Origin of the sequence: Glycomyces artemisiae (genome assembly GCF_003002955.1) — a bacterium.
GTDB classification, from domain to species: Bacteria; Actinomycetota; Actinomycetes; order Mycobacteriales; family Micromonosporaceae; genus Glycomyces; species Glycomyces artemisiae.
Genome location: NZ_PVTJ01000003.1, coordinates 395,947 through 595,709, shown reverse-complemented (window position 1 = coordinate 595,709; position 199,763 = coordinate 395,947). Strand labels below are relative to the sequence as shown.

The window sequence follows — 199,763 nt, the reverse complement described above, 5'->3', positions numbered from 1 at the left end:
TGGTAGACCGGCATCCCGGCGGCTTTGCCTTTGAGGTCCCACAGGGCCATGTCGACCGCGGCGATCGCGGCCATGGTGACCGGGCCGCGCCGCCAATAGGCGGAGCGGTACAGGAACTGCCAGGTGTCCTCGATCCGGTGCGCGTCCCGCCCCAGCAGCAGCGGGACGACATGGTCTTTCAGGTACGACACGACCGCCAGCTCGCGGCCGTTCAACGTCGCATCACCCAACCCGGTGAGACCGTCGTCAGTGGTCAGCTTCAACGTCACGAAATTCCGATCCGGACTCGTAACGATCACTTCAGCCTTATCGATGATCACAGGGGGCTCCTAATCGTTCTGGCCAGGCTTGCGGCCGTCGAGGCCGGTCCAGCGGCGGCGCAGGGCGAACGCGGCGGACTTGGGTTTGCGGTCGCGGGTGAAGACGCCCTTCTTGTTGCCGTCGACGCGGTGGATGCCGGGCCCGGTGGCGAAGTCGGCGAAGTTCCAGACGTGCTCGCCCACGAACTCGGGGATGCGGTCGAAGACGCGGTGGTTCATGGCGAGGAAGTCCGACTGGTACTCCTCGCTCCAGGGCGCGTCCCACACCGAGTGCAGGCCCGGCTGGGTGTCGGCGCCGTACTCGGTCATCATGACCGGCTTGCCGAACCGCTGGGCCCAGCCGCGCAGGTCCTGCTCCAGGACGTCTTCGGCGGCGGCGAGGTCGCCGGTGAAGACGTACCAGCCGTAGTAGCGGTTGATGGCGAGCACGTCGAACAGGTCGGCGATCTGGTCGTTCCCGGCGTGCGCGAACATGACGGCGGCGTAGGTGAGCGGCCGGGTCGGGTCGAGTTCGCGCGTGAGCTTCACGAGCGGCTCGAAGTACTCGCGGGCGCCGTCCTCATTGGAGGCGGGTTCGTTCGCGATGCACCACATGACGACCGACGGATGGTTCTTGTCGCGGGCGACGAGTTCGCGCAGGTGCTGCTCGTGTGCGGCGCGGGTGGCGTCGCCGAAGGTCTCGGGGGAGAACGTCGGCTGCGGGCCGATCCCGGTGAGGCCGCCTTGGACGCCGAGGTTGAGGCCCACGGCGGCGGTCTCGTCGATGACGACGATCCCGTGCCGGTCGGCGAAGTCGAGCACTTCCTCGTCGTAGGGGTAGTGCGCGGTGCGGAAGGAGTTCGCGCCGCACCACTGCATGAGCTGGAAGTCGTGCACGAGGTGCGCCTGGTCGTGGCCCTTGCCGCGCACCACCGTGTCCTCGTGCTTCCCGAAGCCGGTGAAGTAGAACGGCTCGCCGTTGATGAGAAACTGAGCCCCGCGGACCTCGACGGTGCGCACGCCGAACTGCTGCGTGTACGCGTCGACCACCTCGCCACCGTCGACCAGCTCTACGACCAGGTCGTAGAGGTAGGCCGCGCCCGGGCGCCACAGCTCGACGTCCTCGATGCGGAAGGACCCTTGCGCGCCTTCGGCTTCGGCCACCACGGCGCCGGATTCGTCCACGGCCCGAACGCGCACCGCGCCCTCGCCCGCGTCGACCCGGTAGTCGACCAGGCCCGCAGACCCGTCCACCTCGGTGGTCACGGTGATGTCCTCGATGAACCGCGGCGGCGTGCTGTAGAGGCGCACCGAGCGGGCGATCCCTGCGTAGTTGTAGAAGTCGTGCAGGTAGGACTGCTTCTCGCGGCCGTCCTGCCCGACGCTCACGGTCCCGGGCGGGATCGTCTCTGCGGTGAGCCGGTTGTCGACGGCGACGGTGAGCCGGAACTCCGCGCCGGGCTCGACGACGCCGGTGAGATCGGCCTCGAAGGGCGTGTACCCGCCGGTGTGCTCGGCGACGAGGCGGTCGTCCGCGTACACCTTGGCGGCGTGGGTGACCGAGCCGAAGCGCAGCACGGTCCGCTGCCCGACCCAGCCGCGCGGTATCCGCACCTGCCGCTGGTACCAGGTGATGCCGACGTGGTCGCGGATCTCCGGGTCGGTGAACAGATCGTTGTAGCTGGCCGGGACGGCCGCTTCGAGCGGCGTGTCGAGCCGCGCGGTCCACGGCTCGTCGCCGGCCCTGGAGTCGATCGCGAAGCGCCACAGGCCGTCGAGGCTCGTGACGTCCCGTGTGGACGTGGTGGTGACGGAAAGCATGGTTCTCCTCAAGGGGTCAGGCGGTGTCGCCCGCGTCGGCGAGCAGGGTGGAGCCGGTCATGATCGCGGCGAGGTCGCTGGCGCAGAACAGGACGACGCGGGCGATGTCGTCAGGGACGCCGATCCGGCCGAGCAGGCCGGTGCTCATGAGCTTGGCGATCACCGCCGGATCGGCCGGGACGCCGGTGGCCTCGGCCGCCGCCGCGGCGGCGGCCATGTTGCCCTCGGTCGGCACGAAGCTCGGTGCGACGCCCAGGACGCGGATGCCCTTGGGCGCGAACTCGATCGCGAGCTGCTTGGTGAGCCCGCGGGCGGCGTGCTTGGAGCCGACGTACGCGGCGAGTCCGGGCGCGGTGCCCTTGAACCCGGCCGTGGAGACCACGTTGACGATGACGCCGCCGCCGTCCATGCGGCGGGCCGCCTCGGTGGCGCCGAGGAACACGCCGCGCGCGTTCACCGCGAACACCCGGTCCCACTCGTCGACGCCCATCTCCAGCGCGGGCCGGTTCGGGAACACCCCGGCGTTGTTGACCCAGACGTCGAGGCCGCCGAGCGTCTCGGCGGCGCGGTCCGCCGCCGCGGCGACGCTGCCCTGGTCGGCCACGTCCATCTGCACGCCGACGGCGTCGACGCCGTGGCGTTCGGCGAGTTCGGCCGCGGCCGCCGCCGCGAGGTCTCCGTCGAGGTCGCCCACGAGGACGTCGGCTCCCGCTTCGGCGAGCCGCAGCGCGATCGCCTTCCCGAGGCCGCGGGCGCCGCCGGTGACGACGGCCCTCCGCCCGTGGAGGTCGAGCAGGTCGCGGACGGCGGTGCCGGAGAAGTCCGGTACGGAAACGGTCATGTCGGCTCCTTAGTCGGTGAGGCTCGCGCCGTTGGTCTTCGCGATGCCGCCGAGCCACGCGAGGCTCGGCTTCGGCGTGCGCGCGAACGTCTCGCGGTCGACCGCGACGAGCCCGAACGTCGGCCCCCAGTGGCCCCACTCGTAGTTGTCGAGCAGGCTCCAGTGCAGGTAGCCGCGCACCTCGACGCCGTCGGCGGCGGCCTCGCCGAGCGCTTTGAGCGCCCCTTCGGTGTAGGCGATCCGGCGCGCGTCGTCGGCCGTGGCGATCCCGTTCTCCGTGACCAGGACCGGCAGGCCCGTCACCTCGGCGGTGTGGCGCGCGGCGATCCCGATCGCGTCGGGCCGGAACGCGGTGCCCACCAAGGTGTTGTCGGGGTGCGGCGGGTACGGCTCGATGCCGTCCTCGTTCACCCACTGCGCCGAGTACGACTGGACGCCCACGAAGTCGTCGCCGCGGGCGGCCTCCAGATAGAGGTCCTCCCAGATGTACTCAAGTTCGCGCTTCTTCTCCTCGCAGCCGGGCCGGGCCTCGAACGCCCGGTTCGCCACGGACCAGCCGACCTTCGCGCCGGTGCGCTCGCGCACGAGGTCGCGCACCGCGTGGTGGGCCTCGACGAAGCGCTTCCCGATCTCGACGTCAGGGGCGGGCAGCGGCGGGCGCGGGCCCTCGTCCACGGTGGGGCTCTGCCATTCGGCGCCCGCCTCGGCGGCCTGCTGCATCTTGACCGCCAGGCCGGTCATCATCGCGAGCATGTTCGGCTCGTTCATGGTCACGACCCACTCGACGCCGTTGAGGATCGGCACTACGGTCTCCACATAGGATCGGAACCGGTCGATCGCCTCCGGCGCGAGCCAGCCGCCCGCCTCGGCGAACCAGCGCGGGTTCGTGAAGTGGTGCAGCGTGACCACGGGCGCGAGTCCGAGTTCCAGGGCGGTGTCGATCATGCGCCGGTAGTGCGCCAGCTCGGCGCGGGAGACCATGCCGGGCTCGGGTTCGATGCGCGCCCACTCGATCCCGAACCGGTACGCGTTGTACCCGTGGTCGGCGAGGAGCCGCATGTCCTCGCGGTAGCGGTGGTAGGAGTCGCAGGCGTCGCCGCTGCGCTCCATGCCGGGCATGCGCGCCTCGTTGGCCCAGAAGTCGCTGTTCAGGTTGCCGCCCTCGATCTGGTGCGGCGCGGTCGAAGCGCCCCAGAGGAAGCCGGTCGGGAAGGTGCTCATCGGTGAGACTCCTGTGTGGTCGGTCTGGTGAGGGTTTCGGCCGCATCCGCGTACGCGGTGCGGAAGACGGGGTCGGCGGCGAGGTCGGGCGCGAGGTCGTCGAGCCAGCCGCCGGTGGCGCGGGACCAGGCGGCGAGCGCCGTCGCGCACGCCGCCGCGGATCTCCCGGCCTCGCGTTCGAGGCGGGCGACGGGCGCGATCCGCATGCGCAGCTTGGTGTCGGCGTCCTCGGCGATCTGGGCGAGCCGGTGCTCGATGCGCGGGTTCGCGAACCGTTCGAGCAGCGCGCCCCGGTACTCCTGCAGGCCCAGGTCGGGGAGGTGCCGCACGGCCTCGTCCCATAGAGCCTCGACCTGGTTGCGGCACACGGGGTCCGCGACGGCCTCGGCGACCGTGGCGTGGCCGCGGAGGGTGCCGGAGGCGGCGAGGAGCGAGTGCGCGCCGTTGAGGAGCCAGAGCTTGCGGGCCTCCCACGGGGCGATGTCGGCGGAGAATCGCGCGCCCGCGCGCTCCCAGGCGGGCCGCCCGGAGGGGAACTCGCCGCTGAGGACCCAGTCGCTGAACGGCTCGGCGACGACGGGCGTGCGGTCGCTGCGGCCGGTCGCGCGGCGCACGAGGTCGAGGTCCGCTTTCGCGGTGCGGGGGGTGATTCGGTCGACGGAGGTCGACACGAACGAGGCCAGGTCCGGCAGCGCAGCCGCCAGCGCGGGCAGGGCCGCCTCGGCGAGGCCGGTCAGGGCCCGGCGCACGGTCTCGCCGTTGCCGGGCAGGTTGTCGCACGGGACGACCGCGATCGGCGGGGCCCCGTCCCGGCGGCGCCGGTCGAGCCCGTAGAGGACGCGTCCGAGCGCGGTCCGCGGCAGTCCGGTTGCGTCCCTGAGCATCCGGAGGTCGGCGGCGGTCTCGGGGTCGTCGAAGTCGGGTTCGCCCTGCGGGGTCAGCCGGTGTCCCGCCTCGGTGATCGTCATCGTCAGCACCGCGACGGCCGGGTCGGCGACCGTGGCGGCGAAGTCCTCCACGTCGTCGCCGGGCACGGCGCGGACGATGCTGCCGATCGGCTCGCACCGGTCGCTGGCGGCGCCGCGCTCCACGAGCGTGTACACCCCGTCCTGGGCCGCGAGCAGGTGCGCGGCGTCGGGGCGGCGGCCGGTGTAGGCCGCGATGCCCCAGCCGTCCCCGGCCTTCGCGGTGTACCAGGCCTGGTGCGAGCGGTGGAACGCGCCGAGTCCGAGGTGGACCATGCGCACGTCGGGCGCGGTCCCGCCGACGGCGGTGCGGTCGAGGGGGGTCGTCACAGCTTGAACACCTCCCGCGGGAGGTCGCCCACGAGGTCGTCGATGATCCGCTCGGCCATGGGGAGCGCGATGCGGCCTTCGGCGACGAGCCGGGCGAGGAACCCGGCGTCGACGCGGCGGGCCGTGTCGTGGCGGGCCGGGATCGACAGGAACGCGCGGGTGTCGTCGACGAACCCGGAGCCGCGGTAGAACCCGGCGGTCTCGGTGACGGCGGAGCGGAACCGGGTGATCGCGTCGGGGGCGTCGAGGAACCACCACGGCGCGCCGATGTAGACGCTCGGGTAGAAGCCCGCGAGCGGCGCGATCTCGCGCGAGTAGGTGGTCTCGTCGACGGTGAACAGCACCAGGTGGAAGTCCTTGGCGAGGCCGTGGCGCTCCAGGAGGGGGCGCAGGCCGCGCACGAAGTCGGTGGGCACGGGGATGTCGTGGCCGGCGTCGGGCCCGAACCGCTCGAACGCCGGGGTGGAGTGGTTGCGCAGCACGCCCGCATGGAGGGTCATGACCAGGCCGTCCTCGACGCTCATGCGTGCCATCTGGACGAGCATGTGGCCGCGGAACTCGCGCCGCTGCGCGGCGTCGGCGGTCCCGGCGAGCACGCGCTGGAACAGCCGCTCCGCGTCCCCTGGTTCGAGGTCGGCGGTGTAGGGCTCCTCCACGCCGTGGTCGGTGGAGACCGCGCCGTGCGCGATGAAGTGGTGTCTGCGCTCCTCAAGGGCCGCAAGGTAGCCCGCGAAGGTCGCGGCGCTCCCGGTGGCGGCCAGGAGCCGCTCGACGTTCCCGGCGAATCCGGCCGCGCCCGGGTCGGTGTACCGGTCGGGGCGGAACGTGGGCGCCACGCGGCCGCCGAGTCCGGCGTCCGCGAGTGCGGCGTGGTGCGCGAGGTGGTCCAGCGGGTCGTCGGTGGTGGCGAGGAACTCGATCCCGAAGCGCCGGAACAGGGCCCGCGGCCGGAACTCGGGGCGGGCGAGCCGTTCGGCGACGGCGTCGTACACCTCGTCGGCGTGCTCGGGCCCGAGCGGGAGCCCGATCCCGAGGACTTCGGCGAGCGACTCCTCGATCCAGTACCCCGAGGCGGTCCCGGCGAAGCGGTGCCAGTGGTCGTTCAGGGTGCGCCACGCCGCCCGCGGATCGTGCTCGGCGGTCGCGGCGAGCCCGGCCGGGTCGACTCCGGACGCATGGAGCTGCCGGGTGACGTAGTGGTCGTGGGTGACGATGAGGTCCACGGGGTCACGGAACCGGACATCGGTTGCCAGCCACTCGACGGGGACGTGGCCGTGCGGCGAGATGACCGGTTCCTGCGCAACGCGGTCGTAGAGGTCCGCCGCGATGGCCCGAACCTGCGGATCGACAGGAAGCAGGCGGTGCACCGCACGGGGTGGGGACTGGAGCATGTGCGCCATTCAAGCACGTGACTGAACATGTGTCAACCGATTGCCAGTTCGCGATCCCGGGAACCGTCCTCGGGCGATCCTCCGATATGATCGGCACGTCCGAGAGCCGGAACCCGGCACGAAGCACTGTTCCGCCAGCGGGTTGACAACCCTGGCAACAAGCGTGAAAGGGGAGGCGTGGACCAGTCCGACGCAACTGCCTCCGTCCGCGGCGAACGCAAGGCCCCGGCGACCATCTACGACATCGCCAGGCACACGGGCTTCAGCCCGTCCACTGTCTCGCGCGCGCTCAACAAGCCCGGCCGCCTCAACGCGACCACCGAGCGCCGCATCCGCGACGCCGCCGAGGAGCTCGGCTACCGGATCAACCCCATGGCCCGCGCGCTGCCCACCGGCAAGACCGGCACGCTCGGCCTTGTCGTCTCCGACATCACCAACCCGGTCTACTTCGACCTGGTCAGGGGCGCCGAGCACATCGCCTCCGAGGCCGACTCCACGCTCATCTTCGCCGACTCCCAGGAGTCGGCCCGCCTGGAGCGCTCGATCGCCGAACGGCTCCAGACCTCTGTGGACGGACTGCTGCTGGTCGGCTCCCGCCTGGGGGACCAGGACATCCGCGAGCTCTCCTCGGTGAAGCCGCTCGTGGTCGTCAACCGCCTCGTGGACGGCGTCCCGGCCGTCGTCCCCGACGTCGCCCCCGGCATCGAGGCCGCGCTCGGGGCCCTGCGCGAGCGGGGCCACCGGCGCATCGCCTACCTCGCCGGGCCCGAGGCGTCCTGGATGAACACGCTCCGCTGGCAGACCCTGTTCGACCTGGCCGTCTCCTGGGGACTCTCGATCGTGGAGATCAAGTCCACCGAGCCGACCCGCGCGGGCGGCGCCGAGGCGTTCCAGCGGATCGTCGCCGCCGACGTCACGGCCGTGTTCGCCTACAACGACCTCATCGCCCTGGGCCTGCTGCGCGCCAGCCGCGACCGCGGCGTCGCCGTCCCCGAGTCGCTGAGCATCGTCGGTTTCGACGACATCTTCGGCGCCGACCTGCCCACGCCCGCGCTCTCCAGCATCCGCAGCCCCCTCGGCGAACTGGGGGAGCGGGCCACCCGCCGCCTCCTCACCGAGATCGACGGCGCCCCCGCCGAGGCGGGCGCCGCACTGCCGACCCGCTTCATCGACCGCGAGTCCATCGCCGCCGTTCGCTCCTGACCAGGGCCTCGGCCCGTCGCTTGAGCCCTCGGCCCGGGGGTGCTACGCTCCGTCCACGAAAATTACAGTCGACTCAGAATTGATCGGCGCGGCCTATTGCCAAACTGGCAATCGATTGACAGAATAGGCCCTCCCGTATTCCAGTCATACGAGATTTTCAGGTACTGAACAAGGCGGCATCCGATTGCCGGATCCGGCACCGCCTCTGGCTTCAACGATGAGGACCGATGTCCATGAACCGCAACCCCTTCACCACGAACCCCCTCCGCCGCCGCAGCGTCCTGGCCGCGGCGGGCACGATGGCCGCGGCGCCCCTCGCCCTCGCCGGATGCGGCGGGAGCGAGGAGACCGGCGACCCGAACAAGCTCACCTTCCTCAACCAGTCCCGCGGCCAGGAGGCCGTGCTCACCGCACTCGCCGCGCAGTACAGCGAGGAGCAGGGCGTCGAGATCACCGTCGACTCGCCCGGACCCGCCGACTACCTCCCGAAACTCCAGGCCAACGCCCAGTCCGGCAAGATGCCCGACGTCTACTCCTCCTTCAACGCCACCGACATGGCCTCGTTCTACCGCGCAGGCTGGGCCAAGGACCTCACCGAGGAGCTCGACGCGGGCTGGAGCACCGACTTCAGCCCCGCGGTCATCGAGCTGTCCACCTTCGAGGAGGGCAACAACCTCGACGTCGCGCCCGGGATCTACACCGTCCACTGGGAGACCCAGACCTACGGCTTCCTCATCAACCCCGCCCTCGCCGGGTTCACCGCCGCGGACGCCCCCGCCACCACGGGCGCGTTCATCGACGCGCTCGTGAACGCCGGAGGCGGGAACTTCGCCGTCGCCGCCTCCCTCACCCCGCAGCTCGTGCAGGCCGCCGCCTCCAACTGGCTCACCGACGACCAGATCGCCGCCACCTTCAACGGCGAGGACCCCTGGGAGCAGGACGCCTGGGCCGGGGCCTTCCAGTTCCTCGTCGACCTCAAGGACGCCGGCGTCATCGCCAACGGCGCGCTCCTCGGCGGCCAGGGCGACAACCCCGAGGTCGAGACCGCGTTCTTCACCCAGTCGACGGCCGCGATCTTCGACGCCTCGCCCGGCGTCTCCGTGGGATTCAAGACCAACCCCGAGTTCGAGGACTACTTCTCCATCGGCATCCTCGCCGCCGACGACGGCGCGCAGCCGCCCCGCTCGCCCGGCGTCCCCGGCAAGGGCGCCGTCATCAACCCCAAGAGCGCCGCCGCCGACAACGCCCTCGCGTTCGTCAAGTGGCTCACCGCACCCGAGCAGCAGACCGCGTTCGCCACCGACGCCCGCATCCTCCCCGCGAACCCCGAGATCCTCGCCAGCGACGCCGTGCCCGCGCAGCTCACCGGCTTCGCCGCGGGCGTTGAAACGATCCAGCTCATGTCCGCGACCTTCACCACCGACGTCAAGACCGCCATCGTCGCCGAATCCGAGCGGCTCGTCCTCGGCGAATCCACGGTGGACGAAGCGCTCGCGAACATCCAGGCCGCGCAAGACCGCACGTCATGACGACCCTCCCCGTCCGCCCGCGGAGCGCGAAACGCGCGCTCCGCCGCAGCCTCCTCGGCTGGGCCTTCCTCGCCCCCGCCGTCGCACTCATCGCCCTGTTCACCATCACCCCGTTCGTGCAGGCGATCCTGCTCAGCTTCCAGTCCTGGGACGGCGTGAGCCCGGACGCGCCCTGGGTCGGCCTGGCGAACTACGAGTTCATCGCCGGCGACCAGACCTTCTGGGCCTCGATGCGGAACGTCCTCGTCTTCGGCGCGGTCGGCTTCGTCGCGGGCAACGGCATCGCCCTCGCCATGGCCGTCGCCGTCAACGCGATCACCCGCGGCCGCACCTTCTTCCGCACCGTGTTCTACCTCCCCGGCGTCCTCTCGGTCGTCGTGGTCGGGCTCCTGTTCTCCAGCATCCTCGCCCCCGGCTCCGGCGTCCTCAACCGCGCCCTGGAACTGGTCGGACTCGGTGCGCTCCAGCAGAACTGGCTCGGCGACCCCGACGTCGCGCTCCCGGCCGTCGCCGCCGTCTTCGTGTGGTTCCACTGGGGCTTCGGCTTCCTGCTGTTCCTCGCCGGACTCCAGGACGTGCCGAAAGAGCTGTACGAGGCCGCCTCCCTCGACGGCGCGGGCCGCTGGGCCCGGTTCCGCTCCATCACCTGGCCGCACCTGGCCCCGGTGACCTCCATCGTCAGCCTCCTGACCCTGCTCGCCGCGCTCCAGATCTTCGGCACCGTCCAAGTCCTCACCAACGGCGGGCCCGGCTACCACACCATGGTCCCCACGCTCGCGATCTACAACGAGGCGTTCGTCAACTGGCGCTACGGCAGCGCCGCCGCGATGTCCGTCGTCTTCGGCGGCGCGCTGGTGCTCCTGTCGCTCCTCCAGCTCGCATTCACCGGAAGGCGGTGGCACCCGTGAAGGCGGGGAAGATCGGCCTCTACGGCCTCCTCACCATGGCCGCGCTGACCGCGCTGCTCCCGCTCGCGTGGATCCTTTCCGGGTCCCTCCAGACCCTCCCCGAACTGCTCTCGAACGAGCGGTTCCTCCCGGCCGACCCGCAATGGGGCAACTACGTCACCGCCTGGGTGGACGGCGACCTCGGCGTGTACCTGCGCAACAGCGTGCTCTACACCGGGACGGCTGTGCTCGGCATCCTCGTCGCGTCGAGCCTCGCGGGATACGCGCTCGCGCGGCTGGAGTTCGCCGGGAAGGGGCTCTTCACGTTCGTGATCCTCGCGGTCATGATCATCCCGGCCCCGGCGATGTTCCTCGCCCAGTACAAGCTCCTCGTCTCGCTCGGGCTGAGCAACAGCCCGGTCGGGTACGTGCTCATCCTCATCACCTCGGGCGTGCCGATGTCGACGCTCATCATGCGGAGCTTCTTCGTGAGCCAGCCGCGCGAACTCGAAGAGGCCGCGGCGATCGAGGGCGCGGGCCCGCTGCGGATCTTCGCGAGCGTCATCCTGCCGCTGGCGCGGCCGGGCCTCGCCGCGGTCGCGGTGATCCAGGGCCTGGGCGCGTGGAACGAGTACCTCATGGCGCTCGTGATCTTCGACGACAACGCGCTCATGCCGATCCAGCGAGGACTGACGGCGTTCACGTCGGCGGAGACCCCGCAGCAGCAGATCCTCCTCGCCGCCACCGCGATCTCGGTGGTGCCGGTGATCGTCTTCTACCTGATGGCGCAGCGGCACATCGTCCAGGGCATCGGCGCGGGCGCGATCAAGTGATCTCCGCTTCGCGGTCGGACCCCGGTCCGGCCGCGAAGTCGCGCTCCAGCGCCGCCCGTCGCTCAGGGGTGAGCCCCAGCACCGCGTCCACGACCGCTTCGAGCGCGCCTCGGATGTCGAACTCCGGGCCGTGCTGCCACTGGAGCTGGAGCCCGCTCCACGCCGCGAGGATCCGCCGCGCGGCCTCGGCGGGCTCCACGCCCTCCGGCACGATCCCCAGCCCTTGGAGCCGCGCGATGTCGGTGGACACCACCCGGATCGAGCGCTGGTGGCGGTTACGGAAGTATTCGTTGGCGGGATGCTCCGGGTCCGTCGCCGCCCCCGCCATCTCCGCGAACAGCCGCGCGTGGTGCGTCCGCCGCACCCCGGCCTGCGCGCGCGGCCCCATGTCCGCGACCGCCCCGGCCTCGCCGCCCTCGGGCCGGATGTGGTCGTCGTCGAACTGCTGGAGCGCCGCGATGAGCAGCCCTTCTTTGCTCGGGAAGTGGTAGAACACCGTGGGCTCGCTGACGCCCGCGTCGGCGGCGATCTCCGCCACGGTCACCTCCCGGTGCCCCTTCTCCTGGATCAGCCGCAGCGCCGACCTCCCCAGCAGCTCGCGCTTGACCTGCGACTTGCCGTACGGGCCGCGTCGCCCTGCCATCCGGTTCCGTCCATTCCGCATGCCGCTTCCAAGGAGTGTGCGGAACCAATCTACGGCTCGCGAGCCCGCTCGCAGAAAGCAGCGCTCGGTGGTCGATCAGCTCGGGCGGGCCATGCGGGCGTGGCGGGCGGCCTTGACGCGCTCGGGGAGGAATCGGTTGCGGAAGGCGGCGAACTTGGTGGCGCGGTCGCCGCCGACGACGGCGTCCTTCCCCGCCAGGAGCGCGTCGACGCCTTGGCGGGCGACGAGGCGCTTGTCGTTCTTCCAGGAGTTGTCGCCGAAGCGGGTGGCGCCCATGCCCGCGTTGGCGTGGAAGTCCGAGTCGGTGGCGCCGGGCAGGAGCGCGGTCACGGTGATGCCATGTTCGAGGAGTTCGGCGCGCAAGGACTCGGCGAACATGTAGACGAACGCCCGCGAGGGCCCGTAGGTGGTCTCGTACGGGGTCGGCTGGGTCGCCGAGACCGAGGAGGTCATGAGGATGCGGCCGCGCCCGCGCGGGATCATGTCGGCCACCACGCGCTTGGCGAGGTGCACCACGGACTTGACGTTGAGGTCGATGAGCGCGAGGTCGTCGGCCAGGTCGACGTCGGCGAAGACACCGCCAATCCCGATGCCCGCGTTGACGACCGCGACCTCCAGCGGGCGGCCCAGCGCCCGGGTCCGCGCCCAGAGGTCCTCGACGCCGTCGTAGGAGGCGAGGTCGGCGCGGACGGGATACGTCGTGGCGCCGAGGGCTCGCAGTTCCGCTGCGGCCGTGTCGGTGCGGTCGGAGCGGCCGGTGACGACCAGGTCGAAGCCGCGGCGGGCGAGTTCGCGGGCGATTTCGAGCCCGATGCCCGCGGAGGCGCCGGTGACGAGGGCGAGCGGTCTGTTGTCGGCTGCGGGGTTCATGGCGGTCTCCCGGTGTTCGGTCGTGGGGAGCGGCGAGCGCCGCCGCTCCCGGATTGGTGTCAGGCTCGGTCGGCGCCGCGGCTGACGGCTTCGCGCGGCGCCACGTCGGCGCGGACGGCGTCGAGCTTTTCCAGCAGGCCGTCGTAGGCGAAGTTCCCCAGCGGCAGGCGCTTTGGCGGGTGCTCGTCGTATGCGACGTCCACAATGGCGACCGCTGCGAGCTCGGGGTCCCCGGCCTCCTTGCCTGCGGTGTCGCGGAAGGATCGCCGCTGGGCCCCGGCCGTCTGGTCGTAGTCGGCGATCTCGCGCTCGGGCGCGACCTCGGCAGCGGAGGACCCGGCCCAGTCCGTCGCGAACCCGCTGGGCTCGACCAGGACCACGCGGATGCCGAGCGGCGCCACCTCCTGGTCGAGCGCCTCCGAGAGCCCCTCGACGGCGAACTTGGTGGCGTTGTACCAGCCCACGGCAGGGAAGGACCGCACGCCGCCGACCGAGGACACGTTCAGGACGGTGCCCGAACGGCGCTCGCGCATCGCCGGAAGGAGCGCGTTGGTGACCGCCGCCAGGCCGAAGACGTTGATCTCCACCATCCGGCGGACCTCGGCCTCGTCGCTCTCCTCGACTGCGGCGAAGTAGCCGATCCCGGCGTTGTTGAACAGCACGTCCACCGCCCCGAACCGCTCCAGCGCCGCACCGGTCGCCGCGGCCACCTGCGCGGGGTCGGTCACGTCGAGCGCCGCGGCCAGGACGCGGTCCCCGCCCGCCCGGACGATGTCGTCGAGGTCGTCGGTGTCGCGGGCGGTCGCCACGACCCGGTCGCCGCGGCGCAGCGCCTCCAGCGCGACGGCGCGTCCGAATCCCCTCGAAGCGCCGGTGATGAACCAGGTGAGCACGGTGGTGCCTTTCTCTCGCAGTAGCCGACCGGGGTCCCGGTCGGACCGCGCCGACGCTACCGCCCAGGTCAGAGGCCCGGAAGAGGTCGAAACACCCTAGGACCGGGCGTCCTACCCGGGATCGTGGATCCCGCTGCGCGTTCGGAGGACAATCGGGGGATGGCCGCCAGGAGAAACGAACTGCTCAGCGCCTTCCTGACCCGCAAACGCGCCGAAGTCTCCCCGGAGACGGCCGGCATCGAAGCCACCGGGACCAGGCGCGTCCCCGGGCTGCGCCGCGAGGAGGTCGCGTTCCTTGCCGGAGTCAGCCTCGACTGGTACGTGCGCCTTGAGCAGGGACGGCCCGTGACGCCCTCGGAGCAAGTGCTCGGCGCGATCGCCCGGACCCTGCGGCTCGACGAGGCCGAACGCGACTACCTGTACAATCTCGCCCGCCCCGCCACCGGCCCCGGCGCGGGCGACCCGGGCCTGCCCGCCGTTCGCCCCGGCATCCGCAAGATGATCCGCACCTTCGACAACCAGCCCGCGTTCGTCCTCGGCCCCCGCATGGAAGTCCTCGACGGCAATGACCTCGCCTGGGCCCTCCTCGCCGACTTCCCCGCCCGAGCACCCGACGACCGCAACCTGCTCCGCTGGATCTTCACCGACCCCGCCGCCCGCGACCTCTACATCGACTGGGCCCAGATCGCAGCCGAGCTCGTCGGCGTGCTCCAGCTCGAAGCCTCCGCCAGACCCCGCGACCAGCAGATCGCCGCGCTCGTACGCGAACTCGCCACCACCAGCACCGAATTCCGCACCTGGTGGGCCCGCCCCGCACCCCAGGGCCGCACCTCGGGCACCAAGCGCTTCCAGCATCCCGTCGTCGGCGCCCTCACCATCGAATGGGAGGCGTTCACCCTCCAGGAAGACCAGACCCAGACCGTCTTCGTCTACACCGCCGCCGACCCCGACTCCGACGCCGCTCTGCGCATGCTCGCAAGCTGGCGAGCCACCACCATCCGCGACTCCGAAGCCGGGACCCTCACTCCGCAGCACCACCTGCGACCCAACTCCACAGAACCTCGGGGACCGCAGGGCGCGGAGTGACGATCGCGATCGATGATGTTCCCGGTGGTTTCGTATGCGTCCGGTGCTGTAGCGGAGTTACCGGGCGACAATCGGCTCTTGTGGAACCATCCAGGACCGCGACCTCATTCGGTTGTGAAGGCAAGCACCTCTTGGGCTACGGCCTCGGCGTTCTCCTCTGCGAGCCAGTGCCCGGCTTTTGGAATCTCGACTGCGCTGCGAAGCTCGTTGAGCAATGGAGCCACGGTCGGCTCGGTGTTGCTGAGGGACCCTTCGGCCGTGAGCAGCATCGTCGGCACCGAGACGGGTTCGGCGGCGGAGTTGTCGATCTGATCTCGGCCCAGCGAGCGGTAGAGTTCGAAGCCGTTGCTGAGGACCTCCGGGCGGGAGTAGGTGCGGTGGTACTCGTCGATTCGCGCCGCGCTGAACGGCGGTGTCGTCCGGTCGCCGCCGAAGGCTGATCCTCCATGGGCGACCTGGGTGTAGAACTCGGTGAGGTAGTCGCGGACGTCTTCGGGGTCGTCGACGATCTGCTCCGGAATGGACGGCTGGCTGTTGAACGCCATGTGCCAGGAGAACGTGCGGTACTGATCAGCGGGCAGGTGCTCGGTGCTGGGCAGCGGGTAGTCCATGTGCACGTACCGGTCCACGGACTGGGGGTACTGGGCGGCGTACTGGAATCCGACTCCCGCGCCGAGGTCGTGGGCGACCAGCGCGATGCGGTCGAGTCGCAGATGATCCTGCACCAGGGCGTGGACGTATGCCGCGAGCGTCCTCTTGTCGAAGCCGGTGGGCGTCCCCGTGCTGTCGCCGAGTCCGGGCAGGTCGACCGCGTAGACCGTGTGGTGCCGTGCGAGCGCGGGGAGGACGTCGCGCCAGGCGTACCAGCTCTGCGGCCAGCCGTGCAGCAGCACCATCCCCGGTCCCTCCCCGCCGGTGACCGAGTGCATGGACACGCCTTGCACCTCGTCGAACCGGTGCTCGAACAAGCGGTTGAACTCGTGGTCGTCGCGGGTCGCGTCGTCGTATCGGCCTGTCGCGCCGTCTGCTTCGCCGGAAGGTTCCTCCGTGGTCGTGAACGTCGTGCCCAGGGGGATGCCGAGCAGGGTCCCCGCTCCCAGCCCGGCGGCGGCCGAAAGCGCGTGGCGCCGGGTGATTCGCTTCGTCGTCATGCCCCCACCTTCGCCGGGAGGCGCCCATATCGGCCAGGTTCCTTGCAGAACTGCAAATCCTGCCCGGCGCACCGCCGTGCCGCGGCCGAGTCATGGACCGGTCAGGTGGATCCGTTCGCCTTGCGGGCCGTAGATGGCGATGGTCTCGGCGGGCCGGTCGTCGCGGGCGTTGGCGATCCAGTGGGGTGTCATGGTGTCGAACTCGGCGGCTTCGCCGGCTTTGAGCACGGTGCGGCTGTCGGCCAGGGCGAGGTTGACCGAGCCGTCGAGAACGTAGAACCACTCGCGTCCCGGATGGGTGTTGTATCGGGGGGCTCGGGCGTTCGATGCCGGTGGGTAGATCACCTTGAATGCTTGGAGGGCGCCCCCGTGGACGCCGAGCGGGATGTACGTCAAGCCGTGCCTGCGGATCGCCTTGAGATGGACGCGGGGGTCGCCGACACGGGGGGCGGCGACGAGTTCGTCAAGCGGAAGGCCGTAGACCCGCGCGAGTGGGAGGAGCTGCTCCAGTCCGGGGCGGACCAGGCCGCGTTCGAGCCGCGAGATCGTGCTCGCGGAGATGCCGCTGCGGTCGGCCAGTTCGGCCAGGCTCAACCCCAGCGTTCGGCGGAAGCCGCGGAGGCGGGCCCCGACGGCGTCGAGGACCTGTTCGTCGTCCATCACGGCTCCCTCCGCAGTGCTCCGCAATGAGCCGGCTGCTGGCATCAGTTTGCAGTTCTGCAAGAACGCTAGCAGTTCTGCACGATGAGGTGCCGTCCTCATCAAGGTCGAGGCTCGACGGCGCACGGGCGCGCGATCCGGAATCGGCGCGGGTCCGCATGGTCGCGGACGCCACGGCATTTGTCCGTATCGGGAGACTTGACATGATATCGAAGGATCTCTATAGTTCGAGGCGTTGTAAGTTTCGGTGATGTCACCGAAAGTTTCGGACAAGATCAGCTCCGTGGCCGTGCCAGCAGTGAGCCGTCGTCCTTCCCGGTACCGGTCGGCACCTCTCCGCACTCGATCGCACGGTCCGGAGAGCACCGCCGGGCGACCGGCGGCTCCCCACGATCGGCGAAGGAGTCATCGATGTCAATCACAAGACGCGGAGTGCTGGGGTTGGGGGCGCTGGGAGCCGCCGTCGCAGGCGGCTCCGTCCTTCCCTCCGCACTGGCCGAACCGGCTCCGACCGCCACCGCGCCGACCGAGCCGTTCGCCCTCGGCGTGCGCGAGTTCGCCTGGAGCCGAGGCGACCGCAGCCTCGTCACCCGCATCTTCTACCCGACGACCGGCTCGCCCGGCGGCGATCCCGTGCGCGACGCCCCGATAGCCGACGGCGCCTTCCCGGTGGTCGAATGGAGCCACGGGCTGGGCGGCAATCCGGAGAGCTACGGCGTCATGATCCGCCCGCTGGCCGAGGCCGGATTCATCGTCCCGGCACCGGTCTTCCCCACCACCTCCTCCGGCACCGAGGGGAACGTCGGCGACGTCTACAACGGCAACCAGTCGCTCGACGTCGCCGAGGTCATCACCCGCACCCTGGCCCTGAACGAGGGCGACGACATGTTCGCCGGCCACATGGACACCGCCAACGGCGTCGGAGCCGCCGGACACTCCCTGGGCGGCATGACCACCCACGGAATCCTCACCGCCTGGCCCGACGAGCGGGTCACCGCCGCGATCCCGTACGCCACCGTGGACATGGGCGACCCGACCGGCGCGGTCGCCGCCAAGGTCCTGTTCGTCCACGGCGACCAGGACCCGGTCTGCGACTACGACCTGGCGCGCCAGGCATACGGCGAGCTCCCCACCCCGAAGGCGTTCATGACGCACACCGGCCAGGGCCACGACGAGTACATCTGGAACGGCGCGACCTACGACCAGACCGTCGCCACCAGCCTGGACTGGATGCGATGGAGCCTCTACGGCGACACCGCCGCCCGCGACCGGCTCGCGGACGACGCCTCCGGCGGCGGCATCGTCTGGGAAGCCGAACTCGACTGACCCGCAGGACCGGCGGCGAATCCGCCGCACCGAGCCCACCCACCCGGTATGGGCGCGCTCGGGAAGCCAACCAGCAGAAGGAGTACCGATGAAACCCATTCCTCCCCGACGGAGGACACGCCGCGGCGCCCGCACCGCGCTGGCGGTGACACTGGCGGTCGGCCTCACCGGGGCCGGCGCGCTGATCTTCGCCAACACCGCGCAGGCCGCCGACACACTCGGCGGGGCGGCGGCCCAGAGCGGCCGCTACTTCGGCGCGGCCATCGCCCCGAACTTCCTGGGCGAGACCCAGTACGCGGACACGCTGAACGCCGAGTTCAACAGCATCGTGGCCGAGAACGCCATGAAGTGGGACGCGACCGAGCCGAACCGCGGCCAGTTCAACTTCAGCGGCGGCGACACGCTGGTCGCCCACGCTGAAGCGAACGGGATGGAAGTGCGCGGCCACACCCTCGTGTGGCACGCCCAGCAACCCGGCTGGGTCCAGGGCCTGACCGGAGACGACCTGCGCCAGGCCATGACCGACCACATCGCGGGCGTCGCGGGCCACTACCAGGGCCGGATCTCGTCCTGGGACGTGGTCAACGAAGCGTTCGAAGAGGACGGCAGCCGCCGCCAGTCGAACCTCCAGCAGCAGCTCGGCGACGGCTGGATCGAGGAGGCGTTCCGCGCCGCCGACGCCGCCGACCCCGACGCGAGGCTCTGCTACAACGACTACAACACCGACGGCATCAACGCCAAGAGCGACGGGATCTACGCGATGGTCGAGGACTTCCTCGCCCGAGGCGTGCCGATCGACTGCGTCGGCTTCCAGTCCCACCTCAGCACCGACTCGAACCTGAGCACCTACCAGGCCAACCTCGAACGCTTCGCAGCGCTCGGCGTCGACGTCGAGATCACCGAGCTGGACGTCGGCGGATCGGGCTCGGCCCAGGCCGACGTGTACCGGACCGTGACCGAGGCCTGCGTGGCGGTCGATCGCTGCAACGGCATCACGACCTGGGGCATCACCGACAAGTACTCGTGGCGCGGCGACGACACGCCGCTGCTGTTCGACGACGCCTACCAGAAGAAGGAGGCGTACGACGCCGTCCTCGAAGTCCTGAACTCGGCCGCCCCGAGCGATGAGCCGACCGGTGAGCCCGAGCAGGACCAGGCGCTGCCGGAGACCTTCGAGTGGGAGTCGACGGGCGAACTGGTCGACCAGCAGCAGACCGCCCCCGACCGGCAGCTGGTCTCGATCAAGGACCCGTCGGTGGTCAACGTGGACGGTCAATACCACGTCTACGCGACGACCGCCGACACCGGCGGCGGTTGGTCGCTGACCTACTTCGGCGGCTTCTCGGACTGGTCCGAAGCGGGGGACGCCGAGCAGCTCCACCTCACCACGACGGCCGTCGGCGGCGGCTACCGGGCCGCGCCGCAGGTGTTCTACTTCGAGCCCGACGACCAGTGGTACCTGATCTACCAGACCGGGCTGCCCTCGTTCTCGACCCTCGACGGCCCGGGAGCGCCCGAGTCGGCTTCGGCGGCGCAGAACTTCATCAGCGCCCATGACCCGATCGTGGACGAGGGCTCCAGCTACGTCGTCGACTACTGGGTCACCTGCGACGAGGCGAACTGCTACATGTTCTTCAGCAATTCGAACAACACCTTCTTCCGCATGCAGACCACGGTCGACGAGTTCCCGGGCGGCTTCGGCGACACCCAGGTGCTGATGGCATCGCCGGGCGACAACGGCCTGTTCGAGGCGCTCAACCTCTACAAGGTCGGCGACACCGACCAGTACCTGCTCATCATCGAGGCCATCGGCGCGAGCGGCGACCGCTACTTCCGGTCCTGGACTGCCGACAGCCTCGACGCGCTCGGCGACGAGTGGACCCCCTTGGCCGACAGCGAGTCCGACCCGTTCGCGGGAGCGGCCAACGTGTCGTTCCCCGGGGGAGCCTGGACGAACGACATCAGCCACGGCGAGATGGTCCGGACGAACCCCGACCAGACCATGCAGATCGACCCGTGCGACATGCAATACCTCTACCAGGGCAGGGACCCGGCCTCGAACGGCATGGAGTACTCCCAGCTGCCCTACTGCCTCGGACTCCTCACCAACACCAACCCGGCGTGTTGAGGCGCCGATGAGCCGACGCCCGGGCCCCGGACCGTGAAACGGTCCGGGGCCCGGGCGTCGCACTTCGCGTGCCCGGCTGCGGGCCGCGCACCACGAGCTATCGCTCGATGCTGATGAGCTCACCGATCTCCAGCGCGGACCACACTGCTCCGTCCGGGGCGATCGCGATGCCGTGGGGTTCGCTGTTCTCGACCGGGAGATCGTGGCCGGTGATCTTGCCCTCGGCGGTCACGTGCCCGATCCGGTTGCCGCCCCATTCGGTGAACCAGCAGCCCCCTGCATCGTCGGCGACCACGGCGTGCGGCTTGGCGCCCTCGCCCAGCGCGAAGGCGGTGACGGTGCCGTCCTCGTCGATGCGGCCGATGCGGTCGCCCATGATGTCGGCGAACCACACGCTGCCGACGCCCACCGCGATACCGACCGGCGCGGCCCCTTGCAGTGCAAGCGGGATCACCGTGACGGCGCCGTCGGTGTCGACGCGCCCGACCGAGGCCGCCGCGTTGAGCGTGAACCACAGGTCCCCGCCCGGTGCGGCCGCGATCGCCGAGGGGAAGCCACCGGTGTGCGGGATCGCGAACCGCGTGAGCTCCCCGTCCGGCCCGATACGTCCGATGTGGTCGCCGGCGGACTCGGTGAACCACACCGCGCCCGAGCGGTCGACGGCGATCCCGTACGGCCCCGCACCTGAGGCGAGCCGCACCTCGCTCAGCTCGCCGTCGACGCCGATGCGGCCGATGCGGTCGGCCTTGTACTCGGTGAACCATGCCGCGCCGTCGGGCGCGACGGCGAGCACGGTCGGCTGCGCCCCGGCCGCCAGCTCGGTGTACACGGGCTCCCCCTCCGCGCCGATGCGCCCGACGCGATCACACTCGGCCACGGTGAACCAGGTCGTCCCGTCCGCGCCGAAACCGATTCCATATGCGCCCTTGGCAACTGCGATCGTCCTCATGAGATAACACCTTCCGCTACCAATCGGTGCATCGCCGGCTCGGCGAACTGACTTGCCACTCCTCGCCTTACGAGATGCCGTACGACGCGGCCGGAGCGGGAACGGCCAATGATTACATCACCTGATACGACGAGAAGTACACGTGGGCGGCGGTCACGCGCGTGCGCGCCTGGACGCCGTTCCTTCAGCCCTGCCCGAGCGCTCGCGAGGTCGCGGTGCCGCGGATGCCCGATACCGGGCCCTCGTAGAGGACTCGCCCGCCGTGGCGGCCCGCTCCCGGGCCCAGGTCGACGATCCAGTCGGCGCGGCGGATCACGTCGAGGTTGTGCTCGATGACGACGACCGTGTGACCGCGGTCGACCAGTTGGAACAGCACCTTCACGAGCGTGTCGACGTCGCGCAGGTGCAGCCCGGTCGTCGGCTCGTCCAAGACGTACAGCGACGGCTCCGCGGTGTCGTGCAGTTCCTTCGCGATCTTGACGCGCTGGCACTCGCCGCCCGACAGCGTCGTGAGCGGCTGCCCGAGACGCAGGTAGCCGAGCCCGACCCGGTCGAGGTGGCCCAGCGCCTTGCGGATCGTCCGGTCCTCGAAGCGTTCGAGCGCGTCCGCGATGGTCAGATCGTCGATGTCGGCGATCGTGAGCCCCTCGACCCGGTGGTGCAGGACCTCGTCGGTGAAACGGCGCCCGCCGCACCTCGCGCACACGGTCTCCTGCCCCTCCAGGAACGCGAGGTCGGTGTAGACGATCCCGAGACCCTTGCATTCGGGGCACGCGCCTTCGGAGTTGGCGCTGAAGTACTTGGCGGGCAGGCCGCTCGCCTTCGCGAACAGGCGGCGGACCGGCGCGGCGATCCCGGTGTAGGTGATCGGCGTGGAGCGGCGGTTGGCGCCGACGGGGCGCTGGTCCACGACGATCGCGCCGTGCTGGTCGACCAGTTCGGCCGCCAGGCTCGACTTGCCGGATCCGGCGACGCCGGAGAGCACGGTCAGCACCCCGATCGGGAAGTCGACCGTCAAGTCCTGCAGGTTGTTCCGCTCCGCGTGCTTGACCGTGATCACGTCGGCGGCCTCGCGCGGCGCGGTGGCGGCCGGCGCGCGATCGGCGAGGGCGAGCGCCGTGGGCGTGCGGGCCTCCCGCAGCTGGGCGAACGTCCCCTGGAAGACCACGCGCCCGCCCTCGGCTCCCGCGTCGGGTCCGATCTCGACGATCTGGTCCGCGACCGCCATGACGGCCGGGTCGTGCTCGACGACGAGCACCGTGTTCCCCTTGTCCCGCAACCGGGCCAAGATCCCGGTCATCGCCTCCACGTCCTGCGGGTGCAGTCCGACCGTGGGCTCGTCGAAGATGTAGAGCATTTCGATCAGGCTGCTGCCCAAGTGCTTCACGGTCTTCACCCGCTGGGACTCGCCTCCGGACAGACTCGTCGTGGCGCGGCCCAGGTGCAGGTAGCCGAGGCCGATGCCGTCCATCGCGCGCAGCCGCTCCATCAGTGCCGAGACGACCGGCGCCACCGCGGCCTCCGTTATCCCCGTGAGGAAGTCGGGCAGTTCCGAGACTTCCATGGACGCCAGCTCGCCGATGGTGCGGCCGTGAACCTCGACGGCCCGGGCTTCGGCGTTCAGCCGCTCGCCCGCGCACTCGGGGCACGTCCCGGATCGCGTGAACCGGTCGATGGTCTCCTGCTTGCGCTCCGAAAGGTGGTCGGCAGTGCGCAGGTAGATCCGCTCGAACCACTCGACCAGGCCCTCGAAGTCGGCCGGGGGCCTGGTTTCGAGCCTCGCGGCGTGCTCGCCGCCGTACAGCAGTGCGAGCCGCTCGCCCTCGGTCCAGTCGCGCAGCGGCGTGTCGACCGGGAACGCCCCCGCATCGACGTACTTGGCGTGCCAGTAGCCGCCGTCCACGATGCCGGGCAGGAGGATCGCGCCGCTGCGCAGCGTCCGGTCGGGGTCGAGGAACGACGCGACGTCGACCGCCACCGTCTCGCCGAGGCCCGAGCAGGTCGGGCACATGCCGGCCGGGTCGTTGAAGGAGAACCGGGTCGACTCGCCGATCAGCGGCTCGCCGACCCGGGAGTACAGCAGCCGCAGGTAGGTCCAGGTGTCGGTGATCGTCCCGACGGTCGACCTGGCGTTCCCGCCCAGGCGGCGCTGGTCGATCACCACCACAGGCGAGAGCCCCGAGATCTCGTCGGCGTCGGGCCGGGTCCATTTCGGCATCCGGTTCCGCAGGAACGGCGGGTACGTCTCGGTGACCTGGTGGCCCGCCTCGGCGGCGATCGTGTCGAACACCAGGGACGACTTCCCGGAGCCGGACACGCCCGCGAACACGATCATCTTCCCGCGCGGCAGGTCCACGTCGAGGGACTTGAGGTTGTTGGACCGGGCGCTGCGGATGCGGATCATTCGCTCGTTCATCCCGTCGACGCTAGACGCGGATGCGGCCGGATCCTGGCCGCATTTTCGGGCAGACTGAAGACATGCCCGATGTCACCCGCCGAATGCTCTCCCTGCTCGCGACACTGCAGACCGGCCGTTCGTTCAGCGGCGCCGAACTCGCCGCGCGGCTCGGCGTCAGCCCCCGGACGCTGCGGCGCGACATCGACCGCCTGCGCGAATACGACTACCCGGTCGAGACGCGTCCGGGGCCGGGCGGTCACTACCGGCTCACCGCCGGCACCGCGATGCCGCCGCTCATGCTCGAAGACGACGAGGCCATCGCGATCCTCCTCGGCCTCGCCGCACTCGCGGCGACCGGCAGCGCCGACGAAGGCTCCGTGGACGAGGCGGCCACCCGCGCCTACGGGAAGGTCGACCAGTACCTGCCCAAACGCCTCCGACACCGGATCGCACGGCTGCGGGCCAGCCTGGAGACCGGCGGCGTGCCCGCCCCGACCACCAGCGCGGGCGACCTCGGCGAGCTGGCCGACGCGATCGCGGCCCGCCAGATCGTCACGTTCGACTACGAACGGGGCGACGGCGCGGTCTCGTCCCGTCGCGTCGAACCCCACCGGCAGCTCCATCACCTCCAACGCTGGTACCTCCTCGCCTGGGACCTCGGCCGCGGCGACTGGCGGACCTTCCGCACGGACCGCGTCCGCGGCCTGCGCCTTTCCACCACCCGATTCGACCCGAGGCCCGCCCCGTCGGCGATGGACTACCTCGTCGAAGGCATCGCCCGGAACCGCCGACCGGTCGCCTTCATCGTCTCGGCCCCGCCGGGACCCGTCGCCGAGGCGTTCCGCCACGACACGGTCGAACTCACCGCCCTCGACGACGGGCGGACCCGCGTCGCCATGCGCCTCGACACCTGGGAATGGCCGCTCGTCGCCCTCGCGTTCCTCGACGCGGACTTCACGATCGAGGCGCCGGACCACTTCGTCCAGGGCTTCCACCGCTTCGCCGAACGACTGCGCGCGGCCGCCGCAAATTGATCCGGGAACCCACTGGGGCACAGTGGTCACGGCGACCCGGTGGAATGCGCTCGGCGGCAGCGGCGTTGGCAGGTGCATGTGGAGCAGTGAGGACCTCGATCTCGACGCCTATCTCGCCTTCCTGGGCTACGAGGGCGACCGGGCCCCGACGCTGGGGACCCTCCGCGGCCTCCAGCGTGCGCACGTGCTCAACGTCAGGTGGGACACCCTCGACAGCTTCCTCTACCGCGAGGTCAGACTCGACCTGCCCTCCTTGCAGGACAAGCTGATCCGCCGCGGCCGCGGCGGCTACTGCTTCGAGCACGTCACGCTCTTCGCCGCGGTCCTGGAGAAGCTCGGCTTCGACTTCACCGCCGTCTCCGGCCGGGTCCAGCTCGGTGCCGACCAGTACCGCCCGCGCCCCGCCACCCACGCGATGATCCTGGTCGACATCGACGGGACCCGCCGGCTTGTCGACGTCGGCTTCGGCAACAGCCCCCTGGAGCCCATCGAGCTCGTCGACGGCGCCACCAGCGAGGCCGGCCCCTGGCCGTACCTGCTGCGCTGGCAGGAGATCACCCACGGCTCGCCGGGCTGGGCCGTGCACCAGCGCGGCGACGAGGAGTCCTGGCAGGTGCGGCAGGTCTTCACCGAGAACCCGCAGTACGCCGTCGACTACGCGGTCGGCAATCACTTCGTGGCCTCGAACGACCGCTCGCCGTTCGTCATCCGCCCGTTCGTGCAGCGGCTGCGCACCGACCGGTACGACACGCTCGACGCGCTCACCTGGACCACCGAGCGCCCCGGCGGGACTCCTTCGAAGCAGACCGTCGAACCACGCGAGGTGCCGAAGCTCCTCGACGACGTCTTCGGCATCCGCACCGACACCGAGGAGGCCGCACTGCTGGTGCGCCGCCTGACCGAGCTGGCCGAAGCGCCGCCTGCACGACAGTTACCCGAACTCCCGCGCTAGTTGATGTAACCACGGTTTCATGCAACCATGGTTGCATGGGTGGAACTGACGCGCACGGCACCGGTGAGTGGGTGCTGCTGTCGTACCGGATGCCGCGGGAGCCGTCGAGCCCGCGGATCGCGTTGTGGCGCAAGCTCAAGCGGCTGGGGGTCGCGCAGCTGTCGGACGGTCTGGTGGCGCTCCCCGCTGATGCGAGGACGCGGGAGCACTTGGAGTGGCTTGCCGACGAGGCTCTGGAGGCGGGCGGGACGGCGGCGATCTGGATCGCCCGGCCCGCGGCCCTCGCGCAGGAGCGGGAGCTGGCGGCATTGATGGCCGAGGCCAGGGCCGTCGAGTACCGGGGCGTTCTGGACGCGGCCGCAGCCGCCGCCGAGCTGCCCGAGGTCGAGCGGGCTGCCGCGGTGCGGCGGCTGCGCGCCGAGCTCCACCGCATCGACCGCCGCGACTACTTCCCGCCGCCCGAACGCGATCGGGCCCGCCGGGCGGTCGCCGACCTCCAGGGCCAGAGCGCCTCCGAGGCGGTGGGCTCGTGAGGTGGGCGACGCGTGCGGGCGTCCACATCGACCGGGCCGCGTGCATCTGGCTCATCCGCCGCGCCGTCGACCCTGACGCGGAATTCGTGTTCGTCGCCGACCCCGCCGACGTGCCCGAGGAGGCGACGGCGTTCGACATGCGCGGCGTCGACCTGGGCCACCAGGGCGGCGACTGCACGTTCGAGACGATCCTGCGCCGCTACGACCTCACCGACCCGGTCCTGTGGCGCCTCGCCGCCACGGTGCATGAAGCCGACCTCGACGACGAGCGGTTCGACGTCCCCGAAGCCCACGGCATCGACATCGCCCTGCGCGCCCTGTCCATGGTCTGCGACGACGAGCAGACGATCGAGCACACCCGGCCGCTGTTCGACGGCCTCTACGAGTACTACCGCCGATCCACCCTACTCGGCCGCGAACCCGCCTGAGACGCAAAGGAACCCCTGCCCCCATGAACACCAAACGCGACCGTGCCGACGCCACGGCCCGAGCGGCAGCCGCACGCGACGTCGTCCCGTTCCGGACCGCCCTGAAAGCGTGGTTCCTGATCTCGCTCCAGACCTTCGGCGGCCCTGCCGGGCAGATCGCGGTCATGCAGCGGACCCTGGTCGACGAGCGCCGCTGGATCGGCCAGCAGCGGTTCCTCCACGCCCTCAACTACTGCATGCTCCTGCCCGGCCCCGAAGCCCAGCAGCTCGCGATCTACGTCGGCTGGCTTCTCAACGGGGTCCGAGGCGGGCTCGCCGCGGGCATCCTGTTCGTCCTCCCCGGCGCCGTCGCCCTCCTGGCCCTCTCCATCGTCTACGTCGCGTTCGGCGACACCACGATCGTCACCGCCCTGTTCGCCGGACTCGCACCCGCCGTCGTCGCCGTCGTCGCCCAAGCCGTCCACCGCGTCGGCAAGCGCGCCCTGTCCCACCCGCTGCTCGTCGTCCTCGCCGCCGCCGCATTCGTCGCGCTGGCGCTGTTCGGCATCCCGTTCCCGATCGTCATCGCCGCCGCCGCGCTCGCCGGATGGGCCATCGGCCGCTGGAAGCCGAACGCGCTCAAGGCGGGCGGCCACGGCTCGGCGCAGGACGGCCCCGCACCGTTGATCGCCGACGACGCCCTCCACCACGAGGCTCCCAGCGGGAAACGCGCCGCCCGCATCATCGTGATCGGCCTGGTCCTGTGGGCCGCACCGGTCCTCGCTGTCGCACTCCTGACCGGCACGGACTCCGTGTTCACCGCCCAGGGCCTGTTCTTCTCCGGTACGGCCGTGGTCACCTTCGGCGGCGCCTACGCCGTCCTCGCCTACGTCGCCCAACGAGCCGTCGAGCACTACGCCTGGCTCTCAGCGGGCGACATGGTCAAGGGCCTCGCCCTCGCCGAGACCACTCCCGGGCCGCTGATCATGGTCGTCCAGTTCGTCGCCTTCCTCGGCGCCTACCACCACCCCGGCGACCTGAACCCCTGGGCCGCAGGCGTCCTCGGGGCGCTGCTGACCACCTGGGTGACGTTCGTGCCCTGCTTCCTGTTCATCTTCCTCGGCGCCCCCTACATCGAACGCCTCCGCAACAACCAGAAGCTCTCCGCGGCCCTCACCGGCATTACCGCCGCCGTCGTCGGCGTCATCGCGAACCTCGCCCTCTACTTCGCCCTCACCGCCCTCTTCACCGACACCCACGACATCAACGCCGGACCGCTCCACTTCGCCGTCCCCGTCTTCGCCTCCATCCAGCCGGTCGCCCTCGCCATCACCGCGATCGCGCTCGTCCTCGTCTTCGCCCTCAAATGGTCCGTCCTGCGCGTCCTCGGCGTCTGCGCCGCACTCGGCCTCATCGCAGGACTCACCGGCCTTCCGGTGGCCTGACCGTTCAGCCTTCGCGGAGGCCGATGCGGGTGTGGAGACGTTTCAGGGGCGGCGGGGCCCACCAGTTGAACCGGCCGGTGAGGCGCATGACCGCTGGGAGGAGGACGCCCCGGATCACCGTGGCGTCCACGGTCACCGCGAGGGCCATGCCCAGGCCGAGCATCTGGAGGAACGCGACGTCTCCGGTCGCGTAGACCGCGAAGGTGAAGGCGAGGACGAGGGCGGCGGCGGTGACCAGGGGGGCCGAGCGCTGGAGGCCGGTGGCGATCGAGGCGGTCGGGTCGCCGGATCGGTCGTATTCCTCCTTGATGCGGGCGAGCATGAACACCTCGTAGTCCATGGACAGGCCGTAGGCGACGCAGAACATGAGGATCGGGATCGACGGCTCGAACGAGCCCTGCGGGGTGAACCCGATGAGGTCGGAGAGGTGCCCGTCCTGGAAGACCCAGACGAGCGCGCCGAACATGGCCGCCATCGACAGGGCGTTGAGGATCGTCGCTTTGAGCGGGGCGATCACGCTGCCGGTCATCAGGAACAGGATCACGAAGGTGATCAGCACGATCAGGCCGAGGAGGAGCGGGAGGCGATCGAGGAGCGCGTCGCGGAAGTCGGCCAAGTCGGCGGGGTAGCCCGCCACGGACGTCGCGAACGGGGCCTTGACGTCTCGGACTTCGCCGACCATGGCGTAGGGGTCGTCGCGCATCGCCGAGGTCTCGGGGACGGCCGCCAGCCAGGTGTCGTCGCCGTGCCATGAGAACCGGTTCGTGTCGGGGGACGCTATGAGGACGCCGTTCGCGAATCTGCCTGCTGCCGAGTCGACTTGCGCGATGCCGTCGACTTCGGAGAGCTCGGCGGTGTAGGCGGTGAGGGCAGCCTCGTCGGTGTTCTCGGCCAGGATCAGGAGCGAGTCGGTCGCCTCGGCGGCGAAGCCCGCGGTGACCTGGTCGGTGACGACTCGACTCGGGGCGTCCTCCGGCAGGGACCGCTCGTCGGGAACGCCGAACCGGACGCCCAGGAGCGGAGAGGAGAGCGTCAGGACCAGGACTAGTGCGGCCGCGCCCCACAGGACGGGACGGCGCATGACCGCCGTCGCGATATGGAACCAGCGGCCCTCGGAAACCGGGCGCGGGGCGGCGCGGCGCTGGACGCGGTGGCCCCAGACGGCAAGGGCCGCAGGGAGGACCACGACCGCGCCGAGGACCGCCGCGAGCGGGACGACGATGCCCGCGTACCCGAAGGACCGCAGGAACGGGAACGGCATGAACAGCAGCACCGAGAGGCTCGCGGCCACCGTGACCGCGGAGAACACGACGGTGCGGCCGGCGCTCGCGACGGTGCGCGCCACCGCCTCGGCGCGGTCGTGCAGTGCCGACTCTTCGCGGAAGCGGCTGACGATGAAGAGGCAGTAGTCGACGGCCAAGCCCATGGCCATCACCAGGATCAGGTTGGCCGCGAACGTCGACACCTCCACCTGCGCGGCGACGAACCGCATGGCGGCCAACGAGACCGCGAGCGCGAACAGGCCCACGCCGACCGTGAGGAAGGCCGCGGCCGGGCGGCGGTAGATCGCGATGAGGAGGATCAGGAGGCCGGGGATGACGATGGCCTCGGCGAGGAGGAAGTCCTGGCGGGCGATCTGGGCGGCCTCGCGGAACAGCTCGTCGGAGCCGCCGACGGCCACGGTGAGCGGGCCGTCGTCGCGTTCGAACCGGGCTTTGAGGCGGGGGAGGACGTCTTCGCGGACGTGGGTCACTTCGCCTGGGACGTACGCGGTCACGAGCGCCTGGGAGCCGTCCTCGCTGACGAGGGCCGGGGACTGCGAGTCCCAGTAGGAGTCGACGCGGAGCACCTCGTCGGCGCCCGCGAGCGCCGCGGCGAGGTCGGCGCCTGCGGCGGTGCTCGCGGCCGAGTCGACGTCGCCGTCTGCGGCCGTGACCAGGAGCAGGAAGTTCGCGGAGCCGGTCGCGAAGTCGCGGTCCAGGCGTTCGCCGGTGACGATCGACTCGGAGCCGGGGACTTGGTACCGGGAGAGGACGAGCGCGTTCATAGTGCCGGTGGCGGTGAACGCGGCGGCGAGGAGGAGCAGCAGCGACACGATGAGTACGGATCGCCTGCGGCGGTAGGCGAAGCGTCCGAGGCGGAGCATCTGCGACCTGGGTGAGGCGAGCGGGGGAGCGGTGGAGGTCATGGGGTCTCCCGACCGGCGTAGACTGCAAATACGAGTGAGCGCTCGCAAATAAAAATACGAGCAACTGCTCGTAATATCAAGTCCGAGAGGTGCCTATGACCGGCGACACAGCAAGCGACACCGCCAAGCCCGCGCGCAAACGCCAGGCCCGCGGTGAAAAGCGCATGCACGAACTCCTCGACGCCGCCGCCGAGGTCTTCGCGACCCACGGCTACGCGAAGGCGAGCACGAACGCCATCGCCGCCGCGGCCGGCGCCTCGCCCGGCACCCTCTACCAGTTCTTCCGCGGCAAGCAGGAGATCGCCGAGGCCCTCATGGCCCGCTACGTCGCGCGCCTCGACGCCGCCCACGGCGCGGCCTTCGTCGTCGACGGCGCCGCGCTCCCGCTCGCCGACCTGCTCGACCGGGTCCTCGACCCGATCATCGCCTTCGACCGCGCCAACCCCGGCTTCCACACCCTCCTCGCCGACCCGGGCATCACCCCCGAACTGGCGCAAGCGAAACGGCCCGCCCAGGACCTCATCTTCCAGCGACTCGACGGGATCTTCGCCGACCGCGCCCCGCACCTGCCCGCCGACGAGCGCCGCCTCACCGCGGCCGTCGCCATCCACATGTTCCGCGGCCTGCTCCCGATGATCATGGCCGCCAGTGAGCGTGAACTGCCGACCGTGACCCGGGAGGCCAAGCAGGCCCTTCACGCCTACCTCGCGGTCGCTCTCAAGGAGTCGTGACGAACCGCGGGGAGCGACCCGAGCCGTCATCTGGTGCGCGCGAGCAGGAGCGGCGCAGAGGACGGCGAGTGGTCGTGCCCGACGCAGTCCCGGTGCGTGTCGGCGAGCAGGACGCGCGGGGTGACGCCGGTGAACCGCACGCACTCATGCGTGAGGTGGGCCTGATCGGAGTAGCCGACCTGGCAGGCCATGAGGCTGAGGTTCGCACCGTTCAGATCGCGGCCCTGGGTGATCGCGTGCTGGACCAGGGCGAGGAAACCCTGGAATCGCAGCATCCGGTGCAGCGGCTTCGGAGGGATGCCCACGGCCGAGTGGAACCGGCGGCGCAGTTGCGACTCCGAGATGTGCAGCGACCGCTGGACCGAGCCCACGTCACTTGCACGCCAGGGCATGAGCTCGCGCACGGCCGCGGCCACGAGCGGGTCGAGAGGAGCGGCGTCGGCGGCGAGCGCGCGGACGTGGTCCTGGAGGGCGGTGAGCGCCGCGGACGGCGAGGTCGCCTCGTCGACGGCGGCGGCGAGCGCCGCAGCCTGCGCGCGACCCCACAGTTCCTCGGCGTCGCAGGCGATCCCGGTCAGCTCCGAGGCGCGGAGCCCCGTGAAGGCCGGGAGCGCCCCGAGCGCGAGGCGGACGCCGACCAGGGTCGTGCCCGGTTCGAGCCGCTCGATCAAGGGCACCGTGAGCGGCCCGATCACCCGCGGCGCCGCACCGGCGCCGCAGACGATCTCGACGGCGCCATGCGGCGCACGCCGCCTGGTGTACGGGGTCGCGCCGGCGCCGACCTGCTGGACCCAGGCGAGGGCGACGAGGCCGCGCAGTGCCGGATCGGGCGGGAACTCGCGGTACTGCTGTTCGCTGGAGTCAAGCCCCGAAGGAAGCGGAACGGGGGACATGGTCCCAGTATGCCGCCGCGAGCCCCGCTCAATGCCGACGCACGTTTCTTACAAGCCCGCGGCGCCGAGCCGGACTTAGGTTGGTCCTTATCCGGCCCGGGACCGTCCCGACGGCACGGAAACGATCGGGCACGCGTCCGCGCATCGCAGCCGCGGCCCGCGTCCGATGAGCGAGGAGCAACGAACGTGAAACTCATGACCTTCACCCAGGTGACCGTCGACGGCGTCGTCCAAGGCAACGGCGGACGCGACGAGAACCGCAGCGGCGGATTCGAACGCGGCGGATGGGCCCGCACGGTCTTCGACGAACAGGCGATGGCACTGGTCGACCAGACCTACCAGCGCGCCGACGCCTTCTTGTTCGGCCGGCGGACCTACGAGCTGTTCGCGCGATACTGGGGAGCGAAGGCGCCGGGCACCAGCCCCATCGCCGACGCGCTGCGCTCGCGGCCGAAGTACGTCGCCTCGACCACGCTCACCGATCCGCAATGGACGGGCTCCACGCTCCTGTCCGGCGACCTCGCGTCCGCCCTGCGCGACCTCAAAGCCGCGCCGGGCGGGGAGCTGCAGGTCCACGGCAGCGGCACGCTGGTGCGCTGGCTGCTCGCCAACGACCTGGTCGACGAGCTCACCCTGCTCGTCTGCCCGGTGGTCGTCGGCCAGGGCCTGCGGTTGTTCCCCCAGGACGGTCCCGACCTGGCCCTAGACCTGATCGACTCGCGATCGTTCCCGAAAGGCGTGGCCGTCCTGACCTACCGGCCCGCCGGCCGCCCGGAGTACGCCGCCTGATCCCACGCGGCCGGGCCGCTCGTCTCCGACGGCGCTGCGGCGGAGTGTCCGTTGCGTGTCCTGACTCGATTTCGGGAGTACAGTCGGTGCCAATCTTATTGGCGCGCAACGAACTCCAGCGGTCGAGTGGAAGGCGGGCTCCAAGTGACGGGAATAGAGTTTCGGATCCTCGGACCAGTCGAAATCCTCTATAACGGACGGAAACAGGACCCCACCACGCCGCAGCAGCGCTGCGTCCTCGCAATGCTCCTGCTCGACCTCGACCACGTCGTACCGGCCGGACGCCTGGTCTCGGCGCTCTGGGCCGCGGCCCCGCCCGCGGCCGCGCGCAACTCCATCCGCGTCTACGTCACCAAGCTGCGCAAGCTGATCGCGGCCGACCCGGCCGTCGAGCTCGTGACGGTCGGCGAGGGCTGGCGCCTGTCGTGCGACGCCGAGCGCGTCGACCTGTACCGCTTCCGGGATCTCGTCGGCCGAGCTCGCTCCGGCGCGGCCGCGGAGGCCGGCGGCCTGCTCCGCGAGGGCCTGGCGCTGTGGCAGGGGCCCGCGCTCGCCGACGTCTCGGGGCACCGCCTCACCGGTGCCGTCATCGAAGGGCTGGAGAACGAGCGGCTCGCCGCGACCGAGGACCGCATCGCCTCGGACCTGCGCGCCGACGCCCACCGGGACGTCGTCTCCGAACTGCTCGTCCTGGTCGCCGAACACCCCCTGCGCGAGCGCCTCGCGCAGCTGCTGATGGCCGCCCTCCACGGCTGCGGCCGCACCGCAGAAGGCCTGGAAGTGTTCCACCGCATGCGAAAGCGCCTGGTCGACGAACTCGGCATCGAGCCGAGCGCCGCCCTCCGCGGCGAGCACCAGCGGCTCCTCGGCGCGGCCGGGTGACCAAACGTTCACTAATCGCCCGCTAAAGACCGGGTGCCAGACTGCTTCCACAATGGTTCCGATTGAGGAGGCCTCCACTCATGAAATGGACATTCCGCAGGTCACGACTGGCATCCGTGCTCGCCACCCTCGCGGTCGCCGCCGGCATCGTGTTCGCGGTCGGCTCGCCCGCACAGGCGTCCGTCACCGAATGCACCGACTGGGGCACGAACGAGAAGACGTTCGACCTGCCCGGCAAGCCCGACGTCACCGCCAACGCCATCGTCTGCATCGAGAACAACGGCGCCGACTACTACGCCGCCTGGATCACCGTCTACTGGGACGGCGGGCCGGTCGAGCTCTACGGCGACCGGTTCGACAAGTTCCAGCCGGAGGTCTACAGAGAGCGCAATCAGCAGATCCAGGGTCCGGTCTACTCCTGCGACTTCACCGGGGAGATCAACAACCTGACCGAGAGCTCCGACACCTGCCTCCAGCCGTTCCGCCACTACAGCACCGGCGGCCGCTGGACCGGCGACGGCTGGATCGTCTACAACATCAACAGCGACGGCAACGGCGACTACTACTGGTACCTCACCGGATCGCCGTCGGTCCCTTAGACCGCGGGGCGGTAGTGGCTGAGTACGGGGTCGACGCGCCGCGTCGGCCCCGTACTGCATCGCAGCGCCGGTTGCCATGTGTACAGGCTTCTGAGCGACGATCTCGAGTGCTATGCTCTCCACCAACTGGTTGGTTGAACAAATTGGAGACATCATGGCCGCTGCCAAGACCAGCGTCGATCGGCGCCAACTGCTGGTGGAAGCCGCGTTCGATCAGATAGCCGAGAGCGGCTTCGAGGGGCTGCGCACGCGGGCCGTGGCGACCGCGGCGGGCATCGATCACTCGACCGTCCACCACTACTTCGCGACGAAACAGGACCTGATCACGGCCGTGGTCGACCACGCGGTCGCGCAGTTCCGCTCCGGCGAACCGGCATTGGACCAGCCGCAGCTGCGCCTGCGCGAACATCTGGAGCTCATGGTCCGCCTCATGCGCGAGCGGCCGAACCTGTTCACCGTGTTGAGCGAGATCGACCTTCGCGCCAAGCGCGACACGGCCCTCCGGGCGATCGTCGCCGAGCGCGACGACCGGTGGCGCAGAACGCTGACGGCGCTGTTCGACCAACCCGGCTGGCATCCGAACCTTGCATCCGGCTCAGCCGCTGCGCTGGTCATCGCGGTGGTGAAGGGTTCCCGGTTCTACTCCGACCCCGCTGACGCCGCCGCGGCCCTCGAACAGCTCCTCGACCTCCTCATCCCGGAAGGACCTCAATCGTGATCTCGGTGGGCATCATCGGCGGCGGCATCGGCGGCCTGTGCCTGGCGCAGGGTCTGGTCCGCGCGGGCATCGACGTCACGGTCTTCGAACGCGACGAACACCCCACCGCCCGCGAGCAGGGCTACCGGCTCCACATCGACCCCCACGGCAGCGCGGCCCTGCACGAGTGCCTGCCGGCTCCCTTGTGGAACGCGTTCGTGGCCACCGCCGGCGACCCCGGCACCGGCGGATTCGGGTTCCTCGACGAGCGTCTTGCGACCATGTGCCTGGTCGAGGACGAGATCTTCCGCGGCGGCCTCACCGACCCCGCGCGCGGCCACCACGCGGCCAGCCGCATCACGCTGCGGCGCCTCCTGCTGGCCGGGCTGGGCGAGCGGGTCCGTTTCGGCGCCGAGTTCACCGGTTTCGAGCGGCTCCCCTCCGAACGGGTCCGGGCCGATTTCGCCGACGGTCACCGCGCCGAGTTCGACCTGCTGGTCGGCGCCGACGGTGCGAACTCGCGGGTGCGTCGGCAGCTCCTGCCCGGGGCCGAACGCGTTGCACTGGGCGCCATGGGCATCGGCGGAAAACTTCCATTGGAGGGCCGCGACTGGCTGCCTGACCGGTTGACCGGCGGCCTGAACGTCGTCATGCCCCCGCGCGACTTCCTGTTCACCGCGGTCTTCAAGCGCCGCCGCACCACCGAGCAGGCCAGGGCCCTGCTCTCCGGCGACGTCATCGCAGCCGGACTGGATCCCGATGCGCTGTTCGCCGGGATGGAGCAGCAGGACTACCTGATGTGGGCGTTCGTACTGCCCGCCGGGGCGGCCGACACCGAGGCCTCAGGTGCCGACCTGCGCGAACTCGTCCTTCGCCGGGCCGCAGGATGGGACCCGCGGCTGCGGCGCCTCCTCGCCGAGACGCAGCCCGAGACCGTCAACGCCTTCGGCTTCCGCGCCGCCGCCAGACCCCGTCCCTGGCAGAGCGGCAACGTCACCCTCCTAGGCGACGCGATCCACAGCATGCCGCCCACCGGCGGCGTCGGCGCGAACACGGCCATGCGGGACGCGGCCAACCTGTGCCGAGCGATCACCGCCGCGGCCGGCGGCGTCCGGACGCTCAACGACGCGATCGCCCGCTACGAGCAGGAGATGCTGCGCTACGGCTTTGCAGCCGTAGACGTCTCGGTGTCACGGGCCGGGCAGGCGACCGCGGGACGGCTGGCACGGGGCGGCGCCCGCGGCTTCATGCGCGTCTGCGGCGCCCTGCCCCCGTTGCGACGGGCCGTGTTCAAGTCGAACTGGACCGATGAGGAGGCGAAGCGGCCGCAAGCCGCATGACCCCGGCCGCCGCCGACGGTCGCGGTCGATATGGCACCCTGCGTGACCACCTCGGCCTCGCGCCCGCACCGGAGCGGAACCCCTGAACCGACCGCAGTGAGCAGGCCGGTGACCGGTCAGCGCAGGACGTGGCGGGCCGTGGCGAGGCGGTCGACCAGGCGCGGGTAGTCGCCGAAGGCCGTCTCCGCCTCGGCCGGGCCCAGCCCGTACCGGGCGAGTTCGTGCTCGTGCGCGCGGCCGGCGGCCGGCTCGGCCCTGACGCGGGCGAGGTTCGCCTCGTCGATCGCCGACCAGCGGGAGCCGATCCGCTCGTACAGCCACGGCAGCCACGCCCCCGGGTCCCCGGCCAGGCGCTCGTACGCCACGTCCACGATCGCCTCCCGGGGCAGCGTCGTCCACGCCCGCCGCGACCGCTCGATCGCCTTGGACACCATCGCGAGCCATGCCGGGCCGATCCCGCGCGGATCCGAGTGCCGCTGGTGCAGCGCCCACGACGCCTCCACCAGGCCGCAGTGCGAGCCCAGCACGGTCATCGGATCCCGGTGCACCCACACGATCACCGCGTCCGGGAAGATCCGCCGGATCGCCTCGAACCTGCCCAGGTTCGCGGGGGCCTCGATCACCCATCGCGCGGGCGGGCGGCCGTACTGGAGCACCTGGAGCGCCTGCTTCAGGAACGCGTAATCGGCCGTGAAATCCCGGTTCGCCAGCCACTGCCGGTACTCGGGCAGGTCGGCGCGGAGCAGGTGGTGTCCGCCGTGCGGCAGCAGGTGCGCGCAGTCGCCCGGGGCCGCCATGTCCAGTTCGGTGGCGTGGAGCGCCTTGGGGACGAGCCGTCCGAGCGACCGGTACAGACGTGCCGTGCGGCGGAAGTGCCGGTGCCGGACCTCCTCGGGCTGCGCGGTCTCGGTGCAGGCCATCTCCCACAGCAGCGGCGCGCGGTGCGCGGGCGACTTGGCGAGGACGCCGCGCACGAGCGCGGTCGCGGTGCGCGGCAGCGCCGCCACGAAGACCGGCGCCCGCACCTCCACGGTGCCGATCGCGGGCTCCAGCCGGTGCTGGCGCCGGACGCGGATGCGGTTCTCCACGCGCACTTGGAGGTCCATGAGCGCGGTCTGCCATCCGAGCGCCGTGAACTGCGTCGCCCGCGCGAACGCGCCGAGCAGCACCCTGAAGTCGTCGATCGCGGTGTCGTCGGCCTCGCCGTCGCCGAACGCCGCCCGGGCCTCGAAGACGAGGCCGTCGAACACGTCGTCGGGGGTGTGCCGGCTGGCGAGCGTCGGAGTGAGGAAGGCGTTGAGGAGCCGAGTTGTCGCCGGGACGCCGGGTATGCGGGCCTCCGTGGGGTCCTTGGAGGAAGCGTCGCGAGATCGCGACAATCCATAATCCTATTTCATCGATAGGAATGCTCTCCTCGCGTCCGGCCGCGTCCCGCGCGCCGGAGGCGCGGGAGAGGATCGCACGATGTTCCTTGGACTCGTGGCAGTGAAAATATGCGAGACCGCCAGGGCCAGGGCCGAATATCGACCGTCGAAGTAGGCGGATCTGGTGGCCCCGTGCAGGGACGTCGAGCGGTGGACCGCGATTTCGCGACCCACCGCTCGACGGGTGTCATCGGGTGAGGAGGGAGTCGGCGGCCGGGTGCATCGTGGCCTCGGCGGCCGCGGTGCCGTTCTGGTCGGCCGCCGTCGTCGCCGGGCCGCCGGCGGGCGGGGCGGCGACGACCACGGTCACTGGCTCGCCGTCGGCGTCCACGACCGGCTCGCCCGAGGCGTCCACGACACCGACGGTGTCACCGGCTTCGGGGAGCTCGGCGGGGGCCTCCGCCGCACCGAAGGAGTAGTCGGGCAGGTAGTGCGCGCCCGACCAGACCGCCCCGCCGAACCAGTTGTTGTTCCACACGTAGCCGACGCCGTTCGTGGCGTAGTAGCTCTCGCCGCAGATCGGCTGGCCGATCATCCTGGCCTGAATGGCCAGTTCGGTCGTGGTGGTGTCGTTGTAGACCCAGTCGGTCTGCGCGCACAGGTACCAGTACGTGCCGAGCCACACGTACGTCTCGATCTTGGCGCTGATGTACCCCGCCGGGCGTTCGAGCCCCCAGGCGCACGGGTAAGCGCCCGAGGGCGTCGCGAGGACGGTCGAGGCGTCGATGTCGACGCGCGCGTACCCGTTGCCGTCGCCGTGCGAGACCTCGGAGCGGTCGTAGACGCAGAGGTCGTTGCTGCGGTAGGTGAATGCCTCCTCATACACATAGTGCGCGGCCGCCGGGGACGCGCCGAACAGGACCAGGGCCAGGGTGCCCGCGGCGGCCGCCAGCAGCGACCGCAGGAGCGGGGTTCGTACCCGATTGCTCATCGGTCTTTCCTTTCCAGAGGGAGATCCGTCGCCCCCGATCCTCCTGCGACCGCAACCGCAGGCGCGGATTCCGAACGAAACCGAACGAGCGCGGCCGTCCGAACGGGAGCGACCCTCGCAGTTGCCTCCGGGGGCTATCATCCAGTCGTGCAACGGTCAACGGCCGAAGCCTCCGCAGCGCCTGCGGCGCAGTGGGACGCGGATGCCCGCGCGGTCCAGTCGCTCGACGACCTGGCCGCGTTCCTACGGCGGCTGCGGGCGGCCTCCGGCAACACGTCGTTCCGCCGCATCCATGCCGGAATCCGCGAATTCCACAGCGCTCACTCCATTCCCGACGGCGTGCCGTCGATCGCGACCATCCACGGCCACTTCCAGAACGGCCGGGTCCGCATGAACTCCGACACGGTCCTCGGCATCGCGCGGGCCCTCGGCCTCGACGCCGCCGGGCTCCGCTCGCTCGCGCAGGCATGCCACCGGGTCCTCGAACGAGCCAACCGCTCCGTCATCGTCACGACCCGCGCCGAGGTCCCCGACCCGACCGCGGCCTTCACCGGGCGCCGGGCCGAGCGCGACCGCATCGCCGCGCACGTCGCGACGGCCCGCCGCACCGGCGCCGCCGTCGTCGTCATCGAGGGCATGGCCGGGATCGGCAAGTCCGAACTCGCCTTCAGGGCCGCCCGCGACCTCACCGACGCCGGACTCGCCGGGGCCACGCGCCTCTTCGCCGATCTGCGCGGCTTCGACCCGGTCGAACCGCCCGCCGCCCCCGACGCCGTCGTCCGCGGCCTCCTCGCCCACCTCGGCACGCCGGGCCGCCGCATCGACGCGCTCAGCCCCGCCGCGCGGGTGACGCTGCTGCACCGCGAACTCGCGTCGAAGCAGGCGCTCCTCGTCCTCGACAACGCCGCCGACGCCGCGCAGCTCGAACCCCTCCTGCCGCGCAGCCCCGACTGCGCGGTCCTCGTGACCAGCCGCCGCCGGCTCACCGACCTGGAAGCGGCCGTCCGCATCCCGCTCGGCACCGTCACCGTCGGCGAAGCACTTGAGATGCTGCGCAGACACGACCCGTCCGGCCGACTCGACGCCGCCCCCGGCGACGCCGCGGCCCTGGTCGAGCTGTGCCGGCGCCTGCCGCTGGAACTCGCCGCGGCCGGCCGCCAACTGGAGGGCAAGCCCGACTGGCAGATCGGCGACCACGTCGAACGCCTGCGGCGCATCCCCGCCCACGAGCACAGCGGACCCGCGCTCGCGTTGTCCTACAACGGACTCCCCGAACCCGACAAGCGCCTGTTCCGCCTCCTGGCGATTCACCCCGGGCGGCGATTCACCGCCGAAGCCGCCGCCGCGCTCGCGGACGGCACGGTCGCCGAAGCGGCGTCGACGCTGGCCCGGCTGTACGACGAGAGCCTGCTGCTGCGGCGGGCCGCCGACGCCTACGAGTTCCACGATTCGGTGCGCGCCTTCGCATTGGACCGCGGCCACCGCGAGGACCCCGCCAGCACGCAGCACGCCGCGGTGGCGAACCTGCTGCGCCACTACCGGCTCCGTCTCGAATCCGCTGGCGACGCGGACACCGACTGGATCGGCGCCGACCGCGCGACGCTCCTCGCGTGCATGCACGTCACCGGCCACGACGCGGCCGCTGCCGCCCTCGCCGCGCCGCTCAACCGCGCCCTGCGGCTGCTCGGACACTACGATGCGGCGCGGATCTGCAACCGGCAGCTGCTGCGCATCGCCCACCGCACCGGCGAGCGCGCACGGGAGGCCGACGCCCGTTCAGGGCTCGCGGAGATCGACCGCCTGACGGGCCGGTTCCGGGCCGCCGGGGAAGGGTTCGACCGGGTGCTGCGCCTGCGCCGCGAACTGGGCGACCGCCTCGGCGAAGCCGACGCGCTGCGGGGCCTCGCCCAGACGGCGTCCAATGACGACTATCCGCTCGCGCGCCGACGGTACGATGCCGCACTGGCGATCCACCGGCGGCTCGGCAACCCGGTCGGCGAGGCCGAAGCGCTGTGGGGCCTCGCCGAGATCGCCATGTCGGTGGGCGACCTCGACACGGCCGCCGCCCACGCCGGGCAGGTCGCCTCGATCTGCGCGGGCATCGGCAACCGCGTCGGCGAGGCCTACGGGCTGCGGGCACTCGGCGACGTCGCCTCCCAGCGCGGCGACCTCGACGCGGCGGCGACGCGGTACCGGCAGTCGCTGCACCTGTGCCGGCAGGTCGGCAACCGCCGCGGCGCCGCCGGTGCCTTGCGGGGACTCGCCGGGGCGGCGCTGCGCGGCGGCGACGTCGACCGGGCCGAACGGCTGTACCGGCGCGCATTCGCCAGCTGCCGCCGCATCGGCGACGTCTCCGGGGAGGCGGACGCCCGCCGGGGCCTCGCCGAGACCGCCTTGGCCCGCGGCGATCTCCCCACTGCCGCAGCCGAATTCGCGCCCGCGCTGGCGATCTACCGGGACACCGCGGACCGGGTCGGTGAGGCGCACTGCCTCGCGGGGCTGGGCCGCGTCGCCTGGCGCGCGCGGCGTCGGGCGGCCGCGCGGAACCACTGGCTCCAAGCCCTGCAACTGGCTGAACGCGGCGGCCTGCCGCTGGCGGGCGAACTGCGCGAAGCGCTCGCGCAGGTCGGGTAGCGGCGGACCCGGTGGCGATGCCGACCGACATGGCGGGTCGGACGGCGAGGGACCGTCGTGCACCGCGAGGGGCATCGAACCGAGCCTGCCGCCGCTGCGCTATTCCTACTGAGTGAGTAGGATTGTGGGCGTGCTCGACTCGGACCTGCTGCTCGGCTTCGCGGCCGGTCTCGCGATCTCGGTCGTCACCGCCCCGGCCGGGGTCTCGGGCGCGGTCTTCCTTCTGCCGGTCCAGCTCAGCGTCCTGCACGTCCCCAACCCCGCCGTCACCCCGACCAACCTGCTGTACAACGTGATCGCCGGACCCGGCGCCCTCGCCCGCCACGCCCGGACCGGCGCCGTCCGGTCGCCCCTGGCGGGCCTGCTCGTGGCAGGCGCGCTCCCGGGCGTGGTCCTCGGTGCGATCGCCCGCGTCCACCTCGTCGCCGACGCCGACCTCTTCCGGCTTTGCGCGGCCGTCGTCCTCGGGCCCCTGGGCGCCTGGCTCCTTCTCCCGCGACGCACCCGCGAGCGGGTCCGGCCCTCGCTGCCCCGCAAGGCGATCGTCGCGTTCGCGTTCGCGGCGGGCCTGGTCGGCGGCGTCTACGGCATCGGCGGGGGCTCGCTGCTGAGCCCGGTCCTGGTGGGCGCCGGCCTGCCGATCGCCCTCGTCGCCCCGGCCGCGCTGCTGTCCACGTTCGCGACCTCGATCGCCGGATGCGTGGCCTTCGCGCTCATGAGCCTGTCGACCCCCGGCGAGATCGCCCCCGATTGGACGCTCGGGATCGCCTGCGGCCTAGGCGGCCTGACCGGCGGCTACCTCGGTGCCGCCTTCGCGCCGCGCCTGCCCGAGCGCCTTCTGCAGCACCTCCTGGGCGTGCTCGCCCTCGCCCTCGCCGTGCTCTATGCCGCCCAGGGACTCTCCTAGCCGCGGCGGCTCATCGCCGTGCTCAGGTCTGGTTGAGGCGAAGGTGCCTGGTGCTGAGGTTTCGGCGGCGGTCGGTGACGAGGATGGTCGCGAGCGCGCCGATGGCGAGCCAGACGGCGAGTTGGGTGATGCCGGTGGCGAGGCCGGAGCCGCCGAGGGCTGCCGCGCGCAGGGCGATGACCGCGCCGTGGGTGGGGATCCAGCCGACGAGCGCGTAGAGCGGTCCGGGGAGGGTGGAGACGATGCCGAGGGCGATCGTGAGGATGAGGACGGCGACGGAGGCGAGGCGTCCGGCCCGGCCGAAGATCGCCACGAGCGCCTGGTTGAGCGCGGTGAACGCGAACGCGGCGAGGAGCGCGACGGCGAGGAAGGTCAGGGCCCGCCCGATCCCGAGTCCCATGACGGGGACGGCGATCGCGGTGATCACGGCCGCGGCGAGCGCGGCGGCGGTGGCGCCGGGCAGTGCGGCCTGGAGGACGATCCGCCAGGTGGGTGCGCGGGAGGTGAGGATGTCCTCTGGCACGGCCGCCGTCACGAGGTAGACGGCGAGGGCCAGGGCCCACAGGGCGATCGCGGCGAACAGGGCGATGGAGAGCTCCCCGAAGCCGGTGCGGTCGATCGTCGCGGTGGTGGGGTCGGCGGCCACTGAGGAGAGGTGGGCGCGTTCGGATTCGGTGTAGGTGGGGATCTGGTCGCGGCCGTCGGCGAGGCCGGTCGCGAGCTCTTGGGCCCCGTCGTCGACGTCGGCGGTACCGGAGGCGACTTCGGCGGAGCCGTCGGAGAGCTGGTCGGCGCCGGTGGCGAGTTCCTGTGCGCCGTCGTCGGTCTGGGCGGCGCCGGTCGCGAGGTCGTTCGCGCGGTCGGCGGCGTCGGCGATGCCCGAGGTGAGGGCGGGCATCTGGTCGGCGAGCTGTTCGTTGCCGTCGGCGACCTGTCGGGCGCCGGCGGCGAGGGCGGCGACGGCGTCCCGGGTCTCGACCACTTTGGCGCGCACGGAGGCGACGGCGCCGTCGATCTCGCCCGCGTCCGCCGAGAAGTCGTCGGCGGCGTCCTGGAGGGCCGAGCAGAAGTCGGCGTCGCCGCCTTCGCTCGTGCAGTCGGCGGCGAGGTCCTGGAACTCGGCGGCGGCGTCCGCGGCGGAGGGCAGGGCGTCGATGGCGTCGATGATCTCGTTCGCGAGCGGGACGACCTCGGCGGCGAGCGCTTCGTTGCCTTGGGCGACCTGCTCGGCGCCGTCGGCGAGCCGCCGGGTGGCGGAGGGCAGGTCGGCGGCGGCGTCGTCGAGCTCGCCCAGGCCCGAGGCGAGGCCGGCGGCGCCGGTCTCAAGTTGGGCGGTGGCGTCGGCGAGGGTGTCGGCGCCGGTGGCGAGTTCGCCTGCGGCCGTGGAGAGTTCGGCCGCGCCGTCGGCGAGCCGGGAGGTGCCGTCGGCGAGTTCGGCCGCGCCGTCGGCCGCGTCGGCGAGCTGGTCGTGGACGGTGTTGAAGGAGACGTAGACGTTGTCGAGGTAGGTCTCGACGACCTGCCCGTCGAGGGTGCGCTGGGTGGCGAGGGCGACGTCCTCGGACAGCGCCGGGTCGGCCGCGCCCGCGGCGTTCGAGGTCTCGATGTCGAGGACGGCTCTCGCCGCGTCGGCCGGGTTCCCGGATGCCTCGGTGGCCGTGGCGGCCGAGGTGCCTTTCGCGGAGAAGTCCTTCGGGATGGTGACGACCGCGGTGTAGGTGCCGTCGGCGAGCCCGGAGGCGGCGTCGTCGGCGTCGGTGAGGACCCACGTGTATGCGGAGTCGTCCGCATCGGTGAGGTCGCCGGCGAGCTCGCGGCCGAGCGGGATCGTCTGGCCGTCGACGGTGACGGGGTCGTCGAGGTTGACGACGGCGGCGGTGGCGGTGCCGTGGTCGGCGTCGGGGTTCCACAGGGCCCAGGTGAGCAGGCCCATGGCGAGGACGGGGATGAGGATGAGCCCGGCCCAGGTGCGCCAGGTGAGCGGTCCGGAGGCCCCGGCGCGGGCGGAATTGTTGAACGGCTTGAACATCAGGCCACCTCGACGGTGTTGAGGGCGAGCGGCAGGGCGCTCGGTGGGAGCAGGTCGCGGATGCGGTCGGTGTCCTGGCACGCCAGGACGTAGGCGACGCTTTCGCCGTCGGGGGCGCGCCGGTCGGCGATGAGCGCGCGGAGGGCGTCGCGGGCGTCGGTGCGCAGGACGAGGTCGACGTCGTCGAGCAGGACCAGGCGCACGCCGTCCCCGATTGCGGTGCTGATGCGCGCGGCGGGGTCGGGGGTGTTGCGGCAGGCGACGATCTCGACCTCGCGGCGCAGGGCGCGGGCGTGCTGGGGGAGGACGCGGCCGAGGACTTTCAAGTCGCCCTTGATGGAAGGGACGCGTCCGGCGAGGGCCATCAGGAGCGCGGTCTTGCCGACCGCGCCGGCGCCGTCGACCACGAGCGTCCCTCCCCGCGGCAGCCGGATGTCGGTGCCGTCGAGGACGGCGCGGCCGCGGTCGTCCTCGATGCGGAGGTCGCGGGCGGCCACGGCGTCGTCGGCGCCGGGCTCGGGCCAGTCGGCGAGGCGCAGCTCGTGGACGAGCGCGTCGCCTTCGGCGTCGAACACCGGCAGCGCCCGGTCGAGTTTCGGCGGGAGTCCCCAGGCGCGGTGGCCCAGGAGCGCGAGGACGGCGGGGACGAGGGTCATGCGCACGAGGAACGCGTCGACGAACACGCCGACGGCGAGGCTGAACGCGATCGGTTTGATCGTCGCCGACCCGTCGGGCACGAACGCGGCGAAGACGCCGAACATGATGACCGCGGCGGCGGTGACCACACGCGAGGCCGAGACGAACCCGGTCTCGATGGCATGGTGCGGGTCGCCGTGGTGCACATAGTCTTCGCGGATGCGCGAGACGAGGAAGACCTCGTAGTCCATGGCGAGTCCGAACAGGACGCCCATGAGGATGATCGGCAGGAAGGAGATGACCGAGCCGACCCCGGCGACGTGCAGCGCGTCGGCGCCGTGGCCCTCGACGAACACGAACGAGGTGGCGCCGAACGCCGCGCCCACCGACAGCAGGTACCCGGCGGTGGCCTTGACGGGGACCCAGATCGAGCGGAACACCATGGCCAGCAGCACGAGCGAGAGGCCGACGACGAGGACGCCGAACGGGAGCAGTGCGGAGCCGAGCTGCGCGGAGACGTCGATGCCGACCGCGGTCAGGCCGGTGACCGCGGTCTGCGTCCCGTAGTGGTCGAGGAAGTAGCCTTCCTTGTCGCGCAGGGCCGCGACGAGGTCCTCGGTCTCGGCCGCGTCGGGGCCGGTCTCGGGGATCACCTGGATGATTCCGGTGTCGCCCTTCTGGTTCGGGGTCGCGAGGGGCACGGAGGCGACGCCGTCCATGCCGCGGATGTATTCGGCGAGGTCGTCGACGAGGCCGACCGGGTCGGTCGAGGTGATGATGTCGGCGGTGACGATGAGCGGCCCGTTGTAGCCGGGCCCGAAGTGGTCGGCGATGACGTCGTAGGTGACCTTCGCGTCGGTGCCCTCCGCGGCGTCCCCGTTGTCGGGCAGGGCGAGCCGCAGCTGCATCGCGGGGACCGCGGCGACGGCGAGACCGATCACGACCACCGCGATGGTGACGACCGGGGCCTTGGTGACGGTGCGGACCCACGCGAGCGCGATCTGCGGCTTCCGCCGGGCCCGCTTGCGCCGCTTGGGCCTGCGCGGCCGCATCCGCTCCCCGGCGACGGTCAGCAGCGCCGGGACCAGCGTGATCGCGACGGCCACGGCGATCGCGACCGCGACGGCCGCGGCGACGCCCATCGTCGTCAGGAACGGGATGCCCGCGACGAACAGGCCCAGCAGCGCGATGACGACGGTCAGGCCCGCGAAGATGACGGCCGATCCGGCGGTGGCCGTGGCGCGGGCGACCGACTCCTCGACCTCCAGGCCCTCGCCGAGCTGGTCGCGGTGGCGCGAGAGCAGGAACAGGGCGTAGTCGATGCCGACGGCCAGGCCGATCATGACCGCGAGCATCGGCGCGGTCGAGGAGATCGGGACGAGGACCGTGGCGAGCAGGACGAGGCCCACGGCGATGCCGACGCCGAGGACGGCCGTCAGCAGCGGCATGAGCGCGGCCAGGATCGACCGGAACATGAGCAGCAGCACCACCAGCGCGACGACGAGGCCGATGCCTTCTGTCGGGCTGAGGTGCGGGATGTTGTCGGCGAACGCGTCGCCGCCGGTGTAGACCACGGCGTCCTCGCCGACGGCCGCGGCGAGGTCGTTCGCGATCGCGGTGAGGTCGTCCTTGGTGGCGTCGGTGACGTCAGCCTGGTCGACGGTGAGGAGCACTGCGACGACCGCGGCTTCGCCGTCCTCGGCGACCGCGCCGGAGACGTCGGAGCCGAACGGGTCCGAGACCGCGGCGACCTGGTCGAGCTTCCCGATGCGGTCGACGGCGTCGGCGGTGGCCGCCTCAGCGGCGTCGGTGCGCACCGACTCCCCGTCCGGGACGGTGAGGACGAGGCTCGCCGAGGTGCCGCTGAACTCGGGGAAGACGCGGCCGAGGTAGTCGAGGGCGTCCTGCGACTCCGACCCGGGGATCGCGAACGTGTCGTCGGTGCCCTGGTTGAACAGGGCGGCCGACCCGCCCGCGACGACGAGCGCGCCGACCCAGAGGGCGATCACGAGCCAGCGAGCGCGGGCGCAGGCGCGTCCGAGCCTATAGAGCACCGAGGACATGCCCACCCCCCATTTCGGACTCAACGGTCATCGTAGAGGCGACCGGGGCGAAAGATCCTGACTTGTTCGTCAATCCAGGCGGGTTCATCACGGGCTCCACAACTTGTTCTGACGAAATCTTCATTCATGAGGTTAGGATCAGACAAGATGTTGTGACGATTTCCTCAGCATTGAACGAGCCGCTAGGATGTTCGGGTCCATGCGAAGGAGGAGCCGTGAGCGAAGTGAACCGCCTGGAGCGGCGCAAGGCGCGGACGCGTGCCGCGCTGCTGGGCGCCGCCCGCACCTTCATCGCCGAGGGCCGGACCAATGCGCCGATCCTGGAGATCACGCAGGCCGCGGATGTCGGCATGGGCTCGTTCTACAACCACTTCGCGAGCAAGGACGAACTGTTCCAGGCCGCGGTCGAGGACGCGCTGACCGTCTTCGGGGAGGCGCTGGACCGGCTCAGCGGCGGACTGGACGACCCGGCCGCGGCCTTCGCGCAGAGCTTCCGGCTCACCGGCCGCCTGCACCGGCGCCACCCCGAACTGAGCAAGGTCCTGCTGCACCACGGGCTCTCGCTGACCGGGCCGATCAAGGGCCTCGCGCCGCGGGCGCGGGAGGCGATCGGGCGCGGGATCGACGAGGGGCGCTTCACCGTCGCCGACCCCGAACTGGCCCTCGTGGTCACGGCAGGGGCCGCGTTGTCGCTCGCGCAGCTCCTGCACGACCGTCCCGAACGCGACGACGCGGCCGCAGCGGATCAGGTGGCCGAGGACCTGCTGCGGATGCTCGGCGTCCCCGCCCGTGAGGCGAAGGAGCTGGCGCGCCTGCCGCTGCCCTCCCTCGACGCGTTCGACCTTGCGCAGAGCCGGGAGTTAGATACCGAGGAGCCGCCTCGTAGGCCGGGGCCACTGCGGTGGAGGTGAGGGGCGTCCTCGCCGCAGACAGGAGCAGCGGGTGCTTATTCAACTGATGGGTTGACAATGACCGACCCCCGGTCTACCGTTGTATTCAACCAATGAGTTGAGGACAATCCGTGGGTGACAGTACGCAGCAGCTCGACCGGGCCTTCGCGGCGCTCGCCGATCCGACCCGCCGCGGCATCGTCGCCCGGCTGTCGGTCTCGGACGCGACCGTGGGGGAGCTCGCCGAGCCGTACGACGTGAGCTTCCAGGCGATCTCCAAGCATGTGAAAGTGCTCGAAGAAGCCGGCCTGGTGACCCGCAGCAAGGACGCCCAGCGCCGGCCCGTCCACCTGAACAGGGAGGCATTCGACCCGATGACGGAGTGGATCGAGCGCTATCGCCGCGAAGCAGAGGAACGCTACCGCCGCCTCGACGCCCTCCTGGCCCGCACGGCCCAGGACGACGGGGACCGGCGACCAGCCGAGGAGCAGGAATCATGACCGAGCACGAAACCGAGATCAAGGCGGACGCCGAAGTCCCCACGATCGAGATCATCCGCGAGTTCGACGCGACGCCGGAACGCGTCTTCCAGGCCCACGTCGACCCCGACCTCTACGCCCAGTGGACCGGGCCCCGCGAGTCGAACACGAAGATCACCCGCTGGGACGCCCGCACGGGCGGCGAGTGGGCGTTCGGCGGCGAGAGCGGAGGCGAGGCGCACGCCTTCTTCGGCAGCTTCCACGAGGTCCGCCCGAACGAGCGGATCGTCTGGACGTTCACCTACGAAGGCGAACCCGACAGCGTCTTCCTTGAGACGATGACCTTCGAGCCGATCGAAGGCGGTCGCACGCGGTTGCGGGTGCTGAGCGTGACGCAGGACTTCGCGACCCGCGACGGCATGCTCGCGAGCGGCATGGACGTCGGCGTCAACGAGGGCTTCGAGAAACTCGATGAGCTCCTGGCGAAGGAAGCGGCGTAGACCGATGGCGCAGCACGGAACCGGCGCACCCGACGGCCCCGCCGGGCGGCACGCCCGCGACGCCGCCCGCATCACCGCACTCGTGGAAGGCGCGAGCGCCGACGACTGGTCGCGACCCAGCCCGGTCCCCGAGTGGACGGCCCTGGACGTCGTGAAGCACCTGGTCGAATGGCCGCGCGACTTCCTCAAAGGGGCGGGGATCGACCTGGAGCCCTTGGACGTCGACGCCGACCCGCCCGCCGCCTGGAAGCGCCACGTCGCCGACATCCAATCGATCCTCGACGACCCCGCCGGGCGGGTGCTCAGCAACCCGAACACCGGCGACAAGCCCGTCGACGAGGCGATCGACCAGTTCTACACGGCCGACATCTGGGCGCACTCCTGGGACCTCGCCAAAGCGCTCGGCCGCGAACCCGACCTGGGCGAGGAGCGCTGCCGTGCCGCATTGGAAGGCATGAAGCCGATCGAGCAGCTGCTCCGCGACAGCGGCCAGTTCGGCCCGGCCGTGCCCGTCCCCGACGACGCCTCCCCGCAGGACAAGCTGGTGGCGTTCATCGGCCGCGACCCGGCGTGGCGGCCCGAAGGCTGAACGGCGCCGGAATACTGGTTCGATGTGGACGTCTGTTGGGTCCCACTGCGACGCAGTGGGACCCAACAGACGTGTCGCTCAGTCCGTAAGCACCGCTGAGTGACCCGTCGGGTCACAGGTAGGGGCTCTGGGTGAGCAGGTGGCTCCGGTAGCCTTCGCCGACGCCGGGCTCCGGAGTGCCGGACCAGTCCTTGATGAGGACCGCGCCGCTGGTGCAGCCCCACGGGTTCCAGGTCCACGCCAGGTAGCCCATGCCGTTCGCGTCGGCCCAGTCCACCAGGGTCTGCATGTAGTCGAACCCGCAGTCGTCCTGGCCGAACTCACCGAGCACCACGGGCACCTCCTGCATCAGCGGGGCGATCTCCTCGTCCCAGCAGGACTCGGTCACGCACCGGTTGAAGCTGTACGAATGCCAGGACGCGGCGATGTTGTCCAGCGGGTCGTTCGGCATGTAGGCCAGCCATTCCCGCATGTCGTTGGTCCATTCGAGACCGCTGACCATGAGGATGTTCGTGGCGCCGGTGCCGCGGACCGCGTCGACGAGGTCCTGCATGCCGGCCACCTCGTAGCCGATGCCGGCGCAGGTGCCGCCGTCGCGCAGGCACTGCCAGCCCAGCGTCTTGTCCCAGTCGCTGGCCATGTCCGGGTACGGCTCGTTGAACAGGTCGAAGACGACGGCGTCGTTGCCCTTGAAGGTCTCGGCGACGCCGGCCCAGAACTGCGGGGCGTACTGCACGTCGGGCATCGGCTTCTGGCAGGTGGCGTGCTCATCGGTGCAGTGCCAGTCCGGTCCCGTGGTGTAGGCGCCCCAGGTCCAGTGCAGGTCGAGGATGACGTTGAGGCCGTTGGCGACCAGGAGGTCGACGTAGTCCTTGACGCCTTCCTGGTAGGCCGCGCCGCTGGGGGAGCCGTTGAGTCCGAGCCAGCATTCCTCGTTGAGCGGGAGGCGCACGGCGTGGATGTTCCAGTCCTTCATGGCGTCGACGGACGCCTGGTCGACCGGGCCGGAGTCGAACAGGCCCTTGCCCTGCACGCACGCGAACTCGGCCGAGGACCGGTCCACGCCCAGCAGCCGGTACGGCTCGCCGTCCTCGGTGACGATCTGGTTGCCGGCGACGCTGAGCTGCGGAGCCGGACCGTCCGGCGGGGTGGTGGTCGGGTCTTCGCTGGGGGTGGTGGTCGGACCCCCGGTGGGAGTCGTCGAGCCGGTGCAGGGCGTGCCGTTGAGCGCGAAGGACGCCGGTACCGGGTTGGCGTCGCCCCATGCGCCGACGAATCCGATCGAGGTGGAGGCGTCGGTGGCCAGCGACCCGTTCCAGCCCATGCTGGCGGCGGAGACGCCGGCGCCGGATTGGCTCCAGACGGCGCTCCAGCCCTGGGTGACCCGCTGGTCGGCGTTCGGGAAGTCGAAGGTCAATGTCCAGTCGGACGTCGCCTCGCCGAGGTTGGTGACGTCCAGGTCGGCGCGGAACCCGCCCGGCCACTCGCTCTGCACGGTATAGGTGACCGCGCAGCCCGAGGCGGCCGCCGATGCGGGAAGGGTCGCCGTTGCCAGGCCGCCCAGTACGAGCGCGCCGACGGCGCCTGCGACCAGCAGTGTCTGACGATGTCGCATCTCAGCTCCTTTCGTGAGGGATGAATGGGAGCGCTTCCGTTCTCACCTTAGTTAGGCGTCCGAAGAAAGTCAAGAAGTGACATAGATCTATGCTTGGTGGGCATCGAGCAGCCCATCGGACGGAACGGGAAGCAGACGAGTAAGCAAGGCGCCCTAACGGGTACAGCGAAGGAGGCATACGTGGCGCTCGGCCCGACGTGGACGAACAGATCGAGGACCAGGGGCTTGATCCTGGACGCCATCCGCGCGGCCCGCACGGTCAGCCGGGTGGAGCTTGCGTCGGCGACGGGTCTCACCGGCGCCACGATCTCCGAGCTCGTGCGCGAGCTCATCGATGACGGACTGGTCGTCGAGGCCGGCCGAGGCGCGCCGACCGGCGGCAAGCCGCGCACGCTGGTGCGGCTCGATCCCCGGGCCCGCTACAGCGTTGGAATCCTGATGGAGCGCAACGCCTGCGTCATCGTCGTCGTCGACCTGGCCGGTCGCCCGGCGGCCCGAACCTCGTTCCAGGGTGTGGCGTCGATGCCGCCGGACCGGGCGCTGCCGATGATCGCCTCGCATGTGGACGACCTGCTGGCCGCGGCCGCCGTCGACCGCGACCGGGTGCTGGGGGTCGGGCTGGTCAGCTACGGGCCGCAGGACCGCCGCGCGGGGGTGCTGCTGAGCCCGCAGCCCTCCGAGCCATGGCTCGAATACCCGGTCGCGGAGCGGCTCGCGCAGCGCCTCGGCCTGCCCGTGCTGCTCGACAACGACGCCGCGGCCGCCGCGATCGGCGAGTACTGGATGGGCGCGGTCGACCGACGAAGCACCTACGGCTGCATCTACATGGCCAGCGGGATCGGCGGCGGGATCGTGGTCGCCGGCGAGGTGTACCGCGGCAGCTCCTCCAACAGCGTCGAACTCGGCCACATGTCGATCGATGTCAACGGCGACCAGTGCCCGTGCGGCAACGTCGGCTGCCTGGAGAACTACGCCGGCCCGTCGGCCCTGGTCCGGCAGGCCGCGGCCACGCCCGGGCTGGCCGAGCGTCTGATGCCCGACCCCGACACCGCCGACTTCCTCACCGAGTTCGCGCGGATCGCGGCGGCGGCCGACGCCGGCGATCCGGACGCCCGCCGCCTCATCGAGCGGTCGGCCCGCTACCTCGGCGCCGCCGCCGTCACCATGACCATCCTGTTCGATGTGGACGCGATAGTCCTGGCCGGTCCGAGCTTCGCGGTGGCGGGCGCTGCGTACCAGACCGTGATCCAGGAGGAAGTGGACCGCCGCACCGCCCCCTGGCGGACGCACCCGGTGCGGGTGATGCCGTCCGTCAACGGACCCGACGCAGCGGCGATCGGCGCAGCGGCCCTCGTGCTGCAGAGCGAGCTGACCCATGGCCGCGCTCGACGCGACGGTTTAACGCCAGGTGCGCCAACAAACTTCGGTCGAGCCGTTGACTATACATCGAGACTTCTCTATAGTTCGAATCGCTGGAAAATCATCAGATGTTTCGGAGTCGAGTTGCGACATGTGAGCGATAACAAGCCACGTCACAACCGACGAACCTCAACTAAGGAGGCCACTATGGCCTGGATGGAAACCCCCAAGAGCCGCAGGCGAATGCTCATCGGCGGAGCCGGCGTGCTCGCCGGGGCCGCCGCCGCGACCGTCCTCAACCCCTTCGGTGGCCCGGCTGCGGCCGCCACAGTCGACACCTCCGCCTGGTACGTGCTGGTGAACCGCGGCAGCGGCAAGGTCCTGGACGTCAGCGGTGCGTCCACCGCCGACGGGGCCCTGCTGCAACAGTGGACCCGCACGAGCTCCAACAACCAGCAGTTCCAGTTCGTGGACGCCGGCGGCGGCTACTACCGGATCAGGGCGCGGCACTCGGGCAAGGTGCTCGACGTCTCCGGCTGGTCGACCGCCGACGGCGCCGCCATCCACCAGTGGACCGACCACGGCGGCGCCAACCAGCAGTTCCGCCTGGCCGACTCCGCCGGCGGCTACGTGCGCCTGATCAACCGCAACAGCAGCAAGGCGGTCGAGGTCCAGGGCGCGGCGACCAACGACGGCGCGGCCGTCGTGCAGTACACCGACTGGGGCGGCGCCAACCAGCAGTGGCAGCTCGCCCTCGTCGACGGCGGCAGCGGCGCCTGCGCCCTTCCGTCGACGTACCGCTGGACGTCGACGGGCCCGCTCGCGGAACCGAGGAACGGCTCGGTCTGCCTCAAGGACTTCTCCGCCGTCCGCTACAACGGCAAGTACCTCGTCTACGCGACGACGCACGACACGGGAACCAGCTGGGGCTCGATGGCCTTCACCCCCTTCACGAACTGGTCCGACATGGCCACGACCGGCCAGAACCAGATGCCGTTCGGCGCCGTCGCGCCGACGCTCTTCTTCCACGCCCCGAAGAACATCTGGGTGCTCGCGTACCAGTGGGGCTGGCCGTACACCTTCTCCTACCGCACGTCGAGCGACCCCGCCAACGTCAACGCCTGGGGCGCGCACCAGGAGCTCTTCACGGGAACCCTGCCCTCCGGGGCCCCCATCGACCAGACGATCATCGCCGACGACAGGAACATCTACCTGTTCTTCGCCGACGACGCCGGCAGCATCTACCGGGCCAGCATGCCGATCGGGAACTTCCCGGGCAGCTTCGGCTCGAACTACACGAAGATCATGAGCGACACGGCCAAGAACCTGTTCGAGGCGGTCGAGGTCTACAAGGTCCAGGGCCAGAACCAGTACCTCATGATCGTCGAGGCGAGGGGCGCCAACGAGCACCGCTTCTTCCGCTCGTTCACAGCCACCAGCCTGGACGGCACGTGGACCCCGCAGGCCGCCACCGAGAGCAACCCCTTCGCTGGCAAGGCCAACAGCGGCGCCACGTGGACCAACGACATCAGCCACGGCGACCTGGTGCGCACCAACCCCGACCAGACCAAGACCATCGACCCGTGCAACCTGCAATTCCTCTACCAGGGACGCGACCCGAGATCTGACGGCACCGACTACGGCCTCCTGCCGTACCGGCCGGGCGTGCTGACCTTGCAGCGCTAGCGGCACGACCGTCTCGGGTGCTCCCGAGACGGCGGGCGGGCTCGGTGCGAGACTGAGTCCGCCCGGCACCGCTGGCGGAGCGCCTGCCTCTGTTAGCGGGGGGGGGGCGTCGTCCGCCTGACGCGGGCTTCCGGACGCTCCGCCGGCCCGCAGCGGCCGACGGAGACCACTGACGGCATCTGCCAGAAGGACAACGTTGAACAAGCGAAGAAGACTCCTCGTCGCCGGGGGCGCATTGGCCGCCGCTGGCGGCTTCGCCGCGATCGCACCGTTCGCCGCCGCTGACACCTTGCCGACCGACGCCGACACCGGCGCCGCTCGGGAATTCGGATACCCCGTCTACACCCGAACCGAGATCGACGCCTGGTCGACGTCGTCGCCGCAGTACGGCCGACTCGCAGGATCCTGGGGCGGCAACGTGAACCGCTCGGTGAGCTTCGATTTCGGCGCCCAGATCAGCAGCACCGAGCGCGACAGGCTCCGAGACGAGTCCGCGTACGTGAAAGTCCAGGCTGTGCTCTGGGCGGCCGACGGCAACGCGGCGCGGCGCAGCAAAGTGGTGGGCCTGCTCGATCAACTGCGTGCGGCCACCTCATGGCAGACCGACACCGCAGAGCAGTACCGCCTGGTCGCGGGCTGGGCGTGCACGAACCTGGCGCAGGCCGCCGCCATCGTCGGCTACCACGACAGCCGGTTCGAGCAGTTCCTCACCACCGTGTGCTATCCGCTCCTGGACTGGTCCAACGGCGCGAACTGGCACGGCAGCTTCGCCGACTCCCGTCTCGCCATCGCCGCGTACACCGGGGACACCGCACTCTGGGAGGACGCGACCGCGTACTTCAACCAACGCATCGCCCAATCGGTCTACCACTCCGAGTACGACGGCGACACTGTGGCGCCGCTGCTCGGCGCAGACGGCGCTCCGAACATCGGGCTGACGCGGATCCACTGGCGCACCGGCACGCTCAACGCCGACCTGACACCGGTGGAGCCGTCGCTGTTCCCGGACGGCGTGAACGCCGAACGCCGCCGCGACCTCGCCCACGTGAGCATGGGCCTGGGCGCGTTCGTCCACGGTGCCAGGACCATCCGGGCCCAGGGCGACGAGCTCGCGCCCCACGCCTACGACCGGCTGCACGCGGCGTACGTTCACCACGCCGAGCGGGTGCTCACGTATCTGGAGACGGGCGCGATCCCCGACCCGCAGGTCACCGACGGCGACGGCGGCAGCGCCCTCAAGATGGCGTGGTTCCCCGCCCGCGCCTTCTTCGGCGCCGACACGCCCGCCGATGTCCTTGCACTGTGCGAGCACGGCCAGGTGACGGGCAGCTCGCCGGTCGGCGGCAACCACCTGGTCGCCGAAGCGTTCGCCGACGGCGCCTGAGCCGCCCCGACCTCGCCGGGGCGCACACGGCGCCTGCCCACGGCGGCGGAGCCGCTGACGGCCCGCCGTCAGAGCGCGATGCCGTCGACGCCGTTCGGGTTCGGGATCACCCGGCTCGACTCGGCGGGGTCGGTGCTGGCGACCAGGGCCGCGCATTCCTCGAAGGCGGTGATCAGTTCGCCTGCGAGCTTCTCCCGGTCGGCTTTGACGACTTCGGCGACTTGCGCGAGGGCGGCGAGCATCTGCTCGCGCAGCTCGTCCGGGTCTGGGGAGTCCATGGTCGGCTCGTCGGTCTGCTCAAGCGGGAGCTCGGTGAGGATCGTCTTGATCGTGCTGCCGACCCAGCCGACGGTGGACATCACGGCCGGGCCGCCGGGGGCGCTCACGATGACGCCGATGAACGTGAGCCAGCCGATGATCGGCTCGATATTCAGGTTCGGGCCCGCGGGGCCGTTGTCGATCGCGGTGGCGGTGGCCCGGATCAGGCCGTCGAGGTGGTGGCGGACCTTCATGAGTATCAGCGAGTCGAGTTTCGCGGCGTTCGCCAGCGCGTTCGCCATGGCCTGGTGCGCCTGCGTCGACCTGGTGAGGTGGTCGGAGTAGCGTTCGCGGATCGCCGCACCGGCCTCGCCGTGCCAGCTTTCGAGCCGCTCCTGGACGATCGTCAGCTTGGCGTCGGTCATGGCGCCGCCGTACGAGGTCGCCAGGGCCAGGAGGTCCGCGACCATCGCGTCGAGGTCGCCCTCGACCTTGTCGACGAGGTTGTCGACGCCCATGAGCAGATCGATGACGAAGTTGGTGGCGAGCGGCCAGCACATGCTCCGCAGCTCCTCGTCCTCGGCCGCAGTCATGTGCGTGTCGAAGTCGAAGATCCAAGTGTCGCTTGGATTCTGGATGCTGCTGCCTGCGGGGTACCGCTCGTTGAAGAACGCGTCGTACCGGGACCGGATGTACAGCATCTGGAGCGGCTCGCCGAACGTCGCGATCATCTCCTTGAGCTCGTCCTTCGTCGGCGGCTCGTCGTCCATCATGCTCTGGAACGTGGCGAACTTCGGCATGTCAGCGCCCTCCGCGCTCGTCGAGGGGCTCGCGGTCGCCGCCCCGGTCGTTCAGGCGCTCCCGCTCGTACCAGGGCCGGTCGGTCTCCAGCTTGTAGTCCTGGTGATCAGTCGGCGGGCGGGGATCGCCCGAGAGCGCGTCCTCGTACCCCGATCCGCCTTCGGCCCTGTCGAAGTTGCTGAAGCGGTAGCCGCTGTCGTATTCGTACTCGCCCGCGTCGGCTTCGCCGAACGCCTTCGCGGTGGCACCGGTGAGGTCCTCGCCGGCGATCTGGAAGTCGTTCGCGCCGGCGGTGTCGGCGTCCCGGTAGGCGTAGCCCGCCTCGGCGACGCTCGCCGCGACGGCGCGGTGGCTGTCGGCCGTCTGCTCGGTGACCGCGTACAGGAACCGGTGGCAGCGGATGACGGCCTCGCCGAGAGCGTTGCCCGCCGGGGAATCGCTCATGTACGGGTAGAGGCCGTACCCGGCCGCGTTGCCGATCGCGCCGAGCCGACTGGCCAGCTCGTCGTAGAAGTCGGCCGCGTAGGGCAGCGTTATCTCCCCGACGTCGATGAGGTCGTCGGGGTCTGCTTCGAGGCCGGTCATCGGTATGCCGTTCTGTCGCTGCGGAAGAAGCCGAGAGGAGCGCGTTCAAACTAAGTCGCGGAGCCGCCGATGAAAAGGCGGTCATGCGGCAGTTCACCGGCGGGATCTGCGAGCACTCCGTCCCCGGTCGCACGGATGGGTGAATCCCGCGCATGCGAATCCGCAGGTCCGAACCGCCGGAGTACGTCGAAATGCCTGAGGGGCAGCGAAATCGGGGCCGCCCGCACCCCCGTGTTGCGGCGCGGCGCGGCGGCGGCGGATCGGTACGCTCCGGATGCCGTTCATTACCCGCCGAAGGCCGCCAGCGCGCCGAGTTCGGCTATCAAGGAGCCATTGTGGATACCGGGTCGCTCGTCGCCGGGCGCTACCGCCTCGACCTCCCCATCGCAGCCGGAGGCATGGGGGAAGTGTGGCGAGGCTACGACCTCCTGCTCGAACGACCGGTGGCGGTCAAACTGCTCCACCGGGCCCACCGGCAGTCCCGCGAGGCGCGCGACCGGTTCGCCCGCGAAGCCAAGACGCTCGCCGGCCTCCGCGGTCCCGGCCTCGTCGAGGTGTACGACTACGGCGAGGACCCCTATCGCCGGACCGTGCGCTTCATCGTCATGGAACTCGTCGACGGCACCTCGCTGGCGACCCTCATCGAGGAGCGGGGGATGCTCACCGTCGAGGAGACCCTCCGGTTCGTCGGCGCGACCGCCGAAACGCTCGCGCTCGCGCACCGCAACGGCGTCGTGCACCGGGACATCAAGCCGGGCAACCTCCTCGTGGAGTCCGACGGGCGCCTGAGGGTCGTCGACTTCGGCATCTCGCTGGCCGAGGGCGACGACCGGCTCACGCTGGTCGGCGACATCATGGGCACTCCCTCCTACATCGCGCCCGAACAGCTCAGCGGCGGGCGCGTCAGCGGAGCCGCCGACATCTACTCCCTCGGCGTGGTCGCCTACGAATGCCTCAGCGGGCGGCGCCCTTTCATCGCCGCCGACCCGCGCGGCGTCGCCCACCAGCACCTGCACCGCCGACCGCCGCCGCTCCCGGAATCCCTGCCCCCCGCCGTGACCGCGCTCGTGATGCGCTGCCTGGAGAAGGAGCCCGACGCGCGCTGGCCCAGCGCGGAGGCGCTCGCGGCCGCATGCCGCGCCGCCGCCGATGCGGCCCCCGTCCCGGGCGGCACCGGGCTTTCCAGCGCGCCGACGGTCCGCCTGCGCCGACCACTCCCTTGGCTCGCTGCCGTCGCGCTGACTCCGGTCCTCGTGCTCGCCGCGGTCCTGGCGATGTGGCACCCGTGGACGCCGGTCCGGGCCGACACCGAGCTCGAAGCCGATGCCGCGACCGCGGAAAGCCCCTCGGCGCCGGTGACCGCAGGCGCCACCCTCGACGCGGTCTCCGGGGCGCCGTCCGCCGAATCCTCCGAACTCGCGGAAGCGACGACGGCGCCCGCAGCGGACGAAGGCCTACCGGACCCCGCCGACCCGGCCGAGACCACCGCGGCGCTCGCAGCGGCGCTGCCCGACGTCGTCGGGATGGACGCGGCCGAAGCCCGGGCCCACCTCGGCTCGCTCGGCTGGACCGACGTCCGCATCGTCCCCACGCTCCTGTTCGACGGGCCCGCCCCCGAAGCCTGCGAGATCGTCTCGCAGCAGCCGAAACCGGACACCGCCGTCGGCTACGGCGACCCCGTGAAGATCGCCTACTGGGGACTGCACGACTGCCCCTGACGACGCAACGGAAGCCCTCGGCCGCCGGGCGGCCCGGCGACCTGCTTGAACGGGCGGTGAACCGCACGTTGCCGGACGGGGAAGGAACGGCCGGGGCTCCCACGGAACTCCGAGGCGCGCATGACGGGCCCGCGATCTGTCCGCCTTAACTTCGCCCGCATGCGAACGCAACATTCCAAGCGCCGCGCGAAGGCGATAGGCGCGGGCGCCGTCGCGGTGGCCGCCGCAGCGGGCGCGACGGCGTACGTCCTGATGGGCGGCGACGCTCCCGACCCCGCCGACGCGATGGCCGTCGATCGCCCTGACGCGGTGGCCCTGGCCGCGCCCGGCACCGTCGCGCCCGCGCGGTCCTGGTCGCTGTCCTTCAGCGACGACGCCCGGATCACCGAGGTGGACGTGGCCGCGGGCGACGTGGTCAAGGAAGGCGACGTGCTCGCCGTCGCCGACGACGGCGACGCCGCCGAGGCCGTCGCCGAAGCCGAGGACGCCCTCGACGAGGCGCAGGAGTCCCTCGACGACGCCGAGGACCTCTCGGCGACCTGCGAGGACGAGGAGGACGCGGCCGAGTCCGCGGCCGCCGCCCCTGCTGGAGACCCCGCCGGGGCCCCCGCTCAGAGCGGGACCTCGACGGCCACGACCGCGTGCACCGGCTCCGATCCGATCCTCACCGCGCAGCAGTCGCTCAACGAGGCCGAGCAGCAGCTGGAGGAGGCCGAAGCCGCCCTCGCCGGCATGACCATCACCGCGCCCGCCGACGGCACCGTCCTCTCCATCGCCGCCAGTGACGGCACCGAGGTCGCGGCGGGCACGACCCTCATCGAGTTCGGCCAGCTCTCCACCGTCGTGGTCGACACCGCGGTTTCCGAGGCCGACGCCACCGGGCTCACGGTCGGACAGGCCGTCACCGTCGAATTCGACGACACCGCCGCCGAAGCCGAGATCGCCACGATCGCGTTGACGCCGACCGCCGACGGCGATCTCGTCACCTACGCCGTCACCGTCACCGTCGCCGACCCGCCCGAGAACGTCCTCTCGGGATCCAGCGTGGTCGTCACCCTCGCCTGAACCGCGGGGCGCCGCCGCGCGCTCCAGCGCACCTCATCCCCGCGGACGTTCCGCACCGGGCATCATCGAAAGGATTCGCTCCCATGCGAACACCAACACCTGTCGTCCTCGTCAACGGGGGCCTCGCGCTCGCCTTGGCCGTGGGCGGCGGGGCCACCTACCTCCTGCTGCGCGGCACCGACCTCGCACTTCTCCCAGCGGCCGAAGCAGCGGAGGAAGACGTGGCCGCCTCGACGACCGCGACAGCGGAGGTCGGCTCGCTGACCCGAACGGTCGCCGCGGACGGCACGGTCACCGCCGCCTCCACGGTCACCGCCGAGTTCGCGAACTCGGGCACCGTCACCGACATAGCGGTGCAGGTCGGCGACGTGGTCGAAGCGGGCCAGCAGCTCGCCACCATCGACAGCGCCGACGCCGAGCGCGACCTTGAGACGGCCGAGGAGAACCTCGACGCCGCCGAGGACAGCCTCGACCGCGCCGAGACCGACAGCGAGATCGAGCAGGCCGAGCAGGCCGTCGACGACGCGGAGGACGCGGTCGAGGAAGCCGAGCGGGCCGTCGACGACACCGTCCTGACCGCCCCGGGAGGCGGCACCGTGATCGCCGTCAACGGGACCGTCGGCGGATCGTCGGGAGCCGCCGCCGGCAGCGGATCCGACGGCACCGGCATGACCGGCGACGACTCGGGGTCGACGGCCTCGGAAGGCTTCATCGAGATCGCGGACCTGTCGGACCTGACGGTGACCGCGTCGGTCGCCGAGGGCGACGCCACCGACGTCGCCGTCGGCCAGGCCGCCCAGACCACATGGAACGCCCTCGACGCCTCGATCGGCGGCGAACTGCTCGCCATCTCGCCGACCTCGACCGCGGACGGCTCGGTCGCCGCCTACGACGTGACGGTGAGCCTCGCCGAACTCCCCGAAGGCGTGCGACTGGGGCAGACCGTGTCCGTCTCGATCACCGTCGAAGAGGCGCAGGACGTGCTGTACGTGCCGACCGCGGCCGTCGAAGGCAGCGGCGACGCCGCCACCGTCACGCTCATCGGCGACGACGGCACCCGCACCGAGACCTCCGTGGTCCTCGGCGTCGAAGGCGACAGCGGCGTCGAGATCGTCTCCGGCCTGGCCGAAGGCGACACGGTGGCGGTGACGGTCGACGAGAGCGACACCGGCACCGGCGAGTTCACCTTCCCCGGCGGGGGCGGCACGCCCGAGGGCGGCTTCCCCGCAGGCGGCAGCGGCGGTGGCGGCGGCTTCCCCGCCGGCGGCCTCCCCGGAGGCAGCTGATGCCGCCCGCCACCAGACCCGTCATCGACATCCGCGCGCTCGTCAAGCGCTACGGCCACGGCGACACCGAGGTGCACGCCCTGCGCGGCGTCTCGCTCACCGTCGAACGCGGCGAATACGTCGCCGTCATGGGGGCGTCGGGATCCGGCAAGTCCACGCTCATGCACATCCTCGGGCTCCTCGACGCGCCCACGAGCGGGACCTACCGCCTCGACGGCACCGACGTGAACGGCCTCGACGAGGGCGCGCTCGGCCTGGTCCGCAACCGCCGCATCGGGTTCGTGTTCCAGTCGTTCAACCTCATACCCCGCACCACCGCCTACGCCAACGTGGAGCTCCCGCTCACCTACGCCGGGGTCAAAGCGCCCGAGCGGCGCCGCCGCACCGCGGCGGCCCTCGCGCAGGTCGGCCTCTCCGACCGGGCGGACCACCTGCCCAACCAGCTCTCGGGCGGCCAGCAGCAGCGCGTCGCCGTGGCCCGCGCCCTGGTCACCTCGCCCGCGCTCCTGCTCGCCGACGAGCCGACCGGCAACCTCGACAGCCGCTCCACCTCCGACGTCCTCGACCTGTTCGACCGCCTGAGCGACCTCGGCCGCACCATCGTGCTCATCACGCACGAGGACGACGTCGCGGCCAGGGCGAGCCGCGTCATCCGACTGCGGGACGGCGAGATCCTCTCCGACACCAAGACCGGCCCGGAGGTGACCCGTGGGGCTGCGTGAACTGCTGCGGTTCGCCGCCGCCGGCGTGATCGCGAACAAGCTGCGCTCCTCACTGACGGTCCTCGGCGTCCTCATCGGCGTCGCCTCGGTGATCCTCCTCGTCGGCGTCGGAACCGCGTCCCAGCAGAGCGTCCAGGAGTCGATCGAGTCGCTCGGCTCCGGGACGCTCACCGTCTCCGCCTCCGGCGGCAGCGGCACCCGGACCGAGATCGCCGAACTCGACCTCGGAGCAGTCGAGGCGATCGACCGGTCGGAGCTCACCCCCGACGTCGCCGGCGTCTCCCCGGTCGTCAACGGCACGGCCACGGCCGTCTGGCAGGGCGCGGAGTACGAGATCGCCTCCGTCGTCGGCTCCGACGAGGACTACCTGGACGCCTCGAACTACGAGGTCAGCGAAGGCACCGGCATCCTCGCCGAGGACGTGGCCGAGGACCGGCGCGTCCTGGTCATCGGCTCGACCGTCGCCGCAGAGCTCTTCGGCGGCGACGACGCCCTCGGCCAGCGGGTCACCCTCGGCGCGGCCGTCTACACCGTCGTCGGCGTCCTCGCCGAGTCGGACTCGGGCACCGGGTTCAGCGACGCCAACGACATCGCGGTCGCCCCCGTCGGCGCCGTCCGCGACACCCTCACCGGCTACGGCGCGCTCTCCCAGATCCTCGTCCAGGCCGCCGACTCCGACGCCGTCGACGCCGCCTCCGCCGAAGTGGGCGCGGTCCTCGACGACTACTACGCCGTGGCGGACGGCGACACCGCGCCCTACCAGGTGCAGAACGCCTCGGACCTGCTGGAGACCCAGGAGGACACCGCCGAGACGTTCACGCTGCTGCTCGGCGCGGTGGCCGCGATCAGCCTCCTGGTGGGAGGCATCGGCATCACGAACATCATGCTCGTCTCGGTCACCGAGCGGACCCGCGAGATCGGCATCCGCAAGGCCCTCGGCGCGCCGCGGCGCGTGATCCTCACCCAGTTCCTCGCCGAGGCCACCGCGCTGAGCCTCATCGGCGGCGGGCTCGGTGTCGCGCTGGCCTACCTGCTGTCGAACTTCAGCTTCGCCGGCTACGAGACGGTCATCGTCCCCTCTTCGGTCGGGCTGGCGCTCGGCGTCTCCGTCGCCATCGGCCTGTTCTTCGGGGGCTACCCGGCCTCGCGCGCCGCGAAGCTCCGGCCCATCGACGCCCTCCGCTACGAATGACCCCACCGACCAAGGAGAACGGCATGAATCCCGCCGAGCAATCACCGGCAGCGACCATCGAGGACATCCCGCCGATGGCGGACGACCTGGACGAAGCCCTTGCGGCGCGACGCAAGCGGCCGCGCACCAACCGGGCCACCAAGTGGCTGGCCGCAGGCGTGCTGGTCGTCGCGGGCCTCGCCGGCGGCATCGTGCTCCAGCAGCGGTTCGGCATCGTCGACGACGGCGCCGAGACCGCGTCCGACACAGGGGGCATGCCCGACTTCAGCGCCATGGGCGGCGAGTTCCCCGGGGGCATGGGCGACATCGGCGGGTTCGGCGGCCAGGCCACCACCGGGACGGTCGTCGAAGTCGGCGACGGCACCGTCACCATCGAGACCGAGGACGGCACGACGTACACCGTCGTCGTCGAGGACGGCACCGTCCTCACCGCCGAGACCGCGGCCTCGCTTGAGGACTTGGCCGCCGGGGACACGGTCGAGGTCACCGGCGCCACTGAGGACGGCACCATCACCGCGGACTCGGTCACCGAGCAGACCGCGGAGTAGCCGCCGGACACCGCGTCGGGCCGCCGTCCGGTGGACGGCGGCCCGACGCGGGCCCGGGCTAGCGGGCCCGGTCGTAGATCAGGGCCATCTCGCCGAGCTTGCCGGTGTGCTGCTCGGTGAGGGCCCAGGTCATGGCGGGCAGGCCGTCCTCGAAGAGTCGCTCGCCGCCGCCGACGATCTCGGGGATCACCACCAGGTAGAGCCGGTCGACCAGGTCGGCTTCGAGGAGCGCCTTGATGACCGTGGGACTGGTGTTGGCGAGGATGTCGCCGCTGCCGGTCGCCTTCAAGCCGGCGACGACCTCCGCGGTGGGCGCGTTCGCGATCGTGGTCCGCTCCCACGGCGCCTCGGTGAGCGTGGTCGACAGGACCACCTTGTCGACGTTCACGAGCCACTCGGCGTAGGCGCGGTCGCGCGGGTCGGCCTCCTCGCTCCCGGCCACCGAGGGCCAGAAGCCCAGGAAGCCTTCGGCGTTGACGCGGCCGAGGACGGCGGTCGTGGCGTGCTCGACCATGCGGGCCATGTGGTCGCGGGCCGTGTCGGAGGTCGCGTAGGGAATGAAGGTGCCGAAGTCGGCGGGTCCGCCGGGGCCGTGGTAGCGGCCGTCGAGGGAGATGCAGAGATTGGCGATGACCTTGCGGCCGTTGGTGTCAGACATTGTCTTGAGTGCTCCGGTTCTCATCGGTGTCGTCGCGGTTCGGGACCGGACCGGGTCAGACCCGGTGCCCGCTCACGTCGTACGGGAAGTTGACGTCCTCGTCGGCGCCCGGATTGGGACGCCAGCCGCCGGCGAAGGTGTCGCCGCCGCCGCTGAAGCGGCCGCGGAACGTCGCGTCGAGCGGGCCGTGCGCGACGGTGATCGTCACGTCGTCCCCCTCGATCGACCAGGTGTAGGGCAGGTCCTGCGGGGACATGTTCGAGTAGACCCGCGACGGGAAGGTCTTCGACCGCGGGTCGTACCCGACCAGCTCGAGACTGTCGACCCGCACCATCCCGTCGAAGTCCAGCTCCACGTGCTGCTCCAGGAAGAAGCCGCCGGGCAGCCACCGGTAGGAGGCGCGGCCCCTGATGGCCGTCTCCTCGGAGCCGAGCGTGCGCCCCTCCATGGCCCACTCGCCCACGAACCGGTCCAGGACCGCCAGCGCGGGGTCGGGGCCGAGCGGCATCGGCCGGTGCTCGTCGCTCATGTCGACTCCTCGATCTCGGTGTTCTCGCTGCTGAGGACCATGTTCGTCGGTTCGGCGGCCCGGAAAATCGGCCAGGTGGCCGATATCGGCGACCGGCCGGGAGGGGTGGCAGACTCATCCCATGGACGATGGCCTGATCCCGCTCGAACTCACCGGTTTCATCGGGCGCGAGGACGAGCTCCGCGCGGTCGGCGCCGCGGTGGCGTCGTCGCGCCTGGTCAGCCTGGTCGGTCCGGGCGGGAGCGGGAAGACGCGGCTGGCGCTCCGCGCGGCCCGGGACGCGGCCTTCGAGCACCGCCACTGGGTCGACCTGGCCGCGACCGCCGACCCGCTCGCCGTCCCCGAACTCGTGGCGGCCGCGCTCGGGGTGCTGCGGACGGCCGACCGGGACGGGATCGGCGTGCTCGCGGGCCGGCTCGCGGACCGGCGCACGCTGCTGTGCCTGGACAACTGCGAGCACGTGCGCGAGGCCGCCGCCGACGTCGTGGGGGAGCTGCTGCGGCGGTGCCCGCTGCTGACGGTCCTGTGCACCAGTCGCGAGCCGCTGCGGCTGCCGGGCGAGACGGTGTGGCGGGTGCCGCCGATGAGCAGGGAGGACTCGGTGCGGCTGTTCGCCGAACGGTCCCGGGACCTCGGCGCCGCGCAGGACCCGGCGGTCGTCGCCGCCTGCGCGCGCATGGAGGGGATGCCGCTGGCGGTCGAGCTGGCGGCGGCCTGGTCGGGGATCCTGTCGCCGCGGGAGATCCTGGACGGCCTCGACGACCGGTTCCGGCTCCTGGTGCGCGGCCCGCACGGCGTGGCGGCCCGCCACCAGACGCTCGCGGCGTCGATGGCGTGGAGCTACGACCTGCTCCAGGAGTCCGACCGCGCACTGTTCGAGCGGCTCGCGGTCTTCCGCGGAGGGTTCTCCGCGGCCTCGGCCCAGACGCTGTGCGGGGAGCGCGCCCCCGTGCTGGAGGGCCTGCGGAGCCTGGTCGAGAAGTCGCTGCTCGTCGCGGACACCGGCGGCGCGGCGACCCGGTTCAGGATGCTGGAGACAGTCCGCGAATTCGCCGAGCAGCGGCTTGAGGCCGCCGGTGCGATCGACGCGGCCCGCGACCGCCACCTGGAGGCATGCCTGGAACTGGTGCGGTCGTGGCGGGACCTGATCGACACCGACAAGGACGCGTGGCGGGCCGCGGTCGCAGCCGAGTACGAGAACTTCGATGCCGCCCTCGGCTGGGGCCTGTCGCGACCGGACCCCTCCCTCGGACGCGAGCTGGCGGCCGAGCTGCCGTGGTTCTGGCATTCGAGCCGCCGCGGCCGCGAGGGGCTGGCGCTCCTGCGCCGGGCCGCGCACCTCGGCGAAGGCGACCGGACCGCGCTCCAGGCGCGGCTGCTGACCGGGACGGCCCTGGTCGCCGACACCAACGAGCGGCGCGAGGGCAGCGAGCTCGCCGCCCGGGCGTTCGCACTCGCTGAAGCGGCGGGGGAGGAGCGCTCGGCCTGCCTCGCGCTGCTGCTGACGGCGATCGACCGGCTCTACGACGATCTCGAAGCGGCCCAGCGGATGGCGGCCGAGGCCCGGGAGCGCGCCGCCGGTCTCGGCGACGGCTTCGTCCACGACGCGGCGAACGTCCTCCTCGGCATGGTCCATCACCGCCGCGACGACCACGCGCGGGCCGCGGCGCTCCTGGAGGAGGGCATGCGAGGCCTGGCCGCGCGCGGCGACCGGGAGGTCGCCTCCACCGCATGCGGGATCCTCGCGGTGAGCGCGGCGCTCGGCGGCGACCTGCGCCGGGCCGACGAGCGGGCGCGCGAGTCCCTTGCGCTCGCCGAGCCGCTGGGCGACTTCCACCGGATCGGCATGGCGCGCATCGCGATCGCGCGGATCGCACGGTGGGCGGGACGCCCCGAGGACTCGTGGGACGCACTGGAGCTGCTGCTCCAGACCGACGCGAACGTCGAACCGCCGCCGTTCGTGCCCTGGTTCTTCACCTGCGTCGGCGACCTCCACCTCGACGCGGGCGACCGCGAGCGGGCCCGGCACTGGTACGAGCGGGACCTCGCGAACCCGGGCGGGATCTCCGAGCACCTCCTGGCCCCGGACGCCCGGCTCGGGCTGGCCCGCGCGCTCGGGCCCGGCGAGGCCGCGAACGCCCACGTGGACATGGCGATGCGCGCCGGCCGCGACCTCGACATGCCCGGCCTCCTCGCCGACGCGTTCGAGGCCGCGGGCGAGCTCGCGCCCGATCCGAAGCGGGCCGAGGAGGCCCATCACGAAGCGCTCGCGATCCGCGCCGAGCACGGCCTGCGCCTCGGCTGCGTGCGCAGCCTCGAACACCTTGCGGCACTGGCAGATGCGTCGGGCTCCGGCCTGGAGGCCGCCCGCCTCCTCGGCGCCTGCGACCGGGCGCGCGAGGAGATCGGGCTCGCCGCATCCGGACTCGACGTCCCCGGCGAGGCGGAGGCCCGCCGGGAGGGGCGGTCGATGGAGCTTGAGGAGGCCGTCGCGTACGCCAGGCGGGCGCGCGGGCGCCGCTCCCGGCCCGCGAGCGGCTGGGCGAGCCTGACGCCGACCGAAGTGAGCGTGGTCGAACTCGCGATCACCGGGATGACCAATCCCGAGATCGCCGGGAAGCTGTTCATGAGCCGCGCGACCGTCAAGACCCACCTGTCGCACGCGTACGCGAAGCTCGGCATCGCCAACCGGACCCAGCTCGCCACCGTCGAGCGGCGCTAGCGAAACCCCGCCGAATCGACCTCCCGCGCCCTGGCGGGGCGCCGGTACCATCGCGCCATGACCGCACCCAGGTTCCGCCCCGGCGGGGCGACGCCGCTCGCCCGGCTCGCGGCCTACGGCCGCACGCCGGCGGTCGCAGTCGGCGTCATCTGCGCGCTGGCGAGCGGATGCGGGCTGGTCGCCGCGTTCGGCGACCTGTACGGCGAGAACCCCGTGAGCTGGCTGATGGTGCTCGCCCCCATCGTGGTGAGCCTCTTTCCGACCGTCGAGCTCACATGGCGCCGGAACCGCGACCTGTCGATGGCGTCGATGAAGCGGCGATGGCTCGTCCTCCCGTTCCTCGGGGCGCTCGGCGCCGTCGTCGCCATGGGCCTGGCCGAGCTCGCGATGTACGCGGTCGACGCGCAGGGCGCCGCGCTGGCCGCGGACGTGTGGCTCGACGGGTTCTCCGCGGACGGCCCGAGGCTGGTGTCGGTGTCCTACGGCTTGCTGGGCTACCTCATCGGACTGCTGCTCGCCGTCGCGTACTACACCGTGGTCCTGCTGCCCCTCCAGCTGATCCGCCGCACCGGTCGAACGGACACGGCGCACTCGGCGGACACCGCGGACCCGGGCACGACCATCGACTGAGAACGCCCCGACCGCGGTCGACCCGGAGGGGCGAGCCGAGTTGGCTCAACTGAGCTGATAGCAGCTCATCCGAGCCACCCGCCAAATGCCATGGTGGCGCGGTGTAGCCTCCGAACGTGGACGAGTCTTACGTCGAACGGGCACCCGTCGCCGCGCTGGCGGCGGTGGTGCGGACCGTCTGGATTCAGCGGACCGGCGCCGCGGCCTACGCGCAGCGGCACCTGCCGACCGGGGGAGTGGAGCTCCACTTCCCGATCGGCGGCCGACCGCGCCTCCTCGGGCCGCTCACCGGCCCCAGCCTCGAAGTCCTGCCCCCGCATACCGTCCTGGTCGGCGTGCGCTTCCACCCCGGCACCGCACCGCCCCTCCCCGAGGTCCTCGACGACCTCGTCGACCAGCGCATCGACCTCACGTCGCTGTGGGGCGCCACCGCCGAGCGCCTCGCCGAGGAGACCGCCGGCGCCCCGACCGCCGAAGCCGCGCTCGCCGACGTGCAATCCCATCTGCTGCAAGTCTTCCGGGCCGCCCCGGTCCTCGACCCGCTCATGCGCGAGGCCGTGCGGCGGCTCATGCCCTGGCACCCCGTCCCGATAGGGACGCTCGCCGACCGACTGGCGATCTCCCCCAGCCAGCTGCGGCGCCGCTGCCTCGGCGCGATCGGCATGGGCCCCAAGACACTCCAGCGGACGCTCCGGTTCCAGGGATTCCTCGCCCTCGCCCAGGCCGGGGCCGCGCCGAGCGGCCGCCGCGACGCCGACGGCATCGCCGGGCTCGCCGCCGACACCGGCTACGCGGACCACGCCCACCTCACGCGCGAATGCGTGCGCCTCACCGGCGTCAGCCCCAGATCGCTCCTCCACGGCAGCATCGACAAGTGCGGCTGCGGCCACGACCACGCCGCCTCCTTCCGGCCGTTCCTCGCCACCCGCGCCCTCCCGCCCCCGCGGTGGTGAGGACGCCCGAATCGTTCAAGCCCCGGGCGTGAAGCGCCGATAATGTCGGTGCCGTGAACGACCTCGCGCACCTCCGGCGCTCGCTCGACGGCGACCTCGTCGCCCCCGGCCACCCCGACTACGACACCGCCCGACGCCCGGTCGACCCCGCCCACCAGGACGCCCGGCCCCGCTTCGTGATCCGCTGCGCCTCCGCCGCCGACGTCGCCCGCGGCCTCGCGTACGCCCGCGACACCGGCACCCCGGTCGTCCCGCGCGGCGGCGGCCACTGCTTCTCCGGCCGCTCCTCCACCACCGGGATCGTCCTCGACCTCCAACGCCTCCGGGACATCGCCTTCGACGGCGACCGCGCCGAGGTCGGCGCCGGAGCCCGCCTCGCCCAGGTGTACACCGCGCTCCACGCCCGCGGCCGCACGATCCCGGCCGGCTGCGGTGCGACCGTGGGCATCGCGGGCCTCGCGCTCGGCGGCGGCATCGGCCTCCTCGGGCGCGTCCACGGCCTCACCAGCGACCGCCTCGTCGCCGCCCGCGTGGTCCTCGCCGACGGCCGCACCGTCGACTGCGACGCCGAACGCGAACCCGACCTGTTCTGGGCCCTGCGCGGCGCGGGCGGCGGCCAGTTCGGCGTCGTCGTCTCACTCGCCTTCGACACCGTGCCCGAACCGATCGCGACCCGGTTCGCCCTGCGCTGGCGACGGCCGCCGCACGCGGACCTCATCGCCGCCTGGCAGGAGTGGGCCCCGGACGCGCCCGATGCGGTCACCGCCGACCTCGCGCTCGGCGAAGAGGCCGTCCTGTTCGGCGCCTCGCTCCTGGACGAAGCCACCACTCGCGAACTGCTGCAAGGGTTCTGCGATGCGGTCGGAGCGGCACCGGAGGCCGACGTGCAGGGCGGCATGCCGTTCCACCGCCTCAAGCGCTCCTTCGAGGACCTCGACGCCCCGAGCGGCGCCATCCCGCGCTCGCGGTCGGCGTTCTTCTCGCGTCCGCTGCGGCCCGCCACGATCGATGCGCTCACCGCCGCGCTGAGCGGCGGGCGGCGGCTCAACTTCACGGCCATGGGCGGTGCGTACGGCCGCGTGCCCGCCGACGCCACCGCGTTCGCCCACCGCGGCGAGCGGTTCATGCTGCAGCTGGTCGCCCCGACCGCCGACCCGTGGCTCGACGCGTCCTGGGCGGCCGCCTATGCCGAGAGCTCGAAGCGCGTCTACCCGAACTTCCCCGACCTGCGCCTGGAGGACTGGCCGACGGCGTACCACGGCGCCAACCTGGACCGGCTCCGCGCGGTCAAGCGCCGCTACGACCCCGACCGGTGCTTCGCGTTCCCGCAGTCGCTGTGACGGCCGCTCCGGCGGGGGAGGGGCCGTCCTCATTGGAGTCGACGCGGTCAGGCCCTGGGCGGCTCGTCGCGGTACGCCTCGGCGACGGCGAGCGTGTCCTCGTAGAGGCAGTACCGCGTGATGAGCCCTTCATGGACGGTCAGGTGCAGGGCGAAGGCGGTGTCGATGTCCCGGCCGGTCGCCTTGACCTCGGAGACCATGCGCCCCAGGACCACCACGTCCTCGCCGTCCGCGACGATCCGCCGCACGTCCATCTGCTTGGGCCGCACATGCTCGCCCAGCAGCTCGAAGAAGGCCCGCATCCCCTCCGCCGAGTCCACTTCGGGCACCCACGGGACGTCCGGCGGGTGGGGGATCGAGAACGAGACCGCGTCGGCGAACAGGGCCGCCGCCTCGGCGGTCCTTCCTTCCGCGAGGAGCGGGAACAGGCGTTCCACGGTCTGCACGGGGGTCGAGGTGCTCATCGGATCGGTTCCTCTCGAATTTCGTTGCGGCGGTACATGGCCGCCTCGGTGTCCGGTCGGCCGAACCAGCGCGCCAGCGCGGCGTCGAGCCCGGCGGCGTCGTACGGTCCGGCGGCGGCCCAGCAGATGTAGCCGTCGGGGCGGGCCAGCAGCCCGGCCCTCGCGGCGGACGGGACGTGCTCGACGCGGCCGCGCCACGGCGCGGCGGCCTCGCCGAGCGGCTCCGGGCCGATCAGCACCGCCCGGCCCGATCGCAGCGGCCCGGCCGCCTCGGCGGCGAGCGCGGCCGGAAGGCGCGCGCCCAGCAGCGGATGCGGTGCGGCCCCGAGCACGGGGTTGCGGATGCCGAGGCCCGAGACCTCCATGGCGATGCGCCGGTTGGCGTCCGGTTCCGTGAGCAGGTCTCCCACGACCTCCCGCAGCGCGAGCAGGTCGGTGTCGGGAATGGTGAGAACGCCCTGCGCCCGGGTGTTGACGAGCACCCGGGCCGCGACCGGGTGCCGCTCGTCGTGGTAGGTGTCCAATAGTGACTCTGAACCGTATCCGCGGACCGCGGCGGCGAGTTTCCAGCCGAGGTTGAACGCGTCCTGGAGGCCGAGGTTGAGGCCCTGGCCGCCTGCGGGGAGGTGGATGTGCGCGGCGTCCCCGGCGAGGAGGACGCGCCCGTGCCGGTAGCGCTCGACCTGGCGCGAGGCGTCGCTGAACCGCGAACCCCATCGCACGGCCGCGACCGCGACGTCGCCGCCGTGCACCGCTTCCAGGGCACGCTGCACTTCCGCGGCCGTGACCGGCACGGTCCGGTCCAGCGCCTGCTGCTCCTCGCCGCCGAACAGCACGCGGTAGACGCCGTCGCCGAGTGGCAGGAGGTACCCGAACCCGCCGCCGCCGAACTGCGGCGGCGCCCACTCGTCGGCCAGGCCGGAGGGCTTGCGCGCCAGGGTGATGTCGGCGACGGCCATGCGCATCCGCGCGGCCCTTCCCGGGAACGGGACGCCGAGGGCGCGGCGGACGGCGCTGTGCGCGCCGTCGGCCGCCACGAGGTAGTCGGCGGTGATCTCCGTTGCGCCCGTGGGCGTCTCGACCGTGGCCGCGACGCCGTCGGCGCTCTGGCGCACCGCGGTGCAGGCGTGCGCCCACCGGACCGGCGAACCGGCTTCCGCGATCCGCTGCTCCAGCACCTCCTCGATGCGGGCCTGCTCGACGCCGATCTGGTGCGGGAACGGGGTCTCCAGGACCGAGTAGTCGAGCGGCAGGCCCGCGAAGTGGCCGCGGGGGAGGAGTGCGTGCACGTGCGGGCGCAGCGGGTCCAGCCAGCCGCGCGCGTCGAGCAGCTCGGCCGAGCGCGGTTGCAGCGCAAGCGCTTTCGACTGGCCCGAGCGCTCCGGGAGCGCGTCGAGGACGACGGCCCCGATCCCGGCGAGCGCGAGTTCGGCGGCGACGGCCAGGCCCGTCGGGCCCGCCCCGACGACCAGGACGTCCGCATGCTCAGGCACGGAGATCGACCTTCTTCGTGTAGTACAGGTGGAACGCCAGCGCCGCGGCGAGGATCGCCCAGTACGTCCCGTTCGAGACCGCGGCGATGAGGTCGACCGGCAGCGTGTAGACGAGGACGAGGCTCGCGACGGCGGCGGCCAGCAGCAGGGTCCCCCAAACGGCGGTGAGCACGCGGATGCCGTGGCGGAAGCGCCGGTCGTGGTCCCAGCGCGCCGCCCACTTGGCGGCCCCGGCCGCGCCGGTCTTGGTCTCGGCGATGCCGCGGCCCAGGACCATGAGCGCGGGGCGTCCGATCCCGACGCTCACGATCATCCAGGCGCCGAACAGGCCCAGCAGCGAGCCGACCCAGCCCTCGCGGACCGCGAGGGCGCGGGGGTCGTCGGTGAGCAGGCCGATCACGAGGCTGAAGACGATGACGCTGAGCGTGAACGCCGCCATCACGTCGAAGCGGCGCCGCGTGAGGAGCTGGTGGGCCACGCGCGGCAGGACCACGAGGATCCCGGCCATCATCGCCCACCACTGGCCGACCCCGGCGGCGCGGAGGCCGTAGTAGGCGGCCATCGGCAGCAGCAGGTCGAACAGGACGGTGGCGGCGTTGCGGCGCAGGAGCGCGCGCATGCCCTCCTTCACGCCCGGCTCGTTCCTGACCTCGCTCATCGCCGCACTCCATTCGCCAGGACGGCCCGCTCGAACGCGTCGGCCAGCTCGGTCCCGGCGCGGCGCAGGTCGATGCCGCCGTTCGCGTCGTCTGGTGCGGTGCCGTCGTGCGAGGCACTGTCATGCGAAGCGCCGACGAACGCGTCGATGGCGCCGGTGATCGCCAGCGCGAGCACCTCGGGGTCGAACGCCCCGAACTCCCCGGCCTCCTGTCCCGCGCGCAGGTGCTCGGCGAACAGGCGCGTGCGGGAGGCGAGGGCCGCCTCGCCCAGGCCGTCCTCGGCGTCGCGCACGTTCCGGAGGATCTCCACCAGTGCCCGCAGGTGCGCGGGCCGCTCCACCAGCAGGTCGAGGTTCGATTCGATGTAGGCGCGGAGTTTCGCGGCGTACCCGGCGGCCGCGTCGATGCGCGGCCGCATGAACTCGGTCGCCACGCCGGTGATCTCCGCGACGCAGGCGCGCAGGAGGTCGTCCTTGCCGGCGAAGTGGTAGGAGATGCGGCTGGTGCTGCTCAGGCCCGCCCGGTCGGCGATCTTCGCGAACGACGCCCGCGCGTACCCCAGCTCGGCGACGGTCTCGATGGCCGCGGCCACGATCTGCGTGCGGCGGGCCGCCTCCGTCACGGTCAGCTCAGTTGAGCTCTTATCAGCTTGCATGAGCTGACAGTAGCTCAACTGAGCTACCCCTGTCAACCGCCGGGTCCGCCGAACCGCCCGACCCGCGCACGGCATCCGTTCACGAGACCTGGCGATGGTGCGCGTTTCGAGCGCTGCGCATCAGGCGGCGGTGAGTGCCTTGACCAGTGGGCCGATGTCGGCGCCCGCAGGGAAGTCGCTGACCTGGCCGTCGCCGACTTCGATGACGCGCCAGACGCCGTCGGACCGGCGTGCGAGGTCGGTGGTGACGAACCGGCATCCGAGCGCCGCCACCGCGCGGTCGAGGCCGGCGAGGTCGGGGATGCAGCAGGCGGTGTCCCAGGCGTCCTTGCGGGACTTGACGAAGTCCTCGACGATCGCCGCCTCGGCGCCGAGCTCGGCCGCGGCCCCGGGCAGCCAGTCTTCGATCGCGTCGAGGTCGGAGGTGTGGACGCTGGCCGGGGTGTGCCCGGCGAAGACCGGTCGCCGCGACCGGGCGGGGGCGAGCTGGTCGGAACACAGCAGCAGCGCGGTCACAGGGCCTCCCTCGGATTCGGACCCATCATGAAGGCGGTTCAGAGGTCGTCGCCGGGCAGCAGCTCCTCGATCAGGGCTTCGACGCGCGCCTTGATCTCGTCGCGGATGGGGCGGACGGCGTCCACGCCTCGGCCCGCAGGGTCGTCGAGCTTCCAGTCCAGGTACCGCTTCCCGGGGAAGACGGGGCAGGCGTCGCCGCAGCCCATGGTGATGCACACGTCGGAGGCTTCGACGGCGTCGACGGTGAGGATCTTCGGCGACTCGGCCGAGATGTCGATCCCGACCTCGTTCATCGCCGCGACGGCGGCCGGGTTGACCTGGTCGGCGGGCGCCGACCCGGCGGAGCGGACCTCGATCCGGCCGCCCGCGAGATGGGCGAGCCACCCGGCGGCCATCTGGGAGCGGCCGGCGTTGTGGACGCAGACGAAGAGCACCGAGGGCTTCTCGGTCATGTCATCCTCCAAGGTCGAGGCGGCGTGCGCGGGGCACACCGAGCGTAGACGGACGAGCGGGCCGGAGACCACGGCGTCTCCGGCCCTGAAGAGATCAGCCGCAGCACCCGCCGCCGCTCGCCTTGAGCTGGGGGAGTTCGCGGCGCTCGCCCGAGTGCCCGTGCAGGACGCCGGTGGCGAGGCCGCGGGAGCCGATCGTGACCGGTTCGGGCGCTGCCGTCCCGCATCCTCCGGTCGCGGCGGTCTCGCCCGTCCCGCAGCCCGATCCGCTGTCGGCGCCGGCGGCGGTGCCGCAGCAGCCGCCGGCCTCCCCCGCTTCGGCGATCGAGGTGGCGTCGAGGGACCGGCTGGAGGAGCAGACGCCGGTCTCGGGCAGGTCGAGTTCGACCGCGTCGGCGGCTTCGCGGTCCCCCGCGAGGGCGGCGGCGATGGAGCGGACCTGCTCGTAGCCGGTGGCGAGCAGGAAGGTCGGCGCGCGACCGTAGCTCTTCATGCCCGCGAGGTAGAAGCCCTCATCTGGCTGGGCGAGGTCGGCTTCGCCGTGCGGGGGCACGGTGCCGCAGGAGTGGAAGTTCGGGTCGATCAGCGGCGCGAGCTTCGAGGGCGCTTCGACGGTCGAGTCGAGGTCGAGCCGGATCTCGCGCAGCATCTCCAGGTCGGGGCGGAACCCGGTCGCGGCGGCGACCTGGTCGGTCTCGATGACGTGCTCGACGCCGCCGACCTCGCCCACGACAGACACCGAGCCGCCGGGTCCCGGCTCGAAGCGGTCGATGGTGAAGCCGGCGACCAGTTCGATCGCACCGGATTCGACGAGTCCGCGCAGGCGGGTGCCGATGGTGCCGCGGGCGGGGAGCGCGTCGGCCGACCCGCCACCGTACAGCCGCGCCGGGGAGTCGCCGCGGATGGCCCAGGCGACCGCGGTCTCCGGCTCCTGCTCGGCCAGCTGCGCGAGGTTGAGCAGGGTGTTCGCGGCGGAGTGGCCCATGCCGACCACGAGGGTCCGCTTGCCCGCGAACCGGTCCCGCTCGGTTCCGAGCACATCCGGCAGCGGCCCGACCGACCACGCCGCCCCGTGGTCCTCACCTGGCGCGGCGAGGCCGTGTGCGCCGAGCGGGTTGCGCCGGCCCCAGGTGCCGGAGGCGTCGATGACCGCATCCACGATCAGGTCCGACCACGCGCCCGCAGTGGTGCGGGTGCGAACGAGGTACGGGCGGCCCTCGCGGCCGATGGTGCGGGTCTTGTCGACGCCGAGGCGCGACACCGCCACCGCCTTCGTGCCGTAGCGGATATGGGGCGACAGCTCCGGGGTCCGGGCGAGCGGGGCGAGGTAGGCGTCGATGAGCTCGGCGCCGGTGGGCAGGCCGTCGGGGTCGGGCGCGGCCCAGCCGTGCGATTCGAGCAGCCTGCGGGCGGCCGAGTCGACGTCGAAGCGCCACGGGGAGAACAGTCGCACGTGCCCCCACTGGCGGACCGCGTCGGCGGGGCCGTCCCCGGCTTCGAGGACGATCGGAGTCAGCGCGCGCTCAAGCAGGTGGGCGGCCGCGGCCAGGCCGACCGGGCCCGCGCCGATCACGGCGACGGTGGAGACGGGGTGCGATTGGAGTTGGGACATGGTGATCCTTCGTTGGTCAGCGGGTCGCGCCGGTCGCGATCACATCAACACCCCTAACTAATATCAGTGTTTGCTGTTGATAGCAAGTTCTGTGGTTTACTAGACGGTATGAGCCGCACGATCGAACTCACCCTGACCGACGTGACCGCCGCGGACCGCTCGGACGAGGCCGTGATCGCGCACGCCAAAGACCTCGCCCCCCAGTTCAAAGCCCTCTCGGACGAGAACCGCCTCGCCATAGTCCTCCTGCTGTCGGAGCGCCCGCGGACCGTCCGGGAGCTGACCGACGCCACCGGCCTCGCCCAGACCCTCGTCTCCCACCACCTCGCACCCCTGCGCGACCTCGGCCTGGTCACCGTGACCCCCAAGGGCCGCAGCAACATCTACGCTCTGTGCTGCGACGCCTTCGCCGCGCCCCTGCGCGCCCTCGCGGGACTCTCCAACCCCGCCGAGCACAACGGCTGCTGCTGACGCGCCGTTCGCGTTCGCCGAAGGCGACAAGGACCACAAGGACCTGCTGGGAGGCAAGGGCGCCGGCCTCGCCGAGATGACGAACCTCGGCCTGCCCGTCCCGCCCGGCTTCACCGTCACCACCGAGGCGTGCCGCCGCTACCTCGCCACCGGCGACCAGCCGCCCGGCCTCGACGACGAGATCGACGCGCACCTGGCGCGCCTGGAGGCCGAGCGCGGCAAGCGGCTCGGGGACCCCGCCGACCCGCTGCTGGTGTCGGTGCGCTCGGGAGCGAAGTTCTCCATGCCCGGCATGATGGACACCGTCCTGGACGTCGGCCTCAACGACGACTCCGTGCACGGCCTCGCCGCCGCCGGAGGCGAGCGCTTCGCGTGGGACTCCTACCGGCGGCTCATCCAGATGTTCGGCACCACCGTCCTCGGCATCGAGGCCGACCGGTTCGAGGACGCGCTCGCCGAGGCCAAGCGGTTCAACGGCGCCGAACGCGACGTCGACCTCGACCCCGCGGCCCTGCGCGACCTCGTCGCCGCCTATCAGCGGATCGTCCGGGCCGCCACCGGCATCGACTTCCCCCAGGACCCCCGCGAGCAGCTCGACATGGCCGTGCGCGCCGTCTTCGACTCCTGGGACTCCGACCGCGCCCGCGTCTACCGGCGCCAGGAGCGCATTCCCGAGCACCTGGGCACCGCCGTCAATGTGATGGCCATGGTCTACGGCAACCTCGGACCCGACTCGGGCACGGGCGTGGCCTTCACCCGCGACCCCGCCACCGGCGCCCCGGGCGTCTACGGCGACTACCTGACCGACGCCCAGGGCGAGGACGTCGTCGCCGGGGTGCGCACCCCGGTGCCGCTCGCCGAGCTCGAACGCCTCGACGCCGCCTCCTACAGGGAGCTGCGGCGCATCATGGCGCTCCTGGAGGAGCACTACCGCGACCTGTGCGACATCGAGTTCACCATCGAGCACGGCCGCCTGTGGATGCTCCAGACCCGCATCGGCAAGCGCACCCCCGCGGCCGCCTTCCGCATCGCCCTCCAACTTGTGGACGAGGGCCGCATCAGCGTCGAGGAGGCGCTCGGCCGCGTCACTGGCGAGCAGCTCGCGCAGCTCATGTTCCCCCAGTTCGACCCCGAGGCCAAACCCGAGCCGGTCGCCGTCGGCGTGCCCGCCTCGCCCGGCGCCGCGGTCGGCGCCGCCGTCTTCGACTCCGACGGCGCCTGGCACCCGGGGCCGGTCATCCTGGTGCGCCGCGAGACCAGCCCGGACGACCTGCCCGGCATCATCGCCGCCGCCGGCGTCCTCACCAGCCGCGGCGGCAAGACCTCCCATGCGGCGGTCGTCGCCCGCGGCATGGGCAAGACCTGCGTCGTCGGCGCCGAGGACCTCCAGATCGACTACGCCCGCAAGCAGTTCACCGCCCCCGGCGGCATCGTCGTCCGCGAAGGCGACACCCTCTCCATCGACGGCGCCACCGGCGCGGTCTACCTCGGCGCCGTCCCGGTCGCCTCGCCCCCGGTCGTGGAGTACTTCGAGGGGCGCCTCACGCGCGAGCAGCGCCGCTCCGACCCCGTCGTCCAGGCGGTCGCCCGCATGATGGTCTACGCCGACGAGCGGCGCCGCCTCGGCGTCCACGCGAACGCCGACACCCCCGAGGACGCCGCCCGGGCCCGCCGCTTCGGCGCCGACGGCATCGGCCTGTGCCGCACCGAGCACCTGTTCCTCGGCGAGCGCCGCCGCCTCATCGAACGGCTCGTCACCGCCGTCTCCGACGACGAGCGCGACGCCGTGCTCGCCGAGCTCCTCCCGATCCAACTGGGGGACTTCACCGGCATCCTCGCCGCCATGGACGGCCTGCCGGTCACCATCCGCCTGCTCGACCCGCCGCTCCACGAGTTCCTGCCCGACCTCACCGACCTGTCGGTGAAGGTCGCGCTCGCCGAGGAGCGCGGCGAGGCCGATGCGGACGACGTGCGCCTCCTGGCGGCGGTGCGCCGCCTCCACGAGCAGAACCCGATGCTCGGCCTGCGGGGCGTCCGCCTCGCCCTGGCCGTGCCCGGACTCGCCGCCATGCAGGTGCGCGCGGTCGCCCTCGCCGCCGCGGCCCGGATCAGGGCCGGGGCCGACCCGCGCCCGGAGATCATGGTCCCGCTCATCGGCGGCACCGCCGAGTTCGAGCTCGTGCGCGAGGAGATCCGGCGGGTGCTCGACGAGGTCGCCGCGGAGACCGGCATCGCCCTCGACGTGCGCATCGGCACCATGATCGAGCTGCCGCGCGCGGCCCTCACCGCCGGGCGCATCGCCGCGCACGCCGAGTTCTTCTCGTTCGGCACCAACGACCTGACGCAGACGACCTGGGGCTTCTCCCGCGACGACGTCGAAGGCTCGTTCTTCCCCGTCTACCTCGCCAAGGGCGTCTTCGCCGACTCCCCGTTCGAGGTGCTCGACGAGGAGGGCGTGGGCCGCCTCGTCTCGATCGCGGTCGAGGAGGGGCGCGCGGTGCGCCCGGACCTGCCGGTCGGCGTCTGCGGCGAGCACGGCGGCGACCCGGCCTCGGTGCGGTTCTTCGACCGGACCGGCCTGGACTACGTCTCGTGCTCCCCGTTCCGCGTCCCCGTCGCCCGCCTGGAAGCGGGGCGGGCGGCCGCGGCCGCGAAGACCGGCGAGGCCGACACCAGGTGAGCCGCGGCGTGTTCCACGCTCCGGGCCCCGCGAGGGGTCCGGGCGGGGCCCGGCCCGGGCACCGGGGCCGGGCCCCGCGACCGTTCCAGACCCAGAAGAGAGAAGGAAGGCGGACGAGATGCGAGCCGCAGTGATCTACGAATCGATGTTCGGCAGCACCCGGCAGGTGGCCCAGGCGGTCGCCGCGGAGCTGGCCGAGCGCATGGAAGTCGACGTGTACGAAGTCGGCGAGGCCCCGCTGGTCCTCGACGAGGGCATCGGGCTCGTGGTCGTCGGCGGGCCCACCCACGCGTTCTCGCTGAGCCGCCCCTCGACCCGCGCCGAGGCGGCGCTCAAGGCGCCCGACGGACTGGTCTCGACGCAGATCGGCCTGCGCGAGTGGCTCGAAGCGGTCGAGGCGCCCGCGGGCGTCCAGGCGATCGCCTTCGACACCCGGGTGGACCGGCACTTCACCGGGTCCGCGGCCCGCTCCGCGACCCGGCGGCTGCGCCGGGCCGGGTTCCGGGTCCTGGGCGAGCCGGTGAGCTTCTTCGTCGACGGGACCCTCGGCCCGGTGGCCGCGGGCGAGTTCGGGCGGGCCCGCCTCTGGGCGGCCGAGGTCGGCGCCGCCGCCTTCGCGATGGCGAGGTGAACGGCGCACGGAACGGGCCGCGACCTCAGGTCGCGGCCCGTTCCGTGCGCCGTGCTACTTGAGCCAGGGGTTCCTGGCGACGATTCCGGTTGCGGCCCAGGCCTTGCCGAGGCCGAGCGTGTCGCCTGCATGGGTCATGGCGAGGCCGATGAGGAGCCCGGCGTAGACGAGGTGGTCGTCCATGAACGGGTTGTTCTCCGGCCACAGCGCGGCCGACCACATGAGGACCAGCAGCAGCGCGCCTGCGGCGGCGGCGATGCGCATCCCGATGCCCAGGACCAGCGCGAGGCCGATGCCGAGCAGGCCCGCCATGAACAGCCAGTCGGCGAACGCCGATCCGGCCATGCCCTGGTAGAAGTCCGCGAGCGGGCCCTTGGTACCGAAGGACAGGAAGCCCTCTGTGGGGCTGCCGCCGTTCAGCCAGGAGGCGTCCCGCTCGGTGGCGAAACCGAGGCCGAACGTCTTGTCCAGGAAGGCCCACAGGAAGACCCAGCCGAGCGCGATGCGCAGGACGGCCCACACGTAGTCGACGCGGTGGTGGGCGGCGGCCGCCGGAGTGATCGTGGATTCGGTTGCGGGAGAGGTGGTCATGACGGCTCCAATCGCGGTTCGCACCGGAAGTTCCATCCGGTGACATCCCAATGGAATCGCAGATCAGAGCCGTCTTCGAGGGGCCGCAGGGCGGAACCCGGGGGGACCAAGGTCCCCTCGCGCGGTCGGAGGCTCAGTCGGGTGATCGGACCACGACCACCGGGCAGGCGGCGTGGGCGACGCAGCGCAGGCTCACCGATCCGAGCAGCACGCCCTTGAAACCGCCCAGGCCGCGGTTGCCGACGACGAGCAGGTCCGCCGCGGCCGACCGCTCCACCAGGGCCTGCGACGGGTAGCCGCCCTGCGGGATGCACCGGACCTTCGGTGACGTCCGGCCGCCGAGCTCCCCGTCGACGGTCGCTCTGAGCGCCTCCTGAGCGGCCTCGGCGATGCGGTCGCCGCGCAGGACGCGCACCGGGTCTCCGTACAGCGCCGGCACCTGCCACACGTAGACCACGTCCACGGTCGCGCCGGTCCGCTCCGCGTACCGGATCGCCCACCGCAGCGCCCCCACCGAAGCCTCCGAGCCGTCGACGCCGACGACGACCCTCTCCTGTGCCGCTTCCACAGCCCGAGCGTAGCCCCGAGCCCGGCCGGTCGGGGTCGCAAAGCCGGAGCAGCCGCCGGACCGTCAGGGGCTGTCGATGCCGAGGGCGATGCCGGAGCCGTCGGCGAATTCGAGCAGGTGGAAGACGCCTTCCTTGGACCCCTTGGGTTTCCGCCGGTCTCGACCGCGGTCGTGGTACTGGTCGGAGGTCAGCTCGAAGACCGGTGCGGCGTCCACGGGGCCGAGCTGCCGGTCCTGCTGGAAGTCGGTCCACTCGCCGGGGAGGCGGCCGATGTGCCGCTTCAGGTCGTCCAGGTCCTCCTTGGTCGATGCCGAAGCTGCGGCTCGCTGGTCGCGGTCCCGGACTTCGACGAACGCGAAGCGCTGGTCGGTGAGGATCCAGACGCCGGTCCTGCCGCGCGCGGCGTCCGCGAGTTTCGCGGCCCGGCAGTCGGATTGCATGCCCGAGACCGTCACCGGCTCGACGCCTTTGACCTCCCCTGATGAGTAGTAGGGGTGCATGGCGAATCTGACCAGCTTGACGAACAGCCGGATCAAGGCGAGCAGCGTCCATTTCAGCGCGGACAGGGCGGCGGATCGCTTCGGGCTCCCGTTCCGCTGCCGGTCCCGCACGTCGTAGGCCGCGTTCGCGGGCGACGCGCCGTACACGAACAGGACCTCTTCTTCAGGGCGCAGGTACTGCGAGTGCATCACGGGCCGCGTGTCGAGTTCCGGATCGAAACCCCGGTGGTACGCCGTCACGCGCACGCCCCGATCGCGGATCGGGCGGCTGAAGGCGGTTTGTGCAGAGGGATGGTCAAGTGCTCGCTCCGGGGGATCGGACATGGTTCGCGGGACCGCCGCGGCGGATGAGACGGGATCGACGCTAGCGGGCGAGCGCCTTGCGCGGGGGCCCGCTTCGAGCGCCTGCCGGTGTCTTGCCGGTGTTCCGCCGCCCGGGAGTCCGCAGCGGCAGCCCTGCTGGAGGCTGCGACAGCGGTCACACGGAGCGTTCCGGGGGTGCGGGACCAAATCCGGTCCCGGGAATGTTGTGCCCAGTGACGCCCGTCCGCGACCACGAGCATGAAGGAGCACCCGCCATGACCAGCGGTATCACCGACACCGGAGCGATCACCAGCAACCCGGGCACCGAGACGGCCGTGCTGGCCGGCGGCTGCTTCTGGGGCATGGAGGACCTCATCCGCCGCCAGCCGGGCGTGCTCGCGACCCGCGTCGGCTACACCGGCGGCACGAACGACCACGCGACCTACCGCAACCACCCCGGCCACGCCGAGGCGGTCGAGATCGTCTTCGACCCGGCGCAGACCACGTACCGGGACGTGCTGGCGTTCTTCTTCCAGATCCACGACCCCACCACGCTGAACCGCCAGGGCAACGACCTCGGCACCAGCTACCGGTCGGCGATCTTCCCGCTCAGCCCCGAGCAGGAGCGGACCGCGCGCGACACGATCGCCGACGTCGACGCCTCGGGCCTGTGGCCGGGCAAGGCCGTCACCACGATCGAGCCGGCCGGCCCGTTCTGGGAGGCGGAGCCCGAGCACCAGGACTACCTGCTCAACTACCCGAACGGCTACACCTGCCACTTCCCGCGCCCGGGCTGGGTCCTCCCCGCCCGCACCGCGACCACCGACTGACGGGACGCGGCGGCGGTGCAGCGGGGCCGCGATGCGGTCGCCGCTGCACTATTCGATGCTGCGCTATAGTATTTCCATGCCGACTCTCCGGTTCGACGCCAACCTCAAATGGCTGTTCACCGAGCACGAATTCGAAGCGCGCTTCGAGGCCGCCGCGAGCGCCGGGTTCACCGCGGTCGAATACCCCTCCCCGTACGAGTACGAGGCCGCGCACCTTGCGCGGCTCCTCGCCGACAACGGCCTGGAGCAGGTCCTCGTCAACACCCCGATGGGACCGCCCGGATCGCCCACCCGCCAGGGCCTCGCGTGCCTGCCCGACCACGTGGGGGAGTACCGCGACGGCGTGCTGCGCGGCCTCGAATACGCGACCGCGCTCGGCGCGCCCTTCCTGCACGTCGTCGGCGGCCTCATCCCCGACGGGGTCTCGCGGGACCGCGCGTTCGCCCAGTACGTCGCCAACATCGCCTGGGCCGCAGCGCAGGCCGCCGGGACCGGCGTGCGCCTCCTGCTCGAAGCGCAGAACAAGCGCGACGCGCCCGGGTTCATCCTCGACACCCAGGAGCAGGCCGCCGACGTCGCCGAGGCCGTCGGCACCGAGCATGTCGGCCTGCTGCTGGACTTCTACCACCTGCAGATCGACGAAGGCGACCTCATCACCGCGTTCCGGCGCTTCCAGGACCGGATCCTCCACCTCCAGATCGCCGACCCCCCTTCGCGGAACGAGCCCGGCACCGGCGAGATCGGCTGGCCCGCGATCTTCGCGGCCGTCGCCGAATCCGGCTACACCGGCTGGATCGGCTGCGAGTACCGGCCCCGCACGACCACGCTCGCCGGACTCGGCTGGATGCGGGAGTACACGGCATGAGCGCCCCGAAGATCGCCCTGATCAGCGCCGTCACCGCTGCCATCGCCCCGGCCCGCGACGCGCTCGCTGCGGACTTCCCCGGCGCGCAGGTCTGGAACCTCCTCGACGACCGCCTCCTGCCGGACGCCGACGCCCGCGGCGGCCTCGACGCGGAGCTGCGCTCGCGCATGGAGCGCCTCATCGCGTACGCCCTGGACGGCGGCGCCGACGGCGTCCTCCTCACCTGCTCCCTCTACGGCCCTGTGGCCCAAGGACGCTCCTCCCAGAAGCCGGTGCTCGCCCCCGACGAGGCCGCGTTCGCCGACATCGCGGACGCGGGCTACCGCAGGGTCCTCGTCGTGGCCTCCTTCGCGAACGGCCGCGACGACTCGGTCGCCCGCCTCGGCGCCGCCCTCGGCCCGGACGGCCCCGCGCTCACCGGCCTCGCCGTCCCGGAAGCCATGGCCGCCACCGGGAACCAGGACCACGAAGGACTCGTCGCCGCCCTGGTCGAAGCCTGCCGCCCGCACACCGCGGCGCACGACGCGGTCTTCCTGGCCCAGTACTCGCTGGCGCCGGCCGCCGGTCCGCTCGCCGAAGCCCTCGGCCTCCCGGTCGTCTCCGGGCCCGCCAGCGCCGCGAAGGCCCTGCGGCGCGCGCTCACGGCGGACTGACCTATCCGCGCTCGGGGATGCGCGCTTCCGGTATCGGATCGGGGCCGATCGTGTAAGGCATAATCGAAGCTCCGGATGAGAAGGAGCGGTGGAGTGGCCACGAGCGGGCGTTCAACGCGGGAACCGGTGGCGGACCGGATGTACGGCGTCCTCCTCCGGCAGCTCCTCGACGGCCGCCGCGCCGCGGGCGAGCCGCTCAACATCGGCGCCCTCGGCCGCGACCTCGACGTGAGCCAGACGCCGCTGCGCGAGGCGCTCGCGCGGCTGGAGCACACCGGGCTCGTCAGGCGCGAGGCCCTCAAGGGCTACCGGGTCGCCGACGCCCTGACCGACCGCGAGGTCGCCAAGCTCATGGAAGCGCGGCTGGTGATCGAGCCGGAGCTGACGCTCCAGGCCGGACTGCGCACCACCCCTGAGTTCCTCGCCGAGCTGCGCGCCGCCGTCGACGACCTGGACGCCACCGCCCCGCACGCCGACGACGACCCCGAGGGCTTCCGGCGCTACTGGACCTCCGACGACGCCTTCCACCAGCTCATCGCCGCCCAGAGCGACAACCCGTTCCTCGAACAGGCCCTGCGTTCTCTCGACGGCCACATGCAGCGCTTCCGCCTGTTCACCAAGCGCGGGCGCACCGGGGCCGGGAACGCCGCCCGCGACCACCGCCTCGTCCTCGACGCCCTCGAAGCGCGCGACGCCGAGCGCGCCGCCGCCCTCATGCGCGAGCACCTCGAAGGCGCGAAGGCCCGCGCCCTCGCCTGACGCCCCACCGGGCGACCGCCCCGGCAGTCCCGCCGAGACGGCCGCCGCTGCCACGACCTTCGAGAGGGAACCGATGAGCACCGAACACGAACCGCCGCTTGACGAACGAGAGCGCCTCGACCTCTGCGACCTGCTGGACGAGCTCGGCCCCGACGCGCCGACGCTCTGCGAAGGCTGGACCACGCTCGACCTCGCCGCGCACCTCGTCCTGCGCGAGCACTTCTCGAAGTGGACGGACGAGAAGCGGGCGGTCGAGAAGGCCAAGGGCCTCCCCGCCCTGACCGCCCGCCTCCGCGCCGGAGCCCCGGCCCTGCCGTGGCGCATCCCCGGCGTCCGCAACCTCCTCAACGGCACCGAGTACCTGATCCACCACGAGGACGTGCGCCGCGCCAACGGCCTCGCCCCCCGTACCGGCCGCCCCGACCTCGACAAGATCGCCTGGGCCACGGTCCGCCTCACCGCCCGCGGCACGGCCCGCAAGATCCGCCCCCACGGCCTCGAAATCAGCACTCGCGCAGGCGAGTCCCGCCACTACGGCCCGCCCGGCGGCGCCGTCCTCACCGGCCACCCGGTCGAACTCCTCCTCTACCTCAGCGGCCGCCGCGACGCCTCCGAAACCGACCTCACCGGCGACCCCGAAGCGGTGGCCGCCTTGCGGCGGTAGGCGCCTGCGGTCGGGTGCCGCCCCGTTGACAGGATATCGATGAATCTCTATAGTTCGTCTCATCTAAGTTTCGGAACCCGTATCGAACCTTTCGGAGTCCGCTTAGGTCTGTGATCGGTAACCACCGGCACGGTCACCGCTCAGGGAACGGCGTTTCCCCCGCTCCGCCGAGGAGTCCCCGATGGACCCCACCGCACTCGACCTCTCGATCCCGACCCGCTGGATTCGCGGCCTCGCCGCGCTCGCGGCGGCCGTCGTGCTCGCCACCGCCGGGCTCGTGGCCTTCGCCGCGGACCGCGCCGACGCGCAGCCGCCGAACACCAGCGACTGGTACACGATCGTCTCCCGCCACTCGGGGCTCGCCATGGACATCCAGGGCGCCTCCACCGCGACGGGCGCGATCCTCACCCAGTACACGAACTACGAAGGCACCAACCAGCAGTTCCGCTTCATCGACTCCGGCGGCGGCTATTACCGCATCCAGGTCCGCCACTCCGGCCAGGTGCTCGACGTCTGGAACCTCAGCACCGCCGACGGCGCCACGATCGCCCAGTACACCAACCTCAACGGCACGAACCAGCAGTGGCAGGTGAACCGGAACTCGGCCGGCTACTACTCCTTCATCAACCGCAACTCGGGCAAGGCCATCGACGTCTACGACTGGTCCACCTCCGTCGGCGCCCCGCTGCGCCAGTGGACCCCGACCGGCGCCAACAACCAGCAGTTCTCGCTGGTCCCCGTCGAAACAACTTGCGGCGCAGACGAAGTCCTCGCCGACATCGCCGACGCCTGACCGACCCGGGACCGGACCCGGGGCGGCGCACCCGCCGGTCCGCGCCGCCCCGTCCGGTCCCGCCTTCCGAAAGGACCCGCCATGCCGATGAACCGGCGCCACATCCTCAGCCTCGCCGGCGCCTCCGCCGCCGCTGCCGCGCTCAACCCCTTCGGCGTCGCCGAAGCCCAGCAGACCTCCTACGCGAACCCCGTCGTCTGGCAGGACTTCGCCGACGTCGAGGTCATCCGCGTCGGCTCCGACTTCTACATGACCGCCTCGACGATGCACTACTCGCCCGGAGCCCCCGTCCTGCACTCGCGGGACCTGGTGAACTGGGAGTTCGTCGGGCACTCGGTGCCCCGGCTCGACTTCGGGTCGAAGTACGACCTCAGCGGCGGCCGCGGCTACGTGCGCGGCATCTGGGCCTCCACGATCGCGCACCGCCCCAGCGAGAACCGCTTCTACTGGCTCGGGCAGATCGACTTCGCACGGTCCTACATGTACACCGCGACGAACCCCGCCGGACCCTGGACCCAGCACGCCCAGCTCTCCCGCGCCTACTACGACGCCGGGATGCTCGTCGACAGCGACGGCACCATGTACGTCGCCTACGGCAACACCCAGATCTCGGTCGCCCAGCTCTCGGCCGACGGGAAGACCGAGGTGCGCAACCAGCAGGTCTTCTCCACCCCGTCGAGCATCGGCACCCTGGAGGGCTCGCGCTTCTACAAGATCAACGGGAACTACTACATCTTCCTGACCCGCCCCGCCAACGGCCAGTACATCCTCAAGTCCTCGTCGCCCTGGGGCCCTTACGAACTGCGGCAGGTGCTGCTGAACATGCCCGGCCCGATCAGCGGCGGCGGCGTCCCCCACCAGGGCGGCCTCGTCTCCACCCCGGGCGGGGCCTGGTACTACATGGCCTTCGTCGACGCCTACCCCGGCGGGCGCATGCCCGCCCTGGCGCCGATCAACTGGACCGCCGACGGCTGGCCGCAGGTCACGACCGTGAACGGCGCCTGGGGGAGCACCTACCCGTTTCCGAACCTGACTCCGGCCCCGGTCCCGCCGCTGACCGGGACCGACGCCTTCACCGCCTCCACATTGGCCGCCAAATGGGAGTGGAACCACAACCCGGACAACACGAAATGGTCGACCGGCGACGGCCTTCGCCTCCAGACCGCCACCGTCACGAACGACCTCTACAACGCGCGCAACACGCTCACTCACCGCATCCAGGGCCCGTCCTCCACGGCCACCGTCGAACTCGACTTCGCATCCATGAGGGACGGCGACCGCGCGGGGCTGGCGATGCTCCGCGACGCCTCCGCGTGGATCGGCGTCAAACGCGAGGCGGGCGTGCCCCGCGTCGTCATGACCGACGGCCTGACCATGGACGGCAGCTGGAACACCACCGGGACGGGCACCGAGCGCGCGAGCGCCGACCTGTGCTCGACCCGGGTCTGGCTCCGCGTCACCGCCGACATCCGGCCCGGCTCGGGCCGCCAGGCGCTGTTCTCCTACAGCGAAGACGGGGCCGCGTTCACGCCGCTCGGCCCCGCCTTCACCCTCAACAGCAACTGGACGTTCTTCATGGGCTACCGGTTCGCGGTCTTCAACTACGCCACCCAGTCCCTGGGCGGCGCCGTCACGGTCGACCGCTTCACCGTCGCCGCCTGAGCCGCGGGCGGCGCCGTCGACCCGTCCCCGGTGCTACGGGGCGAGGACGACGGCGTCGCCCTGCGCGCGCAGGCTGAGTTCGGCGGCCTTGAGCGCGTGGTCCTGGGTCATCGCGGTCTCGGTGCGGTCGATGCAGTCGCGCACGAGCCGCGTGAAGTACGGGAACCCGGTCATGCCGTTGGCGTTGAACCGGTACTGGCCCTCCTGGTTCACCAGGAAGACCTGGCCGCCGCCGTTGTCGGTGCCGATGTCGGTGTACTTGCGCAGCTCGATGTACCCGTCGGTGCCCAGCAGGAGCGTGCGCCCGTCGCCGAAGACGTCGAGGCCGTCCGGGGTGAACCAGTCGACCCGCACGTACCCGGTCGCGCCGTTGTCGAGCACCACATGGGCGTCGCCGAAGTCCTGGAGGCCGGGCGTCTCCGGGTGGGCGTAGTTCGCCACGGTCGCGGTCGACACGCGCCCGTCGGCCGCGCCGGTGAAGTAGAGCATCTGCTCGAAGTTGTGGCTGCCGATGTCGCAGAGGATGCCGCCGTACTGCGCGGGGTCGTAGAACCAGTCCGGCCGCCCGCCGCCGATGCGGTGCGGGCCGAAGCACACGACCTGCACGACCCGGCCGATCGCGCCGCGCTCGATGAGCTGCCCGGCGAGGATCGCGGACTCGTTGTGGATGCGCTCGCCGTAGTAGACCGCGTACTTGCGGCCGGTGCGCGCGGTCGCCTCGCGGACGGCCTTGAGCTGCTCCAACGTGGTCATCGGCGCCTTGTCGGCGAACGCGTCCTTGCCGGCCTCGATGGCGCGCAGGCCGATCGGGGCCCGCTCGGAGGGGATCGCCGCCGTCGCGACGAGGCGCACGTCCGGATCGTCGAGCACCTCCTGCTCCGAGGACGCGACGCGCGCGGTCGGGTACCGCTCCGCGAACGCGGCGGCCTTCTCCGGGTCGGCGTCGTAGACCATCGTCACGGTCGCGCCCGCGCCGATGAGGCCCTCCGTCATGCCGAAGATGTGGCCGTGGTCGAGGCCGACGGCCGCGAACGCGAACTCGCCGGGCCCGACGGCGGGCTGCGGGAGGGGGTCGAAGGTGTACGGGTGGTTCACTGTGGAGTTCTCCTCATCGGTGGTGTCGCGGATGCTCAAGGGCGCGAAGGGGTTCAGCCCGCCTCGGCGAGCGAGCGCTGCTTCTCGTGGTAGCGCGGGGCGCGCTCCACGAGCCGGCCGGACCGGTAGTAGGGGTCGTCGGCCTGGAGCGGCAGGGCCACGAACGCCCGCTCGATGCCCGCCTTGTAGATCGCGGTGACGACCTCGATCGCCGCCCGGCCGTCCCGCCCGTCCGCGATCGGCCTGCGCCCCTCGCGGATCGCGGCCAGGAGGTCGCCGATCTGCCCGGCGTGCCCGGTGTGGCGCAGCGGCTCGCGCCCGGCCACGAGCGCTTCGATCGCGGCCACGAGTTCCTGGTCGCCGCCCTGCTCGGGGAACCCGGCGCCGTTGGAGCGCTCCGCGATCACCTTCCACGGCTGGGAGACCCGGGCCTTCTCGCCCTGGACGACGATCTCCTGCTCCTCGCCGTGGTGCACGACCGAGCTCGTCAGCTGCGCGAGCCCCTGCTCGAACCGGAGCACCGCCACCGAGAGGTCCTCGACCTCGCTGTTGCCGTGCTGCGCGTTCGCGAGCATCGCGGTGATCTCAGTGGGGCGGCCCAGCATCCACAGCAGCAGGTCGATGTGGTGGATGGCGTGGTTGAGCGTGCAGCCGCCGCCCTCCTTCTCCCACGTGCCGCGCCACCACAGGTCGTAGTACGGCAGGCCGCGCCACCAGGCCGAGTCCACCCGCACGTGCGAGACGGAGCCGAGGAGCCCGGAGTCGAGGACGTCCTTGAGGGTCGCGAGGTCGTTGCGGAAGCGGTTCTGCGCCACCACTGAGAGCAGCTTCCCCGAGCGCTCCTGCGCGGCGAGCATCGCGTCGCACTCCTCAAGCGACGGCGCCATCGGCTTCTCCACCAGGACGTTCACGCCCGCATCCAGCGCCGCGATAGTCAGCGCCGCGTGCGTGGACGGCGGCGTCGCGATGCTCACGAGGTCGAGGCCCGCCTCGGCGATCATCTCCAGCGGGTCGTCGTACCCGGTCGCGCCCGCGAGGCCGAACTCCGCGGCCTTCTCTGCCGCCTTGCCCGGCACCGCGTCGGCGAGCGCGACGATCTCGCACTCCTGGGGGAACTCGCGGTACCCGCCGACGTGCGCCCCCGCGATCCCGCCGGTGCCGATGATTCCTACTCTGAGCATGGTCCCTCATGTCGTCTACTACGTATTACTAAAACGTAGTAGGTAGTATGGGCACGCCCAACCCGCGGGGTCAAGATCGTCGCGTGGAATTCTCACGATGGAGGACGCAGGCATGGCGAAACGGCCGACCGGCCACGACGTCGCACGGCTCGCGGGGGTCTCGCAGACGACCGTCTCGCTCGTGTTCACCGGGCGCAGCGGCATCTCGTCCGCGACCCGGGAGCGGGTCCTCCAGGCCGCCGCCGAGCTCGGCTACCGCCCCAACCTCGCCGCCCGCTCCATGCGCACCCACCGCACCGGGCGGCTCGCGGTCGTCATCCCTTACACCGGTCTGAACCTCGCCCACGTCCTGGAAGGCGCCGTGAGCACCGCACGCGACGCCGGGTACGCCGTCGAGATCGTCAGCCTCCCTGACGACGGGATCGACGCGCTCCTCGACTCCTCCGAGTACGAAGGGGTCCTCTCGTTCTCCCCGGTGCCCGCGCCCCGGGAGGCGGCCGGGGAACCGGCCACCGCGTTCCTCGTCCTCTCCGAGTTCGACGCGGAAATGCACGCCACCGGTGCGTTCAGCGACGCGCAGCCGGTGGTGGAGATGATGGAGCGCCTCGCCGGACTCGGCCACCGGCGCTTCCTCCACCTCGCGGGACCCGCCAGCTACCCTTCGGCGGTCGCGCGCCGCGACGCCTACCTCGCGACGGTCGACCGGCTCGGGCTGGAGTCCCTCGGCGTCGCGGCGACCGACTGGAACGGCACGGCCGCAAAGGAATGCGTGCTCGCGCTGCCCGGCGACGCCCCGCCGCTCGCGATCATCGCCGCGAACGACACCCTCGCGGCGGGCGCGGTCCGCGGCGCGGTCGAGCGCGGCTGGTCCGTCCCCGGCGACGTGAGCGTGACCGGCTGGGACGACGCACCGCTGAGCGCCCTCTTCATCCCGTCCCTGACCACGGTGTTCCAGGACCGGCGGCGCCTCGGCGCCTACTCGATGCGCCGCCTCGTCGCCGCGGTCCGCGGCGAAGGTGCCCCCGAACGTGAGACCGGCCTCCAGAAAGTCGTGTGGCGCGAGTCAACCGCCCCGCCCCGCACCCGCTGAGCGCCGCCTCGGTCCACTGAGCACCCCCGACTACTCGACCGCGGCGCGCAGGAGCCGCTCGGTGAGGCGGTGGAGGCGGGCGGCCTCCTCGTCGTCGCGGGGCGTGGTGCGAGGATCGACGGGGCGGCCGTTCGCCCAGGCGGTCAGGGGTTCGGCGGGCGGGTCGTCGATGAGTGCCGACAGCGGTGGCACGGCGGCGGTGACCGGGCGGGCGGTGCGTTTCATGTGCTCGACCATGGCGGCGGTGGCGGGGTCGTATTCGCCCGCGAAGCTGGAGGCGACGCCGCCGGGGTTGACCAGGGTGTAGCGGGTGCGGGCGGCGGGGTGCTCGGCGGCGAAGGCGAGGCCGAGGAGGTCGTTGGCGCGCCCGGCGTGGAACTGGGCCTCCATGCCCGAGTAGCCGCGGCGGAAGGCGAGGTCGTCCCAGCGGATCTCGGGCTTGGGTGCGCCGGGCCCGGAGACGTTCACGACGACCGGAGCGGGCGCGGCCTCCAAAGCGTCGAGCAGACCGTGGCTCAGCTGGAAGCGGCTGAGGTATTCGAGCGCGAAGCACGCCTCGAAGCCGTCGGGCGTCTCGTGCCGGTGCGAGCGGAAGTACCTGGCGCACAAGACGAGCGCGTCGATCGGGCGGGACGCGAGCAGGTCGGTCACGCGGAGGTGCTCCGCCACCAGGCTGAGGTCGGCGGGGATGAAGCGCGCGCCGAGGGCGGCGAGCGCCGCGCCTTTGGCCTCGTCGCGGCCGATCACGGTGACCGCGTCGCCCAGTGCGAGCCGCTGTCGGGCCAGGGCGGCGCCGATGCCGTCGGTGCCTCCGGTGATGACGAGGTGCTTCATGCTGCGCTCCTTGCGGTCTCGGGTGCGGGGATGTCGGTGCGGCCGGGGAGGAGCCACGTGGCGGCGAGGACCGTCGCGAGGGTCGCGGTGAGGAACCAGTACATGCCCTGGAAGCCGCGCACGGGGTCGGCGGCGGTCTCCAAGATGAGGGCGACGACGGCGATGCCGATGGAGCCGCCGAGCTGGTTGAGCGTGTAGAGGACCGAGCTGCCTTGGGCCACTTGCGATGCGGGCAGGGTCCGGTACAGCGAGCCCATGACCGGGGCGCTGACGAAGCCGCTGGCGAGGCCCATGACGAGGGCCGCCGCGACGGGCCACGCGATGGGCGTGTCTGCGTCGAGCCGTGTCAGGGCCAGCGCGCACGCCAGAAGCACGACGGCCCCGGCGCGGGCGAGGCTGCGGCTGCCGATGCGGTCGGAGATCCAGCCCGCGAGCGGCATCGAGATGGTGCCGCCGATGCCGAAGGGCGCCACGAGGAGCCCGGCGGTGAGCACCCCGGAGGCGTGCACGTCCTGGTAGTACAGCGGCAGGCCGACGAGGCTCGCGTACATGACGACGCCGGTCATGCCCATGATGGCGACGCTGCCGCTGAAGCCGCGGCTGGCGAACAGCCGCAGGTCGATGAGCGGCTCGGCGCCGGGTCGCAGGGCCCGGACCGCATAGAGGGCGAGGAGGACCGCACCCGCGGCGAGCGGGAGGAGCGTCTGCCAGGCGATGAACGCATGGTGCTCGGCGGCCTGGGACGCCGCGAGGACCAGGGCCGCGACGCCGGGCCCGATGAGCGCGAGGCCGATGACGTCGAGGCGGGGGAGCGCCCGGGCCGCGTCGCGGGGCGGGTCGGCGGGGAGCACGCGCAGGGACAGCGCGAAGACGACGGCCGCGATGGCGATGCCCAGGTGGAACATCCACGGCCAGTCGAGGCGCTCCAGGACGGCGCCGCCGAAGACCGGGCCGACGACGGGCCCGAGCGACAGGACGACGCCCATCAGGCCCATGACCCGCCCCGCGCGGGCCGGGCCCGCGGCGCGCGCGAGCAGGATGAGCACGAGCGGGTCGAGGATGCCCGCGCCGAAGCCCTGGACGACGCGGAAGGCGATGAGACTGCCCGCGTCCCAGGCGAGCCCGGCGCCGAGGGAGGCCGCGGCGAACAGGACGAGCCCGGCGAGCCACATGCGGCGCCCGCCGAAGCGGTCGACGGCCCAGGTGGTGAAGGGGATGGCGACGGTGACGGCAAGGAGGAACCCGGTCGACGCCCAGCCCATGACGGCCAGCGAGGCGTCGAACTCGGCCGCCAGCAGGTCCAGGCCCACCGCGACCATCGTGCTGCTCAGCAGGCCGAGCACGCCGCCGAGGAGGATCACCCCGACCTGGCGCAGCAGCGCCGCGTCGAGGCGGTCGCTTTCATTCGAGGACAAGACGGCTCCGTTCAGAACTAGACTCATGAGTCTAAAAACATGACCTCGGAAGTATTGCATACTCGCGGGGATGCGAAACCGGACCCGTGAGTCCAGAACCGGTCTCCTCGGCTACGCTGGCCCGATGGGTGCGGCGACGAAGGCCCCGCGGGGGCGGATGGACAAGCGGCAGGCGATCCTCGCGGCGGCGTTCGCGGAGTTCGCGGCCCGCGGCTACGCCCAGGCGGGCGTCGACGAGGTCGCCGCGGCCGCCGGGGTCGCCAAGGCCACCGTCTACAACCACTTCGGCGACAAGGAGACCCTGCTGCGCGAGGCCATCGCCGCCAGTGCCGAGCAGGCCACCGCCAAGAACCTCGCCGCCGTCGAACGCCTCGTCGACACCGGCGGCGACCTGCGCCCGGTCCTCGAAGACGTCGGCCTGCGCCTCATCCAGTGCTACTGCGACGAGGACTCCTGGGCGCTGCGCCGCCTCCTCTACGCCGAGCTCGCGCACCTGCCCGACCTCCTGGAGATCGTCCAGGTCCGGGCCGCCGAGCGCGTCCAGCGCGCCCTCGCCGACCGCCTCGCCCGCCTCGCGCTCGCGGGCCGTCTCGGCGTCACCGACCCCGACGCCGCCGTCGAGCACCTGAGCGCCCTCCTCACCGGCCCCCTCGAAGCCCGCGCCCGCTGGGGCACCCGCCGCCTCCCGGTCAAGGAGATGCGCGAGGTCGCCGCCGCCGCGGTGGACGCATTCCTCACTCTTTACGGCCGCAAGTAGTCCCCGGGGAGCGCCACCATCGGCCGAGGCTTCGGCAAGAGGCGTGTGTTCCGTTCGAAAGTTTCGATGTTAAGCTCGAAACGTTTCGAACGTGAGGGAGTGCTCATGAATCGGCAGTCCCGTCGCGGGAAGGTCACCCTGAACGACGTTGCGGCGAGGGCCGGCGTCTCGCCGTCGACCGTTTCGAAGGTCCTCAATAGTCGTTCCGATGTCTCCGCTGCGACGCGCGAACGCGTGCTCTCCGTGGTCGCCGAGACCGGCTACCGGGCCGCGCCGCGGCGCGACCGGGGAGGGCGGCAGGCGCTGACCGTCGTGCTCGACTTCCTGGCGTCTCCGTATGCGGGCACCCTCATGCAGGAGATGCTCGCCGCCGCAACGGAACTGGAGGCGGACCTGCGGCTCAGCCTGCCTCCGGGCGCGCCCGCGGAGGTGTGGGTGGCCGAGCAGCGGGCGGCCGGGGCGGTCGGGCTCATCGAGCTCGCCGTGCCGCTCCCCGGAGCGGTGCTCGCCGCGGCGCGCGATCAGGGGCTGCCGGTCGTCGCCATCGACCCGCTCGGGATCGCCGATCCCCGCGCGGTCACCATCGGCTCCGCGAACTGGGCCGGGGGCCGCACCGTGACCGAGCACGTGATCCGCTTCGGGCACACCGACATCGCGTGGGTCGGCGGGCCGCTGCACTCGGCGCCGTCCGCGGAGCGGTTCCAGGGGTACCGGGCCGCGCTCGACGCCGCGAACCTCGTGGCGGACCCGGCGCTGATCTGCCACGACGCGTTCACCGTCGAGGCCGGGTTCCGGCACGGCCGCCGCCTGCTCGCGCTCGACCGGCCGCCGACCGCCGTCGTCGCGGGGAACGACGAGATCGCCATCGGCGTGCTCGCCGCGGCGAGGGAGCGGGGCGTCGACGTGCCCCGCGACCTGTCGGTCACCGGGTTCGACGGCACCCCGCTCGCCGAATGGGCCACGCCCGGGCTCACGTCGGTGGAGCAGCCGCTCGCTGGCATGGGCCGCATGGCCGTGGAGACCGTGCTCGGCATGGCCCGGGGCGTGCGGCCCGCGTCCCGGCACCTGCAACTCGCGACGACCCTGACCGTTCGCGACTCGACCGGCCCTGTCTCCGTTTGAGTGCTTCGAGCGGCCGGGACCTCGCGAGGCCCCGGCCGCCGATTCTTAAGTGATGGTCCATTGTTGGTTGGTGCCGGTGTGGCAGGCCCACAGCTGGACGCGCGAGCCGTTGGCCGTGGCCGCGCCCGAGACGTCCAGGCACGTGCCCGTCGCGGTGTTCCTCAACGTGCCGTTGGAGCCCAGCACCCATTTCTGGTTCGCGCCGCCGTGGCACGACCAGATCACCGCGGCCGTCCCGTTCGCACTAGAAGACCCCGAGGCGTCCAGGCATTTGCGCGAGGACCCCGAGTACACCGACAGCTCCCCGTTCGCGAACGTCCACTGCTGGTTCGCACCCGACCAGCAGTCGTAGATCTGCAACTGCGTCCCGTTCGTCGTCGACTGGTTCGGCACGTCCAGACAACGCCCCGAACCCACACCACGCACCTGACCCGAATCCTCACCACCACCAGGCGAACCGCAGTCGGGCGTCGGGTTCGTGTTGGTGAGGAGTCCGAGCCGGTAGGGGAGCTGCGAGTACTCGCCGCCCGAGTTCGGGTTCCTGCCCTGGTACAGGTACTGCATGCTGCACGGGTTGATCTCCATGGTCTGGTTCCCGTCGGTGCGGACCATCTCGCCGTGGCTGATGTCGCTCGTCCACGCCCCGCCCGGGAACGTGACGTTGGCGGCGCCGGCGAAGGGGTTGGACTGGGTGTCGGCCAGCGGGGTCCACTCCCCGAAGTTCGCGTCGAGCCGGTTCGAGGTCCACGACCGGAAGTAGCGGACGCCGCCCGAGCCGATGCCCTCGACCACGAGCAGGTACTGGCCGCTGTCGCCGACCTTGTAGACGTTGGTGGCCTCGAACAGGCTCTGGTTCGGGGCCTCCATGAACAGCTCGACGTCGCCGAAGCCGTTCGGGAACTCCGCCACGGTCGTCTGCGCCCGGTAGAACTTCTGCTTGTCGTTGTTGAAGTACAGGTAGCAGTTCACCTCGTCGCAGGCGATCCAGTAGTCCAGGATGTACGACGAGCCGGCGTCGGCGATCCCGTGGTTGCTCATGAAGTTCCGCGGCGCCGAGGCGCTCTGCGGCTGCCCCGGGTCGGCGAGGGTCGAGAACGACGGCAGGCCGGTCTGGTACAGCAGGTACCACTGGTCGTCGGGTTCGAAGTAGAACACCTGCGGCGCGGCGCGGTAGCCGCCGCCGATCGGGGTGCGGGACAGGTGGTACTGCGGCGCCTGGCCCGCCTGGCTCCAGTCGGTGAAGCCGCCGAAGTAGGTGAGGGACCAGCCGCCGTTGGTGTCGGCGGTGGTGGCGTACACGTGGTACTTGCCGTCGACCTGCACGACCGACGGGTCCTTGACCGAGACGAGGGTCCGTCCCGGCGCGGTCTGCTGCGGGGCGACCAGCGCTCCGGTCGAGGTCCAGCGGAACGTGGTGGGCAGGGGCGCGGCCGATGCCGGGACGGGCGCGGGGTCCGCTGCCACACTCAGTGTCGCCGCGGCGAGCGCCGCGACCAGTGTCAGCGCCAGCATGGCGAGCCGGGGTCGCCATCGGGTCGGCAGTCTCATGGGATGCCTCTCTGCTCGGGTCTTGCGTGGTTATCGTTAACAACCGCAACGGAACTCGAAAGCTTCGAAGTCGGCTCCGAACGTTGACGGTGCACACAGGATAGCCAGCGACTTCGTGATATGTAAATAGATCGATGTCAACGAAGTCGGCCCGGCCACCCTGAGCGGCCCTTGACGAGATATCGACTCATGTCTATAGTTCGAATCACGTAAGTTTCGGAACTTCTCCGAAAACTTTCGACGACTCCGGAGCCGCGCGCACCCGGTGCCCCGGCATCCCCGGACGCGCCGCCTGCGGAGTACCCGAGCCACAGGGAGCACCATCGCCATGAGAAACAGTCCAACGAGTCGACGGCGCCGCGCCTGGTCGGCGCTCGCCGCGCTCGCGGTCGCGAGCCTGGGCGCCACGACCGCGCTCGTGCTGTCGGCCGCGCCCGCGCAGGCCGCGAGCACGCTCGGCGCCTCGGCCGCCGAGTCCGGCCGCTACTTCGGCGCCGCCGTCGCCGGCAACCGCCTCAGCGAGTCCGGCTACGCCAACACCCTCGGGACCGAGTTCAACTCGGTGGTCGCCGAGAACGCCATGAAGTGGGACGCCACCGAGCCCAACCCGGGCCAGTTCACCTTCTCCGGCGGCGACCAGATCGTCAGCTGGGCCCAGGCCCGCGGGATGAAGGTCCGCGGCCACACCCTCGTCTGGCACGCGCAGCAGCCCGGCTGGGTCCAGGGGCTCACCGGGAACAACCTGCGCAACGCCATGGTCAACCACATCACCGGCGTCGCGAACCACTACGAGGGCAAGGTCTTCGCGTGGGACGTCGTCAACGAGGCGTTCGAGTGGGACGGCTCGCGCCGCCAGTCGAACCTCCAGCAGCAGTTGGGGAACGGCTGGATCGAGGAGGCGTTCCGCGCCGCCGACGCCGCCGACCCGAACGCCCGGCTCTGCTACAACGACTACGGCACCGACGGGATCAACTCCAAGAGCACCGCGATCTACAACATGGTGCGCGACTTCAAGTCCCGCGGCGTCCCCATCGACTGCGTCGGCTTCCAGAGCCACCTCAGCGCGGGCGACAACCTGAGCAGCTACCAGTCCAACCTCCAGCGCTTCGCCGACCTCGGTGTGGCCGTGGAGATCACCGAACTCGACGTCGGCGGCTCGGGCTCGGCCCAGGCGGCCACGTTCGGGACCGTCACCCAGGCGTGCATGGCCGTCGCGCGCTGCACCGGCATCACCGTCTGGGGCGTCACCGACAAGTACTCCTGGCGCAATGACGACCCGCTCCTCTTCGACGACAACTACCAGAAGAAGCAGGCGTACACCTCGGTGCTCAACGCGCTGAACAGCGGTACGCCCGGTGGTGGTGAGGATTCGGGTCAGGTTCGTGGTGTGGGTTCGGGTCGGTGTCTGGATGTGCCGAACCAGTCCACGACGAACGGGACGCAGTTGCAGATCTACGACTGCTGGTCGGGTGCGAACCAGCAGTGGACGTTCGCGAACGGGGAGCTGTCGGTCTACACCGGGGCCTCCCGGAAGTGCCTGGACGCCTCGGGGTCTTCTAGTGCGAACGGGACGGCCGCGGTGATCTGGTCGTGCCACGGCGGCGCGAACCAGAAATGGGTCCTCAACAGCAACGGCACGCTGAGGAACACCGCGACGGGCACGTGCCTGGACGTCTCGGGCGCGGCCACGGCCAACGGCTCGCGCGTCCAGCTGTGGGCCTGCACCAACGGCACCAACCAACAATGGACCATCGTCTGAGCAGATAGATGAGGGAAGCGATCGCCCGGGCCCCAAAGGGACCCGGGCGATCGTGTGCGCGGTGATGCCTGCTCGGACGCTACGCCGCCGTCAGGCCCGCGAGCGCGTCGGCGAGGGCCGCCGCCGCATCGTCCACCTCCTCCTGCGCGGCGCCCTGATCGTCCGAGGCCGCCGCCGCGGCGTCCCGCGCGGCGACCAGGGCGGCCCAGGTCTCCGCCGTCCAGTCGGCTTCATTCAGCACGTCCGCATCGTCCAGGAGGACGGCAAGGCCGGACTTGTCGACCACCGCGACGATGAACTGGAGTTCGGCCACATTGCAGTAGCCGTTGCCGCCGCTGATGCGCAGCGCCACGAAGTCCACGGGTTCGGCCAGGTCGATCGTGTTCCATCCGCGCACCGGCGTCCCGGTGTTCGCGAACGCGGTCCAGGTGGCGCCGCCGTCACTGGAACCGTCGATCGACATGTTCGTCGCGCGGTTCACCGCGGCGTCCTTCGGGAAGTACCTGACGCCGACCACCTCGAACGCGGTCCCGTCGTCCGGGACCACGGTGTTGGTGCACGACTTCGTGGTGGTGTCGGTCCAGGTGCCGGTGTCCCCGTCGAACATCCGCCAGCCGTTGTCGGCAGCATCGAGCCTGCCGTCCCAGCTCACCGTGCTCGCGGTGACCCAGGCCGGGTCGAGCGCGGCCGGCGCCTCGGTCACCAGGGGGTCCAGCAGGCCCCAGGCGTCGATGAGCCGCCGCGCGAGCGCGTCCTCGTCGGCGCCCGGCTCCTCGGCGGCCTCGCGGACCGCCGCCACCTCGCGCGGGAAGAGGATCCGCGAACCCCGGCTGTACTGCGACAGGTCGACGGCGTCGGCCTGCGCCAGCACGGTGTCGAGGTCCCCGCTGACGTCGCCGAAGATTCTGAACTCCGCGACCGAGACGGCGTACCGGTTGCGCAGCCGCAGGTACCGGTACGGTGTCTCGTCCCCGGACTCCAGGTTCTGCCAGTCGTACCCGCGGAACGCCGGCTCCGTCAGGGTCGTCCAGTGCTCAAGGTCGTTGGAGCCCTGGAAGACCATGGTGTCGATGAGGCCCGGGTACCTGGTGTCCTGGTTGATCAGGAAGTCGACGCGGTCGAGCGCGAGCCCGCGGCCTTCGCCGAAGTCCCAGGTGACGTGGTACTCGCCGGTGGTCCCGCTCAGCGCGCCGACAGAGTTCGCACTGCCGTCGAGCATGAGCGCGGCCTGCGCCTCCCTCGCGGCGTCAGGGGCGCCGCTGTCGTCCACGACTTCGGCGAACACCGCCGGGTCGACCATGTCGCGCTCATCGGAGAAGTACAGGCGGCTGAAGTCCGTCGTCCCGAGCACCGCCGGCGCGGCTTCGCCGCCGATGCTGTAGTCGATGCTGAACGGCATGTCGCCCACCGGCTCGTCCTCGCCGAGCTCGATCGCGGCCGTCCAGGACCGCCCGTCCTCGCTGATCGCCTCGACCTCGTGGCCGCCGATCTCGACCGCCACGTCGGAGATCGCCTCGTCGCTGGTGAACGCGAGTTCGGCGGTGTCGCCGGCCGTCACCCGCTCCCGCAGCGCGCCGGGAGCAGTGAGGGACGCGGTGTCGATCGCGCCGGGCAGCTCGATGCGCTCGCCCATGATGTGGAACTCGTCGACGATCCAGATGCCCGGGTAGGCCGGGTCGTTCGGCAGCGCGGGCTCGTCGACTTGGAGCTTGAGGAACCGGTACTCCTCCCCGCGGTGCTCCTCGACGACCGGGATGTGCTCCCAGCTGTTGACCTCGGCAGTGGGCCGCTCCGACAGCAGGTCCCATTCGATCCCGTCGTTCGAGCCGTACACGTTCGTCCCGGCCGAGCGCATCGCGAACGCATACGGGCCCTGGAACGCGAACTCCTCTGCGGCGACCCGGAAGCGCGTCCCGAAGTCGAGCACGAAGGAGGTGTGCAGGATGTTCCCGGTATGGCCGGGCCCCACGATGGTGTTCACCTGCGCCGCGGTGACATCGTGCGGGGTCACCACGCCGCCGGAGATGTCGAGCCCGCCGTCCTCCAGGCGCGGGTTGAGGAGCCGGTTCGCCTCGGCCGCATCGCGAAGCGCTTCAAGTGCGGCCAGGAACTCCTCGTCCGTGCCCGACTCGGACGCCTCCTTGGCCGCGCGCAGCGCCGCGTCGAACTGCGCGGCGCTGGCGGTCTCGTACACGGCGTCGGGATCGTACACGTCGGCCAGCAGGGCGTCGATCGTCTTGGGCCGGTTGGCCGCGACGACGAGTTCGAAGGTCCGGGAAGCGGTGGTCTCGCCGTCGTCGGCGAAGATCCGCACCTCGTGGCGGCCCCGGTCGGCATCGCCGGGCGTCCACCTGAAGTCGCCGGTCGCGGTGTCGAACGCGGCGCCTTCGGGCAGGCCGTCGGCCGAGTACACGACGTCCCCGCCGGTGTCGACCGCCTTGACGTCGAGCGTCCGCTCCATGTTCGCGGCGAGGTAGAGGGTCCCGTCGGCCTGCGGGAACTGCGGCGGCGTCAGGTCCTGGGCGCCCGTGACGATCACCCGGTCCATGTCCACGGTGGTGCCGTCGGCGCCGGTGAGCCGGAAGTAGTTGATCGGGTTGCCGGACATCGGATAGGCGACGTAGCGCCACTCGCCCCCGGTGTCGGGGAGGTCCTGCGCCGTCAGGACGCTCTCGGGTGCCTCGTTCGGATTGAGCCCCGAGGGCCCGGGATTGCGGAGCACGTCCAGGTGCGCGGGGCCGTCGCTGCGGTACCGCAGGCCGAACACGGCCCCCTGGGGGAACTCCAAGCGGCTCATGGCACTGGTGGTGCCCTCCTCGCTGAGGCTCGCTCGCGCGAACGTCGCGCCGTCCTCGGTGACGAGCTCGGTCCGGTCGTCGAGCATGATCCCGGCCTTGTCGAAGCGCCAGGCGGGGTCCTCGCGCTGCGGCGGCGGCTCCGTCCCGGCCAGCTCCTCGGGGAACGCGACCCAGTACTCGGGGTTCTTGTCGCCCGGTCCCCAGAAGTTCGCCGCCGAGGAGCCGCGGGTGTAGAGCGGACCGTCCATCCGGGACGCCAGCTGGGCGAGCCACGGCGCTTCGGCCTCGACGTCGACGCCGCGCTCGATCCCGTACTCGTAGTACAGCTCCGCGACCGAGATCGTGTTGAAGATGCGGCCCCGGTACGACTGCGAGACGGTGCCGAACCAGTCGTCCCCGCGCTCGTCGACCCACGGCATCCAGCCGCCCTGCATGTACTTGTAGAACTGCTCGGCCCCTTGCAGGAGCCGCTGGTCGAGGAAGTCGTACGCGGACACGGCATCCGAGGCCGTGGAGACGGTCCCGGCGGTCGGATCGACCTTCGTGCCCTGCACTTCGAGCATCCGCGCCAGCCCGGCGAAGTTGTCGATGTTGCACTCGCCGTGGGCCTGGTCGCGGCCCATCTCGCGGACCTGCACGAAGTCGTACCCGTAGGGGTTGATCGGGTCGTCGGCGTCGATGAGCGGAATCTGCTCGGCCATCGAGCCGTTGTCGTAGGCGTCGTCGCCCTCGTTAACGGCGAACCACTCCGCGCCCGTGGCGTAGCCCTCGGGGTCGTCCGAGTAGATCGCGGTCGCGATGCGCCCGAACAGGCCGAAGTTGTGCTGGTTCATCCAGGTGTGGTTGGAGTACAGGAACGTCTCCACCACGGGGTTCGCGAAGTTGGCGAGCAGGCGTTCGTCGTCCTGTTCGGACCAGACCACGTCGTAGCCGCCATATTCGCCGGGGGAGTCGTCCTCGACCGGGTCGGTGGCCCGGATGATCTCGGCGGCCATGAGGAACTGGTACAGCGGGTGCCCGGTGTGGATGTGCGCGTCGGGGAAGTACGTGTAGCCGTCGGGGTCCATGTCGGCCCAGACGCGCAGCGCCTGGATCGCGTTCCTGCGGTACACCTCGTCGCCGGTGTCGACCCACATGAGCGCCTGCGTGAGGGCGCCGAAGGAGTCGTTGGTCTCGCGGCCGCGCATCCCGGCGTCGACGAAGGTCCTGGTCTTCGCCTTGTCGGGTTCGGCCGCCGACAGGGAGTTCGAGGCCCGCCAGGTCGTGGACGCGAAGCCGGTCTTGGTCATGGCGTCGAAATAGGATGCCCACGGCTCCTGGCCCGAGCGGACCATCTCCTGCGCGGTCCGCAGGTCGTCGGCCGAGAGGCCGACGCCGGGGTGGACGAACCCGGCGTCGCTCACGGTCTCGTTGATCGCGACCACGTGATCGGTGATCAGGTCGGGGGGTTCGGCGGCCGCGGCGGGCGGGGACGCCGCCAGCATGCCCGCCGCGAGCGCCAGCACTGCCGCCGCCGCGGTCGGCCGGGGCCGTCCTCTGGACTGGGTCTGCTTCATCGCAGGTTCCTTCCGTCGTCCGGCACGCGCAGAAGGGGGACAGGGGCGGCGTGCCGGGGTATGAGGATATCGTTATCCTTTGATTGATGCTAATGGGGTCTGGAACAGGAGGCAAGTCTTCGATATCGTTTTCCTGAAAACGCGTGCCTTGATGGCCGCCACCCCGCCGCCCCTCCGACGATCCGAGCTGGAGCGACCCGTGGCTCCGACCGACCAGCCCCGCCCCGGCCCGACGCGGCCATCGAATGGACCCGCCCTGGGCTGCACCTGCGGTGAATGCAGTGGGGACAAGTAGATAACGATATCTCAAACGATCGTCATCGAGGCGCCGATGGCCTCGCTTGCAGCGGTCTTGCCCTGATTGTAGGATTGGGATATCGTTATCCCTCGATGGAAAACGATCTCTCGAACGGAGTAGTCCCGCTCATGCAACCCCCCACGGCCGCCTCCCGCCGCCGACGCGCCCTGCCACGGCGCGCCGCCGCGCTCATGGCGGCGATGCTGCTCTCCATAGGACTCGTCCAACTCGTCGCCCCCGGCGCCGCCCCCGTGCAGGCGGCCGCCACCTGCGACGTCCAGATCAACGCCACGACAAGCGAATCCGGGTTCAGCCATCCCGGCATCGGGCTCACCGAGCCGATCATCGAGAACGTGCGCACCCAGCTCGCGGCCGGAGCCGAGCCCTGGGCCTCCGGGTTCGAGGACCTGCGGAACTCCGCCTCCGGCGGCGAGAACGTGCGCCCGTCCAATGCCGGAACCGATCCGACCAAGCCGCGCTCGACCGCCTTCAACGCGGGGACGAAGGGCATGTTCGTCGCCGACGGCGAGAAGGCCTACGCCCAGGCGGTCATGTACGTGCTCACCGGGAAGGAGGTCCACCGCAAGAACGCGCAGGACATCCTCCGCAACTGGGCGCAGATGGACCCCGCGCAGTACGAGTACCACACGGACTCGCACATCTACACCGGCGTGCCGCTCTTCCGCATGGCCTCCGCCGCGGAACTGCTGCGCTACACCGACTGCGGCGACGACGAGGCATACCCGTGGACCGAGGCCGACACGCAGGCCCTGACCGACAACCTCGTCAAGCCGGCCATCGCGACGTTCATGTCCTCTCCGGACCACTTCATGAACCAGCACAACTACCCGCTGCTGGGCTCCATGGCCGGGGCGATCTTCATGGACGACGAGGACCTGTACGAGGAGAAGGTCGAGTGGTTCACCGTCAACGAGTCCGCCCAGGACGAGGGCTTCAACGGCTCCGTCGCACGGCTGGCCCGCTGGGTGGACACGAACGACAAGACCGGTGAGCCGATCGACGACCCGCACGTGCAGCTCGTCGAGATGGGCCGCGACCAGGCCCACGGCGGCGGCAACCTCACGAACTTCGCGGCCCTGTCGCGCATGCTGATGTCCCAGGGCACCGAGGTCGACCCGGTCGACGGCACGGTCTCGACCGCCGACGACGCGGTGGGGCCCTACGAGTTCCTCGACGACCGCCTCCTCAAGGCCGCCGACTACTTCTGGCAGTTCATGCTCGGCTACGACACCGAGTGGACCCCGGTGGCGTACGCGATCTCGCCGGACGGCACGATCCGCGACACGTACGACCACATCGCGGACGGCTACCGCGGCCGGTACGCGACCGCGAGCTTCTGGGAGTTCTACTACCACTACAAGTTCGAGCGCGGCCTCGACGTCGAGGAGATCGCGCCCTACTTCGCCGAGGCCTACGCCAAGCGCCCCAGGATCGGCTGGGAGGGGCACGACGGCGGCGGCGACTCGTGGCTGTTCGCGCCCGCCGAGGCGGCGGGGGAGGCGGCGACCCCGCCGGGCGACCCGACCGTCCTCGAAGTCGAGCAGCGCTACACGCACCTGTCCGGTGACGTCGAGGCCGGCGGCGGCTACGTGAGCATGGCCGACGGCTCGGAGATCGCCTACCTCAGCGGCGCCACCAACCAGACGGAACTGGGCTTCCTCGTCCGCACCGAAGACGACGCCGTGCTCAACCTCCGCACCCAGCGGAACGGCCAGTCGATCGACCGGGTCTACCCTGTGACCGTTCCGGACACCGGCGGCGAATGGCGCTACGTCACGACCGAGGGGCCCATGGACAACATCCTGTTCATCGCGGCCGAAGGCGGCGCGGTCGACATCGACCACATCAACACCAACGCCGCGGCCGAGCTCGACGGGCCGGTCTTCCCCGAGGACGCCCCCGACCGCGTCGTCGGCTGGGACGGCGCCGACCTCGCCCTCGACCTCGCCGCCACCGGCGCCGACGGCATCGTCTACAGCGCCACCGGGCTCCCCGACGGCGCCGCATTCGACACCGCCACCGGGGAGCTGACCTGGACCGGCGAGGACTCGGGGACGATCACCGTCGCCGCCGACGACGGCACGAGCGCCGTCGCGCGCACGATCGTCCTCGACGCCGCCGCCGACCGTGAAGGGGCGCTGGCGCTGGCCGAGGAGGACTTCGAACCCGAGGACGGATACGAGTCCGCGACCGAGGCCGCCTTCATCGCCGCGCGCGACGCGGCCGAAGCGGCGCTTGACGACGGCACCGACGCGGAGTTCGCGACCGCCTTGGCGGGCATGGTCGCCGCGTTCGACGGCCTCCGCCTGATCTCGCCGAAGTCCGATGCGGACGGCAGTCTCGACTTCCCGGACCTTCTCCACTCGTCCACCGCGAAGCAGTACGCGGGGACCCTCGTGGACGGCGACAACCAGACCGGCCTGGGCTACCCTCTGGCCGTCGACAAGTCGCACACGTTCGACTTCGGCCCCGACTTCCGGGTCTCGGCCCGCGAGTTCGGGTTCCAGAGCAACATCTTCGCCGACCGGCTCGCGAACTCGACAGTGTACGGGTCGAACGACGGAGTCAACTGGACCCGGCTCACGCCGGGGGCCACGGCGTTCACGCAGGACTTCAACACCCTCGAAGTCGAGCCGGAGCTCCGTGACGACCAGTTCCGGTTCATCAAGGTCCAGATGATCGAGCAGCTCCCGGACGTCCTCTACGGGATCATCCGCGGTGTCTTCGAGATGACCGAGTTCCACATCTACGGCGAGCGCCACGAGATCGGCAACCAGATCGCCTCGGCCACCGTCACGTCGGACGACGCCATCGCCGGGAAGGTCGCGATCGGCGACACCGTCGATGTCGCGGTCACCACGAAGGAACCGGTCGACGCCGTCTCGGTGAACGTGATGGGGATCGAAGCGCCCGCCGCTTCGGAGGACGGTGTCAACTGGACGGCCGCGGTCGTCCTCGACGGCGTCGAGCCGGGCACGGTCACCCTCGCAGTCGATTACACCGTCGACGGTGTGGCCGGACCGACCCTCTACGGCGCCACGGAAGGGGCGAGCCTGTTCGTCGGCGGGAACGGCGAGCGGCTCATCGATGTCGCCGACCTCGCCACCGTCCTGGCCTCCGACAAGCAGTGGCCCGGCAACGGCCTCCCGGCCGACCAGGTCGGCTACCTGCTCTTCGACCACGACGGCGCCACCTACGGCGACCTCAACACGGGCACCGGCTCCTACTACACGATCGATTTCGGCGCGGGAACCGAAGCGCACCTTGACGAGGCGTACTTCCTGCCGCGGGCCTCGCATCCGACGCGGGCCAACGGCACGATCGTGCAGGGCTCGGACGACGGGACCACCTGGACCGACTTGACCGCGGCGCTCACCGGCGGCACCGCGGACAAGTGGATCCAGCGCACCGCCACCGGCGACGACCACTACCGGTACTTCCGCATCTACAACGCGGGCGCCTGGAGCGGCAACCTCGCCGAAGTCGAGTTCTACGGCGACCTCGCCTGATCACCGACCGTCTCGGCCGCCCGCCCCGCCACGCTGACCGCGCGGCGGGGCGGTGCGGTGTCAGGCCTGGATCGAGAGCAGGCCCGGGTCGACGGCGTGCAGCAGCGGCTCGCCGGCGGCCAGCCGTTCGGCCTCCTCGACGATGAAGCGCCCCATGCGGGCGAGCTCGTTCCCCTGCGACCCCGCCACGTGCGGCGTCAGGAACAGGTTCGGCAGGTCGAACAGCGGCGAGTCGGCGGGCAGCGGCTCGGGGTCGGTGACGTCGAGGATCGCCGAGACCCGCCCGGCCGCCAGCTCGGCGACGAGCGCTTCCGTGTCCACGAGCGAGCCGCGCGCGGTGTTCACGAGCACCGCGCCGTCCTTCATCGCCGCCAGCCGCTTCGCATCGATGAGCCGCCGCGTCTCGGGCAGGTCGGGGGCGTGGACCGACACGATGTCGGACCACGCCATGAGCGAGTCGAGGTCGACCAGCCGCACGCCGAGGCGGGCGGCCTCCTCCGCATCGACGTGCGGATCGCTCAGCAGCACCTCGAAGTCGAAGGAGCGCAGCAGTTCGATGACGCGGCGCCCGATCCGCGAAGCCCCGATCAGGCCGACCGTGCGCCCGAAGTTGCCGGTCGCGCCGTGGTCCTCGCCGATCACGAAGCCGCGTTCGGCGCGGAACCGGTCGCGCAGGCCGAAGATGTCCTTGCCCGCCAAGAGGATCATCCCGAGCGTGTACTCGGCGACGGGGACGGCGTTGGCCTGCTGCGCCGAGACGACGGCGATGCCGCGCTCGTAGACGGCGCGGTCGACCCACTGGACGCTGCCCGCGGCGTGGAGCACCGCGCGCAGCTTGCCCGCCGCGGCGAGCACCGGCGGATCGAGCCGGGGCGCGCCCCACCCGGTCACGACCACTTCCGCCTCGGCCAGCGCGGCGGCCGCCCGATCGTCGGTGAAATCGCGTGCGACGTAGTCGGGGTCGATGTCGAGGACCGCGCGGAGGCGGCGCAGATACGGCTCGGGGAACAGCTTCGGAAGGTAGACGGGGTCCATCGCGAACAGCCCGGGGATGCGGTCGGTCATGCGGAGTCCTTGGCAAGTCTGGGAGATAACGATTTCTAATCTAAGTTGCGCGGCCGGTTTTGTCGAGACCAGAACCCACGATGCAGGATCGCCAGCCCTCTGTCTTCGTGGATCCTGATGCTGGTGGCGTTCACGGATGATCAGAAAACCGCTAGTCACAGATATTGACATGCCTCGATGATAACCTTATCTTCGTATATGAGGGATAACGTTATCCGCTCGCGGTCCGCGATCCCTCCCCACCCCCTCGCCACCGACGCCGAAGGAGCACCATGACCGACGACAACACCGGCAGCGCCCGCTTCAAGCGGCGGAACCTCCTGAAGGGCGCGGCCGTGGCCGGCGCCCTGGCCGCCACCGGGGCAGGAGGCTTCGCCGTCGCGCAGGCCCAAGAGGACGGGGCCGAGGCGCTCGCCCTCGCCCACCCCGGGATGCTGCACGTCCGCGCCGACCTCGACCGCATGAAGGCCAAGGTGAACGCGAGCGCCGCGCCTTGGAAGCAGGGCTGGGACAAGCTCGTCGCCAACGCCCACTCGCAGAGCACCTGGACGCCGCAGCCGGTCGAGGAGATCGTGCGCGGCAACACCGACAAGCCGCAGAACTACTGGCTGCTCTACAACGACGCCCACGCCGCCTACCAGAACGCCCTGCGCTGGCACATCAGCGGCGACACCGCGCACCGCGACGCGGCCGTGCGCATCTGCAACGCCTGGTCGCAGACCCTCAAGTCGATCTACTACCCGCCCTCGGACTCGCGCCTCGCGTCCGGCATCTACGGGTACCAGTTCGCCAACGCCGCCGAACTGATCCGCGACGCGCCCGGATTCGACCTGGGCCGCTTCAAGCAGATGATGCTCGACGTCTTCTACCCGCTCAACAGCGACTTCCTGGTGCGCCACAACAACACCTGCGAAACCCACTACTGGGCCAACTGGGACCTCTGCAACATGGCCTCGCTGCTCGCCATCGGCATCCTCTGCGACGACCAGGCCAAGATCGACGAGGCGGTCGCCTACTTCCGGGGCGGCGCGGGCGCCGGGTCGATCGACAACGCGATCCCCTTCATCCACGGCGACCTCGCCCAATGGCAGGAGTCGGGCCGCGACCAGGCCCACTCCATCATGGGCATCGGCCTTATGAGCGCCTTCATGGAGATGGCCTGGAGCCAGGGGATCGACCTCTACTCGGCGCGCGACAACGCCTTCGCGAAGGCCGCCGAGTACGTCGCCCGCTACAACCTCGGCTACGACGTGCCGTTCACGACGTACACCAACTGCGACAACGTCGTGCACACCGTCGTCTCCGAAGGCGGGCGCGGCCAGCTCCGGCCGGTGTGGGAGCTCGTGTACAACCACTACAGCGTCCGGAAGGGCATGCGCATGCCCTACACCGCGCGCATGGCCGCCCTCGTGCGCCCCGAAGGCGGCGGCGGGGACTACGGCGGCAACTCGGGGGGCTTCGACGCCCTCGGCTGGGGCACGCTCGCGCACATGCGGTCCACCCCGGCGGTCGCCTCCGGCGCCACCTACCTCCTGATGTGCGAGCGCTCCGGGAAGTTCCTGGAGAACGGCCGGTCCACGGTCGACGGGAAGCCGGTCATCCAGTGGGCCGAGAGCACCGGCACCCAGCAGCGCTGGAGGATCACCGACGTCGGCGGCGGCTACCACAAGCTCGTCTGCGAGCACTCCGGCAAGGCCCTCGACAACGCCGACTCCACGACTGAAGGCGGGCAGGTCCGGCAGAGAGCCGAGAACGGCACGGCCTCGCAGCGCTGGAAGATCGCCGACGTGGGCGGCGGCGCGGTCACGCTCACCTGCGAACGCTCCGGCATGCTGCTCGACAACGGCAACAAGGAGGCCGACGGCGACGTCGTGATCCAGTGGCCGAACAAGAACTCCGTGCCGCAGCGCTGGCGTCTGATCCGGGTTTGACGCGGTGGAATGCGAAGGGGCCGAGCGCGAATGCGCTCGGCCCCTTCGTGTGTCGCCGTTCAGCCTTTGATGGCTCCGGTGAGGACGCCTGAAGTGAAGTAGCGCTGGAGGAACGGGTAGACCACCAGGATGGGGACGGTCGCCAGGACGATGACCGCCATCTGGAGCGTGACGCCCGGGGGCGGGGGCTGGTCGGGCGAGACGATCGCGCCGGGGATCTGCACGCCCGCGAGCACGTACTGCTGGAGGACCACTTGGATGGGCCACTTCTCCGAGTCGTTGATGTAGAGCAGCGCGTTGAAATAGGTGTTCCAGTAGCCGACCGCGTAGAACAGGCCCATCACCGCGAGCACCGGCTTCGACAGCGGCAGCACGATCCGCAGGAAGATCCGCCACTCGCCCGCGCCGTCGATCCTCGCCGCTTCGATCAGTTCCTCTGGGAGGCCCTGGAAGAAGTTCCTGATGACGATCATGTTGAAGGCCGAGATGAGGCCCGGGACGATCAGGGACCAGGTGGAGTCCAGGAGGCCGAGGTACTTGACGAGCATGAAGTTCGGGATGATGCCCGCGGAGAAGAACATGGTCGCGAGGATCATCACCAGGACGAACTTCGCCCCTGGGACTTGGCGGGTTCGCACCAGGCCCCAGGCCAGCATCGAGGTGGCGGCGAGGGAGAGCAGCGTGCCCACGACGGTGATGAACAGCGAGTTCTGGAGACCTTGAGTGACGGTGCCGCCGTTGAAGATCGCGCGGTAAGCGTCGAGGGAGAACTCGGTCGGGAAGACCACGCCCGCGCGAGCCTGCGACGGCGCGGCGAAGCTCATCGCGATCACGTAGACGAGCGGGTAGATCATGGTGATCACGATCAGCGCGATCACGAGGCCCTTGACGGCCCTCACCCCGACCGACGGCGGGCCCATCCACGGCGGGATCGTCTTGCGCCCCTTGGTGATGGTCGTCATCAGAAGATCCCTTCTCCGCCGAGGCGCTTGGCGAACCGGTTGGCCGCCAGAACGAGGATGGTGCCGATGACCCCCTTGAGGAGCCCGGCAGCGGTGGCGATGCCCCACTGGCCGCCGAGGACGCCGCGGAAGTACACGAACGTGTCGAGCACTTCGGACGCTTCAGCGCCCACCATGGGCTGCTGGAGCAGGAGCTGCTCGAAGCCGACCGTCAGGATCGACCCGATGTTCAGGATGAGCAGGAGCGTCGCGACCGGGACGAGGGCCGGGAGGGTGATGTGCCAGGTCCGCTGCCACGGGGTGGCGCCGTCGATCGCCGCCGCTTCATAGCGGTCGTTCGGAATGCCCGCGATGGCGGCGAAGAAGATGATCGTGCCCCACCCGCAGTCCTTCCAGACGACCTGCGCGACGACGAGGAGCTTGAAGGTGTCCGCGTTCGTCATCGCGTCGAACCCGGAGACGCCCCAGCCGTCGAGGAGTCCCGCGACGAGGCCCCCGCCGCCGAGGACCTGCTGCCACACCGAGATGACGATGACCCACGACAGGAAGTACGGCAGGTAGACCACGGTCTGGACCATGCGCTTGACGCGGTCCGACAGGAGCGAGTTCAACAGCAGCGCAAGGGCGATCGGCGCAGGGAACGCGAATAGCAGCTGGAGCACCGCGATGATGAGGGTGTTCTCCAGCGCGTTCAGGACCGCCGGGTCCTCGAACAGCACGGTGAAGTTCGCGAAGCCCACGAACGGCGAGCCCGCGAACCCCCGGAACGGCGAATACTGCTGGAACGCGATCACGTTGCCCAGCATGGGCACGTACGCGAACACCAGGAAGAACAGCGCGCCCGGGACGATGAACGTGTAGGCCCAGCGCTCGCGCCAGATCCGCTGGCGCAGCGAGGTCTTCGGCTTCCGGGACGAGGCGGGGCCCGAGGCCCGCTGAGTGCGGGCCTCGGGGCGTGCTGCGATGTTCACGCTCACTCGGACGCGTCCTTGAGCGCCTGGGCGTACTCGTCCCTGACCTGGGTGCCGCCCTGGGCCATGTAGTTGTCCACGAACGACTGGAGGCCGTCGATGCTCTCGCGGCCGGTGATGACCCCGTTCTCGAAGTCGGTCCACGACTGCTTGAGCTGGGCGCCCTTCGTGATGAAGGTCTGCGACGCGCTCTCCAGACCGGTCAGGGGCCGGTCGATCGAGTTCTGCGCGAGCGACTCCATGGCGGACACGAAGGAGTCGACCCACGGGAGCGCGCTCGGGTGCACCTGGTACCCGCCGCTGTCGCCCGGGACGCCGACGTACTGGACGCCCAGCTCGGTCGCATACTCCGGGTTGGGAATCGGGATGCCGTGCTCGTCGAAGTCGAAGTGGCGGCCTTCCTGGCCCGAGTTGAGGAACAGGCTCTCCTCGGAGCCGAACGGCGCGCAGAAGTAGTCGAGCACGTTGAGGACCTCGGTGAGCCGGTCCTCGTCCTCGGCGACCGCGGCGGACACGCAGGTCGACTTGCCGTAGGGGATGTTCCGCACGGCGAGCTGGGCGGAGCCGTCGAAGCCGGGCATGTCGAAGAAGTCGTACGTCGCGCCCGGCAGGTCGGCCTCCCACTGGGGGAGCCCGGTCGCGCTGGTGGCGCCCCAGACCGCGTCGTAGCGGATCGCGGCACCGGAGATGATGTCGGTCGCGGTGGGGGTCATGGAGACCGGGTCGAAGATCCCCTCGGCCCAGGCGCGGGCGAGCCATTCGAGCATGGCCTTGTAGTTCTCGGTCTGGATCAGGTGCACCAGGTCGCCGTTGCCGTCGAGCTGCCACTCGGGGCCGACCTTGAACAGGCGGTGGAACATCGCCGCGGTCCCGGGGAAGGGGTCGTACCTGTTGAGGCCGTACACCTGCTGGCCGCCGGGGCCCGAGCCGAGGGCGGAGACCTCTTTGAGCATCGTGAAGAGCTCGTCGGCGTCCTTGGGGGCGCGGCCGATCGAGGTCTGGTCGACCAGGTCGGTGCGCATCGTGGGGATGTTCGTCAGCGCCGCGCCGACGGACGGCACCTGGTAGATCCGGCCGTCCTTGAGGCTGGCCTTCCAGATCTCCTCCTTGCGCGCGGCCAGGTTGGGCCACTTCAGGATGTTGTCGCCCGAGAAGACCTCCGACAAGTCCGCGAAGGCCCCGTCGCGGATGCCCTGCAGGCTGACGGCCTTCTGGTCGTCCATGAACACCAGGTCCGGGACCTCGCCGGAGGCGAGCATCGTCGCGAACTTCTCGTAGAACACCGGCTGCGGCACGAACTGCGGCTCGTAGCTGGCGCCGATGCGCTCGTTGAGCTCCTGCCAGTACGGGTTCTCGTCAAGGGGCTTCGAGGGGTCGCCCCAGGTCAGCTGGAAGCAGGTGACCTTGCCGCCCGAGCCCGGCTCGCGGTCGACGGACTTGAAGTAGGTCTTCGGGTACTCGGTGTAGACGTCCAGCATCCCGGGCGTCTCGGTCGCGTAGTACGGCTCCACGTCGAGCTCGGGGGCGGGCTGGTACGTCGGCATGTCGTAGTCGCCGCCGGTCGCGCCGCCGGCGTTGCCGGAGCAGGCGGCGGTGGAGCCGACGGCCGCGGCCGCGGCCGTCGCCCCTGCGGCACCGAGGAGCGCGCGGCGTGAGAATTCGACCATGAGAGGGGTCCTCCTAGTGATGTCCCTGTGGGAGATGGCGCTGATGTCGGCCAGTGGGAGAGGCCGCCAGGTGCCGGAAGGGTCGGCCTCTGTGCCTCACAGCCGAGAGAAGGTTATCAAGACGATTGACGACGGTCAATGATGAGGCCGCGCGGAGGCGTCCGCCCCAGGGGAGCGCGATGACATACGTCGATCATCATCGCAGGTGAACTGGCATGAAACTCAAGTCCTCGGAGCCTGAAGTTGATCATGCTGTCGTCTAGATGTTGAGATAACGATTATCTGAAACATCGATCCCGGCCGTGATGTGGGACGACTGTCTCGTATCCTCGACACCATGGCCTCCTCGAATGCATACCGCGCCCCCGTCCTCGCCGACGTCGCCAAAGCGGCGGGCGTCTCCGTGCCCACCGTCTCCCGCGTGCTCAACGGGACCAAGAACGTCGCCCCCGAACTGGCGCAGCGGGTCCACGCCGCGGTGAAGGAGCTCGGCTACCGCCCCAACAGCGCCGCCCGGTCGCTGCGGCTGAGCCAGCCGAACCTCATCTCGATCATCGCAGAGGCCACGACGTCGGCCTACGGCTACGCGAACACCCTGGCGGGCGTCGAGACCGCCGCCCAGCGGGCGGGGATGTCCGTGTCAATAACGATCGTGGCGTCCGATGAGGACGAATCGGTGATGCGCGCGGTCGACCTCGCGCTGTCGCAGCCCATCGGGGGCGCGATCGTCCTTGAGTTCCGGCGCGCGGGCATCAAGGCGTCGAAGGCGCTCCCCGAGTCGCTCCCGGTCGTCGCCGCCGGAGGCGGATCGGAGCGCGTGGACGGCTCGCTCGCCGCGCTGATCGACGAGGCCGCGGGCGGCCGCCAGGTCACCGAGTACCTGCTGCGGCAAGGACACCGCACCGTCCACCACATCGCCGGGCCCACCGGCGGGAAGACCTCTGGCCGCACCGAGGGCTGGCGCGCCGCGCTGGAGGACGCGGGCGCCGAGGTCCCCGAAGTCATGGACTCCGAATGGGACGCGCCCTCCGGCTACCGCTGGGGCGAGCGGATCGCCGGGCGCGACGACGTGACCGCCGTCTTCTGCGGGAACGACGAGATCGCCCTCGGGGTCATGCGGGCCCTCGCGGACCGCGGCCTCGACGTCCCGGGCGACGTCTCCGTCGCCGGATTCGACGGCCAGCCCCTCGTGTCGCTCTGGCGCCCTTCGCTCACCACGGTCGAGCAGGACTTCGAGGACCTGGGAGCGCGCGCATTCGGGCTGCTGTCGCGGCAGATGCAGGGCGAGCGCGACCTCGTCTCCTCAGTGGTCAAACCGCAGCTGGTGGTCCGGGAGTCCACCGCGCGGCCCCGCCGCTGACCGGGCCCCTACCGCGGGGTCACGCCGGCGACGCCGATGGTGAGCAGGAGGTTCGCCCACTGGCGCCGGTCGCCGGTGGCGATGACCACGGCGACGTCCGGCTGCCGGGCGAGGTCGTAGAAGGCGAAGCGCTCCACGGCCTCGAACGCGACATGCGGTCCGAGCGCGGCGCGGTAGCCCTCGTGCGCGGGGACGGCCGGCCCGCCGGAGTCCATGACCGCCGCGTGCTCGATCGGGACGGCGTCGAGCAGGGTTTCGAGCACCTGGTCGCCGTCGAGCAGGCCGGGGCGCAGGTTGAGGTGGACCGTCGCCGCCGCGGGGTTGGTGTGCGTGGAGCACGGGAAGTGCCCGTCGGCGATGAGGATCCGCGAGCCGTGCCCGGCCGAGGCGAGCGCGGCGAGGAGCGGCGGGTGGATGAGGCCGTAGGTGAGCATGCGGTCCTTTCTGCTGCTGCGGCGGCTACTTCGCGGACGCCCGCTGCTTCCAGTGGGCGCCCTCCGGGTAGGCGAACTCCTCGATCGAGGCCGTGTGCATCTCGGCGGAGTACCCCGGCTTCGAAGGGAGCACGTAGTTGCCGTTCTCGACGACGCACGGGTCGGTGAAGTGCTCGTGGAGGTGGTCCACGTACTCGGTGACCCGGTCCTCCAGGCTCGCCGAGACGGCCACGTAGTCGAAGACCGACAGGTGCTGCACGAGTTCGCACAGGCCCACCCCGCCCGCGTGCGGGCACACCGGCACGCCGAACTTCGCGGCCAGCAGGTACACGGCGATGATCTCGTTGACGCCCGCGAGCCTCGCGGAGTCGAGCTGGAGGTAGTCGATCGCCTCGGCCTGGAGCATCTGCTTGAACAGCACCCGGTTCATGCCGTGCTCGCCGGTGGCGACGCCGATCGGCGCGACTGCGCGGCGGACCGCGGCGTGGCCGAGGACGTCGTCGGGGCTGGTGGGCTCCTCGATCCAGTGCGGCTCGAACTCGGCGAGCGCCTTGACCCACTCGATGGCCTCGGGCACGTCCCACACCTGGTTCGCGTCGATCATGAGCTTGGCGTCCGGGCCGATGACCTCGCGCGCGATGCGCAGGCGGCGGCGGTCCTCTTCCAGATCGGCGCCCACTTTGAGCTTGACGTGGCGGTAGCCGGAGTCGACGGCCTCCTGGAGCAGGCGCCGGAGCTTGTCGTCGCTGTAGCCGAGCCAGCCCGCGCTGGTGGTGTAGCACGGGTAGCCGCCGCGGGCTTCGAGCTCGGCGATGCGGTCGGCGCGGGTGTCGGCCTTGTCGCGCAGGATCGCAAGGGCCTCGTCGCGGGTGAGCGCGTCGGAGAGGTAGCGCAGGTCCGCGGCGTCTACCAGCTGCTCGGGGGTCATGTCGGCGAGGAGGCGCCACAGGGGCTTGCCCGCGGCGCGGGCGGCGAGGTCCCAGACGGCGTTCATGACCGCGGCGAGCGCGATGTGGACGACGCCCTTCTCCGGGCCCAGCCAGCGCAGCTGCGAGTCGGACTGGAGTTCGCGGTAGAGCCCGCCGAGGTCGCCGAGGACGGTGTCGAGGTCGCGGCCGATGAGCTTGACGGCCCACTGGAGCGCGGCGGCGGTGACGAGGTCGTTGCCGCGCCCGATGGTGAAGGTGAAGCCGTACCCGGCCAGGCCGGGGTCGTCGGTGCGGACGACGACGTAGGCGGCGGAGTAGTCGCCGTCCTTGTTCATCGCGTCCGAGCCGTCCAGCGTGAGCGACGTGGGGAAGCGGACGTCGTGCGTCTCGACGGCCTCGATGAGCGTCATGCGGTGTCCCTCGGTTCGGGGTGCGCGGCGCGGCTCCGGGGTGAAGCGGCGCGGGGAGCGGCGGGGTGGGGCGGCGGTGCACCACCGGTTGCGCAAACGATTGATCAAGCGCGAGACTATCCGGAAGCGCGTCCGGACGCAAGGGTCGGCGGCGTCAGTTCCGCGGCGCGGCGGCCGATTCGCGGCCGACGAGCACCGGCTCCGGGTCGTCGACGCTGCGATGGACGACCGCGCCCCCGTCGACGATCTCGGCGAGCGTGGCGACGGCGGTGCGCCCGAGTTCGTACAGCGGCATCCGCACGCAGGTGAGCGGCGGCCAGGTGTGCTCGGCGGTCCACGCGTCGTGGATGGCGACCACCGAGAGGTCCCGGGGCACCGCGAGCCCCTGGGCCCTCGCCTGGGCGAGGACGCCGATCGCGGCGTTGACGTTCGCGGCCACGATCGCGGTGGGCCGCTGGGGGAGTGCAAGCAGTTCCGCCGCGGAGGCCCGGCCGTCGGACTCCCGGTAGCCGCGCCAGGTGACCAGTTCGGGCGCGGCGGCGATGCCCGCCCGCAGCAGCGCTTCGAGGTGCCCGTCGGCGCGGCGCTGCGCGGTCGGCGACCCCGCGAGGCCCCCGGCGAAGCCGATCCTGCGGTGCCCCAAGGCGATCAAGTGCTCGGTGGCGCGGCGCGCGGCCAGCTCGTCGGGCACCACGACCGAGCTCGCGCCCGGAATCCGCTGGTGGATCGTGACCAGCGGCGCGCGCTCGCCGACCGTGCGGGCCAGCTCCTGCGGGTCGGCGCCGTCGCGCGGCTGGAGCACGATGCCGTCCACCCGGCCCTCGCCCACGAGCCGGTCGAACATGGGGCCGCCGGGCTGCATGTCCTCGCTGCGCGCCAGCAGCATCACGCAGCCGCGCGCCACCGCCTCGTCCTCCACGCCGCGGGTCAGCTCGGTGAACAGCGCGTTCGTCACGTCGGGGACGATGAGCGCGATGACGTCGGTGCGGGCGAGCTTGAGCGCCCGGCCCGCGAAGTTCGGGTGGTAGCCGACCTCGGCGGCGGCCTTGCGGACCCGGTCGCGCGTCGCCTCGCTGACCCGCGCCGCGGGGTCGCCGGAGAGCACGCGGGACACCGCCGACACCGAGACGCCCGCCCGGGCCGCCACATCGCTGAGCTTCGCCATCGGACCAGTATCGCCTATCGGAAAAACCGTTGCTCAAACGATTGCGCAAACAGTGGATGTGTGCAATCCTCATCCGCGACCGTTCCCCACGACCGAGGGAGGCACGCGTGCTCGCCGCACACTACGCCGGGAACCGGACCATGACCGTCGACGAGGCCGACCCGGCGCCCCCGGGCCCCGGTGAAGTGCAGATCGCCGTGGCCTACAACGGGATCTGCGGCACCGACCTGCACATCCTCGCCGGTCACATGGACGCCCGCGTCGACGTCCCCGCGGTCATCGGGCACGAGATGAGCGGCACCGTCGCCGCCCTCGGCGACGGCGTCGAAGGCTGGGCCGTCGGCGACCCGGTCACCGTCATGCCCCTCGCGTGGGACGGCACCTGCCCGGCCTGCCTCGCCGGGAACTCCCACATCTGCCAGAACCTCGACTTCGTGGGCATCGACTCGCCCGGCGCGCTCCAGCGCCGCTGGAACGTCGACGCAGGGCTCCTCGTGCCGCTCCCCGCGACCCTGTCGCTCCAGCACGCGGCCCTCGTCGAGCCCACCGCCGTCGCCGTCCACGACGTGCGCCGCGCCGAGCTCGAACCCGGCCAGAAGGCCGTGGTCATCGGCGGCGGCCCCATCGGCGTGCTCATCGCCGCGGTCGCCCGCTCCTTCGGCGCCGACGTGGTCGTGGTCGAACTCGACCCCAAGCGCCGCAGCCAGGTAGCCGACCTCGGCTTCACCGCTCTCGACCCCCGCGACGACACCGTCGCCGCGGTCGAGGACTGGACCGGCGGCGCGGGCGCCGACGTCGTCTTCGAGGTCTCCGGCGCCGCCGCGGCCGTGCTCGGCGCCGTCGACTACGCCAAGGTCCGCGGCACGCTCGTCGTCGTCGCCATCCACCCCGAGCCCCGCCCGATCAACCTCCAGCGCGTCTTCTGGCGCGAACTGCGCCTCCTCGGCGCCCGCGTCTATCAGCGGCAGGACTTCGACACCGCCGTGGCGCTCCTGGACGCGGGGGAGATCCCGGCCGACGCGCTCATCACGAAGGTGATGCCCCTGGCCGAGGTCCAGGCCGCGTTCGACGCCCTCACCGGCGGCGAGGCCATGAAGATCCTCATCGACGTCCAGGCCGGCGAGCAGAGCGAGGCCGCATGAACCCCTTCGACCTGACCGGCCGCCTCGCCGTCGTCACCGGCGCCAAGCGCGGCATCGGCTTCGCCATGGCCGAGGCCCTCGCCGCCGCGGGCGCCGACGTCATCGGCGTCAGCGCCACCATCGAACCCGAAGGCTCCGCCATCGGGCGGCGCGTCACCGCCCTCGGCCGCTCCTTCCGCGCGCTGCGCGCCGACTTCAACGACCCGCAGGCGGTCGCCGACCTCGCCGCGACGCTCGCGGCCGAACCGGTCGACATCCTCGTCAACAACGCCGGGACCATCCGCCGCGCCCCCGCCGCCGAGCACTCCGACGCCTTCTGGGACGAGGTGCTCCAGGTGAACCTGACCAGCCAGTTCGCGCTGGCGCGGGCCGTGGGCGGCGCGATGCTGGAGCGCGGCTACGGGAAGATCGTCTTCACCGCCTCGCTCCTGAGCTTCCAGGGCGGCATCAACGTCCCCGGCTACGCGGCCGCCAAGGCCGGTGTCGCCGGGCTGACGAAGGCGCTCGCGAACGAGTGGACGGGGCGCGGCGTCACCGTCAACGCGATCGCCCCCGGATACATCGCGACCGACAACACCCAAGCGCTGCAAGACGATCCGGACCGGTCCCGCGCGATCCTGGAGCGCATCCCGGCCGGGCGGTGGGGCCGGCCCGAGGACCTCGCGGGCGCGACGGTGTTCCTCGCCAGCGCCGCCTCCGACTACGTCTCGGGTACGGTGCTCCCGGTCGACGGCGGCTGGCTCGGCCGCTGAGAAATGCGTCCATTCCATGAAGCCGAGGAGTCCCGACCAGTGAGTTCCGCACGGCCCGAGTACGCGGGCTACCTGTACGTCCACTTCAAGCGCGAGTCCGCCGACGGCGAGCAGATCCACTTCGCCCTCAGCGACGGCGACGACCCGCTGCACTTCGACGACCTCAACGGCGGCAGGCCGGTCCTGTTCTCGACCCTCGGGGACCGCGGCGTCCGCGACCCGCACATCGTGCGCTCGCCCGAGGGGGACCGCTTCTTCATGGTCGCCACGGACCTGCGGGTCTTCGAGCGCACCGACTGGGACCGCATGCAGCGCTGGGGAAGCCGCTCGATCATGGTGTGGGAGTCGGATGACCTCGTGGACTGGGGCGAGGGCCGCCTCGTCGAAGTCGCGCCCCCTGCGGCGGGCAACACCTGGGCCCCCGAATCGGTCTGGGACCCCGAGCAGGGCGCCTACCTCGTCCACTGGTCGTCCTCGCTGTACGACGACGCGGCGCACGAGGGCCCGAGCTACAACCGGATCATGTACGCCACGACGCGGGACTTCCGCGAGTTCTCCGCGCCGCGCCCGTGGGTCGACCGCGGCTGGAACACCATCGACGCCACGGTCATCGCGCACGACGGCCTGTACTACCGCTTCCTCAAGGACGAGCGGGCCCGCGACGGCGCTGCGCCCCACGGCAAGTCGGTGTTCTCCGAGACCGCGGCGTCGCTGACGGCCGAGCGGTGGGAGCCGCTCGCGGAGGGGATCGGCCTCGGCGCGGTCAAGCAGGGCGAGGGCCCGCTGGTGTACAAGTCGAACACCGAGGACAAGTGGTTCCTGTGGATCGACGAGTTCACGCCCGAGCGGCGCTACGTGCCGTTCGAGACGACCGACCTGGCGGGCGGGGAGTGGCTGCCCTGCACCGATGTCCGGCTCCCGGCCGACCCCTGCCACGGCGTGGTCCTCCCCGTCACCGCCGCCGAGCATGCCCGCCTGAAGGCCGCCTGGGCCTGACGCCGTTCATCTGCGGTCAGCGGCCGCCGGGCCCCGGATCTGGGCCCGGCGGCCGGTCGTCCCGGCCCCGGGGGCGCCGCCCCCGGGGCCGGAGTCCCGTCAGTCCGCGATGTCGCCGTAGACGATGCCGCGGCCGTTCGTGGTCAGGTAGACGCGGCCGTAGATCTCGGGGTCGCCGGTGATCGCCGAGCCCGACCAGGCCCACTGGTGGTCGTCGTCGTTGATGCGGGACCAGTGGCTGCCGCCGTCGGTGGAGCGGTAGATCGCGGCCTTGCCGTCGATCTCGGCCGAGGTGTAGATCGCCGGGTAGCCGGACCGCCTGGCGGCCTTGCCGAAGCCGACGGACTCGGCGGTCTCGAACACTGCGATGCGCTTCCAGGTGGCGCCCCCGTCCTTGGAGCGCCACATGCCCCCGCCGATGCCCTCCTTCTCGTCGCCGCGCCCGGCGAGCCAGACGTGGCTCTTGTGGCCCGGGACGGCCCGGAAGTCCTCGACGGCTCCGGTCGGCAGTCCGGTCGCCCCCGTGTCGGCGAACGTCGCGCCCCCGTCGGTGCTCCGGTAGAACACCCCGCCGGAGAAGGCGTACAGGACCGAGGCCCTGACGCGGTCGGAGCGGATCTTCGCGCCCGCGGGGAGCCCCTGGACCGGGTTCCACGTCTCGCCGAGGTCGGTGCTGTACACCGGGGTCACCTCGGAGTCGCCGGGGGTCCAGAGGATGCGGGACCCGTCGGCGGTGACCGCGACGGTGCCGCCGTGGCCGTCGCCGGGGACGCCTTCGACGGGCGCGGCGTTCCGCCAGGTCTTGCCCCGGTCGGTCGAGACGCCGACGTGGCCCTTCTCGTTGCCGTGCACGTTGCCGGTGCCGACGACGATGTCGGGGTTCGCCTGCGCGAAGTCGACGCTCGTGCCGGTGGACCAGCCGGTGTCGATCATCGGCACGGCCCGGTCGAGGTCGGTGTGGACGAAGCCGCCGACGTCGCCCACGGCGGAGACGAGCGTCCCGCCGAGCGCGGCGAGATCGAGCACCGCGGTCTCCTCGATCCCCTCGGCCCGCACGCCGACGGTGAACTGCTCGACCGGCAGCGGGACCCGCTGACCGGCCTCGACCTCGCCGATGAGGTCGCCTTGCGCGTCCCACTGCGTCAGCGACTCGGTGCCCCAGATCGTGGCCCCGGTGCCCCACATGATCCGGTCCGAGTCGTGCGGGTCGATCGCGAGGGCCTCGATCATCCAGCCGTGCTTGACCGCGTACTGCGGGAGCTGGTCCTCGCCGTTCCACGACAGCCACGGCGAGCCGGAGCTGTCCATGGCGAACCGGTCGTGCCGGTCCTGGCCTTCGGCGTAGTCCCAGCTGAGCGACCAGGTGGCGCCGGAGTCGACGGAGCGGAACAGGATCTCGTCGGGCCACCAGTTGTTGCAGGTGGACGCCATGAGCGTGCCGGGGTTCTGGCGGTCGACGGTGATGCCGCCGAAACCGGGGATGACGCCGCGCGGGTTGTAGGCGGGCGTGATGTCGGTCCACTCGCCGGTCTGCGTCGCCAGGCGCATGATCCTGCCGCCGTCGCCGGACGCGGGCGCGCCGTTGTAGGGGCCGGGGTCGTAGCCGGTGACGACGTACAGGTACCCGTTGGTGTTGTCCACAGCGGACTGCTTGGGGATGGTGCGGTTCCCGTCGGCCGAGCCGAGCGCCTCGGCCGCGCCGGGCACGGCCTGCCACGTGGCGCCGCCGTCCTCGGAGACGTAGAGCGGGTCCGCGGGGTCGGCCACGCCCACGTAGATCTTCCCGCCGATCTGGTCGAAGTCGATCCAGATCACGCCCTGGTTGTCCGCGAGCGTGGGGTTCGAGGGGTCGACGACGAAGTTCCCGGGGTTCGGGAAGCTCTCGACCTTCGCCCACGTGCGGCCGTGGTCGACCGAGCGCCACAGGCCGTTGCCGCTCGGCGTGCCCAGGTACACCTGGGCGTTGTCGGCCGGGTTCACCGCGAGGCGCTCGCCCATGCCGCGGCCGGGCATGTTGCCGCCCTGCTTGAACGGCAGCTCGGCTGCGCCCCAGGTGTCGCCGCGGTCGTCGGAGTACAGGACCGCGCCGTTGTTCGGGTCCCAGTCGATCGTGTAGGTGCCGACGGCGGCGTAGACGCGGTCGGGCTCGACCGGGTCGGTCGCCATGGAGACGACGCCCGACCAGCCCCACTTGTCGCGGCCGACCCAGTCGAGCAGCGGCGTCCAGGTGCGCGAGTCCTCCTGCCACCGGTAGCACCCGCCGATGTCGGTGCGGGCGTAGATCAGGCCCGGCTCGGTCTCGTTGAAGACGATGCCCGGGACGAAGCCGCCGCCGTTGACCGCGGCGTTCCTCCAGACGTAGGCGTCGCCGCCGCGGCCGCCCTCCTCGCGGGCCCAGGCGGGCAGGGTGCCGGCCGTGACCGCGGCGGCGGCCGCCGCCGCGCCGACGGAGGCGGTGAATGTGCGTCGTCGCAAAGGGTTGCTCCTTCTGTACCGGGAATGCGAGCACGGGCCAGGCGTATAGGGGTATGTGGATGCCTGATCCGGTGCGATGTACGGTACGCAGCATCCATCGAGTTTGTCAATATGTGAAACTAACTTCGGCTCGCGATGACCCGGCGAAGACCCGCGAATGCGGCATTCGATCCCATCGCACGCCGCCGGACCGCCCCGATACCGTGGGCAGTGAACAAACCGAGGAGACCGCAATGAAGCCGACACCGGCACCCGTGGAGGAAGGCGCGCCACCGCGCGCCCCGCTCAGCGGCCTGGAGCGCAGCACGCTCCGCGAACTGCTGATCCGCGGCCCGAAGTCGCGCGCCGAGATCGCGCGCGAACTCGGCATGTCCCGCGCCAGCCTCACCCGCGTCACGCGCGCGCTCATCGAGCAGGGCCTGCTCGCCGACGGCCCCGTCGAGCTCCGCGGCGCCACCGGCCGGCCCAGCGAAGTGCTCCGCATCCGCCCCGAGAGCCGCAAGTTCCTGGGCGTCAAGCTCACCGGCGACCACCTCTTCGCCGTCGTCACCGACCTCACCGCGCAGGCCCTCGCCGAATACGACGAGCCGCTCGCCTCCCGGCGCGTCAAGGACGCTGTCGCGCAGATCGGCGCCGTCCACGAGCGCCTCGCCGAGGAGCACCCCGGCGTCGCCGCCGCCGGGATCGGCCTCGCCGGGGACGTCGTGTCCACCGACAAGGGACAGACCGTCGCGCAGTCGCCGTTCCTCGAATGGAGCGGCGTGCCCCTCGCCGCGCTCGTGAGCGAGCGGCTCGGCATCCCCGCCACCGCCGAGAACGACATGCGCGCCCTCACCGCCGCCGAGCACTGGTTCGGCGTCGGCGCCGGCCACGAGTCGATGGTGCTCGTCGCCGTCGGCGCAGGGATAGGCGTCGGCATCGTCGTCGACGGCAAGGTCGTCACCGGCATCAACGGCAAAGCCGGCAGCCTGGAGCACCTGCCGATCGACCCCAGCGGCCCCAGATGCGAACGCGGCCACCGCGGATGCGCCGCCTCCTACCTCTCGAACGCCGCGATCGTGGCCGCCCTGCGCGCCCCCGGCCTCGACTACGCGAGCGTGCTCGACCTCGCGCGCGGCGGCGACCCCGCCGCCGTGCAGGCGTTCCGCGACGCCGGGCACGCCCTCGGCGTCCTCATCGCCACCCTCGCGAACACCATGGACCCCGAGAAGATCGTCGTCACCGGCGACGGCATCGCCGTCGCCGAGCTCGCCCGCGGCGAGATCGACGCCGCCATCGCGACCTACCGGCGGCACCTCGGCGTCCCGACCCCGCTCGACATCCAGCCCTTCGACTTCGCCGAATGGGCCCGCGCCGGGGCCGTGCTCGCCATCAGGGACTTCCTCCACTTCTGAACCGCGGGTTGGTTCCGCGCGTTGACGAACCCGAACGGCCGTGCCCGGCCCGCGAGGACCGCGGGCCGGGCACGGGTCCGCCTAAGCGAACGTCCACCGCTGGTTCGCGCCGCCGTTGCACGACCACAGCACCACCTTGGTGCCGTTCGCGGTCGCCGCGCCCGACACGTCGAGGCACAGCCCCGACCCGGCGTTGGTGACCGTCCCGTCGGCGTTCCGGTTCCACCGCTGGTTGCTCCCGCCGTGGCAGGTCCAGATGATGGCCGCCGTGCCGTTGGCGGTGCCGCCCCCGGACGCGTCCAGGCACTTCAGCGACCCTCCCGAGTAGACGGTGAACTCGCCCGCGGCCGTGTAGGTCCACTGCTGGTTCGCGCCGCTCCAGCAGTCGTAGACCTGCACCTGCGTCCCGTTGGCCGTCGACTGGTTCGGCACGTCGAGGCACCGGCCCGCGCTGACCGAGCGCAGCGCGCCCGCGGTCGTGCCGCCGCCGTCCTCCCTCGGGCCCGCGTCGGCGATGATCTGCGCGGCCGTCGCCGGCACCGAGCCCGGGCTGTAGGTCGTGTTGTTGCGGACGGTGTTGCCGCGCTGGCCGTCGACGAGGCCGGTGATCGCGCTGTTGGTGGTGTAGTTCCCGGTCAGCGTGATGTCGCCGGTGAGGTTGCTGTTCTGGTTGTTGGCGTGCGCCCACTGCCCGGCCGTGCTGCGGAAGACGTTGCCCGTGGCGGAGAAGTACCGCGACCCCTCGTCGAAGTACAGGCCGAGCTGCCCGCTGTTCTCGCAGTAGTTCCCGGAGACGGTGCTGGCCGGGTGCGCCGACAGCGAGTAGATGCACCCGGCGTCGAACAGCTTCTGCACCACGTTGCGCACGTGGTTGCCGGTGACGCGGACGTCCCGCTGGGTCGTCGCGGTCTGGTAGATCGGCTGGAAGTCGTACAGCCCGCGGTTGAGGTACTCCGGGCTTCCGCCCGGATCGTTGGCGCCCCAGCCGAACCCGACGTTGATGCCGCTGTAGGGCATGTCCGACACGTAGTTGTGCGCGATGGTGAGCCTGGTGGCGTAGGTCCCCAGGATCGCGGCGTGGTCGAGGTACTCCAGCGCGGTGGCGTACACGCTGTTGTCGCTGATCTCGATGTCGCTGTTGAGCATCCGGGTGTCCGACGGGTGGTGCGCGTCGGGTCTGACGCCGCCGACGACGATGCCGCCGCCCGCGCTCGCGGTGAAGGTGTTGCCGGTGACGAGGATGTTCCTGGCGCCGAGGCCGACGCCGGTGCTGTGCGCGTTGGCGTCGTTGCCGATGCCGAGCCCGACCGACCCGAGGTTGCGGAACGTGTTGTCCGCGAAGGTGATCCCGTCGGCCGCGGAGACCTGCACGGCGGCGGGGACCTGCGCCCAGCCGTTCCGCGCGGCCTCGAACCCGCGGCAGCCGGATCGGCACGAGGTGAACGCGTCGGCGGGCCGCTGGGACTGGACGCCGGTGATGAACGTGCCGGTCTGCTGGTTGGCGTACCCGTTGTTCGAGCCGGGGTCGAGCCAGCTCGTGCCGGTGAATGTGAGCCCGGTGAACGACAGGGCGCGCACCGGCTGGTCGTAGGTGCCGCCGACCTCGATCAGCGTCTCCAGCCGCGGCAGTTCCACCTTCGCGGTCGACATGCTCTGCCCCGCGAGGGGCTTGTAGTAGAGCCGCCCGGCGCCCGTGTCGAGGTACCACTCCCCGGCCTGGTCGAGGAAGCGCTTCGAGTTGAGCAGGAAGAACTGCGGGCTGCGGAACGGGTTCTGGATCGCGTCGTACCCGTAGGTGTTGTTGTCCCACGCGGGCTGCTGCATGGTGACGGTGCGCCCGCTGACGCCCTGGACCGGCGCGAACCGGTTGGTGAACGAGAGCAGGGCCTGGAACTCGATGCGCTGCTGGCTCGGCAGCGACGCGAGGTAGTCGAAGTTCCCGTTGTTCAACGTGAACCCGGTCGCGTTGAGCGTCAGGTCCGCGGACGCGATCGACGTACGCGCCCGCTGCGCGAGGACGCCGTCCACATAGAGCTGCCGGGTGTCGAAGCCGGTGCCGACGTCGGCCCGGTAGATCCCGGCTGCGGCGTCGTCGAGGACCCAGCCGGTGACGGCCTGGGCGCCGGTCACGACCGGGTCGGCGCCGTCGGCGGCCCGCCAGGCCACGGTGTGGCCGTTCCTCCCCGAGTCGCGCGAGTCGAACCGCAGCGGCGCGGTGAGCCGGTAGGTCCCGTCGAGGAGGGTGACGGCGACGTCGCCGTCGCCCGCGGCGGCGGCCTGCCGGGCCCGCTCCTGGGCCTTCGCCAGGGTCTTCAGGGGCTGGCCGGAGGTGCCGGCGTTGCCGTCGTTCCCGTTGGGGGAGACGTAGATGTCGTAGGAGGTCTGTGCGTGTGCCGGGGACGCGCCGGGGCCCGCGAGGGCGCCGGCGACCGCGATGAGGAGGGCCGCTGCGAGGGCGGGGGCCCGCAGGCGCCCGGGGGGTGAATGCCGCATTGCATTCCCTTTCCGTTGTCGGCGAGGCGGTTCAGTGCTCGATGGCGGGCACCCGTCGGTCGGCGGTCGCTGCCTCGGGGTCGGCGCGCCTCGGACGGGTGGGGGATCGGTCGGGGTCGGCGGGCCGCTCGTCGGCGAGCAGGCGCAGTCCGGCGCGCTCGGGCCGCACGGCGGTCCCGGCGGGGTCGGCCGGGGCCGGGCGGCGGTCGAGCCGGGCGATGGCCTCGGTGAAGACCGTGAGCCCGAGGCCGGGGGCGTCGCCGAGGACGAACGCGCCGTCCTCGATGTCGAGGTCGGCGGTGATGCCGACGGGCGGCCGCAGGTCCTGGAGCTCGCTGACGAGGTGGTTGGGCACGGCGGTCGCGGCGTGGAGGACCCCGACCGGGATGTTCCCGACGGGGCTCACGGGGAGGTCGTGGGCGTGCGCGAGCGCGGCGACGCGCAGGAAGTGGGTGACGCCCCAGACCGCCGCGGTCTGCACGACGTCGACCCCGCCCGCCTTGAGCAGCGGCGTGAACTGCTCCAGCCCGGTGAGGTTCTCGCCGCTGGCGACCGCGGCGCGCACGCCGCGCTGGACGGCGGCGTGGCCTTCGGCGTCCCAGCGGCGCACCGGCTCCTCGACCCACGCGAGGTCCATCGTGCGCTCGATCGCGCCGACGTGCTGCACGGCCTCCTTGCGCGACCACGCCTCGTTGGCGTCGAGCATGAGGCGCGGGCGGGCCGCCCCGGCGTCGGCGAGCACGTCCCGCACGATGGCGAGCCGCCGCCGGTCCGCCTCGACGTCGAGGCCGCCCTTGAGCTTCGCGGCCCGCAGGCCGCGGTCGGCGTAGAGCCGGTAGGCGTCGGCGAGCGCCTCGTCGTCGAGTCCGATGTCGAGGCCGGACGCGTACGCGGGGACGACCCGGTCGCGCCCGCCGAGGAGGCGCCACAGCGGCTCGCCCGCGGCCTGGGCCTTGAGGTCCCACAGCGCGGTGTCGAGCGCGCCGATCGCGCCGAACACCGCGCCCGCGTGCCCGGCCTTGAAGGCGCGGCGCAGCATCCGGTCGTACAGGGCCGCGACGGCCCGCGGGTCCTCGCCCTCGATCGCGCCGAAGACGCCCTCCAGCCCCGCGTGCGAGCCGAGCCCGACCCCGGTGGCGCCCTCGTCGGTGTCGACCAGGACCACCGGGAGCGTGGTGACGCCGTCCTCGAAGCGGCCGTTGGCGTCGCCGACCGGCCGGGCCCATTCCTGGACCGTGGTCAGCGTGCGGTACCCGGTGATGCGCATGTCATCCCTTCGTGGACCCGGCGGTGACGCCGGAGGCGATCTGGCGCTGGAAGAGCAGGTAGAGGACGAGCACGGGGACGGCGGCGATGAGCACGCCCCCGGCGAAGGTCGGGATGTCGGCGGAGTACTGGCCGCGCAGGGCGGTCACGCCGACCATGAGCGTCCGGTGCTCGGCCGAGGGCATGAGGAGCAGCGCGATGAGCACGTCGTTCCAGCAGAACAGCGCGTTGAGGATGCCCACCGACAGGAGCGCGGGGCGGCCCAGCGGCAGCATGATCCGCGCGTACACGCCGTACAGGGAGTTCCCGTCGATGCGGGCCGCGTCGATGATCTCGGCCGGGATGCGGCTGTAGTACCCGGTCATGAGGAAGACCGTGAACGGCAGGAACTGCGCGGTGTAGGCGAGGATCAGGCCCGGGTAGGTGTCGACGAGGCCGACCTGCCCGAGAGTCCGGGCCAGCGGGACCATGATGACCTGGAACGGGATGAACAGCGCCGCGAGGCAGCCGAGGTACAGGGCCCGCGAGCCGCGGAACCGCAGGCGGCTCAGGGAGAAGCCCGCCATGGACCCGACGAGGAGCAGGAGCGCGACGGCGCCGGCGACGACGATGAGCGAGTTCGCGAGGTACCGGCCCATGTCGGCCCCGGTCCAGGCCGCGGCGAACGCGTCCCAGCGCAGGCCCTCGGCCGGGGCGAAGCGGTCGAGCACGTACTCGTGCCGGGTCTTCATGGCGACGTTGGCGGTGAACACGAGCGGGTAGACCGTGGCGATTGCCAAGGCGGCCATGGGGATCGCGGCGATCCATCGTCCTGCGCGCAGGGGTGCCACTCAGTCCTCCCTTCCGGAGCGCCGCAGGACGGCGAGCTGGAGCATCCCGACGACGAGCATCACGCCGAAGAGCACTGTGGACGCGGCGGAGGCGAGCGCGGGGCGGCCCATCTGGCCCTGCTGGAACCAGATGTAGTACTCCGGCAGGTAGGTCGAGCCCTCCGGGCCGCCGCCGGTCATGACGTACAGGAGCCCGAACATCGAGGTGAGCATCCCGATCATGGTGGTGACGACGACGAACTGGATCGTCTGCGACAGCCCGGGGACGATCACGTGCCTGACCACCTTCGGGATCGACGCGCCGTCGACGCGCGCCGCGTCGATGAGCGAGGGGTCCAATGTGGCGAATCCGGCGAGGAACACCACGAGCGCCATCCCGAAGGTCGCCCAGATGTGGACGCCCACGACGGCGTACATCGCGGTGTCCGGGTCGCCGAGCCAGTCGACGGGCCCGAGCCCGACCGCTCCGAGCAGGGAGTTCGCGGGCCCGTCGAAGGCGAGCAGGAGGTTGAAGATCGCGCCGATGATGACCGGCGACAGGACCGCGGGGAAGAAGTAGACGCCCCGGTAGACCCGGTGCCCCGGCACCCGCAGGTAGATCAGGGTCGCCAGGAGCCCCGGGATCGCCACGGCGACGGGCAGGAGCAGCACGAGCAGGCCGACGTTGCGCATCGCCGCGGTGAACAGCGGGTCGTCGAAGAGCGCCGAGTAGTTGTCGAGCCCGACGGCCTGCCCGTTGCGGTCGCCGTCCCCGGTGAACGAGAAGTTGACGCCGAGCGCGAGCGGGTAGAGCCGCAGCCCCGCGATGATGAGGACCGCGGGCGCGACCAGGATGTAGGGGGCGAGGCGGTCGGCGCGGTGGAATCGCTGGTTCCCGCGCCGACGCCCCCGCGCCGCTCGGACCCCCGCCCGTGCGGTGCTCCCGGCCGGTCCGAGCACCTCGGACGCGACCTGGGGAGGCGGGTTCCCGATCGGCATGTCTAGGCCGCCCCGTCGCTCTCGGCGAGCTGGGCGAGCGCGCCGTCCACTGTGACCGATCCGCTGAGGAGCTGCTGCGAGAGGCGGCCCATCAGCTCCAGGGTCTCGGCCGAGAGCGCCACGTGCAGCGCGGGCTTGCCGGTCGGCAGCTCCGCCACGATGGCGGCGGTCGCCGGCCCGGCGCCCGAGGCGTCGATCGTGGTGTCCGCGGCGATGGCCCCCGCGTCGGCGTAGAACGCCTCCAGCGCGGACGTCGAGGTGAGCGACCGGACCAGGTCGGCGGCCAGCTCGGGGTCGTCGGTCCACTCGGCCACGCCGTAGCCGATGCCGCCGTCGTAGGGGAGGACCGGCGCGGCCTCGGGGCTGACGACCGGGGCGGGCATGACGCCGACGTTCTCGTCGCCGATGAACTCGCCGAACTCCTTCCAGTGGCCCACGTCGGACATGAGGCCGACGACGTGGGCGGCCTCCCCGGAGTCGAAGAGCGCGAACTCGTCGTTGAACATCGCGGTGGAGTTGACGCCGTCGTTGTTGAGCCCGGCCTGCTCGGCCTCGACCCACAGCTCGAAGATCCGCTTCACCCCGGGGGAGGTCCAGTCGCGGTCCCCGGCGATCCAGGCGTCGTACTCCTCCGGGCCGAGGATTCCCGGTCCGAGGCCCGACATGAAGAACTGGATGCCGTAGCCCTCCTTGTTGCCCATGGCGAAGCAGTCCGCGCCGGTCGCCTCGGTGATCGCGGCGCAGTCGGCGAGGAACTCCTCCCACGTGGCCGCGGGCGCCTCGGGGTCGAGCCCGGCCGCCTCGTACAGGGCCTTGTTGTAGTAGAGCGGGTGGCCTTGCAGGGTCACCGGCGCGGCGTAGACGTGCCCGTCCGCGGTGAACGCCTCCCACCCGGCCAGGCGCTCCATGTCGTCGGCGACGAAGTCGTCGAGGGGCACCAGCGCGTCGGTGCGGTCGCGGAGCTGGCCGCCGCCGTTGAACAGCATCACGTCGGGGCCCTCGCCGGCCTGGATGGCCGTGCCGAGGAGGTTGTAGTACTGGTCGAAGGGCTGGGCCGTGAACTCGACCTCGACGTCCGGATGCTGCTCGGCGAAGTCGGCCTTCGCGGCCTCGATATAGGACTTGGCGGCCTCGTCGCCCGACTTCCAGTCCCAGACCACGAGCGTGTCGCCGCCGCCCGAGGAGGATTCCGGTGCCGCGGCGCTGCCGCAGCCGTACAGCGCCAGCGGCGCGATGAGGGCGGTCGACCACAGTGCTCGTCGCTTCATTGCAGATCACTCTCCGTGGGGTGGCCGGGGGGTCCGGCCGAGGGTCGCGGTAAACATAACTTGTATGACGTCTTACGTCAATGGAGTGACGTATACTCAGCCGCATCCGCGACCGGCGCGGCGGCACACGGAGGCCCGATGACGACGACGCACGAGGACGGGCCCGCGCGGCCGACGTGGACGCGGCGCCCCGCCAGCCTCGCCAAGGCCGTCACCGCCGAACTGGTGCAGCGCATCGTCCGCGGCGACTACCCCGCCGGCTCGGCGCTCCCGGCCGAGCACGCCCTGTGCGACGCGTTCTCGGTGAGCCGCACCGTGGTCCGCGAGGCCGTCAAGGTCCTCCAGGAGAAGGGCCTGGTGCAGATCCGGCAGGGCTCGGGCACCCAGGTCCTGCCCGCGGCCTCCTGGAACATGCTCGACGAGCTCGTGCTCGCCGCGACCATCGACGAGGACGAGAGCCTCGGCGTCCTCGACGACCTCGTCGTCACCCGCCGCCTCCTGGAGTCCGACATGGCCCACGTCGCCGCGCGCGCCGCCGACGCCGCGGCCCTCGACCGGATGCGCGAGCTCGTCGACCGCATGGACGAGCTGGTGGACGAGCCGGAGTCCTACCACGAGCACGACCGCGCCTTCCACGACACCGTCATGCGCGCCTCCGGGAACCGCATCGCCCGCGCCGTCGTCCGGTCCCTGGAGAGCCAGGTCATCAACACCGCGCGGTACATGGGGCGCACGGAGCGGTCCCTGTGCGAGGCCTCGAACCGCGGCCACCGGCGCGTCTTCGAGTGCATCGCCGCGCGCGACCCCGAGGGCGCCGCCGCCGCGATGTTCGCCCACATCACCGAGGCGTGGCTCGTGCGCCGCGCGGCGGCCGGGGACCCCGACCGCCTCGAACGCTGAACGAGGGCGCAGAGATCCGATGTCTGCGCCTGTGCGGCACGGACATTCGGCGGCGAACTTCGGATAACGCTCGACTCTTGACGGCATACATCCAATCTATATAGACTGACGTCGATATTCAAGGCGTTGCACGGCTTCATCCGAGGCGATCTGGGAGCGATTCCAGCACTCGGACGGCCGCATCCTCCTGCACGGACCTCTCATGCGGCGCCGGTCCACAGTCCAGACTCCGAAGAGCCTGAACCGCAAGGAGTTCCAACCATGTCGAGATTCAGATCCGCGCTCGCCTGCCTCGGGGCGGCGGCCGTCCTGGCGTTCACCGGCGCCGCGACGGCCCAGGCCGCCGAGGCACCGGCGGCCCCCGCCGCCGACGTCACCGCCGCGGCCAGCAGCGGGTGCGGTAAGGCCCCCACGCTCAACAGCGGCACCCACACCATCCAGAGCAGCGGCCAGAACCGCACGTTCATCCTCAAGGTCCCGTCCGGCTACGACAACACCAAGCCCCACAAGCTGATCTTCGGCAACCACTGGTGGGGCGGCACCGCCAACGACGTCGCCTCCGGCGGCTCCGACGGCGCCGTCTACGCCCACTACGGGCTCGACGCGCTGGCGGGCGGCTCGGCGATCTTCGTGGCCCCGCAGGGCCTCGACAACGCCTGGGCCAACCCGAACGGCCGCGACGTGACGTTCTTCGACGACATGATCCGGACGATCGAGGCGGACCTCTGCGTCGACCAGTCGCAGCGGTTCTCCCTGGGCTTCAGCTACGGCGGGGCGATCAGCTACGCCCTCGCCTGCGCGCGGCCCGACACGTTCCGCGCGGTCATCGCGATCTCGGTCCCCGGGCCGGTGAGCGGCTGCTCCGGCGGCACGGGCGCGGTGGCGTACTTCGGCATCCAGGGCGTCACCGACTCCATGCCGAACGCGCGCGCCATGCGCGACCGGTTCGTCGCCAACAACGGCTGCGCCTCGCTGAGCCCGCGCGAACCCGCCTCGGGCAGCGGCACCCACATCACCACGAAGTACACGTGCCGCGAAGGGAAGCCGGTCCAGTGGGCCGCCTTCGACGGCGGGCACCAGCAGGGCCCGGTCGACGGCTGCACGGGCTGCGAGAGCGGCGCCCGCAGCTGGGTCAAGAACGAGGTCTGGGCGTTCATCAGCCAGTTCTCGTCCTCCACGCCGCCCGCCGGGGCCGACGAGGTCCGCAACACCGCGGCAGGCCGCTGCCTCGACGTCTCGGCGCAGTCCACTTCGAACGGCGCCGTCACCCAGCTGTGGGACTGCCACAGCGGCGCCAACCAGCAGTGGACCCGCACCTCCTCGAAGCAGCTGACCGTCTACGGCGGCAAGTGCCTCGACGCCGAGGGCGCCGCCACCGCCCCCGGCACGCGGGCAATCATCTGGGACTGCCACGGCGGGGCCAACCAGCAGTGGAACGTGAACGCCGACGGCACCGTCACCGGCGTCGCGTCGGGCCTGTGCCTCGGGACCGTGAACGGCGGCACCGGGAACGGCACCGGCGTGGTCCTGGCGGCCTGCAACGGCTCGGCGAGCCAGAAGTGGACCTTCGCCTGACAGGACGCCCGGTGCGCCCTCAGCGCCGGGCACGACAGGACGGGCCTCCCCTCGCAGGGAGGCCCGTTCCGCTGCGCCGCTAAGCGGTGAACTGCCACCAGTTCGCATTGAACAGGTAGCCGCTGCCGCCGGTGAACTTCAGGTACAGGTCGTGCGTCCCGGACGCCCCGCTCACGGGGCACGAGACGCTCGTCCAGGTCTGCCAGCCGCCCGTCCCGGGGACGGTGCAGGTGCCGACGAGCGCCCCGTTCGGACCGTCGAGCCGCAGCTCGATCCTCCCGCCCGAGGTCGCCGACGCCACCCGCGCGGTGAACGAGCGCGCGCCCGTGTTGAACGCGGCGCCCTTGACCTTGATCCAGTCGCCGTTCTCGATCCAGCCGACGTTCATGCCGCCCTCGGAGGCCCGCTCGGTCTCGACGCCGTTCGCCCACGCGATCGTCTCGGCCTCCTGGCGCACGAAGGGATTGAGGGTCCCGACCTGCGGCGCCCCGGTCGAGGTCATGTTGATGAGGGGGATCGTGCCGTCGGCGTTGTACGCGAAGCGCTCGACGGCCACCGACCGCGTGAAGCCGCCGCCGCCCGGCAGGGCCCCGTTGTGGTAGAAGAAGTACGAGCTCCCTTTGAAGTCGATCACCCCGGGGTGGTTCGTGAAGCTCGACCCCTGCGTGGGCATGACGGTGCCGCGGTAGGTCCACGGGCCGGTCGGGCCGGGCGCGGTCGAGTAGGCGATGAACTCCGAGCAGCACTGCGCCGCGAACACCATGTAGTACAGGGAGTTCCGCTTGTAGACCCACGGGCCCTCCTCGTACAGCGTGGGCCGGCTCGTGCCCCCGGGCCGGGTCCCGAAGCCCTGCGTGGTCAGCGGGATCTGGTTGACTCCGCCGGAGTAGGACGTCATGTCGGCGTTGAGCTTGACGTACCACAGGTTCGGGTTGCCCCAGTACAGGTACGCCTGCCCGTCGGAGTCGATGAACACGGTCGGGTCGATCTCGCCGTTCTCGACCAGCGGGCGCCCGATCGCGTCGCGGAACGGGCCGGTGGGGCTGTCGGCGACGGCCACGCCGATCGCCATGCGGCCGGTGGCGTCGTTGACCACGGGCACGTACCAGTAGAACTTGCCGCCCCGCTCCACGGCCTGGCCCGCCCACGCGTCCTGGCGGGCCCAGGCGAAGGTGTCGATGTTCAGCGGCGAGCCGTGGTCGGTCCAGTTGACCATGTCGTCGGAGGACCAGACCCGCCACTCCTTCATGGTGAACCAGGTCGAGCCGTCCTCGTCGTGGCCGGTGTAGAGGTAGACGCGTCCGTTGTGGACCAGCGGCGCGGGGTCGGCGGTGTAGATGGTCTGGACGATCGGGTTGTCGGCCTGTGCCGGGGAGGGCGACGGTTCGGCGGCCGGGCTCAGCGCGGCCGCCGCGAACCCGAAGGCCAGCGCGAGCGCGGCGAGCCGCCGCCTTCTCGGGATGGGTGTGGACATGGGGGTGCCTCTCCGGCCGCGCCCGTGCGCGCCCTGGTCGCTGACGACGAAACGTTCGGGGGATTCCTCGAACGTTAGGATGCTGCCCCCAGGGTAGCGATCGAAGTCCTATATGTAAATGGTTCGATACCTGGCCGTTTACCGTGAACATCCGGGCCGCCGGAGCGGCCCCTCGCCCGGCCGCCTCAGCGCCGCGGCGGGGCGGTGCTCTCGCGCACCACCAGCTCGGTGGCGAGCTCGACCCGCTGCTGCGGCAGCGTCTCGCCCGCGGCGAGGCCCACGACCATCCGGGCCGCGGCCGCGCCCATGCCCTTGAGCGGCTGGCGGACCGTGGTGAGCGGCGGGATCATCCACCGCGCCTTCGGCAGGTCGTCGAAGCCGACGACGCTCAGGTCCTCGGGGATGCGCACGCCCAGCCGCGCCGCCGCGTGGTAGACCCCCAGGGCCGTGCCGTCGTTGCCCGCGAAGATCGCGGTGGGCGGCTCGTCGAGCCGCAGCAGCTCCTCGGCGAGGTCGCGGCCGCGCTCGATGCTGAAGTCCCCGTGGCGGACGAGCCCGGGATCGGCCGGGACGCCCGCGAGGTCGAGGGCCGCCCGGAAGCCGTCGAGGCGCGCCCGCGCGGCCTCCATGTCGCCGGGTCCGGCGACGACGCCGATGCGGCGGTGGCCCAGCGCCACGAGATGCCTTGCGGCGCTGAGGCCCCCGTTCCAGTTGCTGGCGCCCACCGACGGCGCGTCGTGCTCGGGGTCGCCGGTCGGGTCGAGCTGCACCAGCGGCACGTCGCGGCTGTAGAGCCGGTCGCTCTGGTCGGGCGCCAGCCCTGAGTACACCGAGACGACCCCGAGCGGGCGGCGCGCGAGGACCTCCTCGACCCAGTCCTGGCCCGGCACGTGGCGCCCGCCGAGCTCGGAGACGACGACGCCGAGCCGGTGCTCGCGGGCGACCTCCTCGACCCCGTTGAGGATCTCGATCGCGTAGGACCCGCGCAGCTCGTGGAAGAGCACGTCGATCAGGGCCGCGGTCTTGGCGGGCCGCCGCTGCCTGCGGTAGCCGCGGGTGCGGATGAGCGCCTCGATCTGCTCGCGGGTCGCGGCGGCCACGTCGGCGCGGCCGTTGACCACTTTGGACACCGTGGCGGTGGAGACGCCCGCCAGGGCCGCGAGCTGTGCGATCGTCAGCGGGCCGTCCGGCGTCTCGGACTCGGCCTCCGGGGGGATGGGGCTGCTCATCGCGGCAGTCTAGCGTCATGCGCCCCAGTCGTCCCGCCTCGCGTGGCAAGCGTTGACATAGTATTGACGCATCTCTATATTTAGTTCTGGAATCGCGACCTTCCGGGCGCATGAGATCGCGCGCATGCCCCCCGCACGAGAAACGGTCACTTCATGAACTGCTCACCACCCCGGCCGTCGCGCCGCCTGTCCCGCCTCCTCCTCGCGCTCCTGTCCGCGCTGCTGCTCACCCCCGTCGCGGTCCTCGCGGGGGCCGCCCCGGCCGCGGCCGACACCAGCGCCTTCCGCGGCTTCAACTGGGCCGTCCTGGGGGACAACTTCGTCAAGGGCCCGCTCGTCCTCGACCGGCTGAGCCAGTCCGACAGCTACGACACCGTGCGCGCCAAGGCCGACGCGATCTACGCCGACATGGCCGCGACCATGGGTGCCGACACCGTCCGGCTCCCCGTCAACACCCACACCGTCGGCACCGCCTGGTGGAACGCCTACCGCGGCACCATCGACGCCGCCACCGCCCGCGGCTTCAAGGTCATCCTCGCCTACTGGGAGGACGGCGCGGCCTCCGGCGGGCGCATCACCGACATGAACGCCTTCAACTCGATGTGGAACACCGTCACCTCCCAGTACGGCTCGAACAGCCTCGTGTACTTCGAGCCGATGAACGAGCCCCACGGCTACAGCGCCACCGAGTGGACGAACGTCGCCGCCTCCTGGATCAGCGCCCGGCCGTCGATCCCCAAGGGCCGCATCCTCATCGGCGGCACCGGCTTCAGCCAGGACGCCAAGCCGATCTGCGCCGACTCGCGCCTGAGCGGCACGCTCGTCTCCTTCCACCACTACCAGTTCTTCTACGGCACCAAGGACTACGCCGGGTGGGTGCAGAGCGTGCGCGACCAGCTCGGCTCCTGCGGCCCCCGCGCCGTCCTCACCGAGTTCGGCGCGCCCATGAACGACGGCCGCGACTACGCGAACGCCGCCAGCACCGACAACTTCGTGCGCTACCTCCGCGCCGTCACCGACGTCGCCCGCGAGCAGCGCATGGGCTCCACCTACTGGCCCGCCATCGGCGGCAAGCCCGGCACCATCGGCTACGACTGGTACTCCATGTTCTCGGCCTCGGGCAGCGGCACCGCCGTCGACCTGACCGTGCGCAACGCCTCCGGCGCCGACCGGATCCGCCACGCCTGGGGCGACGACATCGGCGGCAGCCTCACCACCCCGATCGTGAACCGCCTGTCCGGCAAGTGCATCGACGTCGTCGGCGGCTCCACCGCCGACGGTGCCGAGATCATCCAGTACGACTGCCACGGCGGCGCCAACCAGCAGTGGACGCTCCGCGACGCCGGCGGCGGCTACGTGCAGCTCGTCTCCCAGGGCAAGTGCCTCGACATCAGCGGCGCCTCGACCGCCGACGGCGCCCGGGCGATCCTGTGGACCTGCGGCACCGGCACCAACCAGCAGTGGCAGGTCCGCGACGCCGGGAGCGGCTACGACCAGCTGGTCGCCCGCCACTCCGGCAAGTGCCTCGACGTGATCGGCTCCAGCGCCGCCAACGGCGTGCGCCTCCAGCAGGCCGCCTGCACCGGCGCCGCCAACCAGCACTGGACCCTCTGACCCGAATTCACCTCCCGGACAGCGGCGGTTCGGCTCCTGGACCCGCGGAGCCATCAAGATCAACTCCGTCCCGGCGCCCGCCGGGCCGCCGCACTCCGGAGGACCCCATGACCAAGCAATACCCCGAAGGCACCGACCGCCGGGGCTTCCTGCGCGGCGCGGGCCTGCTCGGCGCCGGACTCGTCGGCACCGCCGCGGCGGCCGCTGCCGCCACTCCCGCCGCCGCCCGCGAGCGCCGCGGCGGGTACCTGTGGCTGGCGGGCGACCACCACCTCCACAGCCGCTACAGCAACGACGCCATGTACCGCATCGACGACCAGGCCGTGCGCGCCATCGCGGGCGGCCTGGACTGGATCGCCGTCACCGACCACGGCAACAAACCCTTCGCCGCCCACAGCATCGCCCCGCGGCACGAGGATCTCGCCGCCGCGCGCGACCGCCACGGCGACGACCTGCTCGTCTTCGGCGGCCTCGAATGGAACATCCCCGCGGGCGAGCACACCACCCTCATGATGGCGCCCGGCGACGGCGAGGCCGAGGTCCTCCAGGAGTTCGTGAACGCCTACGACGCCAACGTGGTCGGCGCCCGCGACGGCACCCCCGAGAACGAGGCGCTCGCGATCGAGGCCCTCGCCCACCTCGAAGCCGCCGTAGAAGACGGCCGCCTCGCCGACGCCCTCGTCCTCCCGAACCACCCGGCCCGCAAGGGCATCGACTCCCCGGCCGAGCTCCGCGCCTGGCAGGACGCCACCCCCGGCATCGTCATCGGCTTCGAAGGCGCCCCCGGCCACCAGGCCGCGGGCTTGCCCGCGCCCGGCATGGCCCGCGGACGCGGCCTCTACGACTCGAACCCCGGCGGCCACTCCTTCCCCGGCTACCCCGCCGAGAGCTACCGCACCTGGGGCGGCTTCGACTGGATGACCGCCACCGTCGGCGGCGTGTGGGACAGCCTCCTCGCCGAGGGCCGCAAATGGTGGATCACCACCACCTCCGACGGCCACCAGGGCTGCGGCGACTGGGTCCGCAACCCCGTCGACCCCCTCGACCAGACCGGCTACGACACGATCCCCTACAACGACGCGGGCGACACGTTCGAGTCCACCGGCGTCTACCCGCCGCCGGTCGGCACCGGCCGCCCGGTCGCCGAGTACTCCTCGTTCCCGCCCGGCGCCTACAACCGGACCTGGGTGGGCGCCACCGACTTCAGCCACCGCGCCGTCATGGACGCGATGCGCGCCGGACGCATGTGGGTCTGCTTCGGCGACCTCGTCGCCGGACTCGACATGCGCCTGCGCGTCAAGGGCCGAGGCGGCTCGCGGCACCGCGCCGGGCTCGGCGGCACACTCGACGTGCGGCCCGGCACCGACGTGGAACTCGTGCTCGCGATCGACCTCGCCGACCGCGTCAACTACGCCGGCCTCCTCCCGCGCCTCGCCCGCGTCGACGTCATCGCCGGGAAGGTCACCGGCCCCGCCGCCGACCCGAACACCATGACCGCGCCCGGCACCCGCGTCGTCCACTCCTGGGACGTGGGCGACGAGACCGGCTCGATCGAACTCGTCCACACCTTCACCGTCGAATCCGGCATGTACGTCCGCGTCCGCGGCACCGACGGCAAGCGGAGCCAACCGGGATATCTCGGCACCGAGATCGACCCCCTCGGCCCCGCCCCCGACGTCCCCGGCGAAGTCGACCCCTGGGAAGACCTCTGGTTCTACACCAACCCGATCTTCGCGAGCACCGACTAGCGCCCGCCGACCGTCGGCGGGCGCCAGTCGGTCGGGGCTACCTCAAGCTCCAGCGCTGGTTCGCGGCGCCGTTGCACGCCCAGAGGATGATCTGGGTGCCGTTGGCGGTCGCGCCGCCGCTGGCGTCGAGGCACAGGCCGTTGTGCGCGTTGGTGATGGTGCCGTTCGCGTTGACGTTCCAGCGCTGGTTCGCGCCGCCCGAGCAGTCCCAGATCACCGCTTTGGTGCCGTTCGCGGTGCCCCAGCCGGACGCGTCGAGGCACTTGCCGCCGACCTTCAGCTCGCCCGATGCGGTGCGTGTGAAGGTCTGGTTCGAGCCCTGGTTGCAGTCCCACAGCTGCGCCTGGGTCCCGTTCGTGGTGGACGAGTTCGGGATGTCGAGGCACCGGTTCGAGGCCGCGCCCACGATCGCGGACGAGCCCGACGACTGCCCGCCGCCGAGGCCGCTCATGATCGCGTCGATGATGCCCTGCTGCGTCACGGTGTTGTTGGACCGGTCGAACAGCCCGAACCCGTACTGGCCGTTCCAGCCGTTGTCCCAGTAGACCGGGACGGCGCCGTACTGCTTGGACGTGGCGGCCATGTAGCGCGCGAAGTCCTGCCGGGACTGGTGGTTCACCGAGTCCTGCGACGACTTGTCGATCGCGCCGAACTCGCCGACGACGACCGGGTAGCCCTTCGAGACGAACGCGTCGTAGGTCTTCTTCAGCTGCGCGTCCATGTGGTCCTCCTGGCCCCCGGTGCCCGTCTTGGACGGGTCGGGCGCGTTCGGTCCCCACTGGGTGATCCCGCTGCTCTCGTTGCCGGTGAAGTCCCACGGGTCGTAGTAGTGGACCGAGATCATGATGCGCCGCTCACCGCTGGGGATGGTGGGGGAGCGGTAGTCGTCCGTGGGGATCACGAACCCGTAGTTGCCGGTGGTGTAGTCGATGTTGGTGTTCCAGCCGGGGACGAGCAGCCACCGCGAGGCGTTGTTCCCGCCGGTCTGGCGCACGGTGTCGACGAAGATCTGGTTGTAGGCGTTGATGTTCGAGTAGCAGGGCTGGGTGGGGGCGCCGTACTGCCCGTCGAACTCCTCGTTCATGGATTCGAGGATCAGGTGCTCGTTGTAGTCGCGGAACCGGTTCGCGATCTGCTGCCAGGCCTTCTGGTACTTGGCCTTGATCGTGGACTGGTCGGCGGCGTCGCAGATGAGCCAGCCGCCGTTGGTGCTCTTCCAACCGTCGCCGTGCATGTTGATGATCACGTACATGCCGCGGCTGTGCGCGTAGTCGACGACCTGCTGGACGCGGTTCAGCCAGGCGGCGTTGATCGTGTAGTCCGGACCGGAGCCGATGTAGTTCAGATAGGACACGGGGATGCGGATGGTGTCGAAACCGGCCGCCTGCACGCTGTCGATCAGCGCCTGCGTCACGGTCGGGTTGTTCCACGCGGTCTCACTGGGGATGCCGTTGGCGTTGGCCTCCAGGCTGTTCCCCAGGTTCCACCCGGCGCCCATGTCGGCGGTGATCTGCGAGGCGTTCAGCTGCGTCATGGTGTCGGCCGACGCCTGCGGCGTCCAGTTCGCGACCGACACGCCGACCGCCGCCGCCAGGAACAGGGCCGCGAACGCGGCCTTGAGTCTTCTTCTGGTTGCGCTCACGAGCGCACCCCCTTTTGAGTCTGCCTGCCGCGCCCCTGGAGCGGCCCCGATGCACATTAGTTGGATCGGGCGATGAAATGATGATCCATCGGGACATGCCAAAATGTCAATGGATTCGTCAGATCTTTCGGGCGCGGCAGGCGGACCACGGGGCTCACACGCGCAGGAGGCGACTCCCGTGGGCCGGGACGTCGAGGCGGACCTTCCCGCCCTCGACCGGGACGTCGACGCCCCGCCACAGGTCCCGGACGCTGTCGCGCTGCGGCACGCCGGCGTCGGACAGGTGCACGTCGAGCTCGGCCGGCTCGTCGCCGAACCAGAACACCGCGAACGCCGCGCCGTCGTCGAGGTCGGCCTTCCACACGGCCAGCGAGTGGTCGCGCACCACTTCGCGGCTCCCCTTGCTGTCGAGCAGGGCCAGGACCTCGCGGTTGCGCAGCAGGTCGAGGGTGTCGGCCGGAGTGTCCGGCAGGTGCCCGCCGAACATGAGCGGGGAGCGCATCACGCACCACAGCGTGAGCATCGTCCGCTGCTCCTCCACCGTCAGGCGCGAGAGCCGGTCGTCGCCGACGTGCGCGCGGATGCCGATGCGGCCCAAGGGGAGCATGTCGGCGTCGCCCCACGCGCCCGAAACCTGGTGCGGCGCCCAGCGCGCGGCGCGCTGGAACATCTCGTGGAGGGCGCTCCAGTCGTCCCACAGGTCGTCGGAGATCCGCCACATCTCCGAATGCGTCCGCAGGTGGTCGAGGTGCGCGAGCGACAGCGCCTTACCCGGCGAGAGGCTGAGCACGATCGGCCGCCCGCACCGGTCGATCGCGCGCGAGTACGCGGCGATGTCCTCGCTCTGCGTCGGCGGGTGGAGCACGTCGTCGAGCTTGACGAAGTCCACGCCCCACTCGGCGAACTGCGCCACCTGCGAGTCGTAGTACGCCTGGGCGCCCGGCGCGGCGTGGTCGATGCCGTAGTTGTCCGGGTTCCAGGTGCAGGCGTTCTCGCGGTCGGCGATCTGCGCGGCGGTGGTGCCGCCGCCGAGGACCGGCAGGTCGAGCTCCACGGCCTTCTTCGGGATGCCACGCATCATGTGCACGCCGAACCGCAGGCCCAGCGAGTGCACGCGGTCGGCGAGGGCCTTGAACGATCCGTCCGAGGCCGACGGGAACCGGTTCGGGGCCGGGAGCTGGCGCCCCCACGCGTCCAGGACCGGGTCGGCGACGTCGTTGTAGCGGTGCTCGCCGGGGTCGGGCTCGTACCACTGGATGTCGACCACGATCGTGTCCCAGCCGAACTCCTTCAGGTGCGCGGCCATGAACTCGGCGTTGGCGATCACCTCGTCCTCGGTCACGGAGCCGCCGAAGCAGTCCCAGCTGTTCCATCCCATGGGCGCGCGGCGCGCGGCGAGTTTCCGCGCAGAGGTCGTCGTCATGCGGACAACGGTAGGCCGGATCGGGCCGCCGCGGATCCGGTCCGCTTCGCGGTTCGTCCGGGATCCTTTGTTCGGCTACCATCGCCCCTCGTGAACGTAGAAGCGGTGGTGGAGCTCGCGAGCGCCCGGGTCTGGGTCGCCCGCGGGACGGCTCCGGCGATGCAGCGCGCGCACAGCCACGACGACATCGAACTGAACATCGTCACCCGCGGCGCCATCGAGTACCTCATGGGGGAGCGGCGCCTGCGCGTCGAGCAGGGCCAGGCGGCCGTGTTCTGGGCGAGCCCGCCGCACCTCCTGCTCGAACCCGAAGGCGCGCCCGCCGAGGTCTGCTGGGCGCACGTGCCGCTGTCGACCGTGCTCACCTGGGACCTGCCCGCGGCCGACCTGCGCGCCCTCCTCGAAGGCCGGCCCGCGCTCGCGCCCGTGCCCGCCGACGTCGACGCGGTCGGCGTCTGGCGGCGCTGGGAGGCCGACTTCGCCAGCGGCGACGCGGCCACCGCCCTCCTGGAGGTCCAGGCCCAGGTCCGGCGCACGCTCTCGGCCGCGCGCGCCTCGAACGGCGGCGGGCAGGCCCCGGTCCCGCGGCCGCTCGCGATGGCGGCGTTCATCATGGACCGCTTCCGCGACCCGATCACCGCCGCTGACGTCGCCGCCGTGGCCCATTTGAACACCGAGTACGCCATGACCGTCTTCCGCCGGGCCTGGGAGATGACGATCGGCGAGTTCCTGCTGCGCCGCCGCGTCGCCGAGGCCCAGCGCCTCCTCGCCACCACCGACCTCGACTGCGCCGCGGTCGGCTACGCCTCCGGCTTCGGCTCCGGCAGCAGCTTCTACGCCCAGTTCGCGAAGGCCGTCGGGACCAGCCCCGGCCAGTACCGCGCCGCACTGGCCCCGCGGCGGCATTCCAGCCCGGCGCGGTGAGCCGCACGAGGCGGTCCGCCTCCGGTCCGGCTGGGCTCCGGACGACCGACTGCTCGGTGGGGCGCTGGACGGCAGCGGCTCGAACGACTGTCGACACCGCACCTGACCACCACAGCAGCCTTGCGCCGCTGCGATAGCTTTGGAAGACCGCCGATACCCCGGTCGGCGGCCGCCCATCCGCCTAGAGGAGCACGAATGTCGGATCAGTACGGTTCTGACATCACCCAGTACCCCACCCCGCAGCAGGACGGCGCCCTCCGCAACATGGCCGAGGACACTCCCGTCGTCAAGAGCGGCCTGAAAATGGCCGACCACATCTACGACGCTGTCACTGGCGACGACCGGCTCGCCTCTGCGGCCGCGATCCCCGGCGACATCGCCGCGCTCGCCCTCGAAGCCGCATTCGCGATCCAGGACCCGATCTACGCCCTCGCGCAGGCCGGTCTCAGCATCGTCCTGGAACTCGTCGAACCTCTCAACGAACTCCTCTACATGGTCTCGGGCGACCCCGAGGAGATGAAGCGGCAGGGCGAGGTCTGGGGGCAGGTCTCGGAAGCGCTGGGCGCGTTGAGGGAAGAGAACGCCGCAGCCGTGAACGAGAATCTCAGGACCTGGACCGGCGACGCCTCCGACGCGGCGTTCGAACAGCTCACCGCACTCGAAGCCTCGATCTTCGCCGCGTCCAACGAAGCCGCTGGAGTACAGACCCTCCTCGGCTGGGCGGAACTGCTCGCGGAGACCATCTACGACGTCATCAAGTCGATCCTCGCCGAACTCGTCTCATGGCTCATCACCCGCGGCCTCATCGCGCTCATGAACAGCACCTGGTCCTTCGGAGCCTCGGTGGCGACGTTCCTCCTGTCCGCCGCCTACAAGTCGTTCTCCATGTTCAGCCGTGGCTTCAAGAAGCTCAGTGAGTGCAACCGGATCTTCGGGAAGATCCTCGGCGTGCTCGGCAAGTTCGTGCTCGACAACCCGGTCCTCAAGCGAGGCCTCGGGAACTGGGTCGGCATGCTCGCGGCAATGGGCGCGAAGGCCGGTGTGACGGCGGCGCTCACCGGTGGTCTCGGCGCAGTCGCCTTGGGCGCGGGCGCCCTCGGAGGCGGGAGCGACTACCAGGGCCAGATCAGTCGCGCCTCCAGCGCCGGCACCTACGTGGACCCGGACGAGCTCGTGCAGACCGCGACCGCGCTCGAAGGCCTGACAGGCAACGCCGACGCGATCAAGGGCGTCGCCGCTGACGCCACCGCAGCCGAGATGACCTGGGGCCTACCCGGGATCGCTTTCGCAGGCAAGTACCAGGACGCGGGGAACGGCATGGTCGAGATCATCGGGAACATGTCCGCGGCCCACACCGCCAGCGCATCGAGCCTTCGCTCCTGTGCTGAGGACTACGAGGCCGCCGACGGCGAGGCCGCGACTGCGTTCGGGAATCTGCAGGGGGAACTCGACGGCAGATGAGTGGGAAGCGACCGCCGAAGCTCGACCTGATGCGCGACGCGCGCCGGGTACTCGAACCGAACTGGCTGCGCCCGGACGAGCGGCTGATCGAGTTCGCACCGGTATGGAAGCTGCCGGTTCTCGAAGGCGTCCCAAGGCCGCCGTGGCCGCCTGAGCAGCTCGCCAAGCGCATCTTGACGGTCGTCGGCACGGTGCTGCTGTGGATCGTGGGATCGGTCGTCATGCTGGCCCTACTGGTGTTCCTGGCCGAGGGACTCAGCGGCGCCAGCGCCGGCGGTGACGTGCCTTCGAAGCAGAAGCGCACCAAGGGACCCGCCGTGGTCGTACACGGCCGCGGCGACAATTCCGACGCCGGTCGCCTGCTCAGCCCGGCGCTTCGCCGTCGCGGCTGGTGGGTGCTCACCGACCAGCGTCTGGCGTTCGTGGCGCCCGTTGGACGCAGTTACAGCAAGTTCTGGAGCGGTTCAGGGCCTAAGACGAAGATCGACGGACACGTCCAGGTCGACACCGTTCTCGAAGTGCGCGAAGGCCGCTACACCTGCGAAGAGGTCCACCGCACCCGCAAGACCAGAATCCTGCGCCGCACCAAGCCCGCCGGCCTCTACCGTCGCATGCTGCTGAGCGACGGCTCAGGAATCGACCTCCGCCGCCGCCACCAGTGAGCAGAGCTCGGCAGCGGTGTCACCTCGCAGGCAGGCGAGGTCCATGGCGACCAGCGTAGGCGACGGGTCCGCCCATTGTGCGCGTTCGAGGCGCAACCGCTGCACGGGTTCGCGGCGTATCTGCTGTCGTCGGCCCGCATCGGGTTGGCCGACGGGATCGATTGCGCCACAAGGAGCATCAATGTTCAAGAAGTGGATCACGAGGATCGCGATCACCTGCGCCGTCGGCGTGGGGATCATCGCCGGGACCGGGAGCGCCGCCCTCGCGGGCGACACCTGGCTCATCCTGTCCGACATCGACGGCCGCCAGGTCGGCGCCATGCAGCACGTCGACGACGGCGACTCCTTCCGCGTCTACGACTCCCTCAAGGACGGCTACAGCGTCGAGGGCTGCCTCCAGACCTACACCCCGCGGACCGGCTGGGTCACCCTGCGCTGCAAGAACAACGACTCGGGCGCGGGCACCTACGAGAGCTTCAGCTACGACGTCATCACCGGCCTCATCTACCGGATGCGGCTGTGCCACGCCCTGGTGCCCTGCGCGTATCAAGGATTCAACGAGTAGCCGCACGGCCGCCCGGGACCCGCTGACGCCGACGAATCGCTCCGGCGGCCCCGGGCGGCATCGCGGCTGGTCGGATGCTGTCGCCTATGCGACAGCGCAAAGCCCGCCAGGCAGCCCGAAGGGCTCCCCGATACCAGTATCCTGCTGTCGATGTCCATCCTTTTAGGAGAGTGAACGGTAGTGGCGATCAAGGCAGCGGTCCTGCGCATCGGAGCGGCGGCACTGGTGGCGCTCGCGTCGGTGGCGGTGACGACCAGTCCGGCCCAGGCGCAGGACACCACCTATTTCGACAGCTTCGAGGACAACCCGGACGACCGGTGGAGCTGGAGCACCTGGTACGACGGGAACACCGGCTACGACCTCCAGCGGGGGCTCGCCCGGACCGGGGCGAACAACGGCTGGCTGACGGCCGAGACCGGCGGCGCGTCGTTCAACCGGTATGTCGAGTTCCCGAGGTCGGCCGGCCAGTGCGCCGGAGAGGTCTACGTGAAGCCGAGCACGAACGACACGGTCATGACCCTGGACGTGTGGGCGCTGGACCCCAACGACGCCGGGGGCTACGACTGGAGGCTGCGGAACTCCTCCCGCCACCAGCTGAACGCAGGCGAATACCAGGCGATCGGGTTCGGCACGACCCCGACGGTGTACGGGGGGACCGTCAGGCTCCAGTACTGGATCACGCTCAACGGCGGCGGCGCCGGGAACTTCAAGATGGCCCGCGTCGACGACTTCTTCGTGCGCTGCTGGTGGTAGACGCCGACCACGCATCGGGTGAGCAGGGGCCTTGCGGCCCCTGTTCTCAGGCCCGGGAGGCGGCGCGGCGCCCGCTCGGCCTGATTCGCGCTGTCGGGCCGGCGGTCGGGCCGGTTCGGATAGCCTTGCGGGCATGGAGCACCCGGCACAGGACCGCACCGCGCCCGAGTCGACCGAGCGGGCCGCCGCAGACGCGGCCGCGCGCGGCCTGGCCGTCGAGTTCGTGCCGCGCGACCCGGAGACCGGAGCGCCCCTGGCCCGGGAGCTGATGGGCGTGAAGACGATCGTGCTGCGCAGCCGCGACGGGTACGTGTTCGTCCTGGTCCCGTATGAGGACCGGTTCTCCTGGCCCAAGCTGCGCTCCGTGCTCGGGGTCAACAAGCTGAAGCTGCCGACCGCCGACGAGGCGTTCGCCGCGACCGGCTACCGGCGGGGCACGATCACCCCGCTCGGTGCGGTCGAGGCGTTCCCGGTCCTCGCCGACGAGCGCCTGCTCGGGCGCGAGATCGTCATCGGCTCCGGCTCCCCCGACTTCGCCGCCCGTGTCGGCGCGGACGACCTGATCCGCGCCTACGGCGCCGAAGTCGTCGACTTGGCCCCGGAGTAGCGGTCGGCGCGCACTCCCGGGCCGCGGTTCCAGACCGGGTCGAACTCGGTGATGGTGAGGCCGTGGAAGACGGCCGGGCCGCCGTCGGTGAAGAGCGCCAGGCGGTCGTCGGCGGGGTCGGGGAACACGAGGCTCGAATGGGTGTAGCGGCCGTCGTCGATGAAGACCTCCGTCGAGGTGTTGTCGACGAGGATGCGCAGGTCCACTTCGGTCGTTCCTTGCGCGAACGGCGTGCGGCTCTCCAGCCAGCGCCCGGTCGGGTCGGGGTTGCCGGAGTAGCCGCGGTTGAGGTAGGCGTAGTTCCCCAGGCGGTAGACGCCGGTGTCGACGTGCCTCGACCCGTCCGCTGAGAGCCGCAGCTGGAAGCCCACGTTGTGCAACTGGGACCAGGTGACGCGGGTCTGGATCTGGTACGCGCGGCCGCGGTAGTCGAGGGGCAGGTTCCCGTCGACCTGGACGTCGCCGAGGCGCACCGTGCGCGAGGCCCGGTCGGCGAGGGTGCGGACCGGGCGGGAGACGAGCGCGGATTCGGTGGCGCTGTACCAGTGGAGCGTGATCTCGCGGACGATCGAGTCGGTGCCGTTGAACCCGTCCGAGTCCCAGGTGGGCGTGTTGTCCGGGTAGTCCCAGAAGTTCATCCACCCGATCCCGTAGCGGGTCTTGGTGTCGAGCCGGCTGCCGACGCGCCGCTCCCAGGTGACGGCCCCGTACCAGTCCCAGCCGTGGTCGAGCCACTGGGGGTCCTGCCGGTCGGGGATGAAACCGGTGCCGGTGAACTCGCCGGTCCAGTACGCGTACGTGGCGACCCCGCCCGAGCCCTTCGTGTTGGCGCTCGCGCCGAGCACCCACCGTCCGGGGCCGGTGTCGGAGTCGATCCAGAACAGGTCCGGGCACTCGAAGGTGCCGAGGCCGCCCCTGATGAAGCCGTCCACATAGGTCCAGCTCCGGAGGTCGCCGGAGTGGTAGAAGCCGATCTTGTCGAACTCGGCGAGGGCCATCACCCACCGGCCGAAGCGGTCGTCCCAGATCACCTTGGGGTCGCGGAAGTCCACGACGCCCGGGTTGGGAAGCACCGGCTGGTCGAGGCGGCCGAAGGTGCGGCCGCCGTCGGTCGAGTAGAACAGGAACTGCGCCTGCTTATGCGGAGCGGACGCGAAGCGGTCCTCCTGGGTGGCGATGGCGATGACGGCACCCGCGCCGAACCCGGCGGTGTCGTGCTCGTCCACGACCAGGCAGCCCGACCAGATCGAGCCGTTCGGGTCGGTCTCCTTGGGGATCGCGACGCCGAGGTCGCGGAACTCCACGTTGTCGTCGGAGCCGGTCAGGCGCCACGAGGTGCCCGTGCCCGGCGCCGGGTAGTCCTTGTTGTAGAGGTAGTAGTAGCGCGTCTCGCCGTCCACGTAGACCGGCCGCTGCGGGTCGTTCTTCCACCCCTCCGGCACCGAGAAGTGGTATTGCGGGCGGCGCGACTGCGCCTGCGCCGCGGCGGGGAGCCCCACGAGGGCGGCGGCGCCGCCGAGGCCCGCGGCTTGCAGCAGTGTCCTTCTCGAAGTTCGCAGCATCATTGCTCCTCATCCGGTTTCGGTGCGTCGTCTACAAGCTAGAGAGTTAAGTGAAGTTAAATCTATAAATATGAGTGGTTAATCGCGGTTAATTCGCGAAGGGCCGCCCCACCGAGGCGGGACGGCCGGTGTCAGGCGACCTCGGACCGCCACGGCGGGTCCGCGCCGGGCCGCGAGCAGGTCACGGCCGCGACCTTCGACGCGAACTCGACCGCCGAACGGGCCTCGTCGGGACCCAAGCGCGCCAAGCCCTCCGGATCGAGGCGGCCGAGGCGGTCGAGCCGGTCGAGCAGCGCGCCGCTGAACGAGTCCCCGGCGCCGACCGTGTCCACCAGCGCCGTCGGGTGCGCGGGCACCGCGAACTCCCGGCCCCCGCAGTGCACCAGCGACCCGTCGCCGCCGCGCGTGACGACGACCAGCCTGCGCCCCTGGGCGATCCAGTCCCGCGCCAACCGCGCCAGATCGGCTCCCGGCCAGATCCACGCCAGGTCCTCGTCCGAGACCTTGACGATCGCCGAGAACGAGAGCCACCGCTCCACCGCGAGCCGGTACGCGTCCCGGTCGCCCAGCAGCTCAGCGCGCACGTTCGGGTCCAGGCTGATCGTGGTCGTCTCACTCAGGCGCGCAAGCCAATCCGCCACGACCGGCCCGCCCGGGTCGAGCGCGAGCGCGAGCGACCCGGCGTGGACGGCGTCGAGCCCGGGGGCGTCGGGCAGCTCGGCGGGGGACCACTGCCAGTCGGCGGTTCCGTGGAGGTGGAACGTGTAGCTCGCCGCACCTCCCGAGTCGACCGACACGAGCGCGAGGCTCGTCGGCTCCGCCGCCTCGACCGCCCACCGCAGGTCCACCCCGGCCCCGCGCAAGTGCTCCCGCAGGAGCCGCCCGAACGCGTCGGTCGACAAGCGGCCGAAGAACGCCGTCTTCGCGCCCAAGCGCCCCAGCGTGACCGCCGTGTTCATCGGGCTCCCGCCAGGATGCGCGACCGGGCGGCGCGGATCGCCTTCAGCGGCCTTGAGGTCGATGAGCGCCTCGCCGACGACGCCGATCACCGCCGCACCAGCCTCGTCCCGTCCCACCGGACCGGGACCGGGTCGGCGATCTCTCCGACGAACCCGCCGTCCTCGATGTTGCGGAACCCGATCAGGTGCGGCACGCCGTCCACGTCGTGCAGCCTCGCCGCGTACAGGCTCTCGTGCTCGAACGGCCGCGCCTTCGCGATGTCGAAGCCCCCCAGCAGGTCCTCGACCGGCACCACGTAGTTGTCGCCGGTCTCGCCCAGGGCACGGCGCGCGTCCGACGCCTCCGCGCCGCCGCAGCAGAACAGCAGCAGCCACTGCCCGTCCACGCAGTGCAGCTGCGTCACCTCGATCTGCCCGAACCCGAGCGCGTCGGGGCGGCTCAGCGGCGGCAGCACCTCCCACCGCTCCAGGTCGGCCGAGCGGGCGTGGCCCACCACGCCCCGCTCCCGGGCGGGCTCGGGACCGGCCGCTCTGGCGGTGAACAGCATGTGCCAGCCGTCCCCGGCCGGATCGCGGAACACCCACGGGTCGCGGCAGGCCTCGTCGAACCAGCCCGAGTCCGGGCCGTACCGCTCGTAATGCGCCGGGTCGGCCTCGACCAGCGGCCCCGGGAGCCGGCGCCACGTCACCAGGTCCTCGGAGACGGCCGCGCCGATCCGCTGCACCTTGCCGTCCTCCGCGCGGGAGACGCCGGTGTAGAACAGGCGCCACGCGCCGTCGTCGCCGCGCACCACCGAACCCGTCCAGGTCGCCTGGTCGTCCCAGGCGGGCGCGTCGGCGGCGACCAGCGCGTCGGGCAGCAGCCGCCAGTCGGCCAGGTCGGGGGAGACCGCGTGGCCGATGGAGGCCCGCTGGTGGCGGCGCCCCTCCTCCTGTAGAGCGCGGGAGGCGCGCAGGAAGAACATGTGGTGGCGGCCCTCGTCGTCGGTGGCGTACCAGGAGTCCCAGACCCAGTGGTCGGCGAGCTTGAGCATTCGTTTCCTTTGCGGTTGCGGGTGTTCGGGGAGGTCAGTCCTTCATGCCCGCGCTGGCGATGCTGCGGATGAAGGACCGCTGGAAGGCGATGAAGACCGCGACCATCGGGATCGTGATCATCGAGATGTAGGCCATGACCTCGCCCCAGTCCGTGTCGAGCTGGAAGAAGTACTGGACGCCGACCATGACGGGCCGCAGCTCCTCGCTCTGGACGGTCATGAGCGGCCACAGGTAGGCGTTCCAGGTGGCGGGCGAGGTGACGATCGTGAGGATGAGGACGGTGGCGAAGACGGGCTTCGACAGCGGCACGATGATGCGCCAGTATGTGCGCAGCCATCCGGCCCCGTCCATGGCCGCGGCCTCTTCGAGTCCCTTGGGGAGGCTGCTGAAGTACTGGGCGAACAGGAAGATCGCGAAGGCGTTCACGATGAACGGGATGATCTGCACGTGGTAGGTGTTCAGCCACCCGATCTCCAGGACCGGCCGCAGCCCCTCGAAGCCGATCCACGGCAGGTTCGCCACGAGGTAGACCATCGGCACGATCGTGGTGTCGAACGGGAGGATGAGCGTGGCGATGATGAACCCGAAGACCACGGCCCTGCCCCTCCAGCGCATCCGGGCCAGCGCGTAGCCGCACATGGAGTTGACGACCAGCCCGAGCCCGGTGACGCAGGCGGTGACGAGCACCGAGTTGGCGAGGAACCGCCAGAACGGGACGCGTTCGAAGACCGCCGCATAGTTCGCGAAGCTGACGTCGCCCACGGGGAGGAACGCCTTGAGCGAGTCCATGTCGGCGAAGATCTGGTGGTCGGTCTTGAGGCTCGCGGCGAGCATGAACACGATGGGGAACAGGAAGAACGCGGCCAGGAGCGTCATCGGCGCGTACAGCCACCGCCGCCGCGCGGGGGTGCGGGACTTCATCGTCGCTGCGGTCACGACTAGTCCTTCTCTCTGGTCAGGCGGCGCTGGAGGAGCGCCATGGCGAGCACGACGCAGAAGAAGACGAGCGACAGTGCCGCGGCGTAGCCGATCTGCTGCTGCTGGAATCCCTTCTGGACGATCTGGTAGACGATGGTGCTGGTCGATCCCAGCGGCCCGCCGTCGGTCATGATGTCGACCTGGACGAACAGGCTCATCGCGGCGATGGTGATGGTGATGAGCACGAACACGAAGGTGGGCTTGAGGAGCGGGAGCGTGATGTGCCGGAACCGCTGCCAGGGCGTGGTGCCGTCGAGCTCGCCGGCCTCGTAGACCTCCTCGGGGATGGTCTGGAGCCCGGCGAGCCAGATGATCATGTGGAATCCGACGCCCTGCCACACGCTCATGACCACGATGGCGCCCATGGCGGTCGAGGGGTCCGACAGCCACGCCCGCCCGGCGTACGCCCCGGCGGTGAGCATCGACAGCGCCGAGTTGACCAGCCCGTCCTCCTGGTAGAGGAAGCGCCACAGGAGGCTGATGACGACCATCGAGGTGATGACCGGCAGGAAGTACACGGTGCGGAAGAAGTTCCGGCCCGGGAGCTTCTGGTCCACCAGCAGTGCGAGCACGAGCCCCAGGCCGCCCTGGATCGGGACGACCAGGGCGGCGAAGAGGAACGTGTTGCCGATGGACTGGTGGAACAGGTCGTCCTCGGTGAATGCGCGCCGGAAGTTGTCGAGGCCGATGAACTCCGGGGCCGTGGGGGAGATGAGCCGGGCGTTGGTGAAGCTCATCGCCAGCGAGACGACCGCCGGGCCGATGACGAACACCAGCAGGAGGACGATCGCGGGGAGCGCGAAGGCGCGCGCGGCGCGCTGCTCCTTCCGCTGGAAGTCGCCGCGCCTGCGGCGGCGGGCCGCCGGGGCGCTCGGCGGCGGCGCCGCGGCGGGCGCCTTGGGAGTCTGCTCAATCCTGGCGATGGCCATGTGCCGCAGCCCTTCCTAGAACCCGTACCCGGAGTTGGCCTCGATGTCGGCGTCGATCTCGGCGACGGCCGCGTCGAGGGTCTCCTGGACGTCGCCGCCGTGGATGAGGTCGCCCGCGTACTGGGTGAAGACGCTGGCGATGACGGCGTAGGCGGGGGTCTCGGGGCGCAGCACTGCATAGGAGCGGGAGTAGTCCATCATCATCCGCAGGTCCCCGTCCGGGCCGTAGTGCTCGGTGAGCTCGGCCGCACCGTTGGTCGCGGGGATCAGTCCGGTCTGGTTCGCGAACTCGGCCACGAACTCGTCGGACAGCGCCGTCTCCATCCACGCGTTGCCGCCCTTGGCGTCGGCGGTCGAGGTGAGCGCCCACTGCCAGGAGCCGCCGCCGATCTTCGGCCCGGCGCCGAGGTCCGGCGGGGGCAGGAACAGCACGTCGTCGAACTGCTCCATCGCCTGGAGCGCGCCCCAGTTGCCCATGAACGTCATGGCCGCGTCCCCTTGCAGGAACTCCTCGGCACCGATCGGGGACTCGGGGTTGGCGAACCCGCCGGTGAACAGCCCCTGGAACCACTGGCCCCAGGCGAGGGCCTCGGGCCCGTTGAGGGCGCCTTCGGCGCTCAGGTACGTGGACCGGTCGAGCAGGTCGCCGCCGAAGCTCTGGAGGAACGGCGAGAACGCGTACGGGTACCACTCGCCGATGTCGGCGGTGGACAGGTCGAGCGCCCAGCGGTGGCCGGTGTCGGCGGCGATGCGCTCCAGGGCCTCGTCGAACTCCTCGCGGCTCCACGGCTCGTCCATCGTCGGGATGCGGACCCGGGCCGCCTCCAGGACCGATTCGCGCGCGAAGATCGAGCACGCGGCCTCCCAGTGCCCCACCGAGTAGAGCCGGTCCTGGAAGATCCCGAGCGTGGTGGGCAGGAACTCGTCGGTGATCTCGGCGGGCACGTCGAGGGGCTGGAGGTGGCCGGCCCAGGCCCAGTTGGCGACGTTGGGGCCGTCGACGGTGAGCAGGTCGGGCAGGTCGCCCGAGAGCGCGGCGGCGTTGACGGTGTCGTTGTAGGCGTCCTGCGGGAAGGACTCGCGCTCGGCGGTGTACGTGTCCTGTCCGTCGTTGAACGCCTTGATGATCTGGTCGGTGACGCCCAGTTCGGCGTCGTTCCCGGCCGTGTGCGTCCACAGCAGCAGCTTCCCGTCGGAGGCGCCGCTCGCGGTGCAGGCGGCGAGGGCCGGTCCGGCGAGGGCGGCGCCGCCGGTGGCGGCGGCGAGCTTCATCAGGTTGCGTCGTTGCATGTTCACTCCAATGCGGGCGGAAGGGTCAGCGAGGGGCGGCCACGGACGTGCGCCGGGCCGTGGGGCAGGGCATGAGGTGCTGGACGGGCGCGGCATCGGGGTCGTCGAGGCGGCGCAGCAGCTCGCGGACGGCCCAGCGGCCCATCTCGTAGTGGGGCAGGGCCGCGGAAGTCAGCCCGGGGAACAGCTCGGGGGCGATGAGCTCCTGGTCGTCGTAGGAGACGATCGACAGGTCGCCGGGGATGCTCAGCCCCAGTTCGGCGGCGGCGCGGTAGACGCCCATCGCCATGCGGTCGTTGTAGCAGAACACGGCGGTCGGCCGGTCCTCCTTGCGCAGCATGCGCATCGCGCCCTCGTACCCGTCGAGGGTCAGCGCGTGCTCGACCTCGACGAGCAGGTCGCGGTGGTCGATCCCGTTGGCCTCCAGGCGCTCACGCCAGGTGGCGAGCCGGATCGCGCGCGCCTCGACGTCCTCGGCGGTCGTCAGGTGCCCGATCCTGGTGTGCCCGGCCCCGGTCAGCTCGGCGAGCACACCGAGCGTGCCGCCGCGCTCGTCGGGCACCACCGAGGACGCCGAGCCGTCCGCCGTCCGCGCGTCCAGCAGCACGTGCGGCGTCGACCCGATGCCCTTCGGCACCTCGATCACCTGGTGGTACATCGTGGCGAGGAGGATGCCGTCGATCTGGCGCTCCTGAAGGGCCGCAATCGCCTCGCCGGTCTCGGCGGGGTCGCCGCTGGTGTCGATCATGAGCAGCAGGAACCCGGCCTCGCGGGCGGCGTCGTGCGCGCCGCGGATCATCTGGCCCGCGAACGGGGTGGTGGCGACGTCGTCGCCGATGAAGCCGATCATCTGCGTGCGCCTGGTCCGCAGCCCGCGGGCCACGGTGTTGGGGCGGTAGCCGAGCTCGGCGGCGGCGGCGCGGACCCGGTCGCGGGTCTCCGCGCCGATGCGCGTGCCGCCGGTGTCGTTGAGCGCCATGGAGGCCGTGGCGGTCGAGACGCCCGCGGCGCGGGCGACGTCGGCGAGGCGGGGTTTGGTCACCGTTGACTCCTTCCGATGGTTAATCGATTAACTAACGCGGCATGCGTTCATGACGTGAAAGTTAATCGATTAACCCTCACGCTACTCAACCGCAATCGCCGCGGCAACGCCCCGCCGGTCACGATTCGGCATCGGGCCGCGGCCCGGGCCCGGCGCGCGCCGGGCCCGCCGCTCAGGCCCGCGCGGCGCCGGTCATGATCGCCACCGCGTCGGTCATCGAGTGCGACCGCGGCGTGATCGTCGCCGCCCGCTTGCCCAGCCGCTGGATGTGGATGCGGTCGGCTACCTCGAACACCTGCGGCATGTTGTGCGAGATCAGGATGACCGGCACGCCCCGGTCGCGCAGGCTCGCGATCAGCTCCAGCACCTGCCGCGACTCGCGCACGCCCAGCGCCGCGGTCGGCTCGTCGAGCACGACCACCTTCGAACCGAAGGCCGCCGCCCGCGCCACCGCCACGGCCTGGCGCTGGCCGCCCGAGAGGTTCTCGACCGGGACCGTGACGTCCTGGAGGGTCGTGATCCCCAGCTCGGCCAGCTCCTCCTTGGCGCGCTGGCGCATCCGCTTCACGTCCACCGCGCGCAGCACCGTCCCCAAGGGACCTGGCTTGCGCAGTTCGCGCCCCAGGAACAGGTTCGCGGCGATGTCGAGCGCGGGGGAGACCGCGAGGGTCTGGTACACCGTCTCGATGCCGAGCGCGCGGGCGTCCTGCGGGCGCTTGAACTGCACACGCCGCCCTTCGAGCCGGATCTCGCCCTCGTTCGGGATCTCCGCCCCGGTGAGGCACTTGATGAGGGTCGACTTCCCGGCGCCGTTGTCGCCGATGACGGCCAGCACCTCGCCGGGGTACAGGTCGAGGTCGACACCGTCGAGGCCCACGACCCTGCCGTAGGTCTTGACCAGGCCGGTCGCCTGGAGGATCGGCTCGCGGGAGCCGGACTCGTCGGTGCTCATGCGCGCGCCTTTCTGATCCACTGGTCGATCGAGACGGCGGCGATGATGAGCACGCCGACCGCGAAGGTCTGCCACAGGATGTCGACCCCGACCAGGGCCAGCCCGTTGCGGAAGACGCCGACGATCAAGGCGCCCAGCAGGGTCCCCCAGACCGTGCCGCGCCCGCCGAACAGGCTCGTCCCGCCGATGACGACGGCCGTGATCGAGTCGAGGTTCAGGTCCACGCCGGTGTTCGGAGAGGCCGCGTTCGACCGTCCGATCTGGATCCACGCCGCGACGGCGAGGATCGCCCCGGCCGCGAGGTAGACGCTCGCCAGCACCCGCTGGACTCTGATGCCCGCCAGCCGCGCCGCCTCCGGGTCGTCCCCGGCCGCGTACACGTGGCGGCCCCAGGCCGTCCCGTGGAGGATCAGCGCCAGCGCCACGTACAGCACGAGCATCATCACCACGCCGATCGTGATGTTCACGCCCCCAAGGGAGAAGGTCTCGCCGGTGAGCGTCAGCAGGTCCGGCATGTCCCCGCCGCGCACGGTCGCGCCGCCCGAGTACAGCAGCGTCAGCGCCAGGAAGACGTTGAGCGAGCCGAGCGTGACGATGAACGGCGGGAGCTTCAGCCTGGTCACCAGGAGCCCGTTCAGCGCGCCCGCGCCGAGCCCCACGGCCAGGCCGAGCACGAGCCCGACCGCCGCGGGGACCCCGTTCTGCACGGTGGTCTGCGCGACCACCATCGACGCGAGCACCATGACCGCGCCGACCGAGAGGTCGATCCCGGCGGTGAGGATGATGAGCGTCTGCGCGAGGGCGAGCGTCCCGACGACCGCGACCTGCTGGCTCACCAGGGACAGGTTGGACGGCTCCAGGAACCGCTCGTTGAGGCCGCCGAAGACGGCGACGGCGGCGATGAGCACGATGGCCGGGCTGATCGCCGGGTGGCGGTGGAGGAGGTTGCGGACGGTGCGCAGGGGCGTGGACCGGTCGAGGAACTCCTCGGCCAGGTCCGGCTCCGCCGCCGCAGTCGCGTTCTGCTGGTTCACGTTCGCTCCGATGTCTCGACGTCTGCGGGCCTAGCCCCAGCAGACGTCGCCCGCCTCGGTGGAGGTGATCGAGTCGATGCCCTCGTGCGGCTGGTCGGTGACCAGCTCGACGCCGGTGTTGAAGAAGTCGAGCCCCTCGGTGGTCTCGGGGGCCTCGCCGGTCGTGGCGAGCGAGTGGATCGCCTCGACGCCGAGTTCGGCCATGCGCACCGGGTACTGCTGGCTGGTCGCGCCGATGGTCCCCGCCGCGACCGCGTCGACCCCGGCGCAACCGCCGTCGACCGACGCGACGATCAGCCCTTCGGTGGCCCCGGCGGCCTCGAACGCCTCGTACGCGCCGTAGGCGGCCGGCTCGTTGATCGTGTAGACCACGTTGATGTCGGGGTTGATCGACAGGAGGTTCTCGGCCGCGGTGCGCCCGCCGTCCTCGGCCCCCTGCGAGGCCTCGTGCCCGACGATCTCGTACTCGCCGCCGGAGTACTGCCCGGTGGCGGCCTCGTCCCCGAACGCCTCGGGGTCGGCGGTGTCGATGCCCATGCCGTCCAGGAAGCCCTGGTCGCGCTGGACGTCGACCGAGACGATCTTGTCGTCGAAGAGGTCGATCATCGCGATGACGGCCTTGTCGCCGCCGAGCTGCGCGGCGGTCCACTCGCCGATGCGCTGGCCTGCAAGGAAGTTGTCGGTGGCGAAGGTGATGTCGACCGACTCGGAGTCGGACGGCGGCGTGTCGAGGGCGATGACGTACAGCCCCGCGTCCCGCGCCCGCACGAGCGCGTCCTCGACGCCCGGCCCGTTCACGGTGATGAGGATGCCGTCGTCGCCGCGGGAGATGGCGTTCTCGATCGCCTGGATCTGGGTGTCCTCGTCGCCGTCCTCGCGGCCCGCCGCGAGCGTGAGGTCCACGCCCGCCTCCTCGGCGGCGGCCTCCGCGCCCTCCTGCATGGCGACGAAGAACGGGTTGGCGGTGGTCTTGACGATGAGGGTGACGCCGACGGTGTCCTCATCGGAGCCGCCGGAGCAGCCGGTCAGCGCGAGGGCGCCCGCGGCGAGCGCGCCGGTCGCCGCGAGGGCCCGGCTGCGTAGGGTGCGATTCATCGGTGAATCTCCTCCTGGGGGTCGAGCATCGCCGCCCGATTGACAACGATGTCAACGACAGTTGTAATTCATGTGGCCGTGTAGAGTCAAGACCACACGATCCATGGAGGTCAAATCGTGACATCGTTGTCAGAGCGACAGGTCTCGGGCAACGGCTCCCGCCCGACGATGCGGCAGGTCGCCGAGCTCGCCGGGGTCGGCGTCAAGACCGTCTCGCGGGTCATCAACGGCGAGCCGAACGTCACCGCCGAGACCGCGCAGCGGGTCCTCGACGCCGCCCGCGCCCTCGACTACGAGCCGGACCTCCACGCCGGGAACCTCCGCCGCGCCGACCGCCGCACCCGCACCCTCGGCCTCCTCGTCGGCAGTGTCGACAACCCCTTCGCGGGCGCCGTCCACCGCGCGGTCGAGGACGCCGCGGCCGGGCGCGGCGTCGCCGTCTTCGCGTCCAGCCTGGACGACGACCCGCAGCGCGAACGGGAGGCCGTGTCCGCGTTCCTGCGCCGCCGCGTCGACGGGCTCATCCTCACCACCGCCACCGCCAAGCAGACCTATCTGCTCCCGGAGCTGCGCCGCGGCACCCCGATCGTGTTCGTCGACCGCGAGCCCTCCGGGATCGAGGCCGACGCCGTCGTCAGCGACAACGCGGGCGGCGCCGCCCGCGCCGTCGAACACCTGCTCTCCCATGGACATCGGCGCCTCGCCTACCTCGGCGACCTCCGCGGCATCACCACCGCGCACCACCGCCGCGAGGGCTTCCTCGACGCGATCCGCGGCGGCGGCATCCCCGCCGCCGACGTCCACGTGATCGAAGACCTCCACGACGAAAGCAGCGCCCGCGAGGCTCTGCTGCGCCTGCTCGACGGGCCCGACGCCCCCACCGCCGTCTTCAGCGCCCAGAACCTCATCACGATCGGCGCGCTCCACGCGCTGCGCGACCGCGGCCGCCACCGCGACACCGCCCTCGTCGGCTTCGACGACATCGAGCTCGCCGACCTCCTCGAACCCGGCGTCACTGTCATCGCCCAGCACCCCGAGGACCTCGGCCGCATCGCCGCCGAACGCGTCTTCGCCCGCCTCGACGGCGACGCCTCCCCGGCCCACCGCGTCGTCGTCGGCACCACCCTCATCGTCAGAGGCAGCGGCGAAATTCCCCCGCGGTCCTGATCGGCGGGCCAGGGCCGCGACGCCTGCGGCACCCCCATACCTGACGAGGGCCCGCGTGACCCTCCGCATCGCCGCCCTCGGACTCGGCGAGGCCGGGAGTGCCATCGCCACTCCCGCGCCCCGACGCTAGGCGAACAGCGTCCGGCCCCACCAGTCGTCGGCGTCGGCCACGCCCGGCGGGCAGGCGAAGAGGCCCGAGGAGACGTGCTTGATGTACTCGTTGAGGACGTCGTTGGCCGCCAAGGACTCCTGGACCGGGATGAACGCGCGGCGCGGGTCGCGCTGGTAGGCGATGAAGAACAGTCCCGCGTCGAGTCGGCCGAGGTCGTCGGTGCCGTCGACGAAGGAGTAGCCGCGCCGCAGCATCCGGGCGCCGTCGTGGTTCGACGGATGCGCCAGACGCACGTGCGCGAGCTCGGGGATGACCGGCTGGCCGCCCTCGGTCGCGTCGAAGTCGGGCTCGTCGAACTCGGCGGCCGAGCCCAGCGGCGCGCCCTCGGACTTGTCGCGGCCGAAGATCGCCTCCTGCTCGGCGAGCGAGGTGCGGTCCCAGGTCTCGACCATCATCCTGATCCGGCGGGTCACCATGTACGACCCGCCGGCCAGCCACGCGGGGCCGTCGTCGGCGGCGACCCACAGGTGCTCGTCGAGGGCCTCGGTCTCCTCTGCTTTGAGGTTCGCGGTGCCGTCCTTGAACCCCATGAGGTTCCGGGGCGTGGCCTGCGTCCGCGAGGTCGAGGAGGTGCGGCCGAAGCCGAGCTGCGACCAGCGGACGCCGACCGTGCCGAAGCCGATGCGCGAGAGGTTGCGGATGGCGTGGACGGCCACCTGCGGGTCGTTCGCGCAGGCCTGGACGCACAGGTCGCCGCCGGAGATCGCCGGGTCGAGGTCGTCCAGCGGGAAGCCCGGCAGCGGTTGCAGCGCTTCGGGTCTGCGGTCGGCGATCCCGAACCGGCCCGCGCCGTCCGCGGTGGTGAACAGCGACGGCCCGAACCCGATCGTGAGCGTCAGCCCGGAGGCCGGGAGGCCCTGGGCCTCGCCGGTGTCCTCGGGCGGCCCGTAGTAGTCGCCGCCGACGGCCCCGCCGGGCCCGGCGTAGTCGCCGCCGCACATCCGCGCGGCGGCGGCCGTCCAGGCCTTGAGCAGGTCGACGAGGTCGTCGCGGTCCTCGGTGAGGACGTCGAACGCGGCGAAGTGGAGGCGGTCCTGCGCGGGCGTGACGATCCCGGCCTGGTTGGCGCCGAAGAAGTCGATGGCCTCGTCGGCGCCGCCGTCCGCCTGCGCGGCGGTGGCCTCGGGGAGGAGCCGCCCAGCGGCGAACCCGGCCCCGGCGGCGAGGACGCCGCCGGCGCCGAGTCCGATCGCGGTGCGTCGCTTCATGGTCGCCCCCCGCTACCCGGCGATGACGCCGGCGACCCGGCTGACGGGTTCGGCGAGCGCGTTGATCGCGTCGGACAGCGCCTGGAGCTCGGCCTCGGTCAGTTCATTGTGGAGCCGCCAGCCGTCGCCGTCGCGGTGGGCTTCGAGCGCGGCGTGCGCGGCGGCGAACTGCTCGTCGAGTTCGGCGACCAGGTCGGGGTCGCGTGCTTCGAGGACGGGCCGCATGGAGGCGACGGCGGCCTCGGAGCCTTCGAGGTTGGCCGCGAAGTCCCACAGGTCGGTGTGCGAGTAGCGGTCCTCCTCGCCGGTGATCTTGCCGGTGGCGATCTCGTCGAGGAGTTCCTTGGCGCCGTTGGCGAGCTGGAGCGGGGACAGCTCCTCGGAGGCGGCGCGCTCGACGACCTCCTGGACGTCGGTCATGAGCTGGTCGGCGACGGGTGCGGAGGCCGAGACGTCGCCGGTGATCCACAGGTCGTATTCGAGCCGGTGGAAGCCGGTGAACGCGGGGTCGGTCGGGCCGGCGGGGAAGTCGTCCTCGCGGGCGTCGACCTTCGGGTCGAGGTCGCCGAAGATCTCGGCGACCGGCTCGATGCGCTCCCAGTAGGTGCGGGCGACCGGGTAGAGGGCCTTCGCGCCTTCGACGTCGCCGGCCTTCACTGCCTCGGTGAACTCGCCGGTCTTGTCGAGGAGCGCTTCGGACTGGCTCGCGATGTACGTCTTGTAGGAGTCGACCGCGGCCTGGATCGCCTCGTCGTCGCTGAGGTCGGCCGCCTCGCCGGTGACGGTGAAGGCGCCGCGGATGCCCTCGCCGGTCATGCCGGGCTTGCAGGCGGTCTCGTACTCGTCGGCGGGCAGCTCGACGATGAGCTCGCGGGTGAGGCCGGGCGTGATGTTCTCGACCTCGCCCATGACCCGGTTGCCTTCGGCGTAGACGTAGAACTCGGTGACCTTGGTGCCGTCGTTGCTGACCGCGAACGTGACCGTCCCGGCTTCGGCCTCGGTGGCGGCGACCTCGCAGGAGTCGTCGGTGGCGGTCACCGCGATGGGCCCGCCGTCGGCGCCCTCCTCGGGCTTCTCGGTGCAGGCGGCCAGGCCCGCGGCGGCGAGGGCCGCCGCGACGGCGGCGGCGATGCGGTGGTGGCGCATGGTTCTCCTAATCGGTTGTCTCGGTCGCCGCGGCGGGCACGGGAGCGGGTTGCTTGCGGGGCATGAGGAACAGGACGAGGACCGGCACGAGGTACGCGGCCCAGGCGATCGTCTCGATCACGGTGGGGGCCGGGGTCAGGTTGAACATCCCGGAGAGGATCTCGGCGTACCAGGTGCCGGGGGCGAGGACGGGGCTGAGGTCGAACGCGAGGTCGTTCAGGCCGGGCAGGTCGCCGGCCTCCTGGAAGTCGTGGACGCCGTACTTGAGGAGCCCGGCGGCCACCAGGACCAGCAGCGCGCCGGTCCAGGTGAAGAACTTGGAGAGGTTGACGCGGATGGCGCCCTGGTACAGGCCGAACCCGATGGCGACCGCGACGGCGATGCCGCCGCCCGCGGCCCCGAGCGAGGCGGCCGGGTCGTCGGCGTAGTCGACCATCGAGTACAGGATGAGCGCGGTCTCCAGGCCCTCGCGGATCACGGCGAGGAACGCGATGAGTACGACCGCGAAGGGCCCCATGCCGATCGCTTCGCCCAGCTTGTCGCGCAGGTCCCCCGCGATGTGCTTGGCCGCGCCCCGCATCCAGAAGATCATCCAGGTCACGAACGCGACCGCGAGCACCGAGGTGATCGCCTCGAAGCGCTCCTGCCCGGTGAAGCTGAGCCGCGTGCTCCCGTACTGGAGCGCCGCCCCCGCCCCGATCGACAGCAGCACGGCGACGGCGACGCCGCCCCACACGTGCGGCAGGTACCGGCGCTGGTCGGTCTTGACGAGGCAGGCGACGAGGATGCTGACGATGAGCGTCGCTTCCAGTCCTTCGCGCAGACCGACGAGAAAGGTCGCGAACAAGGGGGTGCTCCTAGCGTGGTGGGCGGCCGACCGACAGTAACTTAGGTTAGGCAAGCCTCCGACCCCGGGTCAACCCGCGACGGTCACAACACGGCTCCAACTCCGACACCGCCGCCGGCGACTGCGGCGCGGCGGGTCAGTGGGTGACCGATGCGAACGACCTTCGCTCGCCCCACCGGTTTCTGCTTTTTCAGTACCCTGGAGTCATGTCCACGATCACCGGTCCTGCCAAGATGCCCCTCGGCCGAACACTCGCGATTGCGGCCCTGTGCGTGGGAGTCGCGGTCGCCGGGACGCTCGCGTACTTCCTCCTCCGCGAGGAAGAAGAGGTGGCGGCCCATGAGTTTCCCGGCGACGTGGATGTGATCATCTACCTTGAACGCGACATCGAGGACGACGTCCTGGAGCAGATTGAGACTGCGCTCCAGCAGCATCCGCTCACCGAGGAGGTCGAGTTCGAGTCCCAGGCGGAAGCCTTCGAACACTTCCAGGACACCTTCGCAGACCAGCCTGAAATCCTGGACGGCGCAGAGGCCGATACGCTGCCGTCCTCCTTCCACGTCAAACTGACCGACAGCGATCGGTCTGAGGAATACATTCAAGACTTCGAGAACGTCGACGGCATATACGAAATCAGCGACATGGTGGCGCTCTACCGATACTGGGAACCGGCCTGCATCGAGTTCGAGGACAAGGGAATCAGTCCTGACGAGGAGGACACTGAATCGATTCTCTACGAGATACAGCAGGCATGCAGGAACTTCGGTTACACCCTCTGAACCCGCTCGGCGGAGCGGCGGGCCGCCCCGCCGAACAGGTCGACGGCCTCCCGTGATGCGACGCCGATGACCAGGGCGGTCAGGGCCCCGGTGGCGGCGCAGATGCCGATCGCGAGCGACGGGGAGAGCGCCTGGGCGAGCAGGCCGCCGAGGGCGATGCCGAGGCCCTGCGCGGTCTGGAGTCCCGCGGCGGCGAAGCCGATGGCGCGTGAGCGCATGCCGTCGGGGATGAACATGGTGAAGCGGACTTGGGCGAGCACGATGTAGGCGTGGCAGACTCCGGCGAGCGTCCACAGTGCGAAGGTCGCCCACAGGGGCGGCGCGGCCGCCGTCGCGGCGAGCGCCAGGCCCGCGGCGACCGCGAGCGGGACGGTCAGCCGCCGTCGCCACTCGGTTCCCAGGCGCGCCACCAGGAGCGCGCCGACGGCGGTGCCGATCACGATGGAGGACATGAGGAGCCCGACCGACTCCCGGCCCGCGCCGATCTCGGCGGCGTAGGGGGCTGCGAGCGCCTCGGCGACCACGTAGAGGCCGACCAGCCACACCAGGCCCGCGATGGCGAGGAGTCGCTTGTCGCCGACGACGAGTCGGATCCCGGCGAGGGCGAACCCGCTGCCGCGACGGGAGCTCGGGTCGTCGTGCTCGGGGACGTGCGGCCCGATGCCGAACTGGAGGAGCGCCGCCGAGACCAGGAACGTGGCGGCGTTGACCGCGAGCGCGGCGTGGGGGCCGTAGGCGTTCACGATGACACCGCCGAGGGCGAACCCGGCGATCTGCGCGATCTGGTCGGTGGAGGTCGCGATGCTCATGCCGACCGGGAACAGGTTCCCCGGCAGCGCTTTGGGGACGGTGGCGATGCGGGCGGCCGAGAACAGCGGTTCGGGGCAGGTGACGGCCACCAGCAGGACCGCGACGATCGGCAGCGGCAGCCCCGGGATGGCCATGGCGCCGATGAGGACGGCGCGGAGGAGGTCGACGGCGACCATGACGGCCCGCCGCGAGTACCGGTCGGCCAGCCCGGCCAGGAGCGGGGCCGTGATGAGCGGCGGCAGGTACGTGAGCGCGTAGGTCAGCGCGGTGAGCGCCGCCGAGTCGGTCCGCTCGAACACCAGCAGCGCGACGGCGACCCGCGCGATCTGGTCGCCGACGCGCGACTGGGCCTGGGCGAGCCAGAGGAATCGGAACTCGCGGACGGCGAGGACGTCGCGGAATCGCGCGGCGGGTTCGGTCATGTGACTGCCTGTCAGTGCTCCGGGGAGTGCCCGGCGGGGTGGGGCGGATCGTGTCCGGAACCATTGAAACCCATTGGGGCACTGGAAGACAAGTTCGAGGAGGCCCGCGGCCGCAACAGGTTCGGCGTGCCCTGCCCTCACTTCCGCCGCGGCCGGAACCTCTCCTCAGCAGCGCTCGGCGCGTTTGCGCACGCGGGCTACTTCGGGGTGTCGCGCGGCTCGACGCCGTCGAAGAACACCGACACGACCGCCGCGCACGCCTGCTCGGGACCGGCCGCGCCGTCGGCCAGGAGCCGCAGGGCCTGGGTGACCAGGCCGGTGAACAGCGCGAACAGCACCTCGATCGGCAGGTCCGATCTGATGCGGCCCTCGGCCACGCCGCGTTCGAGGAGCCGGCGGACGGGTTCGTTCAGGCGCCGGGCCATCTCGGGGTCCTTCTGCGGCTCGTCGCCGAGGTTCGCGAGGAACGCGTACCGGGCCCCGGCGGTCATGAATCCGCGGCAGAGGCGCGCGACGCCCTCGCGGGCGTCGACGGCGTCCACATCGGCGTCGGCGATCCGCTGCTCCACCTCCGCGGCGGCGGCCTCCACGAGGCCGCGCAGCAGCGCGTCTCTGCTCGGGAAGTAGCGGTACAGAGTCGCGCGCCCGACCCCCGCGGCGGCGGCGACCTCGGCCATGCCCGCACCGGGGCCGCGTTCGGTGAAGACGCGGGCGGCGGCGTCGAGGAGGCGTTCGGCGGCGGGGTCGCGGCGTCGGATCATGGCGGGAGCCTAATCGAGAGACAAATGTGTATCATGATGAGACATAATTGTCTCACGAATTCCCTCGACGGGAGGCGCCATGCAACTCCGCAGACTCGGCCGCACCGGCCGCGAACTCAGCCCGATCGGCCTGGGCTGCATGCAGTTCAGCAACACCGGCGCGGCCGGGCGGTTCTACCGCGCCACTGCGCAGGACACCGCCACCGCGATCGTCCGCGCCGCCCTCGACGGCGGCGTCACCTGGTTCGACACCGCCGAGATGTACGGCGGCGGCCACTCCGAGCGGGCCCTGACCACGGCCCTGCGCGAGCACGGCGTCAAACCCGGCGAGGTCGCGATCGCCACCAAATGGCAGCCCGTCGGACGCACCGCCCGCAGCATCCCCGCCACCATCGGCGACCGCCTCGCCGCACTCCAGGACTTCCCGATCGACCTCCACCAGATCCACATGCCCCACGGCAGCCTCTCCTCCATCCCCGCCCAGGTCAAAGCCATGGCCCGGCTGCAAACCGACGGCAAAGTGGGCGCGGTCGGGGTCTCGAACTTCAGCGCCGCCCAGATGCGCCGCGCCGCCGCGGTCCTCGACGCCGAAGGACTCGCGCTGGCCTCCAACCAGATCCAACTGAACCTCCTGCACCGCAACGCCGAGACCGACGGCGTCCTGGCCGCCGCCCGCGACCTCGGCGTCACGCTCATCGCGTTCTCACCGCTGCGCTCGGGCCTCCTCACCGGCAAGTTCCACGACGACCCCGAGCGCCTGAAGCAGGTCCTGCCGATCCGCCGCTGGATCGGCGGCTTCGGCCCCCGCGCCGTCGAACGCACCCGCCCGCTCATCGACGAACTCACAGCGATCGGCAGGGCCCACGGCGCCTCCCCGAGCCAGATCGCGCTCGCCTGGCTGCTCGCCTACTACGGCGACACGGTCGTCGCCATCCCGGGCGCCTCCCGCCCCGAGCAGGCCGCCGAACTCGCCGCGGCCGCCGAACTGCGCCTCACCGACGCCGAGACCGCCGCCCTCGACGCCCGCTCCCGGGAGGCGACGGCGTCGCGCTGATCCAGGTGCCGCCCAGCGTCCGCCCGGGATAGGCTGGCGCGCTATGAGCCTGCGGACGCAACGACTCCTGGAGATGCTGCTCCTGCTGCGCGAGCACGGGCGGCTGTCGTCGCCCGACCTCGCCGCGCGGCTCGGAGTCACCACCAACACGGTGCTGCGCGACGTGCGGTTCCTCGTCCGGTCCGGCGTCCCGCTCGCCACCGAGCGGGGCCGGTACGGCGGGATCACGCTCGCGCCCGAGTACCGCACGAGCGTCGCCGGGATGGCCGACGACGAGACGGGCGCGCTCCTCGCGCTCGCCACGGGGGAGCGGGCCGGGGACGGGATCGGCGACGTGCTCGGGTCCGCGGTCCGCAAGGCCATGGCCGCGCTGCCCGCGCCGCACCGCGACGCCATGGAGCTCATCGACCGGCGCATCATCATCGACCCGGTGCGCTGGCGGCGCGAGGACGAGCCCGCGGGCGGGCTCGACGCGCTCAAGGAGGCGGTCTTCACCGACCGGCGCCTGCAACTGCACTACTGGCGCGGCGAAGGCGGCCTGCACGCCGACGTGATCGACCCGTACGGCCTGGTCGACAAGGCGGGCGTCTGGTACCTCGTGGCCGACGCCGAAGGCGGGCCGCGGCTGTTCGCGGCCGACCGGATCGTCGGCGCGCGGGTCCTCGACGAGCCCGCCCGCCGCCGCGCGGGCGTCGAGCTCGACGCGCTGTGGCGCGAGCTGCGCGACCGGATCGACGAGGTCGCCGCCGAGGTCCGGATCCGCCGGGATGCGTTGGGCCGCTTCGTCCACCGCCACCTCGCCGACCTCGCCGCGCCGCCGCCCGAGGGCGGCTTCCCCGCGAACGACGACGACCCCGACTGGGTCCGCGTCAGGCTCCGCTTCCGGTCCGTGGCCGTGGCCCGCCGCCTGCTCGACTTCGGCACCGACGTGCAGGTCCTCTCCCCGCCCGAGCTGCGCGAGGACCTCGCGAGCACCGCCGCGGAGGTCGCCCGGATGTACGCCGCCGCCTGACCCGGCTCCCGGGTGGGCCGGAGCGCTCCGGGACCGTGTTAGGATACGACCCGTGACGTATCCTAATGTGCAACCGCGGCCCCCGGGCCGCCCGCGCGACGACGCCCGCGAGGCGGAGATCCTGCGGATCGTGCTCGCCCTGCTCGGGGAAGCGGGCATCGACGGCGTGACCTTCGAGGAGGTCGCCCGCCGCGCCCAGGCATCGAAGAAGACCCTCTACCGCCGCTGGGCCACCAGGCAGGAGATGGTCGTCGCCGCCATCAAGGCCGGGCCCGCCGCGGGCAACAAGCCGGACCCGATCGACACCGGCTCGCTCCGCGGCGACCTGCTCGCCCTGCTCGAACGCCTGGAGGCGACCATGGAGGCGGGCTCCTCCGTCAGCCTCACCATCCTCCAAGCGGGCCTTCGCGATCCGGAACTCTGCCAGTACATCGAGGACTCCGCGGGCCCGACCGGCGCCCGCCTCACCGACGCCGTGCTCCGCGCCGCGATCGAACGCGGCGAACTCCCCGCCGCCGCCGACCCGTTCGCCTACGAGGAGGTCGGCGCCGCGGTACTCGTCCTCCGCAAGCTCAACGGCCTCACCACCGACGCGGCCTACCGCGAGGCGCTCACCGACGCCGTCCTCATCCCCGCCCTGCGCAGCGGCGTCGCCGCCGGACAGCACGGCATCTTCTCGGGCCGCCCCACTCCCGCCTCCATCCCGGCCGCCGATATCCAGACCACCGACCGAAAGGACCAGTCATGACCGCGATCCCCGGCTTCGCCTACGACCGCATCCCCGGCGCCGACGGCGTCGACCTCAACGTCGCCCACGCGGGCGAGGGCCCGCCCGTGGTCCTCCTGCACGGCTTCCCGCAGACCCACGTGATGTGGAGCGCCGTCGCGCAGGACCTCGTCCGCGACCACACCGTCATCGCCCCGGACCTCCGCGGCTACGGCGACAGCGGCAAGCCCGAGGAGACCGCCCCGGACACGTACTCGAAGCGCACCATGGCGAACGACGTCCTCGCCGTCGCCGCCCAGTTGGGCCACGAGCGCTTCGCCCTGATCGGCCACGACCGCGGCGCGCTCGTCGGCGTCCGCGCCGGCCTCGACCACCCGGAGGCCGTCTCGCACCTCGGCATCCTCGACGTGCTCCCGACCCTGGACTCCTGGGACGTCCTGCACGGCGCCGACGCGAAGGTCGCCTGGCACCTCTACCTCATGGCGCAGCCGAAGGGCCTGCCCGAGCGGATGATCGCCGCCGTGGCCGAGGACTTCTTCGCGTCGTTCCTCGACGCGTGGGACCCCGCCGGGACCACGTTCGCTCCCGAGCTGCGCGAGCACTACCTCCGCGCCTCCGTGGACGCGGTGCCGTCGATCGTCGCCGACTACCGCGCCACCGCCGGAATCGACCTCGACATGGACCGCGCCGACCGCGCCGAGGGCCGCACCCTCGCCATGCCCGTCGCCGCGATCTCCCAGGACTGGGGGAGCAGGCTCGGCTTCGACCCCGAGAAGATCTGGGCCGCCTGGGCGCCCGACTTCGCGTACGAGCCGGTCGACCTGGGCCACTTCATGGCCGAGGAGGACCCGGCCCGCATCGCCGCGTTCGTGCGGGGCCTCCTGGTCCGGTAGCGGGACCGAATGTGAACAATAACCAATTTCTGATGGTTTCCGGCGTTACGATCAGGCTGATTGGCGGCCTGCGGGCCTGAGGGCACCGCCGGGTTCCGCGGCCGTCTCCAGGTCGAACGGAGGCATCACTATGGCGCAGAACAACAGCCGAGCGGCATGGGCGGCAGGAGGGACAACGCTTGCCGCGTGCCTGATGATCATGGTCGGCGTCTGGCAGGTCCTCATGGGCCTCGCCGCGATCGCCGAGGACGAGATCTTCGTGACCACGCCGAACTACATGCTCCAGCTCGACCTCACCGGCTGGGGCTGGACGCACCTCATCATCGGTGCGCTCGCGGCCGTGACCGGTATGTTCATCTTCTCGGGCCGCGCGTGGGCCCGCTGGATCGGCATCGTGCTCGCGGTGCTCTCGGCGACCGCGCAGTTCTTCTGGATGCCGTACCAGCCGCTGTGGGCGATCACCGTGATCGCGGTCGACGTGTTCGTGATCTGGTCCCTCGCGGCGACCAGCACCGCCGCCGAGGCCGAGTACGACGGCTACCGGGCCGGCGAGGCGTCCGACTGGAGCACCAAGGACACCCAGCCGGGCGAGCCCTTCGCGAACCCGAGCCGCACCATGTACGACCGCCAGACCGAGGACGCGCCGACCGCGCAGGCCGAGTCGATGACCCGCCCCGCCCAGCGGCCCATGGACCCCGAGTAATACCCGCCGATACAGGGCCGCCCGGCGATGCCGGGCGGCCCTCACTCGCGGCCGGCGCCGCCCGGCCGCTTCCGCAGCGCTTCGAGCTGCGCGAGGTAGATCCCGCTCACGGCGCGCTGGTGCCGGTACAGGAACGCGAGCTCCTCGCCGCTGTACTCCTCCACGAGCGCCGCGACCGCCGCGCCGAACGCCGCGGAGAGCTCCGGGCCCTGGCCCGCGCCCCAGAGGACGGCGCGGACCTGACCGTCATCGGATCACTGCGGGCCGAGGTCCTTCTCGGCGGCGACGGCGGCGGCCGAGGCGAGGGTCGCGGCGGTGAGGGCGCCCCAGAGCGCGGTCGGGCCGAGGGCGGCGAGGGCGGTGATCGCCGCGGGGGAGACGGCGAGGCCGAAGCCGGTGGAGAGCTGGAAGCGGGCGAGGGCGCGGCCGATCGCGCGGGCCGGGGCGACGGCGGTGACGAGGGCGGTCGCGGTGCCCGCGTAGAGGATCTCGCCGAAGGTGCAGACCAGGGACACCGCCGCGATCGCCGGTGCCGCCCAGCCGTGGCCGAGCAGGGTCGCGGCGAGGAAGCCGAGGTAGGAGACGCTGAGGACCGCGCCGCCGGCCGCGAGCACGGCCCGCCGCGGGTAGCGCGACAGCAGGACCGTGACCGGCACCTGCAACGTGACCACCATGACCGTGTTCGCGACGAAGATGACCGCCGACCAGGCCGGGGAGGCGTCGAGCTGGGTCACCAGGACCAGGGGGAGCGCGATCTCGGGGACGTTGAGGCAGAACGTGTAGACGACGTTGGCGGCCAGCAGGGTCCGCATCCGAGGCAGCGGCCCTGCGGGCTCCTCCCCGCCCTCGGCGTCCGCCGGGTCCGCGCGCAGGCGCACCGACCAGGTCAGGGCCGCCGCCGCGAGGTAGGCGAGCCCGGTGACGGCCGCGAGCGCCTGCAAGGCGGCGGCGCCGCCGGTGAGGAACGCGATGGCGAGGAGCGCGCCCGCGCCCATGCCCGCGTTGCGCAGGGCCCGCCCGGCCGCGAGGGCCGCGTCGCGTTCGCGCCCTTGGGAGACCGTCGCGACCAGGGCCGAGTGGGCAGTGGGCCACGCCTGGTTGCCGACGCCGAGGAGCAGGGCCGCCGCGGCGAACGTCCACACGTTCCCGGCGGGCGAGGCGAGCAGCAGCGCCACGCCCAGCACCCGCACCAGCATGGAGGCCGCCACGACGGTGCTGCGCGCGCCCCGGTCCAGCCACTGCCCCGCGAACGGCGTGCACGCGAGGGCCGCGACGATCCCGGCGGTCATGGCGACGCCGGTGGCGGGCGCGGACAGCTCCAGCACGGTCACGCCGTAGAGCAGCAGGAACGGCCGGAGCAGCCCGGTGCCGATCGCGTCGATCGACAGGGCGACGGCGTAGCGGGGGCCTCCGGAGGCGCGGACGAGGTCGCGCGGCCGGGTCTTCAGGGTGGTCGGCATGGCGTCAACGATGTGGTCGGCCGCCTGCGGGGCCGCATCGATTGACGGTGTTCGTCAACCGACGCGGCCACCGGTCCGGCGACCGCCGACAATGGGGGCATGGTGTTGCGGATCGATATCGGCGGACTGCCGCCCGGGCGGGTGCGGTTCTCGGTGTCCCCGCTGGCGGAGCTGACCGCGATGCTGCACGTGCTGGCCGAGCCCGCGCACCACCCGCAGCACGTCGGGTGGGCCGGGAGCGTCTGGGCCGGGCTGCGGCCGGAGCTGGCCGAGCGGCTCAAGGAGGCGGAGTTCCTCTGGCGCTCTTCGCGAGCGGACTTCCTCGTGCCCGCGCGTCCGCGGCCGACGCTCGCCGAGGAGCTCGACGACGTGGACCGGATCGACGACGAGGCGTACGTGACCGCCGCGCTCGTCACCACCTGCGGCAGCAACCGGGTCCGCTTCGCCGCCCCGTCGCCGCTCGCCGACGCGGCCGCGCGCGACCGGGCGCTGGGCCTCGCCCAGGCCCGCGGCGCGGTCCAGGAGGCGTTCGCGGAGCGGCTGCTCGCGGACCCCGCGGCCGTGCGGGCGCGCGTGCGCAGCACCCTTGAGGAGTGCGCCGAGGCGTTCTTCGACGCCGCCTGGGCCGGGGTCGCCGTGCAGCTCGCCGACGACCGGCGCCTGAAGAGCGATCTGCTGGCGCGCCGGGGCCTCGGTGCGGCGCTCACGTCGGTCTCCAGCGCCGTCGCGCTGGCGCCGGACGGCGGCGTCATCGTCGTGGACAAGCTGCAGGACTCCGCGACCGCCGCCGACGGGGCCGGAGTCACCTTTCTGCCCAGCGTCTTCGGCCGCCCGCATCTGGTCGCGGTCTACGCCGCCGGGTGGCGGCCGGTCGTCCAGTACCCGGTCGCCGAACCGGACGCGCCCGCGCCGGTCTCGCTGGAGACGGTCACGCTGCGGCTGGAGGCCCTCGCGCATCCCGTGCGCCTGCGCCTGCTGCGCACCCTGGCCCGCGGGGCGCACACCACCGGCGAACTCGCCCACGCTTGGGAGCTGTCGCCCCCGGAGGTCTCCCGCCACCTCGCGGTCCTGCGCCGCGCGGGCCTCCTCACCTCCCAGCGCCACGGCCGCTACGTCCGCTACACCCTCAGCCTGTCCGACCTGACCGCGCTCGGCTCCGACCTGCTGGCGGCCGTGCTGCGCTGAGCCCTAGGGCCGGTGCCAGTGGGCGTCGGCTCTGGCGAGGGTGAGGACGCGGGTGACGGTGCCGTCGTCGTTGTCCTTGTCGCGCATGTGCTTGAACCCGATCTTCGCCATGACGGCGAGGGAGGCGGTGTTCTCGGCGGCGACGGTGGCGTGGACGGCGTCGAGGCCGAGCGCGTCGAAGCCGTAGGCGGTGATCGTCTTCGCGAGTTCGGTGCCGAGGCCGCGGCCCCAGGCGCGGTGGGCGAGGGCGTAGATGAGCTCGTGGCCGCCGGAGACCTCGGTCGGCTTGATCTCGGCGTGCCCGACGAGGAACCCGTTCTCGCGGACGGCCCACACGTCGAACGCGCCGGTGTCGTAGACCTTCGAGAAGACCCGCCGGAACAGCGCCCGCACGCTCTCCTCGGGCTCGGGCCCGTCGCCCATGAACCGCGAGACGCGCTCGTCCATGAACAGGGCGACGAAGTCCTCCTCGTCGGAGGGAACGTACCGGTCGAGGACGAGCCGCTCGCTGCGCAGCTCGGGTGATCGGGAGTCCATGACCGGGAAGTCTCGCAGCCGCGCCGCAGGGGCGCAACCGAATTCCGCAGAGGGCCCGCCGCGCGCCCTGTGCTTGCGCGCGGCGGGCCGGGGGAAGGTCTAGACGCCCGTCATCTCGTTGGGCGCGCCCGCGAGCTCCGTCTCGGCGGTGATCTCACCGGTCGCGACGTCCACGGCGTAGATCTTTAGCGCGGCCGGGTCGCTCACGTAGGCCGTGTCGCCGCGGACGAACACCGCGGGGCGGGCCTCCTGCCATTCGAGGGGCTCCTCCCAGGCGTCGACGACCGGGTACGAGGCGGTGACGGCCGCCTGCTCCATGTCGATGACGTGGAGCGCGCCGTCGGTGCCGAGCAGCAGCCCCTCGCCCTCGGGGCCGCGGGCCAGGGAGCGGAAGCTGTAGCTGGTGCCGACGTCGACGAGCGTCAGCTCGCCGGTCACCGTGTCGATGACCGAGACGCGCTCGGGGCGCTCCAGCTCGGCCTCCGGGTCGACCTTGTAGTCGCCGAGCACGAACCTGGAGTCCTCGTGGCCGCGGGAGTTGCCGATGCGGCCGTACTCGTCGGGGCTGTCGATCTTGGTGAGGGCGCCGTCGCGGTAGACGAGCACGCCGTTCTCGCAGCCGACGACGATCGTCTCGTCGGCGGCGGCCGACTCCCCGTGCACGCCGGGGCATTCCTCGCTGCGCGCGATCTCGTTGCGCTCGGCGTCGAGGACCTGGACGCCGGGCCGGAACTCCTCGTCTCCGAGGGTCACGAGCAGCTCGCCGTTCGCCAGCTCAACGGCCACACCGTGATGCGGGTGCTCGGTCGTGAACGTCTCGGTCTCGGGGAGGCCGTCGCCGAGGTCCTGCGGGTCGAAGATCGTGACCTCGCCGGAGCCGTCGGCGAAGAGCACCGTGACGCCCGCGTGGTTGACCACGTGTCCGGCCTCGGCGGCCGGGAACTCGTCGTCGGAGAGCGCGGCGCCGGTCGCGTCGAGGACGCGGAACCCGGTCGGGGTGGTCACGAGCACGTGCTGCCCGTCCCCGGCGGGGTTGAGCCGGTTGAAGCCTTCGAGCGGGAGGTCCTCCACGACTTCGAGCGTCTCGCCGTCGAGGACGTAGATGCCGCCGTCGTAGGTGGCGACGAGCGCGTCGTTGACCTCGACGGGATCGGTCTCGGCGGCCTCCTCGGCGGGGCCGCCGCAGGCGGCGAGCACGAGCCCGGCGCTGAGGAGCGCGGGCGTCCATAGGGTGCGGGTTCTCATGTGGATCCTTTTCTGGGTGTCGGGGCCCGGGGCGGGCCCGCTGATGGGCGGGGTGTCCGTCATTGCGGGGCGAGGTGCTCGGCGATGGCCGCGGTGTTGGCGGCCGCCATTTCGAGGTAGGTCCCGGCGCCCCCGCCGGGTTCGGTGAGGGACTCGGTGAACAGCGGGACGATCGCGATGTCGAGCCCGGTCTCCTCGGCCATGGCCTCGATGAGCCGCTCGGGCTGCGAGGAGTCCGCGAACACGACGGGGACGCCGGAGGCGGCGACGGCGTCGGCGAGGTCCTTCAAGTCGGAACCGCTGGGAGAGGCGAGGGTGGTGCCGCTGGGGATGACCGCGCCGATCACCTCGAAGCCGTACCGCTGCGCCAGGTACCCGAAGACGTGGTGGTTGGTGACGAGCTTGCGATGCTCTGGAGGGATCTGCTCGAACGCCGCGACGGCGTCCGCGTGGAGTTCGTCCACTTGCGAGCGGTACGCGTCCGCGCTGGCGCGGACCTCGTCGGCGTCGACGCCCGCGACGTGCTCGATCACCTTGTCGGCGATGAGGTCCACGGCCTCGCTCACGCGCACCGGGTCGGTCCAGAAGTGCGGGTCGGGCTGCCCCGCGGTCTCGTCGGCGGTGTAGTCGATCGGGTCGACGCGCTCGCCGACCGCGAGGTCGGGCACGCCCGTCGCGACGGCCGCCTCGATGTGGCTGAGGACGCCCTCTTCGAGGCCGAGGCCGTTGTGCACCAGCAGCTCCGCGCGTTCCAGCGATGCGGCCTGCTGTGCGGAGACGCCGAACGAGTGCGGGTCGGCGCCCGCGGCCATGAGGACCGTGACCTCGGTCCGCCCCCCGACGACGTTGCGCACGAGGTCGCCGAGGATGTTCGTGGTGACGACGATGCCGGAGCGGTCCGATCCCGTTGCGGTGCAAGCCGACAGGGCGGCGAGGGCGGGGAGCGACACGAGTGCGCGTCGTGAGAGCGCGGCTACCATCCCGTCTCCACCATGAGGTCGGGCCGGAAGTCCAGGTCGAAGGTGCGGGCCAGGCGCAGTTCGTCCCGGTAGTCGATCTCGTGGACCGCGGCGCCCTCGGGGTCGCTGACGTACGCGCGGGCGGTGTCGACCTGGATCGCGGCGCCGTCGGTGACGGCCATCAGCTCGGTCTGCGCGAGCGCGGCGCCGGTGGCGGGGTCGAAGGAGCGGAGCACGCCGTCCTCCGTGAGGACGAGGACGGGCGAGTCTTCGCCGGTCGCGCTCACCGCGACCGCGTCGGCCAGGTCGTGTGCGGTCCGGTCGAGGGCGGTCCACTCGCGCGCCTTGAGGTCGAGCACGAGGACGCCGCCGTCCCCGGTGCGGGCGGCGAGCATCGGGGTGCCGGGGCGGTGGTGGAGGCCGCCGTCGACGCTCGCTCCTGCGGGATAGGGAATCTTCTCCGCGGTCAGGTCGCCTTCGCCGGAGACCAGCAGCGCCCCGTCGGCGCACGCGAACACGGCGCCGCGGCGGGTGACGGTGGGGGACTGCGGGTCCGGGCAGTCCTCGGCGAGTGCTCGCCCGCCGCCGCCGTCGCGCTCCAGCACGGTCACCGTGCCGTCGTCGATCGCCAGGAGGCGCTGGTCGTAGGGGAGCGCGGCCTGCGCCTCGACCGTCGCGGTCGCCGCGATCTCGCCCGCATCGAGGGATTCGCGGTCGAGCGCCACCGGGCCGTCCGCGCCGTTGACCACGGTGACGGCCGGGTCGCCGACCGAAGCGGACACGTCAGTGTCGAGGTCGCCGACGGCGCGCGGCTCGGTCTTGTAGTAGTGCACGTGGTCGCCGTGGTCGACCGTCCATGCGCCGCTGTCGATCACGTGGGTGGTCGTGCCGTCGGAGACGTACGCGAAGCGGCCGTCGGTGGCGGCCTGCCGCGCCCCGTCGACGTCGGCGACGGCGACCGGCTCCTCCGTCACCGGGTCGAGGAGGAACACCTCGCCCGTGGCGGCGTCGGCGATGACGAGCCGCCACTGCGCCTCGGCGGTCTCCTCGGCGCCCTCGACGTAGCCGTGCGCCGTGGGGGAGGGGTCCTCGGCGGTGTCGCCGGGGCCGCTGGAGCAGCCCGCGAGGACTGCGACGGCGAGGACTGTACAGGCGAGGGCGGCGGCCGGTGCTCTCGTGGGCGGCGGCATTCAGGGTCCTTTCGGTTCTACGGTGGGGCGCAAGGGGAGCCGGTCGCGCACGAGCGCGGCCAGGGCGGAGGCGAAGAAGGAGGCGACGGCGAGCGCGGCGATGGTGGCGCCCGCGGCCGTCCCGAGGTGCCAGGAGGCGAGGAGGCCGCCCGCGGTGGCGGCGCCGCCGAGCAGGGCGGCGCCCGCCATGATGACCGGGATGCGGTCGGCCCACAGAGCCATCGCCGCGGGCGGCGCGATGAGCAGGCCGAAGACGAGCAATGTGCCGACGACGTGGAACGACGCGGCGATGGCGAGCGTCAGGAGCCCGACCATGAGGCCCTGGGCCAGGCCCGGGCGCAGGCCGAGGGTGGCGGCCTTGCGGCGGTCGAAGGCGAGCGCGACGAAGGACCGGTGGCAGGCGGCGGCGATGAGGACGGCCGCGGCGAGGGCGCAGCCGAGGACGACGAGGTCGGCGTGCTGCACCGACAGCACGTCGCCGAACAGGAACCCGGTGAGGTCCACGGCGAACGACTGCGAGCGGGACACGATGATGACGCCCGCCGCGAGCATCCCGACGAACAGCAGCCCGATGCCGGTGTCCTGGGAGAGCCGCTTGGAACGGGAGAGCGCGGTGATGCCGAAGGCCATCGCGAGCGCGCTGAGCGCGGCGCCGAGCAGGAGGTTCCCGCCGAGGAGCGCGGCGACGGCGACGCCCGGGAGCATCCCGTGCGACATGGCGTCGCTCATGAACGCCATGCCGCGCAGCACGACCCATGTGCCCGCGAGCCCGCAGATCGCCGAGACGAGCAGGCCGCCCCACAGGGCGCGCGCCACGAATCCGACTTCGAAGGGGCTGGTCAACCATTCCACGGCCAGAACTATAATGAAAATCGTTTTCGAATTCAAACCGAGGGGGAGTGATCCACAGCATGTCCGCTGCGATCGAGCTGGACGGGGTGAGCGCCCGCTACGGCGCCGCGACCGTGCTCCACGACGTCACCATTGCGGTTCCGCTGCACCGCATCACGGCGGTCACCGGGCACAACGGATCGGGGAAGTCGACCCTCCTCGGCGTCCTCGCCGGGGTCCACCCGCCCGCCTCCGGATCGCTGCGGCGCTCGCACTCGGGCCGCGCGGCATTCGTGGTCCAGCGCAGCGACGCCGCCGACGCCCTCCCGATCACCGTCCGCCAGACCGTCGCGATGGGTCGCTGGGCCCACCGCGGCCCGTGGCGCCCCCTCACCCGCGACGACCGGTCCATCGTGGACCGCTGCATGGACCGCCTCGGCGTCGCCGACCTCGCCGCCCGCCGCCTCGGCACCCTCTCCGGCGGCCAGCGCCAGCGCGTCCTCCTCGCCCAGGGCCTCGCCCAGCAGTCCGACCTGCTCATCCTCGATGAACCGTCCACCGGCCTCGACGCCGCCGCCAAGGACGCCATCACCGCGGTCCTCGCCGAGGAGCGCGCCCGCGGCACCACGATCGTCCACGCCACTCACGACCCCGCCGACGCCGCCGAAGCCGACCACCACCTCGCCCTCGCCCACGGCCGAATCGCCCCCGCGCCGGTCCCCGGCGGAAGCCGCTGAGGCGTCGGAGGGAATAGGGGTGGACGCGGAGGCGTTCCGGCGGGTACAGATGATATGTCAACTAGTTGGAGGTGACGGAGGGCCGTGAACGACTTCAACGACTTCCTGCCCAGCGGCGAGGCCGCCCCCGACCGCTTCGTAGCCGCGACGCACCTGTTCGACGGCGTCGCGGACGGTGTCGCCCCCGGCGGCGTGCCGGCGCCCCGCGAGGAGGGGCCGTTCGAGCGCTGGGAGCGGGCGAACGCCCGTTTCGAGGCCCGCGACTACATCGGGGCCGCGAAGCTCCTCGCCGCGCTCGTCGAGGAGGCCCCCGGCCCGACCGGGCCCCGCCTCCTGCTCGCCCGCGCCTACTACCACTCCGCGCAGCTGCGCCGGGCCGAGGAGCAGCTCCGCGAGCTCATCGACCGCGACCCGGTCGAGCACTACGCCCACCTGCTGCTCGCCCGCACCCTCGAACGCCAGGGCCGCCACGACGAGGCCGCGTCCTGGAAGCGCATGGCCGCCGCCTTCGGCGTCGCGGCCGCCGAGTAGCCCGAGCCACCGGCCGGGCGCCGAACGGCGCCCGGCCCCACCGAACGAGCGGAGAATGAACCACATGACCGCAACGACCGCCCGCACCCTCGACCGGATCGAGGACGCCCGCCGCCTGGGGCCCGACTCCCAGGTCGACGACAAGGCGCTGGCCTTCGCGCCCAACGACCCCGCGCTCACCGACCCGTTCCTCATCATGGCCGAGGACTGGTTCTCCGAGCCCGGCTTCGAATGGCACCCGCACCGCGGGCTCGAAACCGTCACGCTCGTCATCGACGGCGTGCTCGAACACGGCGACAACCTCGGGCACGCGGGCGCCCTCGAACCGGGGGAGGTGCAGTGGATGACCGCCGGGAAGGGCATCGTCCACCGCGAGCTCGCCTACCGCAACGAGCACGCGCACACCCTCCAGCTCTGGCTCAACCTGCCCAAGGCCAAGAAGCTCACCGACTCCCGCTACCAGGACCTCACGCTCGCCAAGATGCGGCGCTTCGAGGCGCCGGGCGTCTCGATCGACGTCCACGCGGGCACCGTCGCGGGCGTGACCGGGACGGCGCAGACCCACCAGCCGGTGCAGGGCCTGCTCGCCGCGATCGACCCGCAGTCGTCCTTCGACCTCGCCGTCCCAGGGGAGCACCGGCTGTTCGCGCACGTGGTCGCGGGCCGCGCGCTCGTCGGCGGACGCGAGGTCGCCGCCGGGCAGACCGGCTGGTCCGATCCCGTTGCGGGCGTTGACGAGACGGTGCTGCACCTGGCCGTCCCCGACGGCGACGCCCCGGCGCGCATCATGGTCTACAGCGGCACGCCGCTGCGCGAGCCCGTCGCGTTCGGCGGCCCGTTCGTCATGAACAGCCGCACCGAGATCGCCCAGGCGTTCCAGGACTTCCAGTCCGGCGCCTTCGGCCCGGTCCCGCGCACCGCCCGCCTCGCCTACGACCGCTGACGCCGCGGCACCTGCTCGCGCTGCGCCTCTTTCGAGAACCGACCGCGGATGCGGCCGGCGTCCATGATCGTAGGACTAAGCTCGTCGACATATAGATGATGTGACAACCAGTTCGAACGGCAGGTGGTCCAGGTGAGCAACACGGAGACGGCCCCGGAGGCGGTGCGGTGCGTGCCGCCCGTCGGCGCCGCGGGCGGTGTCGAAGTCCTCGAAGCCCGCGAAGTCCCCCTCGGCGGCCCCCGGGCGCTGCTGGTCCGGCGCACCCTCCCGCAGCGGGCCCGCACCCTCATCGGCGCCTGGTGCTTCGCCGACCACTACGGCCCGGTCGCGGTCCCGGAGACCGGCGGCATGGACGTGGCGCCGCACCCGCACACCGGCCTCCAGACCGTCAGCTGGCTCTTCAGCGGCGAGATCGAGCACCGCGACAGCCTCGGCACCCACGCGCTCATCCGCCCCGGCGAGATGAACCTCATGACCGGCGGCCGCGGCATCGCCCACTCCGAGGTCTCCACCCCCGCCACCACCGTCGTCCACGGCGTCCAGCTGTGGGTCGCGCTCCCCGAGGCCGACCGGCACGCGGGCCGCGACTTCCAGCACTACGTGCCCGAACCGGTGCACGTCGAGGGCGCGGAGATCCGGGTCTTCCTCGGCGCGCTGGCCGGGTCCGCCTCGCCGGTCCGCACGTTCACGCCGCTGCTGGGCGCCCAGATCGACCTCGCGCCGCGCTCCACTGCGGTGCTCGACGTCGACCGCTCCTTCGAACACGGCGTGCTCGTCGACGCGGGGGAGGTCCGCCTCGACGGCACCCTGCTCCGCCACGCCGAACTCGGCTACGCCGCGCCCGGGGCCGCGACCCTGACCCTGGCGAACGACGCCGACGCCCCGGCGCGGCTGATCCTGCTCGGCGGCCCGCCGTTCGAGGAGGAGATCGTCATGTGGTGGAACTTCATCGCCCGCACCCACGACGAGATCGTGGAGGCCCGCGACGAGTGGGAGGCCGCCACCGACCGCTTCGGCGCCGTCGAGGGCTACCCCGGCAGCCGCCTCCCCGCGCCACCGCTGCCGAACGCCGTCATCATGCCCCGGCGCAACCCGCCGCCGCCCGAGCGGACCGATGAGTACTCGGAAGAGACCACGGCCGAGCCGGTCGTGCGCCGCGTCGACGCTGAGCGGCGCTACGAGATCGCGGTCGACGGCGCCCGCGCGGGCCTGACCGCCTACCGCGACCGCGGCGGCCAGCGGATCTTCTACCACACCGAAGTGGACAAATCCTTCGCCCGGAAGGGCCTGGCGTCCACACTGGTCGAGCAGGCGCTCCTCGACGCGCGCGAAGCCGGGATGCGCATCGTCCCCGTCTGCCCGTACGTCGCCCGCTTCGTCAAGAGGCACCCCGAGTTCGCCGAGGCCGTCGACCGGCCCTCGCCGCAGGTCCTCCACTGGCTGGAGGCCGAACTCGGCCCGCAGCAGTGAACGGCCGCCCGCCGGGCTCGCGCAGAGCCCGGCGGGCGGCCGGTCCGTTCTAGAGGGACGCGAACGCGTCCTTGTGGGCCGCAAGCCATTCGCGGAAGGTCTTGAGCTGCGGGTTGAGCTCGCGGACCTTCGCGAGGTCGCGGCGGCCGGTGAACTCCGCGTCGAACTCGGCGTAGTACTGGAACATGTTGCCGATCTCCTCGGCGGCCGGGAACCCGGCGGCGCGCAGGTCGTCGAACGGGACGGCGTAGTAGTGGACGGGCTCGCCGACCGCCTCGGTGAAGGCCGCGGCGAGCTCGGCGCCGGTGAGGTGCTCGCCCGCGATGGACACGGTCTCGCCCGCGAGTTCCGTGCCGCGCTTGAAGATCCCGTAGGCGGTGCGTCCGATGTCCTCGGAGGCGATCCCGGCGAGCCTGCTCTCGCCCATGGCCATCGCGAGGACGAGGCTCCCGTCCTCCTGGCGCTGGGGGCCGAAGCCGGTGAGGAAGCCGTCCCAGTAGAACGTGGTCTGGAGGAACGTCGTCGGCACCCCGGCTTGAGTGAACAGGGCGTTCGCGTCGCCCTTGACGTCGAAGTGCGGGACCTTGTACTCGCCGAGGAGGGTCGGCATCCGGTCGTCGTCCAGGGGCACGGACTTGCGCGTGTCCTCCAGTGTGGACCAGATCGCGTGCTGCACGCCCGCGGTCTCGGCCGCCTGCGCGAGGTTCCGCGCCTGGTCGTACTCGCGCTGGGGCGACATGTGCTCCCAGAAGTTGGTGACCAGGAACGCTCCGTACGCGCCCTCGAACGCCTTCGCGAGGCTCGCCTCGTCGTCCAGGTCGGCGTGCACGACCTCGGCGCCGAGCGCGGCCAGTTCCTTCGCCTTCTCGGAGTCCGGGTTGCGGGTGATCGCCCGGACCGCGAACGCGGAGCCCGGATCGGCGAGGATCGCGTGCGCGAGGCCCCCGCCCTGCTGCCCGGTGGCGCCGACGACCGCGATGATCTGCTTGTCTGCCATGGTCTTCACCTTCCACGTACTCGGGTCGCCATGTCTCGGATTCCGGAAATACATGACGTATCAATTACCGTAGCGCTAGTTAGATGACGCGTCAACTAGAAGGTAGAATGGTGGCGTGAACGACACCGACCCGGGCGCGGTCCCCTGGCTGAGCGCCGACGAGCAGCGCTCGTGGCGCGCCTTCGTGCGCCTGCACATGAAGCTCACCGCGCGCATGGCCGCCGACCTCCAGGCGCACTCGGGGCTGTCGTCCTCCGACTTCGAGGTGCTCGTGGCGCTCACCGACGTGCCCGAGGGCCGCGTCCGCTTCCAGGACCTCGCCAAGGGGATCGACTGGGAGCAGAGCCGCCTCTCCCACCAGATCCGCCGCATGGCCAAGCGCGACCTCGTCGCCCGCGAGGAGTGCGAGGAGGACGGCCGCGGCGCCTACGTCGCCATCAGCGCGCACGGCCGCGCCGTCATCGAAGCCGCCGCCCCCAAGCACGTCGCCACCGTGCGCCGCCTCGTCCTCGACGCCCTCACCCCGGAGGAGTTCGCCGAACTCGGACGCCTCTCCGCGAAGGTCACCGACCAGATCGAGCGCACCCGGCCCTGACGGGCGGCCTCCGGCCCCCCGTCAGGGCGATCGCCTTGCGGCTCAGACCCATTCGGGGACCTGGGCGTAGCGGGCGCCGAAGCCGCCGGTCGGGAGGATCTCCTTGATCGCGGCGAGGTCGGCGTCCGTGAGCTCGACGTCGGCTGCAGCAGTGTTCTCCTCAATGCGGGACCGGCTGCGGGAGCCGGGGATCGGGACGATGTAGTCCTTCTGCCGGAGCACCCACGCGAGCGCGAGCTGCGGGACGGTGATCCCCTTGGCGCGGGCCAGCTCGCCGAGCCGCTCGACCGCGGCGACGTTCTGCTCGAAGTTCCCCGGCGCCCAGCGCGGGTCGTTGCGGCGCATGTCGTCCTCGTCGTACTCGTCGGCGGGCTTGGCACCGCCGGTGATGAAGCCGCGGCCCAGCGGCGAGTAGGCGACGAAGCCGATGCCGAGCTCTTCGAGGACGGGGAACAGCTGCTCCACGTCCCGCTCGAACAGGGAGTACTCGGTCTGGAGGACCGAGACGGGCTGGACGGCGTGCGCCTTGCGGATGGTCTCGGGCCCGGCCTCGGAGAGGCCGAAGTACTTGACCTTCCCGGCGTCGATCAGCTCCTTGACCGTCCCGGCCACGTCCTCGATCGGCACGTCGGGGTCGACGCGGTGCTGGTAGAACACGTCGAGGACGTCGGTGCCGAGGTAGCGGAGGCTGTTGTCGGCGACCTTGCGGATGTTCTCCGGGCGGCTGTTCAGGCCCCAGCCCTGCGAGAGGTCGGCGAGGTCGAAGCCGAACTTCGTGGCGATGACGATCTCGTCGCGGAAGTCCTTCACGGCCTCGCCGAGGAGCCGCTCGTTGGAGCCGGTGCCCCAGCCGTAGAGCTCGGCGGTGTCGAAGAAGTCGACGCCCAGCTCATGGGCGCGGCGGATGGTCGCGCGGCCCTCGGTCTCGTCGCCGGGGCCGTAGGCCATGGTCAGGCCCATGGTGCCGTAGCCGATCGCCGAGACGCGGAGGCCTTGCGTGCCGAGTGCGCGGTGCTGCATGACAGTTCCCTTCATCAAACCAAACGGTTCGGTTTGAACCGTACTCCGGGAACCCTGCGATCGTCAAACCGAACGGTTCGGGCAGGTATGCTGGGCATATGCCGCCCACGACCAGCCCCGAAGCCACGCGCGACCGCATCCTCGCGGCCGCGCGCACCGAGTTCGCACGCTACGGAATCGCGGGCGCCCGCATCGACCGAATCGCGAAAGCGGCGAAGACCAGCAAGGAGCGCGTCTACGCCTACTTCAAGAGCAAGGAGGCCCTCTACCGGCACGTCTCGGCCGCGGAGCTGAGCGCCATCGTCGAGGCCACGCGCATGGACCCCGCCGACCTGCCCGGCTACGCGGGCCGCCTCCACGACTACTACGCCGCCCACCCCGAGCGGTACCGGCTCATGCAGTGGGGCCGCCTCGAACTCGACCCCGGCGACACCGAGGACCCGATCCGCGCGACCATGGCCGGCAAGCTCGAACGCGTCGCCAAGGCGCAGGTGGACGGCCTGCTCGACCCGTCCTGGGACCCCATCGACATCGTGGTGCTGCTCAACCAGATCGCCGCCTCATGGGCCGGAACGATCGACTTCCTCCCCGCCGACCCGGCCGAGCGCGAGCAGTACCTCCGCGACCGCCGCGCCGCCGTCGTCACCGCCGTCGGCAGGCTCTTCCCCGCCGCGCGCTGACCCCGCGACCCGCGCTACGCCGCGATCATGAGCCACAGGACCGCGACGCTCAGCGCCAGGAACCCCAAGGGCCCGGAGAAGTTGTGGAACACCCGCTCCTTCACGTGCAGCGCCGTCGCCAGCACGAAGAACACCACCAGCCCGACCGCGGCCGCGACCCCCAGCGGCCGCCACACGAACCCGGCCGCCAGCCCCAGCGCCGCCGCGCCCTTCACGACCCCCAGGAACGGCAGCCACGAGTCCGGCACCCCCACCGCCCGCGAGTTCCGCTTCACCCACGCCGCGCCCATGAAGTTCGCAACGGACTCCACCGCGTTGGCGGCGATGGCGATCACGGTGACGACGACAAGGGCGACGAGCATCGGGCGGTCCTCCGGTCTGCTCCGGCGGCACCTCCGCCGGACGCTCCAAGTCTCGGACCGATCCCGCCGCACGTCCAATACCAGTATCGATAACCTGTGGTTATGGATGTCGACACGCGGCTGCTGCGCTCCTTCGCCACCGTCGCCGAGGAAGGGAACCTCACCCGCGCCGCCGAACGGCTCTACCTCTCCCAGCCCGCGCTCACCAAGCAGATCCGCCAGCTCGAATCCCAGCTCGGCGCCGTCCTCTTCGAACGCTCCAAGCACGGCATGGCCCTGACCGGCCCCGGCGAAGCCCTCGCCGCCGCCGCACCGGCCGTCCTCGCCTCCTGGGACACCGCCCGCCGCGCCGTGCGCGCCGCCGACGCCGAAGCCTCCCGCGTGCTCCGCGTCAGCTTCCTCGCCAGCGCCGCCAACGAGAAGACCCAGCCCATCATCGCCGCCTTCCGCGAACGCCGCCCCGACTGGCGCGTCGAACTCCGCCAGGCCGGCTGGGGCGACCCCGTCGCCGGACTCGTCTCCGGCGACGTCGACGCGGGCTTCATGCGCCTGCCGTTCCCCCGCCAGGACGAGTACGAGGTGCTCCCGCTCCTCACCGAGCCCCGCTGCATCGCCATGGCCGCGAACCACCCACTCGCGCAACGCGAATCGCTCACCATGGCCGACCTCCTCGACGAGCCCTTCATCGCCGCCCCCGCCGCGACCGGCGCCTTCCGCGACCACTGGATCGCCGCCGACGCCCGCGGCGGACGGCCCGTGCGCATCGGCGCCGTGACCGAGCACCCCGACGACTGGCTCACCGCCATCGCCAACGGCGACGGCATCGCCCTCGCCCCCGCGAGCGCCGCCCGCTACTACGCCCGACCCGACATCGCCTACCGCGACATCTCCGGCGTCGCGCCCAGCGAGGTCGCCCTGGTGTGGCCCAAGGGCGCCGGCGCCTCCGGCCCGCTCGCCGACTTCATCGCGGCGGCGGCCGCGCTGGCGGACTGACCGGGGCCCGAGCGGGTCGGCTACTGTGCGGTCGGGCGGCGCCGTGCCGCCGACTGGGGGAGTGCGGATGGGACGCGACCGGGGCGGTGCCTGTTGACGGGCGGGCTGCTGTGGGGCTTGACGGGGCTGGCGCTGCTCGACTCGATCAACGCCGCCACTATCTGGATCGTCATCGTGATCCTGCTGGGGGCGAGGCGTCCCGCGCCGACCGGGTGGGCGTTCATGCTCGGGGCGGCCGCGTCGTTCCTGGCCTTCACGCTGTTGTTCTATTTCGGACTGTCGTTCGCGGACTCGGTGTTCGACGGCGTCTCGCTGTGGCTGCGCCGCCTGCTGTTCGCCGGTCTGGCGGTGGCGCTGGCGGTCATGGGCGCGCGCAGGCTCAGGCCGCGGGAGCGGAAGGGCTTCACGCTGCCGCCGTGGGTGAACGCCTGGAGCGCACTGCCGTTCGGGGTGCTCGCCACCGCGGGCGACCTCCCCAACGCGTTCCCGATGGTCCTGGCCGTCGAACGCCTCATCGACGCCGGCGTCGCTGCGCCGATCGCAGTGATCGTCCTCGTCGGCTACACGCTCGTCTACGCGCTGCCTTCGGCGCTGATCCTCGCGGCCGGGCTCGCGTTCAACGAGGAGCTGCGCGAGCAGCTCCAGTCGATGCTGAGCGGCCACACCACCGGCACCGCCCCGCCGAGCCCGAAGACGGCCGCGGCCTGCTTCGCGGGCGCCGCCGCGAGCCTCGCCGTGCTGCTCCTGTGGGTCGGCTGATCCCGTCCGCTCCGCTTGAAACGCGGTGGAACCGGGCGCCGCCTCACTCCCTGGGGTGAGGCCGGATATCGCTCCGCGGGTTGAGGACCCGCGGGGGAGCGGGGTGGTGTCATGCGGGGATGACCCGACGCATCCCCGACATCGACGTCGTCCGCGGCCTCGCCCTGGCCGGGCTGCCGCTCGTGAACCTGGCGCTGACCTTCGGCGACGGCTTCCCCGCGCCCGATCCCGTCTCCTCCTTCATCTACGACAACCTCGTCTACCAGCGGTTCCTCACGATCTTCTGCTTCCTCTTCGGCGTCAGCTTCGCGCTGATCCTGGAATCGGCCTCCCGGCGCGCGCCCCGGCCTCGCCTCCTGCTCGTGCGAAGACTGGCGGCGCTGTTCGCGATCGGCGTCTTCCAGGCGCTCGCCCTCGACGGCAACCTCCAGCTCGCCGTCTACGCCGTCCTCGGCCTGGCGGCGCTCCTGCCGCTCTCCTACCTGCCGCGACGCTACGTGCTCCTCGCGGGCCTGGCGCTCGTGGCCGCCTCGATGCCGATCACCGAACTCGACCCGCAGAGCCACGGCAGCCCGGTGAAGGTCCTGTTCGAATGGAGCGGGCTGCTCGCCCTCGGATACTCGTCGGTGCGCTACGGCCTCCACACCGGCCTGGCGCGGCACGGCCGCCGCCTCCTCGTATGCCTCACGGCCGCAACCGCACTCGCCGCCATATCCATAGTGGTGCAACCGGACACCGGGACGATCCCGGGCGCGGTGCTCGCCGAAGCGGGCCTGCTCGCGACCTCCGCCGCCTACGTCCTCGGCGCACTGCTCCTCCTCCGCACCCGCGCCGCAGCGGCCCTGACCGCGTTCCTGGCACCGATCGGCCGGATGGCCCTGACCTGCTTCCTCACCCAGGCCGCCGCCGCAGTCGCCTTCGCCGCCCTCGCCGACGTGCAGGACTGGAACTACGCCGCCCTGACCTTCGGCGGCACCGCAATCCTCATCACGGCCCAATCCCTCGCGTGCACCCTGTGGCTGCGCCGCTTCCGCTACGGCCCGGTCGAATGGACCTGGCGCTGCGCCACCGAACTGAAGCCGGTGCCCATGCGGCGCGAGCACCCGGCGCACGCCGTGGGGTAGGGCGGTCCGTACCTCCGGTCGGGGGGTTTGCGAGGTCGACCGGAGTCGTTGCGGCCCATAGGGTCCGATACATGAGAAGACGCATCATCACCGCCGCGGCGACCGCCGTGGGGCTCGTCGCCGGGTTGGCGGCCGTGCAGGTCGCCAACGCCGACGCCGATCGGCCGGGCCGGGCCCTCGACACCGGGCTGCTGGAGGAGCGCCTCGCCGAGGTCGCCGCGCTGACCGACGGGTCGGTCGTGGTCGAGGTCCGCGAAGGGCGCCAGACCTGGAAGGGCGCGGCCGGGCCGCGGAGCCTGGAGGAGGACGCCCCCGACGCGCGGGCGGGAGACCGCGTGCGCGTCGGCAGCGTCACCAAGTCGATGGTCGCGGCCGTCGTCCTCCAGCTCGACGGCGAGGGCGAACTCGACCTCGACGACCCGATCGACCGGTACCTCCCCGGGCTCCTGCCCTACGAGGAGCAGCCCACGGTCCGCCAGCTCCTCGGCCACACCGGCGGCGTCCCCGACTGGGTCGCCGTCGTCTACCCCGGCATGGAGGACGGCGACCTGGCCGAGGTCCGCGAAGGCTACGAGACCTATTACGAGCCTGAGGAACTCGTCGCCATCGCCGCCGCCGAGGACCCGTCGTTCCCGCCCGGCGACGGCTGGGCCTACTCCAACACCGGGTACACGCTGCTGGGCCTGCTCATCGAGGAGCGCACCGGGGAGACCCTGCGCCACGAGCTGCACGAGCGGATCTTCACGCCCGCCGGACTGGACCGCACCGACCTCCCGCGCCCGGACACGTCCGGCATCCGCGGCCCGCACTCGGTCCCGTACATCAGCACCGGCGACCCCGACGAGCCGTACTTCGACGCCACGGCCGCCTCGTACTCGCAGCTGTGGGCCTCCGGCGGGGTGGTGTCCACCGTGCACGACGTCAACGACTTCTACGACGCGCTCACCGACGGGACCCTGCTGACGGCTGACCAGCTCGCCGAGGCGACCGCGTTCGCCGACACCGGCACCGGCTTCCAGTACGGGCTCGGCCTCGGCGCCATCGCGCTCGACTGCCCCGGCGGGGAAGAACGCTTCCTCGGCCACGCCGGGGACGGCATGGGCCACCTGACCCGCACGTTCCACTCCTTCGACGGCGACCGGCAGGTCACCGTCTCGTGGAGCACCGACGACAAGCACGGCTACCACGACCCCGGCCGGTTCGACGGGGCGGTCTTCGCGCTCCTCGCCGCCGGGCTCTGCCCCGCGTCCGAGTGAACCGGCGCCGCCCGGCGCCGCACGAGGCGCCGGGCGGCGGCCGGTCGGAGGGCGGAGCGAGCTTGCGGTTCGGGCTAATGTGGTGCGCATGCGTGTGACGATGCGCGAGGTCGCGGTGCGAGCCGGCGTCTCGGTGAAGACGGTGTCCCGCGTGGTCAACGAGGAGCCCCACATCCGCCCCGAGACCCGCGACCAGGTGCGGGCGGCCATCGCCGAGCTCGGCTGGACCCCGAACGCCTCGGCCCGGACCCTCCGCACCGGACGGACCGGCGTGGTCGGCATCGCCGTCGCCGGGCTGCGCCGCCCCCTCCTCGCCGCGCTCGTGGAGCGCCTCGTCATGGAGCTCGACCGGCACGGCCTCCACGCCGCCGTCGAACCCACCCACGACGACCCCGCGCGCCTCGCCGCCGCGCTCGGACTGCGCGGCCACACCTTCGACGCGCTGCTCGCGGTCGACGCGCCCGACCTCCCCGCCGAGGCCGTGGCCGCCGAGGACGGGCCGGTCGTGCGCGTCGACATCACCCGGCGGCCCGCGACCGAGCCCGCCGTCGACGTGGTGCGCGCCGACCTCGACCAGGCCGTGAACACCGCGCTGCGGCACCTGCGCGTCATGGGCCACCACCGCCCGGTGCTCCTCGGCCCCGGCCCGCTCGCCGAGCCCGGCCAGGCCCTCGCGCGCATCGATCCCGGGCCCGGCGACATCGGCCGCGCCGCGGGTTTCCGGGCCGCGCAGCGCGCGCTCACCGAGCAGCCGGGCGTCGACGCGCTCATCTGCGGCACCGACGAGATCGCCTTGGGAGCGCTCGCCGGGCTCCACGCCGCCGGAGTGGACGTCCCCGGCCGCGTCGCGGTCATCGGCTACGGCAACCTCGACGACGCCCGGTTCAGCACGCCGTCGCTCACCACCATCGACCCCGACCCGATCTCCCTCGCGCACAACGCCATCGACCTGCTCACCGCCCGCTTCTCCCAGCCCGGCCGGGCTCCGGAGTCGGTCAGCGTCCCCGTCACGCTCGTGCAGCGCGAGTCGACGTCCCAGGGCGCCCGATGAAGCGCCCGACCCTCGCCGACGTCGCGGCCGTCGCGCGCGTCTCCCCGAAGACCGTCTCGAACGTGCTCCTCGGCCGCCCCTACGCCGCCGAGGCCACCCGCCAGCGCGTGTGGCAGGCCGTCGAGGCCGTCGGCTACCGCGTCAACCGCGCGGGCCGGGCCCTCGCGGGCGGCGGCAGCGGCCGGATCGCGATCGTCGTCCCGAACCTCCACCAGCCCTACTACGCCGAGAACGCCGAGCGGCTGATCCTCGCCCTCGAAGCCGAAGGGCTTACCACGACCTTGCGCATCGCCCCCGACGGCAAGTCGGGACTGCGTGCGGTGCAAGGCGAGACGACCGCCGACGCGGACGGCGTGATCGTTTTCCCGAACTTCCACCCGCACCAGCTGGGGGACCGGGCGCCCGAGCGCCCGGTCATCCAGTTCGGCGGCAACCCCTCGGGGCTCCTCGACACCGTCGTCATGGGCCAGCACGAGGGCTTCGAGGCCGTCACCCGCCACCTCCTCGACACCGGGCGGCGCCGACTCGCTTTGGTGTGGAACGCGACCGAGAGCGGCCTGCCGGACGGCGACCGCTACGAGGGGTTCCTCGCGGGCCTGCGCGAGTACGGCATCGAAGCGGACCCGGCGCTCATGGCCGCAGGCTCGGACTGGGACCGCCGCGCGCCCGGCTTCGAGGCCATGTCAGGCCTGCTCGCCTCCGGCGCGGAGTTCGACGCGGTGGTCTGCATCAACGACGCCGTGGCCGTCGGCGCGCTGCGGGCGCTGCGCATCCGCGGCGTGCGGGTGCCCGACGACGTGGCGCTCACCGGCTTCGACGACACCGACGAGGCCGAGTTCACCGTCCCTCCGCTCACGACGGTGAGCCCCGAGCACCAGGCCATGGTCGACGCGGCCGTGGCGATGCTGGTCGAGCGCCTCGGCGGCGAGTCCGGGCCGCCGCGCATCCGCCGCACCGGCGCGCACCTGGTCCCGCGCGCCTCCTCCGGCGTCCCGCGCTGACCCGCGGCCGAGGCGCCGCCAACGAGTCCGAATCGAGATGGTTCACGTTCACATTTGTTGTTGTCTCGTCATTGACAACGCTGAACCAGATGCATATATTCATGTGGATCTTGGTCGCCGCGACCGCGGCGATCCGCACGAACCCCCAGGCAGCGGCCGCCCCTGCGATCCCGAACGCCGCCTGCGGGGGCCGCCCCGACTCAAGGAGGAGTCTTGCTCCCGAAACCCCACCGCCGCGGCGGTCCCGCCGCCGTCGCCTCCCTCGCCGCAGCGGCCCTGCTGCTGAGCGCCTGCGGCGGCGGAGGCGAGGACGACAACGCGCTCCACATCCTCGTCGTCAAGCACGCCCTCACCGGGCCCATGGCCGACATGGGCTGGGTCGCCGACATCGAGGAGGCCGCGGGCATCCCCGTGGAGTGGGAGGAGGTCTCGGCCGACTGGGACCAGAAGAAGTCCACGATGCTCGCCGCGGGCGACATCCCGGACCTCGTCATCGGCGCCAACGCCGTCACCGACGCCGACATGGTCACCTTCACCGGCCTCTTCGAGGACCTCAGCGACGACATGGACGCGCTTCCCAACGTGCAGGCCATGTTCGACGCCCGCCCCGAGACCGAGCTCATGGCGACCCGCCCCGACGGCGAGGTCTTCTCCATCCCGTCCTACCGCCGCTTCTGGCCCCAGACCTCCACCCGGCAGTACATCAACCAGCAGTGGCTCGACAACCTCGGCCTGGAGCAGCCGACCACCTGGGACGAGCTCCACGAAGTGCTCCTCGCCTTCAAGACCGAGGACGCCAACGGCAACGGCGACCCCGACGACGAGATCCCGATCGACTGGTCCCCGGCGGGCGAGAGCGGCTTCGGCTACTTCCAGCCCTCCGTGTTCCTCGGCAGCCTCGGCCTGCCCATCACCAACGGCGGCGGCTCCGGCTACTTCGTCGAGGACGGCACCGTCGGCAACTTCCTCACCGACCCCCGCTACAAGGAGGTCGTCTCCTTCCTGCACGACCTCTACGCCGACGGCCTCGTCAGCGCCGACGTCATGACCCAGGACTACTCCGCGTACCAGTCCGTGGGCCGCGGCGACGGCGACACCGCGAAGGTCGGCTTCTCGTGGGGCTGGACCGCCTCCGACCGCTTCGGCCCGCAGATCGCCGACCAGTACGCGCCGATCGCCCCGCTCGCGGCCGACGCCTCGACCACCGACGTCGCGTGGACCTACGACTCCTACTCCCTCAACTACGGCCTCAACACCATCACCATGTCCGCGCAGAGCACCAAGAAGGACGCCGCGCTCAAGGTGATCGACGCCTTCTACGGCCAGGACCTCTCCCTCCAGGCCCTCTGGGGCGAGTTCGGGCAGAACATCGAGGACGGCGGCAACGGCGTCTACACCGTGCTGCCGCCCGCCGACGAGACCCTCGACCCCTCCTCCTGGAAGTGGACGACCACCCTCGCCGACAACAGCCCCGGCTGGATCCGCGACGACATCGAGGTCACCCTCCCGACCGACATCCAGGAGGCCGTCGAGGACGAGGCGCCGTTCGCCGACGCCCTCGCCGCCATCGACCCGGCCACCGACATCTGGCCCGGCGAGCTCATCAAGATGAACGCCGAGGACTCCAGCCGCCTCTCCCTGCTGCACACCGACATCCTCGGACCGGCCATGCAGCGGTGGGCCACCTGGATCACCGAAGGCGGCGTCGACGCCGAATGGGACGACTACGTCGCCGAACTCGAAGGGCTCGGCCTGACCGAGGCCGTCGAGATCCACCAGCGCTACTACGACGAGTACCTGGCGGCGCAGGGATGACCTCCGCGGCCACCGCCCGGACCGCCGGGGGCCTCGCCCCCCGGCGGGCCCCGGGCCCGGTCCACCGCCTGAAGCGGCACTTCCGCAGGTACTGGCAGCTGTGGGTCATGGTCGCCCCGGCCGTCGCCTTCGTCGCGGTCTTCGCGTACGTGCCGATGTACGGGCTCCAGCTCGCGTTCCGCGAGTTCGACTTCGCCGCGGGGATCACCGGCGGCGACTGGGTGGGCCTCAAGTACTTCCAGCAGTTCTTCGACAGCCCCCAGTTCTGGACCCTGCTGCGCAACACCGTGGTCATCAGCGTCAGCACCCTCGCGGCGGGCTTCATCGCCCCGATCGCGCTGGCGCTCATGGTGAACCAGGTGCTCGGGCGGCGCCGCAAGAAGTTCCTCCAGACCGCGACCTACCTGCCGCACTTCATCTCGATCGTGGTCATCGTCGGCATGCTCCAGGTGTTCCTGTCGCCGACCTCGGGCCTCATCACCCGCGTGGCGGGCCTGTTCGGCGTGGACGACGCGAACTTCCTCGGCAGCGCCAGCGCGTTCGTGCCGGTCTACGTGCTCTCCGAGGTGTGGCAGCACGCCGGGTGGAACAGCATCATCTACCTCGCCGCGCTCTCCAGCGTCGACCCGCAGCTGTACGAGGCCGCGAAGATCGACGGGGCCGGCCGGTTCAGCATCATCCGGCACGTCGACGTGCCCGCGCTGGTGCCCACGATGATCGTGCTGCTCATCCTCAACATGGGGAACGTGCTGAACACGGGCTTCGAGAAGATCTTCCTGATGCAGAACCCGCTCAACCTCGGCGTCTCCGAGGTGATCGCGACCTACGTCTACAAGATCGGCATCCTCTCGAACCAGTTCAGCTACGCGACCGCGATCGGCCTGTTCAACACCCTCATCAACTTCGCGTTCCTTGTGGTGGCCAACCAGATCGCCAAACGCGTCTCCAACACGAGCCTGTGGTGAGCCCGATGCAGCGTCTTCCCGACAAGCAGAGTCCATTCGCGAGCCTCCGCCGCGACACGCCCGGCGACCTCGTCTTCAAGGCCCTCCTGGCCCTGTGCTGCGTCCTGGTGCTGCTCCTGACCCTGTACCCGATCTACTTCGTGGTCATCGCCTCCGTCAGCAGCCCGGACCTGGTCTCGACCGGGCAGGTCTGGCTCTTCCCGCGCGACCTCTCCTGGTTCGGGTACGAGCAGATCCTCGCCGACGACCGCATCTGGAACGGCTACCGCAACACGCTGCTCTACGCCGTCGCCGGGACCGCCCTCAACCTGCTGGTGACCATGCCCGCGGCGTTCACGCTCTCGCGCCGCGAGTTCCGGCCCCGGCGCGTGCTCATGTTCTTCTTCGCGTTCACGATGTTCTTCAGCGGCGGGCTCATCCCGATGTACCTGCTGCTGCGCGACCTGAACCTGCTGGACAACTGGCTGGTGTTCATCCTGCCGTCGGCGGTGAACGTCTTCAACCTCATCATCGCCCGCTCGTTCTTCGAGCACTCGCTGCCCGAGGAGCTGCACGAGGCCGCCTCCATCGACGGCGCGAACTACTTCCAGTTCTTCCTGAAGATCGCCCTCCCGCTGTCGATGCCGATCCTCTCGGTGATCGGCCTGTACTACCTGGTGCAGCACTGGAACGACTTCTTCACGGGCCTGGTGTTCGTACGCGACTACAGCCTCCAGCCGCTCCAGATCGTCCTGCGCGACATCCTCATCTCCAACCAGGCCTTCTCCGGAGGCGCGGGCGGAGCGGGCGGCGCCGGGGCCGGGTCCTACGCGCAGCAGTACGCCGACCAGATCAAGTACGGCGTCATCGTCGTCTCCACCCTGCCGGTGATCGTGCTGTACCCGTTCCTCCAGCGCTACTTCGAGAAGGGCGTCATGATCGGGGCGGTGAAGGGATGAGGCCCGCGTTCCTCGACTGGTACCAGCGCCTCGGCCGGCTCGGCCTGCGGCTGCTGTGCCTGCACCTGCTGTGGCTCGCCTGGACGCTCCGCGGCGGCGTCGTCCTCGGCGTCTTCCCCGCCACGGCCGCCCTCCACGGCGTGCTCCGCGACGACGCCCGCACCGCCATCGCCCACCCCGAGGAGCCACCGGCCCTCGCCGGGCTGCGGGCCCGGTTCGGCGAGCTGTGGAAGCGCGAGTTCGCCGCCGCCAACCGGCTCGGCGCGGTCCTGGCCCTGTGCTGGGCGTTCCTCCTCGTGGACCGGCGCGTGGTCGAACACCTCGACCTCGGCGCGGCCGGGCCGCTCCTCGCGGGCGGGCTCACCGTCGCCGGGGTCGTCCTCGGCGTCGTCACGGTCCTGGTGTGGCCCTTGCAGTCCCACTTCGAGGAGGGGGCCGGGGCGCTGCTGCGCCGGGCCCTGGTGCTCACGGCGGGGCGACCGGCCACCGCGGCCCTCGCGGGCGCGGGCGTCGGCGTCCTGCTCTGCGCCTACTACCTGGTGCCCGGCCTGATCCCGGTGTTCGGCCTCGCCGCGCCCGCGGCGCTGGCGACCGCGGTGCTGTGGCGGTCGGGGGTGCTCGCGCCCCGCGCGCTCGTCAGCGCCTGAACTCGGCCCGCAGTTCCGCGAGCTTCTCCGCTGCGAACCGCATCCCGTCGGGGAACCGGTCGGCCGGGTCCCAGCGCCACGCGGTGATCATGGCGAGCATGAGGATGCGGCACTCGCGCAGCAGGTCGCGGTCGGCGCCCCGGTAGTGCTCGGCGACCGCGTCGGGCGCGTGGGCCAGGTCGAACTCGACGGGGCCGCGGCAGCACGTCTCGAAGTCGATGAACCGCGGACCCAGACGGGTGGCGAGCAGGTTGCCCGGGTGCGGCTCGCCGTGCAGGTGCTGCTCGTTCCCGCGCGCTGCAATGTGGCGGCCCAGGTCCAGCGCCTCGACGAGCACTGCCCGGTCTTTCTCCGGGAGTCCGGGACTGACGTCGCGGTCCGCCACGATCGTGAGCGCTTCGGCCACCCGGTCGGTGAAATGCGGGGCCGGGACGTCGAGGCCGCGCATCCCGGCGTGGAGCCGTCCGAGCGCGGCGGCGTACTCGGCCGGAGGGACCTCCGGGGCCGCGGGCTCGTAGTAGGTCCAGAACGCGACCGTGAAGCCGTCGCGCTCGACAACGCGCGCCGGAACTCGCGGGTCGGGGACCGCGACGGGCGCGCCCGCAGCGGCGAGCTTCCCGGCCACATCCAGTTCGAACTGCGCGACCTGCTCGTCCACCGGCGCGACTCGCGCGAGCGCGTCGCAGGGCCGCAGCCGCACCGCGTACTTGTTCGACTCATGGAGCACGACCGCTTCCGCGGCGTCGAGTCCGACTGACACGGCCACCGCCTGAGCCGCCGCAATTGCCCTTGCCGCCCGCGATTCCGTCATCCGCGCCCCTCTCTCGCAGCGAGTCGGGAGCCTATCAAAGAGCCAGGTATTGACCCAAATGAATTGTTCCCGGTAACATTCGGTGCTATCGACGTCCGCGGATGTCGTCATACCCGGCTCCGACGACATCCGCTCCTGCGCCGAATCGATAGGCTGGGGGTATCGCGCCGTACTCGGCGCGATACCCCGGCTGGTGCGAAGGACGGACCCGATGGAGACCATCCCCTTGGAGGGCGCGCGTGGCGAACACGAGTGCTGACAAGCCGAACATCCGGCAGGTCGCGCGCCTCGCCGGGGTCTCCCACATGACCGTGTCGCGGGTCCTCAACAACTACCCGCACATCAAGGACGCGACCAGGCGCCGCGTCCTGGAGGTCATCGAGGAGCTCGACTACCGGCCCAACATGGCCGCGCGCGCACTCGCGACCCAGAAGAGCCAGCGGATCGGCGTCATCGTGGAGAGCGCCGTCGAGTACGGCCCGACGAGCACGCTCCGCGCCCTGGAGTCCACGGCCCGCGCCGCCGGGTACGCGGTCAGCTCGATCTCCCTCGGCGACGGCGACGGCATCTCCCCGCAGGAGGCCGTCGACAACCTCACCACCCAGGGTGTCGACGCGCTCTGCGTCATCGCGCCCCGCTCGTCCTCGATCGCGGCCCTGCGCAAGATCTCCATCGGCGTCCCCGTCCTCGTCGTCAAGCCCGACCGCGACCCGACCTTCCTCACCGTCTCGCTCGACCAGCAGGAGGGGACCACGCTCGCCGTCGACCACCTCGTCTCCCTCGGGCACCGCGACATCCTGCACCTCGCCGGGCCCCTCGACTGGCTCGACGCGCGGGCCCGCGAGCGCGCGTTCCACGCCCGGGCCAAGGCCTGGGGCGTGCGCGAGCGCCCGATCGTGGTCGGCGACTGGAGCGCCGACTTCGCGTACGACTTCGCCAGGGGCATACGGGAAGTGCCGGACTACACGGCCGTGTTCGTGGCGAACGACGACATGGCGGTGGGCCTCGTCCACGGCCTGTCCGAGCGCGGCATCTCCGTGCCGGGGGAGCTGAGCGTCGTCGGCTTCGACGACGTGCCGCTGGCCGCGCACGTGCTGCCGCCGCTGACCACGGTGCGGCAGAACTTCCGCGCGCTCGGCACCGCGATCGTGGACCTGCTGCGCGCCGCCGTCGAGGAGCGCGAGATCCCGCGCGTGACACGGATTCCCGCGGAACTGCTGGTGCGGTCCTCGACCGCCGCGCCCCGGGGGGCCGAGCGATGAACGACATCCAGCCGGTGGTGGAGATGACGGGCATCACCGTCGAGTTCTCCGGGGTGCGCGTGCTCGACGACGTCGACCTGGCGCTGTATCCCGGGGAAGTCCACGCGCTCATGGGGGAGAACGGCGCCGGGAAGTCGACGCTCATCGGCGCGCTCACCGGGACGCTCCCGATCCTGGAGGGCGAGGTGCGCATCGAGGGCGAGGAGCGGATGCCGATCGGCGTCGCCCGCAGCCGCGCCGAGGGCATCGCGACGGTGTTCCAGGAGACGCACCTGAGCCCGCACCTGACGGTGGCCGAGAACGTCATGATCGGCAACGAGGTGCGCGGCGCGTTCGGCATCGACTGGAAGGCCAACCGCGCCCGCGCGGCCGAGGTGCTCGCGCTGCTGGGCCTGAACGACCTCGACCCGCGCATGCCCTTGTCCGCGTTGACGCCTGCGGTGAAGCAGCTCGTGGCCGTGGCGCGGGCCCTCGTGGTGGAGCCGCGCGTGCTCGTCCTGGACGAGCCGACGTCGAGCCTCGACGCGTCCGAGGTGCGCACGCTGCTGCGCGTCGTGCGCGGCCTGCGCGACCGCGGCGTGGCGATCCTGTTCGTCTCGCACTTCATCGAGCAGGTCTTCGAGGTCGCCGACCGGATGACCGTGCTGCGGGAAGGGCGCCTGGTGGGGGAGTACCTGGCCGCCGAACTCGACCGCTCCGACCTCATCTCGAAGATGCTCGGCGAGGACATCGAGGCGCTCAAGGCGCTGCGCTCGGAACGCCTGGCGCACCACTACTCCGCCTCGGGCAAGCCGACGCTGCGCGCCTCGGCGCTGGGCAGGCGCGGCACCCTCGATCCGACGGACATCGAGCTGTCGCGCGGCGAGGTCGTCGGCTTCGCGGGGCTGCACGGCTCGGGCCGGACCGAGCTCGCGCGCCTCATGGGCGGCGCGGAGCGCGCCGACTCCGGGGAGATCTGGGTCGACGGCGTCCGCGTGCAGCTCCGCAGCCCCGGCGCGGCCCTGCACCAGCGCATCGCCCTGTCCACTGAAGACCTCAGAGGCGAGGGCATCATCGCCGGGCTCACGGCCCGCGAGAACATCGTGCTCGCCCTCCAGGCGATGCGCGGCTGGTCGCGGCCCCTGTCGCGGGGCGAGCAGGGCGCGCTCATCGAGACGTACCTCGAAGCGCTGCACCTGTCCCCGAGCGACATCGACCGGCCCGTCGAAGAGCTGTCGGGCGGCACGCAGCAGAAGATCCTGCTCGCGCGCCTCCTCGCCACCCGACCGCACGTGCTCATTCTCGACGAGCCCACGCGCGGCGTCGACATCGGCGCGAAGCTCGACATCCAGCGGCGCGTGGCCCAGCTCGCGGGCGAGGGCGTGGCCGTCGTCTTCATCTCCTCGCAGCTCGAAGAGGTGGTGCGCCTGAGCGACCGGATCGTGGTCCTCAAGGACCGCGAGAAGATCGGGGAGCTGAGCAACGGCCCCGGCGTCACCGTCGACACGATCGTGGAGATGATCGCGGCGGACCTCGACGGCGATCTGGACGGCGAGCCGGAGGAATAGAGGAATCGATGGGTCACGATTGTGACACGACTCTTGTGCTCCCGATTTTGTTCCCGGTAACATAAATCGCGCGGCGCAACCCCTGCGTCACTGCAACGGCAGCGGATCCCCGGATCCGGTCCGCCGGACCCCTCAGCGTCCGGCATCTCAAGGAGGAGAACATGTCTGCAAAGCAGCGCATCGTCCAGGTGCTCGGAGCGGCGACCGCCGGCGCCCTCGCGCTCGGCCTCACCGCCTGCGGCGGCGGGGACGGGGGCGACGACGACGGCCTGACCACCGTGGGCTTCGTCGCGGTCGGCCCGGAAGGCGCCTGGCGCGAGGCCAACGAGACCAACAT

The 199,763-nt window shown here is 71.5% G+C and carries 176 protein-coding genes and 3 pseudogenes (1 of these 179 running past the window's edge); 96 read left to right on the top strand and 83 right to left on the bottom strand.

All coding sequences use genetic code 11. From position 1 onward, the window contains the following. The 6 genes and pseudogenes from B0I28_RS11430 to uxaC all read right to left on the bottom strand — a co-directional run. Positions 1–320: pseudogene (locus tag B0I28_RS11430) on the bottom strand (bifunctional D-altronate/D-mannonate dehydratase); the annotation flags it as partial. 9 nt (positions 321–329) lie between these two features. Further along, the gene (gene uidA / locus B0I28_RS11425) at positions 330–2,120 is read right to left on the bottom strand and encodes a beta-glucuronidase (protein WP_106363928.1); all 1,791 of its coding nucleotides are present in this window, start codon (positions 2,118–2,120) and stop codon (positions 330–332) included. A 16-nt stretch (positions 2,121–2,136) separates the two neighbouring features. After that, positions 2,137–2,961 carry an SDR family NAD(P)-dependent oxidoreductase gene (locus B0I28_RS11420; protein ID WP_106363927.1) on the bottom strand — a complete coding sequence of 275 codons (825 nt, stop codon included), beginning with the start codon at positions 2,959–2,961 and terminating at the stop codon, positions 2,137–2,139. 9 nt (positions 2,962–2,970) lie between these two features. Further along, positions 2,971–4,182 carry a glycoside hydrolase family 1 protein gene (locus B0I28_RS11415; RefSeq protein ID WP_106363926.1) on the bottom strand — a complete coding sequence of 404 codons (1,212 nt, stop codon included), beginning with the start codon at positions 4,180–4,182 and terminating at the stop codon, positions 2,971–2,973. Then, positions 4,179–5,477: a mannitol dehydrogenase family protein gene (locus B0I28_RS11410; RefSeq protein WP_219926705.1), complete on the bottom strand. Its 1,299-nt coding sequence runs from the start codon at positions 5,475–5,477 to the stop codon at positions 4,179–4,181. Before B0I28_RS11410 ends, B0I28_RS11415 begins: the two co-directional genes overlap by 4 nt. Next, positions 5,474–6,868 (bottom strand): glucuronate isomerase, encoded by a 1,395-nt coding sequence (gene uxaC / locus B0I28_RS11405; RefSeq protein WP_219926704.1) that lies wholly within the window; start codon positions 6,866–6,868, stop codon positions 5,474–5,476. Before uxaC ends, B0I28_RS11410 begins: the two co-directional genes overlap by 4 nt. A gap of 177 nt (positions 6,869–7,045) precedes the next feature. Here uxaC and B0I28_RS11400 point away from each other — a divergent pair, with 177 nt between their 5' ends. From B0I28_RS11400 to B0I28_RS11385, 4 genes are all read left to right on the top strand, one after another. After that, a complete protein-coding gene (locus B0I28_RS11400; protein ID WP_106363924.1) occupies positions 7,046–8,071 on the top strand; it encodes a LacI family DNA-binding transcriptional regulator in 1,026 nt (341 codons plus the stop codon). A 233-nt stretch (positions 8,072–8,304) separates the two neighbouring features. Further along, positions 8,305–9,600 (top strand): ABC transporter substrate-binding protein, encoded by a 1,296-nt coding sequence (locus B0I28_RS11395; RefSeq protein WP_181245752.1) that lies wholly within the window; start codon positions 8,305–8,307, stop codon positions 9,598–9,600. Then, positions 9,597–10,508, top strand: a complete 912-nt coding sequence (locus B0I28_RS11390) for a carbohydrate ABC transporter permease (protein WP_106363922.1) — start codon at positions 9,597–9,599, stop codon at positions 10,506–10,508. Before B0I28_RS11395 ends, B0I28_RS11390 begins: the two co-directional genes overlap by 4 nt. After that, on the top strand, positions 10,496–11,320 hold the full coding sequence (locus B0I28_RS11385; protein WP_146148048.1) for a carbohydrate ABC transporter permease: 825 nt from the start codon (positions 10,496–10,498) through the stop codon (positions 11,318–11,320). The genes B0I28_RS11390 and B0I28_RS11385 overlap by 13 nt, the downstream gene beginning before the upstream one ends. Here B0I28_RS11385 and B0I28_RS11380 read toward each other — a convergent pair. From B0I28_RS11380 to B0I28_RS11370, 3 genes are all read right to left on the bottom strand, one after another. Continuing rightward, complete coding sequence (locus tag B0I28_RS11380; RefSeq protein WP_181245751.1) at positions 11,313–11,963, bottom strand: TetR/AcrR family transcriptional regulator; 651 nt, start codon at positions 11,961–11,963, stop codon at positions 11,313–11,315. The two genes, B0I28_RS11385 and B0I28_RS11380, sit on opposite strands and share 8 nt — an antisense overlap. Before the next feature lie 96 nt (positions 11,964–12,059). Further along, positions 12,060–12,854 (bottom strand): SDR family NAD(P)-dependent oxidoreductase, encoded by a 795-nt coding sequence (locus tag B0I28_RS11375; protein WP_106363919.1) that lies wholly within the window; start codon positions 12,852–12,854, stop codon positions 12,060–12,062. Between the two features lie 59 nt (positions 12,855–12,913). Next, positions 12,914–13,747 carry an oxidoreductase gene (locus B0I28_RS11370; protein ID WP_106363918.1) on the bottom strand — a complete coding sequence of 278 codons (834 nt, stop codon included), beginning with the start codon at positions 13,745–13,747 and terminating at the stop codon, positions 12,914–12,916. 159 nt (positions 13,748–13,906) lie between these two features. On the opposite strand from B0I28_RS11370, the gene B0I28_RS11365 reads away from it, so the two are divergent. Beyond that, positions 13,907–14,833, top strand: a complete 927-nt coding sequence (locus B0I28_RS11365) for a helix-turn-helix transcriptional regulator (protein ID WP_106363917.1) — start codon at positions 13,907–13,909, stop codon at positions 14,831–14,833. Positions 14,834–14,937: 104 nt separating this feature from the next. On the opposite strand, the gene B0I28_RS11360 is transcribed toward B0I28_RS11365, so the two are convergent. Next, complete coding sequence (locus B0I28_RS11360; RefSeq protein ID WP_106363916.1) at positions 14,938–15,984, bottom strand: alpha/beta fold hydrolase; 1,047 nt, start codon at positions 15,982–15,984, stop codon at positions 14,938–14,940. 90 nt (positions 15,985–16,074) lie between these two features. Then, positions 16,075–16,644: a helix-turn-helix domain-containing protein gene (locus B0I28_RS11355; RefSeq protein ID WP_245888941.1), complete on the bottom strand. Its 570-nt coding sequence runs from the start codon at positions 16,642–16,644 to the stop codon at positions 16,075–16,077. 411 nt (positions 16,645–17,055) lie between these two features. Between B0I28_RS11355 and B0I28_RS11350 the strand changes: the two genes are divergently transcribed. Next, complete coding sequence (locus B0I28_RS11350; protein WP_106363915.1) at positions 17,056–17,970, top strand: alpha/beta hydrolase family protein; 915 nt, start codon at positions 17,056–17,058, stop codon at positions 17,968–17,970. Positions 17,971–18,058: 88 nt separating this feature from the next. Continuing rightward, positions 18,059–20,098, top strand: a complete 2,040-nt coding sequence (locus B0I28_RS11345; RefSeq protein WP_106363914.1) for a non-reducing end alpha-L-arabinofuranosidase family hydrolase — start codon at positions 18,059–18,061, stop codon at positions 20,096–20,098. 97 nt (positions 20,099–20,195) lie between these two features. Here B0I28_RS11345 and B0I28_RS11340 read toward each other — a convergent pair whose 3' ends face one another. Together B0I28_RS11340 and B0I28_RS11335 are read right to left on the bottom strand one after the other, a co-directional pair. Next, entirely contained in the window at positions 20,196–21,047 is an 852-nt protein-coding gene (locus B0I28_RS11340) for a Vgb family protein (protein ID WP_106363913.1), read from the bottom strand. Positions 21,048–21,231: 184 nt separating this feature from the next. Continuing rightward, entirely contained in the window at positions 21,232–23,463 is a 2,232-nt protein-coding gene (locus tag B0I28_RS11335) for an ATP-binding cassette domain-containing protein (RefSeq protein WP_106363912.1), read from the bottom strand. A 62-nt stretch (positions 23,464–23,525) separates the two neighbouring features. On the opposite strand from B0I28_RS11335, the gene B0I28_RS11330 reads away from it, so the two are divergent. The 5 genes from B0I28_RS11330 to chrA all read left to right on the top strand — a co-directional run bounded on the left by B0I28_RS11330 (position 23,526) and on the right by chrA (position 27,816). Next, positions 23,526–24,479 carry a helix-turn-helix transcriptional regulator gene (locus B0I28_RS11330; RefSeq protein WP_106363911.1) on the top strand — a complete coding sequence of 318 codons (954 nt, stop codon included), beginning with the start codon at positions 23,526–23,528 and terminating at the stop codon, positions 24,477–24,479. A 76-nt stretch (positions 24,480–24,555) separates the two neighbouring features. Further along, positions 24,556–25,431 (top strand): arylamine N-acetyltransferase family protein, encoded by an 876-nt coding sequence (locus B0I28_RS11325; protein WP_106363910.1) that lies wholly within the window; start codon positions 24,556–24,558, stop codon positions 25,429–25,431. 35 nt (positions 25,432–25,466) lie between these two features. After that, complete coding sequence (locus B0I28_RS11320) at positions 25,467–25,964, top strand: Chromate resistance protein ChrB (RefSeq protein ID WP_106363909.1); 498 nt, start codon at positions 25,467–25,469, stop codon at positions 25,962–25,964. After that, positions 25,961–26,392 carry a chromate resistance protein ChrB domain-containing protein gene (locus B0I28_RS11315; protein ID WP_106363908.1) on the top strand — a complete coding sequence of 144 codons (432 nt, stop codon included), beginning with the start codon at positions 25,961–25,963 and terminating at the stop codon, positions 26,390–26,392. Before B0I28_RS11320 ends, B0I28_RS11315 begins: the two co-directional genes overlap by 4 nt. 23 nt (positions 26,393–26,415) lie before the next feature. Beyond that, positions 26,416–27,816 carry a chromate efflux transporter gene (gene chrA, locus B0I28_RS11310; protein WP_106363907.1) on the top strand — a complete coding sequence of 467 codons (1,401 nt, stop codon included), beginning with the start codon at positions 26,416–26,418 and terminating at the stop codon, positions 27,814–27,816. 4 nt (positions 27,817–27,820) lie between these two features. Here the strand turns inward: chrA and B0I28_RS11305 are convergent, their stop codons facing one another. Then, positions 27,821–30,004: an MMPL family transporter gene (locus B0I28_RS11305; protein WP_106363906.1), complete on the bottom strand. Its 2,184-nt coding sequence runs from the start codon at positions 30,002–30,004 to the stop codon at positions 27,821–27,823. 95 nt (positions 30,005–30,099) lie between these two features. Between B0I28_RS11305 and B0I28_RS11300 the strand changes: the two genes are divergently transcribed. Further along, positions 30,100–30,735, top strand: coding sequence for a TetR/AcrR family transcriptional regulator (locus tag B0I28_RS11300; RefSeq protein ID WP_219926703.1), 636 nt, complete (start codon positions 30,100–30,102; stop codon positions 30,733–30,735). 26 nt (positions 30,736–30,761) lie between these two features. Here the strand turns inward: B0I28_RS11300 and B0I28_RS11295 are convergent, their stop codons facing one another. Beyond that, the gene (locus tag B0I28_RS11295; protein ID WP_106363905.1) at positions 30,762–31,628 is read right to left on the bottom strand and encodes a helix-turn-helix domain-containing protein; all 867 of its coding nucleotides are present in this window, start codon (positions 31,626–31,628) and stop codon (positions 30,762–30,764) included. 186 nt (positions 31,629–31,814) lie between these two features. On the opposite strand from B0I28_RS11295, the gene B0I28_RS11290 reads away from it, so the two are divergent. The 5 genes from B0I28_RS11290 to B0I28_RS11270 all read left to right on the top strand — a co-directional run bounded on the left by B0I28_RS11290 (position 31,815) and on the right by B0I28_RS11270 (position 35,935). Next, the gene (locus tag B0I28_RS11290) at positions 31,815–32,417 is read left to right on the top strand and encodes a dihydrofolate reductase family protein (protein WP_106363904.1); all 603 of its coding nucleotides are present in this window, start codon (positions 31,815–31,817) and stop codon (positions 32,415–32,417) included. A 126-nt stretch (positions 32,418–32,543) separates the two neighbouring features. Beyond that, positions 32,544–33,299: an AfsR/SARP family transcriptional regulator gene (locus B0I28_RS11285; RefSeq protein WP_342761201.1), complete on the top strand. Its 756-nt coding sequence runs from the start codon at positions 32,544–32,546 to the stop codon at positions 33,297–33,299. An 80-nt stretch (positions 33,300–33,379) separates the two neighbouring features. Continuing rightward, a complete protein-coding gene (locus B0I28_RS11280) occupies positions 33,380–33,898 on the top strand; it encodes a hypothetical protein (protein ID WP_146148047.1) in 519 nt (172 codons plus the stop codon). Between the two features lie 112 nt (positions 33,899–34,010). Next, entirely contained in the window at positions 34,011–34,616 is a 606-nt protein-coding gene (locus B0I28_RS11275) for a TetR/AcrR family transcriptional regulator (RefSeq protein WP_106363901.1), read from the top strand. Continuing rightward, a complete protein-coding gene (locus tag B0I28_RS11270; RefSeq protein ID WP_106363900.1) occupies positions 34,613–35,935 on the top strand; it encodes an FAD-dependent oxidoreductase in 1,323 nt (440 codons plus the stop codon). The genes B0I28_RS11275 and B0I28_RS11270 overlap by 4 nt, the downstream gene beginning before the upstream one ends. A gap of 116 nt (positions 35,936–36,051) precedes the next feature. On the opposite strand, the gene B0I28_RS11265 is transcribed toward B0I28_RS11270, so the two are convergent. Both B0I28_RS11265 and B0I28_RS11260 read right to left on the bottom strand, forming a co-directional pair. Next, positions 36,052–37,314 carry a sulfotransferase family protein gene (locus B0I28_RS11265; RefSeq protein WP_106363899.1) on the bottom strand — a complete coding sequence of 421 codons (1,263 nt, stop codon included), beginning with the start codon at positions 37,312–37,314 and terminating at the stop codon, positions 36,052–36,054. A 232-nt stretch (positions 37,315–37,546) separates the two neighbouring features. Continuing rightward, positions 37,547–38,290, bottom strand: coding sequence for a hypothetical protein (locus B0I28_RS11260; protein ID WP_106363898.1), 744 nt, complete (start codon positions 38,288–38,290; stop codon positions 37,547–37,549). Positions 38,291–38,437: 147 nt separating this feature from the next. On the opposite strand from B0I28_RS11260, the gene B0I28_RS11255 reads away from it, so the two are divergent. Both B0I28_RS11255 and B0I28_RS11250 read left to right on the top strand, forming a co-directional pair. Then, positions 38,438–40,924: a tetratricopeptide repeat protein gene (locus B0I28_RS11255; RefSeq protein WP_146148046.1), complete on the top strand. Its 2,487-nt coding sequence runs from the start codon at positions 38,438–38,440 to the stop codon at positions 40,922–40,924. Between the two features lie 130 nt (positions 40,925–41,054). Beyond that, entirely contained in the window at positions 41,055–41,831 is a 777-nt protein-coding gene (locus tag B0I28_RS11250) for a sulfite exporter TauE/SafE family protein (protein WP_106363896.1), read from the top strand. Positions 41,832–41,853: 22 nt separating this feature from the next. Here B0I28_RS11250 and B0I28_RS11245 read toward each other — a convergent pair whose 3' ends face one another. Further along, on the bottom strand, positions 41,854–43,860 hold the full coding sequence (locus B0I28_RS11245) for a YhgE/Pip family protein (protein WP_106363895.1): 2,007 nt from the start codon (positions 43,858–43,860) through the stop codon (positions 41,854–41,856). Further along, positions 43,860–46,559, bottom strand: coding sequence for an MMPL family transporter (locus tag B0I28_RS11240; protein WP_106363894.1), 2,700 nt, complete (start codon positions 46,557–46,559; stop codon positions 43,860–43,862). Before B0I28_RS11240 ends, B0I28_RS11245 begins: the two co-directional genes overlap by 1 nt. A 215-nt stretch (positions 46,560–46,774) precedes the next feature. On the opposite strand from B0I28_RS11240, the gene B0I28_RS11235 reads away from it, so the two are divergent. The 4 genes from B0I28_RS11235 (at position 46,775) to B0I28_RS11220 (ending at position 49,017) form a co-directional block, all read left to right on the top strand. Continuing rightward, a complete protein-coding gene (locus B0I28_RS11235; protein ID WP_106363893.1) occupies positions 46,775–47,470 on the top strand; it encodes a TetR/AcrR family transcriptional regulator in 696 nt (231 codons plus the stop codon). A 110-nt stretch (positions 47,471–47,580) separates the two neighbouring features. After that, the gene (locus tag B0I28_RS11230) at positions 47,581–47,949 is read left to right on the top strand and encodes an ArsR/SmtB family transcription factor (protein ID WP_106363892.1); all 369 of its coding nucleotides are present in this window, start codon (positions 47,581–47,583) and stop codon (positions 47,947–47,949) included. Further along, complete coding sequence (locus B0I28_RS11225; protein ID WP_106363891.1) at positions 47,946–48,428, top strand: SRPBCC domain-containing protein; 483 nt, start codon at positions 47,946–47,948, stop codon at positions 48,426–48,428. Before B0I28_RS11230 ends, B0I28_RS11225 begins: the two co-directional genes overlap by 4 nt. 4 nt (positions 48,429–48,432) lie before the next feature. Beyond that, positions 48,433–49,017 (top strand): TIGR03086 family metal-binding protein, encoded by a 585-nt coding sequence (locus B0I28_RS11220; RefSeq protein ID WP_106363890.1) that lies wholly within the window; start codon positions 48,433–48,435, stop codon positions 49,015–49,017. Positions 49,018–49,129: 112 nt separating this feature from the next. Here B0I28_RS11220 and B0I28_RS11215 read toward each other — a convergent pair whose 3' ends face one another. Further along, the gene (locus tag B0I28_RS11215) at positions 49,130–50,632 is read right to left on the bottom strand and encodes a cellulase family glycosylhydrolase (protein ID WP_106363889.1); all 1,503 of its coding nucleotides are present in this window, start codon (positions 50,630–50,632) and stop codon (positions 49,130–49,132) included. A 96-nt stretch (positions 50,633–50,728) separates the two neighbouring features. Here B0I28_RS11215 and B0I28_RS28460 point away from each other — a divergent pair. From B0I28_RS28460 to B0I28_RS11205, 3 genes and pseudogenes are all read left to right on the top strand, one after another. Further along, positions 50,729–51,982, top strand: a pseudogene (locus tag B0I28_RS28460) (ROK family protein); the annotation flags it as partial. 225 nt (positions 51,983–52,207) lie between these two features. Continuing rightward, the gene (locus B0I28_RS28455; protein ID WP_342761208.1) at positions 52,208–53,677 is read left to right on the top strand and encodes a non-reducing end alpha-L-arabinofuranosidase family hydrolase; all 1,470 of its coding nucleotides are present in this window, start codon (positions 52,208–52,210) and stop codon (positions 53,675–53,677) included. A gap of 196 nt (positions 53,678–53,873) precedes the next feature. After that, a complete protein-coding gene (locus B0I28_RS11205) occupies positions 53,874–55,061 on the top strand; it encodes a hypothetical protein (protein WP_146148044.1) in 1,188 nt (395 codons plus the stop codon). Between the two features lie 68 nt (positions 55,062–55,129). On the opposite strand, the gene B0I28_RS11200 is transcribed toward B0I28_RS11205, so the two are convergent. Together B0I28_RS11200 and B0I28_RS11195 are read right to left on the bottom strand one after the other, a co-directional pair. Beyond that, on the bottom strand, positions 55,130–56,119 hold the full coding sequence (locus B0I28_RS11200) for a hypothetical protein (RefSeq protein WP_106363886.1): 990 nt from the start codon (positions 56,117–56,119) through the stop codon (positions 55,130–55,132). Position 56,120: 1 nt separating this feature from the next. Continuing rightward, entirely contained in the window at positions 56,121–56,705 is a 585-nt protein-coding gene (locus B0I28_RS11195; RefSeq protein WP_106363885.1) for a hypothetical protein, read from the bottom strand. Positions 56,706–57,040: 335 nt separating this feature from the next. Here B0I28_RS11195 and B0I28_RS11190 point away from each other — a divergent pair, with 335 nt between their 5' ends. The 6 genes from B0I28_RS11190 to B0I28_RS11165 all read left to right on the top strand — a co-directional run bounded on the left by B0I28_RS11190 (position 57,041) and on the right by B0I28_RS11165 (position 63,236). Next, positions 57,041–58,423: a serine/threonine protein kinase gene (locus B0I28_RS11190; protein WP_181245750.1), complete on the top strand. Its 1,383-nt coding sequence runs from the start codon at positions 57,041–57,043 to the stop codon at positions 58,421–58,423. A gap of 159 nt (positions 58,424–58,582) precedes the next feature. After that, positions 58,583–59,488 carry an efflux RND transporter periplasmic adaptor subunit gene (locus tag B0I28_RS11185; protein ID WP_146148043.1) on the top strand — a complete coding sequence of 302 codons (906 nt, stop codon included), beginning with the start codon at positions 58,583–58,585 and terminating at the stop codon, positions 59,486–59,488. A gap of 83 nt (positions 59,489–59,571) precedes the next feature. Further along, on the top strand, positions 59,572–60,774 hold the full coding sequence (locus B0I28_RS11180) for an efflux RND transporter periplasmic adaptor subunit (protein ID WP_106363882.1): 1,203 nt from the start codon (positions 59,572–59,574) through the stop codon (positions 60,772–60,774). Next, a complete protein-coding gene (locus B0I28_RS11175; RefSeq protein WP_106363881.1) occupies positions 60,774–61,496 on the top strand; it encodes an ABC transporter ATP-binding protein in 723 nt (240 codons plus the stop codon). Before B0I28_RS11180 ends, B0I28_RS11175 begins: the two co-directional genes overlap by 1 nt. Beyond that, positions 61,483–62,688 carry an ABC transporter permease gene (locus tag B0I28_RS11170; RefSeq protein ID WP_106363880.1) on the top strand — a complete coding sequence of 402 codons (1,206 nt, stop codon included), beginning with the start codon at positions 61,483–61,485 and terminating at the stop codon, positions 62,686–62,688. The genes B0I28_RS11175 and B0I28_RS11170 overlap by 14 nt, the downstream gene beginning before the upstream one ends. 23 nt (positions 62,689–62,711) lie before the next feature. Beyond that, positions 62,712–63,236, top strand: coding sequence for a hypothetical protein (locus B0I28_RS11165; protein ID WP_106363879.1), 525 nt, complete (start codon positions 62,712–62,714; stop codon positions 63,234–63,236). Between the two features lie 58 nt (positions 63,237–63,294). Here the strand turns inward: B0I28_RS11165 and B0I28_RS11160 are convergent, their stop codons facing one another. Together B0I28_RS11160 and B0I28_RS11155 are read right to left on the bottom strand one after the other, a co-directional pair. Then, on the bottom strand, positions 63,295–63,894 hold the full coding sequence (locus B0I28_RS11160) for a dihydrofolate reductase family protein (RefSeq protein ID WP_106363878.1): 600 nt from the start codon (positions 63,892–63,894) through the stop codon (positions 63,295–63,297). Positions 63,895–63,949: 55 nt separating this feature from the next. Then, positions 63,950–64,423, bottom strand: a complete 474-nt coding sequence (locus B0I28_RS11155) for a DUF1579 family protein (RefSeq protein ID WP_106363877.1) — start codon at positions 64,421–64,423, stop codon at positions 63,950–63,952. Positions 64,424–64,544: 121 nt separating this feature from the next. Between B0I28_RS11155 and B0I28_RS11150 the strand changes: the two genes are divergently transcribed. The 4 genes from B0I28_RS11150 to B0I28_RS11135 all read left to right on the top strand — a co-directional run bounded on the left by B0I28_RS11150 (position 64,545) and on the right by B0I28_RS11135 (position 70,068). Beyond that, positions 64,545–67,145 (top strand): helix-turn-helix transcriptional regulator, encoded by a 2,601-nt coding sequence (locus tag B0I28_RS11150; protein WP_106363876.1) that lies wholly within the window; start codon positions 64,545–64,547, stop codon positions 67,143–67,145. Positions 67,146–67,202: 57 nt separating this feature from the next. After that, entirely contained in the window at positions 67,203–67,775 is a 573-nt protein-coding gene (locus B0I28_RS11145) for a hypothetical protein (RefSeq protein ID WP_106363875.1), read from the top strand. Between the two features lie 116 nt (positions 67,776–67,891). Further along, positions 67,892–68,728, top strand: a complete 837-nt coding sequence (locus B0I28_RS11140) for a helix-turn-helix domain-containing protein (RefSeq protein WP_106363874.1) — start codon at positions 67,892–67,894, stop codon at positions 68,726–68,728. Between the two features lie 53 nt (positions 68,729–68,781). Then, positions 68,782–70,068: an FAD-binding oxidoreductase gene (locus tag B0I28_RS11135; RefSeq protein ID WP_106363873.1), complete on the top strand. Its 1,287-nt coding sequence runs from the start codon at positions 68,782–68,784 to the stop codon at positions 70,066–70,068. 47 nt (positions 70,069–70,115) lie between these two features. On the opposite strand, the gene B0I28_RS11130 is transcribed toward B0I28_RS11135, so the two are convergent. From B0I28_RS11130 to B0I28_RS11100, 7 genes are all read right to left on the bottom strand, one after another. Further along, complete coding sequence (locus B0I28_RS11130) at positions 70,116–70,532, bottom strand: nuclear transport factor 2 family protein (RefSeq protein WP_106363872.1); 417 nt, start codon at positions 70,530–70,532, stop codon at positions 70,116–70,118. Continuing rightward, positions 70,529–72,025 (bottom strand): FAD-dependent monooxygenase, encoded by a 1,497-nt coding sequence (locus B0I28_RS11125; RefSeq protein ID WP_106363871.1) that lies wholly within the window; start codon positions 72,023–72,025, stop codon positions 70,529–70,531. The genes B0I28_RS11130 and B0I28_RS11125 overlap by 4 nt, the downstream gene beginning before the upstream one ends. Continuing rightward, a complete protein-coding gene (locus B0I28_RS11120) occupies positions 72,018–72,683 on the bottom strand; it encodes a VC0807 family protein (RefSeq protein ID WP_106363870.1) in 666 nt (221 codons plus the stop codon). The genes B0I28_RS11125 and B0I28_RS11120 overlap by 8 nt, the downstream gene beginning before the upstream one ends. Further along, positions 72,680–73,339 carry a TetR/AcrR family transcriptional regulator gene (locus tag B0I28_RS11115; RefSeq protein ID WP_106363869.1) on the bottom strand — a complete coding sequence of 220 codons (660 nt, stop codon included), beginning with the start codon at positions 73,337–73,339 and terminating at the stop codon, positions 72,680–72,682. The genes B0I28_RS11120 and B0I28_RS11115 overlap by 4 nt, the downstream gene beginning before the upstream one ends. A gap of 120 nt (positions 73,340–73,459) precedes the next feature. Next, entirely contained in the window at positions 73,460–73,855 is a 396-nt protein-coding gene (locus tag B0I28_RS28615; protein ID WP_245888940.1) for an ATP-grasp domain-containing protein, read from the bottom strand. A gap of 38 nt (positions 73,856–73,893) precedes the next feature. Continuing rightward, positions 73,894–74,307: an arsenate reductase ArsC gene (locus B0I28_RS11105; protein ID WP_106363868.1), complete on the bottom strand. Its 414-nt coding sequence runs from the start codon at positions 74,305–74,307 to the stop codon at positions 73,894–73,896. Between the two features lie 94 nt (positions 74,308–74,401). Next, positions 74,402–75,919: an NAD(P)/FAD-dependent oxidoreductase gene (locus tag B0I28_RS11100; RefSeq protein ID WP_106363867.1), complete on the bottom strand. Its 1,518-nt coding sequence runs from the start codon at positions 75,917–75,919 to the stop codon at positions 74,402–74,404. Positions 75,920–76,027: 108 nt separating this feature from the next. On the opposite strand from B0I28_RS11100, the gene B0I28_RS11095 reads away from it, so the two are divergent. The 3 genes from B0I28_RS11095 to B0I28_RS11085 all read left to right on the top strand — a co-directional run bounded on the left by B0I28_RS11095 (position 76,028) and on the right by B0I28_RS11085 (position 79,701). Continuing rightward, positions 76,028–76,390, top strand: coding sequence for an ArsR/SmtB family transcription factor (locus B0I28_RS11095; RefSeq protein WP_106363866.1), 363 nt, complete (start codon positions 76,028–76,030; stop codon positions 76,388–76,390). Between the two features lie 43 nt (positions 76,391–76,433). Then, complete coding sequence (ppdK, locus tag B0I28_RS11090; RefSeq protein WP_106363865.1) at positions 76,434–79,070, top strand: pyruvate, phosphate dikinase; 2,637 nt, start codon at positions 76,434–76,436, stop codon at positions 79,068–79,070. 118 nt (positions 79,071–79,188) lie between these two features. Then, positions 79,189–79,701 carry a flavodoxin family protein gene (locus B0I28_RS11085; RefSeq protein WP_106363864.1) on the top strand — a complete coding sequence of 171 codons (513 nt, stop codon included), beginning with the start codon at positions 79,189–79,191 and terminating at the stop codon, positions 79,699–79,701. Between the two features lie 54 nt (positions 79,702–79,755). Here the strand turns inward: B0I28_RS11085 and B0I28_RS11080 are convergent, their stop codons facing one another. The 3 genes from B0I28_RS11080 to B0I28_RS11070 all read right to left on the bottom strand — a co-directional run bounded on the left by B0I28_RS11080 (position 79,756) and on the right by B0I28_RS11070 (position 81,553). Next, complete coding sequence (locus B0I28_RS11080; RefSeq protein WP_106363863.1) at positions 79,756–80,292, bottom strand: DoxX family membrane protein; 537 nt, start codon at positions 80,290–80,292, stop codon at positions 79,756–79,758. A gap of 133 nt (positions 80,293–80,425) precedes the next feature. After that, positions 80,426–80,860 carry a universal stress protein gene (locus tag B0I28_RS11075; RefSeq protein WP_106363862.1) on the bottom strand — a complete coding sequence of 145 codons (435 nt, stop codon included), beginning with the start codon at positions 80,858–80,860 and terminating at the stop codon, positions 80,426–80,428. Positions 80,861–80,923: 63 nt separating this feature from the next. After that, positions 80,924–81,553 carry a hypothetical protein gene (locus B0I28_RS11070; RefSeq protein ID WP_146148042.1) on the bottom strand — a complete coding sequence of 210 codons (630 nt, stop codon included), beginning with the start codon at positions 81,551–81,553 and terminating at the stop codon, positions 80,924–80,926. Positions 81,554–81,939: 386 nt separating this feature from the next. Between B0I28_RS11070 and msrA the strand changes: the two genes are divergently transcribed. From msrA to B0I28_RS11035, 7 genes are all read left to right on the top strand, one after another. Then, the gene (gene msrA, locus B0I28_RS11065; protein ID WP_106363860.1) at positions 81,940–82,494 is read left to right on the top strand and encodes a peptide-methionine (S)-S-oxide reductase MsrA; all 555 of its coding nucleotides are present in this window, start codon (positions 81,940–81,942) and stop codon (positions 82,492–82,494) included. Between the two features lie 76 nt (positions 82,495–82,570). Next, the gene (locus B0I28_RS11060; protein WP_106363859.1) at positions 82,571–83,359 is read left to right on the top strand and encodes a hydroxypyruvate isomerase family protein; all 789 of its coding nucleotides are present in this window, start codon (positions 82,571–82,573) and stop codon (positions 83,357–83,359) included. After that, positions 83,356–84,012: a hypothetical protein gene (locus B0I28_RS11055; RefSeq protein WP_106363858.1), complete on the top strand. Its 657-nt coding sequence runs from the start codon at positions 83,356–83,358 to the stop codon at positions 84,010–84,012. Before B0I28_RS11060 ends, B0I28_RS11055 begins: the two co-directional genes overlap by 4 nt. A gap of 138 nt (positions 84,013–84,150) precedes the next feature. Continuing rightward, on the top strand, positions 84,151–84,771 hold the full coding sequence (locus tag B0I28_RS11050) for an FCD domain-containing protein (RefSeq protein WP_106363973.1): 621 nt from the start codon (positions 84,151–84,153) through the stop codon (positions 84,769–84,771). A gap of 73 nt (positions 84,772–84,844) precedes the next feature. After that, positions 84,845–85,435 (top strand): maleylpyruvate isomerase family mycothiol-dependent enzyme, encoded by a 591-nt coding sequence (locus B0I28_RS11045; protein WP_106363857.1) that lies wholly within the window; start codon positions 84,845–84,847, stop codon positions 85,433–85,435. 181 nt (positions 85,436–85,616) lie between these two features. Then, positions 85,617–86,228, top strand: coding sequence for an RICIN domain-containing protein (locus B0I28_RS11040; RefSeq protein WP_106363856.1), 612 nt, complete (start codon positions 85,617–85,619; stop codon positions 86,226–86,228). Between the two features lie 87 nt (positions 86,229–86,315). Beyond that, the gene (locus B0I28_RS11035) at positions 86,316–87,890 is read left to right on the top strand and encodes a family 43 glycosylhydrolase (RefSeq protein WP_106363972.1); all 1,575 of its coding nucleotides are present in this window, start codon (positions 86,316–86,318) and stop codon (positions 87,888–87,890) included. 33 nt (positions 87,891–87,923) lie between these two features. Here the strand turns inward: B0I28_RS11035 and B0I28_RS11030 are convergent, their stop codons facing one another. Together B0I28_RS11030 and B0I28_RS11025 are read right to left on the bottom strand one after the other, a co-directional pair. Further along, on the bottom strand, positions 87,924–88,985 hold the full coding sequence (locus B0I28_RS11030) for a Gfo/Idh/MocA family protein (protein ID WP_106363971.1): 1,062 nt from the start codon (positions 88,983–88,985) through the stop codon (positions 87,924–87,926). Between the two features lie 53 nt (positions 88,986–89,038). Further along, positions 89,039–90,166, bottom strand: coding sequence for a Gfo/Idh/MocA family protein (locus tag B0I28_RS11025; RefSeq protein ID WP_106363855.1), 1,128 nt, complete (start codon positions 90,164–90,166; stop codon positions 89,039–89,041). A gap of 112 nt (positions 90,167–90,278) precedes the next feature. On the opposite strand from B0I28_RS11025, the gene B0I28_RS11020 reads away from it, so the two are divergent. After that, on the top strand, positions 90,279–91,256 hold the full coding sequence (locus tag B0I28_RS11020) for a LacI family DNA-binding transcriptional regulator (RefSeq protein WP_106363970.1): 978 nt from the start codon (positions 90,279–90,281) through the stop codon (positions 91,254–91,256). 30 nt (positions 91,257–91,286) lie between these two features. Here the strand turns inward: B0I28_RS11020 and B0I28_RS11015 are convergent, their stop codons facing one another. Continuing rightward, on the bottom strand, positions 91,287–92,090 hold the full coding sequence (locus B0I28_RS11015) for an SDR family NAD(P)-dependent oxidoreductase (RefSeq protein WP_106363854.1): 804 nt from the start codon (positions 92,088–92,090) through the stop codon (positions 91,287–91,289). Further along, the gene (locus tag B0I28_RS11010; protein ID WP_219926699.1) at positions 92,087–93,505 is read right to left on the bottom strand and encodes a DHA2 family efflux MFS transporter permease subunit; all 1,419 of its coding nucleotides are present in this window, start codon (positions 93,503–93,505) and stop codon (positions 92,087–92,089) included. Before B0I28_RS11010 ends, B0I28_RS11015 begins: the two co-directional genes overlap by 4 nt. Before the next feature lie 124 nt (positions 93,506–93,629). Between B0I28_RS11010 and B0I28_RS11005 the strand changes: the two genes are divergently transcribed. Beyond that, positions 93,630–94,262: a TetR/AcrR family transcriptional regulator C-terminal domain-containing protein gene (locus tag B0I28_RS11005; RefSeq protein WP_106363852.1), complete on the top strand. Its 633-nt coding sequence runs from the start codon at positions 93,630–93,632 to the stop codon at positions 94,260–94,262. A 66-nt stretch (positions 94,263–94,328) separates the two neighbouring features. Next, the gene (locus B0I28_RS11000; RefSeq protein ID WP_342761200.1) at positions 94,329–95,384 is read left to right on the top strand and encodes a LacI family DNA-binding transcriptional regulator; all 1,056 of its coding nucleotides are present in this window, start codon (positions 94,329–94,331) and stop codon (positions 95,382–95,384) included. A 45-nt stretch (positions 95,385–95,429) separates the two neighbouring features. On the opposite strand, the gene B0I28_RS10995 is transcribed toward B0I28_RS11000, so the two are convergent. Then, entirely contained in the window at positions 95,430–96,932 is a 1,503-nt protein-coding gene (locus B0I28_RS10995) for a non-reducing end alpha-L-arabinofuranosidase family hydrolase (RefSeq protein ID WP_181245748.1), read from the bottom strand. Between the two features lie 328 nt (positions 96,933–97,260). Between B0I28_RS10995 and B0I28_RS10990 the strand changes: the two genes are divergently transcribed. Beyond that, complete coding sequence (locus tag B0I28_RS10990) at positions 97,261–98,691, top strand: endo-1,4-beta-xylanase (protein ID WP_106363851.1); 1,431 nt, start codon at positions 97,261–97,263, stop codon at positions 98,689–98,691. Positions 98,692–98,770: 79 nt separating this feature from the next. On the opposite strand, the gene B0I28_RS10985 is transcribed toward B0I28_RS10990, so the two are convergent. After that, a complete protein-coding gene (locus B0I28_RS10985) occupies positions 98,771–103,045 on the bottom strand; it encodes a putative Ig domain-containing protein (RefSeq protein WP_106363850.1) in 4,275 nt (1,424 codons plus the stop codon). A gap of 426 nt (positions 103,046–103,471) precedes the next feature. Here B0I28_RS10985 and B0I28_RS10980 point away from each other — a divergent pair, with 426 nt between their 5' ends. After that, positions 103,472–106,873 carry a putative Ig domain-containing protein gene (locus tag B0I28_RS10980; protein WP_106363849.1) on the top strand — a complete coding sequence of 1,134 codons (3,402 nt, stop codon included), beginning with the start codon at positions 103,472–103,474 and terminating at the stop codon, positions 106,871–106,873. Between the two features lie 60 nt (positions 106,874–106,933). Here B0I28_RS10980 and B0I28_RS10975 read toward each other — a convergent pair whose 3' ends face one another. Further along, a complete protein-coding gene (locus B0I28_RS10975) occupies positions 106,934–107,938 on the bottom strand; it encodes a hydroxyacid dehydrogenase (protein WP_106363848.1) in 1,005 nt (334 codons plus the stop codon). A 272-nt stretch (positions 107,939–108,210) separates the two neighbouring features. On the opposite strand from B0I28_RS10975, the gene B0I28_RS10970 reads away from it, so the two are divergent. Then, positions 108,211–109,869: an RICIN domain-containing protein gene (locus B0I28_RS10970; RefSeq protein WP_106363847.1), complete on the top strand. Its 1,659-nt coding sequence runs from the start codon at positions 108,211–108,213 to the stop codon at positions 109,867–109,869. 59 nt (positions 109,870–109,928) lie between these two features. Here the strand turns inward: B0I28_RS10970 and B0I28_RS10965 are convergent, their stop codons facing one another. Genes B0I28_RS10965 through B0I28_RS28260 form a run of 3 tightly spaced genes read right to left on the bottom strand, consistent with a single transcriptional unit; the run spans position 109,929 to position 113,469 of the window. Next, positions 109,929–110,831, bottom strand: coding sequence for a carbohydrate ABC transporter permease (locus tag B0I28_RS10965; protein ID WP_106363846.1), 903 nt, complete (start codon positions 110,829–110,831; stop codon positions 109,929–109,931). Continuing rightward, positions 110,831–111,802, bottom strand: coding sequence for an ABC transporter permease (locus tag B0I28_RS27640; protein WP_219926698.1), 972 nt, complete (start codon positions 111,800–111,802; stop codon positions 110,831–110,833). The genes B0I28_RS10965 and B0I28_RS27640 overlap by 1 nt, the downstream gene beginning before the upstream one ends. Before the next feature lie 2 nt (positions 111,803–111,804). Continuing rightward, a complete protein-coding gene (locus B0I28_RS28260; RefSeq protein ID WP_219926697.1) occupies positions 111,805–113,469 on the bottom strand; it encodes a type 2 periplasmic-binding domain-containing protein in 1,665 nt (554 codons plus the stop codon). 337 nt (positions 113,470–113,806) lie between these two features. On the opposite strand from B0I28_RS28260, the gene B0I28_RS10955 reads away from it, so the two are divergent. Then, positions 113,807–114,829 carry a LacI family DNA-binding transcriptional regulator gene (locus tag B0I28_RS10955; protein WP_106363845.1) on the top strand — a complete coding sequence of 341 codons (1,023 nt, stop codon included), beginning with the start codon at positions 113,807–113,809 and terminating at the stop codon, positions 114,827–114,829. Between the two features lie 8 nt (positions 114,830–114,837). On the opposite strand, the gene B0I28_RS10950 is transcribed toward B0I28_RS10955, so the two are convergent. The 3 genes from B0I28_RS10950 to B0I28_RS10940 all read right to left on the bottom strand — a co-directional run bounded on the left by B0I28_RS10950 (position 114,838) and on the right by B0I28_RS10940 (position 117,767). Further along, positions 114,838–115,263 carry an RbsD/FucU family protein gene (locus B0I28_RS10950; RefSeq protein WP_106363844.1) on the bottom strand — a complete coding sequence of 142 codons (426 nt, stop codon included), beginning with the start codon at positions 115,261–115,263 and terminating at the stop codon, positions 114,838–114,840. 25 nt (positions 115,264–115,288) lie between these two features. Further along, a complete protein-coding gene (locus B0I28_RS10945; protein ID WP_106363843.1) occupies positions 115,289–116,602 on the bottom strand; it encodes an L-fuconate dehydratase in 1,314 nt (437 codons plus the stop codon). A 154-nt stretch (positions 116,603–116,756) separates the two neighbouring features. Further along, entirely contained in the window at positions 116,757–117,767 is a 1,011-nt protein-coding gene (locus B0I28_RS10940; protein WP_106363842.1) for a LacI family DNA-binding transcriptional regulator, read from the bottom strand. 107 nt (positions 117,768–117,874) lie between these two features. Here B0I28_RS10940 and B0I28_RS10935 point away from each other — a divergent pair, with 107 nt between their 5' ends. Genes B0I28_RS10935 through B0I28_RS10925 form a run of 3 tightly spaced genes read left to right on the top strand, consistent with a single transcriptional unit; the run spans position 117,875 to position 120,657 of the window. After that, positions 117,875–118,909, top strand: a complete 1,035-nt coding sequence (locus B0I28_RS10935) for a zinc-dependent alcohol dehydrogenase (RefSeq protein ID WP_106363841.1) — start codon at positions 117,875–117,877, stop codon at positions 118,907–118,909. After that, complete coding sequence (locus B0I28_RS10930; protein WP_106363840.1) at positions 118,906–119,661, top strand: SDR family oxidoreductase; 756 nt, start codon at positions 118,906–118,908, stop codon at positions 119,659–119,661. Before B0I28_RS10935 ends, B0I28_RS10930 begins: the two co-directional genes overlap by 4 nt. 39 nt (positions 119,662–119,700) lie before the next feature. Then, on the top strand, positions 119,701–120,657 hold the full coding sequence (locus B0I28_RS10925) for a glycoside hydrolase family 43 protein (RefSeq protein WP_106363839.1): 957 nt from the start codon (positions 119,701–119,703) through the stop codon (positions 120,655–120,657). A 99-nt stretch (positions 120,658–120,756) separates the two neighbouring features. Here B0I28_RS10925 and B0I28_RS10920 read toward each other — a convergent pair whose 3' ends face one another. After that, on the bottom strand, positions 120,757–123,132 hold the full coding sequence (locus B0I28_RS10920; protein WP_106363838.1) for a xyloglucanase: 2,376 nt from the start codon (positions 123,130–123,132) through the stop codon (positions 120,757–120,759). Positions 123,133–123,365: 233 nt separating this feature from the next. On the opposite strand from B0I28_RS10920, the gene B0I28_RS10915 reads away from it, so the two are divergent. Continuing rightward, positions 123,366–124,526 carry an ROK family transcriptional regulator gene (locus tag B0I28_RS10915; protein ID WP_106363837.1) on the top strand — a complete coding sequence of 387 codons (1,161 nt, stop codon included), beginning with the start codon at positions 123,366–123,368 and terminating at the stop codon, positions 124,524–124,526. Positions 124,527–124,607: 81 nt separating this feature from the next. On the opposite strand, the gene B0I28_RS10910 is transcribed toward B0I28_RS10915, so the two are convergent. The 5 genes from B0I28_RS10910 to B0I28_RS10890 are packed head-to-tail and all read right to left on the bottom strand — an operon-like array spanning position 124,608 to position 131,361. Continuing rightward, positions 124,608–127,019: an RICIN domain-containing protein gene (locus tag B0I28_RS10910; protein ID WP_106363836.1), complete on the bottom strand. Its 2,412-nt coding sequence runs from the start codon at positions 127,017–127,019 to the stop codon at positions 124,608–124,610. A 31-nt stretch (positions 127,020–127,050) separates the two neighbouring features. Beyond that, entirely contained in the window at positions 127,051–128,286 is a 1,236-nt protein-coding gene (locus tag B0I28_RS10905; RefSeq protein WP_106363835.1) for a mandelate racemase/muconate lactonizing enzyme family protein, read from the bottom strand. Position 128,287: 1 nt separating this feature from the next. Then, positions 128,288–129,073 (bottom strand): carbohydrate ABC transporter permease, encoded by a 786-nt coding sequence (locus B0I28_RS10900; protein WP_106363834.1) that lies wholly within the window; start codon positions 129,071–129,073, stop codon positions 128,288–128,290. Between the two features lie 42 nt (positions 129,074–129,115). Continuing rightward, positions 129,116–130,093: a carbohydrate ABC transporter permease gene (locus B0I28_RS10895; protein WP_106363833.1), complete on the bottom strand. Its 978-nt coding sequence runs from the start codon at positions 130,091–130,093 to the stop codon at positions 129,116–129,118. Positions 130,094–130,095: 2 nt separating this feature from the next. Then, on the bottom strand, positions 130,096–131,361 hold the full coding sequence (locus B0I28_RS10890; protein ID WP_106363832.1) for an ABC transporter substrate-binding protein: 1,266 nt from the start codon (positions 131,359–131,361) through the stop codon (positions 130,096–130,098). Positions 131,362–131,499: 138 nt separating this feature from the next. Between B0I28_RS10890 and B0I28_RS10885 the strand changes: the two genes are divergently transcribed. Together B0I28_RS10885 and B0I28_RS10880 are read left to right on the top strand one after the other, a co-directional pair. Then, complete coding sequence (locus B0I28_RS10885) at positions 131,500–132,261, top strand: FadR/GntR family transcriptional regulator (protein WP_106363831.1); 762 nt, start codon at positions 131,500–131,502, stop codon at positions 132,259–132,261. A 261-nt stretch (positions 132,262–132,522) separates the two neighbouring features. Beyond that, complete coding sequence (locus B0I28_RS10880; RefSeq protein ID WP_106363830.1) at positions 132,523–133,836, top strand: ricin-type beta-trefoil lectin domain protein; 1,314 nt, start codon at positions 132,523–132,525, stop codon at positions 133,834–133,836. Positions 133,837–133,915: 79 nt separating this feature from the next. Here the strand turns inward: B0I28_RS10880 and B0I28_RS10875 are convergent, their stop codons facing one another. Next, positions 133,916–135,310, bottom strand: a complete 1,395-nt coding sequence (locus B0I28_RS10875) for a glycoside hydrolase family 43 protein (protein WP_106363829.1) — start codon at positions 135,308–135,310, stop codon at positions 133,916–133,918. A gap of 185 nt (positions 135,311–135,495) precedes the next feature. Further along, positions 135,496–136,539: a LacI family DNA-binding transcriptional regulator gene (locus tag B0I28_RS10870; protein ID WP_106363828.1), complete on the bottom strand. Its 1,044-nt coding sequence runs from the start codon at positions 136,537–136,539 to the stop codon at positions 135,496–135,498. Positions 136,540–136,692: 153 nt separating this feature from the next. Here B0I28_RS10870 and B0I28_RS10865 point away from each other — a divergent pair, with 153 nt between their 5' ends. Together B0I28_RS10865 and B0I28_RS10860 are read left to right on the top strand one after the other, a co-directional pair. Beyond that, the gene (locus B0I28_RS10865) at positions 136,693–138,153 is read left to right on the top strand and encodes a ricin-type beta-trefoil lectin domain protein (RefSeq protein WP_106363827.1); all 1,461 of its coding nucleotides are present in this window, start codon (positions 136,693–136,695) and stop codon (positions 138,151–138,153) included. 107 nt (positions 138,154–138,260) lie between these two features. Next, entirely contained in the window at positions 138,261–139,901 is a 1,641-nt protein-coding gene (locus tag B0I28_RS10860) for a PHP domain-containing protein (RefSeq protein ID WP_106363826.1), read from the top strand. Between the two features lie 37 nt (positions 139,902–139,938). Here B0I28_RS10860 and B0I28_RS10855 read toward each other — a convergent pair whose 3' ends face one another. After that, complete coding sequence (locus B0I28_RS10855) at positions 139,939–141,543, bottom strand: cellulase family glycosylhydrolase (RefSeq protein WP_181245747.1); 1,605 nt, start codon at positions 141,541–141,543, stop codon at positions 139,939–139,941. A gap of 154 nt (positions 141,544–141,697) precedes the next feature. Beyond that, positions 141,698–142,966 carry a glycoside hydrolase family 27 protein gene (locus B0I28_RS10850; RefSeq protein WP_219926695.1) on the bottom strand — a complete coding sequence of 423 codons (1,269 nt, stop codon included), beginning with the start codon at positions 142,964–142,966 and terminating at the stop codon, positions 141,698–141,700. Positions 142,967–143,056: 90 nt separating this feature from the next. On the opposite strand from B0I28_RS10850, the gene B0I28_RS10845 reads away from it, so the two are divergent. The 6 genes from B0I28_RS10845 to B0I28_RS10820 all read left to right on the top strand — a co-directional run bounded on the left by B0I28_RS10845 (position 143,057) and on the right by B0I28_RS10820 (position 147,938). After that, complete coding sequence (locus B0I28_RS10845) at positions 143,057–143,890, top strand: helix-turn-helix domain-containing protein (protein WP_146148040.1); 834 nt, start codon at positions 143,057–143,059, stop codon at positions 143,888–143,890. A gap of 195 nt (positions 143,891–144,085) precedes the next feature. Then, the gene (locus B0I28_RS10840) at positions 144,086–145,351 is read left to right on the top strand and encodes a hypothetical protein (RefSeq protein ID WP_106363822.1); all 1,266 of its coding nucleotides are present in this window, start codon (positions 144,086–144,088) and stop codon (positions 145,349–145,351) included. A gap of 29 nt (positions 145,352–145,380) precedes the next feature. Then, a complete protein-coding gene (locus tag B0I28_RS10835) occupies positions 145,381–146,013 on the top strand; it encodes a hypothetical protein (RefSeq protein ID WP_106363821.1) in 633 nt (210 codons plus the stop codon). 181 nt (positions 146,014–146,194) lie between these two features. Then, positions 146,195–146,578: a hypothetical protein gene (locus B0I28_RS10830; protein ID WP_106363820.1), complete on the top strand. Its 384-nt coding sequence runs from the start codon at positions 146,195–146,197 to the stop codon at positions 146,576–146,578. Positions 146,579–146,758: 180 nt separating this feature from the next. Then, positions 146,759–147,331, top strand: coding sequence for a hypothetical protein (locus tag B0I28_RS10825; protein ID WP_106363819.1), 573 nt, complete (start codon positions 146,759–146,761; stop codon positions 147,329–147,331). A 133-nt stretch (positions 147,332–147,464) separates the two neighbouring features. Continuing rightward, complete coding sequence (locus B0I28_RS10820) at positions 147,465–147,938, top strand: aminoacyl-tRNA deacylase (protein WP_106363818.1); 474 nt, start codon at positions 147,465–147,467, stop codon at positions 147,936–147,938. On the opposite strand, the gene B0I28_RS10815 is transcribed toward B0I28_RS10820, so the two are convergent. From B0I28_RS10815 to B0I28_RS10770, 10 genes are all read right to left on the bottom strand, one after another. Continuing rightward, positions 147,902–149,500, bottom strand: coding sequence for a glycoside hydrolase family 32 protein (locus tag B0I28_RS10815; RefSeq protein ID WP_106363967.1), 1,599 nt, complete (start codon positions 149,498–149,500; stop codon positions 147,902–147,904). The two genes, B0I28_RS10820 and B0I28_RS10815, sit on opposite strands and share 37 nt — an antisense overlap. 131 nt (positions 149,501–149,631) lie before the next feature. Then, on the bottom strand, positions 149,632–150,549 hold the full coding sequence (locus B0I28_RS10810; protein ID WP_181245746.1) for a carbohydrate kinase family protein: 918 nt from the start codon (positions 150,547–150,549) through the stop codon (positions 149,632–149,634). Further along, on the bottom strand, positions 150,546–151,493 hold the full coding sequence (locus B0I28_RS10805; RefSeq protein WP_106363816.1) for a glycoside hydrolase family 68 protein: 948 nt from the start codon (positions 151,491–151,493) through the stop codon (positions 150,546–150,548). Before B0I28_RS10805 ends, B0I28_RS10810 begins: the two co-directional genes overlap by 4 nt. Positions 151,494–151,527: 34 nt before the next feature. Beyond that, a complete protein-coding gene (locus B0I28_RS10800; RefSeq protein WP_106363966.1) occupies positions 151,528–152,415 on the bottom strand; it encodes a carbohydrate ABC transporter permease in 888 nt (295 codons plus the stop codon). Positions 152,416–152,432: 17 nt separating this feature from the next. Then, positions 152,433–153,401, bottom strand: a complete 969-nt coding sequence (locus B0I28_RS10795; RefSeq protein ID WP_106363815.1) for a carbohydrate ABC transporter permease — start codon at positions 153,399–153,401, stop codon at positions 152,433–152,435. Positions 153,402–153,416: 15 nt separating this feature from the next. Further along, positions 153,417–154,691, bottom strand: coding sequence for an extracellular solute-binding protein (locus B0I28_RS10790; RefSeq protein WP_106363814.1), 1,275 nt, complete (start codon positions 154,689–154,691; stop codon positions 153,417–153,419). A gap of 25 nt (positions 154,692–154,716) precedes the next feature. Continuing rightward, the gene (locus B0I28_RS10785) at positions 154,717–155,733 is read right to left on the bottom strand and encodes a LacI family DNA-binding transcriptional regulator (RefSeq protein WP_106363813.1); all 1,017 of its coding nucleotides are present in this window, start codon (positions 155,731–155,733) and stop codon (positions 154,717–154,719) included. A gap of 172 nt (positions 155,734–155,905) precedes the next feature. After that, the gene (locus B0I28_RS10780) at positions 155,906–156,685 is read right to left on the bottom strand and encodes an ATP-binding cassette domain-containing protein (protein ID WP_106363812.1); all 780 of its coding nucleotides are present in this window, start codon (positions 156,683–156,685) and stop codon (positions 155,906–155,908) included. Further along, a complete protein-coding gene (locus B0I28_RS10775) occupies positions 156,682–157,719 on the bottom strand; it encodes an ABC transporter permease (RefSeq protein ID WP_106363811.1) in 1,038 nt (345 codons plus the stop codon). The genes B0I28_RS10780 and B0I28_RS10775 overlap by 4 nt, the downstream gene beginning before the upstream one ends. A gap of 30 nt (positions 157,720–157,749) precedes the next feature. Then, positions 157,750–158,814 carry a substrate-binding domain-containing protein gene (locus tag B0I28_RS10770; protein WP_106363810.1) on the bottom strand — a complete coding sequence of 355 codons (1,065 nt, stop codon included), beginning with the start codon at positions 158,812–158,814 and terminating at the stop codon, positions 157,750–157,752. Positions 158,815–158,982: 168 nt separating this feature from the next. Here B0I28_RS10770 and B0I28_RS10765 point away from each other — a divergent pair, with 168 nt between their 5' ends. Continuing rightward, positions 158,983–159,981, top strand: coding sequence for a substrate-binding domain-containing protein (locus B0I28_RS10765; RefSeq protein WP_106363809.1), 999 nt, complete (start codon positions 158,983–158,985; stop codon positions 159,979–159,981). Between the two features lie 126 nt (positions 159,982–160,107). On the opposite strand, the gene efeB is transcribed toward B0I28_RS10765, so the two are convergent. Genes efeB through efeU form a run of 3 tightly spaced genes read right to left on the bottom strand, consistent with a single transcriptional unit; the run spans position 160,108 to position 163,354 of the window. Continuing rightward, on the bottom strand, positions 160,108–161,361 hold the full coding sequence (gene efeB / locus B0I28_RS10760; protein ID WP_106363808.1) for an iron uptake transporter deferrochelatase/peroxidase subunit: 1,254 nt from the start codon (positions 161,359–161,361) through the stop codon (positions 160,108–160,110). A 12-nt stretch (positions 161,362–161,373) separates the two neighbouring features. Further along, entirely contained in the window at positions 161,374–162,507 is a 1,134-nt protein-coding gene (efeO, locus tag B0I28_RS10755; protein WP_106363807.1) for an iron uptake system protein EfeO, read from the bottom strand. Positions 162,508–162,514: 7 nt separating this feature from the next. Beyond that, complete coding sequence (efeU, locus tag B0I28_RS10750) at positions 162,515–163,354, bottom strand: iron uptake transporter permease EfeU (RefSeq protein WP_106363806.1); 840 nt, start codon at positions 163,352–163,354, stop codon at positions 162,515–162,517. Between the two features lie 206 nt (positions 163,355–163,560). On the opposite strand from efeU, the gene B0I28_RS10745 reads away from it, so the two are divergent. Further along, a complete protein-coding gene (locus B0I28_RS10745; RefSeq protein WP_106363805.1) occupies positions 163,561–164,133 on the top strand; it encodes a permease-like cell division protein FtsX in 573 nt (190 codons plus the stop codon). Here the strand turns inward: B0I28_RS10745 and B0I28_RS10740 are convergent. Together B0I28_RS10740 and B0I28_RS10735 are read right to left on the bottom strand one after the other, a co-directional pair. Next, positions 164,121–165,365 carry an MFS transporter gene (locus B0I28_RS10740; protein WP_106363804.1) on the bottom strand — a complete coding sequence of 415 codons (1,245 nt, stop codon included), beginning with the start codon at positions 165,363–165,365 and terminating at the stop codon, positions 164,121–164,123. The two genes, B0I28_RS10745 and B0I28_RS10740, sit on opposite strands and share 13 nt — an antisense overlap. A 197-nt stretch (positions 165,366–165,562) precedes the next feature. Next, positions 165,563–166,126, bottom strand: a complete 564-nt coding sequence (locus tag B0I28_RS10735) for a TetR/AcrR family transcriptional regulator (RefSeq protein ID WP_106363803.1) — start codon at positions 166,124–166,126, stop codon at positions 165,563–165,565. Between the two features lie 79 nt (positions 166,127–166,205). Between B0I28_RS10735 and B0I28_RS10730 the strand changes: the two genes are divergently transcribed. From B0I28_RS10730 to B0I28_RS27215, 5 genes are all read left to right on the top strand, one after another. Next, the gene (locus tag B0I28_RS10730; protein ID WP_106363802.1) at positions 166,206–167,180 is read left to right on the top strand and encodes an aldo/keto reductase; all 975 of its coding nucleotides are present in this window, start codon (positions 166,206–166,208) and stop codon (positions 167,178–167,180) included. A 43-nt stretch (positions 167,181–167,223) separates the two neighbouring features. Continuing rightward, a complete protein-coding gene (locus B0I28_RS10725) occupies positions 167,224–168,192 on the top strand; it encodes a helix-turn-helix transcriptional regulator (protein WP_219926692.1) in 969 nt (322 codons plus the stop codon). Positions 168,193–168,244: 52 nt separating this feature from the next. After that, complete coding sequence (locus B0I28_RS10720) at positions 168,245–168,940, top strand: TetR/AcrR family transcriptional regulator (RefSeq protein WP_219926691.1); 696 nt, start codon at positions 168,245–168,247, stop codon at positions 168,938–168,940. Then, complete coding sequence (locus tag B0I28_RS10715; RefSeq protein WP_106363801.1) at positions 168,937–169,812, top strand: alpha/beta hydrolase; 876 nt, start codon at positions 168,937–168,939, stop codon at positions 169,810–169,812. Before B0I28_RS10720 ends, B0I28_RS10715 begins: the two co-directional genes overlap by 4 nt. Before the next feature lie 130 nt (positions 169,813–169,942). Next, the gene (locus B0I28_RS27215) at positions 169,943–170,515 is read left to right on the top strand and encodes a DUF7144 family membrane protein (RefSeq protein ID WP_425433439.1); all 573 of its coding nucleotides are present in this window, start codon (positions 169,943–169,945) and stop codon (positions 170,513–170,515) included. 41 nt (positions 170,516–170,556) lie between these two features. Here B0I28_RS27215 and B0I28_RS28255 read toward each other — a convergent pair whose 3' ends face one another. Continuing rightward, positions 170,557–170,679, bottom strand: a complete 123-nt coding sequence (locus B0I28_RS28255; RefSeq protein WP_281260925.1) for a hypothetical protein — start codon at positions 170,677–170,679, stop codon at positions 170,557–170,559. Between the two features lie 90 nt (positions 170,680–170,769). Then, positions 170,770–171,975 carry an MFS transporter gene (locus tag B0I28_RS10705; RefSeq protein ID WP_106363800.1) on the bottom strand — a complete coding sequence of 402 codons (1,206 nt, stop codon included), beginning with the start codon at positions 171,973–171,975 and terminating at the stop codon, positions 170,770–170,772. 99 nt (positions 171,976–172,074) lie between these two features. On the opposite strand from B0I28_RS10705, the gene B0I28_RS10700 reads away from it, so the two are divergent. Then, positions 172,075–173,160: a helix-turn-helix domain-containing protein gene (locus B0I28_RS10700; RefSeq protein WP_106363799.1), complete on the top strand. Its 1,086-nt coding sequence runs from the start codon at positions 172,075–172,077 to the stop codon at positions 173,158–173,160. 3 nt (positions 173,161–173,163) lie between these two features. On the opposite strand, the gene B0I28_RS10695 is transcribed toward B0I28_RS10700, so the two are convergent. From B0I28_RS10695 to aztB, 5 genes are all read right to left on the bottom strand, one after another. Further along, positions 173,164–173,697 (bottom strand): GNAT family N-acetyltransferase, encoded by a 534-nt coding sequence (locus B0I28_RS10695; RefSeq protein WP_106363798.1) that lies wholly within the window; start codon positions 173,695–173,697, stop codon positions 173,164–173,166. A 99-nt stretch (positions 173,698–173,796) separates the two neighbouring features. Next, positions 173,797–174,942, bottom strand: coding sequence for a zinc metallochaperone AztD (gene aztD, locus B0I28_RS10690; protein WP_106363797.1), 1,146 nt, complete (start codon positions 174,940–174,942; stop codon positions 173,797–173,799). Between the two features lie 59 nt (positions 174,943–175,001). Beyond that, positions 175,002–175,922, bottom strand: coding sequence for a zinc ABC transporter substrate-binding protein AztC (aztC, locus tag B0I28_RS10685; protein ID WP_106363796.1), 921 nt, complete (start codon positions 175,920–175,922; stop codon positions 175,002–175,004). Further along, a complete protein-coding gene (locus B0I28_RS10680; RefSeq protein ID WP_106363795.1) occupies positions 175,916–177,091 on the bottom strand; it encodes a hypothetical protein in 1,176 nt (391 codons plus the stop codon). Before B0I28_RS10680 ends, aztC begins: the two co-directional genes overlap by 7 nt. Continuing rightward, positions 177,092–177,943, bottom strand: a complete 852-nt coding sequence (gene aztB / locus B0I28_RS10675) for a zinc ABC transporter permease AztB (protein ID WP_106363794.1) — start codon at positions 177,941–177,943, stop codon at positions 177,092–177,094. Positions 177,944–178,002: 59 nt separating this feature from the next. Here aztB and aztA point away from each other — a divergent pair, with 59 nt between their 5' ends. The 5 genes and pseudogenes from aztA (at position 178,003) to B0I28_RS28445 (ending at position 181,603) form a co-directional block, all read left to right on the top strand. After that, positions 178,003–178,659 carry a zinc ABC transporter ATP-binding protein AztA gene (gene aztA / locus B0I28_RS10670; RefSeq protein WP_106363963.1) on the top strand — a complete coding sequence of 219 codons (657 nt, stop codon included), beginning with the start codon at positions 178,003–178,005 and terminating at the stop codon, positions 178,657–178,659. An 84-nt stretch (positions 178,660–178,743) separates the two neighbouring features. Further along, entirely contained in the window at positions 178,744–179,190 is a 447-nt protein-coding gene (locus tag B0I28_RS10665; RefSeq protein ID WP_245888937.1) for a tetratricopeptide repeat protein, read from the top strand. A gap of 64 nt (positions 179,191–179,254) precedes the next feature. Then, on the top strand, positions 179,255–180,133 hold the full coding sequence (locus B0I28_RS10660; protein WP_106363961.1) for a pirin family protein: 879 nt from the start codon (positions 179,255–179,257) through the stop codon (positions 180,131–180,133). Positions 180,134–180,265: 132 nt separating this feature from the next. Further along, a pseudogene (locus tag B0I28_RS10655) lies at positions 180,266–181,234 on the top strand (pirin family protein); the annotation flags it as partial. Further along, complete coding sequence (locus tag B0I28_RS28445; RefSeq protein ID WP_342761206.1) at positions 181,211–181,603, top strand: GNAT family N-acetyltransferase; 393 nt, start codon at positions 181,211–181,213, stop codon at positions 181,601–181,603. The pseudogene B0I28_RS10655 and the gene B0I28_RS28445, both read left to right, overlap by 24 nt. 49 nt (positions 181,604–181,652) lie before the next feature. Here B0I28_RS28445 and B0I28_RS10650 read toward each other — a convergent pair whose 3' ends face one another. Then, entirely contained in the window at positions 181,653–182,600 is a 948-nt protein-coding gene (locus B0I28_RS10650) for an NmrA/HSCARG family protein (protein WP_106363793.1), read from the bottom strand. A gap of 115 nt (positions 182,601–182,715) precedes the next feature. On the opposite strand from B0I28_RS10650, the gene B0I28_RS10645 reads away from it, so the two are divergent. Beyond that, positions 182,716–183,195, top strand: coding sequence for a MarR family winged helix-turn-helix transcriptional regulator (locus B0I28_RS10645; protein ID WP_219926689.1), 480 nt, complete (start codon positions 182,716–182,718; stop codon positions 183,193–183,195). 42 nt (positions 183,196–183,237) lie between these two features. Here the strand turns inward: B0I28_RS10645 and B0I28_RS10640 are convergent, their stop codons facing one another. Continuing rightward, the gene (locus tag B0I28_RS10640) at positions 183,238–184,215 is read right to left on the bottom strand and encodes an aldo/keto reductase (protein WP_106363792.1); all 978 of its coding nucleotides are present in this window, start codon (positions 184,213–184,215) and stop codon (positions 183,238–183,240) included. 98 nt (positions 184,216–184,313) lie between these two features. Between B0I28_RS10640 and B0I28_RS10635 the strand changes: the two genes are divergently transcribed. Then, positions 184,314–184,895 carry a TetR/AcrR family transcriptional regulator gene (locus B0I28_RS10635; RefSeq protein WP_106363791.1) on the top strand — a complete coding sequence of 194 codons (582 nt, stop codon included), beginning with the start codon at positions 184,314–184,316 and terminating at the stop codon, positions 184,893–184,895. A gap of 14 nt (positions 184,896–184,909) precedes the next feature. On the opposite strand, the gene B0I28_RS10630 is transcribed toward B0I28_RS10635, so the two are convergent. Beyond that, positions 184,910–185,257, bottom strand: coding sequence for a DoxX family protein (locus B0I28_RS10630; RefSeq protein WP_106363790.1), 348 nt, complete (start codon positions 185,255–185,257; stop codon positions 184,910–184,912). A gap of 102 nt (positions 185,258–185,359) precedes the next feature. Here B0I28_RS10630 and B0I28_RS10625 point away from each other — a divergent pair, with 102 nt between their 5' ends. The 10 genes from B0I28_RS10625 (at position 185,360) to B0I28_RS10580 (ending at position 195,806) form a co-directional block, all read left to right on the top strand. After that, the gene (locus tag B0I28_RS10625) at positions 185,360–186,250 is read left to right on the top strand and encodes a LysR family transcriptional regulator (protein WP_106363789.1); all 891 of its coding nucleotides are present in this window, start codon (positions 185,360–185,362) and stop codon (positions 186,248–186,250) included. Positions 186,251–186,343: 93 nt separating this feature from the next. Continuing rightward, the gene (locus B0I28_RS10620) at positions 186,344–187,009 is read left to right on the top strand and encodes a GAP family protein (protein WP_181245744.1); all 666 of its coding nucleotides are present in this window, start codon (positions 186,344–186,346) and stop codon (positions 187,007–187,009) included. A 119-nt stretch (positions 187,010–187,128) separates the two neighbouring features. Further along, on the top strand, positions 187,129–188,133 hold the full coding sequence (locus B0I28_RS10615) for a DUF418 domain-containing protein (RefSeq protein ID WP_106363787.1): 1,005 nt from the start codon (positions 187,129–187,131) through the stop codon (positions 188,131–188,133). Positions 188,134–188,204: 71 nt separating this feature from the next. Continuing rightward, positions 188,205–189,389 carry a serine hydrolase domain-containing protein gene (locus B0I28_RS10610; protein ID WP_181245743.1) on the top strand — a complete coding sequence of 395 codons (1,185 nt, stop codon included), beginning with the start codon at positions 188,205–188,207 and terminating at the stop codon, positions 189,387–189,389. An 88-nt stretch (positions 189,390–189,477) separates the two neighbouring features. Then, on the top strand, positions 189,478–190,440 hold the full coding sequence (locus B0I28_RS10605; protein WP_219926688.1) for a LacI family DNA-binding transcriptional regulator: 963 nt from the start codon (positions 189,478–189,480) through the stop codon (positions 190,438–190,440). Beyond that, positions 190,437–191,441 carry a LacI family DNA-binding transcriptional regulator gene (locus B0I28_RS10600; RefSeq protein WP_106363785.1) on the top strand — a complete coding sequence of 335 codons (1,005 nt, stop codon included), beginning with the start codon at positions 190,437–190,439 and terminating at the stop codon, positions 191,439–191,441. The genes B0I28_RS10605 and B0I28_RS10600 overlap by 4 nt, the downstream gene beginning before the upstream one ends. 213 nt (positions 191,442–191,654) lie before the next feature. Beyond that, complete coding sequence (locus tag B0I28_RS10595) at positions 191,655–193,256, top strand: type 2 periplasmic-binding domain-containing protein (protein ID WP_106363784.1); 1,602 nt, start codon at positions 191,655–191,657, stop codon at positions 193,254–193,256. Then, complete coding sequence (locus tag B0I28_RS10590; protein ID WP_106363783.1) at positions 193,253–194,221, top strand: ABC transporter permease; 969 nt, start codon at positions 193,253–193,255, stop codon at positions 194,219–194,221. The genes B0I28_RS10595 and B0I28_RS10590 overlap by 4 nt, the downstream gene beginning before the upstream one ends. 5 nt (positions 194,222–194,226) lie before the next feature. Continuing rightward, entirely contained in the window at positions 194,227–195,159 is a 933-nt protein-coding gene (locus tag B0I28_RS10585; protein ID WP_106363957.1) for a carbohydrate ABC transporter permease, read from the top strand. After that, positions 195,156–195,806, top strand: coding sequence for a YesL family protein (locus tag B0I28_RS10580; protein ID WP_106363782.1), 651 nt, complete (start codon positions 195,156–195,158; stop codon positions 195,804–195,806). Before B0I28_RS10585 ends, B0I28_RS10580 begins: the two co-directional genes overlap by 4 nt. Here the strand turns inward: B0I28_RS10580 and B0I28_RS10575 are convergent. Then, complete coding sequence (locus tag B0I28_RS10575) at positions 195,796–196,617, bottom strand: phosphotransferase (RefSeq protein ID WP_106363781.1); 822 nt, start codon at positions 196,615–196,617, stop codon at positions 195,796–195,798. The two genes, B0I28_RS10580 and B0I28_RS10575, sit on opposite strands and share 11 nt — an antisense overlap. Before the next feature lie 239 nt (positions 196,618–196,856). Between B0I28_RS10575 and B0I28_RS10570 the strand changes: the two genes are divergently transcribed. The 3 genes from B0I28_RS10570 to B0I28_RS10560 all read left to right on the top strand — a co-directional run. Next, positions 196,857–197,879, top strand: coding sequence for a LacI family DNA-binding transcriptional regulator (locus tag B0I28_RS10570; RefSeq protein ID WP_106363780.1), 1,023 nt, complete (start codon positions 196,857–196,859; stop codon positions 197,877–197,879). Beyond that, positions 197,876–199,426: a sugar ABC transporter ATP-binding protein gene (locus B0I28_RS10565; protein WP_106363779.1), complete on the top strand. Its 1,551-nt coding sequence runs from the start codon at positions 197,876–197,878 to the stop codon at positions 199,424–199,426. Before B0I28_RS10570 ends, B0I28_RS10565 begins: the two co-directional genes overlap by 4 nt. 161 nt (positions 199,427–199,587) lie before the next feature. Beyond that, positions 199,588–199,763 carry the 5' end (the start) of an ABC transporter substrate-binding protein gene (locus B0I28_RS10560; RefSeq protein WP_106363778.1) on the top strand. It continues 811 nt past the right edge of the window, so 176 of the gene's 987 nt are visible here — the first part of the coding sequence; it begins with the start codon at positions 199,588–199,590; the stop codon falls past the right edge of the window.

Bases quoted from the DNA above. Each gene is read 5' to 3' on its own strand.
- B0I28_RS10815 (WP_106363967.1), bottom strand. From the start codon at position 149,500: ATGCTGCGAACTTCGAGAAGGACACTGCTGCAAGCCGCGGGCCTCGGC.
- B0I28_RS11165 (WP_106363879.1), top strand. From the start codon at position 62,712: ATGAATCCCGCCGAGCAATCACCGGCAGCGACCATCGAGGACATCCCG.
- B0I28_RS28445 (WP_342761206.1), top strand. From the start codon at position 181,211: ATGCCCCGGCGCAACCCGCCGCCGCCCGAGCGGACCGATGAGTACTCG.
- B0I28_RS10905 (WP_106363835.1), bottom strand. From the start codon at position 128,286: ATGCGCATCACCGGGTACCGCACGCTGACCACGGTCCAGGAATGGGCC.
- B0I28_RS10860 (WP_106363826.1), top strand. From the start codon at position 138,261: ATGACCAAGCAATACCCCGAAGGCACCGACCGCCGGGGCTTCCTGCGC.
- B0I28_RS11120 (WP_106363870.1), bottom strand. From the start codon at position 72,683: ATGAGCGAGGTCAGGAACGAGCCGGGCGTGAAGGAGGGCATGCGCGCG.
- B0I28_RS10795 (WP_106363815.1), bottom strand. From the start codon at position 153,401: ATGGCCATCGCCAGGATTGAGCAGACTCCCAAGGCGCCCGCCGCGGCG.
- B0I28_RS10765 (WP_106363809.1), top strand. From the start codon at position 158,983: ATGCGGCAGGTCGCCGAGCTCGCCGGGGTCGGCGTCAAGACCGTCTCG.
- B0I28_RS11060 (WP_106363859.1), top strand. From the start codon at position 82,571: ATGCCGACTCTCCGGTTCGACGCCAACCTCAAATGGCTGTTCACCGAG.
- B0I28_RS11305 (WP_106363906.1), bottom strand. From the start codon at position 30,004: ATGACCTCCACCGCTCCCCCGCTCGCCTCACCCAGGTCGCAGATGCTC.
- B0I28_RS11215 (WP_106363889.1), bottom strand. From the start codon at position 50,632: ATGCGACATCGTCAGACACTGCTGGTCGCAGGCGCCGTCGGCGCGCTC.
- B0I28_RS11295 (WP_106363905.1), bottom strand. From the start codon at position 31,628: ATGTCCCCCGTTCCGCTTCCTTCGGGGCTTGACTCCAGCGAACAGCAG.
- B0I28_RS10840 (WP_106363822.1), top strand. From the start codon at position 144,086: ATGTCGGATCAGTACGGTTCTGACATCACCCAGTACCCCACCCCGCAG.
- B0I28_RS10610 (WP_181245743.1), top strand. From the start codon at position 188,205: ATGAGAAGACGCATCATCACCGCCGCGGCGACCGCCGTGGGGCTCGTC.
- B0I28_RS11180 (WP_106363882.1), top strand. From the start codon at position 59,572: ATGCGAACACCAACACCTGTCGTCCTCGTCAACGGGGGCCTCGCGCTC.
- B0I28_RS11275 (WP_106363901.1), top strand. From the start codon at position 34,011: ATGCTCTCCACCAACTGGTTGGTTGAACAAATTGGAGACATCATGGCC.
- B0I28_RS10870 (WP_106363828.1), bottom strand. From the start codon at position 136,539: ATGAGCAGCCCCATCCCCCCGGAGGCCGAGTCCGAGACGCCGGACGGC.
- B0I28_RS10600 (WP_106363785.1), top strand. From the start codon at position 190,437: ATGAAGCGCCCGACCCTCGCCGACGTCGCGGCCGTCGCGCGCGTCTCC.
- B0I28_RS10965 (WP_106363846.1), bottom strand. From the start codon at position 110,831: ATGACGACCATCACCAAGGGGCGCAAGACGATCCCGCCGTGGATGGGC.
- B0I28_RS11335 (WP_106363912.1), bottom strand. From the start codon at position 23,463: ATGAACGAGCGAATGATCCGCATCCGCAGCGCCCGGTCCAACAACCTC.
- B0I28_RS10605 (WP_219926688.1), top strand. From the start codon at position 189,478: ATGCGTGTGACGATGCGCGAGGTCGCGGTGCGAGCCGGCGTCTCGGTG.
- B0I28_RS11045 (WP_106363857.1), top strand. From the start codon at position 84,845: ATGAGCACCGAACACGAACCGCCGCTTGACGAACGAGAGCGCCTCGAC.
- uxaC (WP_219926704.1), bottom strand. From the start codon at position 6,868: ATGCTCCAGTCCCCACCCCGTGCGGTGCACCGCCTGCTTCCTGTCGAT.
- B0I28_RS11395 (WP_181245752.1), top strand. From the start codon at position 8,305: ATGAACCGCAACCCCTTCACCACGAACCCCCTCCGCCGCCGCAGCGTC.
- B0I28_RS11145 (WP_106363875.1), top strand. From the start codon at position 67,203: ATGACCGCACCCAGGTTCCGCCCCGGCGGGGCGACGCCGCTCGCCCGG.
- B0I28_RS28455 (WP_342761208.1), top strand. From the start codon at position 52,208: ATGGAAACCCCCAAGAGCCGCAGGCGAATGCTCATCGGCGGAGCCGGC.
- B0I28_RS10770 (WP_106363810.1), bottom strand. From the start codon at position 158,814: ATGAATCGCACCCTACGCAGCCGGGCCCTCGCGGCGACCGGCGCGCTC.
- B0I28_RS11330 (WP_106363911.1), top strand. From the start codon at position 23,526: ATGCCCGATGTCACCCGCCGAATGCTCTCCCTGCTCGCGACACTGCAG.
- B0I28_RS10745 (WP_106363805.1), top strand. From the start codon at position 163,561: ATGTCCACGATCACCGGTCCTGCCAAGATGCCCCTCGGCCGAACACTC.
- B0I28_RS11240 (WP_106363894.1), bottom strand. From the start codon at position 46,559: ATGTCCTCGGTGCTCTATAGGCTCGGACGCGCCTGCGCCCGCGCTCGC.
- B0I28_RS10635 (WP_106363791.1), top strand. From the start codon at position 184,314: ATGCCGCCCACGACCAGCCCCGAAGCCACGCGCGACCGCATCCTCGCG.
- B0I28_RS11085 (WP_106363864.1), top strand. From the start codon at position 79,189: ATGCGAGCCGCAGTGATCTACGAATCGATGTTCGGCAGCACCCGGCAG.
- B0I28_RS11100 (WP_106363867.1), bottom strand. From the start codon at position 75,919: ATGTCCCAACTCCAATCGCACCCCGTCTCCACCGTCGCCGTGATCGGC.
- B0I28_RS10790 (WP_106363814.1), bottom strand. From the start codon at position 154,691: ATGCAACGACGCAACCTGATGAAGCTCGCCGCCGCCACCGGCGGCGCC.
- B0I28_RS11020 (WP_106363970.1), top strand. From the start codon at position 90,279: ATGGCGAAACGGCCGACCGGCCACGACGTCGCACGGCTCGCGGGGGTC.
- B0I28_RS11115 (WP_106363869.1), bottom strand. From the start codon at position 73,339: ATGCAAGCTGATAAGAGCTCAACTGAGCTGACCGTGACGGAGGCGGCC.
- B0I28_RS10955 (WP_106363845.1), top strand. From the start codon at position 113,807: ATGGCCTCCTCGAATGCATACCGCGCCCCCGTCCTCGCCGACGTCGCC.
- B0I28_RS11050 (WP_106363973.1), top strand. From the start codon at position 84,151: ATGTACGGCGTCCTCCTCCGGCAGCTCCTCGACGGCCGCCGCGCCGCG.
- B0I28_RS11350 (WP_106363915.1), top strand. From the start codon at position 17,056: ATGTCAATCACAAGACGCGGAGTGCTGGGGTTGGGGGCGCTGGGAGCC.
- B0I28_RS10985 (WP_106363850.1), bottom strand. From the start codon at position 103,045: ATGAAGCAGACCCAGTCCAGAGGACGGCCCCGGCCGACCGCGGCGGCG.
- aztD (WP_106363797.1), bottom strand. From the start codon at position 174,942: ATGAGAACCCGCACCCTATGGACGCCCGCGCTCCTCAGCGCCGGGCTC.
- B0I28_RS11365 (WP_106363917.1), top strand. From the start codon at position 13,907: ATGGCCGCCAGGAGAAACGAACTGCTCAGCGCCTTCCTGACCCGCAAA.
- B0I28_RS10740 (WP_106363804.1), bottom strand. From the start codon at position 165,365: ATGACCGAACCCGCCGCGCGATTCCGCGACGTCCTCGCCGTCCGCGAG.
- B0I28_RS10680 (WP_106363795.1), bottom strand. From the start codon at position 177,091: ATGCCGCCGCCCACGAGAGCACCGGCCGCCGCCCTCGCCTGTACAGTC.
- B0I28_RS10915 (WP_106363837.1), top strand. From the start codon at position 123,366: ATGAAGCCGACACCGGCACCCGTGGAGGAAGGCGCGCCACCGCGCGCC.
- B0I28_RS10800 (WP_106363966.1), bottom strand. From the start codon at position 152,415: ATGAAGTCCCGCACCCCCGCGCGGCGGCGGTGGCTGTACGCGCCGATG.
- B0I28_RS10585 (WP_106363957.1), top strand. From the start codon at position 194,227: ATGCAGCGTCTTCCCGACAAGCAGAGTCCATTCGCGAGCCTCCGCCGC.
- B0I28_RS11150 (WP_106363876.1), top strand. From the start codon at position 64,545: ATGGACGATGGCCTGATCCCGCTCGAACTCACCGGTTTCATCGGGCGC.
- B0I28_RS10885 (WP_106363831.1), top strand. From the start codon at position 131,500: ATGACGACGACGCACGAGGACGGGCCCGCGCGGCCGACGTGGACGCGG.
- B0I28_RS11345 (WP_106363914.1), top strand. From the start codon at position 18,059: ATGAAACCCATTCCTCCCCGACGGAGGACACGCCGCGGCGCCCGCACC.
- msrA (WP_106363860.1), top strand. From the start codon at position 81,940: ATGACCAGCGGTATCACCGACACCGGAGCGATCACCAGCAACCCGGGC.
- B0I28_RS10820 (WP_106363818.1), top strand. From the start codon at position 147,465: ATGGAGCACCCGGCACAGGACCGCACCGCGCCCGAGTCGACCGAGCGG.
- B0I28_RS10875 (WP_106363829.1), bottom strand. From the start codon at position 135,310: ATGTCCACACCCATCCCGAGAAGGCGGCGGCTCGCCGCGCTCGCGCTG.
- B0I28_RS11035 (WP_106363972.1), top strand. From the start codon at position 86,316: ATGAACCGGCGCCACATCCTCAGCCTCGCCGGCGCCTCCGCCGCCGCT.
- B0I28_RS11005 (WP_106363852.1), top strand. From the start codon at position 93,630: ATGGGTGCGGCGACGAAGGCCCCGCGGGGGCGGATGGACAAGCGGCAG.
- B0I28_RS10715 (WP_106363801.1), top strand. From the start codon at position 168,937: ATGACCGCGATCCCCGGCTTCGCCTACGACCGCATCCCCGGCGCCGAC.
- B0I28_RS10895 (WP_106363833.1), bottom strand. From the start codon at position 130,093: ATGCCGATCGGGAACCCGCCTCCCCAGGTCGCGTCCGAGGTGCTCGGA.
- B0I28_RS11220 (WP_106363890.1), top strand. From the start codon at position 48,433: ATGGCGCAGCACGGAACCGGCGCACCCGACGGCCCCGCCGGGCGGCAC.
- B0I28_RS11155 (WP_106363877.1), bottom strand. From the start codon at position 64,423: ATGAGCGACGAGCACCGGCCGATGCCGCTCGGCCCCGACCCCGCGCTG.
- B0I28_RS10735 (WP_106363803.1), bottom strand. From the start codon at position 166,126: ATGATCCGACGCCGCGACCCCGCCGCCGAACGCCTCCTCGACGCCGCC.
- B0I28_RS11200 (WP_106363886.1), bottom strand. From the start codon at position 56,119: ATGCCGAAGTTCGCCACGTTCCAGAGCATGATGGACGACGAGCCGCCG.
- B0I28_RS11130 (WP_106363872.1), bottom strand. From the start codon at position 70,532: ATGAGCACCTCGACCCCCGTGCAGACCGTGGAACGCCTGTTCCCGCTC.
- B0I28_RS10700 (WP_106363799.1), top strand. From the start codon at position 172,075: ATGGTGTTGCGGATCGATATCGGCGGACTGCCGCCCGGGCGGGTGCGG.
- B0I28_RS10990 (WP_106363851.1), top strand. From the start codon at position 97,261: ATGAGAAACAGTCCAACGAGTCGACGGCGCCGCGCCTGGTCGGCGCTC.
- B0I28_RS10575 (WP_106363781.1), bottom strand. From the start codon at position 196,617: ATGACGGAATCGCGGGCGGCAAGGGCAATTGCGGCGGCTCAGGCGGTG.
- B0I28_RS28260 (WP_219926697.1), bottom strand. From the start codon at position 113,469: ATGGTCGAATTCTCACGCCGCGCGCTCCTCGGTGCCGCAGGGGCGACG.
- B0I28_RS10940 (WP_106363842.1), bottom strand. From the start codon at position 117,767: ATGGCGAAGCTCAGCGATGTGGCGGCCCGGGCGGGCGTCTCGGTGTCG.
- B0I28_RS11015 (WP_106363854.1), bottom strand. From the start codon at position 92,090: ATGAAGCACCTCGTCATCACCGGAGGCACCGACGGCATCGGCGCCGCC.
- B0I28_RS10865 (WP_106363827.1), top strand. From the start codon at position 136,693: ATGAACTGCTCACCACCCCGGCCGTCGCGCCGCCTGTCCCGCCTCCTC.
- B0I28_RS10890 (WP_106363832.1), bottom strand. From the start codon at position 131,361: ATGAAGCGACGAGCACTGTGGTCGACCGCCCTCATCGCGCCGCTGGCG.
- B0I28_RS10640 (WP_106363792.1), bottom strand. From the start codon at position 184,215: ATGCAGCACCGCGCACTCGGCACGCAAGGCCTCCGCGTCTCGGCGATC.
- B0I28_RS11195 (WP_106363885.1), bottom strand. From the start codon at position 56,705: ATGACCGGCCTCGAAGCAGACCCCGACGACCTCATCGACGTCGGGGAG.
- B0I28_RS10580 (WP_106363782.1), top strand. From the start codon at position 195,156: ATGAGGCCCGCGTTCCTCGACTGGTACCAGCGCCTCGGCCGGCTCGGC.
- B0I28_RS11175 (WP_106363881.1), top strand. From the start codon at position 60,774: ATGCCGCCCGCCACCAGACCCGTCATCGACATCCGCGCGCTCGTCAAG.
- chrA (WP_106363907.1), top strand. From the start codon at position 26,416: ATGAACACCAAACGCGACCGTGCCGACGCCACGGCCCGAGCGGCAGCC.
- B0I28_RS11055 (WP_106363858.1), top strand. From the start codon at position 83,356: ATGAGCGCCCCGAAGATCGCCCTGATCAGCGCCGTCACCGCTGCCATC.
- B0I28_RS11415 (WP_106363926.1), bottom strand. From the start codon at position 4,182: ATGAGCACCTTCCCGACCGGCTTCCTCTGGGGCGCTTCGACCGCGCCG.
- B0I28_RS11355 (WP_245888941.1), bottom strand. From the start codon at position 16,644: ATGGACGACGAACAGGTCCTCGACGCCGTCGGGGCCCGCCTCCGCGGC.
- B0I28_RS11025 (WP_106363855.1), bottom strand. From the start codon at position 90,166: ATGCTCAGAGTAGGAATCATCGGCACCGGCGGGATCGCGGGGGCGCAC.
- efeB (WP_106363808.1), bottom strand. From the start codon at position 161,361: ATGAAGCGACGCACCGCGATCGGACTCGGCGCCGGCGGCGTCCTCGCC.
- B0I28_RS10695 (WP_106363798.1), bottom strand. From the start codon at position 173,697: ATGGACTCCCGATCACCCGAGCTGCGCAGCGAGCGGCTCGTCCTCGAC.
- B0I28_RS11095 (WP_106363866.1), top strand. From the start codon at position 76,028: ATGAGCCGCACGATCGAACTCACCCTGACCGACGTGACCGCCGCGGAC.
- B0I28_RS10625 (WP_106363789.1), top strand. From the start codon at position 185,360: ATGGATGTCGACACGCGGCTGCTGCGCTCCTTCGCCACCGTCGCCGAG.
- B0I28_RS10615 (WP_106363787.1), top strand. From the start codon at position 187,129: ATGACCCGACGCATCCCCGACATCGACGTCGTCCGCGGCCTCGCCCTG.
- B0I28_RS10980 (WP_106363849.1), top strand. From the start codon at position 103,472: ATGCAACCCCCCACGGCCGCCTCCCGCCGCCGACGCGCCCTGCCACGG.
- B0I28_RS10805 (WP_106363816.1), bottom strand. From the start codon at position 151,493: ATGCTCAAGCTCGCCGACCACTGGGTCTGGGACTCCTGGTACGCCACC.
- B0I28_RS27215 (WP_425433439.1), top strand. From the start codon at position 169,943: ATGGCGCAGAACAACAGCCGAGCGGCATGGGCGGCAGGAGGGACAACG.
- B0I28_RS10705 (WP_106363800.1), bottom strand. From the start codon at position 171,975: ATGCCGACCACCCTGAAGACCCGGCCGCGCGACCTCGTCCGCGCCTCC.
- B0I28_RS10880 (WP_106363830.1), top strand. From the start codon at position 132,523: ATGTCGAGATTCAGATCCGCGCTCGCCTGCCTCGGGGCGGCGGCCGTC.
- B0I28_RS11360 (WP_106363916.1), bottom strand. From the start codon at position 15,984: ATGACGACGAAGCGAATCACCCGGCGCCACGCGCTTTCGGCCGCCGCC.
- B0I28_RS11040 (WP_106363856.1), top strand. From the start codon at position 85,617: ATGGACCCCACCGCACTCGACCTCTCGATCCCGACCCGCTGGATTCGC.
- B0I28_RS10590 (WP_106363783.1), top strand. From the start codon at position 193,253: ATGACCTCCGCGGCCACCGCCCGGACCGCCGGGGGCCTCGCCCCCCGG.
- efeO (WP_106363807.1), bottom strand. From the start codon at position 162,507: ATGCGCCACCACCGCATCGCCGCCGCCGTCGCGGCGGCCCTCGCCGCC.
- B0I28_RS10950 (WP_106363844.1), bottom strand. From the start codon at position 115,263: ATGCTCACCTACGGCCTCATCCACCCGCCGCTCCTCGCCGCGCTCGCC.
- B0I28_RS10900 (WP_106363834.1), bottom strand. From the start codon at position 129,073: ATGGCCGCCTTGGCAATCGCCACGGTCTACCCGCTCGTGTTCACCGCC.
- B0I28_RS10780 (WP_106363812.1), bottom strand. From the start codon at position 156,685: ATGAGCACCGACGAGTCCGGCTCCCGCGAGCCGATCCTCCAGGCGACC.
- B0I28_RS11375 (WP_106363919.1), bottom strand. From the start codon at position 12,854: ATGAACCCCGCAGCCGACAACAGACCGCTCGCCCTCGTCACCGGCGCC.
- B0I28_RS11185 (WP_146148043.1), top strand. From the start codon at position 58,583: ATGCGAACGCAACATTCCAAGCGCCGCGCGAAGGCGATAGGCGCGGGC.
- B0I28_RS11325 (WP_106363910.1), top strand. From the start codon at position 24,556: ATGTGGAGCAGTGAGGACCTCGATCTCGACGCCTATCTCGCCTTCCTG.
- B0I28_RS10970 (WP_106363847.1), top strand. From the start codon at position 108,211: ATGACCGACGACAACACCGGCAGCGCCCGCTTCAAGCGGCGGAACCTC.
- B0I28_RS11380 (WP_181245751.1), bottom strand. From the start codon at position 11,963: ATGGCAGGGCGACGCGGCCCGTACGGCAAGTCGCAGGTCAAGCGCGAG.
- B0I28_RS10995 (WP_181245748.1), bottom strand. From the start codon at position 96,932: ATGAGACTGCCGACCCGATGGCGACCCCGGCTCGCCATGCTGGCGCTG.
- B0I28_RS10835 (WP_106363821.1), top strand. From the start codon at position 145,381: ATGCGCGACGCGCGCCGGGTACTCGAACCGAACTGGCTGCGCCCGGAC.
- B0I28_RS11160 (WP_106363878.1), bottom strand. From the start codon at position 63,894: ATGTCTGACACCAACGGCCGCAAGGTCATCGCCAATCTCTGCATCTCC.
- B0I28_RS11225 (WP_106363891.1), top strand. From the start codon at position 47,946: ATGACCGAGCACGAAACCGAGATCAAGGCGGACGCCGAAGTCCCCACG.
- B0I28_RS11105 (WP_106363868.1), bottom strand. From the start codon at position 74,307: ATGACCGAGAAGCCCTCGGTGCTCTTCGTCTGCGTCCACAACGCCGGC.
- B0I28_RS11260 (WP_106363898.1), bottom strand. From the start codon at position 38,290: ATGAGCAATCGGGTACGAACCCCGCTCCTGCGGTCGCTGCTGGCGGCC.
- B0I28_RS10975 (WP_106363848.1), bottom strand. From the start codon at position 107,938: ATGACCGACCGCATCCCCGGGCTGTTCGCGATGGACCCCGTCTACCTT.
- B0I28_RS11000 (WP_342761200.1), top strand. From the start codon at position 94,329: ATGTTAAGCTCGAAACGTTTCGAACGTGAGGGAGTGCTCATGAATCGG.
- aztA (WP_106363963.1), top strand. From the start codon at position 178,003: ATGTCCGCTGCGATCGAGCTGGACGGGGTGAGCGCCCGCTACGGCGCC.
- B0I28_RS10725 (WP_219926692.1), top strand. From the start codon at position 167,224: ATGAGCCTGCGGACGCAACGACTCCTGGAGATGCTGCTCCTGCTGCGC.
- aztC (WP_106363796.1), bottom strand. From the start codon at position 175,922: ATGGTAGCCGCGCTCTCACGACGCGCACTCGTGTCGCTCCCCGCCCTC.
- B0I28_RS10850 (WP_219926695.1), bottom strand. From the start codon at position 142,966: ATGACGACGACCTCTGCGCGGAAACTCGCCGCGCGCCGCGCGCCCATG.
- B0I28_RS11300 (WP_219926703.1), top strand. From the start codon at position 30,100: ATGACCGGCGACACAGCAAGCGACACCGCCAAGCCCGCGCGCAAACGC.
- B0I28_RS11320 (WP_106363909.1), top strand. From the start codon at position 25,467: ATGGGTGGAACTGACGCGCACGGCACCGGTGAGTGGGTGCTGCTGTCG.
- B0I28_RS11340 (WP_106363913.1), bottom strand. From the start codon at position 21,047: ATGAGGACGATCGCAGTTGCCAAGGGCGCATATGGAATCGGTTTCGGC.
- B0I28_RS10830 (WP_106363820.1), top strand. From the start codon at position 146,195: ATGTTCAAGAAGTGGATCACGAGGATCGCGATCACCTGCGCCGTCGGC.
- B0I28_RS10630 (WP_106363790.1), bottom strand. From the start codon at position 185,257: ATGCTCGTCGCCCTTGTCGTCGTCACCGTGATCGCCATCGCCGCCAAC.
- B0I28_RS10650 (WP_106363793.1), bottom strand. From the start codon at position 182,600: ATGGCAGACAAGCAGATCATCGCGGTCGTCGGCGCCACCGGGCAGCAG.
- B0I28_RS10660 (WP_106363961.1), top strand. From the start codon at position 179,255: ATGACCGCAACGACCGCCCGCACCCTCGACCGGATCGAGGACGCCCGC.
- B0I28_RS11390 (WP_106363922.1), top strand. From the start codon at position 9,597: ATGACGACCCTCCCCGTCCGCCCGCGGAGCGCGAAACGCGCGCTCCGC.
- B0I28_RS10565 (WP_106363779.1), top strand. From the start codon at position 197,876: ATGAACGACATCCAGCCGGTGGTGGAGATGACGGGCATCACCGTCGAG.
- B0I28_RS10730 (WP_106363802.1), top strand. From the start codon at position 166,206: ATGCAACTCCGCAGACTCGGCCGCACCGGCCGCGAACTCAGCCCGATC.
- B0I28_RS10910 (WP_106363836.1), bottom strand. From the start codon at position 127,019: ATGCGGCATTCACCCCCCGGGCGCCTGCGGGCCCCCGCCCTCGCAGCG.
- B0I28_RS11280 (WP_146148047.1), top strand. From the start codon at position 33,380: ATGAAATGGACATTCCGCAGGTCACGACTGGCATCCGTGCTCGCCACC.
- B0I28_RS10945 (WP_106363843.1), bottom strand. From the start codon at position 116,602: ATGACGCTCATCGAGGCCGTCGAGACGCACGACGTCCGCTTCCCCACG.
- uidA (WP_106363928.1), bottom strand. From the start codon at position 2,120: ATGCTTTCCGTCACCACCACGTCCACACGGGACGTCACGAGCCTCGAC.
- B0I28_RS10930 (WP_106363840.1), top strand. From the start codon at position 118,906: ATGAACCCCTTCGACCTGACCGGCCGCCTCGCCGTCGTCACCGGCGCC.
- B0I28_RS11245 (WP_106363895.1), bottom strand. From the start codon at position 43,860: ATGTTCAAGCCGTTCAACAATTCCGCCCGCGCCGGGGCCTCCGGACCG.
- B0I28_RS11080 (WP_106363863.1), bottom strand. From the start codon at position 80,292: ATGACCACCTCTCCCGCAACCGAATCCACGATCACTCCGGCGGCCGCC.
- B0I28_RS11420 (WP_106363927.1), bottom strand. From the start codon at position 2,961: ATGACCGTTTCCGTACCGGACTTCTCCGGCACCGCCGTCCGCGACCTG.